The sequence below is a fragment of the Nocardioides sp. Z40_12 genome (assembly GCF_058215795.1).
Genome location: NZ_JBZAJA010000002.1, coordinates 166203 through 389222, shown reverse-complemented (window position 1 = coordinate 389222; position 223020 = coordinate 166203). Strand labels below are relative to the sequence as shown.

229 protein-coding genes, 2 tRNA genes and 1 riboswitch (2 of these 232 running past the window's edge) are annotated in these 223020 nt (G+C 72.4%); of the genes, 71 read left to right on the top strand and 160 right to left on the bottom strand.

What is annotated here, in order from left to right; genetic code table 11:
- Positions 1-665, bottom strand: the 5' portion of a protein-coding gene (locus AC4BG9_RS05100; protein ID WP_490569992.1) for a class II 3-deoxy-7-phosphoheptulonate synthase. The gene continues 673 nt to the left of window position 1, outside the view; the window shows 665 of its 1338 coding nt (coding positions 1-665); the start codon lies at positions 663-665; its stop codon lies off the left edge, out of view.
- 57 nt (positions 666-722) lie between these two features.
- On the bottom strand, positions 723-2195 hold the full coding sequence (locus tag AC4BG9_RS05095) for an APC family permease (RefSeq protein WP_490569991.1): 1473 nt from the start codon (positions 2193-2195) through the stop codon (positions 723-725).
- A gap of 110 nt (positions 2196-2305) precedes the next feature.
- On the opposite strand from AC4BG9_RS05095, the gene AC4BG9_RS05090 reads away from it, so the two are divergent.
- Genes AC4BG9_RS05090 through glpK form a run of 3 tightly spaced genes read left to right on the top strand, consistent with a single transcriptional unit; the run spans position 2306 to position 5849 of the window.
- Positions 2306-3529 carry a pyrophosphate--fructose-6-phosphate 1-phosphotransferase gene (locus AC4BG9_RS05090; RefSeq protein ID WP_490569990.1) on the top strand — a complete coding sequence of 408 codons (1224 nt, stop codon included), beginning with the start codon at positions 2306-2308 and terminating at the stop codon, positions 3527-3529.
- Entirely contained in the window at positions 3526-4386 is an 861-nt protein-coding gene (locus AC4BG9_RS05085) for a DUF1028 domain-containing protein (RefSeq protein ID WP_490569989.1), read from the top strand. Before AC4BG9_RS05090 ends, AC4BG9_RS05085 begins: the two co-directional genes overlap by 4 nt.
- Positions 4383-5849 carry a glycerol kinase GlpK gene (glpK, locus tag AC4BG9_RS05080; protein ID WP_490569988.1) on the top strand — a complete coding sequence of 489 codons (1467 nt, stop codon included), beginning with the start codon at positions 4383-4385 and terminating at the stop codon, positions 5847-5849. Before AC4BG9_RS05085 ends, glpK begins: the two co-directional genes overlap by 4 nt.
- 21 nt (positions 5850-5870) lie before the next feature.
- Here the strand turns inward: glpK and AC4BG9_RS05075 are convergent, their stop codons facing one another.
- The 5 genes from AC4BG9_RS05075 to AC4BG9_RS05055 all read right to left on the bottom strand — a co-directional run bounded on the left by AC4BG9_RS05075 (position 5871) and on the right by AC4BG9_RS05055 (position 10076).
- The gene (locus AC4BG9_RS05075) at positions 5871-6833 is read right to left on the bottom strand and encodes a hypothetical protein (RefSeq protein ID WP_490569987.1); all 963 of its coding nucleotides are present in this window, start codon (positions 6831-6833) and stop codon (positions 5871-5873) included.
- A gap of 47 nt (positions 6834-6880) precedes the next feature.
- Entirely contained in the window at positions 6881-7513 is a 633-nt protein-coding gene (locus tag AC4BG9_RS05070) for a response regulator (RefSeq protein WP_490570218.1), read from the bottom strand.
- A gap of 75 nt (positions 7514-7588) precedes the next feature.
- Positions 7589-8146, bottom strand: coding sequence for a flavin reductase family protein (locus AC4BG9_RS05065; protein ID WP_490569986.1), 558 nt, complete (start codon positions 8144-8146; stop codon positions 7589-7591).
- Positions 8143-9240: a MacS family sensor histidine kinase gene (gene macS / locus AC4BG9_RS05060; protein ID WP_490569985.1), complete on the bottom strand. Its 1098-nt coding sequence runs from the start codon at positions 9238-9240 to the stop codon at positions 8143-8145. The genes AC4BG9_RS05065 and macS overlap by 4 nt, the downstream gene beginning before the upstream one ends.
- Positions 9241-9320: 80 nt before the next feature.
- Complete coding sequence (locus tag AC4BG9_RS05055; protein ID WP_490569984.1) at positions 9321-10076, bottom strand: lysophospholipid acyltransferase family protein; 756 nt, start codon at positions 10074-10076, stop codon at positions 9321-9323.
- A gap of 45 nt (positions 10077-10121) precedes the next feature.
- On the opposite strand from AC4BG9_RS05055, the gene AC4BG9_RS05050 reads away from it, so the two are divergent.
- Positions 10122-10889, top strand: coding sequence for an alpha/beta hydrolase (locus tag AC4BG9_RS05050; RefSeq protein WP_490569983.1), 768 nt, complete (start codon positions 10122-10124; stop codon positions 10887-10889).
- A 38-nt stretch (positions 10890-10927) separates the two neighbouring features.
- Entirely contained in the window at positions 10928-11377 is a 450-nt protein-coding gene (locus tag AC4BG9_RS05045; RefSeq protein WP_490569982.1) for a hypothetical protein, read from the top strand.
- On the opposite strand, the gene AC4BG9_RS05040 is transcribed toward AC4BG9_RS05045, so the two are convergent.
- Positions 11314-12681: a hypothetical protein gene (locus AC4BG9_RS05040; protein WP_490569981.1), complete on the bottom strand. Its 1368-nt coding sequence runs from the start codon at positions 12679-12681 to the stop codon at positions 11314-11316. The genes AC4BG9_RS05045 and AC4BG9_RS05040 overlap by 64 nt on opposite strands.
- A gap of 60 nt (positions 12682-12741) precedes the next feature.
- Here AC4BG9_RS05040 and AC4BG9_RS05035 point away from each other — a divergent pair, with 60 nt between their 5' ends.
- Positions 12742-13980, top strand: coding sequence for an ornithine cyclodeaminase, nickel-pincer nucleotide-dependent (locus AC4BG9_RS05035; RefSeq protein ID WP_490569980.1), 1239 nt, complete (start codon positions 12742-12744; stop codon positions 13978-13980).
- On the opposite strand, the gene AC4BG9_RS05030 is transcribed toward AC4BG9_RS05035, so the two are convergent.
- Genes AC4BG9_RS05030 through AC4BG9_RS05015 form a run of 4 tightly spaced genes read right to left on the bottom strand, consistent with a single transcriptional unit; the run spans position 13965 to position 16985 of the window.
- On the bottom strand, positions 13965-14924 hold the full coding sequence (locus tag AC4BG9_RS05030) for an ROK family protein (protein WP_490569979.1): 960 nt from the start codon (positions 14922-14924) through the stop codon (positions 13965-13967). The genes AC4BG9_RS05035 and AC4BG9_RS05030 overlap by 16 nt on opposite strands.
- A complete protein-coding gene (locus AC4BG9_RS05025; RefSeq protein ID WP_490569978.1) occupies positions 14921-15382 on the bottom strand; it encodes a hypothetical protein in 462 nt (153 codons plus the stop codon). The genes AC4BG9_RS05030 and AC4BG9_RS05025 overlap by 4 nt, the downstream gene beginning before the upstream one ends.
- A complete protein-coding gene (locus AC4BG9_RS05020; RefSeq protein WP_490569977.1) occupies positions 15379-16545 on the bottom strand; it encodes an ArsA family ATPase in 1167 nt (388 codons plus the stop codon). Before AC4BG9_RS05020 ends, AC4BG9_RS05025 begins: the two co-directional genes overlap by 4 nt.
- A 2-nt stretch (positions 16546-16547) precedes the next feature.
- Complete coding sequence (locus AC4BG9_RS05015; protein ID WP_490569976.1) at positions 16548-16985, bottom strand: SRPBCC family protein; 438 nt, start codon at positions 16983-16985, stop codon at positions 16548-16550.
- 135 nt (positions 16986-17120) lie between these two features.
- Here AC4BG9_RS05015 and AC4BG9_RS05010 point away from each other — a divergent pair, with 135 nt between their 5' ends.
- From AC4BG9_RS05010 to AC4BG9_RS04965, 10 genes are all read left to right on the top strand, one after another.
- Positions 17121-18908 (top strand): AMP-dependent synthetase/ligase, encoded by a 1788-nt coding sequence (locus tag AC4BG9_RS05010; RefSeq protein ID WP_490569975.1) that lies wholly within the window; start codon positions 17121-17123, stop codon positions 18906-18908.
- 157 nt (positions 18909-19065) lie between these two features.
- Positions 19066-19794, top strand: a complete 729-nt coding sequence (cpaB, locus tag AC4BG9_RS05005; protein ID WP_490569974.1) for a Flp pilus assembly protein CpaB — start codon at positions 19066-19068, stop codon at positions 19792-19794.
- An 8-nt stretch (positions 19795-19802) separates the two neighbouring features.
- On the top strand, positions 19803-21071 hold the full coding sequence (locus AC4BG9_RS05000; protein WP_490569973.1) for a CpaE/TadZ family protein: 1269 nt from the start codon (positions 19803-19805) through the stop codon (positions 21069-21071).
- Between the two features lie 4 nt (positions 21072-21075).
- Positions 21076-22596 (top strand): TadA family conjugal transfer-associated ATPase, encoded by a 1521-nt coding sequence (locus tag AC4BG9_RS04995; protein WP_490569972.1) that lies wholly within the window; start codon positions 21076-21078, stop codon positions 22594-22596.
- Complete coding sequence (locus tag AC4BG9_RS04990; RefSeq protein WP_490569971.1) at positions 22596-24503, top strand: type II secretion system F family protein; 1908 nt, start codon at positions 22596-22598, stop codon at positions 24501-24503. The genes AC4BG9_RS04995 and AC4BG9_RS04990 overlap by 1 nt, the downstream gene beginning before the upstream one ends.
- Positions 24503-25426, top strand: a complete 924-nt coding sequence (locus AC4BG9_RS04985) for a type II secretion system F family protein (RefSeq protein ID WP_490569970.1) — start codon at positions 24503-24505, stop codon at positions 25424-25426. Before AC4BG9_RS04990 ends, AC4BG9_RS04985 begins: the two co-directional genes overlap by 1 nt.
- Entirely contained in the window at positions 25426-27024 is a 1599-nt protein-coding gene (locus AC4BG9_RS04980; protein WP_490569969.1) for a sensor histidine kinase, read from the top strand. Before AC4BG9_RS04985 ends, AC4BG9_RS04980 begins: the two co-directional genes overlap by 1 nt.
- The gene (locus AC4BG9_RS04975; RefSeq protein ID WP_490569968.1) at positions 27021-27692 is read left to right on the top strand and encodes a response regulator transcription factor; all 672 of its coding nucleotides are present in this window, start codon (positions 27021-27023) and stop codon (positions 27690-27692) included. Before AC4BG9_RS04980 ends, AC4BG9_RS04975 begins: the two co-directional genes overlap by 4 nt.
- A gap of 172 nt (positions 27693-27864) precedes the next feature.
- Positions 27865-28065 (top strand): Flp family type IVb pilin, encoded by a 201-nt coding sequence (locus AC4BG9_RS04970; protein ID WP_489966755.1) that lies wholly within the window; start codon positions 27865-27867, stop codon positions 28063-28065.
- A gap of 77 nt (positions 28066-28142) precedes the next feature.
- The gene (locus AC4BG9_RS04965; protein WP_489966756.1) at positions 28143-28352 is read left to right on the top strand and encodes a Flp family type IVb pilin; all 210 of its coding nucleotides are present in this window, start codon (positions 28143-28145) and stop codon (positions 28350-28352) included.
- Between the two features lies 1 nt (position 28353).
- Here the strand turns inward: AC4BG9_RS04965 and AC4BG9_RS04960 are convergent, their stop codons facing one another.
- The 3 genes from AC4BG9_RS04960 to AC4BG9_RS04950 all read right to left on the bottom strand — a co-directional run bounded on the left by AC4BG9_RS04960 (position 28354) and on the right by AC4BG9_RS04950 (position 30964).
- Positions 28354-29580, bottom strand: coding sequence for a M48 family metalloprotease (locus AC4BG9_RS04960; RefSeq protein ID WP_490569967.1), 1227 nt, complete (start codon positions 29578-29580; stop codon positions 28354-28356).
- An 84-nt stretch (positions 29581-29664) separates the two neighbouring features.
- Entirely contained in the window at positions 29665-30651 is a 987-nt protein-coding gene (locus AC4BG9_RS04955) for a C40 family peptidase (protein WP_490569966.1), read from the bottom strand.
- Between the two features lie 106 nt (positions 30652-30757).
- Positions 30758-30964: a hypothetical protein gene (locus AC4BG9_RS04950; RefSeq protein ID WP_490569965.1), complete on the bottom strand. Its 207-nt coding sequence runs from the start codon at positions 30962-30964 to the stop codon at positions 30758-30760.
- A gap of 96 nt (positions 30965-31060) precedes the next feature.
- Between AC4BG9_RS04950 and AC4BG9_RS04945 the strand changes: the two genes are divergently transcribed.
- The 5 genes from AC4BG9_RS04945 to AC4BG9_RS04925 all read left to right on the top strand — a co-directional run bounded on the left by AC4BG9_RS04945 (position 31061) and on the right by AC4BG9_RS04925 (position 35963).
- Positions 31061-32842 (top strand): DEDD exonuclease domain-containing protein, encoded by a 1782-nt coding sequence (locus AC4BG9_RS04945; protein WP_490569964.1) that lies wholly within the window; start codon positions 31061-31063, stop codon positions 32840-32842.
- A gap of 9 nt (positions 32843-32851) precedes the next feature.
- Positions 32852-33130: an Lrp/AsnC family transcriptional regulator gene (locus AC4BG9_RS04940; protein WP_489966762.1), complete on the top strand. Its 279-nt coding sequence runs from the start codon at positions 32852-32854 to the stop codon at positions 33128-33130.
- A gap of 66 nt (positions 33131-33196) precedes the next feature.
- On the top strand, positions 33197-34207 hold the full coding sequence (locus AC4BG9_RS04935) for a glycosyltransferase (protein WP_490569963.1): 1011 nt from the start codon (positions 33197-33199) through the stop codon (positions 34205-34207).
- Entirely contained in the window at positions 34204-35130 is a 927-nt protein-coding gene (locus AC4BG9_RS04930) for an NAD-dependent epimerase/dehydratase family protein (RefSeq protein WP_490569962.1), read from the top strand. Before AC4BG9_RS04935 ends, AC4BG9_RS04930 begins: the two co-directional genes overlap by 4 nt.
- On the top strand, positions 35127-35963 hold the full coding sequence (locus tag AC4BG9_RS04925) for a glycosyltransferase family 2 protein (RefSeq protein ID WP_490569961.1): 837 nt from the start codon (positions 35127-35129) through the stop codon (positions 35961-35963). The genes AC4BG9_RS04930 and AC4BG9_RS04925 overlap by 4 nt, the downstream gene beginning before the upstream one ends.
- A gap of 43 nt (positions 35964-36006) precedes the next feature.
- On the opposite strand, the gene AC4BG9_RS04920 is transcribed toward AC4BG9_RS04925, so the two are convergent.
- Positions 36007-37176, bottom strand: coding sequence for a hypothetical protein (locus AC4BG9_RS04920; protein WP_490569960.1), 1170 nt, complete (start codon positions 37174-37176; stop codon positions 36007-36009).
- A 533-nt stretch (positions 37177-37709) separates the two neighbouring features.
- Here AC4BG9_RS04920 and AC4BG9_RS04915 point away from each other — a divergent pair.
- Complete coding sequence (locus AC4BG9_RS04915; RefSeq protein ID WP_490569959.1) at positions 37710-39170, top strand: hypothetical protein; 1461 nt, start codon at positions 37710-37712, stop codon at positions 39168-39170.
- On the opposite strand, the gene trpD is transcribed toward AC4BG9_RS04915, so the two are convergent.
- From trpD to AC4BG9_RS04900, 3 genes are read right to left on the bottom strand one after another with little or no spacing between them, the layout of a single operon-like run.
- Positions 39159-40190: an anthranilate phosphoribosyltransferase gene (trpD, locus tag AC4BG9_RS04910; protein WP_490569958.1), complete on the bottom strand. Its 1032-nt coding sequence runs from the start codon at positions 40188-40190 to the stop codon at positions 39159-39161. The two genes, AC4BG9_RS04915 and trpD, sit on opposite strands and share 12 nt — an antisense overlap.
- 5 nt (positions 40191-40195) lie before the next feature.
- Complete coding sequence (locus AC4BG9_RS04905) at positions 40196-40615, bottom strand: Rv3143 family two-component system response regulator (protein WP_490569957.1); 420 nt, start codon at positions 40613-40615, stop codon at positions 40196-40198.
- Positions 40616-40628: 13 nt separating this feature from the next.
- A complete protein-coding gene (locus AC4BG9_RS04900) occupies positions 40629-41552 on the bottom strand; it encodes a cytochrome c oxidase assembly protein (RefSeq protein ID WP_490569956.1) in 924 nt (307 codons plus the stop codon).
- Positions 41553-41675: 123 nt separating this feature from the next.
- Here AC4BG9_RS04900 and ctaE point away from each other — a divergent pair, with 123 nt between their 5' ends.
- The 5 genes from ctaE (at position 41676) to AC4BG9_RS04875 (ending at position 47162) form a co-directional block, all read left to right on the top strand.
- Positions 41676-42323, top strand: coding sequence for an aa3-type cytochrome oxidase subunit III (gene ctaE / locus AC4BG9_RS04895; protein ID WP_490569955.1), 648 nt, complete (start codon positions 41676-41678; stop codon positions 42321-42323).
- A gap of 34 nt (positions 42324-42357) precedes the next feature.
- Positions 42358-43230 (top strand): cytochrome bc1 complex diheme cytochrome c subunit, encoded by an 873-nt coding sequence (qcrC, locus tag AC4BG9_RS04890; protein ID WP_490569954.1) that lies wholly within the window; start codon positions 42358-42360, stop codon positions 43228-43230.
- Positions 43227-44309 carry a cytochrome bc1 complex Rieske iron-sulfur subunit gene (gene qcrA, locus AC4BG9_RS04885; protein ID WP_490569953.1) on the top strand — a complete coding sequence of 361 codons (1083 nt, stop codon included), beginning with the start codon at positions 43227-43229 and terminating at the stop codon, positions 44307-44309. The genes qcrC and qcrA overlap by 4 nt, the downstream gene beginning before the upstream one ends.
- Complete coding sequence (gene qcrB / locus AC4BG9_RS04880) at positions 44306-46045, top strand: cytochrome bc1 complex cytochrome b subunit (protein WP_490569952.1); 1740 nt, start codon at positions 44306-44308, stop codon at positions 46043-46045. The genes qcrA and qcrB overlap by 4 nt, the downstream gene beginning before the upstream one ends.
- Positions 46046-46136: 91 nt before the next feature.
- Positions 46137-47162, top strand: coding sequence for an LLM class flavin-dependent oxidoreductase (locus tag AC4BG9_RS04875; protein WP_490569951.1), 1026 nt, complete (start codon positions 46137-46139; stop codon positions 47160-47162).
- Positions 47163-47564: 402 nt separating this feature from the next.
- On the opposite strand, the gene AC4BG9_RS04870 is transcribed toward AC4BG9_RS04875, so the two are convergent.
- Genes AC4BG9_RS04870 through ctaC form a run of 3 tightly spaced genes read right to left on the bottom strand, consistent with a single transcriptional unit; the run spans position 47565 to position 50649 of the window.
- Entirely contained in the window at positions 47565-47963 is a 399-nt protein-coding gene (locus tag AC4BG9_RS04870) for a cytochrome c oxidase subunit 4 (protein WP_490569950.1), read from the bottom strand.
- Positions 47960-49732 carry an aa3-type cytochrome oxidase subunit I gene (ctaD, locus tag AC4BG9_RS04865; RefSeq protein WP_490569949.1) on the bottom strand — a complete coding sequence of 591 codons (1773 nt, stop codon included), beginning with the start codon at positions 49730-49732 and terminating at the stop codon, positions 47960-47962. The genes AC4BG9_RS04870 and ctaD overlap by 4 nt, the downstream gene beginning before the upstream one ends.
- On the bottom strand, positions 49729-50649 hold the full coding sequence (gene ctaC, locus AC4BG9_RS04860) for an aa3-type cytochrome oxidase subunit II (protein ID WP_490569948.1): 921 nt from the start codon (positions 50647-50649) through the stop codon (positions 49729-49731). Before ctaC ends, ctaD begins: the two co-directional genes overlap by 4 nt.
- A gap of 122 nt (positions 50650-50771) precedes the next feature.
- Here ctaC and AC4BG9_RS04855 point away from each other — a divergent pair, with 122 nt between their 5' ends.
- Together AC4BG9_RS04855 and AC4BG9_RS04850 are read left to right on the top strand one after the other, a co-directional pair.
- Positions 50772-51917 (top strand): cysteine desulfurase family protein, encoded by a 1146-nt coding sequence (locus tag AC4BG9_RS04855; protein ID WP_490569947.1) that lies wholly within the window; start codon positions 50772-50774, stop codon positions 51915-51917.
- Positions 51914-52153, top strand: a complete 240-nt coding sequence (locus tag AC4BG9_RS04850; RefSeq protein ID WP_490569946.1) for a sulfurtransferase TusA family protein — start codon at positions 51914-51916, stop codon at positions 52151-52153. Before AC4BG9_RS04855 ends, AC4BG9_RS04850 begins: the two co-directional genes overlap by 4 nt.
- Positions 52154-52167: 14 nt before the next feature.
- On the opposite strand, the gene AC4BG9_RS04845 is transcribed toward AC4BG9_RS04850, so the two are convergent.
- Entirely contained in the window at positions 52168-53154 is a 987-nt protein-coding gene (locus AC4BG9_RS04845) for a carbohydrate kinase family protein (protein WP_490569945.1), read from the bottom strand.
- A gap of 64 nt (positions 53155-53218) precedes the next feature.
- Here AC4BG9_RS04845 and AC4BG9_RS04840 point away from each other — a divergent pair, with 64 nt between their 5' ends.
- Positions 53219-53461 (top strand): hypothetical protein, encoded by a 243-nt coding sequence (locus tag AC4BG9_RS04840; protein ID WP_490569944.1) that lies wholly within the window; start codon positions 53219-53221, stop codon positions 53459-53461.
- An 88-nt stretch (positions 53462-53549) separates the two neighbouring features.
- On the opposite strand, the gene erpA is transcribed toward AC4BG9_RS04840, so the two are convergent.
- A complete protein-coding gene (erpA, locus tag AC4BG9_RS04835; protein ID WP_490569943.1) occupies positions 53550-53912 on the bottom strand; it encodes an iron-sulfur cluster insertion protein ErpA in 363 nt (120 codons plus the stop codon).
- A 92-nt stretch (positions 53913-54004) separates the two neighbouring features.
- Positions 54005-55093, bottom strand: a complete 1089-nt coding sequence (locus AC4BG9_RS04830) for a glycerate kinase family protein (protein WP_490569942.1) — start codon at positions 55091-55093, stop codon at positions 54005-54007.
- 51 nt (positions 55094-55144) lie between these two features.
- On the opposite strand from AC4BG9_RS04830, the gene AC4BG9_RS04825 reads away from it, so the two are divergent.
- Positions 55145-56053 carry a GNAT family N-acetyltransferase gene (locus AC4BG9_RS04825; RefSeq protein WP_490569941.1) on the top strand — a complete coding sequence of 303 codons (909 nt, stop codon included), beginning with the start codon at positions 55145-55147 and terminating at the stop codon, positions 56051-56053.
- 42 nt (positions 56054-56095) lie between these two features.
- Here AC4BG9_RS04825 and nadA read toward each other — a convergent pair whose 3' ends face one another.
- Genes nadA through AC4BG9_RS04795 form a run of 6 tightly spaced genes read right to left on the bottom strand, consistent with a single transcriptional unit; the run spans position 56096 to position 60713 of the window.
- Positions 56096-57286, bottom strand: coding sequence for a quinolinate synthase NadA (gene nadA, locus AC4BG9_RS04820; protein ID WP_490569940.1), 1191 nt, complete (start codon positions 57284-57286; stop codon positions 56096-56098).
- Between the two features lie 31 nt (positions 57287-57317).
- Positions 57318-58184: a sensor histidine kinase gene (locus tag AC4BG9_RS04815; protein ID WP_490569939.1), complete on the bottom strand. Its 867-nt coding sequence runs from the start codon at positions 58182-58184 to the stop codon at positions 57318-57320.
- Positions 58181-58756 carry a PspA-associated protein PspAB gene (pspAB, locus tag AC4BG9_RS04810; protein WP_490569938.1) on the bottom strand — a complete coding sequence of 192 codons (576 nt, stop codon included), beginning with the start codon at positions 58754-58756 and terminating at the stop codon, positions 58181-58183. Before pspAB ends, AC4BG9_RS04815 begins: the two co-directional genes overlap by 4 nt.
- Before the next feature lie 3 nt (positions 58757-58759).
- Positions 58760-59674 (bottom strand): zinc metalloprotease HtpX, encoded by a 915-nt coding sequence (gene htpX / locus AC4BG9_RS04805; RefSeq protein WP_490569937.1) that lies wholly within the window; start codon positions 59672-59674, stop codon positions 58760-58762.
- Between the two features lie 2 nt (positions 59675-59676).
- Positions 59677-59955, bottom strand: a complete 279-nt coding sequence (gene pspAA / locus AC4BG9_RS04800; RefSeq protein ID WP_490569936.1) for a PspA-associated protein PspAA — start codon at positions 59953-59955, stop codon at positions 59677-59679.
- Positions 59952-60713: a PspA/IM30 family protein gene (locus tag AC4BG9_RS04795; RefSeq protein ID WP_490569935.1), complete on the bottom strand. Its 762-nt coding sequence runs from the start codon at positions 60711-60713 to the stop codon at positions 59952-59954. The genes pspAA and AC4BG9_RS04795 overlap by 4 nt, the downstream gene beginning before the upstream one ends.
- Before the next feature lie 133 nt (positions 60714-60846).
- Between AC4BG9_RS04795 and AC4BG9_RS04790 the strand changes: the two genes are divergently transcribed.
- Both AC4BG9_RS04790 and AC4BG9_RS04785 read left to right on the top strand, forming a co-directional pair.
- Positions 60847-61461, top strand: coding sequence for a DUF3043 domain-containing protein (locus AC4BG9_RS04790; protein WP_490569934.1), 615 nt, complete (start codon positions 60847-60849; stop codon positions 61459-61461).
- Between the two features lie 5 nt (positions 61462-61466).
- Positions 61467-62291 carry a hypothetical protein gene (locus AC4BG9_RS04785; RefSeq protein ID WP_490569933.1) on the top strand — a complete coding sequence of 275 codons (825 nt, stop codon included), beginning with the start codon at positions 61467-61469 and terminating at the stop codon, positions 62289-62291.
- Here AC4BG9_RS04785 and AC4BG9_RS04780 read toward each other — a convergent pair.
- The 5 genes from AC4BG9_RS04780 to paaA are packed head-to-tail and all read right to left on the bottom strand — an operon-like array spanning position 62279 to position 65823.
- Entirely contained in the window at positions 62279-63322 is a 1044-nt protein-coding gene (locus AC4BG9_RS04780) for a 2Fe-2S iron-sulfur cluster-binding protein (protein WP_490569932.1), read from the bottom strand. The genes AC4BG9_RS04785 and AC4BG9_RS04780 overlap by 13 nt on opposite strands.
- Positions 63319-63810, bottom strand: coding sequence for a 1,2-phenylacetyl-CoA epoxidase subunit PaaD (gene paaD, locus AC4BG9_RS04775; RefSeq protein WP_490569931.1), 492 nt, complete (start codon positions 63808-63810; stop codon positions 63319-63321). Before paaD ends, AC4BG9_RS04780 begins: the two co-directional genes overlap by 4 nt.
- Before the next feature lie 8 nt (positions 63811-63818).
- The gene (paaC, locus tag AC4BG9_RS04770) at positions 63819-64586 is read right to left on the bottom strand and encodes a 1,2-phenylacetyl-CoA epoxidase subunit PaaC (protein WP_490569930.1); all 768 of its coding nucleotides are present in this window, start codon (positions 64584-64586) and stop codon (positions 63819-63821) included.
- Positions 64583-64870, bottom strand: a complete 288-nt coding sequence (paaB, locus tag AC4BG9_RS04765) for a 1,2-phenylacetyl-CoA epoxidase subunit PaaB (protein WP_490569929.1) — start codon at positions 64868-64870, stop codon at positions 64583-64585. The genes paaC and paaB overlap by 4 nt, the downstream gene beginning before the upstream one ends.
- A complete protein-coding gene (paaA, locus tag AC4BG9_RS04760; RefSeq protein WP_490569928.1) occupies positions 64867-65823 on the bottom strand; it encodes a 1,2-phenylacetyl-CoA epoxidase subunit PaaA in 957 nt (318 codons plus the stop codon). The genes paaB and paaA overlap by 4 nt, the downstream gene beginning before the upstream one ends.
- 102 nt (positions 65824-65925) lie before the next feature.
- Between paaA and AC4BG9_RS04755 the strand changes: the two genes are divergently transcribed.
- The 4 genes from AC4BG9_RS04755 to AC4BG9_RS04740 all read left to right on the top strand — a co-directional run bounded on the left by AC4BG9_RS04755 (position 65926) and on the right by AC4BG9_RS04740 (position 67831).
- Entirely contained in the window at positions 65926-66471 is a 546-nt protein-coding gene (locus AC4BG9_RS04755; protein WP_490569927.1) for a GNAT family N-acetyltransferase, read from the top strand.
- Between the two features lie 95 nt (positions 66472-66566).
- Positions 66567-66797 carry a hypothetical protein gene (locus AC4BG9_RS04750; protein ID WP_490569926.1) on the top strand — a complete coding sequence of 77 codons (231 nt, stop codon included), beginning with the start codon at positions 66567-66569 and terminating at the stop codon, positions 66795-66797.
- Positions 66798-66818: 21 nt separating this feature from the next.
- Positions 66819-67535 (top strand): AzlC family ABC transporter permease, encoded by a 717-nt coding sequence (locus AC4BG9_RS04745; protein ID WP_490569925.1) that lies wholly within the window; start codon positions 66819-66821, stop codon positions 67533-67535.
- Complete coding sequence (locus AC4BG9_RS04740) at positions 67535-67831, top strand: AzlD domain-containing protein (protein WP_490569924.1); 297 nt, start codon at positions 67535-67537, stop codon at positions 67829-67831. Before AC4BG9_RS04745 ends, AC4BG9_RS04740 begins: the two co-directional genes overlap by 1 nt.
- Before the next feature lie 9 nt (positions 67832-67840).
- Here AC4BG9_RS04740 and dapB read toward each other — a convergent pair whose 3' ends face one another.
- Positions 67841-68587, bottom strand: a complete 747-nt coding sequence (gene dapB, locus AC4BG9_RS04735) for a 4-hydroxy-tetrahydrodipicolinate reductase (protein WP_490570217.1) — start codon at positions 68585-68587, stop codon at positions 67841-67843.
- A gap of 125 nt (positions 68588-68712) precedes the next feature.
- Between dapB and AC4BG9_RS04730 the strand changes: the two genes are divergently transcribed.
- The 3 genes from AC4BG9_RS04730 to AC4BG9_RS04720 are packed head-to-tail and all read left to right on the top strand — an operon-like array spanning position 68713 to position 70464.
- Entirely contained in the window at positions 68713-69228 is a 516-nt protein-coding gene (locus tag AC4BG9_RS04730) for a class I SAM-dependent methyltransferase (RefSeq protein ID WP_490569923.1), read from the top strand.
- Positions 69229-69280: 52 nt separating this feature from the next.
- A complete protein-coding gene (locus AC4BG9_RS04725) occupies positions 69281-69895 on the top strand; it encodes a transposase (protein ID WP_490569922.1) in 615 nt (204 codons plus the stop codon).
- On the top strand, positions 69892-70464 hold the full coding sequence (locus AC4BG9_RS04720; RefSeq protein WP_490569921.1) for a hypothetical protein: 573 nt from the start codon (positions 69892-69894) through the stop codon (positions 70462-70464). The genes AC4BG9_RS04725 and AC4BG9_RS04720 overlap by 4 nt, the downstream gene beginning before the upstream one ends.
- A gap of 14 nt (positions 70465-70478) precedes the next feature.
- On the opposite strand, the gene AC4BG9_RS04715 is transcribed toward AC4BG9_RS04720, so the two are convergent.
- The 4 genes from AC4BG9_RS04715 to AC4BG9_RS04700 form a co-directional block, all read right to left on the bottom strand.
- Entirely contained in the window at positions 70479-71759 is a 1281-nt protein-coding gene (locus tag AC4BG9_RS04715) for a M16 family metallopeptidase (RefSeq protein ID WP_490569920.1), read from the bottom strand.
- A 104-nt stretch (positions 71760-71863) separates the two neighbouring features.
- Positions 71864-74095 carry a polyribonucleotide nucleotidyltransferase gene (locus tag AC4BG9_RS04710; protein ID WP_490569919.1) on the bottom strand — a complete coding sequence of 744 codons (2232 nt, stop codon included), beginning with the start codon at positions 74093-74095 and terminating at the stop codon, positions 71864-71866.
- 272 nt (positions 74096-74367) lie between these two features.
- Positions 74368-74643: a 30S ribosomal protein S15 gene (gene rpsO, locus AC4BG9_RS04705; protein WP_490569918.1), complete on the bottom strand. Its 276-nt coding sequence runs from the start codon at positions 74641-74643 to the stop codon at positions 74368-74370.
- Positions 74644-74812: 169 nt separating this feature from the next.
- Positions 74813-75076: a DUF6458 family protein gene (locus AC4BG9_RS04700; protein WP_490569917.1), complete on the bottom strand. Its 264-nt coding sequence runs from the start codon at positions 75074-75076 to the stop codon at positions 74813-74815.
- 170 nt (positions 75077-75246) lie between these two features.
- On the opposite strand from AC4BG9_RS04700, the gene AC4BG9_RS04695 reads away from it, so the two are divergent.
- Positions 75247-77379 (top strand): molybdopterin-dependent oxidoreductase, encoded by a 2133-nt coding sequence (locus AC4BG9_RS04695; protein ID WP_490569916.1) that lies wholly within the window; start codon positions 75247-75249, stop codon positions 77377-77379.
- 4 nt (positions 77380-77383) lie between these two features.
- Here the strand turns inward: AC4BG9_RS04695 and AC4BG9_RS04690 are convergent, their stop codons facing one another.
- From AC4BG9_RS04690 to rimP, 7 genes are all read right to left on the bottom strand, one after another.
- On the bottom strand, positions 77384-78322 hold the full coding sequence (locus AC4BG9_RS04690; RefSeq protein WP_490569915.1) for a bifunctional riboflavin kinase/FAD synthetase: 939 nt from the start codon (positions 78320-78322) through the stop codon (positions 77384-77386).
- A gap of 21 nt (positions 78323-78343) precedes the next feature.
- Complete coding sequence (truB, locus tag AC4BG9_RS04685) at positions 78344-79234, bottom strand: tRNA pseudouridine(55) synthase TruB (protein ID WP_490569914.1); 891 nt, start codon at positions 79232-79234, stop codon at positions 78344-78346.
- Positions 79231-79692 carry a 30S ribosome-binding factor RbfA gene (rbfA, locus tag AC4BG9_RS04680; protein WP_490569913.1) on the bottom strand — a complete coding sequence of 154 codons (462 nt, stop codon included), beginning with the start codon at positions 79690-79692 and terminating at the stop codon, positions 79231-79233. The genes truB and rbfA overlap by 4 nt, the downstream gene beginning before the upstream one ends.
- Before the next feature lie 70 nt (positions 79693-79762).
- On the bottom strand, positions 79763-82615 hold the full coding sequence (infB, locus tag AC4BG9_RS04675) for a translation initiation factor IF-2 (protein WP_490569912.1): 2853 nt from the start codon (positions 82613-82615) through the stop codon (positions 79763-79765).
- A 131-nt stretch (positions 82616-82746) separates the two neighbouring features.
- Complete coding sequence (locus AC4BG9_RS04670) at positions 82747-82995, bottom strand: YlxR family protein (RefSeq protein WP_490569911.1); 249 nt, start codon at positions 82993-82995, stop codon at positions 82747-82749.
- Positions 82996-83107: 112 nt separating this feature from the next.
- Positions 83108-84118, bottom strand: coding sequence for a transcription termination factor NusA (gene nusA / locus AC4BG9_RS04665; protein WP_490569910.1), 1011 nt, complete (start codon positions 84116-84118; stop codon positions 83108-83110).
- Entirely contained in the window at positions 84118-84609 is a 492-nt protein-coding gene (gene rimP / locus AC4BG9_RS04660) for a ribosome maturation factor RimP (protein WP_490569909.1), read from the bottom strand. The genes nusA and rimP overlap by 1 nt, the downstream gene beginning before the upstream one ends.
- Before the next feature lie 128 nt (positions 84610-84737).
- Between rimP and AC4BG9_RS04655 the strand changes: the two genes are divergently transcribed.
- Together AC4BG9_RS04655 and AC4BG9_RS04650 are read left to right on the top strand one after the other, a co-directional pair.
- Positions 84738-85319 (top strand): hypothetical protein, encoded by a 582-nt coding sequence (locus tag AC4BG9_RS04655; protein WP_490569908.1) that lies wholly within the window; start codon positions 84738-84740, stop codon positions 85317-85319.
- The gene (locus AC4BG9_RS04650) at positions 85316-85747 is read left to right on the top strand and encodes a DUF4439 domain-containing protein (protein WP_490569907.1); all 432 of its coding nucleotides are present in this window, start codon (positions 85316-85318) and stop codon (positions 85745-85747) included. Before AC4BG9_RS04655 ends, AC4BG9_RS04650 begins: the two co-directional genes overlap by 4 nt.
- 304 nt (positions 85748-86051) lie before the next feature.
- Here the strand turns inward: AC4BG9_RS04650 and AC4BG9_RS04645 are convergent, their stop codons facing one another.
- The 7 genes from AC4BG9_RS04645 to AC4BG9_RS04615 form a co-directional block, all read right to left on the bottom strand.
- Positions 86052-87821, bottom strand: coding sequence for a proline--tRNA ligase (locus tag AC4BG9_RS04645; RefSeq protein WP_490569906.1), 1770 nt, complete (start codon positions 87819-87821; stop codon positions 86052-86054).
- Between the two features lie 95 nt (positions 87822-87916).
- Positions 87917-88756, bottom strand: a complete 840-nt coding sequence (locus AC4BG9_RS04640) for a GNAT family N-acetyltransferase (protein WP_490569905.1) — start codon at positions 88754-88756, stop codon at positions 87917-87919.
- 50 nt (positions 88757-88806) lie between these two features.
- Entirely contained in the window at positions 88807-89958 is a 1152-nt protein-coding gene (ispG, locus tag AC4BG9_RS04635) for a flavodoxin-dependent (E)-4-hydroxy-3-methylbut-2-enyl-diphosphate synthase (RefSeq protein ID WP_490569904.1), read from the bottom strand.
- 58 nt (positions 89959-90016) lie between these two features.
- Positions 90017-91366, bottom strand: coding sequence for a M50 family metallopeptidase (locus AC4BG9_RS04630; RefSeq protein WP_490569903.1), 1350 nt, complete (start codon positions 91364-91366; stop codon positions 90017-90019).
- Complete coding sequence (gene dxr, locus AC4BG9_RS04625) at positions 91363-92469, bottom strand: 1-deoxy-D-xylulose-5-phosphate reductoisomerase (RefSeq protein WP_490569902.1); 1107 nt, start codon at positions 92467-92469, stop codon at positions 91363-91365. The genes AC4BG9_RS04630 and dxr overlap by 4 nt, the downstream gene beginning before the upstream one ends.
- 71 nt (positions 92470-92540) lie before the next feature.
- Positions 92541-94424 (bottom strand): propionyl-CoA synthetase, encoded by a 1884-nt coding sequence (locus tag AC4BG9_RS04620; RefSeq protein ID WP_490569901.1) that lies wholly within the window; start codon positions 94422-94424, stop codon positions 92541-92543.
- Positions 94424-95869, bottom strand: coding sequence for a M1 family metallopeptidase (locus AC4BG9_RS04615; RefSeq protein ID WP_490569900.1), 1446 nt, complete (start codon positions 95867-95869; stop codon positions 94424-94426). Before AC4BG9_RS04615 ends, AC4BG9_RS04620 begins: the two co-directional genes overlap by 1 nt.
- Before the next feature lie 202 nt (positions 95870-96071).
- Between AC4BG9_RS04615 and AC4BG9_RS04610 the strand changes: the two genes are divergently transcribed.
- The gene (locus AC4BG9_RS04610) at positions 96072-96935 is read left to right on the top strand and encodes a serine protein kinase RIO (RefSeq protein WP_490569899.1); all 864 of its coding nucleotides are present in this window, start codon (positions 96072-96074) and stop codon (positions 96933-96935) included.
- Positions 96936-96963: 28 nt separating this feature from the next.
- Here the strand turns inward: AC4BG9_RS04610 and rlmN are convergent, their stop codons facing one another.
- The 7 genes from rlmN to rpsB form a co-directional block, all read right to left on the bottom strand.
- Positions 96964-98088 (bottom strand): dual-specificity RNA methyltransferase RlmN, encoded by a 1125-nt coding sequence (rlmN, locus tag AC4BG9_RS04605; RefSeq protein ID WP_490569898.1) that lies wholly within the window; start codon positions 98086-98088, stop codon positions 96964-96966.
- Between the two features lie 37 nt (positions 98089-98125).
- The gene (locus AC4BG9_RS04600) at positions 98126-98503 is read right to left on the bottom strand and encodes a hypothetical protein (RefSeq protein ID WP_490569897.1); all 378 of its coding nucleotides are present in this window, start codon (positions 98501-98503) and stop codon (positions 98126-98128) included.
- Between the two features lie 89 nt (positions 98504-98592).
- Positions 98593-99468 carry a phosphatidate cytidylyltransferase gene (locus AC4BG9_RS04595; RefSeq protein WP_490569896.1) on the bottom strand — a complete coding sequence of 292 codons (876 nt, stop codon included), beginning with the start codon at positions 99466-99468 and terminating at the stop codon, positions 98593-98595.
- Positions 99469-99478: 10 nt separating this feature from the next.
- Positions 99479-100033: a ribosome recycling factor gene (gene frr, locus AC4BG9_RS04590; RefSeq protein WP_490570216.1), complete on the bottom strand. Its 555-nt coding sequence runs from the start codon at positions 100031-100033 to the stop codon at positions 99479-99481.
- A 65-nt stretch (positions 100034-100098) separates the two neighbouring features.
- A complete protein-coding gene (gene pyrH, locus AC4BG9_RS04585) occupies positions 100099-100815 on the bottom strand; it encodes a UMP kinase (protein WP_490569895.1) in 717 nt (238 codons plus the stop codon).
- 116 nt (positions 100816-100931) lie between these two features.
- Entirely contained in the window at positions 100932-101747 is an 816-nt protein-coding gene (gene tsf, locus AC4BG9_RS04580) for a translation elongation factor Ts (RefSeq protein ID WP_490569894.1), read from the bottom strand.
- 48 nt (positions 101748-101795) lie between these two features.
- Positions 101796-102767 (bottom strand): 30S ribosomal protein S2, encoded by a 972-nt coding sequence (gene rpsB, locus AC4BG9_RS04575; RefSeq protein WP_490569893.1) that lies wholly within the window; start codon positions 102765-102767, stop codon positions 101796-101798.
- A gap of 386 nt (positions 102768-103153) precedes the next feature.
- On the opposite strand from rpsB, the gene AC4BG9_RS04570 reads away from it, so the two are divergent.
- Positions 103154-103732 (top strand): peptidoglycan DD-metalloendopeptidase family protein, encoded by a 579-nt coding sequence (locus AC4BG9_RS04570; protein WP_490569892.1) that lies wholly within the window; start codon positions 103154-103156, stop codon positions 103730-103732.
- Between the two features lie 40 nt (positions 103733-103772).
- On the opposite strand, the gene AC4BG9_RS04565 is transcribed toward AC4BG9_RS04570, so the two are convergent.
- The 9 genes from AC4BG9_RS04565 to AC4BG9_RS04525 all read right to left on the bottom strand — a co-directional run bounded on the left by AC4BG9_RS04565 (position 103773) and on the right by AC4BG9_RS04525 (position 111842).
- Positions 103773-104711, bottom strand: coding sequence for a tyrosine recombinase XerC (locus AC4BG9_RS04565; RefSeq protein ID WP_490569891.1), 939 nt, complete (start codon positions 104709-104711; stop codon positions 103773-103775).
- A 35-nt stretch (positions 104712-104746) separates the two neighbouring features.
- Complete coding sequence (gene dprA, locus AC4BG9_RS04560; protein WP_490569890.1) at positions 104747-105943, bottom strand: DNA-processing protein DprA; 1197 nt, start codon at positions 105941-105943, stop codon at positions 104747-104749.
- Positions 105940-106593 (bottom strand): ATP-binding protein, encoded by a 654-nt coding sequence (locus AC4BG9_RS04555; RefSeq protein ID WP_490569889.1) that lies wholly within the window; start codon positions 106591-106593, stop codon positions 105940-105942. The genes dprA and AC4BG9_RS04555 overlap by 4 nt, the downstream gene beginning before the upstream one ends.
- Before the next feature lie 162 nt (positions 106594-106755).
- A complete protein-coding gene (locus AC4BG9_RS04550) occupies positions 106756-107073 on the bottom strand; it encodes a hypothetical protein (RefSeq protein ID WP_490569888.1) in 318 nt (105 codons plus the stop codon).
- 2 nt (positions 107074-107075) lie between these two features.
- The gene (locus AC4BG9_RS04545) at positions 107076-107954 is read right to left on the bottom strand and encodes a phage major capsid protein (RefSeq protein WP_490569887.1); all 879 of its coding nucleotides are present in this window, start codon (positions 107952-107954) and stop codon (positions 107076-107078) included.
- A gap of 315 nt (positions 107955-108269) precedes the next feature.
- Complete coding sequence (locus tag AC4BG9_RS04540; protein ID WP_490569886.1) at positions 108270-108677, bottom strand: hypothetical protein; 408 nt, start codon at positions 108675-108677, stop codon at positions 108270-108272.
- 11 nt (positions 108678-108688) lie between these two features.
- Positions 108689-109216: a hypothetical protein gene (locus AC4BG9_RS04535; protein WP_490569885.1), complete on the bottom strand. Its 528-nt coding sequence runs from the start codon at positions 109214-109216 to the stop codon at positions 108689-108691.
- A complete protein-coding gene (locus AC4BG9_RS04530) occupies positions 109213-110511 on the bottom strand; it encodes a phage portal protein (RefSeq protein ID WP_490569884.1) in 1299 nt (432 codons plus the stop codon). The genes AC4BG9_RS04535 and AC4BG9_RS04530 overlap by 4 nt, the downstream gene beginning before the upstream one ends.
- Positions 110508-111842: a terminase large subunit domain-containing protein gene (locus AC4BG9_RS04525; RefSeq protein WP_490569883.1), complete on the bottom strand. Its 1335-nt coding sequence runs from the start codon at positions 111840-111842 to the stop codon at positions 110508-110510. Before AC4BG9_RS04525 ends, AC4BG9_RS04530 begins: the two co-directional genes overlap by 4 nt.
- 149 nt (positions 111843-111991) lie before the next feature.
- On the opposite strand from AC4BG9_RS04525, the gene AC4BG9_RS04520 reads away from it, so the two are divergent.
- Entirely contained in the window at positions 111992-112192 is a 201-nt protein-coding gene (locus tag AC4BG9_RS04520; protein ID WP_490569882.1) for a hypothetical protein, read from the top strand.
- Positions 112193-112248: 56 nt separating this feature from the next.
- Positions 112249-112536, top strand: coding sequence for a hypothetical protein (locus AC4BG9_RS04515; RefSeq protein WP_490569881.1), 288 nt, complete (start codon positions 112249-112251; stop codon positions 112534-112536).
- A 389-nt stretch (positions 112537-112925) separates the two neighbouring features.
- Here the strand turns inward: AC4BG9_RS04515 and AC4BG9_RS04510 are convergent, their stop codons facing one another.
- The 16 genes from AC4BG9_RS04510 to AC4BG9_RS04435 all read right to left on the bottom strand — a co-directional run bounded on the left by AC4BG9_RS04510 (position 112926) and on the right by AC4BG9_RS04435 (position 124181).
- On the bottom strand, positions 112926-113129 hold the full coding sequence (locus AC4BG9_RS04510) for a hypothetical protein (protein WP_490569880.1): 204 nt from the start codon (positions 113127-113129) through the stop codon (positions 112926-112928).
- A gap of 549 nt (positions 113130-113678) precedes the next feature.
- Positions 113679-114050, bottom strand: coding sequence for a DUF2742 domain-containing protein (locus tag AC4BG9_RS04505; protein ID WP_490569879.1), 372 nt, complete (start codon positions 114048-114050; stop codon positions 113679-113681).
- On the bottom strand, positions 114050-114292 hold the full coding sequence (locus AC4BG9_RS04500; protein WP_490569878.1) for a hypothetical protein: 243 nt from the start codon (positions 114290-114292) through the stop codon (positions 114050-114052). The genes AC4BG9_RS04505 and AC4BG9_RS04500 overlap by 1 nt, the downstream gene beginning before the upstream one ends.
- Before the next feature lie 316 nt (positions 114293-114608).
- Entirely contained in the window at positions 114609-115010 is a 402-nt protein-coding gene (locus tag AC4BG9_RS04495; RefSeq protein ID WP_490569877.1) for a hypothetical protein, read from the bottom strand.
- The gene (locus tag AC4BG9_RS04490) at positions 115007-116395 is read right to left on the bottom strand and encodes a recombinase family protein (RefSeq protein ID WP_490569876.1); all 1389 of its coding nucleotides are present in this window, start codon (positions 116393-116395) and stop codon (positions 115007-115009) included. Before AC4BG9_RS04490 ends, AC4BG9_RS04495 begins: the two co-directional genes overlap by 4 nt.
- Positions 116396-116414: 19 nt before the next feature.
- Positions 116415-117368, bottom strand: a complete 954-nt coding sequence (locus AC4BG9_RS04485; protein ID WP_490569875.1) for an ATP-binding protein — start codon at positions 117366-117368, stop codon at positions 116415-116417.
- Positions 117368-117745: a YraN family protein gene (locus AC4BG9_RS04480; RefSeq protein WP_490569874.1), complete on the bottom strand. Its 378-nt coding sequence runs from the start codon at positions 117743-117745 to the stop codon at positions 117368-117370. Before AC4BG9_RS04480 ends, AC4BG9_RS04485 begins: the two co-directional genes overlap by 1 nt.
- A 119-nt stretch (positions 117746-117864) precedes the next feature.
- Positions 117865-118173 (bottom strand): DUF2469 domain-containing protein, encoded by a 309-nt coding sequence (locus AC4BG9_RS04475; protein ID WP_490569873.1) that lies wholly within the window; start codon positions 118171-118173, stop codon positions 117865-117867.
- The gene (locus tag AC4BG9_RS04470) at positions 118170-118946 is read right to left on the bottom strand and encodes a ribonuclease HII (protein ID WP_490569872.1); all 777 of its coding nucleotides are present in this window, start codon (positions 118944-118946) and stop codon (positions 118170-118172) included. The genes AC4BG9_RS04475 and AC4BG9_RS04470 overlap by 4 nt, the downstream gene beginning before the upstream one ends.
- Complete coding sequence (gene lepB, locus AC4BG9_RS04465) at positions 118943-119734, bottom strand: signal peptidase I (protein WP_490569871.1); 792 nt, start codon at positions 119732-119734, stop codon at positions 118943-118945. Before lepB ends, AC4BG9_RS04470 begins: the two co-directional genes overlap by 4 nt.
- A gap of 36 nt (positions 119735-119770) precedes the next feature.
- Positions 119771-120121, bottom strand: coding sequence for a 50S ribosomal protein L19 (rplS, locus tag AC4BG9_RS04460; RefSeq protein ID WP_490569870.1), 351 nt, complete (start codon positions 120119-120121; stop codon positions 119771-119773).
- Between the two features lie 202 nt (positions 120122-120323).
- The gene (gene trmD / locus AC4BG9_RS04455) at positions 120324-121484 is read right to left on the bottom strand and encodes a tRNA (guanosine(37)-N1)-methyltransferase TrmD (RefSeq protein ID WP_490569869.1); all 1161 of its coding nucleotides are present in this window, start codon (positions 121482-121484) and stop codon (positions 120324-120326) included.
- Positions 121485-121487: 3 nt separating this feature from the next.
- Positions 121488-122036, bottom strand: a complete 549-nt coding sequence (rimM, locus tag AC4BG9_RS04450) for a ribosome maturation factor RimM (protein ID WP_490569868.1) — start codon at positions 122034-122036, stop codon at positions 121488-121490.
- 93 nt (positions 122037-122129) lie between these two features.
- Complete coding sequence (locus tag AC4BG9_RS04445; protein WP_489966845.1) at positions 122130-122372, bottom strand: RNA-binding protein; 243 nt, start codon at positions 122370-122372, stop codon at positions 122130-122132.
- Positions 122373-122374: 2 nt separating this feature from the next.
- The gene (rpsP, locus tag AC4BG9_RS04440) at positions 122375-122899 is read right to left on the bottom strand and encodes a 30S ribosomal protein S16 (RefSeq protein ID WP_490569867.1); all 525 of its coding nucleotides are present in this window, start codon (positions 122897-122899) and stop codon (positions 122375-122377) included.
- Positions 122900-123107: 208 nt separating this feature from the next.
- Entirely contained in the window at positions 123108-124181 is a 1074-nt protein-coding gene (locus AC4BG9_RS04435) for an amidohydrolase family protein (protein ID WP_490569866.1), read from the bottom strand.
- 49 nt (positions 124182-124230) lie between these two features.
- On the opposite strand from AC4BG9_RS04435, the gene AC4BG9_RS04430 reads away from it, so the two are divergent.
- Positions 124231-124782 carry a GtrA family protein gene (locus AC4BG9_RS04430; RefSeq protein ID WP_490569865.1) on the top strand — a complete coding sequence of 184 codons (552 nt, stop codon included), beginning with the start codon at positions 124231-124233 and terminating at the stop codon, positions 124780-124782.
- Here AC4BG9_RS04430 and AC4BG9_RS04425 read toward each other — a convergent pair.
- From AC4BG9_RS04425 to AC4BG9_RS04405, 5 genes are all read right to left on the bottom strand, one after another.
- Positions 124777-125148 carry a PIN domain-containing protein gene (locus AC4BG9_RS04425; protein ID WP_490569864.1) on the bottom strand — a complete coding sequence of 124 codons (372 nt, stop codon included), beginning with the start codon at positions 125146-125148 and terminating at the stop codon, positions 124777-124779. The two genes, AC4BG9_RS04430 and AC4BG9_RS04425, sit on opposite strands and share 6 nt — an antisense overlap.
- A gap of 20 nt (positions 125149-125168) precedes the next feature.
- Positions 125169-126728, bottom strand: a complete 1560-nt coding sequence (ffh, locus tag AC4BG9_RS04420) for a signal recognition particle protein (protein WP_490569863.1) — start codon at positions 126726-126728, stop codon at positions 125169-125171.
- 113 nt (positions 126729-126841) lie between these two features.
- Complete coding sequence (locus tag AC4BG9_RS04415; RefSeq protein ID WP_490569862.1) at positions 126842-129064, bottom strand: [protein-PII] uridylyltransferase; 2223 nt, start codon at positions 129062-129064, stop codon at positions 126842-126844.
- 94 nt (positions 129065-129158) lie between these two features.
- Positions 129159-129497 (bottom strand): P-II family nitrogen regulator, encoded by a 339-nt coding sequence (locus AC4BG9_RS04410; protein WP_489966852.1) that lies wholly within the window; start codon positions 129495-129497, stop codon positions 129159-129161.
- Complete coding sequence (locus tag AC4BG9_RS04405; protein WP_490569861.1) at positions 129494-130834, bottom strand: ammonium transporter; 1341 nt, start codon at positions 130832-130834, stop codon at positions 129494-129496. Before AC4BG9_RS04405 ends, AC4BG9_RS04410 begins: the two co-directional genes overlap by 4 nt.
- Before the next feature lie 159 nt (positions 130835-130993).
- Between AC4BG9_RS04405 and AC4BG9_RS04400 the strand changes: the two genes are divergently transcribed.
- Positions 130994-131989 carry a glycosyltransferase family 2 protein gene (locus AC4BG9_RS04400; protein WP_490569860.1) on the top strand — a complete coding sequence of 332 codons (996 nt, stop codon included), beginning with the start codon at positions 130994-130996 and terminating at the stop codon, positions 131987-131989.
- On the opposite strand, the gene AC4BG9_RS04395 is transcribed toward AC4BG9_RS04400, so the two are convergent.
- From AC4BG9_RS04395 to AC4BG9_RS04315, 17 genes are all read right to left on the bottom strand, one after another.
- Positions 131990-135169, bottom strand: a complete 3180-nt coding sequence (locus AC4BG9_RS04395) for a glycosyltransferase (protein WP_490569859.1) — start codon at positions 135167-135169, stop codon at positions 131990-131992. It lies immediately after the preceding gene.
- 35 nt (positions 135170-135204) lie between these two features.
- Positions 135205-136347 (bottom strand): signal recognition particle-docking protein FtsY, encoded by a 1143-nt coding sequence (gene ftsY / locus AC4BG9_RS04390; protein ID WP_490569858.1) that lies wholly within the window; start codon positions 136345-136347, stop codon positions 135205-135207.
- Positions 136348-136383: 36 nt separating this feature from the next.
- Positions 136384-136566: a hypothetical protein gene (locus AC4BG9_RS04385; RefSeq protein ID WP_490569857.1), complete on the bottom strand. Its 183-nt coding sequence runs from the start codon at positions 136564-136566 to the stop codon at positions 136384-136386.
- 111 nt (positions 136567-136677) lie between these two features.
- The gene (locus AC4BG9_RS04380; protein WP_490569856.1) at positions 136678-137139 is read right to left on the bottom strand and encodes an acyl-CoA thioesterase; all 462 of its coding nucleotides are present in this window, start codon (positions 137137-137139) and stop codon (positions 136678-136680) included.
- Positions 137136-140684: a chromosome segregation protein SMC gene (gene smc, locus AC4BG9_RS04375; protein WP_490569855.1), complete on the bottom strand. Its 3549-nt coding sequence runs from the start codon at positions 140682-140684 to the stop codon at positions 137136-137138. Before smc ends, AC4BG9_RS04380 begins: the two co-directional genes overlap by 4 nt.
- Before the next feature lie 34 nt (positions 140685-140718).
- Positions 140719-141942 carry an MFS transporter gene (locus AC4BG9_RS04370; RefSeq protein WP_490570215.1) on the bottom strand — a complete coding sequence of 408 codons (1224 nt, stop codon included), beginning with the start codon at positions 141940-141942 and terminating at the stop codon, positions 140719-140721.
- A 68-nt stretch (positions 141943-142010) separates the two neighbouring features.
- Complete coding sequence (locus AC4BG9_RS04365; RefSeq protein WP_490569854.1) at positions 142011-142214, bottom strand: hypothetical protein; 204 nt, start codon at positions 142212-142214, stop codon at positions 142011-142013.
- A 102-nt stretch (positions 142215-142316) separates the two neighbouring features.
- Positions 142317-143171 (bottom strand): bifunctional DNA-formamidopyrimidine glycosylase/DNA-(apurinic or apyrimidinic site) lyase, encoded by an 855-nt coding sequence (gene mutM / locus AC4BG9_RS04360; protein ID WP_490569853.1) that lies wholly within the window; start codon positions 143169-143171, stop codon positions 142317-142319.
- Positions 143172-143174: 3 nt separating this feature from the next.
- Positions 143175-143945, bottom strand: a complete 771-nt coding sequence (rnc, locus tag AC4BG9_RS04355) for a ribonuclease III (protein WP_490569852.1) — start codon at positions 143943-143945, stop codon at positions 143175-143177.
- Positions 143900-144085 carry a 50S ribosomal protein L32 gene (gene rpmF, locus AC4BG9_RS04350; protein WP_489966863.1) on the bottom strand — a complete coding sequence of 62 codons (186 nt, stop codon included), beginning with the start codon at positions 144083-144085 and terminating at the stop codon, positions 143900-143902. Before rpmF ends, rnc begins: the two co-directional genes overlap by 46 nt.
- Positions 144086-144149: 64 nt before the next feature.
- On the bottom strand, positions 144150-144674 hold the full coding sequence (locus AC4BG9_RS04345) for a YceD family protein (protein WP_490569851.1): 525 nt from the start codon (positions 144672-144674) through the stop codon (positions 144150-144152).
- Positions 144675-144779: 105 nt separating this feature from the next.
- Entirely contained in the window at positions 144780-145274 is a 495-nt protein-coding gene (coaD, locus tag AC4BG9_RS04340) for a pantetheine-phosphate adenylyltransferase (protein WP_490569850.1), read from the bottom strand.
- Positions 145274-145888: a 16S rRNA (guanine(966)-N(2))-methyltransferase RsmD gene (gene rsmD, locus AC4BG9_RS04335; protein WP_490569849.1), complete on the bottom strand. Its 615-nt coding sequence runs from the start codon at positions 145886-145888 to the stop codon at positions 145274-145276. The genes coaD and rsmD overlap by 1 nt, the downstream gene beginning before the upstream one ends.
- On the bottom strand, positions 145885-148146 hold the full coding sequence (locus AC4BG9_RS04330) for an ATP-dependent DNA helicase RecG (protein ID WP_490569848.1): 2262 nt from the start codon (positions 148144-148146) through the stop codon (positions 145885-145887). Before AC4BG9_RS04330 ends, rsmD begins: the two co-directional genes overlap by 4 nt.
- Positions 148147-148150: 4 nt before the next feature.
- Positions 148151-149803: a DAK2 domain-containing protein gene (locus AC4BG9_RS04325; protein ID WP_490569847.1), complete on the bottom strand. Its 1653-nt coding sequence runs from the start codon at positions 149801-149803 to the stop codon at positions 148151-148153.
- 135 nt (positions 149804-149938) lie between these two features.
- On the bottom strand, positions 149939-150124 hold the full coding sequence (gene rpmB / locus AC4BG9_RS04320) for a 50S ribosomal protein L28 (protein ID WP_490569846.1): 186 nt from the start codon (positions 150122-150124) through the stop codon (positions 149939-149941).
- 133 nt (positions 150125-150257) lie between these two features.
- A complete protein-coding gene (locus AC4BG9_RS04315; protein WP_490569845.1) occupies positions 150258-151208 on the bottom strand; it encodes a thiamine-phosphate kinase in 951 nt (316 codons plus the stop codon).
- A gap of 119 nt (positions 151209-151327) precedes the next feature.
- On the opposite strand from AC4BG9_RS04315, the gene AC4BG9_RS04310 reads away from it, so the two are divergent.
- Both AC4BG9_RS04310 and AC4BG9_RS04305 read left to right on the top strand, forming a co-directional pair.
- Positions 151328-151564: an Lrp/AsnC ligand binding domain-containing protein gene (locus AC4BG9_RS04310; RefSeq protein ID WP_490569844.1), complete on the top strand. Its 237-nt coding sequence runs from the start codon at positions 151328-151330 to the stop codon at positions 151562-151564.
- Between the two features lie 68 nt (positions 151565-151632).
- Positions 151633-152136 (top strand): DUF3515 domain-containing protein, encoded by a 504-nt coding sequence (locus tag AC4BG9_RS04305; protein WP_490569843.1) that lies wholly within the window; start codon positions 151633-151635, stop codon positions 152134-152136.
- Between the two features lie 10 nt (positions 152137-152146).
- Here AC4BG9_RS04305 and AC4BG9_RS04300 read toward each other — a convergent pair whose 3' ends face one another.
- On the bottom strand, positions 152147-153271 hold the full coding sequence (locus AC4BG9_RS04300; RefSeq protein ID WP_490569842.1) for a D-alanine--D-alanine ligase family protein: 1125 nt from the start codon (positions 153269-153271) through the stop codon (positions 152147-152149).
- Positions 153272-153304: 33 nt separating this feature from the next.
- Between AC4BG9_RS04300 and AC4BG9_RS04295 the strand changes: the two genes are divergently transcribed.
- Entirely contained in the window at positions 153305-154429 is a 1125-nt protein-coding gene (locus tag AC4BG9_RS04295) for a trans-sulfuration enzyme family protein (protein WP_490569841.1), read from the top strand.
- Between the two features lie 34 nt (positions 154430-154463).
- Here the strand turns inward: AC4BG9_RS04295 and AC4BG9_RS04290 are convergent, their stop codons facing one another.
- Together AC4BG9_RS04290 and AC4BG9_RS04285 are read right to left on the bottom strand one after the other, a co-directional pair.
- Positions 154464-155465 (bottom strand): NAD(P)H-dependent glycerol-3-phosphate dehydrogenase, encoded by a 1002-nt coding sequence (locus AC4BG9_RS04290; protein ID WP_490569840.1) that lies wholly within the window; start codon positions 155463-155465, stop codon positions 154464-154466.
- Positions 155462-156256, bottom strand: a complete 795-nt coding sequence (locus AC4BG9_RS04285; RefSeq protein WP_490569839.1) for a lysophospholipid acyltransferase family protein — start codon at positions 156254-156256, stop codon at positions 155462-155464. The genes AC4BG9_RS04290 and AC4BG9_RS04285 overlap by 4 nt, the downstream gene beginning before the upstream one ends.
- A 119-nt stretch (positions 156257-156375) precedes the next feature.
- Here AC4BG9_RS04285 and cofC point away from each other — a divergent pair, with 119 nt between their 5' ends.
- Positions 156376-157029 (top strand): 2-phospho-L-lactate guanylyltransferase, encoded by a 654-nt coding sequence (gene cofC / locus AC4BG9_RS04280; protein ID WP_490569838.1) that lies wholly within the window; start codon positions 156376-156378, stop codon positions 157027-157029.
- Between the two features lie 71 nt (positions 157030-157100).
- On the opposite strand, the gene AC4BG9_RS04275 is transcribed toward cofC, so the two are convergent.
- The 3 genes from AC4BG9_RS04275 to leuC form a co-directional block, all read right to left on the bottom strand.
- Positions 157101-157826 (bottom strand): HU family DNA-binding protein, encoded by a 726-nt coding sequence (locus AC4BG9_RS04275; RefSeq protein ID WP_490569837.1) that lies wholly within the window; start codon positions 157824-157826, stop codon positions 157101-157103.
- 115 nt (positions 157827-157941) lie between these two features.
- Entirely contained in the window at positions 157942-158541 is a 600-nt protein-coding gene (gene leuD, locus AC4BG9_RS04270; RefSeq protein WP_490569836.1) for a 3-isopropylmalate dehydratase small subunit, read from the bottom strand.
- A gap of 1 nt (position 158542) precedes the next feature.
- The gene (gene leuC, locus AC4BG9_RS04265) at positions 158543-159970 is read right to left on the bottom strand and encodes a 3-isopropylmalate dehydratase large subunit (RefSeq protein ID WP_490569835.1); all 1428 of its coding nucleotides are present in this window, start codon (positions 159968-159970) and stop codon (positions 158543-158545) included.
- A gap of 106 nt (positions 159971-160076) precedes the next feature.
- Between leuC and AC4BG9_RS04260 the strand changes: the two genes are divergently transcribed.
- Positions 160077-160799: an IclR family transcriptional regulator gene (locus tag AC4BG9_RS04260; RefSeq protein WP_490569834.1), complete on the top strand. Its 723-nt coding sequence runs from the start codon at positions 160077-160079 to the stop codon at positions 160797-160799.
- 22 nt (positions 160800-160821) lie between these two features.
- On the opposite strand, the gene AC4BG9_RS04255 is transcribed toward AC4BG9_RS04260, so the two are convergent.
- From AC4BG9_RS04255 to AC4BG9_RS04220, 8 genes are all read right to left on the bottom strand, one after another.
- On the bottom strand, positions 160822-161304 hold the full coding sequence (locus AC4BG9_RS04255; RefSeq protein ID WP_490569833.1) for a methylated-DNA--[protein]-cysteine S-methyltransferase: 483 nt from the start codon (positions 161302-161304) through the stop codon (positions 160822-160824).
- Complete coding sequence (locus AC4BG9_RS04250) at positions 161292-162824, bottom strand: AlkA N-terminal domain-containing protein (protein ID WP_490569832.1); 1533 nt, start codon at positions 162822-162824, stop codon at positions 161292-161294. The genes AC4BG9_RS04255 and AC4BG9_RS04250 overlap by 13 nt, the downstream gene beginning before the upstream one ends.
- A gap of 77 nt (positions 162825-162901) precedes the next feature.
- The gene (locus AC4BG9_RS04245; RefSeq protein ID WP_490569831.1) at positions 162902-163408 is read right to left on the bottom strand and encodes a GNAT family N-acetyltransferase; all 507 of its coding nucleotides are present in this window, start codon (positions 163406-163408) and stop codon (positions 162902-162904) included.
- Between the two features lie 158 nt (positions 163409-163566).
- A tRNA-Glu gene (locus tag AC4BG9_RS04240) sits at positions 163567-163639 on the bottom strand.
- Between the two features lie 96 nt (positions 163640-163735).
- Positions 163736-163807, bottom strand: a tRNA-Gln gene (locus AC4BG9_RS04235).
- A 23-nt stretch (positions 163808-163830) separates the two neighbouring features.
- Entirely contained in the window at positions 163831-164823 is a 993-nt protein-coding gene (locus AC4BG9_RS04230; protein WP_490569830.1) for a CPBP family intramembrane glutamic endopeptidase, read from the bottom strand.
- Entirely contained in the window at positions 164820-166295 is a 1476-nt protein-coding gene (gene gltX / locus AC4BG9_RS04225) for a glutamate--tRNA ligase (RefSeq protein WP_490569829.1), read from the bottom strand. Before gltX ends, AC4BG9_RS04230 begins: the two co-directional genes overlap by 4 nt.
- Complete coding sequence (locus tag AC4BG9_RS04220) at positions 166292-167101, bottom strand: fumarylacetoacetate hydrolase family protein (protein WP_490569828.1); 810 nt, start codon at positions 167099-167101, stop codon at positions 166292-166294. The genes gltX and AC4BG9_RS04220 overlap by 4 nt, the downstream gene beginning before the upstream one ends.
- Positions 167102-167131: 30 nt before the next feature.
- Between AC4BG9_RS04220 and AC4BG9_RS04215 the strand changes: the two genes are divergently transcribed.
- Together AC4BG9_RS04215 and AC4BG9_RS04210 are read left to right on the top strand one after the other, a co-directional pair.
- Positions 167132-168037, top strand: a complete 906-nt coding sequence (locus tag AC4BG9_RS04215) for a 3-methyladenine DNA glycosylase (RefSeq protein ID WP_490569827.1) — start codon at positions 167132-167134, stop codon at positions 168035-168037.
- Positions 168034-168585 (top strand): 2'-5' RNA ligase family protein, encoded by a 552-nt coding sequence (locus AC4BG9_RS04210; RefSeq protein WP_490569826.1) that lies wholly within the window; start codon positions 168034-168036, stop codon positions 168583-168585. The genes AC4BG9_RS04215 and AC4BG9_RS04210 overlap by 4 nt, the downstream gene beginning before the upstream one ends.
- Here the strand turns inward: AC4BG9_RS04210 and AC4BG9_RS04205 are convergent.
- Positions 168573-169223 carry a sulfotransferase family 2 domain-containing protein gene (locus AC4BG9_RS04205; RefSeq protein ID WP_490569825.1) on the bottom strand — a complete coding sequence of 217 codons (651 nt, stop codon included), beginning with the start codon at positions 169221-169223 and terminating at the stop codon, positions 168573-168575. The two genes, AC4BG9_RS04210 and AC4BG9_RS04205, sit on opposite strands and share 13 nt — an antisense overlap.
- 55 nt (positions 169224-169278) lie before the next feature.
- Here AC4BG9_RS04205 and AC4BG9_RS04200 point away from each other — a divergent pair, with 55 nt between their 5' ends.
- Positions 169279-169881: a pentapeptide repeat-containing protein gene (locus tag AC4BG9_RS04200; RefSeq protein WP_490569824.1), complete on the top strand. Its 603-nt coding sequence runs from the start codon at positions 169279-169281 to the stop codon at positions 169879-169881.
- 18 nt (positions 169882-169899) lie between these two features.
- On the opposite strand, the gene AC4BG9_RS04195 is transcribed toward AC4BG9_RS04200, so the two are convergent.
- Positions 169900-170469: a TetR/AcrR family transcriptional regulator C-terminal domain-containing protein gene (locus AC4BG9_RS04195; RefSeq protein ID WP_490569823.1), complete on the bottom strand. Its 570-nt coding sequence runs from the start codon at positions 170467-170469 to the stop codon at positions 169900-169902.
- Positions 170470-170596: 127 nt separating this feature from the next.
- Here AC4BG9_RS04195 and AC4BG9_RS04190 point away from each other — a divergent pair, with 127 nt between their 5' ends.
- Genes AC4BG9_RS04190 through AC4BG9_RS04175 form a run of 4 tightly spaced genes read left to right on the top strand, consistent with a single transcriptional unit; the run spans position 170597 to position 173154 of the window.
- Positions 170597-171208, top strand: a complete 612-nt coding sequence (locus AC4BG9_RS04190; RefSeq protein WP_490569822.1) for a biotin transporter BioY — start codon at positions 170597-170599, stop codon at positions 171206-171208.
- Entirely contained in the window at positions 171205-171894 is a 690-nt protein-coding gene (locus AC4BG9_RS04185) for an energy-coupling factor ABC transporter ATP-binding protein (protein WP_490569821.1), read from the top strand. The genes AC4BG9_RS04190 and AC4BG9_RS04185 overlap by 4 nt, the downstream gene beginning before the upstream one ends.
- Positions 171891-172502, top strand: a complete 612-nt coding sequence (locus tag AC4BG9_RS04180) for an energy-coupling factor transporter transmembrane component T family protein (RefSeq protein ID WP_490569820.1) — start codon at positions 171891-171893, stop codon at positions 172500-172502. Before AC4BG9_RS04185 ends, AC4BG9_RS04180 begins: the two co-directional genes overlap by 4 nt.
- Positions 172503-172521: 19 nt before the next feature.
- Positions 172522-173154 carry a sulfotransferase family 2 domain-containing protein gene (locus AC4BG9_RS04175; RefSeq protein ID WP_490569819.1) on the top strand — a complete coding sequence of 211 codons (633 nt, stop codon included), beginning with the start codon at positions 172522-172524 and terminating at the stop codon, positions 173152-173154.
- A gap of 48 nt (positions 173155-173202) precedes the next feature.
- Here AC4BG9_RS04175 and AC4BG9_RS04170 read toward each other — a convergent pair whose 3' ends face one another.
- The 7 genes from AC4BG9_RS04170 to AC4BG9_RS04140 all read right to left on the bottom strand — a co-directional run bounded on the left by AC4BG9_RS04170 (position 173203) and on the right by AC4BG9_RS04140 (position 182514).
- Entirely contained in the window at positions 173203-174585 is a 1383-nt protein-coding gene (locus AC4BG9_RS04170; protein WP_490569818.1) for an amidase, read from the bottom strand.
- Positions 174578-176578: a vWA domain-containing protein gene (locus tag AC4BG9_RS04165; protein WP_490569817.1), complete on the bottom strand. Its 2001-nt coding sequence runs from the start codon at positions 176576-176578 to the stop codon at positions 174578-174580. The genes AC4BG9_RS04170 and AC4BG9_RS04165 overlap by 8 nt, the downstream gene beginning before the upstream one ends.
- 62 nt (positions 176579-176640) lie before the next feature.
- Complete coding sequence (gene cimA, locus AC4BG9_RS04160; RefSeq protein ID WP_490569816.1) at positions 176641-178236, bottom strand: citramalate synthase; 1596 nt, start codon at positions 178234-178236, stop codon at positions 176641-176643.
- A gap of 142 nt (positions 178237-178378) precedes the next feature.
- Positions 178379-180088 carry a serine/threonine-protein kinase gene (locus AC4BG9_RS04155; protein WP_490569815.1) on the bottom strand — a complete coding sequence of 570 codons (1710 nt, stop codon included), beginning with the start codon at positions 180086-180088 and terminating at the stop codon, positions 178379-178381.
- 58 nt (positions 180089-180146) lie between these two features.
- Positions 180147-181220 carry a branched-chain amino acid aminotransferase gene (locus AC4BG9_RS04150; RefSeq protein ID WP_490569814.1) on the bottom strand — a complete coding sequence of 358 codons (1074 nt, stop codon included), beginning with the start codon at positions 181218-181220 and terminating at the stop codon, positions 180147-180149.
- A 97-nt stretch (positions 181221-181317) separates the two neighbouring features.
- Positions 181318-182376 (bottom strand): 3-isopropylmalate dehydrogenase, encoded by a 1059-nt coding sequence (locus tag AC4BG9_RS04145; RefSeq protein WP_490569813.1) that lies wholly within the window; start codon positions 182374-182376, stop codon positions 181318-181320.
- 9 nt (positions 182377-182385) lie between these two features.
- Entirely contained in the window at positions 182386-182514 is a 129-nt protein-coding gene (locus AC4BG9_RS04140; protein ID WP_490569812.1) for a hypothetical protein, read from the bottom strand.
- 375 nt (positions 182515-182889) lie between these two features.
- Between AC4BG9_RS04140 and AC4BG9_RS04135 the strand changes: the two genes are divergently transcribed.
- Positions 182890-183456 (top strand): O-methyltransferase, encoded by a 567-nt coding sequence (locus AC4BG9_RS04135; RefSeq protein WP_490569811.1) that lies wholly within the window; start codon positions 182890-182892, stop codon positions 183454-183456.
- 28 nt (positions 183457-183484) lie between these two features.
- On the opposite strand, the gene AC4BG9_RS04130 is transcribed toward AC4BG9_RS04135, so the two are convergent.
- Positions 183485-185098, bottom strand: a complete 1614-nt coding sequence (locus AC4BG9_RS04130; protein ID WP_490569810.1) for a hypothetical protein — start codon at positions 185096-185098, stop codon at positions 183485-183487.
- Positions 185099-185167: 69 nt separating this feature from the next.
- A complete protein-coding gene (serA, locus tag AC4BG9_RS04125; protein ID WP_490569809.1) occupies positions 185168-186757 on the bottom strand; it encodes a phosphoglycerate dehydrogenase in 1590 nt (529 codons plus the stop codon).
- A gap of 281 nt (positions 186758-187038) precedes the next feature.
- Here serA and AC4BG9_RS04120 point away from each other — a divergent pair, with 281 nt between their 5' ends.
- Positions 187039-187959 (top strand): ABC transporter ATP-binding protein, encoded by a 921-nt coding sequence (locus tag AC4BG9_RS04120; RefSeq protein WP_490569808.1) that lies wholly within the window; start codon positions 187039-187041, stop codon positions 187957-187959.
- Positions 187956-188798 (top strand): ABC-2 transporter permease, encoded by an 843-nt coding sequence (locus AC4BG9_RS04115; RefSeq protein WP_490569807.1) that lies wholly within the window; start codon positions 187956-187958, stop codon positions 188796-188798. The genes AC4BG9_RS04120 and AC4BG9_RS04115 overlap by 4 nt, the downstream gene beginning before the upstream one ends.
- A 99-nt stretch (positions 188799-188897) precedes the next feature.
- Here AC4BG9_RS04115 and ilvC read toward each other — a convergent pair whose 3' ends face one another.
- The 4 genes from ilvC to AC4BG9_RS04095 all read right to left on the bottom strand — a co-directional run bounded on the left by ilvC (position 188898) and on the right by AC4BG9_RS04095 (position 192942).
- Positions 188898-189923 carry a ketol-acid reductoisomerase gene (gene ilvC, locus AC4BG9_RS04110; RefSeq protein WP_490569806.1) on the bottom strand — a complete coding sequence of 342 codons (1026 nt, stop codon included), beginning with the start codon at positions 189921-189923 and terminating at the stop codon, positions 188898-188900.
- A 64-nt stretch (positions 189924-189987) separates the two neighbouring features.
- On the bottom strand, positions 189988-190530 hold the full coding sequence (gene ilvN / locus AC4BG9_RS04105; protein ID WP_490569805.1) for an acetolactate synthase small subunit: 543 nt from the start codon (positions 190528-190530) through the stop codon (positions 189988-189990).
- A complete protein-coding gene (locus AC4BG9_RS04100) occupies positions 190527-192281 on the bottom strand; it encodes an acetolactate synthase large subunit (protein ID WP_490569804.1) in 1755 nt (584 codons plus the stop codon). The genes ilvN and AC4BG9_RS04100 overlap by 4 nt, the downstream gene beginning before the upstream one ends.
- A 244-nt stretch (positions 192282-192525) precedes the next feature.
- Positions 192526-192942, bottom strand: a complete 417-nt coding sequence (locus AC4BG9_RS04095) for a VOC family protein (protein WP_490569803.1) — start codon at positions 192940-192942, stop codon at positions 192526-192528.
- 26 nt (positions 192943-192968) lie between these two features.
- Between AC4BG9_RS04095 and AC4BG9_RS04090 the strand changes: the two genes are divergently transcribed.
- A complete protein-coding gene (locus AC4BG9_RS04090; RefSeq protein ID WP_490569802.1) occupies positions 192969-193439 on the top strand; it encodes a hypothetical protein in 471 nt (156 codons plus the stop codon).
- Between the two features lie 17 nt (positions 193440-193456).
- Here AC4BG9_RS04090 and AC4BG9_RS04085 read toward each other — a convergent pair whose 3' ends face one another.
- The 4 genes from AC4BG9_RS04085 to AC4BG9_RS04070 are packed head-to-tail and all read right to left on the bottom strand — an operon-like array spanning position 193457 to position 197670.
- Entirely contained in the window at positions 193457-194476 is a 1020-nt protein-coding gene (locus AC4BG9_RS04085) for a S66 family peptidase (RefSeq protein ID WP_490569801.1), read from the bottom strand.
- Positions 194477-194518: 42 nt separating this feature from the next.
- Entirely contained in the window at positions 194519-195736 is a 1218-nt protein-coding gene (locus AC4BG9_RS04080) for a kynureninase (RefSeq protein WP_490569800.1), read from the bottom strand.
- A 23-nt stretch (positions 195737-195759) separates the two neighbouring features.
- On the bottom strand, positions 195760-196653 hold the full coding sequence (locus AC4BG9_RS04075; protein WP_490569799.1) for an amidohydrolase family protein: 894 nt from the start codon (positions 196651-196653) through the stop codon (positions 195760-195762).
- Between the two features lie 15 nt (positions 196654-196668).
- Complete coding sequence (locus tag AC4BG9_RS04070) at positions 196669-197670, bottom strand: hypothetical protein (protein WP_490569798.1); 1002 nt, start codon at positions 197668-197670, stop codon at positions 196669-196671.
- 219 nt (positions 197671-197889) lie between these two features.
- On the opposite strand from AC4BG9_RS04070, the gene AC4BG9_RS04065 reads away from it, so the two are divergent.
- Complete coding sequence (locus tag AC4BG9_RS04065) at positions 197890-198636, top strand: hypothetical protein (RefSeq protein WP_490569797.1); 747 nt, start codon at positions 197890-197892, stop codon at positions 198634-198636.
- Positions 198637-198652: 16 nt separating this feature from the next.
- Here the strand turns inward: AC4BG9_RS04065 and AC4BG9_RS04060 are convergent, their stop codons facing one another.
- Positions 198653-199213, bottom strand: coding sequence for a pyridoxamine 5'-phosphate oxidase family protein (locus tag AC4BG9_RS04060; protein ID WP_490569796.1), 561 nt, complete (start codon positions 199211-199213; stop codon positions 198653-198655).
- A 13-nt stretch (positions 199214-199226) separates the two neighbouring features.
- Entirely contained in the window at positions 199227-200918 is a 1692-nt protein-coding gene (gene ilvD / locus AC4BG9_RS04055) for a dihydroxy-acid dehydratase (RefSeq protein ID WP_490569795.1), read from the bottom strand.
- Between the two features lie 113 nt (positions 200919-201031).
- Between ilvD and AC4BG9_RS04050 the strand changes: the two genes are divergently transcribed.
- Positions 201032-201253: a hypothetical protein gene (locus AC4BG9_RS04050; protein WP_490569794.1), complete on the top strand. Its 222-nt coding sequence runs from the start codon at positions 201032-201034 to the stop codon at positions 201251-201253.
- A gap of 4 nt (positions 201254-201257) precedes the next feature.
- Here the strand turns inward: AC4BG9_RS04050 and AC4BG9_RS04045 are convergent, their stop codons facing one another.
- The 3 genes from AC4BG9_RS04045 to AC4BG9_RS04035 are packed head-to-tail and all read right to left on the bottom strand — an operon-like array spanning position 201258 to position 204241.
- Positions 201258-202361 (bottom strand): WD40/YVTN/BNR-like repeat-containing protein, encoded by a 1104-nt coding sequence (locus AC4BG9_RS04045; RefSeq protein ID WP_490569793.1) that lies wholly within the window; start codon positions 202359-202361, stop codon positions 201258-201260.
- Between the two features lie 36 nt (positions 202362-202397).
- Positions 202398-203252, bottom strand: a complete 855-nt coding sequence (locus AC4BG9_RS04040; RefSeq protein WP_490569792.1) for an ABC transporter permease — start codon at positions 203250-203252, stop codon at positions 202398-202400.
- Positions 203249-204241, bottom strand: a complete 993-nt coding sequence (locus AC4BG9_RS04035; RefSeq protein ID WP_490569791.1) for an ATP-binding cassette domain-containing protein — start codon at positions 204239-204241, stop codon at positions 203249-203251. Before AC4BG9_RS04035 ends, AC4BG9_RS04040 begins: the two co-directional genes overlap by 4 nt.
- A 78-nt stretch (positions 204242-204319) precedes the next feature.
- Between AC4BG9_RS04035 and AC4BG9_RS04030 the strand changes: the two genes are divergently transcribed.
- From AC4BG9_RS04030 to AC4BG9_RS04020, 3 genes are all read left to right on the top strand, one after another.
- Positions 204320-204934 (top strand): PadR family transcriptional regulator, encoded by a 615-nt coding sequence (locus AC4BG9_RS04030; protein ID WP_490569790.1) that lies wholly within the window; start codon positions 204320-204322, stop codon positions 204932-204934.
- On the top strand, positions 204931-205788 hold the full coding sequence (locus AC4BG9_RS04025) for an EamA family transporter (protein ID WP_490569789.1): 858 nt from the start codon (positions 204931-204933) through the stop codon (positions 205786-205788). Before AC4BG9_RS04030 ends, AC4BG9_RS04025 begins: the two co-directional genes overlap by 4 nt.
- Before the next feature lie 98 nt (positions 205789-205886).
- A complete protein-coding gene (locus AC4BG9_RS04020) occupies positions 205887-207092 on the top strand; it encodes a PQQ-dependent sugar dehydrogenase (protein WP_490569788.1) in 1206 nt (401 codons plus the stop codon).
- Here the strand turns inward: AC4BG9_RS04020 and AC4BG9_RS04015 are convergent.
- From AC4BG9_RS04015 to ligA, 9 genes are all read right to left on the bottom strand, one after another.
- Positions 207076-207915 (bottom strand): ECF transporter S component, encoded by an 840-nt coding sequence (locus AC4BG9_RS04015; protein WP_490569787.1) that lies wholly within the window; start codon positions 207913-207915, stop codon positions 207076-207078. The two genes, AC4BG9_RS04020 and AC4BG9_RS04015, sit on opposite strands and share 17 nt — an antisense overlap.
- Positions 207912-209516, bottom strand: coding sequence for an ABC transporter ATP-binding protein (locus tag AC4BG9_RS04010; protein WP_490569786.1), 1605 nt, complete (start codon positions 209514-209516; stop codon positions 207912-207914). The genes AC4BG9_RS04015 and AC4BG9_RS04010 overlap by 4 nt, the downstream gene beginning before the upstream one ends.
- A complete protein-coding gene (locus AC4BG9_RS04005) occupies positions 209513-210685 on the bottom strand; it encodes an energy-coupling factor transporter transmembrane component T (protein WP_490569785.1) in 1173 nt (390 codons plus the stop codon). Before AC4BG9_RS04005 ends, AC4BG9_RS04010 begins: the two co-directional genes overlap by 4 nt.
- Positions 210686-210702: 17 nt before the next feature.
- Positions 210703-211374, bottom strand: coding sequence for a hypothetical protein (locus AC4BG9_RS04000; protein WP_490569784.1), 672 nt, complete (start codon positions 211372-211374; stop codon positions 210703-210705).
- Entirely contained in the window at positions 211371-212528 is a 1158-nt protein-coding gene (locus tag AC4BG9_RS03995) for a hypothetical protein (RefSeq protein WP_490569783.1), read from the bottom strand. The genes AC4BG9_RS04000 and AC4BG9_RS03995 overlap by 4 nt, the downstream gene beginning before the upstream one ends.
- A 73-nt stretch (positions 212529-212601) precedes the next feature.
- Positions 212602-212745, bottom strand: a riboswitch (cobalamin riboswitch).
- 42 nt (positions 212746-212787) lie between these two features.
- A complete protein-coding gene (gene gatB, locus AC4BG9_RS03990; protein ID WP_490569782.1) occupies positions 212788-214305 on the bottom strand; it encodes an Asp-tRNA(Asn)/Glu-tRNA(Gln) amidotransferase subunit GatB in 1518 nt (505 codons plus the stop codon).
- The gene (gatA, locus tag AC4BG9_RS03985; protein WP_490570214.1) at positions 214302-215816 is read right to left on the bottom strand and encodes an Asp-tRNA(Asn)/Glu-tRNA(Gln) amidotransferase subunit GatA; all 1515 of its coding nucleotides are present in this window, start codon (positions 215814-215816) and stop codon (positions 214302-214304) included. Before gatA ends, gatB begins: the two co-directional genes overlap by 4 nt.
- 41 nt (positions 215817-215857) lie before the next feature.
- The gene (gatC, locus tag AC4BG9_RS03980; RefSeq protein WP_490569781.1) at positions 215858-216157 is read right to left on the bottom strand and encodes an Asp-tRNA(Asn)/Glu-tRNA(Gln) amidotransferase subunit GatC; all 300 of its coding nucleotides are present in this window, start codon (positions 216155-216157) and stop codon (positions 215858-215860) included.
- A gap of 28 nt (positions 216158-216185) precedes the next feature.
- Entirely contained in the window at positions 216186-218363 is a 2178-nt protein-coding gene (gene ligA / locus AC4BG9_RS03975; protein WP_490569780.1) for an NAD-dependent DNA ligase LigA, read from the bottom strand.
- 127 nt (positions 218364-218490) lie between these two features.
- On the opposite strand from ligA, the gene AC4BG9_RS03970 reads away from it, so the two are divergent.
- Positions 218491-219471, top strand: a complete 981-nt coding sequence (locus AC4BG9_RS03970; protein WP_490569779.1) for a M57 family metalloprotease — start codon at positions 218491-218493, stop codon at positions 219469-219471.
- 33 nt (positions 219472-219504) lie between these two features.
- On the opposite strand, the gene AC4BG9_RS03965 is transcribed toward AC4BG9_RS03970, so the two are convergent.
- The 4 genes in view from AC4BG9_RS03965 to AC4BG9_RS03950 are tightly spaced (at most 54 nt apart) and all read right to left on the bottom strand, a layout consistent with a single transcriptional unit that may run on beyond the window.
- Positions 219505-220518, bottom strand: coding sequence for a uroporphyrinogen decarboxylase/cobalamine-independent methonine synthase family protein (locus AC4BG9_RS03965; RefSeq protein ID WP_490569778.1), 1014 nt, complete (start codon positions 220516-220518; stop codon positions 219505-219507).
- On the bottom strand, positions 220515-221612 hold the full coding sequence (gene mnmA / locus AC4BG9_RS03960) for a tRNA 2-thiouridine(34) synthase MnmA (RefSeq protein ID WP_490569777.1): 1098 nt from the start codon (positions 221610-221612) through the stop codon (positions 220515-220517). The genes AC4BG9_RS03965 and mnmA overlap by 4 nt, the downstream gene beginning before the upstream one ends.
- Positions 221609-222802, bottom strand: a complete 1194-nt coding sequence (locus tag AC4BG9_RS03955; RefSeq protein WP_490569776.1) for a cysteine desulfurase family protein — start codon at positions 222800-222802, stop codon at positions 221609-221611. Before AC4BG9_RS03955 ends, mnmA begins: the two co-directional genes overlap by 4 nt.
- Before the next feature lie 54 nt (positions 222803-222856).
- Positions 222857-223020 carry the end of an endonuclease/exonuclease/phosphatase family protein gene (locus AC4BG9_RS03950; protein ID WP_490569775.1) on the bottom strand. Its footprint extends 814 nt past the window's final position, so only the last 164 of its 978 coding nucleotides appear in the window; its start codon lies beyond the right edge, outside the window — the gene reads right to left on this strand; the stop codon is at positions 222857-222859.

Here is a 223020-nt window from a genome sequence, read left to right as displayed (position 1 = left end):
TCGTCGGGGTCGGCGCCGATCGCCCGCATGAAGGTGAGGGCGCGGTCGATCTCGGCGGCCACCTTCTCGTAGCGCTGGCCCGCGAGGGAGTCCCGGACGAAGTCGGTGTTCCAGGCGTGGACCTGGCGCAGGTCGGCGTAGCCGCCGGTGACGAAGGCCCGGACCAGGTTGAGGGTGGCGGCCGAGGCGTTGTAGACCTCCACCAGCCGATGCGGGTCGGGAACCCGCGACTCGGGCGTGAACTCGAAGCCGTTGACCGCGTCGCCGCGGTAGGCGGGCAGCGTCAGACCGTCACGGGTCTCGGTGTCGGAGGAGCGCGGCTTGGCGTACTGCCCGGCCAGGCGGCCGAGCTTGACCACCGGCACGGAGGCGGCGTAGGTCAGCACCACCGCCATCTGGAGCAGCACCCGGAGCTTGTTGCGCACGTTGTCGGCGGTGACGCCGTCGAAGGTCTCCGCGCAGTCGCCCCCCTGGAGCAGGAACGCCTCGCCGCGGGTGACCGCGGCCAGCTTCTGCGTCAGGTCGTCGCACTCGCCGGCGAAGACCAGCGGCGGGGACTTGCGCAGCCGGGCCACGGCGCGCGCCACCTCCTGCGGGTCGCCGTAGGAGGGCTGCTGGGCAGCACCGAGGGAGTGCAGCTGCTCGAGGGAGGGGATGGTACTCACGCCACAACCCTACGTCCGTCCCGCCGCGCGCCCGATTCGCCGCCGGGCGCTGGACGCTCAGTCGTCGCCGCCCAGGTGCTCGATGTCGCGGAACCCGGTCTTCTTCGCCCGCCCCCCGCGGTTGACCAGCCAGGTGACCACCCACAGGGCGATGCCGATGCCGAGCATCCCGCCGGCGATCTCGTAGACGATCGCTTCGCGCTCCCCCCAGGGGACGACGATGAGGGCGACCGAGAGCAGTGCGGCCACCGCCGGCGTCGGGCCGGGCGAGCGGAAGAAGCCGCTGTCCGGCTCCCGGCGCAGGACCAGGCAGGCGATGTTGACCACCGCGAAGACGGCCAGCAGCAGCAGGGCGGTGGTGGTCGAGAGGTTGCTCACCACCGGCGAGTCCGACTGGATCGCGACGTACCAGATCAGCCCGAGCGCCAGCACCGTGGAGAAGATGATGCCCACCCACGGCGAGCGGGTGCCGGGCGAGACCTTGCCCAGCGCGCGGGGCAGCACGTCCTGGCGGGCCAGGCCGTAGAGCAGCCGGCTGGCCATCAGCATGTTGATCAGCGCGGTGTTGGCGACCGCGAAGACCGCCAGGAAGGGGAAGACCCGGTCGATGGGGAAGTCCGGCGCTCCCTTGCTGACCACCTCGAGCAGGGCCCGGCCCTCGGACTCGTTGATCGTGTCGAGCTCGCCGGGGGTCAGCACCGCCACCACGGCCACCGCGACCAGCATGTAGATCAGGACCGCCACACCGAGGCCGGTCAGCATGGTGCGGGGGAAGATCCGCTCCGGCTCGCGGCACTCCTCGACCATGTTGACCGAGTCCTCGAAGCCGACCATGGCGAAGAAGGCGATGGAGGTGGCCAGGGTGATGGCCATGAAGAGGCCCTTGTCCCCGGCGTCGCGGAAGGTGAAGACCTGCCCCAGGTCTCCCTCCCCCTGGGCGAGCGCCCAGAAGCCGACTCCGATCACGATCGCCAGGGCGGTCATCTCCACCAGGGTCAGGACCACGTTGAACTTCACCGACTCCCCGACCCCGCGCAGGTTGATCAGGGCCAGCAGCACCATGAAGGCCATGGCGATCGCCATGATCACGCCGGAGCCCGGCGCCTCGTCCAGCCAGCCGTTGACCACCAGCCCGCCGGTGAGGTTCTGGGCGAGGACGTTGGCCGACGTGGAGGCGCTGGTGATGCCCGAGCAGACCACCGCGAAGGCCACCAGGAAGGTGACGAAGTGGATGCCGAAGGCCTTGTGGGCGTACAGGGCGGCGCCGGCGGCCTGGGGATACTTCGTGACGAGCTCGAGATAGCTGAGCGCGGTCAGCGTGGCCACGATGAAGGCGAGGAGGAAGGGCAGCCAGACCAGCCCGCCGACCAGACCCGCCATCTCCCCGGTCACCGCGTAGACGCCGGCGCCGAGGATGTCGCCGATGATGAAGAGGAGCAGCAGGCGGGGGCCCATCACCCGGCGCAGCTCCGGCTCGCCGCCGGGTGCCGGGGCGGTGGTGGTGACGTCGTGGCCCTGCGAGTCCGGCATGTGCGTTCCCCTCACCCGTGCGCGGAGCTGATGGCCCCACTGTGGTCCCCAACGGACCGCGTGGCAAGGAACGTTGCCCGTCCCGGATCGATCAAACCTAGGATGGCGCCATGGCTCCTCATCGCGTTGCAGTCCTGACCGCCGGCGGCTACGCCCCCTGCCTCTCCTCGGCGGTGGGTGCGCTGATCGAGACCTGGACCCGGGTCTCGCCGGAGACCGAGATCCTGGGCTACCGGCACGGCTACCAGGGCCTGCTCACCGGGGACAGCGTCGTGGTCGACGCGGCGGCCCGGCGCGACGCCGCGGTGCTGGACCGTTTCGGCGGGAGCCCGCTGGGCAACAGCCGGGTCAAGCTCACCAACGACGAGGACTGCCGGCGCCGCGGCCTGATCGGCCCCGACCAGACGGCCCTGGAGGCCGCCGCCCAGCGGCTGGTGGCCGACGGCGTCTCGGTGCTGCACACCATCGGCGGGGACGACACCAACACGGCCGCGGCCGACCTGGCCGCCTACCTGCGCACCCAGGACATCGACCTCACGGTGGTCGGGCTGCCCAAGACCATCGACAACGACATCGTGCCGATCCGCACCAGCCTGGGCGCCCAGACCGCTGCCGAGCAGGCCTCGCTCTTCGCCCGCAACGTGCTCGCCGAGCACGGGTCCAGCCCCCGGATGCTCATCGTGCACGAGGTGATGGGGCGCAACTGCGGATGGCTGACGGCCGCCGCCGCCCGCGACTACCTGGCCTGGCACGCCGAGCAGCAGTGGCTGCCGAGCCTGGGTCTGACGCCCGAGCGCTGGGGCATCCACGCGGTCTACCTGCCCGAGCTCCCCATCGACCTGGAGTCCGAGGCCCGGCGCCTGCGCGAGGTGATGGACGAGATCGGCTGCGTCAACATCTTCCTGGCCGAGGGGGCCGGGGTCGCCGACATCGTGGCCGAGCTCGAGGCCTCGGGCACGCCGGTCGACCGGGACGCCTTCGGCCACGTCAAGCTCGACACCATCAACCCGGGCAGCTACTTCGCCCAGGCCTTCGCCGACCGGGTCGGGGCGGAGAAGACGATGGTGCAGAAGTCGGGCTACTTCTCGCGGTCCGCCCCGGCCAACCCGACCGACCTCTCGCTGATCCGGGAGATGGCCCAGCTGGCGGTGGAGTGCGCCCTGCGGGGCGAGGCCGGGGTCATCGGCCACGACGAGGAGCGCGGTGACGAGCTCCGGGCGATCGAGCTCGACCGGATCGCCGGGCACAAGGCCTTCGACGTCGACCAGCCCTGGTTCACCGACATCCTCCGGGCCACCGGCCAGGCCGCCGGCCCCGGGGGCCGGGAGGCATGACCTTCTCGCTGGTGGCCCGCAGCGACGACGGGCTCTCCTGGGGTGTCGCGGTCGCCTCCCGCTTCCTCGCGGTCGGCTCGGCCGTGCCCGCGGCCTCGGCCGGGGTGGGCGCGGTCGCCACCCAGGCGGACGCCAACGTGGCGTGGAAGGGCGAGGCCCTGGCGCTGCTGCGGGAGGGGAGCACCGCCCAGGCCGTGGTGGCCCGCCTGGTGGCCCACGACGCCGGTCACCACGACCGCCAGGTGGGCGTGGTGGACGCCGAGGGTGGCGCCGCCGCCTTCACCGGGAGGCGCTGCTTCGACTGGGCCGGGCACCGCACCGGTCCCGGCTACGCGGCGCAGGGCAACATCCTGACCGGTCCCCAGGTGCTCGACGCGATGGTCGAGTCCTGGGAGGCCCACCCCGACCTCCCCCTCCCCCGGCGCCTGCTCGCCTCGCTGGCGGCGGGGGACGACGCCGGCGGCGACCGGCGGGGTCGCCAGTCGGCGGCCCTCCTGGTGGTGCGTGAGGGCGCCGGGTACGGCGGGCGCGACGACGTCGCCGTCGACCTCCGGGTCGACGACCACCCCGACCCGACCACCGAGCTGGTCCGGCTGCTCGACCTGAGCGACTTCTACCTCACCGCGAGCACCGAGGAGGAGCGGGTGGAGGTGACCCCGACCCTGGCGGCCGAGCTGGTGCGCCGCACCCGCGCGCTCGGCCACGAGCACGTCGCGGAGTGGGTGGGCTCCCAGAACTACGAGATGCGGGTGGCCCCGGGGCTCGCGCCCCGGTGGATCGACCGGCAGGTCCTGGCGATCCTGCGCGCCACCTCTCCGCAGGACGCGCCCGGCGACGACGAGGGAGGAGACCGATGAGCATCCTGGCGATCGACGCCGGCACCACCGGGGTCACCGCGGTGGTGATCACCCCCGACGGGGCGATCAGCGCCCGCGGCTACCAGGAGTTCCCGCAGCACTTCCCCCGCCCGGGCTGGGTCGAGCACGGGCCGGAGGAGATCTGGCAGGCCACCCTGGAGGCGACCCGGGCGGTGCTGGCCCAGGTCGACCCGGACGAGCTCACCGCCCTGGGCATCACCAACCAGCGAGAGACCGTCCTGCTGTGGGACCGCGAGACCCTCGGGTCCCCGCGCCGGGCGATCGTCTGGCAGGACCGGCGGACCGCCGACCTGTGCACCCGGATGCGCGAGGAGGGGCACGAGAAGCGGGTCAGCGAGCTCACCGGCCTGCGCCTGGACCCCTACTTCTCGGGCACCAAGCTGGCCTGGCTGCGGGAGAACGAGCCGCACACCTGGGCCCTGGTGGAGTCCGGCCGCTACGCCGTGGGCACCGTCGACTCCTACCTCGTCAGCCGGATGACGCGCGGCACCTGGCACGTCACCGACGTCTCCAACGCCTCGCGCACCCTGCTCTTCGACCTGGCCAGCGGGGACTGGTCCGACGAGCTCTGCGACCTCTTCGGGGTGCCCAGGGACGCCCTGCCCGAGATCGTCCCCAGCTGGGGCGAGGTGGGGGTCACCGACCCGGCCGTCTTCTGCGGTCTCTCGCTGCCGGTGGCCGGCATCGCCGGCGACCAGCAGGCCGCCCTCTTCGGCCAGACCTGCTTCGAGGAGGGGGACTCCAAGTGCACCTACGGCACCGGCTCCTTCATCCTCACCAACGCCGGGACCACCCTCCCGCGGCCCGGGTCCGGGCTGCTCTCCACCGCGGCCTGGCGCAGCCCCGACGGCACGATGACCTACGCCCTGGAGGGCTCCATCTTCGTCACCGGCGCCGCGGTGCAGTGGCTGCGCGACGGCCTGCAGATCATCGGCTCCGCCGCCGAGACCGAGGGGATCGCCCGCACCGTGCCCGACTCCGGCGGCGTGGTCTTCGTCCCGGCGCTCACCGGGCTCGGGGCGCCCCACTGGGACCCCCTGGCCCGGGGCCTGGTCATCGGCCTGACCCGCGGCACGACGCGGGCCCACCTGGTGCGCGCCACCCTGGAGGCCATCGCCTTCGAGGTCCGTGACGTGCTGGAGACCATGCCGGCGCTGGCGTCCCTGCGGGTCGACGGCGGTGCCGCCGCCAACGACCTGCTGTGCCAGATCCAGGCCGACCAGGTGCGGGTGCCGGTCGAGCGGCCCACGATCGTGGAGACCACCGCGTTGGGCGCCGCCTTCCTCGCCGGGCTCGGCACGGGCGTCTGGGGGTCGACCGACGACCTGCGCGAGACCTGGCAGCTGGGCCGCCGCTTCGAGCCCACCGGTGACGCCGAGAGGTCCGACGCCGCCTACGCCACGTGGTGCCGCGCGGTGGAGCGGTCCAAGGGCTGGGCCTGACGCCCGGTCACCCCTGCGTCGTCACCCGCCGTCACCGGCCGGATGGCCGTCCGGCGACCGCTGCCGCCCCAGCGTCTCCAGGACCGTGCGCGCCTGCGCCACCTCGTCCTCGGCAGCGGCGAGCTCCTCGCTCGCGGTGGCAGCGCCCTCCTCGGCCTCCGCGAGCTCGTCGTCCACCTCCTCGGCGGCCGCCTCCAGGTCGGCGACGCGACGTTGCAGCTCCTCGATCTCCGCGACCAGCTGGAGGCTGCGCGCCTCCAGGTCGGCGACCTCCTGGGCCGCCGCCTCGGACCGCTCCCGGGCCCGGTCCCGGCCGGCCTCGGCCGTCCGCAGCCGCTCCTGGGCCTCGCGGCGGCGCTTGAGCGCGGCGTCGGGATCGGGGACCACCCGCAACGCGGGGCGCGCGTCGCCCTCGCCGGCCGCCGTGGGCGAGCGCTCCGCTGCCCCCCGGGCCGTAGCCAGGTGCCCCAGGGCCTCGGGCACGGCGAGCGCCTCGCCCACCTCGGCGGCGTCCACCCCGGTGGCCCGCAGCGCCGAGAGGAGCAGGCCCGAGCGCAGCGCGGCTGCCGCGCCCTCGTCGAGGAGGGCGGCGGTGAGGCTCGCCTCGAGCTGCTCGGCGACCGCCTCGCTCACCCGCTGACCCTCCTCCCGGGCCCGGGCCCTGGCCGTGGCAGCCAGGGCGGCGGTGACCTGGCGCCGCTGCCGGGTCAGCGTGCGCAGCTGCTCGCCGTCCAGCGACTGCTGCGCCTCCCGCAGCGCCTCCCCCACGGCCAGCACCTGGTCGACCTGCTCCGGCTCGCGCCGGACCAGCAGGTTGAGCACCCAGGCCGCCACCGAGGGCTTGCGCAGACCCTTGACCCGGTCCGCGAGAGCGCGGTCGGTGCTCCGCAGCTCCTTGGCGCGCCGGTCGCGGGCGCCGGTGAACTCGGCCGGCGGCAGCGCGTAGAGCTCGTCGGCCACAGCGATCAGGGGGTCCGCCGGCACGCCGACGAGCATAGGGGGCTCGGGCCGACCGCGCCCGGACCCGGCGCTCAGTCGGCGTCCAGGCCCTGCTCGATCGCGTAGCGGGTCAGCTCCACGCGGTTGTGCATCTGGAGCTTGCGCAAGGTGTTCTGCACGTGGTTCTGCACCGTGCGGTGGGAGATGAAGAGGCGCTCCGCGATCTGCCGGTAGCCGACGCCCTTGGCGACCAGCCGCAGCACCTCCGTCTCGCGCTCGGTGAGCTCCGGGACGTCGGGCGCCCGGTCCGGCGGCGCGGCCATCCGCCGGTACTCGCCGAGCACGAGTCCGGCCAGGCCGGGGGTGAAGACCGTGCCGCCCGCCGCGACCCGCCCGACCGCCTCGAGCAGCTCGGACCGGGAGGCCGACTTGAGCAGGTAGCCGGTGGCACCAGCCTTCACCGCCTCCAGCACGCTGGCCTGCTCCCCGGAGGCCGACAGGATCAGCACCCGCGCCCCGGGGTCGGTGGCCAGCACCGTCCGGGTCACCTCCACCCCCGAGGGCTCGGGGATCTGCAGGTCGAGCACCACCACCTGCGGGCGGACGGCGGTGAACCGCGCGATCGCCTGGGCCCCGTCGGCCGCCACGGCCACGACCTCGAAGCCGGCCGCCTGGAGGTCGCGCTCGACCGCGTCGCGCCACATCGGGTGGTCGTCGACGACCATCACGCGGATCGGCTGCTCGCTCACCCGCCGCACCCTAGTGCCCTAGTGCCCAGGTGCCCAGGTGCCCTAAGTGCCCTAGTGCCCGGGGCGGGCCACGTGCCGGTAGCGGCCCCGGTGGTGGAGCAGCGGCGAGGCCGCGTCGCCGGCGTCCGGCTCGCCCGGGCCGGGCTCGTCGTCGAGCCAGACCGGGCCCAGGGTGCAGGTGACCAGCAGCGACCAGCCCACCTCCCGGGCGTCCTCGAGCTCCAGCACCGCCCCCGAGCGCGCGGAGACCAGGCGCGGCCCGTGCGGCTCCTCGGCGAAGTCGGCCAGGCGGAAGGGTCCGCCCGGTGCGGGAGCCACACCCGCGAACGCGTCGGCGAGGTCGCGGTGCCGCCAGTCCAGCAGGTGGATCAGCCCTCGCCGGGTCTCGAGCAGGCGGTCGGCCAGGTCGGAGTCGGGGTCGACGAGTGCCAGGACCCGACCGGGCTCGCCACCGGCGACCATCACCGAGGAGACGGTCAGGCCGGCCCGGTCCCGCCCGCCGCCGGCGGTCCACAGGGTGACGACCCCGCCGAGGCGGCCCCGGAGGCGGCGCGCCGGGTCGCGCTCCGGCTCCGGAGCGGCGAACGGGTGCGAGGTGTGGATGGTCATCGGCCCGGCCCCCCGGGCTGCCGGGCGGGTCCCAGGGGGACGACCAGCTCCCACTCGCTCCCGCCGGGGCCGGTGGTCAGCTCGCACCGGCCGCCGAGCTCGGCGACGCGGCCCCGGATGGAGGAGACGACACCGAGCCGGCCCTCCCGCTCCGCCTCGAGGAGGCGTCGCTCATCGATGCCGGGGCCCTCGTCGCGCACGCTCAGCGCGACCCGGTCGCCGAGCTGCTCCAGCAGCACCCAGGCCGGGGCCTCCAGGCCCACGTGCAGGCGGACGTTGTCCAGGCAGGCGCTCACCGCGGCGACCAGCTCCCCGACCCGGTGGGCGGTCATCGGCACCGGTGTCCCGGGCGTGACGACGGTGACGGTCCGCGAGGCCAGGGCCTCCAGCGCCGCCGCGAGGTCGGCCTGCACCGCGGCGTCGTGCCTACCACCCGGCACCACGGCGTCCTGGGCGTGGATCAGCGAGCGCAGCCGGGTCTCCTGCTCCCCCGCGAGCCGGGCCAGCCCAGCCCACTCCGTGGGGCCCTCGGCACGCTGCACCAGGCTCAGCACCTGCAGCACGCCGTCGTGCACCGCCCGGGCCAGCCGGGCGCGCTCGGCAGCGGCGGCCGCCTCCCGCTCGGCCCGGGCCCGCTCCGCGGCCATCTCCTGGAGCGACTGGCACATGTAGCCCACCACGCTGCCTCCCAGCAGGAGCAGGAAGATGTGCCCGTAGTTGGTCTGCGTGACCTCCCCCTGTCGGATGGCCACGTCGACGACGGCGAGCACCGTGCCCGCGACCAGCCCGCCACGCCAGCGCCAGTGGACCGCCCAGGCCAGCAGCGCCCCCATCACCCAGAAGCCGGGGACGGTGGCCCGGAATTCGTCCCCCTTGAGCCACGGCGTGGAGGCCATCGCCGCGGCGGCCACCGCCAGGTCGGCGACCAGCAGGGCGGCGGTGCGCCGGCTCGGGACGCGGTAGGCCACCAGGACGAACGCCGTCCAGGCCACGAGCGCGGCCAGCACGACGAGCGTGGCGCCCGGCCGCTCGAAGTTCTGCCAGCGCCAGATGGTCAGCCCGACCATGTTGAGCGTGACCACGACCCTGAGCACGGCCAGGGCCGCGAAGAGCCGGTCGGCGACCGAGACCGCCGCCGGGTCGTCGACGCGGGGCGAGGATCCCCCCGGCCCGGTCAGGACGCCTTCTTCGACTCGGGCGAGTCCTCCTGCGCCGCGGCGGCGCGCTCGGCACGACGGGCCGACTCGTCGGCCTTCTTCGACTCGTCCTTGGCGCGGGCGGCATACATGTCGACGTACTCCTGACCGGAGAGCCGCATGATCTCGTACATGATCTCGTCGGTGATGGAGCGCAGGATGTAGCGGTCGTTCTCCATGCCCTCGTAGCGGGAGAAGTCCAGGGGCTTGCCGAAGCGGACCACCGGCCGGGTGAAGCTGCCGAACTTCTTGCCGGGCGGCGCCACCACGTCGGTGCCCACCACCGCCACCGGGATGACCGGCGCGCCGGTCTCCAGCGCCAGCCGGGCCACGCCCGTCTTGCCGCGGTAGAGCCGGCCGTCGTGGGAGCGCGTGCCCTCCGGGTAGATGCCGAAGAGGTCGCCGTGGGCGAGGATCTCCTTGGCCGACTTGAGCGCGCCCTCGGCCGCGTTCCCGCTGCTGCGGTCGATCGGCACCTGGCCCGAGCCGCTGAAGAACTTCTTCTGGAACCAGCCCTTGATGCCGGGGGTGGTGAAGTACTCCGCCTTCGCCACGAACGTCACCCGCCGCGGCAGGGTCAGCGGCATGAAGAGCCAGTCGGCGTAGGAGAGGTGGTTGCTGGCCAGGATCGCGGGACCCTCGGACGGCACGTTGTCCAGCCCCCAGGCCTGAGGACGGAAGACGAGTCGCAGGAGGGGCCCGAGGGCGATCCTCTTCAAGAACCAGTAGAGCACGACGCGAGCCTAGCCCCTCCAAAACCCCTCGTGCAGAATGCGCCCATGCCTCTGCACCCCCTCGCCGCCCCGCTCTCCGTGCCCGCCGTCCCCGAGCGCACCCGCGGGCGCAGCATCGGGGTGCTGCTGAGCCACGGGTTCACCGGCTCCCCCGCCTCCGTCAAGCCCTGGGGCGAGGCACTCGCCGAGCACGGCTACGCCGTGGAGGTGCCCCGGCTGCCGGGCCACGGCACCTCGTGGCAGGAGCTCAACGCGACCACTTGGGACGACTGGTACGCCGAGGTGGCCCGGGCCTTCGACCGGCTCCGGGCCCAGCACGACGCCGTCGTCGTGGGCGGTCTGTCGATGGGCGGCGCGCTGACGCTGCGGCTCGCCGCCGACCGGGGCGAGCAGGTCGCCGGGGTGATGCTGGTCAACCCGGCCGTGCACACCACCCGCAAGGACGTGCTGGCCCTGCCGGTGCTGAAGTGGGTCGTGCCCTCGCTGGCCGGGATCACCGACGACATCAAGCGGCCGGGCGTGCAGGAGCACGGCTACTCGCGCACGCCGCTCAGGGCGACCCACTCGATGATGACCCAGTGGAAGCGGCTGCGCGCCGACCTGCCGGCCGTCACGAGTCCCCTCCTCTACTTCAAGTCCGACGTCGACCACGTGGTGGACCCCTCGTCGTTGGAGATCATCCGCAGCCGGGTCTCCAGCAAGGACCTGACGGTGAGGACCCTGCCGGAGAGCTATCACGTGGCCACCCTGGACAACGACGCCCCGACCATCTGGGCGGAGTCGGCGCGCTTCGTGGCCCGGGTGGCGGTCTGAGCCGGGCCCGGCAGGCACCGCCGGGCTAACCTCGACACGTGAGCGCACGCGACGACGACGCGGCCTGGCAGGCCATCGTCGACAACTACGGCGACCGGGCCGCCCTGCCCGACGCCGAGGAGACCCCCGCGCCCGACCCAGGGCCCGACCCCGTGGCAGATCCCGGCCCCGACTCCGGCCCGAGCGACTTCCACGACGGGCTCCACCAGGAGGCCGACCCCACCCCGGCCAGGGAGGTCGAGGACGAGGAGCGGTTCGTCCCGCCGCCGCCGCCCCCGCTCCCCCGGGCCTCGCCCGCGCGTCAGGCCGCGTGGGCCGGCACCCTCGGGTCCCCCCTGGTCCTGCTGCTGGTCACCGTGCTCGACCTGCGGCCCCCGGCGCTGGTCGTCCTGGCGCTGTGCGGGGCCTTCGTGGGCGGCTTCCTCTACCTCGTCGCCTCGATGGATCCCGAGCCCCGCGACCCCTGGGACAACGGCGCCCGGCTCTGATCCACGGGGTCGTCGCGGTGCCACGTCGCGGCCGCCAGCAGCAACGCGGCCCCGACGAAGCCGAAGTAGTTGACGAACGCCTGCTTGGAGAACATCACCGTGACCAGCAGGCTGAGCCCGATGCCGAGGGTCAGTGCCGTGGCACCCGGGCGGGCGCGCCAGGCCACGAGCGCGGAGACGGAGACCCCCAGCAGCAGCGAGGGTCCCGAGACGAACCATCCGGGCAGCGGCCCGAGGAGCTCGGCGAGACCGGGCAGCAGCGACATCGAGTCGCGGCGGAACGGCTGGATGAAGTGCCACTCCACCACGGAGCGCCAGAAGGCGCCCGGGTCCCAGGCGAGGAAGGCACCGACCAGCAGGGCCGCCACCCCCACCGCCACCGCCACGGACCGGCGGCCACCCGAGCGCCACACGGTCCACAGCTGGGGCAGCACGACGACCAGGTACTGCTTGGAGGCCAGCAGCGCGCCGAGCGCAAGGCCGAGCGCCACCGGCCGGCCCCGCACCAGCAGCCACGCCGTCAGGGCGAGCAGCAGCGCCATCACCGGCTCGATCCAGTAGGCGACCAGGAGGGTGCGCGAGATCGGCGCGGTCACCCACATCACCGCGAGCGCCCGGCCCACCCGGTCGGTGGCGAGGTGACGCAGCACCACCCCCGTGGCCAGGAAGGCGAACAGGTGCATCAGCCGGACGTCGCCGAGCAGGTGGGCGGGCACGTCGAGGAGCAGCACCGCGGGCAGGTAGGGGTAGCCGAACACCACCCGGCCGTCCTCGACGACGCCCGGGCCGTAGAGGATCGCGCTCTTCTCGGCGTCGTAGAGGTTGGGCACGGTGATCGAGTAGGGACTGACGCCGGAGAGCAGCGCGTCGATGCCGCCCTCGAGCAGGAGCCGGACGTCGATCCAGTGCTCGGTGGTCCAGAAGGTGGCCAGCACCAGCCCGGCCACGGCGAGCAGCAGGCCCGAGAACCCCAGGGCCCCGGCCCGGTCGCCGCGGAGCGCCAGCAGGCCGAGCCCGACCAGTCCCAGCGCGATGGCGGCCTCCCCGGCCGGGCCGTGCCCGTGCTCCCGGGAGAGCTGGAGCGCGGTGACCAGCACGGTGTAGCCGGTCAGTGCCACGACGAGGAGGAAGGGGTCGCGCCGGCCGGGCCGGCCGCGCCCGGTCACCACCAGCGCCACCGAGGACAGGGCCAGTCCGGTCACCAGGACCGGGAGGAGCAGCAGCGGGCCCACCGGCTCGGTCTGCACCAGCACGAGCCACGCGGTGAGGATCACCGCGGTGCGGGCGAGAGGATGGGCCGGCATCCGCCGAGTGTGCCAGTGCGCCGCCTCCGGAGGCCTCGCACGTTCACTAGAGTCTGGGAGATGAGCAGCACTGAGACCGTCGAGGTCACCGGCCACCTGATGGACAGCGGTGTCCTCTCCCAGATCCTCGACGACATCCGCGAGTACGAGGGCGACTGGGTCATCGACTCCATCGACGTGGGCCGTGAGGCTGCGGACACCTCGACCGCCACCATCACCGTCTCCGCGGCCGACGAGGAGGCCCTCCAGCGCCTGCTGATGCGACTGCAGACCCGCGGCGTCAACATGGTCGATCCCGGCGAGGCGTCGGTCTCGACCTGCGACCAGGACGGGGTCTTCCCCGACGGCTTCTACTCCACCACCAACCTGCCCACCAAGGTCCGGCTCGCCGGGACCTGGCACCCGGTGGAGAACCCGGAGATGGACTGCGGCCTGGTGGTCACCCACGAGGCGGGTCGCACCAGGATCGTCACCCTGCCGATGTCCGACGTCCGGGCGGGGATGGAGGTCGTCTGCGGCGCCGCCGGGGTCCGGGTGACGGTGCCGGACGTCGACCGCCACCAGGAGCACTTCGGCTTCATGGAGTCGGACGTGTCGTCGGAGAAGCCCCAGGCGGTGCTCGTGCGCCAGGTCGCCGAGGGGATGCGCGAGGCCAAGGCGGCCGGGCGGCGGGTGCTCTGGGTGGGCGGGCCGGGCGTCGTGCACACCGGCGCCGCCCCGGCGATGGTGGCGATGGTCGAGGCGGGCTTCGTCGACGTGCTCTTCGCCGGTAACGCCCTGGCCACCCACGACATCGAGGCGAGCCTCTACGGCACCAGCCTGGGCGTCGACCTGGCGCAAGGACGCGGGGTCAAGCACGGCCACGAGCACCACATCCGCGCCATCAACACCATCCGCAAGGAGGGCTCCATCGCGGCGGCGGTCGAGAGCGGCGTCCTGACCGGCGGGATCATGCACGCGCTGGTCACCCACGGCAAGCGCTTCGTGCTCGTCGGCTCGGTGCGCGACGACGGCCCGCTGCCCGACGTCCACACCGACGTGCTGGAGGGGCAGCGGGCGATGCGCGCCGAGCTGCCCGGGGTCGGCTTCTGCCTGATGGTCGCCACCATGCTGCACTCGGTGGCGACCGGCAACATCCTGCCCGCCTCGATCCCGCTGGTGTGCGTGGACATCAACCCCGCCACCGTCACCAAGCTGGCCGACCGCGGCTCGTCCCAGGCGCGCGGCATCGTCACCGACGTGGGGCTCTTCCTCGAGCAGCTCGCCCAGGAGCTCGTCCCGGGCTACCGCCGCGCCTGAGCCCGGCGGGCGAGCAGAGCGGCCCCCACCAGCCCGGCCTCCGGGCCGAGCGCGGCCCGGAGCAGGGGCGGCACGGTCCGGTGACCCGCTCCCACCAGGGAGCCCTCGAGCGCCGTCCGGGCCGGCCGCAGCAGCAGGTCGCCGGCGGAGGCGAGGCCGCCGCCGATCACCAGGCAGGCGGGGTCCAGGGCCGCCACCAGGTTGGCCAGCCCGAGGCCCAGCCAGCGCCCGACCTCGACCATGGCCCGCCGGGCCAGCGGGTCCCCCTGGGCTGCCGCGGTGGAGACCATCGGGCCGGTCACCCGGCTCGGGTCGCCGCCGGTGGGCGCCGAGAGCAGGCCGGACCGGGCGCCCCAGTCCTCGCGGACCTGCCGCAGCAGCGCCCGCCCCGAGCAGTACTGCTCCCAGCAGCCTCGTCCGCCGCACTCGCAGGGGGCTCCGTCGGGCACCACCTTCATGTGCCCCACCTCCCCGGCCATGCCGCCCGCGCCCCGCAGGATCTCCCCACCCAGCACGAGGCCGCCGCCGATCCCGGTGCCGATGGTCACCACCACGGCGCTGGTGGCGCCGCGTGCCGCGCCGTACGCCGACTCGGCCAGGGCCGCGCAGGTGGCGTCGTTCTCCAGCACCACCGGGGCGCGCAGGCGCTCGCTGAGCCGGTCGCGCACCGGGTCGCCGCGCCAGGGCAGGTGCGGGGCGAACACGACCCGCTCCCCCGTCACGTCCACGAACCCGGCCGCGGCCACCCCGATGCCGGCCAGCGGCCTGCCGCCGGCGGCCTCCAGGACCGCCTCGGTGAGCGCGTCCTCGACCAGGCCGACGGGCGCCGTCCGGCCGGGGGTGGCGCGGCGGGCCGTACCGGTCACCGCGGCGTCCTCGCCGACCGCACCCGCGAGGATCTTCGTGCCGCCGATGTCGACGCCGACCCAGACCGGCTCGCTCACTCCGCGGGGTCCTCGGGCCACTCCGCCCCCAGGTCGATGTGCTCCACCGACGGGTCCGGGCGCTGCTCGCCGCTCCCGGAGGGGGACGGCACCTGGGAGAGGGCGGCGAGCCCGGCCTGGAGCAGGTGGGTCGCCGCCGAGGTCAGGTGCGACGTCACCTCGGGGCTGAGCCCGCGCAGCGCGTGCATGGTGCGGCACACCGGGCAGACGGCACACTCCGACGGGCCGGTGGCGGCCTGCCACCCGTCGCCACGGGCCTGGCCCGCATCCTCGCCCGGCCCCTCGTCCGGCCCCTCGTCCGGCACCTCGTCCGGCCCCTCGTCCGGCACCGCATCGTGGCCGAGCCCGGCCGTGTGCTCGCGCGCCAGAGCGGCCAGCGAGCCGAGGAGCCGCAGGGCCTCCTCGCCCAGCGACCCGATCTCCGGCGCGCCCTCGACGTCCTCGGGATCCGCGGTCATCCTGCCTCCTCGAAACGGGCCTGCAACCGGCCATCCTCCACCCGCGCCCCGGAGACCCGCAGCCGCGAGAGCGCTGCCGGCAGGGTGAGCACCCGCCGGTAGGAGCCCACCGTCACCACCAGGTCGTCCTCGTGCCTGGCGAGGTCGACGTCGCCGGCATCGGCCAGCGGCAGACGCAGGCTGAGCAGGAAGCCCGCCGACGTCGGGGTCACCTCGAACGGCGTCGCGGCCGAGGCCGGGGCGAGCGGGTCGTCCCCGGCGTAGAGCCCGTCGGCCAGCGCGGCCAGGGCGGGCTCGCCCACCGGCTCGTGGGCCTGGTAGTCGGCCCGCCACACCGGCAGCCCGGCGAACGACCGCGCGACGTCGTCCAGCACCTCCGCCTGGGCCCGGACCCAGCCCTGACGCCACGGGTCGGCGGCGTCGGCGGGGAAGACCCGGTTGGCGACCACCCCGTCGACGGTGTAGCCGAAGAGGGACAGGGTGGTCCAGGAGCGGCGCGCCTCGGCCACCACCACCCGCTCCGGGGTGAGCACGAGCCGCACGCTCGCGCCGGGCGCCGTCAGCAGCTCGCGCACCTCCCCCAGCTCGTCGTGCAGGCGCGCCACGGCGTCGAAGACCGGATCGCCGGGCATCGGCACACCCGCGGCGCGGCCCAGGACCGGAGCGAGGGTGCGGACGACCCGGCGCTGCACCGGGAAGACCCGACGCATGTACCAGCCGAGAGCCTCCGGGAGAGCGAGCAGGCGCAGCGTCTCGGCGGTCGGCGCGCAGTCGACCACCACGGTCTCCCAGTCGCCCGAGCGGACCTGCCGCCTCAGCTCCAGGAGGGCGAGCACCTCCTCGGCGCCGGGCAGCACCGTCAGCTCCTCGGCGGCGACGGGGTCCACCCCCACCACGTCGAGCACCTCGCGCAGGTAGGCCTGGATCTGCGCCCACGACTCCTCGAAGCGGCGCTGGGCGTCGACCTGCTGCACGAAGAGGCCGGAGGAGACCTCGCAGGGCTCGGCACCGGCGTTCACCCCGAAGGTGTCGGCCAGCGAGTGGGCGGCGTCGGTGGAGACCACCAGGGTCCGTCGGCCCGCGCGGGCGGAGGCCGCGGCCGTCCCGGCCGCGACCGTGGACTTGCCGACGCCTCCCTTGCCGGTGAAGAGAAGGACTCGCAAGGTCAGAGCGACTCGACGCGCTTCTTCAGGCCCTTGAGAGCGGTGTCGATCAGGATCTTCTCGCCCTTGCGCTTGAGCATCCCGATCACCGGGACGGAGACGTCCAGGGCCAGTCGGTAGGTGACCTCGGTGGAGCCGTCACCCCGGTCCTTGAGCAGGTAGGCGCCGTCGAGGGCGCGCAGCATCTTGCCCTCCACCAGGGTCCAGGTGACCGCACGGTCGCCGTCCCACTGGTAGGCCAGGGTGTACTCGTCCTTGATGGGCGAGACGTCGAGGGCGAAGAAGACCTGGTCGGCGCGGTCGCCGGTGCCCGGGTCGACGATCTCGACGGTGCGCACGCCCTTGGCCCACGCGGGGTAGGCCTCGAAGTCGGCGATCACGTCCATCACCGCACGCGGCTCGGCGTCGATCACGATGGACGACGTGGTCTGCTCGGCCATCCCTGCCCCCTCGTTGGTCGCCGGCCGGTGATGACCGACGGATTCGGATCAGGTGCGCGACCCTACCGGATCAGGACCCCGGCGGACCCGGCGGTAACGTGCGGCCTGTAAACCCCGAACCAGGAGGCACCCGACTTGCGTGAGTTCTCCACGCCCCTGACGACCGAGATCCCCACCGAGGGGAACCTCACCGACGACGTCGTCACCAACGCCCGCCTCGCCGGGGACGCCGTGACCTTCCGGCGAAACACCGGGGAGGAATGGGTCGACGTGACCGCCGGGCAGTTCCTCGCCGACGTGAGCGCGGTCGCCAAGGGGCTGATCGCCGCCGGCCTCGAGCCCGGCGACCGGGTCGCCCTGATCTCCAAGACCCGCTACGAGTGGACCCTCCTGGACTACGCGATCTGGTTCGCCGGGGCGGTGACCGTGCCGGTCTACGAGACGTCCTCCTCGGAGCAGATCCACCAGATCCTGGCCGACTCGGGGGCCCGCGCGGTGATCGGCGAGACCCCGGAGCACACCGCCCGGGTGACCAACGTGCGCGCCGACCTGGAGTGCCTCCACCACCTGTGGTCGATCGAGGACCGGGCGCTGGAGGTGCTGACCAGCCTGGGCCAGGAGGTCGACGACGACGAGCTGGAGCGACGCCGCACCGCCGCCGGTCCCGACGACCTGGCCACCCTGATCTACACCTCGGGCACCACCGGGGTGCCCAAGGGCTGCATGCTCACCCACGGCAACTTCATGTTCGAGCTCAGCGTCGCGGTCGACGAGCTCGACGAGCTCTTCACCGACGGGGCCTCCACCCTGCTCTTCCTGCCGCTGGCCCACGTGTTCGCCCGCATCATCCAGATCGGCGCGATCAAGCGGCGGGTCGTGCTGGGTCACAGCGCAGACATCAAGAACCTCGTCGCCGACCTCCAGGTCTTCCGCCCCACCTTCATCCTGGCCGTCCCGCGGGTCTTCGAGAAGGTCTTCAACACCGCCTCGCAGAACGCCGCCGCGGACGGCAAGGGCAGGATCTTCAACCGGGCCGCCGAGATCGCCATCGCGTGGTCGAAGGCCCAGGACAAGGGCCGGGTCCCGCTCTCGCTGCGGCTCCAGCACGCCCTGTTCACCAAGCTGGTCTACGCCAAGCTCGAGGCCGCCCTCGGCGGCCGCTGCCTGCACGCGGTCTCCGGCGGAGCCCCCCTCGGCGAGCGGCTCGGCCACTTCTACCGCGGCATCGGGCTGACCGTCCTGGAGGGCTACGGCCTGACCGAGACCACGGCGGCCCTCTGCGTCAACCTCCCCGACGCCCACAAGGTCGGCTCGGTGGGCCGCCCCTTCGGCGGCACCACGGTGCGGGTGGCCGACGACGGCGAGCTGCTCTTCCGCGGGGGCCAGGTCTTCGCCGGCTACTGGAACAACGAGGCGGCCACCGCCGAGGCGATCGACGCCGACGGCTGGTTCCACACCGGTGACGTCGGCGAGATCGACGACGAGGGCTTCGTCCGCATCACCGGCCGCAAGAAGGAGATCCTGGTGACGGCGGGGGGCAAGAACGTGGCCCCGGCCGTGCTGGAGGACCGGCTGCGCGCCCACCTGCTGATCGACCAGTGCATGGTGGTCGGCGACGGCCAGCCCTTCATCGGCGCCCTGATCACCCTCGACACCGAGACGCTGGCCGGCTGGGCGCAGACCAGGGGCAAGAAGGGCTCGCTGGAGGACCTCATCCTCGACGAGGACCTGCGGGCCGAGATCGACGCCGCCGTGGAGGACGCCAACAGCGCCGTCTCCCGCGCCGAGTCGGTCCGCAAGTACCGCATCCTGAGTGCCGCCTGGACCGAGGAGGCGGGACACCTCACGCCCAGCCTCAAGCTCAAGCGGAGCGTCGTCATGCGGGAGTTCCGCGACGACGTGGATGCGCTCTACCTTCCTTGACGAAAACGCGAACAAGACCCGGTACAGACCACTAGCGTTCGATCCGAAGTTTCCTCCACACCCCTCTCGCCGCTTGGGCATGGTGTGACGGAATGGACAGGAACGCAGTACCGGGCCCGGAAGAGCCCCGGTCTGCTTGAGACCGGAGGCTCAACCCATGGATCGACGCAAGCTCCTGCTCGTCGTAGCGGTCGTCGTGGCGCTGCTCGGCACCGCCCTCGTCTACCTCTACGTGGAGAGCGCGGACAACCGGGCCGCTGAGCAGTACGACACGGTCCAGGTCCTCACCGCCGTCAGCCCGATCGTCACCGGGGAGTCGATCGCGGACGCAGCGACCAACGGCAAGATCCAGCGTCAGGACCTGCCGCGCAACGCGGTCCTGCCGACTGCCGTCACCGACACGGAGTCGCTGGAGGGCCTCACGGCCAACACCAACATCTACCCCGGCGAGCAGATCGTGCCGGAGAAGTTCGGTGGGGTCGGCGCCTCGTCCGCGCTGCCCATCCCGAGCGGCAAGCTGGCCGTCTCGGTCCAGCTCACCGACACCGCGCGGGTCGCCGGCTTCGTCTCCGCCGGCTCCGACGTCGCCATCTGGCTCAACGGTGCCGGCGACGACGGCAAGCCGTTCACCCGCCTGCTGCTGCCGCAGGTCACCGTGCTCGCGGCGGGCTCGACCACCATGGTCTCCACCACCTCCACCGACGAGACCGGCGCGGAGACCGTCGAGCAGCTCCCGCGGACGCTGCTGACCCTGGCGGTCGACCAGGCCGAGGCGGAGAAGCTGATGTTCGCCGCCACCAACGGAGAGCTCTCCGCCGGTCTGCGCACCGGCAACACCAAGGTCGCGCCCAACCAGGGCATGACCCTCCAGAACCTCTTCAGCTAGGCGAAAAGATGCCGATCCTTCTCGACGCGGACCCCGCCAAGGCAGCAGCCCTCCTGACGGTGCTGCCGGCGGGCACGCAGGTGGCCGACAGCCAGGAGCGGCTGTTCGGCTGGCTCGCGCACCGCACCGACGAGTACGCCGTGGTGCTCGGGCCGAGCCTCTCGGTCGCCGAGGCGATGGCGATCTCCGACCGCATGCGCACCGCGCTGCCCACCGCCAGCGTGGTCCTGGTGCGCGACACCGTGGACACCGACGTCCTCACCCGGGCCATGCACGCCGGGGTCAGGGAGGTCGTGACCGCCAGCGACCTGCCCCAGGTCAACGCCGCCCTGCAGCGTGCCCACGCCCTGTGGGCCGCCCTGCGGGGCAATGCCGCGCCCTCCTCACGACTGGGTCGCGTCATCACGATCTTCTCGCCCAAGGGCGGGGTCGGGAAGACCACGATGTCGGTCAACCTGGGCATCGCGCTGATGCGCGGGGGCGAGAACAAGGTCTGCGTGGTCGACCTCGACCTCGCCTTCGGCGACATCGCGATCACGCTCCAACTCTTCCCCACCCACTCGATCGAGCACGCCATCGGCGGCGAGCAGTCGATGGACTACGCGTTCATCGAGGAGCTGATGACGCCGCACGAGAGCGGGCTCATGGTGCTCGCGGCGCCCAGCCAGCCCGACGCCCGGGAGCGGGTCACCGGGGCGCTGGTGACCCGGCTGCTGCGGACGCTGCAGGCCCACTTCGACTACCTCGTGCTCGACACCGCGCCGGCCTTCGACGAGCAGACCCTCACCGCGCTCGACGAGACCGACGACTGCATCATCGTCGCCACGCTCGACGTGCCCACCCTCAAGAACGTCAAGGTCGCCCTGGAGACCCTCGACGTGCTGGGGGTCGCCGAGGGCCACCGTCACCTCCTGCTCAACCGGGCCGACGAGCAGGTCGGGATCGGGGCGGACAAGGTCGAGGGGATCCTGGGGATGGACGTGGCCGCCCGGGTCGCGACGTCCCTGGACATCGCCAAGGCCACCAACGCCGGTCGCCCGCTGATGCTCTCCTCCCCCTCGCACCCCTCCTCCAAGGCCGTCCGGGCGCTGGCGGAGAAGCTGATGGGCTACGAGACCGCCGTGACCCCCGACCTGCCGTCGCCGAAGACCCGGCCCTCGAAGGCACCCAGGACGCCCAAGTCGGTCAAGACCGAACCCGCAGCCCCGGCCCCGGCGCCTGCCCCCACCGAGAAGCGCGAAGAGGGCCAGAAGCGCTTCCGCATCAGCAGGAGATGACACGATGAGCAACCTCTCCGAACGCCTCGCCGCCCGGCGGCGTGCCGAGGAGGCCGCGGCCTCCCTCGGTGGCCTCCCGGCTCCCGGCGCGACCGCCCAGGTGCCCGTCGAGGCCCCGGTCACCGAGGTGCTCGCCGAGCAGCCCGTGACGGCGCCCTCCTCACCGCTCGGCGCCTCGGACTCCCCGCTCAACGACCGCCGGGCCCCGGTGCCCGACCCGACGTCGACGCGGCGGGCCCAGTCGGCCAACACCGACCGGATCGAGGAGCTCAAGTCCTCGGTGCACGCCGAGCTGCTGCGCCAGCTCGGTCCCCAGCTCTACGACGCCAACCTCGAGCAGAGCGAGCTGGACCAGAAGGTACGCGCGGCCCTCGCCGACGTGCTGAAGAAGTCCGACCGGCCGATCAGCGCCGCCGACCGGCAGCAGATCACCAGCGAGATCAGCGACGACATCCTCGGCTACGGCCCGATCGAGCCCTACCTGCGCGACCCCGACGTCTCCGAGGTCATGGTCAACGGCGCCCACAGCATCTGGCTCGAGCGCAAGGGCCGGCTGGTCGCGGCCGACGCGATCTTCCAGGACGAGGCCCACCTGCGGCGCACCATCGACAAGATCGTCTCCCGGATCGGGCGGCGCGTGGACGAGTCCAGCCCGATGGTGGACGCGCGCCTGCCCGACGGCAGCCGTGTCAACGCCGTCGTCCCGCCGCTGGCGATCGACGGCTCGTGCCTGACGATCCGCAAGTTCGCCACAGACCCGCTCACCGCGGACGACCTGGTCAAGTTCGGCTCCATCAGCCAGCAGACCAAGGACTTCCTCGACGCCTGCGTCCGGGGGCGCCTCAACATCATCGTCTCCGGCAGCACCGGTGCCGGCAAGACCACCACCCTCAACGTGCTCTCCTCGTTCATCCCCTCCGACGAGCGCATCGTCACCATCGAGGACGCCGCCGAGCTCCAGCTCAAGCAGGAGCACGTGGTGCGGCTGGAGTCGCGGCCCTCCAACATCGAGGGCAAGGGCGCCGTCACCATCCGCGACCTGGTCAAGAACAGCCTGCGCATGCGGCCCGACCGGATCATCGTCGGTGAGGTCCGTGACGCCTCCGCGCTGGACATGCTCCAGGCGATGAACACCGGTCACGACGGCTCCATCTGCACCGTCCACTCCAACGGCCCCCGCGACACCCTCTCGCGCATGGAGACGCTGGTGCTGATGGCCGGGATGGACCTGCCGGTCCGGGCGATCCGCGAGCAGGTCGCCTCGGCGGTGGACCTGATCGTGCACCAGACCCGGTTCAAGGACGGGTCGCGCCACATCACCCACGTCACCGAGGTCGAGCGGATGGAGGGCGACATCATCACCCTCCAGGACGTCTTCCTCTACGACCACTCCGCCGGATTCGACGGCGAGGGCCGGACCCTGGGAGGCCTGCGGGCCACCGGCCTGCGGCCCAAGTTCCTGGAGAAGATGACCTACAACAACGTGCACGTCGACCCGATGATCTTCGTCCCGGAGCGGTTCTGATGCGCCCGCTCACCCGGACCCTGGCCGCGCTGGGGGTCGTCGCGCTGCTGAGCAGCCCGCTGGCCGCCCACGCGGCGGACGAGGCCGACGTCACCCACGTCCAGACCGTCGACGGCGGGGTCCAGGTCCTGGTCGCGGTGCCCCCGGGCGCCCAGGTCGACCTCGACGGCGTCTCGGTCACCTTCGACGGCGCCAGCGCCACCGAGGCGACGGCCGAGACGGCGGGCGGCACCGCCGTCCAGCGCACCACGGTGCTGGCCATCGACACCAGCCGCTCCATGGACGGCGAGAGGTTCGTGGCGGCCAAGGCCGCGGCCGAGGCCTACCTCAGCGCCGTGCCCGCCGACGTCCGGGTCGGCCTGGTCACCTTCGACCGGGAGGTCGTCGGGGCGGTGCCGCCCACCACGGATCGCGACGAGGCACGTACCGCCCTCGCCGGCCTCACCCTGGCCCGCCAGACCCGCCTCTACGACGGGGTGATCGCCGCGGCCGAGCTGGCCGGGACCGAGGGACAGCGCAGCCTGCTGGTCCTCTCCGACGGAGCCGACACCAGCAAGACCCCGCTCACCGACGCGATCGGCGCCATCTCGCGCACGGGCGTCCTGGTCGACGTGGTCGCGCTCGAGCAGGACGGCGACCTCGGTCCGCTGACCCAGCTCAGCGACGCGGGCAACGGCAAGGTGATCAGCGCCGACGTCGACGCCCTCGGCACCGCCTTCTCCGAGGAGGCCGAGATCCTGGCGCGCCAGGTCCTGGTCACCGCCCAGCTCCCCGAGGGGGTCGCCGACGAGGCCGCCATCTCGGTCTCGCTGCCGGCCGACACCGGGACCCTGACCGCGGAGGTCTTCGCCCCGGTCCGCGCGAACGTGCCCACCCCGCAGAAGGTCACCCTGCCCTCGGCCGACCGGGGCATCATCCTGCCCGACTGGGCCATGTGGGTGGCCGTCGCCCTGGTCGGCGCCGGACTTCTGGCCTTCCTCTCCACCCTGCTCACCGGGATGGCCAAGGGCCAGCTGACCGCCGAGGAGCGGGTCGCCCTGTATGCCGGCCTCGCCTCCGGCACCGCCGCTCCCCCCGGCAGGGCCGCGGGTCTGGGGTCCGACGAGCGGCTGGCCCAGTTCCGGGGCGCCGCGGACGCCGTGCTCAAGCGCAACAAGTCGCTGGAGGAGAGGATCGCCGCCCGGCTGGAGGCGGCCGACATCGGCTTCCGCTCCTCGGAGTGGCTCCTCCTGCACACCGGCATCATCGTGGGCGCCGGCCTGCTGGGGGTCCTGCTGGGGGGCGGCAGCCTCGGGGTGGGCCTGCTCTTCATCGTCCTCGGTGCCGTCGTCCCGTGGCTCTACCTCGGCCGCGCCAGGAAGCAGCGAGTGAAGAAGTTCAACGCCGCCCTCCCCGACACCCTGCAGCTCATGTCGGGCTCCCTCTCCGCCGGTCTCTCCCTCGCCCAGTCGGTGGACACGATCGTCCGCGAGGGCACCGAGCCGATCGCCAGCGAGTTCAAGCGCGTGCTGGTCGAGACCCGGCTCGGGGTCTCCCTCGAGGACGCGCTGCAGGGCATCGCGGAGCGGTTCGACAGCAAGGACTTCGACTGGGTGGTCATGGCCATCAAGATCCAGCGCCAGGTCGGCGGAAACCTCGCGGAGCTCCTCGACACCGTGGCCGGCACCATCCGGGAGCGGGAGTACATGCGCCGGCAGGTCCAGGCGCTGGCGGCCGAGGGCAAGATCTCGGCCTACGTGCTCGGCGGCCTGCCACCGGTCTTCCTGCTCTACCTGATGCTGACCAGCTACGACTACGTCAGCGTGCTCTTCCGTGAGCCGCTGGGCTGGCTGATGCTCGGCGGCGCCGGGGTCATGCTCGCGGTGGGCGCCTTCTGGATGAGCCGACTGATCAAGGTGGAGATCTGATGACGATCTATCTGGTGCTGGGCTGCCTGCTGGTGGTGATGTCGATCGTGCTGATCTCCTTCGCGACCGGAGAGCCGGTCCGGGAGGGCGGCCTCAGCCGGTCCTTGGCGGCGCTGGAGTCCATGGGCGACGTGCCCAAGGAGCTCACCGCCGAGCTGGACCGTCCCTTCGCGGAGCGGGTGCTGGCTCCGCTCCAGGGGCGGGCCCTGTCCATCGGGCGACGCTTCACCGGTGCCGACAGCACGGAGCGGATCTACCGCAAGCTCGAGCTCGCGGGGAACCCCGCCGGTTGGACGGTCGACCGGGTGGTCGCGCTCAAGGTGATCGGGGCCGTCGCGGGCCTGGTGGCCGCGGTCCTCTTCTCCTTCATGCTCAGCCTCGGGCTCGTGGGCAAGGTGGCCTTCGTCGCGCTGGGTGCGGTCGCCGGGTACTTCGGGCCCAACATGTACCTCTACCAGAAGGCCCACGAGCGCCAGGAGACGATCGGCCGGGGTCTCCCCGACGCGATCGACCTGCTGACCATCAGCGTGGAGTCGGGACTCGCCTTCGACGCCGCCGTGCAGCAGGTCTCCAAGAACACCGACGGCCCCCTGGCCGAGGAGTTCGCCCGGGTGCTGCGTGAGATGCAGATCGGGCAGGGTCGCGCCGCGGCCCTGCGTGCCCTGGCTGACCGCACCAACCTCGACGACCTCCGCAGCTTCGTGAGCGCGCTGGTCCAGGCCGACGCCTTCGGCATCCCGATCGCCCAGGTGCTGCGGGTGCAGTCCGCCGAGATGCGGGTCAAGCGGCGCCAGAAGGCCGAGGAGAAGGCGCAGCAGGTCCCGGTGAAGATGACGGTGCCGCTGATCTTCTGCATCCTGCCCACCCTGTTCATCGTGGTCATCGGGCCGGCCGTGATCAGCATCATGGACACCTTCGCCTGATGCCCGGCCGGGCCGAGCGGCTCCAGCAGGCGGGGCTGATCGAGGGCTCCCGGGCCTTCGTGCTGGTCAGCGTCGCGATGTCGATCGCCTGGAGCCGCGACCTGGACGCCCTCGGCGGGCTCTTCGGCCTGGCCGCCCTGTGGGTCACCGCCGGCTGGCTGCTGCGGACGCAGACCCCGCTGCGGATGATCTGCACCGTCGAGGCGCTGACCATCGGCGTGCTCGCGGGCTGCTTCTACCAGAGCGCCCCGGCCCTCCTGGCCGGCCTCGCCGTGCCGCCCTTCGTCCACGGCCTGCTCCGCGGCCTGCCCGGCGTGGCCGAGTCGCTGCTGCTCCAGCTCGGCGCGATCGCGCTGGTGATGGTCGTGGCGGGCGACTCGCCCGACAGCTCGCAGGTCACCGACGTCTTCATGTTCATGGTCACCGGCCTGGGGCTCGGCCTGGTCGCCGGGTTCTTCGTCAGCACCTCCCCCCGGGACGACGGGACGCTCGCCTACCGGGAGGCACGCACGCTGATCACCGAGCTCAACGACCTCTCGGCCAAGCTGGAGGGCGGCCTCGACCCCACCAGCATGGGCGGCGAGATCCTGGAGACGGTGAGCTCGGAGCTGCCCTCGGAGATCGTCGTCCTGCACGTCCGGCGTGACGGCGTGCTGCTGCCGCTGGTGACGCGCTCCTCCCACGAGGGGCGGGAGGGCGAGGAGAGCCAGGAGCTGGCGCAGGCCGTCTGGGACGACGGCCACCCGCGCGTCCTGGGCCACGACTTCGGGTTCCCCGTCTCGCACGCCGACACCCCCATCGCGGTCGTCACCGGGCGGCTCGCCGCCGGCTCCGAGCCCGACTCGGTCGACGTCTTCGAGCGTCTCCGCGCCCTGGCGGAGCGGCTGGCCCCGGCCGCGCTGCGGCTGGACACCGCCCAGCTCTTCACCGCTTTCCGGGACGCCGCGATGTCAGACGAACGACGCCGGCTGGCTCGCGAGATGCACGACGGCGTCGCCCAGGACATCGCCTCGATGGGCTACGTGGTGGACGCCCTGGTCTCCACGGCCTCGAGCCCGGAGCAGCAGAACGCGCTCTTCCAGCTCCGCGGGATGATCACCTCGGTGGTGGCCGAGGTGCGGCGGTCCGTGATGACGCTGCGCACCCAGGCGGGCTCGAGCGAGAGCCTCGGGGCCGCCATCGCCACCCTCGCTCGTCACCTGAGCGACGTCTCCGGCACCCCGATCAAGGTGACCGTCGACGAACGGACCAGCCGGCTGCGCCACGAGGTGGAGGCCGAGCTCCTGCGCATCGCCCAGGAGGCGATGAACAACGCCGTGAAGCACTCCCAGGCGACCCTGATCGACGTGCACTGCCGGGTCCAGGCACCCAACGCCCAGATCGTGGTCGCCGACGACGGCCGGGGTCTCCAGGCCGGTCGGCGCGACTCCCACGGCCTCTCGATCATGAAGGAGCGGGCGGCCCTCATCGGTGGGGTGCTGGAGGTGCGCTCGAGCCCGACCCGCGGCACGGTCGTCTCGGTGCACGTCGGCGCCCCGCTCGACAGTCTCCCCTCGCCCGACGTCAGCACACTCCCCAGGAACGCGAGAGTCTCATGACCACTGCACCCACGCCCACCGCCTCCGCCACCTCGGTGCTGCTGGTGGACGACCACGAGCTGATCCGGGCGGGGCTGGCCACGGCCTTCTCCCTGGATCCCTCCACCCACGTGGTCGACCAGGCCGGCTCCGTCGCGCAGGCGCTGGAGCAGTTCCGCACCCACCGGCCCCGGGTGGTGGTGACCGACCTGCAGCTGCCCGACGGGACGGGCCTCGACATCGTGCGTGCCGCCCGCAAGGAGGCCCCGGAGACCGGTCTGGTGGTGCTCACCATGCACTCGGGCGACGAGCAGATCTTCGCGGCGATGGAGGCCGGTGCGTCCGCCTTCGTCGGCAAGGACGCACCTTCCACGGAGGTGGTCAAGGCGGCGAAGCACGCGGCCGTCTCCCCGAGGACGTTCCTGTGCGCGGGCCTCTCCGCCGCGATGATCCGGCGGATGAGCGGGGAGACCTCGCGCCTCTCCGACCGGGAGCAGGAGGTCCTGATGCTCCTGGCCGACGGGCTGGGTGCCGGGCAGATCGCCGGCCAGCTCTTCATGAGCGAGTCGACCGCCAAGTCCCACATCGCCCGGATCTACCAGAAGCTCGGCGCGACCAACCGCGCCCAGGCGCTCGTGACGGCGATGCGCAGCGGCCTGCTCTCCTCGATGAACCCCGTCGACCGCTGAAACCCGCCGTCCCAGTCCCCCGACCAGGGCGGCGCGTAGTCCTTTGTGACTAGTGGAGCGTGACCGGTCTTCCGATCTCACAGATCCACGAAGACGGCGAGGATTGGGTCTACGGATCAGGCGAGTGCCTGCCGGACCAGAACCCCAGAGCATTCCCTGAAAGGACCCCACCATGCTTCAGTACCTCACGATCCTGTTGGACGCGAAGAAGGCCAAGATGGACGAGCGCGGCGCCTCCGCCGTCGAGTACGGCCTGCTGGTCGCCGGCATCGCCGCGATCATCGTCGTCGCCGTCTTCGCCTTCGGCGGCCTGGTCAAGGACATCTTCAGCGGCACGTCCACCTCGATCAAGAACAGCGGCGGCACCAACTGACCGACTGATCCGTTCGTGCTCGGCGCGGTCCTGCCCTGCGGGACCGCGCCGCGGCGCATTCATGGAAGGGATCTCCGATGGAGAGCAACGCGATCGACCGGACGGCTGCCCCGCACCGGAAGTCCGAGCTGGGCGCTTCCTCGGTCGAGTACGGCCTGCTGGTCGCCGGCATCGCCGCGATCATCGTCACGGCAGTCTTCCTCTTCGGCGGCGCCGTGGTGGGTCTCTTCGACGACTCGTGCGGAAGCCTGAAGACCAAGATCACCCAGGCTCAGTGCGCACCCTGACTCAGCTCACCAGGGCGACCCTGGTGAGCACCCCCGGGTGACTCCCCCACCACCAGTGTGACCACGCCGGTGGGGTCGGGTCGGCCAGGGACCTGACCGCGAGCTGTCGCTGCAGCTCCACGAAGTCGCCCGGGTCCTCGACGGACTCCAGGGCCGTCACGTCGGCACGGAGCTCGATCCGACGACTGACCATGTTCTGCACCGGCTGCGCCAGCTGACCACCGACGAACACCAACGCCACCAACAACGGCACGACGCGCGGGTCGGCCAGTGGGGTGCGGGTCAGCCTCGGCAGCGCCAGCCCCAGCAGCCCGACGGGCGCCACCACGCCCGCGGCGCCCAGGGCGGTACCCACCAGCACGTCCTGGTGCTTGGCGTGCGCGAGCTCGTGCGCCACCACGGCCAGCACCTGACCCTGGGGCGCGTCGTCGACCAGGTTGTCGTACAGGACCACCCGCCGGGTCCCGCCGAGCCCCGAGACCCAGGCGTTCAACGTGGTGGTGCGGCGCGAGGCGTCGGCGACCACGACGTCGTCGAGGTCCACCCCCTGCTCGGCGGCGACCACCTCCACCGCGTCCCGCAGCTCGCCGGCCGGCAGCGGCTCGAAGGAGTTGAAGACGGGCTCCACCAGGACCGGATAGGCGAACGAGCCCACCACCACCCCGGCCCCCAGCACCGCCGCGGCGAGCACCGGCCACCAGGTGCGAGCCCGCCGGGCCGTCCCGACGAGGACGAGCGCGACGGCGGCGAAGACGGCGATGTCGAGCGCCTCTCCGGACGCCAGGTCCACTGCCCAGGTCGCCCAGGTCTGGGTGGAGAGTCCGTTGTCGACCCGCAGCCGCCAGGCCCCCACGGCGAGGGGCAGGGTGACGAGCCGGGCAACGAGCAGCGGGCCGGCCACCGCGAGGAGCACCCGGACCCACCAGGGGCCCCGCAGCCGGGCGACGACCCTGGCACCGAGACGGGTGAAGCCGAGCACCCCGAGGATCGCGATGGTCAGCGCCAGCGAGCTCCAGCTCCAGGCGCGGGCCCGGCGGGAGTACTCCTCCGCGCGTTCCAGCTCGGCCGGGGAGAACAGGCTGGAGGCGTCGACCGGGTCCGGGATGCCGCCCGGCACGGGCTGCCAGGGCACCAGCCACCACCCGAGCACGACCAGCGCGGCCAGGCCGGCGAGCAGCACGGCCGCGGCCACGACGCGTGCGGAGCGGGCGGGAGGATCCGACGTCACGGTGACGATCCTCTCAGGACACCGTCACGTCGCTCGTCACAGCGGTGCCGCGCCGGGTAGGCGATGGCGCCGTGGAGGCGGGGGTCAGCCCGGGCGGACGGCGCCGACGTAGGGCATCGAGAAGACGCCGTCCACCCGGACGCCGCTGCTCGGGTTGGCGGCGTGCACGATGAGGCCGTTGCCGATGTACATGCCCACGTGGCTGATCGGGCTGTAGTAGAAGACCAGGTCGCCCGGCTGCAGGTCGTCCTGGGAGACCCGGGTCCCGGAGCCGAACTGGGCGCTCGAGGAGTGCGGGAGGCCGACACCGGCGGCTCCCCACGCCATCATGGTCAGGCCCGAGCAGTCGTAGGCGTCGGGCCCGACCGCGCCGTAGACGTAGGCGTCGCCGACCTGCGCCATCGCGGCCTTGACCGCGACGGCGGCACGCCCGGAGGCGGGGACGCTGCTCGGCAGGCGGGTGGGGGCGCTCCGCGAGGCGAGGAGTCGCTCACGCTCCTCGTCCTCCAAGCGGGCCAGCAGGCTCTTGGCCTCGGCGAGCTTGGCCTCGACCTCGGCCTTCTCCTCGGCAAGCTGCTCGGTGGTGCTCCGGATCTCGCCGCGCCGCTCCCGGGTCGCCTCCTGGCGGATGCCGAGGGCCTCGGCCTCCGTGCTGAAGGTGTCGAAGAGGTCGGTCTGCAGGTCGTTGAAGGCCGACATCGTCGAGAGCTGGCCGAGGAAGGCGCTCGGATCCTCCGAGACGACCACCTGGCTGACGGTGGAGATGCTCTCGCCCTGGTACTGGCGGACGATCGACTCCTGCACCTGCTCGCGGACCACGGCGAGCCGGGCGTCCTGGCGCTTCTGGTCGGCCTTGAGCGAGGAGAGCTCGTCGGTCAGTCCCTCGAGCTTGAGGTTGGCGTCGTGGTAGCGCTCCTGCGCCTGCTCCGCCTCGTGGTAGAGACGGTCGACCTCCGCCTGGACCTCGTCGATGTCCGGCTCCGCCTGGACGGGAGCGGCCATCAGGCCGGTCGCGACGACAGCCGCCAGGGCGACGGCGACGCCACTGAGACGCTTGGGGGCGAGGCTCACGAGCCGCCAGTCTCCTCTGCTTGCAGGTGCTAGGAACAAGGGCTCCGTGGGGAGCCCTGCGTCAGGCTAGTCGCCAGCGACGTGGGCGTCCAAAACTCCCCTGGATTTACGCAGATTCGATGATGGGGCCGGCCAGCGGATGCACCATCCGCAACGGCGGGACCAGCCCGCCGGCGGCCAGCGCCTCCAGGGCGGCGGTCTCGTCGTCCTCGAAGGTCAGCTCCGGAGGTGGGCCCAGGAGCACGGTGACCACACAGTCGTGACAGGCCAGCCCGCGCACCACGCAGGTGTCGCAATCGATTCTCGTCGTCATGGGACCGACCCAAGCACCGGCCGCCGACAACCGGGCCGCGCGTCGCCGCGCGTGGCGTGTCGGTCCTGTCGGCGCCCGCGTCTAGCGTCCCCGACCATGAGCAGCACAACGGTGGCCAGGACCGGACGATGGGAGACGCAGCGCAGCTTCGACGAGCTGGGGCGCCCGCTCCGGGACCTGACGTTCACCGTGGTCGACCTCGAGACCACGGGAGGATCGGCGGCGGCCGGCTCGATGATCACCGAGATCGGCGCCGTGAAGGTGCGGGGCGGAGAGGTGCTGGGCGAGTTCCAGACCCTGGTCAACCCCCGGGCCGAGATCCCCGCCTTCATCGCCGTCCTGACCGGGATCACCAACTCCATGGTGGCCGACTCCCCCTCGATCGACTCCGCCCTGCCCGCGTTCCTGGAGTTCGCTGCCGGCACCGTCCTGGTCGCCCACAACGCGCCGTTCGACGTCGGCTTCCTGCAGCACTTCGCCAAGGAGCAGGGGCGACCCTGGCCCCGGTTCGAGGTGGTCGACACCGCCAAGCTGGCGCGCCGGGTCGTCACGCGCGACGAGACCCCCAACTGCAAGCTCGGCAGCCTGGCTCGGCTCTTCGGGTCGACGACCACCCCCAACCACCGCGCCCTGGCCGACGCGCGCGCCACCGTCGACGTGCTGCACGGCCTCATCGAGCGGCTGGGCTCCCTCGGGGTGCAGACCCTGGAGGAGCTCCAGACGTTCAGCGCCAAGGTGACCACCGCCCAGCGTCGCAAGCGCCACCTGGCCGAGTCGCTGCCGCACGCCCCGGGGGTCTACCTCTTCCGCGACGACCAGGCCCGGGTGCTCTACGTCGGCACCTCGCGCGACCTGCGCACCCGGGTCCGCACCTACTTCACCGCCTCCGAGACCCGGTCGCGGATGGGCGAGATGGTCGGCCTGGCCGCCACCGTGACCGGCCTCGAGTGCGCCACCCCGCTGGAGGCCGAGGTGCGCGAGCTCCGACTGATCGCCGAGCACAAGCCGCGCTACAACCGCCGGTCCCGGTTCCCCGAGAGGATGCACTTCCTCAAGCTCACCCGGGAGCCCTGGCCGCGGCTCTCGCTGGTCCGGCGCGTCCTCGACGACGACGCCGACTACCTGGGCCCGTTCTCCTCCCGGCGGGTGGCGGAGCAGAGCCTGGAGGCGCTCCACGACGTCTTCCCGATCCGTCAGTGCAGCGGTCGGCTGCCCCTGGCGCCGTCGCGCTCGGCCTGCGCGCTGGCCGAGATGGCGCGCTGCCTGGCACCCTGCGACGGCTCCGTCGACACCGCTTCCTACGCCGCGGTGGTGAGCCGCCTGCGCGACAGCCTGCTGCGGAGGCCGGACGCAGTCGTCACCCGCATCAACGAGCGGATGGAGGCCCTGGCCGACGGGGAGCGCTTCGAGGAGGCGGGGGTGCATCGCGACCGGCTCGCCGCCTTCGTGCGCGCCGCGGCGCGCACCCAGCGTCTCGGCGCCCTGTCCCGGTGCGCGCAGGTGGTGGCCGGCCGACGCGAGGACGACGGCCGGTGGGCCGTGCACGTGGTGCGACACGGCCGGCTCGCCGCCGCCGGGGTGATCCCGGCGGGGGCCGACGCCCACCAGTTCGTGGAGGAGCTCACGGCCTCCGCCGAGACCGTGAGTGCCGGCCCCGGGCCCGTCCCGGCCGCCAGCGCCGCGGAGACCGAGCGGATCCTGCGTTGGCTGGAGTCGCCGGGCGTCCGCCTGATCGACGTGCAGGGCGAGTGGGCCTGCCCCGTCGGCGGGGCCGGTCGCCACCTCGCCCTCCACGATGCCGTCAGCCACTCGCGGCTGAGCCTGGTCCCCTTCGACGAACAGCGTCTGCCGTCCCCCGTGCACCAGCCCACTCGGTAGTCTCGCCCCATGATCACCGCCATCGTCTTCGTCAAGGCCGACGTGGCCAGGATCCCGGAGGTCGCCGAGGCCATCGCGGCCCTGGACGGCGTCAGCGAGGTCTACTCCGTGACCGGCAAGATCGACCTGATCGCCCTGGTGCGGGTCTCCCAGCACGAGGACGTGGCACGGGTGGTGGCCGACCAGCTCAACAAGGTGGCCGGCGTGCGGGAGACCGAGACGCACATCGCCTTCCGCAGCTACTCACGCCACGACCTCGAGGCGGCCTTCTCCCTGGGTCTGGACTGAATCGGCAGTCCGCTCGATCGTCGGGTTTTCCCGACGCGGGGCGTGGCGGACGCCTATCGTGAGTCCGTGAGCAGCGAATGGCCCCTCCATCACATCTCGGTAGTCGTCCCCGTCTACCAGGGCGAGGAGACGCTGAGGAACCTGGTGGCCGAGCTGTCCCTGCTGACCGGGGAGTTCACCACCCCTGCCGGACACTGCGCCCGGGTGAGCGAGGTCGTACTCGTGCACGACTGCGGCCCGGACCTGTCGGACGCCACCATCCGTGAGCTGGGTGCGGAGCTCGCCTGGATCCGCCCGGTCTGGCTGAGCCGGAACTTCGGTCAGCACGCCGCGACACTCGCCGGCGTCTCCTCCTCCGGTGGCGACTGGGTCGTGACCATGGACGAGGACGGGCAGCACGACCCCCGCGACATCGGGCGGATGCTCGACTCGGCCCTCGCGGCGGAGGCGGACGTGGTCTACGCGCGACCTCTCAACCCCCCTCCTCACGGAGTGGTGCGCAACGCGGCTTCACGGGGGGCGAAGCGCCTGGCGAGCGCCCTGAGCACCCACGGCAGCCCGGAGCTCTTCAACTCCTACCGACTGATCCTGGGAGACGTGGCTCGGTCGGTGGCCGCCTATGCCGGCTCCGGCGTCTACATGGACGTCGCCCTCGGCTGGGTGGCGCGACGGGTGGCGACTGCGGACGTCGAGCTGCGGACCGAGGGGCGAGCCAACTCTGGGTACCGGCTGCGCTCCCTGCTCTCCCACTACTGGCGGCTGATCCTGACGGCTGGGGTCCGGCCTCTGCGTCTGGTGAGCTTCTCGGGATTCCTGGTGGCCACCACCGGCGTCCTCATGTCGCTCTACATCGTGGTGGGGCGGTTGATGGGGACCATCCCGATCGCCGGCTGGGCCTCTGCCGTGGTGATCCTCCTGGTGACGTCGGGCATCACGATGGTGGCCCTGGGCATCGTGGCGGAGTACGTCGGGGTCGCCGTCAACATGGCCATGGGCCGCCCCCTGTATCTCATCGTGTCGGACCGTCAGTCGGGCCCCCTCACCAGGGCGAGCGCGGAGCACGCGGGCACCCGATGACGACGCTCCTCGTCGGACGAGGGCTCCTGGGTTCGGCCGTCGCCCGACGCCTTGCTGCCGCCGGCGCGGCCCCAGAGCTCGTCTCGGTGCCGTGGCACGACCAGGAGGCTGCCCTGCGCGCCCTGCTGTCGGGCGCGCGGAGAGCCGCGACCCTGTCGGAGGACTGGCGCCTCATCTGGTGCGCGGGCAGCGGCGTGGTCGCGAGTGACTCACGGCACCTCGAGCAGGAGGTCGACCTCTTTCGACGCTTCTGTGCCGGTCTCGAGAGCCCGCCGTCGGTCCTGTTCCTGAGCTCGTCCGCCGGAGGAGCCTACGGCGCCTCGCCCGCATCCCCGCCCTTCGACGAGCACTCGGAGGCGGCCGCCGCCTCCGCCTACGGGACGGCGAAGCTGGCCATCGAGTCCATCGCGGCGGACCTGGCTCTGCGGGGGTCGCGAGTCCTCCTCGGTCGCTTCTCCAACCTCTACGGCCCCGGACAGAATCTTGCGAAGCCACAGGGGCTCATCTCGCAGATCTGTCGCGCCCAGGCGGATCGCGAGCCCATCGGGGTCTTCGTCTCCCTCGACACGTTGCGGGACTATCTCTTCGTCGAGGATGCTGCCGCCATGGTGTGCGCTGCCGTCCAACGGATGGCCGGCGAGGAAGCGGGGACCGTCCTGCTGAAGATCTTCGCCTCCGGACGCAGCACCAGCGTGGGCATGGTCGTGCGTGAGGCCGATCGAGCGTTTCGTCGCCGCTGCCTGGTCATCCAGCGAGGTGCTCCGGACCATGGTCAGGGCCGGGACCTGAGGCTGCGCTCACGGGTGTGGAACGACCTGGACTCTCTGTCGTGCACGCCGCTGACCCTGGGCATCCGGCTGACCTGGGAGGATGTCGCCAGCGCGAGACGCGCGGGCGGGTCTCGCCACCTGAGTGCGCGGTGACGCCCGTGCCCGCCCCTCCTCTCGTCTCGATCGTCGTCCCCACCTTCAACAGCGCCCAGCATCTGCCCCAGACCCTCGACTCGGCGCTGGCGCAGTCGTACCCCCACCTCGAGGTGTGCGTGAGCGACCACGGCTCCGTCGACGACACGTGGGACGTCCTGCGGGCCTACCGCGGACGTGTCCGGGTCCGCCGCATCTCCCCGGGCGGGGGCGCCCAGCGCAACTGGAACGCCGCCACGGAGATGGCGTCCGGCACCTACGTGAAACTCCTGTGCGCCGACGACCTGATCGCCCCGCACTGCACGGCTCGGCAGGTGGAGGCCCTCGAGGCCGATCCGGGAGTCGGACTGGTCTCGGCCAAGCGGGACCTCGTCGGACGAACCGGGCATGTCCTGCTGCCCGGGCGAGGGCTCGGACCCCTGGTCGGTCGGTGGGCCGGCGAGGCGGTCATCCGCACCTTGGTGCGTCGTGGCTCGAACCTCCTGGGCGAACCCGGAACGGTCCTCATGAGGCGCTCGGCGTTGCTCGAGGTGGGGGGATGGGTTGCCGCCCATCCGTACCTGATCGACCAGTACACCTATATGCGAATCCTGGAGACCCATGATGCGTTCGGGATCGACGACGTGTTGGCTGCCTTTCGGGTCACCCGGGGCCAGTGGAGCGTGCGCCTGGAATCCGCCCAGGCTCGTCAGACGCGGAACCTGCATCGGGAGTACCACGCGAGGCTGCCTGACGTGGTCGGACGACGTGACCTGATGTGGGGGAACATGCAGGCGTCGAGAACGGCGCTCATCCGTCGGGCAGCCTATCTGGCGTGGCACCGCCAGATGTAGCGCCTGCCGGTGGCCGGCCGGAGCAGGACGACCTGCGGGAACCCTACGGGAAGGGCTGCGCCTCGGCGTACACGATGAAGATCTCCTTGACCCAGTACACCTGGCCCACCAGGCAGAACGCCACTGCCACCACGAGCACGGCTAGCCGCATCACGCGGTCGGCACGCGACTCCCGGAGCGAGACCGGCGACAGGAGACACATCGGCGCGATCGCCAGCAGCAGGTACCGCAGGATCCCCGCGCCCGGTGTGGTCATTCCCATCATGTACAGGGGGTACAGCCAACTCCAATCGCGAAGCTCTGGAACCAGGAACCGGCCCCGCAGCACGCGATAGGCCACGACACACGCGATCGCCCCGGCGAAGAACAGCACACCCGGGTCGACGAAGATCTGTCCGATCCAGTTGGCTGCCAGACCGAGGTCGGTGTCCTCCTGCGCCCACGCGGCCATGGTGGAGATGTACGCGGACGGATCCCCGGTCCTCACCGCTGCGATCGCCGGCCAGAGCCCTGTCAGCCCGATCGACAGGGCACCCAAGCCGATCAGCCCGACGATCGTGCTCGTGGGGACGGGATCCTCCCGGCGCCCCCGCAGCCGGCGCAGCAGGTGCAGGCCGAGCAAGGCGGCAACCACCAGTGTCAACGGGCGGGTGAGCGCGAGGAGCACGATCAGTGGCACGAGCAGCCGGTACCGTCGCTGGCTCAGCAGGGTCAGGATCACCGAGATCAGGAGCAGGACGAGCCCCTCGGTGTAGGCCACCTGGAGGATGGGCGTGCTGGGGAACGCGTTCAGGATGATCACCACCGAGGTGGCGAAGAATCGGTCCGCCCGGACCAGCAGCAGCCGGTAGATCACCACCATCGCCACGCCGGCGCACGTCATGCTCACCAGGCTCGCGGCGGGCGCGAAGTCGAGTCTGGTCAGGGCCATGACCAACCGAACCAGTGCGGGATAGGCCGGGAGGAACGCCCAGGTGTTCTCCTGCACTTCGCCGTCCTTCGTCGGCAGCGAGGACGGGTACCCCTCCTCAGCCACCGCCGCGTACCACTGACCGTCCCAGTTGGTGAGGACGCCCCAGTAGCCGGGTGCGTTGGTCTGCGGATGGGTCACCTGCACGACGCTGCGGTCATCCAAGGCGATCTGCCGGCTCGACGCCCATGTCAGGACGGCAGCGGAGACGAGGCGGCCGATCACAAAGATGCCCAGGGGCACCCACAGCCAGCTCCTGTTCGCGGACATTAGCCGCGAGGGCGGGGACGCCTCGTGAGCCTCGGTCGACTCGGTTCCGAGATTCTTGGACCCAACGTTCACTGCGTTCTCCTCCGGCGTGCCAACGGCACGATCCTCGCCTAGGCGGCAGGTCCGTCGGGGCGGATTGGTCGAATCGGCAGCCGTTCGGATTCCCCGTCGTCGGCAGGCGGAAGGTCGACGACGGGGGCATCGGCTACGTCACGGCGTGACCTGGCTGCGGACCACTGGTCGACGCCCTGGGCAGGGGCGGGAGTGTGCTGCTCGTGCACTCCCCGGTTCCGGGACTTCTCTCCCGGCGAGTTCGTCTGGCGCCGCAGCACCCTGCTGCGCGATGCCGGCGTGAGCCGGGTCGTGACGTCCCCGGTCATGGTGGCCCCCTCCTACGACCGCCTGGATTTCCGGCGTGTCGGCTCGTACGTGCTCGACCTGTGAAATCGCGCACCACTGCCGCCAATCCGGTCACGCTGTCCTGCCTGTCGTGCAAGGGTGGCCCGGTGCCACAGCCCGACCCTTCGCGTGCCAGTGCCCCCCTGATCCTGACGCTGGTTCCCCTGCTGGTCCTGGGCGGAGCCCTCGCGGTCGTGGTCAAGAGATTCGCCGAGCCCGTGACGAATCCGGACACCTTCTTCCACCTGCGCCTGGGGCGGGAGTTCCTGGGGCAGTGGACCCCGTGGGCCCCAGGCACCGTGACCCCGTTCGCCACTGCGGAATGGTCCCCCACACAGTGGCTGAGCCAGCTTCTGTACGCCGGAGCCGAGAAGTGGTTCGGCCTGCCGGGAGTCGCCTGGCTGAGCGGCACCGTGGCCATCGCCCTGGTGGCCACCCTCGCCCTGGTCTCGCGACGGTTCGGGGGTCTGCTGGTGGCCGCCCTCGTCACGGGGCTCGCAGTCTTCGGGAACCTCCCGTTCCTCACCTCGCGCCCGCAGGTGGCGAGCTACCTGTTCCTCGTCCTCGTGACGGCTGCCTGGCTCAACGCAGGACGCAACGGTCGGCTCCCCTGGTGGACGATCCCCCTCACCTGGGTCTGGGCCATGGTGCACGGTATGTGGCTCTCCGGGGTCATCGTCGGTCTGGGCGCCGCACTCGGGCTCAGCCTCGACCGCCGATCAGCACCCCCAGATCGGGCCCTTCACCCGTTCTGGGCACCCTGGCTCGTACCCGTCCTCTCGCTGCTGGCAGCAGGCCTGACGCCAGTCGGCCCCGCGATCTGGACGGCCACGGCACGGGTGAGCAGCATCTCCGGCTTCTTCACCGAGTGGTCGTCACCGGAGTTCACGGACCCGGTCACGGCGAGCGCCGCGCTCATGTTGGCGATCACGCTCCTCATCCGACTGCGGGACGGCGCCCAGTCCTGGCTCGAGCTCTGCCTGCTCGCGATGGCAGGTGGCTGGATGCTCCTGGCCGAGCGCTCCGTGCCCGTGGCCGTGGCAGTCCTGGTGCCCATGCTGGCGACCTCGCTCGGCACTCTCGTCCCCCGCAGACCGGCGGCGCGGTGGGAGGGGCGGGCGATAGTCGCTCTGGGGGTCCTCGCCTCGGCGGTCCTCGCCGCCACCGTTCCGTTCACCGCACAGCAGCCTCCCCGAGAGGACAGCGCGGCCTCGCGAGCCGTGGCAGCCCTGCCCGCCGGCAGCGCCCTCCTCAACAACTGGGATCTGGGCGGCATCGACATGTGGCTCTATCCCGATCTCGCACCGGTGATGCACGGATACGGCGACATGTTCACCGATGCGGAGCTGGAGCGGAACCTGGACATCCAGAACCTGGAGCCCGGGTGGGACGAGAAGCTCAGGGCGTTGCCGGTCACCCATGCCCTCCTGCTCACGGAGAGCCCGCTGGCGTACGCGCTCGAGAACGGCTGGGGCTGGACGGTGGAAGCACAGGACGACGACGACGCGGAAACACCCCTCGTCTTTCTCGTGGCGCCCGAGGGGTGGCTCGACGTGTCAGCCGAGTGAGGCGGCGACCCAGCGGTCAAGGAGATCCTGAGCCGCGCCGGAGTCGAGCCCCTGCGCCGCCTTCTCCATCCCCGCGGCCAGCCGGTCGACCGTCGTGCCCGCGCCGTCGTCGTAGACCGCCAGAGCAGCCCCGGCGTTGAGCAGCACCGCGTCGCGCACCGGCCCGCTCCGCCCCCCGAGCAGGCTGCGGACCACCTCGGCGTTGAACGCCGCGTCCCCGCCGCGCAGGGTCTCGACCGGGTTCAGCGACAACCCGAGCTCCACGGGGTCGACCGTCCCGCGCTCGACGCGGCCGTCCCGCACGCTCCACACGGTCGAGGTCGTCGTGATGGTCAGCTCGTCGAGTCCGTCGTCCCCGCGGAAGACCCAGGCATCCACGCCACGTCGGGCGAAGACCTCCGCCATGATCGGGGCCATCCGCAGGTCCGCGCACCCGATGGCCTGGGCCGCAGGACGGGCGGGGTTCGAGAGCGGTCCGAGCAGGTTGAAGCTGGTCGCGATCCCCAGCTCACGCCGCGGTGCGGCGGCGTGCCGCATCGCGGGGTGGAAGGCGGCGGCGAAGCAGAAGGTGATGCCGACCTCCTCGGCGATGGCCGCGACTCGCTCCAGCGGTAGGTCGAGCCGGATGCCGAGGGCCTCCAGCACGTCCGCCGACCCGGACTGGGACGAGGCGGAACGGCTCCCGTGCTTGACCACCCGGGCACCGGCCGCGGCCGCGACGATGGCCGACATCGTCGAGATGTTGACCGACATCGAGCGGTCCCCGCCCGTGCCCACGATGTCGAGGAGGCGACCCGGCACCGAGATGGGGTTGCCGGCCGCGAGCATCGCGTCGGAGAGCCCCTCGATCTCGTCGACCGACTCCCCTTTGGCGCGCAGCGCCACCGCGAAGCCCGCGATCTGGGCGGGGCTCGCCGCCCCGGCGAGGATCTCGCCCATCGCCCACTGGGCCTGGTCCACGGAGAGGTCACGACCGGCCACGAGGTCGGTGAGGACCTCCGGCCAGGTGGCGGCCGCCATCGAGGTCAGGCGGTCGCCGGCACGCGCGAGCGCAGCAGTGCCACGACCGACTCCGCCAGCTGGATCGGGTCGATCGGGTGCGGCACGGCCGCCTCCGCCCGGGACCACGTGGCCAGCCAGGCGTCCTGGGGTCGCCCGGTGAGCACCAGCACGGGCGGGCAGTCGTAGATCTCGTCCTTGAGCTGCTTCGCGATGCCCATGCCGCCGGCCGGGACGGCCTCGCCGTCGAGGATGAGCAGGTCGATGCCGCCGGCGTCCATGTTGGCGATGACGACGGGCTCGGTGGCCACCTCGACGTACTCCAGCTCGGGGAGGTCGGGGTGCGGACGCCGTCCCAGGGCGAGGATGACCTGCTGACGCGTGTTGATGTCGTCGGAGTAGACGAGCACCTTCAGCGGGGCGGTCTTCGAGGCATTCGTGTCCATCACGTCGCTGATGCTACCCGCCTGGGCGGGCCAGCTGCTCCCGCGCCTCCATCCGGTCCAACCGGCGGTCCTCCCGCTCGCCCTCCTTCATCGAGGAGCGCGCCCACTGGGCGAAGAGCACCAGCAGGAAGATGATGCCGATCAGGTCGCCCGAGGCCCAGAGGATGCCTCCCGCGCGGTGCTGGTCGTCCATGGCGTCGGGCAGCCAGGCGCCCATCGGCCCCTCGCGCAGGGCCAGGTACCACTCACCGGCCAGCAGCTGGCTCTGCCCCATGATCGTGACGCCCAGGAAGGCGTGGAAGGGCAGCGTCAGCACCGTCAGCAGCAACCGGAAGGGGTAGCTGACCCGGCCCGGCACGGGGTCGATCCCCATCAGCGGCCAGAAGAAGAGGGCACCCACCAGCACCAGGTGCACGTGCATCATCTCGTGCACGTACGTGGAGCGGAGGCTGGCGTCGTACCAGCCGGTGAAGTAGAGCGCCCACGGCGAGAGGATGTAGAGGCCGAAGACCAGTGGCGGGAAGGAGAGCACCCGCGCCACCCGCGAGTGCAGCAGGCTCAGCAGCCAGGTGCGGGGCGGCCGCGGGAGGGTGCGCAGGGCCAGGGTCACCGGCGCCCCCAGCGCCAGGCACAGCGGCACCACCATCGACAGGATCATGTGCTGGACCATGTGGGCCGAGAGCAGCACCGTGTCGTAGCGGGCCAGGCCCGAGGCCGTGGCGAAGACGAAGGAGCCCATGCCGAGGCCCACGAAGGCCACGGTCCGCCCCCAGGGCCAGTCGTCGCCGCGCCGGCGCAGGGTCCGGACGCCGAGGAGGTAGAGGCCGCAGACCCAGACCGTCAGGACGAACGGGACGGGCGCGAGGCCCCAGTCGGTGAAGACACGGCCGAGGGTGAACTCCGGTAGCACAGTCGAACCGGATGAGGCAACGAGCATTGCCTCAGAGTACGCGGCGCCCCGAGGCCCCGGCGCCCGGAGTGCGACCGCACTGGGGGCCCGCTGCGGCGAAACGCCCAAACCGAGGGGGTAGGGGTACTGCCGGGGAGACCCTCCGACATAATGACTACCGTGGCGACAGCAACGGCTATTCCGGCATCCCGGCTACACGGGCACCACGATCGACCCAGCATGGTCAGCGTGGGGACGATCATCTGGCTCGCGAGCGAGCTCATGTTCTTCGCGGCGCTCTTCGCGTCGTACTTCACGATCCGGGCGGTGAGCCCGGATCTTTGGGCTCAGGAGACCGCTCACCTCAACGTGCCCTTCGCCGCGGGGAACACCACGATCCTGGTGCTGTCCTCCGTGGCGTGCCAGCTGGGTGTCTTCGCCGCCGAGCGCGGCCAGGTGGGCCGCACCGGCTCGATCTTCGCCGTCAAGGGCTGGGGTCTGCGCGAGTGGTTCATCCTCACCTACGTCATGGGCGCGATCTTCGTCGCCGGCCAGGCGCTGGAGTACGTCGAGCTCGTCCACCACGGCGTGACCATCCAGGACTCCGCCTACGGAACGATGTTCTACCTCACCACCGGGTTCCACGGGATCCACGTGACCGGGGGTCTGATCGCTTTCCTCTTCGTCCTGGGCCGCACCTACCTGGCCCGCCGCTTCACCCATGAACAGGCCGTCAGCGCCATCGTCGTGTCCTACTACTGGCACTTCGTCGACGTGGTGTGGATCGCCCTGTTCGCTGCCATCTACCTCATCCAATGAGTCTCCGAACCGGATCTGAAGAGGAATTTGTCACGTGCGTCTCCTGAATCGAACCGCCGGACGGCTCTCCCGGCACCGCCGGGCCCCGCTCGCGGGTCTTGCCGTGCTGCTCCTGGGGCTGGTGATGACCGGCGGGCTCTACTCGGCCTTCGCCCCTGCCACCGCGCAGCAGGCCACCAGCGACCAGGAGCTCATCGAGCAGGGTCGTGAGCTCTTCCTGGTCGGCTGCTCCTCGTGCCACGGCCTGAACGCCGAGGGCGTGAGCACCGTCCGCGACGGCTACAACATCGGCCCCTCGCTGGTGGGCGTCGGCGCTGCCGCCGTCGACTTCCAGGTCGGGACCGGCCGGATGCCGTTGGCGAACCCGAGCCACCAGGCGCCCCGCAAGGAGCGCCTCTACAACGACGAAGAGATCGACGCGATGGCCGCCTACGTGGCCAGCCTGGGCCCCGGCCCGGCGATCCCGACCGAAGAGGACTACAGCGTCGACGGCCTGTCCGAGGAGGAGCGCCAGGAGGCGATCTCCCGCGGCGGCCAGATCTTCCTCACCAACTGCACCGCCTGCCACAACTTCAACGGCTCCGGCGGAGCCATGCCCCGGGGCGGCTACGCCCCCTCGCTCAAGGGCGTCGACGAGAAGCACATCTACGAGGCCATGCTCACCGGCCCGCAGAGCATGGACGTCTTCTCCAACGGCAACATCCCGCCCGACGCCAAGCGTGACGTCATCGCCTACCTGAAGTCGCTGGAGTCCGAGCCCGAGTACGGCGGCTTCGGCCTGGGTGGCCTCGGACCGGTCTCCGAGGGCGTCTTCGCCTGGGTCATCGGCATGGGCAGCCTGGTCGCGTTCGCGGTGTGGATCGCTGCGCACTCGACCCGTTCGAAGAAGGACAAGGTGGAAGCGTGAGTCACAACGACCACAACGAGCAGAACCTCCCCGCGGTCGAGGGTGACCCGATCGCGGACCCGGGTCTCCCGCCGCACGAGTGGCGTCCCACCGACGTCGACGAGCGGGCCGCCAAGCGGGCCGAGCGCCAGGTCGCGACCTTCTTCGGGCTCTCCGCGCTGTTCGCCGTCCTCTTCGTCGTCGCCTACTTCACCTTCGACGTCGGGGACGACCCGGACACGCTGATGGGCTTCGGCGCCTCCAACGTGACGCTGGGTGCCACCCTGGGCCTCGCCCTGCTGCTGCTCGGCGTCGGCATCATCCAGTGGGCCCGCAAGCTCATGGCAGACCACGAGCTGGTGGAGTACCGCCACCCGGCGCGCTCCTCCGACGAGGACCGGGAGGGCGCCGTCGAGGCGCTGCAGACCGGCCTGGCCGAGTCCGGCATCGGCCGCCGCCCGCTGGTGCGCAACTCGCTGCTCGGCGCCATGGCCGCCCTCGGCCTGCCGGCCGTGGTGCTGCTGCGCGACCTCGGCCCCCTCCCCTTCTCCGACGACGTGGTCGACCCGGAGAACGGCGGCGGCCTGGAGCACACCATCTGGAAGAAGGGCGAGCGAGTCGTCCGCGACGTCCTCGGCACTCCGATCCAGGTCTCCGACCTGGAGATCGGCGACCTGGTCAACGCCCAGCCGGCCGCGATCTTCGCGGTCGACGAGAACGGTCACCACGTCTTCGAGGGCGCGGCCCTGCAGGTCGCCAAGTCCAAGGCGTCCCTGATCCTGCTGCGCATGGAGCCGGACGACATCACCCCCGGCCCCGGCCGGGAGAACTGGACCGTCGACGGCATCGTCGCCTACTCCAAGATCTGCACCCACGTGGGCTGCCCGATCTCGCTCAACGAGCGCATCACGCACCACCTGCTCTGCCCCTGCCACCAGTCGACCTTCGACCTGGCCGACAGCGCCCGGGTGGTCTTCGGACCGGCCGCGCGGGCACTGCCTCAGCTGCCCCTGGCCGTCGACGACGAGGGCTACCTGATCGCGCAGAGCGACTTCACCGAACCCGTCGGTCCGAGCTACTGGGAGCGTGACTCGAAGTGAGCATCGACACCAGCAAGGTGGCCTCCACCAACGCCACCACCGCTGCGACCGCCAAGCGGTCCAAGCCCGGTGGGCTGGCGACCTGGGCCGACGAGCGCCTCGGCCTCGCCGGCGCGATGAAGAAGAACCTGCGCAAGGTCTTCCCCGACCACTGGTCGTTCATGCTGGGCGAGATCGCCCTGTGGAGCTTCGTCGTGCTGCTCCTGACCGGCGTCTTCCTGACGCTCTGGTTCACCCCCAGCATGTCCGAGGTGCAGTACCAGGGCTCCTACGACCAGCTGCGTGGCGTCTACATGTCCGAGGCGATGGTCTCGGCGCTGGACATCTCGTTCGACGTGCGTGGCGGCCTCTTGATGCGGCAGATGCACCACTGGGCGGCGATGATCTTCATCGCCTCCATGATGGTCCACCTGATGCGCGTCTACTTCACGGGCGCCTTCCGCAAGCCGCGTGAGCTCAACTGGGTGATCGGCATGCTGCTGCTCATCCTGGGCACGCTCGAGGGCTTCACCGGCTACTCCCTCCCCGACGACCTGCTCTCGGGCACGGGCGTCCGGGCGGCGGACGGCTTCATGAAGTCCGCGCCGGTGATCGGCACCTACATGTCGTTCTTCCTCTTCGGCGGCGAGTTCCCGGGCGAGTCGATCATCCCGCGGCTCTACATCATCCACGTGCTGCTGATCCCGGGTCTGCTCCTCGCCCTGATCGCGGCGCACATGCTCCTGCTCGTCTACCACAAGCACACCCAGTGGCCCGGGCCCGGACGCACCGAGCAGAACGTGGTCGGCTACCCGATGCTCCCCGTGTACGCGGCCAAGGCCGGCGGCTTCTTCTTCGTGGTCTTCGGCGTGACGGCGCTGATGGGCGGCTTCATGACCATCAACCCGGTCTGGAAGTACGGCCCGTACGACCCGTCCAAGGTGACCGCGGGCTCCCAGCCCGACTGGTACATGGGCTGGCCCGACGGCGCGCTGCGCATCATGCCCGGCTGGGAGTCGTCGTTCCTGGGCATCACGCTCTCCTGGAACGTGCTGCTGCCGATCCTGGTGCTGCCGATCCTGCTCTTCGTCGTGGTCCTGCTGCTGCCCTTCATCGAGGCGTGGATCACCGGCGACAAGCGGGAGCACCACCTGCTCCAGCGTCCGCGCAACGCGCCCACGCGCACCGCGGTCATGGTGGCCCTGATGACGTTCTACGGCCTCCTGTGGGCTGCCGGCGGCAACGACATCATCGCGATCAAGTTCGACCTGAGCATCAACCAGATCACCTACTTCATGCGGGCGGCTGTGTTCATCGGTCCGGTGATCGCTTTCTGGATCACCCGCCGTTGGTGCATCTCTCTCCAGCGCCACGACGAGGAGAAGCTCCTCCACGGCTACGAGACCGGCGTCATCATGCGCTCGCCCGAGGGGGCCTACAGCGAACGGCACCTGCCGCTCCCGCTGGACAGCCAGTACACCCTCACGGCGCGTGACCGCGACGAGGTCTACACGCTGGAGAGCGACGTGGACGCCAACGGGGTGCCGGCGCCCGGCACCCGTGCCAACCGGCTCCGCGCCCGGCTGTCGGCCTGGTTCAACGGCCACAACGTGCAGAAGCCGACCCGCGAGGAGCTGGCCGCCGCACACCACCACGCCGAGCACGAGGCCGAGCTGCAGTCCGGGCTCGACCACGCCGTCGACGGGCACCAGTTCGACGGTGTCCACCCGGTGGAGGGCGACGAGCTCAGGCACTGAGTGAGCGTCAGCCAGTGATCATCACGTTCGCCCGGTCCCCGTCCAGGGGGCCGGGCGAACGTGTTCCCAGGAGTAGGAAGGCGGCCCCGCGATGACCGTGCAGCTCGGGTTGGACACTTTCGGAGACATCACCCATGACGAGGCCGGCGGCCTCCTCCCCCACCACCAGGTCCTGCGCGACGTCGTGGAGGAGGCGGTGCTGGCCGACCAGGTGGGCATCGACGCCTTCAACGTCGGGGAGCACCACCGTGACGACTTCGCCATCTCGGCCCCCGAGGTCGTGCTGGCCGCCATCGCGGCCCGGACCACCCGGATCACCCTCGGCACGGCGGTGACGGTGCTCAGCTCCGACGACCCGATCCGGGTCTACGAGCGGTTCGCGACGCTCGACGCACTCTCCCGGGGCCGGGCCGAGATCACGCTGGGGCGCGGCTCCTTCACCGAGTCCTTCCCGCTCTTCGGCCTGGACCTCGCCGACTACGAGATCCTCTTCGAGGAGAAGCTCCGGCTCTTCGCCAGCCTGCGCTCCGAGGGCGAGGTGTCGTTCCAGGGCCGCACCCGCCCGGCGCTGGCGCCCACCCACGTCCACCCGAGGACCGAGCGGGGCGGCCTGCCCGCCTGGGTCGGGGTCGGGGGCTCACCCGAGTCCGTGGTGCGCGCCGCCCGGCACGGCCTCCCGATGATGCTCGCCATCATCGGCGGGGCGCCGTCCCGGTTCGCCCCCTTCGTCGACCTCTACCGGCGCGCCCTCGACGAGCTCGGGCAGCCGGCCCAGCCGGTCGGCGTGCACTGCCCCGGGTTCGTGGCGGCCACCGACCAGGAGGCCAGGGATCAGCTCTTCCCCCACTTCAAGGCCAACCGCGACCGGATCGGTGCGGAGCGGGGCTGGGGCCCGGCCACCAGGGAGCAGTTCGAGGGGGAGGTCGAGCACGGCGCGCTCTTCGTCGGCTCCCCGGAGACGGTAGCGCGCAAGATCGCCGACACCGTCCGCGAGCTGGGCATCGACCGGTTCGACCTGAAGTACTCCAACGGGCCGCTGCCGCACCCCCGGCTGATGGAGTGCATCCGGCTCTACGGGACCGAGGTGGCCCCGCGGGTCCGGGCGCTCCTGGCCTGACAGGGTGTGTCCTGCTGACCGCGGCGCGGGGTGGTGCCGTTCACCGCAGCAGATGAACGGCCGTCCTCAGTCGCGGCCTAGGTCCCGGTAGATCCGCTCGCGTTCGGCATCGGGTACGGAGTCGGAAACGAAGACCGCGAAGGAGTCCTCGTCGAAGCGGACGCCCACGACATCGTCGGGCGGATACCCACGAAATGCCCACGTGGTGACCTGTGCTGGCTGCTCCCCGAGCACAGAGCCAGCAGCACCCTGACCGACGTCGTCACCCTATGCCTCGTCGGCGACAGAGTCACTGCTGGCTTTCCGCTCGGTGTAGACGTGGGACGTGTAGACGATGCCGTCAGCCAGACGACGAACGGCCCCGGACAGATCGTCCGGGGCCGTTCTGCGTGGGTGCACGCCTCAGTGGGCGTGCTCCCCGCGGTAGTACTCGAAGACCCAGCCACACAGGGCGATCAGGCCGAGAGCCCCGGCGATCAACACCAGCCACCAGGCGCTCATCGCGATCGCATACATCATCAGCGAGAGCGTCAGCGCACACCAGAGCGGCCACCAGGAGTACGGCGGGAAGAAGCCGAGCTCGCCCGCCCCCTCCTCGATGTCACCGTCCTTGCGGTCCTCCGGGCGGGGGTCCATGCGCGAGGCGTGGAAGCCCAGGTAGAGGGCGATCATCCAGGCCAGGAACGTGGTCATCACCAGGGCCGAGGTACCGGTCCAGTCGTTGGTGATCACCCAGTAGGCGGGCGAGACCAGGGTGAAGAAGACTCCCGTGACCACGAAGATCCATGCTTCGGCCTTCATCGTGCGTCACCGTCCTTGTCCTCGTCGATCGTGGTGGAACCCATGCGCTCCTCCAGGAGCTCCTGGCGACCCGACACGTCGGGGGCGTCCGCGAACCCGCCCTGACGCTCGGCCTCGTTCTGCTCCAGCTCGAGCGCGGCGATCTCCGGGTGGTGCAGGTCGAACGCCGGCGACTCCGAGCGGATCCGGGGCAGCTGGTGGAAGTTGTGCCGCGGCGGCGGGGACGACGTGGCCCACTCCAACGACCGGCCCCAGCCCCACGGGTCGTCCACCCCGACGAGCGGGGCGTTGCGGGACTGGTAGACGTTCCAGAGGAACGGCAGGGTCGAGGCGGCGAGCAGGAACGCACCCACCGTCGAGATCTGGTTGAGCGTGGTGAAGCCGTCCTCCGGCAGGTAGTCGGCGTAGCGACGGGGCATGCCCTCGACGCCGAGCCAGTGCTGGACCAGGAAGGTCGAGTGGAACCCGACGAACAGCAGCCAGAAGTGGAGCTTGCCGAGGCGCTCGTCGAGCATCCGACCCGTCATCTTCGGCCACCAGAAGTAGAAGCCGGCGAACATCGCGAAGACCACCGTGCCGAAGACCACGTAGTGGAAGTGAGCCACCACGAAGTAGGAGTCCGAGACGTGGAAGTCCAGCGGCGGGCTGGCCAGGATGACCCCGGTGAGACCACCGAAGAGGAAGGTGGTCAGGAAGCCGATCGACCACAGCATCGGGGTGTCGAAGGAGACTGATCCGCCCCACATCGTGCCGATCCAGTTGAAGAACTTCACTCCTGTCGGCACCGCGATCAAGAACGTCATGCCGGAGAAGAACGGCAGGTCCACCGCGCCGGTGACGAACATGTGGTGGGCCCAGACCGCGATGGAGAGCACCGCGATCGCCATGGTGGCGCCGACCAGGCCGACGTAGCCGAAGATCGGCTTGCGGCTGAAGACGGGCAGGATCTCAGAGACGATGCCGAAGAACGGCAGCGCGATGATGTAGACCTCCGGGTGACCGAAGAACCAGAAGAGGTGCTGCCACAGGATCGGCCCGCCGTGGGCGGGGTCGAAGACGTGGGCGCCCAGCAGGCGGTCGGCCTCCAGCGAGAGCAGCGCGCCACCGAGGATCGGGAAGGCCATCAGCACCAGCATGCTGGTGATCAGCGCGTTCCAGGTGAAGATCGGCATCCGGAACATCGTCATGCCGGGGGCACGCATGGTGATGATCGTGGTGATGAAGTTGACGGCACCCAGGATCGTGCCGAGACCCGCCATGTAGAGGCCCATGATCCACAGGTCTCCGCCGACTCCGGGAGAGCGGACCGCGTCGGAGAGCGGGGTGTAGGCGAACCACCCGAAGTCAGCGGCGCCCGAGGGGGTGAGGAAGCCGGACGCGGCGATCAGGCCGCCGAAGAGGAAGAGCCAGTAGCTGAACATGTTCAGCCGCGGGAACGCCACGTCGGGCGCACCGATCTGGATCGGCATGATCATGTTGGCGAACCCGAAGAAGAGCGGGGTCGCGAAGAGCAGCAGCATGATCGTGCCGTGCATGGTGAAGAGCTGGTTGTAGAGCTCGTCGTTGACCACCTGGTTGCCCGGGAAGGCCAGCTCCGAACGGATGACCATCGCCATCAGCCCGCCGAGGATGAACCAGATGAACGAGGTCACCAGGTACATCTTCCCGATCAGCTTGTGATCGGTGGTGGTCAGCATCCTGACCGTCTGCTGGCCCAGGGTCAGCTTCGGCGTGCCCGTGACCTGCGGTGAATCTGCGAGCGCGGTCACTCCTGGCCTCCTTCTTCGTCATCGTCCTCGGCCTGCCCGGCCTCTTCCACTTCGTCCTCGGACGGATCGTCCAGGCCGGCCTGGGTCAGGGCGTCGGATCCCCCGAGCAGCGGCCCGTCGGAGACGGAGCCCGTCTCCTCGAGCTCGGCGAGGTACAGCTCGTAGTCAGCCTGGCTGACGATCTCCACGTTGAACAGCATCCGGGAGTGGTAGGTGCCGCAGAGCTCGAAGCACTTGCCCACGTAGGTGCCGATCTCGTTGGGCGTCACCTGGAACTTGTTGATCCGGCCCGGCACCACGTCGAGCTTGGTGAGGAACACCGGCACGCCGAAGGAGTGGATCACGTCCGGGGAGTGCAGGTTGAACTGCACCCGCTGGTCCACCGGAAGCACCAGGGTCGGCTGGATCGCGGTGGTGCCCACCGTGTACGGGGTGGTGCCACCCTCGCCCTGGTCGGTGTAGTTGAACGTCCAGGACCACTGCTGACCCACGACGTCGACCGTCACGTCAGGGTCGTCGACCATCTCGGTCACCTCGTTCTGGACGTTGACGGTCCAGTAGAAGAAGACGACGACCATCATGATCGGCGCGACGGTGTAGAAGATCTCCAGCGGCAGGTTGTACCTGACCTGGACCGGGACCTCGTCGTCGCTGCGGCGCCGGAAGCGCCACGACGAGTAGAAGATCAGGCCCCAGGTGAGCACGCCGACCACGAGGGCGGCGACCCAGGCCCACCGCCACAGCTCGAGGGTGGCCGGTCCCTGCTCGGTAATCGGCGATGGCATCGCGAACCGGGCGATCTCATCGGTGTCCTCAGCCGAGCACGCACCCAGGAACAACAGGGTGAGGCCCAGCACGGTGGCGGTCGCGACCCTCTTGACGGGTGCGACTGCGCGCGAGGGGAGTTGCAGACCCACGAACGAGCCTCTCTCTTGGGCAGTCACGTATAGGGATGAACACTATCCGAGTGCCGGGGCCGTCGACCGAGCGGGTCAGCCCGCGGTGAGGTCCGCGTGTCGCAGGCACTAGGTTCGAGCAGGTGAGCACCCCGGTCCGCACCTACCTGGACTCGGCCTCCTCCGAGCCGTTGCACCCGCACGCCCGCGAGACCCTGCTGGCCGCGGTGGACCAGGGCTGGGCGGACCCGCGCCGGCTGCACCACGAGGGCCGGCGCGCCCGGCTGCTGCTGGACAACGCGCGCGAGGTGGTGGCCGACGCCCTGGGCGCCCGTCCCGACGAGGTCACCTTCACCGCGTCGGGCACCGAGGCGGTCCACCGCGGGCTGCTCGGCCTGCACCGGGGGCGTGCCCGCACCTCCCGGGCGCTGGTCCACTCGGCGGTCGAGCACTCCTGCGTGATTCATGCCGCGCGCTGGACCCAGGACCCGGCGTTCGCGGTGCCCGTGACCCGCACCGGGCTGGTCACTGTCCCCGCGGTGCTGGCGTCGGTCGCCGAGAGCGTCGCCGCAGGCCACGGCCGGCCGGCCGTGGTGGCCGTCCAGCACGCCAACCACGAGGTGGGCACCCTCCAGCCGGTGGCGTCGATCGCGGCCGCGCTCGACGACGTCCCGCTGTTCGTGGACGCGTGCGCCAGCGCCGGTCGCGTGCCGCTGCCCCGGGGCTGGGCGGCGGCGGCCGCCTCCGCCCACAAGTGGGGTGGCCCGCCGGGCGTGGGGGTGCTGCTGGTGGCCAAGGGAGCTCGGTGGCGCAGCCCGCTGCCTGCCGACGACCGCGTGGACGAGCGCGCCGGCGGCTTCGAGAACGTGCCCGCCGCCCTGGCCGCCGCGGCGGCCCTCCAGGCGATGGTGGCCGAGCGCGACGCCCTGACCGGTGCCCAGACCGCGCTCGTCGAGCGGGTACGGCGGGCCGCGGCGGCGATCCCGGACGTGGAGGTGGTGGGCGAGCCCGACCTCCGCCTCCCCCACCTGGTCACCTTCTCCTGCCTCTACGTCGACGGCGAGGCGCTGGTCACCGAGCTCGACCGTCGCGGCTTCGGCGTCGCGAGCGGATCGGCGTGCACCGCCTCGACCCTGGAGCCCTCGCACGTGCTGGCCGCGATGGGCGTCCTCACCCACGGCAACGTGCGGCTCTCGCTGACCAGGGACACCGACGCCGCGGACGTCGAGCGGTTCCTCGCCGCGCTGCCGGAGGTCGTCCGCGACCTGCGGGCGGAGGTCGGCCTGTGAGCCCCGAGGTGGCGCTCGAGCTCGACTGCCGGGAGATGCTCTGCCCGATGCCGGTGATCGAGCTGGCCCGGCACGTCGGCCAGGTCGAGCCCGGCGCGTGCCTGGCCGTCGTCACCCGGGACCCGGCGGCCCGCGTGGACGTGCCGGCCTGGTGCCGGATGCGGGGCCAGGAGTTCCTCGGCGAGGACTCCGCCGAGGACGGCTCCCCCCGTTTCCTGGTGCGCCGGCTCAGCTGAGCCGGCGCGTCGCCTCAGGGGTGGAAGGTGCGCACGTGCGGCTCGAAGTCGGCGGTCGCCGCCGCGCCGTACGCCTGCGTGCAGCGCTCGAGGAACGCCGCCCGGGACAGCGAGTACTCCTGGGTGCCCACCTGCTCGACGACGTGGACGGCGAGCAGGCACCCCAGCTGGGCGGCGCGCTCGTGGCCCAGGCCCCAGGCCAGCGCCGCCAGGAATCCCGCCCGGAACGCGTCGCCGACCCCGGTCGGCTCCACGGGGGCCACGTCGGGCACCGCGGCCACCTCGATGGTCTGCGCGCCCTTCGCCTCCACCCGGACGCCCCGGGCGCCGAGGGTGATCACCCAGGTGCCGACCCGGTCGAGCACCTCCTCGGTGCTCCACCCCGTCTTCTGGGTGATCAGCGACGCCTCGTACTCGTTGGAGAAGAGCATGTCCGCGCCCTCGACCAGCTTGCGGATGAGGTCGCCGTCGCCGAAGGCCAGCTGCTGGGAGGGATCGGCCACGAAGCGGTAGCCGCGCTGACGGCACTCGTCGGTGTGCCGCAGCATGCCCTCGGGGTCGTCGGGGCCGATGAGCACGAAGTCGGGCTCGCCGACCCGGTCCACGATCGGCTTGAGCTCCAGCTCGCGGGACTCGCTCATCGCCCCGGGGTAGAACGAGGCGATCTGGGCCATCGCGGTGTCGGTGGTGCACACGAAGCGCGCCGTGTGCCGGGTCTGGGAGACGTGCACCGAGTCGCAGTCGACGTGGTGACGCTCCAGCCAGCTGCGGTAGTCGGCGAAGTCCTCGCCCACGGCGCCGACCAGCACCGGCCGCAGGCCGAGGTTGCCGAGGCCGAAGCAGATGTTCGCCGCCACGCCGCCGCGTCGCACCTCGAGGTCGTCGACGAGGAACGAGACCGAGATCTTGTCCAGCTGGTCGACCACCAGGGAGTCGGAGAACCTGCCGGCGAAGGACATGAGGTGGTCGGTGGCCACGGAGCCGGCGATCAGGAGCGACATGTGGCCGCACACTACTAGCGCGCCCCGCTGGGTGTACCAATCGGTAACGACTAGCGTCGGGGACATGGCCACTTCTGACCCAGGTTCACACCTGACCCACGACGAGCTCTCGACGCCTACCCAGATGCGCGCCGACGCTCGCGCGGTCGTGTCCTCCCTCCGCCTGGAGCGGGTGGCCCGGGCCGCAGTCCGGCCGGCGCCGAGCATCCACTTCGCGGACTACCCCCGCGAGGTGCGCAAGAGTGAGATCCGGGTCAGCGCGGCAGCGGCCCGACTCGCGAACGCCCTGCACCTGCACCTGGACTGAGCCCACCGTCCGCCGACCCGGACGACGAGAAGCCCCCGCCGTGAGGCGGGGGCTTCTTCGTCTGTGTGGGGCGGGGTACCGCCCCGGCTCAGTGGAACGAGTCGCCGCAGGCGCACGAACCCGTCGCGTTGGGGTTGTCGATGGTGAACCCCTGCTTCTCGATCGAGTCGACGAAGTCGATCATCGCGCCGTTGAGGTAGGGAACGCTCATCCGGTCGACGACCACGGTGACGCCGTCGAAGTCGGTGGTGACGTCGCCGTCGAGGGTGCGCTCGTCGAAGAAGAGCTGGTAGCGCAGCCCGGAGCAGCCGCCGGGCTGCACGGAGATGCGGAGCGCGAGGTCGTCGCGGCCCTCCTGCGCCAGGAGGCTCTTGACCTTGCCGGCCGCGACCGCACTGAGGTTGATCTGGTCGGTGCGGCGCTCTTCGGTGGTCTCGACCTGCTCGGTCATCTCGATCTCCCGTGGGTGTAGGTCGTGGTGGTCAACGGGTCAAGCGTCTCACAGCTCTGGTTATTCCACCCCGGCCCGCCCGGGATGTCCGCTCACGCCTGGGACCAGCTCCGCGCCACCCGCTGGGCCAGGTCGGCCAGCGCCTCGGCCGGCCGCCCGAGCGCCCTCTCCTCCCCGTAGGTCTCGGCCACCGAGTAGGCAGACTCGATGCCCAGGGCCCGCATCTCCCGAGACCCCACCAGGACCCGGCCGGCGAGGGCGACACACGGCCGCAGCTGCTCGCCGGCGATCTCCGCCACCCCGTAGGGGACCTTTCCGGCCCGGCTGGAGAAGTCGAAGGCACCCTCCCCGGTGACCACCAGGTCCGCGCGCCGGGCGCGTGCCGCGAGGTCGACGGCGTCGGCCACCAGACGGATCCCCGGCTGCCGCGCACCGCCCAGCAGCATCAGCGCGAACCCGAGGCCCCCGGCGGCCCCGGCACCGGGCTCCAGGGAGGTCCGCCGGTCGCAGGCGACGGCGAGCCCCTCCAGGGCGACGTCGACGGCGACCAACGCCTCCTCCCCGATCCCCTTCTGCGGGCCGTAGGTCCGGGCCGCGCCGAAGAGACCGGTCAGCGGGTTGTCCACGTCGGTGGCGGCCACCAACGACAGCCCGTGGAGGGCCGCGCGGGCCGGTGCGAGGTCCACCTCGCGGACACCCGCCAGCCCGCGGGGCCCCGCGTCGAGGGGCACGTCGGCCGTCGCCCCGAGCGCCGCCAGCAGTCCGGCCCCGCCGTCGGTGGTCGAGGAGCCGCCCAGCCCGACCACGAGGGTCCGGGCGCCGGCGTCACGGGCCGCGAGCAGCAGCTCGCCCACCCCGCGCGTCGTCCTCGTCTCGGGGTCGGTGCCCCCGGCCAGGTGGAGGCCGCACGCCTGGGCGGACTCCACGTAGGCGACCCCGTCGACCAGGAGCAGGGAGGCCGGCACCTCCTCCCCCGCCGGGCCGGTGACGGAGGCGGCGAGCAGCTCCCCGCCCAACGAGGCGTGCAGGACGTCGACGAAGCCCGGCCCCCCGTCCGCCATCGGGGCGAGGTCGACCACGTCGTCCGGGGCGTGGCGCTGCCAGCCCGTCGCGATCGCCTCGGCGGCCTGGACGGCGGTCAGGGTGCCGGCGAACTTGTCGGGGGCGATGAGCACGCGCATGTGCACATACTGCCGTGCCGGCCCCGCGCGCCGACGTACGATGCCGTGGTCATGACAACCGTCCCGGAATCCGTCCCCCTCGACGTCCGGATCCGACCGATGCGCCACGACGACCTGCGGATCGTGGAGAGGCTCTCCTCCCACGCGTTCCTCGACCTCGAGCGGCGCCTGGCCCCGCCCGGTCGTGAGGTCTCCGGGGGTCGCTCGGTGCAGGCGGCGCAGATCTGGATCGCCCGCACCTCCCGGTTCCTGGAACGGGACGCGGGCGGGTGCTGGGTCGCCGAGCAGGACGGCGAGGTCGCAGGGTTCGCGACGTCGTTCCGACGCGAGACCACCTGGTTCCTGTCGACGTACGCCGTGTCGCCCCGGTGGCAGGGCCTGGGCCTGGGCAAGGCCCTGCTGGACGCCGCGCTCGGCCACTCACGCGGCTGCGTCCGCGGCATGCTGAGCGCCTCCTCCGACCCGCGGGCGGCACGCCGCTACCGGCTGGCCGGCTTCGACCTGCACCCGCAGATGGTGCTCGAGGGGACGGTCGACCGCAGCGCCCTGCCGGAGCTGCGCCACCTGCGGGACGGCACCGCCGGGGACCAGGAGTGGATGGACTCGCTCGACCGCTCGGCCCGCGGCGCCGGGCGCGGGCAGGACCACGAGTTCCTGCGCTCGGTGCACCGCCTGCGCGTGATCGACCACCGCACCGGGCGTGGCTACTCCTACAGCAACCTCGACGGCGTGCAGGTCCTGGCCGCAGACAACCGGCGCACCGCCTCACGCCTCCTCTGGGACGCCCTGGCCGGGGTGCCGGCCGGTCGCAGCACCAGCATCGGCCACGTGACCGGCGCCAACCAGTGGGCGCTCGAGGTCGGGATGGAGGCGGGCCTCGCGGTCCGGCTCGACGGCTACCTCGGGCTGCGCGGGCTCAAGCCGCCGGCGCCCTACCTGCACCACGGCGCCCTGCTCTGAGGGCCGGCGCGGGCGTCGACCTCCCGGCGGCCGGCGCCGGTCCTAGTCGCGCTGGGAGCGCCCCGGCAGGGCGAGCATCCGCTCCAGCGCGATCTGGGCCCAGTGCTGGGTGTCGCGGTCGACCTCGATCCGGTTGACCACCGTGCCGGCGACCAGCGACTCCAGCGCCCAGACCAGGTGCGGGAGGTCGATCCGGTTCATCGTCGAGCAGTAGCAGACGTTGCGGTCGAGGAAGACGATGTTCTTGTCCGGGTGCGCGTCGGCGAGGCGCTTGACCAGGTTGAGCTCGGTGCCGATCGCCCAGGTGGAGCCGGCCGGAGCGGCCTCGATCGTCTTGATGATGAACTCCGTGGAGCCGACCAGGTCGGCCTTGAGGACCACCTCGTGGCGACACTCGGGGTGCACCAGCACCTTGAGGTCGGCGTGTGCGGCCCGCAGCTCGTCGACGACGTCCTCGCTGAAGCGGCCGTGGACCGAGCAGTGGCCGCGCCACAGGATCATCCGGGCGTCGCGGAGCTCCTCGGGGGTGAGCCCCCCGCCGGGGAGCAGCGGGTTCCAGACCACGCAGTCCCCGAGCTCCATGCCGAGCTGCAGGACCGCGGTGTTGCGCCCCAGGTGCTGGTCGGGCAGGAAGAGGACCTTGGCGTCGGAGTCGAGCCCGCCCTTCTGGGCGAAGGCCCACTCCAGGGCCACGTCAGCGTTGGAGGAGGTGCAGACCGCTCCCCCGTTCTTGCCGCAGAACGCCTTGATGTCGGCCGAGGAGTTCATGTAGGTGACCGGCACCACCGAGTCGGCGATGCCCGCCTCGGTCAGCGCCTCCCAGCAGTCCTCGACCTGCGGCAGCCGCGCCATGTCGGCCATCGAGCAGCCGGCGGCCAGGTCGGGCAGCACCACCTGCTGGTCGTCGGTGGTCAGGATGTCGGCCGACTCGGCCATGAAGTGGACGCCGCAGAAGACGATGAACTCGGCCGCCGGCCGCGCCGCCGCCTCCCGGGCCAGCTTGAAGCTGTCGCCGGTCACGTCGGCGAAGGCGATGACCTCGTCGCGCTGGTAGTGGTGGCCGAGCACGAAGACCCGCTCCCCCAGCGCCTCCTTGGCGGCGCGCGCCCGGGCCACCAGCGTGGGGTCGGAGGCCACCGGAAGGTCGCCGGGGCACTCGACGCCCCGCTCCGCGTCCAGGTCCCGGCCCTTCCCGAGAGGCAGGAGAGGCAGGAGGGGCAGGTCGATCGTCATGCCCGCATCCTACGGGCAGCGCCCCGCTCGCTCAGGCGGCGCCAAGCACCGGCAGCGTGAACCAGACCGTGGTCCCGCCCGAGCCGCTCTCCTCGACGCCGGCCCGGCCACCGTGGGCCCCCACGATCCGCCGGACGGTGGACAGCCCGAGCCCCAGTCCGGGCACCCTCTTGTCGAGGCGCACCATCGGCTCGAGCACGCGGTCGCGGTCCTCGGGTGCGATGCCCCGCCCGTTGTCGGCGACCTCGATGCGCCACTCGCCGTCCTGCTGGCGCGCGCTGATCTCGATCCGCAGCGGGACCGACTCGGCGGCGAACTTGACGGCGTTCTCCAGCAGCCCCACCAGGACGACCCGGTAGTCGGCGGGCCCCCCGGCGACGGTGGGCAGGGGGTTCAGCACCGCGACCTCGCCAGGGACGAGGTCGGAGACCGCGGCCAGCACCGCCTCCAGCTCGGCCTGCAGGTCGGTCGTGCCGGGAGCCGGATCCTGGCCGTGGTCGAGCAGGTCGGCGGTCATCCGCTTCATCCGGGCCGCGCTCCCGCTGGCCCGCTCCAGCAGCGAGATCAGCAGCTGCTGGGAGTCCTCCACCTGGTCCCGGGCGATCTCCAGCGACATGGCGACGGCGGCGAGCGGGTTGTTGAGGTCGTGGGCGACCTGGCCGGCGACGCGCGCGACCTCGACCTCGGCCCGGGCGAGCGCCTCGCCGGCCTCGAAGGCCACCGCGTCGGCGGCCACGCAGGCCGCCTCGACCCGGCGCAGAGCGGCCAGGTCGTCAGGGTCGCTGAGCGCGGTCGCGAGCCGCTGCAGGTCGGCGCTCACGTCCGGGACGCCGCCGGAGGTGTCGCCGGAGGTGTCGTCGCAGAGGGCGGAGGGAGTGCCGGAGGTGTCGTCGCTCACAGTCCCGGAGCATCCCACACCGCGAGCCACCTCTGGAGGTCTTTCTCCATCGGAAGCTCGCCGGCGAGCAGGTCGCGCACGTTGAGCTCGAGCAGGTTGTCGCGGCGCTTCTCCCCCGGCACCTGCGCGAAGGGGTAGAAGGTGCCCTGCTTGTAGAGGTACACCAGCCCGACCCGCCGTCCGTCCGGGCCCTGGAAGGGGATCAGGGTGCAGAGCAGGGAGTGGCCGAACCCCTGGGCCCCCAGGCTGGAGTTGACCGCGTGCAGGTCCGTGCACAGCCCCGCGACGTCGTCGGGGTCGCCCTCCACGACGAGCCAGGTGTAGCCGTAGGGGTCCTGGGTGGTCGTGGCCGCCGGGGCCTGCGGGTCGTCGCGCAGCAGCGCGACCACGTCGTCCTGGGTCTGGGCGAAGGCCGCCCCCGAGGCCGCGCGGTAGCAGACCGAGCCACTGCCCGTGGGCATCAGCCCGGCCGCGGTCTGCAGCGTGATCGCGGCGCTGGGCACCAGGAACAGCGAGTCGAGGTCGGGAGCCTTGGGCTGGGAGCGTCCCAGCAGCGAGTCCCACAGACCCACGGCTCAGCCTGCCGGACGGGAGAGCTCGGCCTGGATCCGGGCCAGCTGCTCGAGCCGGGTCTCCAGGGAGGGGTGGGTGGCGGTGATCGTGCGCAGGGAGGCGCCGCTGACGGCCGGGGCGATGAAGAAGGCGTTCATCGCCTTGGTGCCACGCAGGTCGCGCTCCGGGATCGCCGACATCTCGCCGGTGATCTTCTGCAGCGCCGAGGCCAGGGCCGCGGGCTTGCTGGTGAGGTAGGCGCCGGCGCGATCGGCCGACATCTCCCGGTACCGGGAGAGCAGGCGGGTCAGGAAGAAGCTGACCGCGTAGACCACCAGGCTGACCACCAGGGCGATCGCGAAGGCCGCGGCGGCACCCTGGTTGTTGCTGCCCCGGTTCCGCGTCATCCCGCCGAACTGGGCGCCCCGGGTGAGCATCCCCGCGACGATGCCGGCCGAGGAGGCCAGCGTCATCACGAGCACGTCGCGGTGCGCCACGTGGGAGAGCTCGTGGGCCAGCACGCCCTCCAGCTCCTCGGCGGTGAGCTTGCCCAGGATGCCGGTGGTCACGCAGACCACCGCCCGGTCGGGCGACCGGCCGGTGGCGAAGGCGTTGGGGATCGCCATGTCGGCGATACCCACCCGCGGCTTGGGCATGTCGGCCATCGCGCACAGCCGGTCGATCATGCCGTGCAGCTCGGGCGCCTCCTCGGGGGTGACCTCGCGCGCCCGCATCGCCCGCATCGCCACCTTGTCCGAGCTCCACCACTGGTAGAAGGCGACGGCGAGGCCGGCGATGCCGATCAGGGGCGCGTAGCCGGGCGGGAAGATGTACATCAGGGCCACGACGAGACCGACGAGCAGCGCGCCGAGCAGGAACATCACCAAGGTCATCCGGGCGGTGAGCCCGTTGTCCTTGATGAATCGGGTGTGCGACATGATCAGCCGGGGATCAGGCCGTCGTCGCTGAGCATCGCGCGCACCTCGGTCAGCTCGGCGTCCGCCATCGGGAGGATCAGGTCGGACTCGTCGAGGCTGTCGATCTGGTGCGCGGCCCCGACGCCGCGGACGCCGTCGAGGAGCGCGGCCAGGGCGGAGCGGAACTCCTCCTCCGCACCGGCCTCCACCGCGGCCTCGACCGCGGCGTCCAGTTCGTTGAGCCGGTCCAGCTCGGAGTCCGGGACGTCGAACTGCCCCTCGCCGAGGATCCGGACGATCATCGGGCCTCCCCCTCGGTGGTGGACTCCGCCGTCCCGTCGCCGGACTCCAGCGCCTCGGGCGCCTTGGCCGACTTCAGCCTGGCCAGCTCGGCCTCCACGTCGGCGGTCGAGCTCATGGAGTCGAGCTCGCGGGCGATGTCGTCGCCGCCACCCACCTGGGAGACGTCCTCGAGGGCACCGGAGGCCAGCAGCTCGTCGATCGCCCCGGCCCGCGCCTGCATCTGGGCGGTCTTGTCCTCGGCCCGCTGGATGGCCAGGCCCACGTCGCCCATCTCCTCGCCGATCCCGGACATGGCCTCGTTGATCCGGGTCTGCGCCTGGGCGGCGGTGTAGGTGGCCTTGATCGTCTCCTTGCGGGTACGGAAGGACTCGACCTTGGCCTGGAGCCGCTGCTGGGCGAGGGTGAGCTTCTCCTCCTCCGCCTGGAGCTGGGCGTGCTGGGCCTGCAGGTCCTGGATCTGCGTGGCCAGCCCCGACTTGCGGGTCAGCGCCTCGCGGGCGAGGTCCTCGCGGCCCATGTCGATGGCCTTCTGCGCCTGGCCGGTGAGCTTGTCGGCCTGCTGGGTGAGCTGGTTGACCTGGAGCTCGACCCGCTTGCGGCTGGTCGCGACGTCGGCGACGCCACGGCGTACCTTGGAGAGGAGCTCGAGCTGACGCTGATAGCTGTAGTCCAACGTCTGCCGGGGGTCCTCGGCACGGTCCAGGGCCGTGTTGGCCTTGGACCGGAAGATCAGGCTGATGCGCTTCATGAGACTCATGGGGGCGGGCCCCTCCCTCGTGCTGGTCATTGGTGCTGTCCCCTCACCCTAGGGCCACGGGCAAGACCGGTCTCAACAACCCCGGGCGGTATCATGGCGGGGTTCCCCCGCTACTCCTCACGAAGGCCGCCCGTTGCTCCGTCGCGCGAAGTCCGAACAGTCCGCGGAGTCCTCCGCGCCCGTCGAGACCGTCGAGGTGACCCCCGACCCCCGGCGACCCGCACCGAAGGGCCGCCCCACGCCCACCCGTAAGGAGGCGGAGGCGGCCGCTCGGGCCCGTGCGAAGGTGCCGCGGACCCGCAAGGAGGTCGCCGCGGCCAAGCGCGCCGCACGCCAGGAGACCAACCTCCGGGTGCGGGAGGCCATGAAGACCGGCGACGAGCGCCACCTCCCCGCCCGTGACCGCGGCCCGGTGAAGCGGTTCATCCGGGACTTCGTCGACTCGCGTCTCTCGGTCGTCGAGCTGCTGATCCCGGTCATGCTGGTCACCCTGGTGCTGGGCTGGACCGGCAACGCCACGCTGGTCGGCATCGGCAACCTGATCCTGATCGGCGGCGTCGCGATGATCGTCCTCGACGGCATCTTCATGCGGTTCCGCCTGCGCGGTGAGCTCAAGCGCCGGTTCCCCGACGCCCCGACCAAGGGGACGACGTACTACGCCCTCATGCGTGCCATGCAGATGAAGTTCCTGCGGCTGCCCAAGCCCCAGGTCAAGATCGGCGACAAGCTCCCCGAGCACTACCGCTGAGCGACGTGACGGCGCACACGGCCTGGGGGCTGGCCGCCGGCGTCGTGTCGGCGGTGCTCTTCGGCCTCGCGGCGGTCGTCCAGGCCAGCGCCGTGCGCCGCCTGCCCGACGCGCCGGGTCTCACCGACTTCCTGCGCACGGGCGTGCGCGACCGGCAGCTGATCCTCGTCGTGGTGGCGTACCTGGCCGGCTTCGTCCTGCACGCGGTCGCCATCTGGTGGCTCCCCCTCTATCTCGCCCAGGCGACGGTGGCGCTCTCGCTCCCGGTGACCGCCCTGGCCGCGATCCGGGTGGACGGACGACTCCCCCGCGGCGCGTGGCGAGGCGTGGTCGCGGTGACCCTGGGGATCGTGCTGCTGGCCCGCGCCGCCGGCCCTGCCGGTGAGGTGCGGACCGACTGGTGGCTGCCGGGTCTCCTGCTCGCGCTGCTGGTCGGGCTGGTCGTCGGGTTCGGATCCCTCCCGGCGTCCCGCGGCAGCTTGCTGGGGTGGGGCGCGGGCCTCGGCTACGCCGGGTCGGCCCTGGCGGTCCGCGGCGTGGGGTGGGACCCGGAGCCGTCGATGCTGGCCGCCGCCGTGCTGGTGCCCGCGCTGGGGCTGGTGGCCTTCTGGCTCTACTCCCGCGGGCTGGCCGGCAGCCTGGTCACCACCGCCACCGCACCGATGATCACCGCCCAGACCTTCGTGCCGGCCCTGGTGGGCCTGGTCCTGCTCGGGGACGCGACGCGTCCCGGCTGGCTGCCCGCGGTCGTCGCCGGGCTGGTGCTGGCCGTCGCCGGCGCGGCCGGCATCCGCCCCGGGACTCGGGCGCCCTCCCCTCAGGCGTCGTAGTCCAGCACCACCCGGGCGCTCACCGGGTGCGCCTGGCAGGTGAGCACGTAGCCGCGGGCCACCTCGTCGGCCTCCAGGGCGTAGTTGAGGTCCATCTCGACCTCCCCCTCCAGCACCCGGGCCCGGCAGGTGCCGCAGACGCCGCCCTTGCAGGCGAACGGCACGTCGTGGCGCACCGCGGCGACCCCCTCCAGGACGCTCATCCCCGTCGCCGGCAGCACCACCTCGCACGCCCGCCCGTCGAGCCGGACGTCGAGCGTCGAGGAGCCCCGCCCGGCCGCCGGCCGGCGGGAGGCACGTGGCTGCGGCGGGTCGGCGTGGAAGAGCTCGGTGTGGACGTGACGCGCGCCGCGCCGCGCCAGCAGGTCGCGCAGCGCGGCCACCATGGCCTGGGGCCCGCAGAGGAACCACTCGTCGACCGCGGGCGCCACCAGCGCGTCGAGGAGCGCCCCGAACCGCTCCGCGTCGAGGCGCCCGGTGAGCAGCCGCGACTCCTGCTCCTCCCGGGAGAACACGTGGATGAGCTGAAAGCGCCGGGGGAACAGGTCCTTGAGGTCGTGCAGCTCGTCGAGGAACATCACGCTCGCCGAGGTGCGGTCCGCGCAGACCAGGGTCACGTCGGAGCCCGGCTCCTCCTCCAGCAGGGTGGTGACGATGGCGAGCAGCGGGGTGATGCCGGACCCGCCGGAGACCGCGACGTAGGACGCGCGTCGGGTCGGGTCGGGGCGCACGAGGAACCTGCCGGCCGGCGGGAGCACCTCGAGCACGTCCCCCGCGGCCAGCGCGGGGGCGGTGCCCTCGCTGAAGGCGCCCCCGGGCAGGCGGCGGACCCCGATCCGCCATCGGTGCGCGGACGGCGGGCTGCACAGCGAGTACGAGCGGCGCACCCCGTCGTCGCAGAGCACGGTGAGGTGCTGACCGGCCTGGTAGGCGAAGGCGGCACGCAGGTGGTCGGGGACCGTGAGCTCGATCTCCATGGCGTCGGCGGTCAGCGGCCGCACCGCGGCCACCTCGAGCAGGTGGCCGGTCACAGGGGCTTGAGGTGGTCGAAGGGCTCCCGGCAGTCGCGGCAGACCCGCAGCGCCTTGCACGCGGTGGAGCCGAAACGGCTGGCCTCGCGGGTCCGCGTGCTGCCGCACCGCGGGCACCTGACCGAGAGCGCGAGAGGCACCGGGCCCGACCCGGTGACCGGACCGGGCGGGGCGATCCCGTGCTCGGCGAGCCGCCGGCGCCCGCGCGCGGTGATCCAGTCCGTGGTCCAGGCCGGGGCCAGGACGAGCTCGACGTGCACCGGCCGGTAGCCCGCCTCGCCCAGCCGCGCGACCAGGTCGGTGCGGATCGTCTCCATCGCGGGGCACCCGGAGTAGGTGGGGGTGATCCGCACCCGCACCCCGCCCCGGTCGTCCTCGGTCACCTCGCGCAGGATGCCGAGGTCCTCGAGGGTGACCACCGGCAGCTCCGGATCCTCGACGAGGGCGGCCACCCGCCAGGCCCGGGACGGGGCTGCGGAAGGGTGCACGGGCGCGCTCACCACGACGCCCCCGGGTGCGCGCGCGCCACGTGCTGCATCTGGGCCAGCAACGGGCTCAGCTCCTCGGTGTGCAGGCCCGACCGGCCCGCGGCCACCGCCGCCGGCACCTCCGGGACCCTCAGGGTGGCCCGGTCCAGCACGCCGGCCACGGCGTCGAGCACGCCGGGCCGCAGGGCGGCGGGGTCGGCCATCACCCCACCCGCGACCACCTCGGGCGCCACCCAGGAGCCGTCGAAGAGCTCCGCCACCCAGGGCCACTCCTGGTCCACCGCCCGCTGGGCCCGCCGGTGGGACTCCTCGGTCCCGTCGCCGAGGCGGAGCACCCAGGTCCGGGCGTGGTCCTGGTGGTAGGCGACCTCCTTGACCGCCTTGGCGGCCACGGCGGCGAGCACGGGATCGGTGCTCGCCCGCAGGGCCTCGTAGAGCCGGAGCTGCCAGGTGGAAAGGAACAGCATCCGCACCACGGTCGTCGCGAAGTCGTGCGCGGTCCGCTCCACGAGGCAGACGTTGCGGAAGTCGCGCCCGTCGCGCAGGTAGGCCAGGTCGTCCTCGTCCCGGCCGGCCCCCTCGAGCTCCCCGGCGCGCGCCAGCAGCATCCGGGCCTGGCCGAGCAGGTCGAGGGCGATGTTGGCCAGCGCCACGTCCTCCTCCAGGGTGGGGGCGCGGCTGATCCACCAGGAGAGACGCTGGCTGGCCACCAGCGCGTCGTCGCCGAGGGCGAGGAGGACCTGGACCGTGCCGGGCGAGGGTGCGAGCGCGCTCACAGGTGCTCGACCCCCTCGGGCACCTTGTAGTGGGTGGGGTGCCGGTAGACCTTGTCGGCCGCGGGCTCGAAGAACGACTCCTGCTCCTCGGGGGTGCTGGCGGTGAGCGCCGAGGCCGGGACGACCCACAGCGAGACACCCTCCTGGCGCCGGGTAAAGACGTCGCGCGCGCTGCGCAGCGCCAGCTCGGCGTCCGCGGCGTGCACCGACCCGGCGTGCACGTGGGCCACGCCGCGGCGCGGACGCACGAAGACCTCCCAGAGGGGCTCCGACCAGGCCGTCATGCGGCACCCGGCTCGTCGTCCCGGCCGTCGGGGTGCTTGGCGGCGTAGGCCGCGGCCGCCTCGCGGACCCAGGTGCCCTCTTCGTGGGCCCGGACCCGGTGGGCCAGCCGAGCCGCGTTGCACGGCCCCCGCCCCCCGATCACCCGGGCCAGCTCGTCGAAGTCGATCGGGCCGTGGTCGTAGTGGCCACGCTCCTCGTTCCAGCGCAGCTGTGGGTCGGGCAGGGTGAGGCCGAGCGCCTCGGCCTGCGGCACGGTCATGTCGACGAACCGCTGTCGCAGCTCGTCGTTGGAGAACCGCTTGATGCCCCAGGCCATCGACCGGTCCGAGTGCGCGGAGCGGTCGTCGGGCGGCCCGAACATCATCAGGCTCGGCCACCAGAACCGGTCGACCGCGTCCTGGGCCATGTCCCGCTGCGCCGGCGTGCCGTGGGAGAGCGTGTGCAGGAGCTCGAAGCCCTGGCGCTGGTGGAAGGACTCCTCCTTGCAGATCCGCACCATCGCCCGGGCGTAGGGACCGTAGGAGCAGCGGCACAGCGGGACCTGGTTGACGATGGCCGCCCCGTCCACCAGCCAGCCGATCGCGCCGACGTCGGCCCAGGTGAGGGTGGGGTAGTTGAAGATCGAGGAGTACTTCTGCCGCCCGGTGTGCAGGCGGTCGAGCAGGTCGGCCCGGTCCACGCCGAGCGTCTCGGCGGCCGCGTAGAGATAGAGCCCGTGCCCGGCCTCGTCCTGCACCTTGGCCATCAGGATCGCCTTGCGGCGCAGGCTGGGCGCGCAGGCGATCCACCGACCCTCCGGCTGCATCCCGATGATCTCGGAGTGGGCGTGCTGGGCCATCTGGCGCACCAGGGTCTGCCGGTAGTCCTCGGGCATCGGGTCGGACGGCTCCACCCTGGCCTCGTCCACGAGGAGCCGGTCGAACCGCGACGTCTGCTCTGGCTGCCCACCCATGTCACGACGCTAGCACTCATGTGACACCTCTGTGTAGATGCGTAGTTGGACTGTAACGAGCGCCGTGCCGGCCCGGCGCCCACGGCACGGCAGGATGTCCCCATGAGCACCCCCTCCGCCGACGTCTCGGTCCGTGTCGCCTGGGCCGACGACGCTCCTGCCATCGCCGCGCTGCAGGTCCGCGCCTGGCCGGACCTGTACGCGGACGTCGTGCCGACCGACGTCCTGCCCCAGGACCCCGACGAGCTGACCCCGGTGTGGCACGCGGCGCTGAGCCGGCCCGCGGACGCTCGCAACCGCGTCCTGGTGGCCCTGGAGCGCAACCGCGTGGTGGGGTTCGCCCTCACCTCCCCCGCTCAGGACCCCGACTGCGACCCGGTGCGCGACGGGGAGCTCTCCGAGCTCACCCTGGACCCGTCCGAGCGCGGACGAGGGCACGGCTCCCGCCTGCTCCAGGCCTGTGTCGACACCCTGGTCGCCGACCGCTTCACCCGCGCGGTGACCTGGGTCGAGACCCGCAACGACCCCCTCCGGGAGTTCCTGACCCAGGCCGGCTGGGCCCCGGACGGCGCCCACCGCGAGCTCGACCTCGACGGCAGCGGGACGCACCGCCTGCGACAGGTGAGGCTGCACACCGCCATCGGCTAGGCCGGTCCACGATTCAACAGTTGCTTTCCGCCGGGATGAGAGCACTATGGGAAGTGTCCGGCAGTGGTGCCGGGCCCGCCCCGCAGGAGGTTCCGGTGCTAGGACCACTCCCCCGCCTCCATCAGCTCGCGGTCGTGGCCGCGGCCCTGGTCGTCTTCGCCGGCCTCGGCCTGTGGGCCGGCCTCCTCGACCCGGTCCCGGTCCTGGTCTCCTGGGGCGCCACCGGCGGGGTGCTCGCCGGCATGGCGGTGGCGTGGCTGCTGGTGCACGAGCCCCACGCCCACCGGACCCGGAGCAGGTCCCACCTGCAGGGTCGTCGGCGCTGAGCCTCGGGCTAGCCTCCCGGGGTGCCTGACTCATTCCCCCCGCCCCGCGAGGCGCCAGACCGGGAGCGCGCCGGGATCCTGCGCGACTCCCTCGGGGTCTCGCTGGCCACCGGCCTGTACGGCGTCTCGTTCGGCGCGATCTCCGTGGCCGCGGGACTCAGCGTGCTGCAGACCTGCGCCCTGTCGCTGCTGATGTTCACCGGCGCCTCCCAGTTCGCGATGGTCGGCGTGCTGGCCAGCGGCGGGAGCGCGTGGTCGGGCGCGGCCACCGCCGCGCTCCTCGGGACCCGCAACGCCCTCTACGGGCTCCGCCTGGCCCCGCTGCTGCGACTGCGCGGCTGGGCCCGGCTGGCCGGCGCCCACGTGGTCATCGACGAGTCCACCGCGATGTCGGTCACCCGGGACACCACCGCCGCGGCCCGGACCGGCTTCTGGGCCACGGGGCTCGGCGTCCTCGTCCTCTGGAACCTCGCCACCCTGGTCGGCGCGCTGGCCGGGAACGCCCTCGGGGACCCCCGTGACTACGGCCTCGACGCCGCCGTGGGAGCCGCCTTCCTGGCTCTGCTGTGGCCCCGGCTGGACACGGCAGGCAACCGCGTGGTCGCGGTCCTCGCCGCGGCCGTGGCCGTGGGCCTGGTGCCGATCACCGCCGCCGGGGTGCCGGTCCTGGGAGCCGCCGGGGTGGCCCTCCTCGTGGGCGCCCTGCGCACCTCCGGCGCCACCGGGGGGCCGCGATGATGTGGGCCGCGCTGCTGGCGGGCTGCCTGGCCTGCTACCTCCTCAAGCTCGCGGGCCTCTGCGTCCCGCCGGCCGTGCTGGAGCGCCCGGTGGTGGCCCGCACCGCCGACCTGATCCCCGTCGCGCTCCTGGCGGCGCTGCTGGCGGTCCAGGTGCTGGGCGAGGGCTCCACGCTCGTCGTGGACGCCCGGCTCGCCGGCCTGGCCTTCGCCGTGGTGGCGCTGCTGCTGCGCGCCCCGTTCCTGGTGGTGGTCTTCGGCGCCGCCCTGGCCGCGGCGCTGGTCCGCCTGCTCTGAGCCGGCCGCTCAGGCGGGCAGGTCGAGGAAGTGCTCCAGCCCCACCGTCAACCCCGGGTGGTCCGCCACGGCCCGCAGGCCGGCGAGCACGCCCGGGGTGAAGGAGGCCCGGTCCATCGAGTCGTGCCGCAGGGTCAGGGTCTCGCCCAGCCCCCCGAGGACGACCTCCTGGTGGGCCACCATCCCGCGGACCCGGAGGGCGTGGACCGGGACCCCCGCGACGGAGGCACCCCTGGCCCCCTCCAGCGATGTCGAGGTGGCGTCCGGCATCGGGGCCGCGCCCGAGTCCCGCCGGGCCGCCGCGATCAGCTCGGCGGTGCGCCGCGCCGTGCCCGAGGGCGCGTCCGCCTTGTCGGGGTGGTGGAGCTCCACGATCTCGACGGAGTCGAAGAAGGGCGCCGCCTGGGCGGCGAAGCGCATCATCAAGATCGCGCCGATCGAGAAGTTGGGCGCGATCAGGACGCCGCACGCCGGCTCCGGGCCGAGCCACTCACGCAGCGTGGCGAGGCGGTCGTCGTCGAAGCCGGTGGTCCCGACCACCGCATGGATACCGCGGCGGATGCAGAACTCGAGGTTGCCCATCACCGCGTCGGGATGGGTGAAGTCGACCACCGCCTCGGCGCCGGCCGCGACCAGCGCCTCGAGGTCGTCGTCGGCGTCGACCTCGGCCACCAGCTCGGTGTCGGGGGCCGCAGCGACGGCTCGGCACACCTCCCGGCCGACCTTCCCCCGGGCTCCCAGGACACCGACACGGATCGTCTCTCGCTGCGCGCTCACGGCAGGCAATCTATCGCCGACCGCCACCTCTCCCGCGGAGCACCCGAATCTGGGGGGGGTGCCGGTGGCTGACTGGGGGACCCGGTGATGGCAGGCTGTCCACCATGGCATCCCAGACGATTCCGCCCCGGATCCGGTGGGCGGTGGACCTGATGGACGTCCAACCCAACGATCAGGTGCTGGAGATCGGCTGCGGTCCGGGGGCCGGAGCCGAGCTCATCTGCGCGCGACTGGACGGCGGGAAGCTCTTCGCGATCGACCGCTCGGAGTCGGGAGTGGACCGGACCAAGCGACGCAACGCCCAGCACGTCGAGTCCGGCCGCCTGACCGTGCGCCAGATCGACCTCGCCACCCTCCGGGTCCCGGTGAAGCGCCTGACCAAGGTGTTCGCCTTCAACGTGAACCTCTTCTGGGTCCGGCCCTGCGAGGACGAGGTCGCGCTGCTCCACGAGCGCCTGGTCCCGGGAGGAGCAGTCTTCCTCTTCTACGAGGCGGTCCGGCCCGAGCTGGTCCCCAACATCGTGGAGAAGACCTCGGCCGCCCTCGCGGGGGCGGGCTTCCGGGTCTCGATCGTCGAGCAGAAGGCCCCGCCGGTCATCGGAGTCATCGGCCGCCGTTAGGTTCTGAACTTATCTCTTGCTGTTATAAGTTTTTTGCCTAATACTTCTGGACATGAGTCCGGAGCCTGATCTGCTGCGCGGCATCGTCCTCACCGTCGACCAGCGCGACAGCCGCCGCACCCCCGACGCGGTGCCCGCCGCGCTGGCGGCCCTCGGCTCCGTGCCGACCCTGCTGCCCTTCCAGCGCACCGCCGGGGACGAGTTCCAGGGCGTGCTGGACGACCCCGCCGCCCTTGCTCCCGCTCTCGAGGTGCTGCTCCGCGACGGGCGCTGGCACGTGGGCGTCGGGCTGGACGGCGTGCAGACCCCCCTGCCCCGCGAGACCCGGGAGGCGCGTGGCCCGGCCTTCGTGGCCGCCCGCGAGGCCGTCTCCTCCACCCGTCAGGCGCCGTGGCAGCTGCGGGTGGCGGGGGCGACCCCGCTGGCCCGTCACCTGGAGTCGGTCTGCTGGCTGTGGGCGGCCGTCCTGGGCCGCCGGAGCGAGAAGGGCTGGGAGGTGGCCGACCTCGTCGACGGCGGGCTCTCCTACGAGGCGGCCGGCCGGCGCCTGGGGATCTCCCAGTCGGCGGTGAGCCAGCGGGCCACCGCGGCCGGGCTGGTGGAGTCGCGCCGGGCCCGCGAGCTGGTCACCGCACTGGCCCGGGACTGGCTGGAGGGTCGAGGATGACCGCTGTGCTCGCCGCGCCCGACCTCGCCGCCACGGCCTGGACCTGCCTGCTCCTGCTGACCGGGGCGACCCTGGTCGCTGCCGTCGGCTGGTGGGTCGACCGCTCGTCCTGGCTCGCCGGGCTCCAGGTGCTCCTGGTGGGCGCGGCCGCGCTCGCGGCCGCCCTGGAGCCGGGGCTGGCCTCCTCGCCGCGTGGGCTCGAGGTCCTGCTGACCGGGCTGTGCGCGGTGCTGGCGGTCCTGGGAGGCAGCCCGCTGGCCACCGCCGTCTTCCGGCTGGTGGACGGCCCCGGGGACCAGCGGGCGGGCTCGGTGCGCCGGGCGGCGGAGGTGCTGCGCGGCGGCGCGTGGATCGGCGCCCTGGAGCGGCTGGCTGTGGTCGCCTCGCTGCTCGGCCGCTGGCCGGAGGGCATCGCCATCAGCCTCGCCGTCAAGGGGCTGGGTCGCTATCCCGAGCTGCGCAACGAGGAGCACAGCGGCATCGCCGAGCGCTTCCTCATCGGCACCTTCGTCAGCGTGCTGTGGGCCGCCGCCTGCGCGGGGGTCGCCCTGCTCCTCACGAGCCCCTGACGAGCCGGCGGGGACTAGTGGGCCGAACCCTCCGGGCCCACCACGGCGAGGATCTCCGGCTGGGTGAAGAGCTCCGCGGCGAGCTGGCGCACCTCCTCGACCGTGACCGACTGGATCCGGCCGAGCACCTCGTCGATGCTCAGCAGCTCGCCGTGGACCAGCTCGGCCTTGCCCAGCCGCGACATCCGGGCTCCGCTGTCCTCCAGGCCCAGGACCACGCTGCCGCGCAGTTGGCCCTTGCCCCGGCTCACCTCCTCCTCGGTGATGCCCTCGGCGGCCACCCGGGCCAGCTCGGCGCGGACCACGGCGAGCACCTCGTCGACCTTGGCGGGCAGGCAGGCCACCGAGACGCCGACCAGGCCGGCGTCCTCGTGGTGGCTGCCGAAGGAGTAGACGGAGTAGGCCAGCCCGCGGTTCTCCCGCACCTCCTGGAACAGGCGTGAGGAGGTGCCGCCGCCGAGGGCGGTGTTGAGGACGCCGAGCACGAACCGGCGCGGGTCGCCGCGGGTGATCCCACGCATCCCCAGCACCAGGTTGACCTGCTCGAGCTGACGGTGGGCCACCGCCGTACCGGGGACGACGCGACGCGCCCGAGCGCCGGTCCGCGGTCGCACCGGCGACTCGTCCCCGATCAGGAAGCCGTTGCGGTCGAACGCCCGGCGCACCTGACGCACCACCGAGGCGTGGTCGATGTTGCCGGCCACCGAGACGACCATCGCGGCGGGCCGGTAGTGGCGGCGGTAGAAGCGGGCGATCTGGGCCTGGGTCATCGACCCGATCGTCTCCACCGTGCCGGCGATCGGACGCCCCAGCGGGCTGTCCCCCCAGGCCTGCTGGGCGAAGAGGTTGTGCACCACGTCGTCGGGATCGTCGTCGTGCATGGCGATCTCGTCCAGGATCACCTCGCGCTCGGCCTCGACGTCCTCGGCGGCCAGCCGCGAGCTGGTGATCATGTCGCCCAGCACGTCGACCACCAGCGGCAGGTCGTCGTCCAGGACGCGGGCGTGGAAGCAGGTGTACTCCTTGGCGGTGAAGGCGTTGAACTCACCGCCCACCGCGTCGAGGGCCACGGAGATGTCCATGGCCGTGCGCTCCCGGGTCCCCTTGAAGAGCAGGTGCTCCAGGAAGTGCGAGCAGCCGTGCAGCGCCGGCGACTCGTGCCGCGAGCCGACCGCGACCCACACCCCGATGCTCGCCGAGCGGACGCCCGCCATCTGCTCGGTGATCACCCGCAGACCGCCGGGCAGCAGGGTGCGCCGGACGCGGGAGGTGACGTGCCCCTCCGGGTCCTTCACCGTCTGCAGGGTGCGCGTCGACCCCACCGGCTGGGACGGAAGGGACTGGGAAACGGCCGACCGGCCAGCAGAGAACTGCTGGCCGGTCGTCCTGGGGCGAGTGGTCACTCGGTCTCGGCGTCCTGCCCTGCGGCCTCGGACCCCTCGGCGGCACCCTCGTCCTCGACGACGGGCACCAGGGAGAGCTTGCCGCGGTCGTCGATCTCGGCGATCTGGACCTGGACCTTCTGGCCCACCGAGACGACGTCCTCGACGTTGTCGACGCGCTTGCCGCCGGCCAGGCCGCGCAGCTTGCTGATGTGCAGCAGCCCGTCCTTGCCCGGCATCAGCGAGACGAACGCACCGAAGTTGGTCGTCTTCACGACCGTGCCCAGGTAGCGCTCGCCGATCTCCGGCATCGTCGGGTTGGCGATCGCGTTGACCGCGGCCTTCGCCGCCTCGGCCGCCTCGCCGTTGGTGGCACCGATGTAGACGGTGCCGTCGTCCTCGATCGAGAGCGTCGCGCCGGTGTCGTCCTGGATCTGGTTGATCACCTTGCCCTTCGGCCCGATGACCTCGCCGATCTTGTCCACGGGCACGCGGATGGTGATGATCCGCGGGGCGTGGACCGACATCTCCTCGGGAGCGTCGATGGCCTCGGCCATCACGTCCAGGATGGCGTAGCGGGCGTCGCGCGCCTGCTTGAGCGCCGCGCCCAGCACCTCGGCGGGGATGCCGTCGAGCTTGGTGTCGAGCTGCAGCGCGGTGACGAACTGACGCGTCCCGGCGACCTTGAAGTCCATGTCGCCCATGGCGTCCTCGGCCCCGAGGATGTCGGTCAGCGCGACGTACTCCGTCTTGCCGTCGACCTCACCGGAGATGAGGCCCATCGCGATGCCCGCGACCGACGCCTTCAGCGGCACACCGGCCTGCAGCAGCGAGAGCGTGGACGCGCAGACCGAGCCCATCGAGGTGGAGCCGTTGGAGCCCATCGCCTCGGAGAGCTGGCGGATCGCGTAGGGGAACTCCTCGCGGGTGGGCAGCACCGGCAGCAGCGCGCGGCGCGCCAGCGCACCGTGGCCGACCTCGCGACGCTTCGGGGAGCCGACCCGGCCGGTCTCACCGGTGGAGAACGGCGGGAAGACGTACTTGTGCATGTAGCGGCGGTGCTTCTCCGGGGAGAGCGTGTCGAGCTGCTGCTCCATCTTGAGCATGTCCAGGGTGGTGACGCCCATGATTTGGGTCTCGCCGCGCTCGAAGAGCGAGGAGCCGTGGACCCGCGGGATCAGGCCGACCTCGGCGTGCAGCGGACGGATGTCGGCGAGGCCGCGGCCGTCCATGCGGATCTTGTCGCGCAGCACGCGCTCCCGCATGAGGTTCTTGGTCAGCGACCGGAAGGCGGCGCCGATCTCCTTCTCGCGACCGACGAAGTCGCCGGCGATCTTCTCCAGCAGGGACGCCTTGATGGCGTCCATCTTCTCCTCGCGCTCCTGCTTGCCCGCGATCTGGAGAGCCGCGACGGTGTCGTCCTTGGCCGCGGCCTCGACGGCGGCGTAGACGTCGTCCTCGAAGTCGAGGAAGACCGGGAACTCCTGGACCGGCTTGGCGGCCTCCTTGGCCAGCTCGGCCTGGGCCTGGCACAGCTGCTTGATGAAGGGCTTGGCGGCGTCGAGGCCCTCGGCCACGACCTCCTCCGTCGGCGCCTGGGCGCCACCCTCGACCAGGGAGATGACCCGCTCGGTGGCCTCGGCCTCGACCATCATGATCGCGACGTCGCCGGTGTCGGTGACGCGCCCGGCCACGACCATGTCGAAGACGGCGTCCTCGAGCTGGCTGTGGCTCGGGAAGGCCACCCACTGGCCGTCGATCAGCGCCACCCGGACGCCACCGACCGGACCCGAGAAGGGCAGGCCGGAGAGCTGGGTGGAGATCGACGCGGCGTTGATCGCCAGCACGTCGTAGGGCATGTCGGGGTCGAGCGAGAGGACCGTGATGACGACCTGGACCTCGTTGCGCAGACCCTTCTTGAAGGTCGGGCGCAGCGGCCGGTCGATGAGGCGGCAGGTGAGGATCGCGTCCTCGCCGGGGCGACCCTCGCTGCGGAAGAACGAGCCGGGGATCTGGCCCACGGCGTACATCCGCTCCTCGACGTCGATCGTCAGGGGGAAGAAGTCGAAGTGGTCCTTGGGCTGCTTGGAGGCGGTGGTCGCCGAGAGCAGCATGGTCTCGTCGTCGAGGTAGGCGGTCACCGAGCCGGCGGCCTGGCGGGCCAGCAGGCCCGTCTCGAACTTGACGGTGCGCTTGCCGAACTTGCCGTTGTCGAGAACGGTCTCGACGGCGGAGATGGTGGGTTCCACGTAGTGGGTCCCTTCTGTTCGCGGAGCGCACCCGCGGACGACCAAGCCCCGTGCGGGGCATGGGCCGGTCTTCGATCGAGGCCCGCAGGCAGCGGTCGCACGAGGGCGACGGTCCTGAGGGCCACTACCGAGGACCGAGCCTTGTCGGCGGGTCGCTCCTGAGTGGTGGGTTTTCAGTTGTGTCGCGGGCCGGGGCCCGCAGGTGTCACGCGTTCAAATGTAGCGAGAAACGGCGGGAGGGCCCACTCGACACGAGTGGACCCTCCCCCACGTCAGCGACGCAGGCCGAGACGCTCGACGATCGAACGGTAGCGCTCGATCTCGGTCTTCTGCAGGTAGTTGAGCAGCCGCCGGCGCTGGCCGACCAGCAGCAGCAGACCACGACGGCTGTGGTGGTCGTGCTTGTGCTGCTTGAGGTGCTCGGTCAGGTGGGCGATGCGGTGCGACAGCAGCGCGATCTGGACCTCCGGCGAACCGGTGTCACCCTCGCCCGTGGCGTACTCGGCGATGATCTTCTTCTTGGTCTCCGCGTCAGTACCGATGGACATGCGCAGGCTCCCTTCCGGCCCACCAGGGGCTCGTTCGTTGCGCGGCGCGCCGGGGCCTGTTCACCCGGGCACTCTCGATCCGCGGCCGTTGGACGGCATGTCGCCCACCCCGGAGGGTGGACAACTCCAACAGACTACCAACGCAGGGTCGAGCACACCCAATCGGAACTCAGTAGGCCGGCGGCGGCGGGTCCGCCTCCACGTGCCGCTCGGTGGTCGCCTGCCGACCCTGTGCGTCGGTGGTGGTGGCGATGGTGCTCTGCCGACGCCGGGTGTTCTGCTGGACGATGCTCAGCAGCAGCAGCGCCACACCGGCAAGGGTCAGGATCCATCCCACCATCCCGAGGTTGACCGGGCCGACCTGCTCCTCGCTGATGGCCAGGGACAGGATCAGTCCCACCACGATCAGTCCGACTGCTCCTCCGTAACCCATCTGGGTTCTCCATCCGCTCGACGATCCACGCGACGCCGGCCGGCGTCCGCTCTGCGCTTACCCGCTCACGGCCCGATCCAATCCTCCGGCCGGTCCCGGTGGCCGGACCGCGCCTCCCTTCGTGCGCCGAGACCATGTCGCGCGGGGTGCGACGGTGGCAGGATCGCGTGATGAGCGCCTCTCCGCCGTCCGGCCTGCGACACACCTCGTGCAACCTCTGCGAGGCGATCTGCGGCCTCGAGCTCACCCTCACCGACGGCGTGGTCACCTCCGTGCGCGGCGACCGCGACGACCCGCTCTCCCGGGGGCACGTGTGTCCCAAGGGCGTCGCCATCGCCGACGTGCTCACCGACCCCGAGCGGTTGCGCCGACCCGTGCGCCGCCGCGGGCCCGCGGACGACCCGCAGTGGGAGGAGCTGGACTGGGACGAGGCCCTCGACCTGGTCGCCGACCGACTCGCGGAGACCGTCGAGCGACACGGACGCGACTCGCTCGCGGTCTATCTCGGCAACCCCAACGTGCACAGCCTGGGCTCGATGACCCACGGCACCGAGCTGGCCAAGGCGCTGCCCACGCGCAACCGGTTCAGCGCCACCTCGGTCGACCAGCTGCCCGCCCAGCTGGTGGCCCACCTGATGTACGGCCACCAGCTGCTGCTCCCGGTGCCCGACCTCGACCGCACCGACCTCCTGCTCGCCTTCGGCTACAACCCGATGGCCTCCAACGGGTCGTTGATGACCGTCCCCGACTTCCCCGCCCGGCTCCGCGAGCTGCAGGGGCGCGGCGGGCGGCTCGTCGTCCTCGACCCGCGCCGCACCGAGACCGCGAAGGTGGCCGACCAGCACCTCTTCGTCCGCCCCGGCACCGACGTGCACGTGCTGCTGGCCATGGTGCACGTGCTGCTCGCCGAGGACCTGGCCACACCGCCGCCGTACGTCGCCGGGCTGGACCGGGTGCGGGCGGCGGTGGCGGACCGCACCCCGGAGGCGGCCGAGGCGGCCAGCGGCGTGCCCGCCGAGACCGTCCGCGCCCTGGCCCGCGAGCTCGCGGCGGCCGAACGGGCCGCCGTGCACGGCCGGATCGGCGTCTCCACCACCGAGTTCGGCACCCTGGCGCAGTGGTCGATCCAGCTGCTCAACCTGCTCACCGGCAACCTCGACCGGGTCGGCGGGACGATGCTGACCAGCCCGGCGCTCGACGTGGTCGGGCGGGGCCTGATCGGCCCCGGGCACCGCGGGCTCTGGCACAGCAGGGTCCGGGGCCTGCCGGAGACCGGCGGCGAACTGCCGGTCGCGGTGCTGCGCGAGGAGATCGAGACGCCCGGCGAGGGCCAGGTGCGTGCACTGCTCACCATGAGCGGCAACCCCGTGCTCTCCACCCCCGACGGCGGCGGGCTGGACCGGGTGCTGCCGACTCTCGACTTCATGGCCTCGATCGACTTCTACGTCAACGAGACGACCCGGCACGCCGACGTGATCCTCCCGCCGACCTCGCACCTCGAGCGGGACCACTACGACCTGGTCTTCCACGCCCTGGCGGTGCGCAACACCGCCCGCTTCTCCCCCGCTGTCTTCCCCAGGTCCGAGGACCAGCGCCACGACTGGGAGATCTACGCCGGCCTGGTCCGCCGCCTGGCCGCGCGCTCCTCGCGCCGGCTTCCCTGGCGACGCCGGACCGTGCGCTGGGTGCGGATGCGCACCTCCCCGGCCCGGACGGTCTCGATGCTGCTGCGCACGAGCAGGACGGGGGTGACCATGCGGGCGCTGAGGCGCGCACCCTCGGGCCTGGACCTCGGTCCGCTCCGGCCGGACCAGCTGCCCGTCCGGCTGCGCACCGACGACGGCCTGGTGCAGGCCGCGCCCGACCTGGTGCTGGAGGACCTGGCCCGTCTGGCCTCAGCCACGCCGCCCGAGCCGGGCACGCTGCTCCTGATCGGTCGGCGCCACCAGCGCGACAACAACTCCTGGATGCACAACACCGCGAGGCTGACGAAGGGGCGGCCCCGGCACCAGCTCCTCATGCACCCCGACGACCTGGGGAGCCACGGGCTGAGCGACCAGTCGCTGGTGCGGGTGACCTCGCGGGTCGGCGAGGTCGTGGTCGAGGTCAGCGCGTCGGCGGACATGATGCCGGGGGTCGTCTCCCTCCCCCACGGCTACGGCCACGGCCGGCCGGGCACGTCGATGTCCGTGGCGGCCAAGGTCCCGGGGGTCTCGATCAACGACCTGACCGACCCCGGGGTGCTCGACGTGTCGGGCAACGCCGCCCTGAGCGGGGTGCCGGTCCGGGTCTCGGCCCCCTGAGGGCTCAGACGCCCAGGACCTCGTGGGCCCGGCGTACGTCGTCGTGCATGGTCTCGACCAGCGCCTCGATCCCCTCGAAGGCGACCATCCCGCGCAGCCGCTCCACGAACGAGACCTCGACCTCCACGCCGTAGAGCTCGAGGTCGTCGCGGTCCAGCACGTAGGACTCCACCCGACGCTCCCGCTCGCCGGCGAAGGTGGGGTTGGTCCCCACCGAGATCGCGGCCGGGAAGCGCTCGCCGGTGTCGCGGCGGGTGAGCCACCCGGCGTAGACGCCGTCGGCGGGGGCGGCCTCGGCCGCCGAGGTCGGGACGTTGGCGGTGGGGAAGCCGAGCTCCCGGCCCCGCTGGTCGCCGCGGACCACCACGCCCCGCACGGTGTGCAGGCGGCCCAGCGCCTCGGCGGCGCCGGTCACGTCGCCGGAGGCCAGGCACTGCCGGACGTAGGTCGAGCTCCAGACCTGGGGACCCCCGTCGAGGGCGACCCCCTCGGTCTCGAAGCCGCGCTCGGCCCCGACCCGGGAGAGGAAGGCCACGTCGCCGGCGGCCTTGTGCCCGAACCGGAAGTTGGCCCCCACGACGACCGCGCGCGCGGAGAGCGTCTCGACCAGGATCCGGTCCACGAAGGTCAGCGGGTCCCAGGCCGCCACGTCGCGGTCGAAGGGCACCACCAGGAGCGCGTCGATCCCGCAGCCGGCCAGCAGGGCGGCCCGGCTCGGGATCGAGGTCAGGGTGGGCGGTGCGTGCTCGGGGCGCAGCACGGCCATCGGATGAGGGTCGAAGGTCACGGCCACGACCGTGCTCACGCCCATCCTCTCGGCGGTGGCCCGGGCCTGTCCCAGCACATGCTGGTGACCGCGGTGGACCCCGTCGAAGTTGCCGATGGAGACCACGGTGGGCCCGAGGTCGGCGGGGACTTCCCCGACTGATCGCCAGATCTGCACGAGCCGATGCTACGGCGTGGGTCAGCCGACGAAGACGGCGACCGGACGCGCCCCGCCGGGAGCGGGCTCGTAGAGGGCCAGGAACTGCCCGTCCGGGGCGAAGAGGGCGTGCTCGCCGGCGCCGGGCAGGTCCCGGGCGAGTCGCCGGCCCACGCGTACGTCGGCGGCCTCACCGTCCGTGAGGTCCACGGCCGGGAAGCCGGCCCGGGCGGCCGCGGCGATCGGCAGCACCGCGAAGTCCTGCTCGAGCTCCTCCAGTGTCCGGGCCGCGGCCAGGTCGAAGGGACCGACCGCGGTGCGGCGCAGCGCCGTCAGGTGGCCGCCCACCCCCAGCGCCCGGCCGAGGTCGCGGGCCAGGGCGCGGACGTAGGTGCCGCTCGAGCAGCGCATCCGGATCCGGACCTGCGGGAGGCTCATCTCCACGACCTCGAGCTCGTGCACGGTGACCCGCCGCGCGGCCAGGTCGACCTGCTCACCTGCGCGGACCCGCTCGTAGGCCCGCCGCCCGTCGACCTTGATCGCCGAGACGGCCGTCGGGACCTGGTCGATCTCCCCCACGAACCCCTCCAGCTCGGCCCGGACCGCCGCCTCCAGGAGCCCGGAGGTGTCCTTCTCCTCGAGCACCTCGCCCTCGGCGTCGTCGGTCGTCGTGGAGCGGCCGAGCAGGATGGTCGCCTCGTACTGCTTCTCGGTCAGCATCAGGTGGCCGAGCAGCCGGGTGGCGCGTCCCAGGCCCAGGACGAGGACGCCGGTGGCCATCGGGTCGAGGGTGCCGGCGTGGCCGACCTTGCGGGTGCCGGCGAGGCGGCGCACCCGCGCGACCACGCCGTGGGAGGTGATGCCTCCGGGCTTGTCGACCACGACCAGCCCGGAGGGACCCTCCGCGCGCCCCCGGGAGGAGGCGCTGGTCACGCGTCGTCGTCCGCGGTGGACTCGTCGTCGTCCTCGCCGGCCACCCGCGGCTTCTTGTACGGGTCCTCCTCGGAGGCGTACGTCGCGCCCGCGCGCTGCGCGGCCACCGCCTCGTCACTGGCCCTGGCCGCGGCCAGCACGTCGTCGAGGTGGCGGGCACTGTCGGGCAGCGCGTCCCGGACGAACTCCAAGGTGGGCACCAGGCGCATGCCCAGCTGCTTGCCCATCTCGGCACGGATCACGCCCTTGGCGGACTCCAGCGCCGCGGCCGAGCTCTCGACCTCGGTCTCCTCGCCCAGCGCGGTCCAGAAGACCGTGGAGTGCTGGCTGTCACCGGAGACACGCACGTCGGTGACGGTCACGAACCCGAGCCGCGGGTCCTTGATCTTGCGCTCCAGCATCTCGGCCACGATCACGTGGATCCGGTCGGCGATCTTGCGCACCCGTGGGTTTGCCATGTTCCTACCTTCGTGAAAATGTCGAGTCGGCGCCAGCGTGTCACTGGCGCCGACTCGAGGTGTGGACCTGTCAGCCGCGCGGGATCTCGCGCATCTCGAACGACTCCACGACATCGCCGATCTTGATGTCCTGGAAGTTCTTGAGCACCAGACCGCACTCGAAGCCCTCGCGGACCTCCGAGGCGTCGTCCTTCTCCCGCTTGAGCGAGGCCAGGTCGAGGTTGTCCGCCACGACCTTGCCGTCGCGCAGCACGCGCACCTTGGCGTTGCGGCGCACCGTGCCCGAGATGACCATGCAGCCGGCGATGTTGCCCGCCTTGGACGAGCGGAAGATCTCGCGGATCTCCGCCTGCCCGAGGCTGGCCTCTTCGTACTCCGGCTTGAGCATGCCCTTGAGGGCCGCCTCGATCTCCTCGATGGCCTGGTAGATCACCGAGTAGTACCGGATCTCCACGCCCTCCTTGTCGGCCATCTGCGCCGCCTTGCCCTGGGGCTTGACGTTGAAGCCGATGATGATGGCGTCGGAGGCAGCGGCCAGGTCGACGTTGGTCTCGGTGATCGCACCGACACCGCGGTCGATGACCCGCAGGGTGACCTCGTCGCCGACGTCGATCTGGGCCAGCGAGTCCTCGAGGGCCTCGACCGAACCGGACACGTCGCCCTTGAGGATGAGGTTGAGCTCCTGGCTCTCGCCCTTCTCCATGGACGCCATGAAGTCCTCGAGGGTGCGACGCACGCGACGCTTGGCCTGCATGGCCGCCCGCTCACGCGACTCGCGCTTCTCGGCGATCTGGCGAGCCATGCGGTCGTCGTCGACCACGATGAAGTTCTGGCCGGCGCCGGGAACGGCGCTGAGACCCAGGACCATCGCCGGACGCGACGGGTCCGCCTCGGTGAGCTCGTTGCCGAACTCGTCGAGCATGGCGCGCACCCGGCCGTAGGCGGGCCCGGCCACCAGGGAGTCCCCGACGCGCAGCGTGCCGCGCTGCACCAGGACGGTGGCCACCGGACCGCGACCGCGGTCCAGGTGAGCCTCGACCACGAGACCCTGAGCGTCCTGCGTGGGGTTGGCCCGCAGGTCCAGCGAGGCGTCCGCGGTCAGGACCACGGCCTCGAGGAGCTTGTCCAGGTTGAGCCCGGACTTGGCCGAGACGTCGACGAACATCGCGTCGCCGCCGTACTCCTCGGGAATCAGGCCGTACTCGGTGAGCTGACCACGGACCTTCGTCGGGTCAGCGTCCTCCTTGTCGATCTTGTTGACCGCGACCACGATCGGGACGCCGGCGGCCTTGGCGTGGTTGAGCGCCTCCACCGTCTGCGGCATCACGCCGTCGTCGGCCGCCACCACGAGGATGGCGATGTCGGTCGCCTGGGCACCACGGGCACGCATGGCGGTGAACGCCTCGTGACCCGGGGTGTCGATGAAGGTGATGCGGCGGTCCTGGCCGTCGACCTCGGTGTGCACCTGGTAGGCACCGATGTGCTGGGTGATGCCACCGGCCTCCTTGGCGCCCACGTTGGCGTTGCGCAGCGCGTCGAGGAGCTTGGTCTTTCCGTGGTCGACGTGACCCATGACGGTGACGACCGGCGGCCTGATCACCAGGTCGGACTCGTCACCCTCGTCGGAGCCGAACTCCAGGTCGAAGGACTCGAGCAGCTCGCGGTCCTCGTCCTCGGGGGAGACGACCTGGACGACGTAGTTGAGCTCCTCGCCGAGCAGCTCGAACGTCTCGTCGTTGACCGACTCGGTCGCGGTGACCATCTCGCCGAGCGAGAAGAGCATCTGCACCAGTGCAGCCGCGTCGACGTTGATCTTCTCGGCGAAGTCGGTCAGCGAGGCGCCGCGGGGCAGCCGGACGGTCTCGCCGTCGCCCTTGCGGACCCGCACCCCACCGATGGTCGGGGCCTGCATGGCCTCGAACTCCTGGCGACGTGCCCGCTTGGACTTGCGACCGCGTCGCGACGGCCCACCGGGGCGGCCGAAGGCACCCTGGGTCTGGCCGCGCTGGCCCGGACGCTGGCCGGGACGCCCACTGGCGGGCGGGCCGAAGCCACCACCGGGACGACCGCCGGCACCGGGAGCGCCGCCGCCGGGACGACCCGGAGCACCGCCGCGTGCCGGAGCACCCGGACGACCGGGTCCACCGGCGCGGCCGGGACCACCGGGGCCACCCGGACCGCGGCCGCCGGGGCCGCCACCGAAGGCGGCGGGCGACTTCGGCATCATCGCCGGGTTGGGGCGCGGCATGCCGGGACGGCCGGTGGGGGCGCCGTCACGCGCTGCGGGCGGACGAGGGGCGCGCTGCTCCTCGCCGGCAGCAGGGGTCCCCGTCGCGGGGGCCGGCGGGGCGGAGGGACGACGTCCCATGCCCTGGCTCGGCGCGAACGGGTTGTTGCCGGGCCGCGGGGCGCCGGGCTTGCCGACCGGCCGCGGGGCGGGGGTCGGGGCCTTGGGCGTCGGGCTCGGGGCAGGGGCCGGCTTGGCCGCCGCAGCCGGCGGCTCCTGGGCCGGCGCCGCGACGGGCTCGGGGGCGGGGGTGGGGGCCGGCTCCGGTGCGGGAGCGGGCTTCGCCTTGGGTCCGGGCCGGGGGCCGGGACGCGACGGAGCCGGGGCGGCCGCCTTCTCGGCGGGGGCCGCCTGGCTGGGCGCGGGGGCTTCGGCCGGCTTGTCGGCCGGCTTCTCCGCCGGCTTCGCGGGCGCCTGGGGCGTCGGCGCGGCCGGGGCGGACTCTGCGACGGGGGCAGCCGCGCCAGCGGACTTCAGCTGGTCGCCGTACTGCTTCTTGAAGCGCATCTCGACCGGGGGCTCGACCGTCGACGATGCCGACTTGACGAACTCCCCCATCTCCTTGAGCTTCTCGAGAACGAACTTGCTCTCGACTCCGAACTCCTTGGCGAGTTCGTGGACTCGGGTCTTGGCCACGTTAGAACGTTGCTCCTTCTGGCCCGAGCCCCGTCAGGGGATGTCTACGGACCGTTAGTGGTGGTGCTGGCTCATCGGAAAGTACTCATCGAGTGCTCATGAGCTGCCTGCTCCAGTTTCTTGTCGGTCGATCACGGTGGGATAGCGGAGAGGTGGTCCTCCAGCGGTGCGAGGGCCAGGCCCTCCCTGACCCTGAGGGCCCGGGGGAACGCTCGCCTGCGCATCGCCAGCTGCAGGCACTCGGAGGTGGGGTGCAGGTGCGCCCCACGACCTGGTGCGGAGCCGGCGGGATCGGGTACCACGGCCGGACGACCGTCGGCACCCTCGCCTGCCACCACGCGCAGCAGCTCGCTCTTGGCGGCCCGACGGCGACACCCCACACAGGTCCGAACCGGACCGGGGGCAGGGAGAATCGTCGTACGAACCACTGAGAGCAAGCCTAGCGTGTGTGACCAGTGAATTCCGAACCGGGACGGCCGCCCGGCCGTCGCGCTAGTCGGTGACGGGGCCCGGGTCGGGTGCCGCGGCGACCTCGCCGGGCTCCTCGTCGGAGCGGATGTCGATGCGCCAGCCGGTCAGCCGGGCGGCGAGCCGGGCGTTCTGGCCCTCCTTGCCGATGGCCAGCGAGAGCTGGAAGTCGGGCACGACCACCCGGCAGGAGCGGGCGGTCCGGTCCAGGATCTCCACCGAGTTCACCCGGGCCGGGGAGAGCGCGTGCGCGACCAGCTCGGCCGGCTCCTCGGACCAGTCCACGATGTCGATCTTCTCGCCGTGCAGCTCCGACATCACGTTGCGCACCCGCTGGCCCATCGGGCCGATGCAGGCACCCTTGGCGTTGACGCCGGGCACCTTGGAGTACACCGCGATCTTGGTGCGGTGGCCCGCCTCGCGCGCGATCCCGGCGATCTGCACGGTGCCGTCCGCGATCTCGGGGACCTCGAGGGCGAAGAGCTTCTTGACCAGGCTGGGGTGGGTGCGCGACAGGGTGATCTGCGGCCCGCGCATCCCCTTGCGCACCGAGACCACCAGGCACTTGATCCGCGTCCCGTGCGTGTAGGACTCGCCCGGCACCCGCTCCCCCACCGGCAGCAGGGCCTCGACCTTGCCCAGGTCGACCATCACGTCGTCGGGGTTGCGGCCCTGCTGGATGACGCCGGAGATGACGTCGCCCTCCTTGCCGGAGAACTCCCCGAAGCGGATGTCGTCCTCGGCGTCGCGCAACCGCTGCAGCATGATCTGCTTGGCCGTGGTCGCGGCGATCCGGCCGAAGCCGTCCGGGGTGTCGTCGTACTCGGCGACGACGTTGCCCTCCGCATCGAGCTCGGCGGCCAGCACGGCCACGTGCCCGGTCTTGCGGTCCAGGGTGACCCGGGCGCGTTCCTGGGCTCCGGGCGACTTGTGGTACGCCGTGAGCAGTGCCTGCTCGATCGCCTCGACGAGCACGTCGAAGGAGATCTCCTTCTCGCGTTCCAGCATCCTCAGGATGCCGAGATCGATGTCCATCAGTCCTCGTCCTCGTCCTTGTCCTTGCGGTTGAACTCGATCTGCACCAGCGCCTTGGCCACCTCGTCGTAGGCGAGGCGGCGCGCGTCCCCGTCGACGTCGAGGTCGACGCCGTCCTGGTCGCTCGAGCCGATCCGGCCCGTGAGCTGGTCGCCGTCGACCAGCGAGACCTTGACCAGCCGCCCGGCGTTGCGGCGCCAGTGGCGTGGCAGCGTCAGGGGGCGGTCCACGCCCCGGGAGGTGACCTCGAGCAGGTAGGGCATCTCACCCATCACCTCGGAGTCGTCGAGGATGCGGGAGACCTCCTTCGTCGCGTCGGCGACGTCGTCCAGGGTCACCCCGCCGTCCTTGTCCACGGCGATGCGCAGCACCCGTCGCTTGCCGGCAGGAGTGACCTCCACGGCCTCGAGGTCCAGGCCCAGCACCGTCAGGGGGTCCGTCAGCGCCGACTCGATGTCGGCTCGGGTGGCGTCGCTCTTCGCGTTTCCCACGCTGTCAACCTCCTTGTGCTGTTGTCTGCGCCCACCATAACCGTCGCCGGACGAAACGGATGAGCCGCACGTCCCCGGGTCGCCGGCTGCCACGGCCCGGCCGCTGGTCGGTGGACTAGGCTCCTGCGGTGCTCCCGACCCGCCACCCGACCGACCGGCGCCTCCTCGCGCCCTCGCGGCGGTGGGTGCTCGTGGGCGCCGGCACGGCGGTCGCGGTGCTGACCGGCGGGTGCGACGCGACCGGCGACGATCCGTCCGCCCAGACCTCCGGCCCGGCGGACCCGGCGACGGACCGGGATGCCGATCCGCTGACCGACGTCCTCGCGCGCACCACCTCGGCCGCCTCGCTGGTCGCGGCCACCGCGACCGCGCACCCCCGGCTCGCCACCACGCTCGAAGGCCTGCGCCTGACCCACGACGACCACGCCCGGGTGCTCCGCGCAGCCACCGGCGCCGACCCGGCCGACCCGAGCGGGAACCCGAGCGCCGACCCGAGCGCCGAGCCGAGCGCCGAGCCGAGCCCGGTGGCGGTGCCGGCGAGGGCCACCCGCGCGCTGGAGCGGGTGCGCGGCGCGGAGGCCGCGCTCACCCGGGTCGCGCTCGCGGGCGCTCGGAGCGCCGTGGACCCGGGCGTCGCCCGCCTGCTGGCCTCCCTGGGCGCCGGGCTGACCCAGCAGCTGGCGACGCTCCCCGCGGAGCCGCCGCGATGAGCACCCCCACAGCCCTCGAAGCCCTCCAGGAGAGCCTGGCGGCCGAGCACGCGGCGGTCCAGCTGTTCGGCGTGCTGGCCGCCCAGGCCGAGCGGTCCGGCCAGAGCGACCAGGCCGCGCGCGCGGCGCAGCGCCACGGCGTGCACCAGGCCCGCCGGGACTGGCTCGTGGCGCAGCTCCGGGCCCGGGAGGCCACCCCCACTCCCGCCGCCGCGGCCTACGAGCTGCCGGCCCTGGAGTCTGCGCAGCTCCTGACGGCAGCGGGCCGCCTCGTCGAGCAGCGCTGCCTGGCGGTCTACGCCGGCCTGGTCGGCAGCTCGTCCGGCCCACTGCGCGGGTGGGCCGTGGACGCGCTCGTGGAGTCCGCGCAGGCGGCCCTCGCCTGGGGCGCTGCACCCGAGTCGTTCCCCGGGGCCGCCGAGCTCTGAGCCAGCCGGGCCGGTCGCTGCTGGTTGCCCCGGGTCCGGAAAAGGGAACGGCCCGCGGCCTCGTCATCCTGGGGGAGTCCCGAGATCTCCCCCAGCACGCCGAGTCCGCGGGCCGGTCGGGCTGGTCAGCAACAGCCCGGAAGTGGGTCAGAGCCTGGGTCGAGGAACTTTCACCACTGGCATGAGTCTGCAACACAGATCAGGGAAACGGAACCACCCCTGAGTTGCATGATCTTGCAGTGCGTAAACGCGCAGCACCCCGCCTCCGCCGACCCCCCGAGCAGTCGCCCGAAGACGTGGCCGCTCAGCCGCGCGCGAGGGCGCTCAGGTGGGCCGCCGCCTCGGCGACCGGAACCTCCTGGCGCTCGCCCGTGCGGCGGTCCTTGACCTCGATCACGCCGTCGGCGAGGCCACGCCCCACCGTCACGATGGTGGGGACGCCGATGAGCTCGGCGTCCTTGAACTTCACCCCGGGGCTGATCTTGCCGGCGCGGTCGTCGTAGAGCACGTCGAGCCCGGCGTCGGAGAGCTCGCGGGCGAGCCCGTCGGCGGCCTCGAAGATCGCGACGTCCTTGCCCGCGGCCACCACGTGGACGGCCGCCGGGGCGACCTCACGGGGCCAGCACAGCCCGGCCCCGTCGAGGGTGTTCTCCGCGATCGCAGCCACGGCGCGGGAGGGCCCGATGCCGTAGGAGCCCATGGTCACGGTGACCAGCTTGCCGTTCTCGTCGAGCACCTTGAGGTCGAGCGCCTCCGCGTACTTGCGCCCGAGCTGGAAGATGTGGCCCATCTCCACGCCGCGGGCCGACTCCAGCGCTCCGTCCTGGCAGGCCGGGCACAGGTCGCCGTCGCGCACCTCGGCGGCCTCGATGGTGCCGTCGGGGGTGAAGTCGCGCCCGACCACCAGATCGAGGACGTGCCGGCCCTCGACGTCCGCGCCGGTCACCCAGCGGGTGCCCTCCACCACGCGGGGATCCACCAGGTAGCGGATGCCGGAGGTGGACTCCTCCCCCAGCGCGGCCGGGCCGATGTAGCCCTTGACCAGCGCCGGGTGCTTCTTCAGCTCGGCCTCGTCCATCGGCTCCACCTCGATGGGCTCCAGCTGGCCCTCGAGCCGCTTCTGGTCGACCTCGCGGTCGCCGGGGAGGCCGATCGCCAGCGGCTCCCGGGTGCCGTCGGGGTGCTTGAGGACGACCAGCACGTTCTTCAGGGTGTCCCCCGCGTGCCAGGCCCGGTCCGGGCGGGGGAACCGCTCGTTGAGGTGGTCGACCAGCGTCCCGATCGTGGGGGTCGCGGGAGTCTCCTCCGCGTGCGCGGCGGGCACGTCGTCGTAGGGCTGGGCGGGGGGCGCCGGGACCGTGACGGCCTCCACGTTGGCGGCGTAGTCGCACGACGTGCAGCGCACGTAGGTGTCCTCGCCGACGTCGGTGCGGGCCAGGAACTCCTCCGACCGGGAGCCGCCCATCGCGCCCGAGGTGGCCTTCACGATCACGTAGTCGAAGCCCAGCCGGTCGAAGATCCGGACGTAGGCCTCGCGGTGCCGCTGGTAGGAGGCCTCCAGGCCGGCGTCGTCCACGTCGAAGGAGTAGGAGTCCTTCATCACGAACTCCCGCCCGCGCAGCAGCCCGGCCCGGGGCCGCGCCTCGTCGCGGTACTTCGTCTGGATCTGGTAGAGCGCCAGCGGCAGGTCCTTGTAGGAGGAGTACAGGTCCTTGACCAGGAGGGTGAACATCTCCTCGTGGGTCGGGCCGAGCAGGTAGTCCCCGCCCTTGCGGTCGGTGAGCCGGAACAGGTTGTCGCCGTACTCGGTCCACCGCCCGGTCGCCTCGTAGGGCTCCTTGGGCAGCAGGGCCGGGAAGAGCACCTCCTGGGCGCCGATACCGTCCATCTCCTCGCGGATGATGTCCTCGATGCGTCGCAGCACCTTCAGGCCCAGCGGGAGCCAGGTGTACATCCCCGGGGCCACCCGGCGGATGTAGCCCGCCCGGACGAGCAGCCGGTGGCTGGGCACCTCGGCCTCCGCGGGGTCGTCGCGAAGGGTGCGCACGAAGAGCTGGGACATCCGCATGATCATGGGCGCAAGGCTACTGGCGCCCCTCGGCGCCGACGAACCGGCGTGCCCTCCGGCCCGGCCGGGGCCAGGACCCCGGGCCCCGCGAGCGGCCCGGCTCAGAACATGATGGTGGCGAGCCGGGCGGACTCGGTGAACCCGGCCCGCTCGTAGGCCTTGCGTGCGCCGGTGTTCCAGTCGTTGAGGTAGAGCGAGACCACGGGTGCGATCTCGCGCCGCACGTGCTCGACCACGGCCGCCATCCCGTGCGTGGCAAGCCCTCGACCGCGCAGGTCCTCGGGGACGTAGACCCCCTGGATCTGGGCGGCGTAGGGGCTCGCGCAGGCGACCTCGGCCTTGAAGACGACCCGCCCGTCCTCGATCCGGGCGAAGGACCAACCCCGCGAGACCAGCTGCTGGATCCGGGCCCGGTAGAGGTCGCCCCCGCCCCCGGCCTCCGGGGAGACGCCCACCTCCTCGGTGTACATCGACACGCACGCGGGGTAGAGCACGTCGAGGTCCTCGCGGGTGGTGGCCCGCACGTCGGGGTCGGGCTCCGCGGTGGGCGGGCCGCCGATCTCGAGGTGGGGCTGGTGCCAGCGCTCCTCGCGGGGCTCGCCCCAGGCACCGTCGAGCCCGCGCCACAGGCCGGCGACGGCCGCCTCGGGGCCCACCACGGTGCTGGAGCGGCGGCCGCCGCGGGCGGCCCGCTCCGCGAAGAGCGCGGCGGACTCCTCGTCGCACTCCACGGGGACGAGGTTGGCCCCGACGTGGCAGGCGGCGACCATCTCGTCACCCACGAACCGGCCCCACACCTCGCCCCCCAGCCAGCGGGGGTCCAGGCGGGTGGTCCGGGCACGGTGGTCGACGAAGACGTTGACCACCGGGTCCCGCGCCGTCAGCTCGAGGAACTCCTGGAGGTCCAGCACCCCCAGGACCTGGATCTCGTCACGGGTCACGGCCGCGACCCTACTCGCCCCGGGGCGGCCTCAGGACCCACCGGAGACGGTCAGGAGACCGAGACCGAGGCGCCGGCTCCCTCGACGGGCTCCATCCCCTCGGCGATGCGCATGGCCTCCTCGATCAGGGTCTCCACGATCTGCGACTCCGGGACGGTCTTGATGACCTCGCCCTTGACGAAGATCTGGCCCTTGCCGTTGCCGGAGGCGACCCCCAGGTCGGCCTCCCGGGCCTCACCCGGTCCGTTGACCACGCAACCCATGACAGCGACCCGCAGCGGCACCTCGAGGCCGTCGAGGCCGGCCGTGACCTGCTCGGCGAGGGTGTAGACGTCGACCTGGGCCCGGCCGCAGCTGGGGCAGGAGACGATCTCGAGCCGGCGCTCGCGCAGGTTGAGCGACTGCAGGATCTGCAGGCCCACCTTGACCTCCTCGACCGGCGGCGCCGAGAGCGAGACCCGGATGGTGTCGCCGATGCCGCGGCTGAGCAGGGCGCCGAAAGCCGTCGCCGACTTGATCGTGCCCTGGAAGGCCGGACCGGCCTCGGTCACGCCGAGGTGCAGGGGCCAGTCCCCCGCCTCGGCGAGCAGCTCGTAGGCGCGGACCATCACCACGGGGTCGTTGTGCTTGACCGAGATCTTGAAGTCGTGGAAGTCGTGCTCCTCGAAGAGGCTGGCCTCCCAGACGGCCGACTCCACCAGCGCCTCCGGTGTCGCCCGCCCGTACTTCTCCAGCAGCCGCTTGTCCAGGGAGCCGGCGTTGACGCCGATCCGGATGGAGGTGCCGTGGTCCTTGGCGACCCGGGCGATCTCCTTGACCTGGTCGTCGAACTGCCGGATGTTGCCGGGGTTGACCCGCACCGCCGCGCAGCCCGCCTCGATGGCGGCGTAGACGTACTTCGGCTGGAAGTGGATGTCGGCGATCACCGGGATCTGCGAGTGCTGGGCGATCTGCGGCAGCGCGTCGGCGTCGTCCTGGCTCGGACAGGCGACCCGGACGATGTCGCAGCCCGCCGCGGTGAGCTCGGCGATCTGCTGCAGCGTGCTGTTGACGTCGGAGGTCAGGGTGGTCGTCATCGACTGCACCGAGATCTGGTGGTCGCTGCCCACTCCCACCGAGCCGACCTTGATCTGGCGGGTCGGGCGACGCGGGGCGAGGACCGGGGGAGGGAGCGCGGGCATGCCCAGGCCGATGGCAGTCATGCGCCCCAGGCTACTCGGCGGGTCACGCCCGCCGGTGAGCGGTCGCGACCCCCCGATCTCACCCGGTGAGGCTGAGGGGGACGACGATGTCGCCGACGATGAGGACCACGCCCATCACCAGGAGTGCCAGGCCCACCACGTAGGCCACCGGCAGCAGCCGGGCCACGTCGACGTGGCCGGGATCGGGCCGCCGCCGGACCCGGGCGATCGTGCGCCGCACCCCCTCGTAGGCCGCGCCGGCGATGTGGCCGCCGTCCAGCGGGAGCAGCGGGATGAAGTTGAACATGCCGATGAAGAAGTTGAAGCCGGCGATCAGCATCAGCATGAAGGCGACCTTGTCGCCGGAGGGCACCAGGTCGTGGGAGACCGCCTCCCCGGCCAGGCGACCGCCGCCGACGATCGAGACCGGTCCCTGCTGGTCGCGCTCCTCGACCCCGACGATCGCCTTCGCGACGCCCCAGACCTTCACCGGCAGCTGGACCATCGCCTCGATCGTGTCGACGGTCATGTGGCCCATCCGGCCCAGGGTGTACCCCAGGCCGCCGGTGGTCAGCTCGGTGACGGGGGTGACGCCCAGGAAGCCCACCTCCACCAGGGTCTCGTCGTCGCTCGAGGTGGGACGCGCGGTCACCATCGTGTTGGTGACGACCGTCTTCTCCACCCCGTCGCGGCGGATGACGATCTCGGCCCGGCCGTCGTCGTTGCTGCGGATCTGGTCCTGGAGGACCTCCCAGTCGGTGATCGGGACGCCGTTGAAGCTGACGAACTCGTCACCCGGCTCCAGCCCGGCGGCGAACGCGGGGGCGACCGGGTCGTCCTCGCGGCAGACCCGGCTGTCCTCGGCGGCCGGCACCACGCAGGCCGAGACGTCGGCGACCTCCGGGAGGATCCGGGGGTCGTTGGGGTTGCCGTAGGTGGCGAAGAGCGGCGCGAAGATCGCCAGCGCGATGAGGATGTTGACCGTGGGCCCGCCGGCCATCACGACGATCTTCTTCCACGCGGGCAGCCGGTAGAAGAGGCGGTCCTCGTCGCCCGGCTCGACCAGCTCCCACTCCGCGGTGCGGGCGTCGGAGACCAGCTGGGTGAACAACCCGGTGTTGGACTGCCGCACCCGGAAGACCGGCTCACCGTTCTCGTCGAAGCCCGCCGGCTCGGCGAGCTCGGCGGCGCCCGGCGGCAGCATCCCGACGATCTTGACGTAGCCCCCGAGCGGGATCGCCTTGACGCCGTACTCGGTCTCCCCCACCCGCTTGCTCCACACGGTGGGCCCGAAGCCGATGAAGTACTGGGTGACCTTGGCGCCGAACTTCTTGGCCGGGATCATGTGCCCCAGCTCGTGGAGGCCGATGGAGAGCAGGATCGCCAGCACGAAGAGCACGACGCCCAGGGCGTAGAGCAGTGCGGTCATGGAGCGGTGAGGTCCCCTCGGATCAGGCGGCGGGCCTCCTCGCGCGCCCAGGAGTCGGCGGCGAGGACGTCGGCCACGGTCAAGTTCTCCTTCGAGGGTACGCCGTGCCCGTCAAGGACGTGCCCGATCGTCTCCACGATCTGCGGGAACCCCAGCGACCCGGCGTGGAACGCCTCGACGCACACCTCGTTGGCGGCGTTGTAGACGGCCGGAGCAGTGCCTCCCGCCTCGCCCGCGCGCCGCGCCAGCCGGACCGCGGGGAAGAGCTCGTCGTCCAGCGGCTCGAAGCGCCAGTCGGCCCCCCGGGACCAGTCGATGGGGGTCTCCGCGTCCGGCACCCGGTCGGGCCATCCCAGCCCGAGCGAGATCGGCACGAGCATGGTGGGCAGTCCCAGCTGCGCCACCACCGCGCCGTCGACGAACTCCACCATCGAGTGGATCAGCTGCTGGGGGTGGACCACCACGTCGATCCGGTCGTAGGGCACGTCGAAGAGCAGGTGCGCCTCGATCACCTCCAGCCCCTTGTTGACCAGGGTGGCGGAGTTGGTGGTGATCACCTTGCCCATCGCGAAGTTGGGGTGGGCCAGCGCCTCCTCGGGGGTGACCTCCTCCAGCGCCGCCCGGCTCCGGCCACGGAACGGGCCGCCGGAGGCGGTCAGCACCAGGCGACGCACCTCCGCCCGGGTGCCGGCGCGCAGGCTCTGGGCGATGGCGCTGTGCTCGGAGTCCACCGGCACGATCTGGCCGGGGCGGGCCAGGTCGCGCACCAGCGGCCCGCCGACGATCAGGGACTCCTTGTTGGCCAGCGCGAGCGTGCTGCCCGCCTCCAGGGCCGCCAGGGTCGGGCGCAGCCCCACCGCGCCGGTCATGCCGTTGAGGACGACGTCGCAGGCCAGCGACGCGGCTTCGACGCAGGCCTCCTCGCCCAGGCCGGAGAAGGCCGGGGCGAACTCCGCCACCTGCTGCTCGAAGAGGTCGACCCGGCTCCCGCCCGCGGTGAGCGCGACCACCCGGAAGCGCTCGGGGTTGGCCCGGACCAGGTCCAGGGCCTGGGTGCCGATCGAGCCGGTGCTGCCCAGGATGACGACGTCGCGCTGCTTCACCCCGCCAGTCTCGCAGGCCCCAGGTGGCGACCGCACTCCCGTGCCGGGGCCCCTCGGCCGTATGCGGCGGCCTACTCGCGCCGGAGCACCGGCCGCAGGGTCTCCAGCACCGCCTCGTCCTCGATGGTCGAGGGCACCGGGGCGTCCTTGCCGTCGGCGATCTCGCGCATCGTGCGGCGCAGGATCTTGCCGCTGCGCGTCTTGGGCAGCCCGCCCACCACGGTGACCTCGCGGAACGCCGCGACCGCGCCGATCTCGTTGCGGACCAGCTGGACCAGCTCCTCACGGACGTCGTCGGGGTCCTGCTCGACGCCGGCCTTGAGGACCACGAAGCCGCGGGGCAGCTGCCCCTTCATCGGGTCCGCCACGCCGATCACCGCACACTCGGCCACCGCGGGGTGGGCGGCGATGACCTCCTCCATCGCGCCGGTGGAGAGCCGGTGGCCGGCGACGTTGATCACGTCGTCGGTCCGCCCCATCACGTAGAGGTAGCCGTCCTCGTCGAGGTAGCCGCCGTCGCCGGAGAGGTAGTAGCCGGGATAGGTCGACAGGTAGGAGGAGACGTAGCGATCGTCGTCGCCCCACAGCGTCGGCAGGGTGCCGGGGGGCAGCGGGAGCCGCACGCAGATGGCGCCCTCCGTCCCCGCGGGGACCGGGTCGCCCTTGGGGTCCAGCACGACCACGTCGAACCCGGGCACCGGCACCGAGGGCGACCCGGCCTTGATCTCCAGCGGCTCGAGGCCGCGCAGGTTGGCCGCGATCGGCCACCCGGTCTCGGTCTGCCACCAGTTGTCCACCACCGGCACACCCAGCTTCTCCCCCGCCCAGCGCCAGGTCTCGGGGTCGAGCCGCTCCCCGGCCAGGAAGAGCGCCTGGAGCGTGGAGGTGTCGTGATCGGCGAGCAGGGCGGCGTCCGGGTCCTCCTTCTTGATCGCCCGGATCGCGGTCGGCGCGGTGAAGAGCGCCTTCACACCGTACTCGGCGACCACCCGCCAGAAGGCGCCGGCGTCCGGCGTCCCCACCGGCTTCCCCTCGTAGAGCACGGTGGTCGCGCCGTTGATCAGCGGGGAGTAGACGATGTAGGAGTGGCCCACCACCCAGCCCACGTCGGAGGCGGCCCACCAGACGTCGCCCTCCCCCACGTCGTAGACGTTGCGGAGCGACCACGCCATGGCCACGGCGTGGCCGCCGTGGTCGCGCACGATCCCCTTGGGCCGGCCGGTGGTGCCCGAGGTGTAGAGCACGTAGAGCGGGTCGGTGGCGGTCACCTCGACGCACTCGGCCGGCTCGGTGCGGCCCAGGCGCATGGCGAGGTCCCAGTCGAGGTCGCGCCCCTCGACCAGCGTCGCCTCCAGCTGAGGGCGCTGCTTGACCACCACGGCGGCCGGCGCGTGCTCGGCCAGCTCGAGCGCCCGGTCCAAGAGGGGCTTGTAGGCGATGGTGCGGCTGGGCTCGATGCCGCAGCTGGCGCTGACCACCACGGTGGGCGTCGCGTCGTCGATCCGCAACGCCAGCTCGTGCGGGGCGAACCCGCCGAAGACCACCGAGTGCACCGCGCCGATCCGGGCGCAGGCCAGCATGGCGATCACCGCCTCGGGGATCATCGGCATGTAGATGACCACGCGGTCGCCCTTGCCCACCCCCAGGTGGCGCAGCACGCCGCCGAACGCGGCGACCTCGGTGAGCAGCTCGGCATAGCTGAACCGGCGCTTGGTCCCGGTCACCGGCGAGTCGTAGATCAGGGCGTCGCGGTCGGCCGCCCCGCGCACCACGTGCCGGTCCAGCGCGTTGTAGCAGGTGTTGAGCGTGGCACCGGGGAACCACCGGTAGAACGGCGGCCGGTCGTCGTCGAGGATCCGGTCGGGCTTGGCGAACCAGTCGACCAGGCGGGCCTGCTCCCGCCAGAAGCCCTCGGGGTCCTCGATGGAGCGGGCGTACTCCTCGCGGTAGCCCATCAGACCAGCCCGTTCTCGGTGGTCGCGGCCGGCGGGGTGGGTTGGCGCAGCCACGCCCCGAAGAACTCGGTCAGGTCCTGCCCGCTGATCTGCGCGGCCAGTGCCTCGAACTCCTCCGAGGTCCCGTGGCCACCCGCCCGGTCCTGCAGCCAGGTCCGCAGCAGGGTCCAGAAGGCCGTCTCCCCGATCCGGTGCCGCAAGGCCTGGAAGGCCATCGCCCCACGGGTGTAGATCGCCTCGTCGAAGATGCGGCGGGGGCCGGGGTCGGCGATGTCGAGCGCCCAGAACTGCTGGTCGGCACCGAGCGCGCCGTGCTGCCGGGTGAGCCACGTCTGGGCCGCGCCGCCGCCGTGCCGCTCGGCGTAGCGCTGCTCCATGAAGGAGGCGGCGCCCTCGTTGAGCCAGATGTCGCGCCACCTCGGGATCGCGACCGAGTCGCCGAACCACTGGTGGGCCAGCTCGTGGACCAGCAGCCACTCCATGCCGCGGCCCAGCGCCGGGTAGGTCGGGCGGGTCTGGTTCTCCAGGGCGAAGCCGGGCGACAGGGAGGTCACCAGGCCGCCGGTGCTGGAGAAGGGGTACTCCCCCAGGTCCTGCTCGAGCTCCGCGACCACCTGCGGCGTCCGCCGCAGCATCCGCATCGACGCCCGCTGCTCCGCCTTCGGCAGCTGCCGGGAGACCGCCACGGCCCACGGCAAACCCTGGTGGGTCCCGGTGTCGACCCGGAACCTCCCGGCCGCGAAGAACGCCAGGTAGGACGCCATCGGCTCCTGGGCCACCCAGCGGACCCGGGTGGAGCCGCCGCGGGTGTCGGTGCCGACCCGGGTCCCGTTGGCGATCACCTGGTTGCCCTTCGGCACCGTGACCGAGATGGCGTAGGTCGCCTTGTCGGCGGGATGGTCGTTGGCCGGGAACCACCAGGGCGCCATGTGCGGCTGGTTCATGGCCACCACCTCGTGGGAGTCGGCGAGCCAGTTCGACTCGCCCGCGTACCTCTTGCGGCCGGGGAACCCGGCGTACTCCACCCTCACGCTCACCGGGGCCCCGGGCGCGAGCGCGGTGCGCGGGGTGATGACCAGCTCGTGCTTGCCGCTACGGCGGTGCTCGACCGCCTGTCCGTCGATCGTGACGGCGCTGACCGGGAGCAGGAAGTCGAGGTTGAAGCTCGAGAGCTCCGAGGTCGGGGCGATCGTCAGGGTGGTGTGGCCGCGGAGACGACCGCTGCCGAAGGCGTAGCGGTTGCGGATGTCGTAGTGCTGCACGTCGATCCCGCCGTTCCCGTCGAGCGGGAAGTAGGGGTCCCCGATCCCTGGTGCCCCGGGGACCGGGTCCGCGGCACGGTGCGCGGCTCCCGCCGTGGGGACCGCTCCGAGGGACAGGGCGAGGGCCGTCGTCACGGCGGCCGCGAGAGCCCGCCTCCGGCCGGTTCGGGGTGACCGAGTCATGCCGGTCAACGTACCGCGAAAATCGGTTGTCCACGCGTGGGGACGCCACCGATCATGGAGACGACCGGGGCGACGTGCGCCCAGCGAGAAACCCAGCGAGAAACCCGGCGAGAAGTCCGGCGAGAAGTGAGGAGGCGCGACATGTCCACGACTGTCCTCTGCCTGTCCGCAGACCACCTCACCCACCGCTGGAGACCCGCCCATGCCGTCGCACCCGGACCCGTCCACCCCTGAGCGTTCCCCGCTCCATCCCGACTTCGTCTTCGACTTCCGCGCCTACGACGAGCTCGACGACCCTGCCTGCCGCTGGTCCACCTGGCTGGAGGTGGAGCCCCTGATGCGTGGCCCCGAGCCACGCCCCGACTGGGTCGTGACCTCTCAGGGGGCGATCGACACCGACCTGGGCGTCCTGAAGACCGGCAAGGAGGCGGACGTGCACCTGCTGGAGCGCGCGGACCCTCACGAGCCGGGCAGCGGGGTGGTGATGGCGGCCAAGCGCTACCGCGACGCCCAGCACCGCTCGTTCCAGCGCGCCGCGGTCTACACCGAGGGCCGCACGACGAAGCGCTCGCGGGACGCGCGAGCCCTCAAGCGGGGGTCCACCTGGGGGCGGACCGTCGCCGCCGGAGAGTGGGCGCTCTCGGAGTGGGCCGCTCTGACCCGGTTCTGGGAGGCCGGGCTGCCGGTCCCCTATCCGGTCCAGGTCGACGGGACCGAGATCCTGATGGAGTGGATCGAGGTCGACGGGACGACGGCACCCCGCCTCGCCCAGACCAGGCCGGAGGTCGCCCTGCTCTCCCACTGGTTCGAGCAGCTCCGCGAGGCCATGGTCACGATGGTCCGCGCAGGGCTGGTCCACGGCGACCTCTCGGCCTACAACATCCTGGCGGCCGGCGAGCGTCTCGTGGTCATCGACCTGCCCCAGGTCGTGGACCTGGCGGGCAACGCCCAGGGCCCGGACTTCCTGCTGCGCGACTGTGCCAACCTCTGCCGGTGGTTCCGCTCCCGTGGGCTCGCCGTCGACGAGCACGACCTCTTCGGCGACCTGATGGGTCAGGCGTTCTGAGGAGGGGCGCCTGGCGGCTGCCCGGCACTCACTCCGAGGCGGCCAGCTGCCCGCACGCGCCGTCGATCTCGCGGCCCCGGGTGTCGCGCACCGTGGTGGGGATGCCCTTGGCCTCGAGACGACGGACGAACTCACGCTCGTCGCGCGGGTCCGAGGCGGTCCACTTCGAGCCCGGCGTCGGGTTGAGCGGGATCAGGTTGACGTGGACCCAGCCCCAGTCGCCGTAGGAGCTGAGGACGTCGCCCAGCAGGTCGGCCCGCTCGCCCTGGTCGTTGATGCCGCGCATCATCGCGTACTCGATGGAGACGCGGCGCTTGGTGGTGCGGGCGTAGTTCCAGGCGGCCTCGACCGTCTCGGCGACCGAGAAGCGGGTGTTGATGGGGACCAGCTCGTTGCGCAGCTCGTCGTCGGGAGCGTGCAGGGAGAGGGCCAGGGTGACCGGGATGCCCTCCTCGGCCAGCTGGTTGATCCGCGGGACGAGACCGACGGTGGAGACGGTGATGCCGCGGGCGCTCATCCCGAGCCCTGCCGGGGACGGATCGGTGAGGCGGCGGACGGCGCCGATCACGGCCTTGTAGTTGGCCAGCGGCTCGCCCATGCCCATGAAGACCACGTTGGAGAGACGACCCGGTCCACCGGGGACCTCGCCACGGTCCATGCTGCGCGCGGCGGCGACGACCTGCTCGACGATCTCGGCCGTGGACATGTTGCGCTGCAGGCCGCCCTGACCGGTGGCGCAGAAGGGGCAGGCCATCCCGCAGCCCGCCTGGCTGGAGACGCAGACGGTGGCGCGGTCCGGGTAGCGCATCAGGACCGACTCGACCAGGGCGCCGTCGAAGAGCTTCCACAGCGTCTTGCGGGTGGTGCCCTTGTCAGCCTCGAGGGTGCGCAGCGGGGTCATCAGCTTGGGCAGGAGCGCCGCCACCAACTCGTCGCGCTGCGTCGCGGGGAGGTCGGTCATCTGCGCCGGGTCGTCGACCAGGCGACCGAAGTAGTGGGTCGAGAGCTGCTTGGCACGGAAGGCCTGGAGCCCCAGCGAGGTCAGCAGCTCCTGGCGGCCTCCGAGATCGAGGTCGGCGAGGTGCCGCGGGGGCTTCTTGCGACCACGGGGCTCATCGAAGACGAGGGGCAGGAGCGGAGGTGTCTGGGACATCCCCACGATTCTCCCACTCCGACCGCCCCTCCCCCAATCAGGAGTCGGCCTGCACCATGAAGTAGAGGACCAGGGAGGCCACGCCCAGGACGACCAGCGCGGTCAGCACCATGCCCACGAACATGAACTGGGCGAACCGGCGGGTCCGGCGCCGCACCAGAAGTCCAGCGGGGACCAGCAGGGAGACGAGGACCAGCGGGAAGTACCGCTCCGCGGTCTCGTAGGGGAAGAGGAGCCGCAGCGCGGCCGCGAACGCACCGGGGACGGCGGTGACGAAGAGCATGCCGGCGAAGAAGCCGGTGATCGCTGCGAACGTGGGGTGGCTGCGGTGCCACCACTCGAGCGGCGAGCCCGCTCGCGTCGGGTGCGGACCCGTCTGCTCCCCGGGGTGCTGGTGGGCCTGCTCTGTGGTCATGGTCGCCCATCCTAGGTGTCGGGGCGCCGCGAGTGGGCGCGACAAGCCGGAGACCCGTGCACGGCGCCCGCACGGCGCCGCGCGACGGCTCAGAAGACCAGGTAGTGGAGCAGCAGCCAGGTCGGGGCGATCGTGGCCAGCAGCGAGTCGAGCCGGTCCATCAGCCCGCCGTGGCCCGGGATCACCTGGGACATGTCCTTGATCCCGAGGTCGCGCTTGATCACCGACTCGACCAGGTCGCCCAGGGTCGCCATCACGACCGTGATGAGCCCCAGCACCACCCCGACCCACCAGTCGCCCTCCAGGAGGTAGGTGACCAGGAACCAGCCGGCGGCGACGCAGGCGAGCGCCGAGCCGGCGAACCCCTCCCACGACTTCTTGGGCGAGATGACCGGTGCCATCGGGTGCTTCCCGAACAGCACGCCGGCGGCGTAGCCCCCGGTGTCGGAGGCCACCGTCACCAGGATGAACACGACGATGCCCTTCACCCCGTCGTCCCAGCGGGAGAAGTCGACCGTGCCGCCCTCGGAGAGCATCAGCCCCACGAAGGAGGCCAGGAAGGGCAGGTAGACCAGCACGAAGACCGAGGCGGTCGCGTTGCGCACGTAGCCATCGACCCCGCGGCGCAGCAACCACAACATGATCACCAGGGCCGAGACCGCGGTGGCGGTCACCAGGGCCGGCGCACCCCAGAAGTAGGCGACCAGCACCATCACCACGCCCCCGAGCATCAGGGGCTGCTCGGGCAGGTCGATCTCCTTGGCCAGGAAGCCGCGACGCAGCTCCCAGACGCCGACCACCACGGCGACCGCCACCAGCAGCATGAAGGCGGTCTTCCAGAAGTAGAGCGTGCCCGCCACGAGGGAGAGCAGGACGACAGCGGACGCCACGGCCGCCGGGAGGTTCCGCCCGGCCCGGCCGTGGTCCTTCTTCGGCTGTTCCGCCGACGTCGTGGTGGTGTTCATGGGAGGGCGCTCAGACCTCGAGCAGCTCGGACTCCTTCTTCTTCAGCATCTCGTCGATGTGGTCGGTGTGGGTCTTGGTCACGGCGTCGAGGCGCTTCTCGGCCCCGGCGACGTCGTCCTTGCCGACCTCGCCGTCCTTCTCGAGCTTCTCCAGGGCCTGCTTGGCGGTCCGGCGGACGTTGCGCACCGACACGCGTCCGTCCTCGGCCTTGCCCTTGGCGAGCTTGATGTACTCCTTGCGGCGCTCCTCGGTCAGCTCCGGGAAGGCACAGCGCAGCACCCGGCCGTCGTTGGAGGGGTTGACCCCGAGGTCGGAGTCGCGCACCGCCCTCTCGATCGCGTCCATGGCGCTCTGGTCGAAGGGCGCGATCAGGATGACCCGGGCGTCCTGGGAGGTGAAGGTCGCCAGGCTCTGGAGCGGGGTGGGCGACCCGTAGTAGTCCACGACGATCTTGTTGAACATGCTCGGGTTGGCGCGCCCGGCCCGAATCGTCGCGAACTCCTCGCGGGTCGACTCGACCGACTTGTCCATCTTCTGCTCCGCCTCGCGGAGGATGTCGCTGATCACGTCTGGATACCTACTCTCGGTGGAACGGTGGGACTGGCGTCCCGGTGGTGGTCGCGGGGCCGTCAGCCGTCCTGGCTGACCAGGGTGCCGATCTTCTCACCCTGCACGATGCGCAGGATGGCTCCCTCGTCCTCCATCCCGAAGACGATGAGGGGCATGTTGTTCTCCATGCAGAGCGCGAACGCCGTGGCGTCGGCCACCTTGAGGCCCTGCTGGAGTGCGTCGGAGAAGGTCAGGGTGTCGAGCTTGGTGGCCGTGGGGTCGGTGCGGGGGTCGGCGGTATAGACCCCGTCCACTCCCTGCTTGGCCATCAGCACGACCTCGCAGCGCGTCTCCAGCGCCCGCTGGGCGGCGACGGTGTCGGTGGAGAAGAACGGCATCCCGGCACCGGCCCCGAAGATGACCACGCGGCCCTTCTCCAGGTGGCGGATGGCGCGCCGCGGGATGTAGGGCTCGGCGACCTGGCCCATGGTGATCGCGGTCTGCACGCGGGTCTCGATGCCCTCCTTCTCCAGGAAGTCCTGGAGGGCCAGGCAGTTCATCACCGTGCCGAGCATCCCCATGTAGTCGGCCCGGGCCCGGTCCATCCCGCGCTGCTGCATCTCGGCACCGCGGAAGAAGTTGCCCCCGCCGACCACGATGCTGACCCCGACGCCGGAGCGGACCACGGCGGCGATCTGGCGGGCGACCTTCGAGACGACGTCCGGGTCGACCCCGATGCGTCCGCCTCCGAAGACCTCTCCGGAAAGCTTGAGCAGGACACGGGAGTACGCCGTCACGCGAGATCCTTTCGGCGGGAGGTGATGCGGGGACACGCGAAGGCCGGTCCGATGGTCATGTGTCGATCCACCGAACCGGCCTCCTCGTCGTTGCTGCTAGCCGAAACCCTATCGGGTCAGGCGCCGACCTCGAACCGCGCGAAGCGGGTGATCGTCACGCCGGCGGCGTCGAGGACCGCCTTGACGGTCTTCTTGTTCTCGGTGACCGAGGGCTGCTCCAGCAGGACGACGTCCTTGAAGAAGCCGTTGAGCCGGCCCTCGGTGATCTTGGCGATCGCCTGCTCGGGCTTGCCCTCCTCACGCGAGGTCGCCTCGGCGATCTCGCGCTCCTTGGCCACGATGTCGGCGGGGACGTCCTCGCGGGTCAGGTACTGCGGGCGCATGGCCGCGATCTGCATCGCGGCGCCGCGCGCGGCGGCCTCGTCGTCACCGGTGTACTCGACCAGGACCCCCACGGCCGGCGGCAGGTCGGCGGCGCGCTTGTGCATGTAGGCCACCACCTTGCCGTCGAAGTGGGCGACCTGACCGAGCTCGATCTTCTCGCCGATGGTGATGGCCAGACCCTCGACCACCTCACCGACCGTCTTGTCGCCCAGCGACACGGCCTTGAGGGCCTCGGGGTCGCTCGCCTTGGCCGCGTCGGCGGCGTCGGCGATCTTCTGGGCGGTGGCGACGAAGTCGTCGTTCTTGGCGACGAAGTCGGTCTCGGACTTCAGCTCGAGCAGCGAGCCGCCCGAGTGGGCGACCAGGCCGGCCGAGGTCTCGCGCTCGGCGGCCCGGTTGGCCGCCTTGGCGGCACCCTTGACGCGGAGCAGCTCGACGGCCTTTTCGAAGTCACCGTCGGTCTCGGTGAGCGCCTTCTTGCAGTCCATCATGCCGGCGGAGGTGAGCTCACGGAGCTTCTTGACGTCGGCTGCGGAGAAGTTAGCCATGTTCCTTCTTCCTCGAGTTCGGTTGGTCTCGCTGCGGGAGCGAGAGGGTCAGGCCTGCTCGGCGGGCGCAGCCGCCTCGGTGGCCTCGGCAGCCGGAGCCTCGGTGGCCTCGGTGGCGGGGGCCTCGGTGGCCTCGGTGGCGGGGGCCTCGGTGGCCTCGACGGCGGCACCGGTCGACTCGGAGGCCGGGGTGTCGTCGGTCGAGGAGTCGCCACCGGTCGCCTCCACGGCGGCCTTGTCGGCCTCACCGGAGAGCAGCTCGCGCTCCCACTCGGCCAGCGGCTCGCCCGCGGCGACGGTCTCGCCGGAGCCGGCCCCGGTCTTGGCGCCGGAGCGGGCGATGAGGCCCTCGGCCACGGCGTCGGCGACCACGCGGGTCAGCAGGCCCACGGCGCGGATCGCGTCGTCGTTGCCCGGGATCGGGAAGTCGACGACGTCGGGGTCGCAGTTGGAGTCGAGGATGCCGACGATCGGGATGCGCAGCTTGCGCGCCTCCTCGACGGCCAGGTGCTCCTTGTTGGTGTCGACGATCCACACCGCGGAGGGGGTGCGGGTCATCTCGCGGATGCCGCCGAGCGACTTGTTGAGCTTGTCGCGCTCGCGGCGCATCTGCAGCAGCTCCTTCTTGGTGCGGCTGCTGCCCGCCACGTCGTCGAAGTCGATCTCGTCGAGTTCCTTGAGGCGGTTGATCCGCTGGTGCACGGTCTGGAAGTTGGTGAGCATCCCGCCGAGCCAGCGCTGGTTGACGTAGGGCATGCCGACGCGGGTCGCCTGCTCGGCGATCGCCTCCTGGGCCTGCTTCTTGGTGCCCACGAACATGATCGTGCCGCCCTTGGCCACCGTCTCCTTGATGAAGGCGTAGGAGCGGTCGATGTAGGCCAGCGACTGCTGCAGGTCGATGATGTAGATGCCGTTGCGCTCGGTCATGATGAAGCGCTTCATCTTGGGGTTCCAGCGACGGGTCTGGTGCCCGAAGTGGACGCCGCTCTCGAGCAGCTGGCGCATGGTCACGACTGCCATGGTGTTCTCCTGTGTCGGTGCAGGCACCCGGTCGCCGCACCTGCCTGGCGGCGGCGCTGCTGGGCCCTGCGTATGGTTTTCAGTTCACTGCCGCCGACGGGTGCCGGTGGCCCTGACGCTCACGCGCGATCCGACCCATCCCTCGCGGGGTGGGACCGAGGATCGGCGCCCGCGGGCGGAGGGGCCTCAGAAGAAGACGACCCCGTCGCGGTCTGCGAGCGTGCGAAGTCAGCCCATGCGGGCTGCTGTGACCAGACTAGTTCACCTGGACGGTCCCGGGCCAATCGCAGCCGCTGGCCCTCCACAGGGCAGGCAGCCGACCCCTCCTTCCCCAGCCCGTTCCGCTACCGGCACCCCGGAGCGCCACGGCGGCGCAGGATCGGCCCATGACCCTGACGACCACCGCCCTCGGCGCCGCCGCCCTGGGTCTCCTGCTCGCGCCACTCGCCTCACTGGCCCCGGTGGATCCGGCGGCCCCGCCGGCCCCGCTCGGCCCGCCGGCCCCCTCCGCCCCGGACGGCGGCGGGCAGGAACCGCCCCCGGGCAGCTGGCCGCTCGACCCCGCGCCCGCGGTGCACCAGCGCTTCGACCCGCCCGACCACCCCTGGGAGTCCGGCCACCGCGGCGTCGACCTGGCCGGAGGGCCGGGGCAGTCGGTCGTCTCCGCACTGCCGGGCCGGATCACCTTCGCCGGCCGGGTCGCGGGGAAGCCCGTCGTGGTGGTCGCCCACGGCCCCACCCGGACGACCTACGAGCCGGTGGTCCCCCTGGTCCGGGTCGGCGACCAGGTCTCGAGCGGGGAGCGGATCGGGTTGCTGACGCTCCCCTTCTCCCACTGCTACCCGGCCGCCTGCCTGCACTGGGGTCTGCGGCGGGGCGCGGACTACCTCGACCCGCTCTCCCTGGTGGGTGCCTCGGCGGGTGTCCGCCTGCTCCCCCTCACGGACCTGCGGGCGACGCGGTAGCCCCGCCCGGGTGCCTTCAGGCCTTCAGTCCCGCGTGCCCTCAGGCCCGCGGGTGGGCCTGGCGGTAGGCCTGCCTGAGCCGGTCGGTGGTGACGTGCGTGTAGAGCTGGGTGGTCGACAGCGACGCGTGACCCAGGAGCTCCTGAACCGAGCGCAGATCGGCTCCCCCCTCCAGCAGGTGGGTGGCCGCGGTGTGCCGCAGGCCGTGCGGACCCATGTCCGGGGCCCCGGGCACGCCCCGCAGGTGGGCGTGGACGGTCGTGCGCACCCGCCGCGGGTCGATGCGCCCTCCTCGTGCGCCGAGGAAGAGCGCGGGGCCGGACCCTGGCCCCACCAGGGCGGGCCGTCCCTGGGCGAGCCAACGTCGGAGCGCCTCGGCCGCGGGCTGCCCGTAGGGGACGACCCGCTCCTTGCGGCCCTTCCCCAGCACCCGCAGCACGCGGCGGTCGGCATCCAGGTCGTCCACGTCGAGGCCCACCAGCTCACCCACCCGGATGCCGGTGGCGTAGAGCACCTCGAGGATCGCCGCGTCGCGCAGCCCGAGGGGGTCCAGGTCCTCGGCGCGGCGGGCGGCGACCGTCATCAGGTCGGCGGCCTCGTCCGCCCGGAGCACGGAGGGCAGGCTGCGGTCGAGCTTCGGGGACAGCAGCGACGCCCCGGCGTCCGCGCCGGTCCGTCCGGTGCGGGAGAGCCAGGCGGTGAAGACCCGCACGGCGCTGGCGCGCCGGGCCACGGTCCGCCGCGCCATGCCCGTCGTCTGCTGCTTGGCCAACCAGCTGCGCAGGACCCTCAGGTCGATCTCGTCCAGCTCCTGGAGGCCTAGGCGCCGGGCGTGCTCGAGCATCCCGGCGATGTCGCGGAGGTAGGCCCTGACCGTGTGGGCCGAGAGGTCGCGCTCGGAGACCAGGTGCCGCTCGTAGTCGGCCAGCGTCCGCGCCCAGCCCTCCGGCAGGTCGGGGTCCTCGACCTGCTCCGTCATGCTCCGATCCTAGGAGCCGGCGGCCGCCCGGTGCGTCAGGCTCGCGCGAGCCCACCGAGGCGCCATCCCTCCGGGGCCCGGTGCACCAGCCCTTTCTCCTCGAGCGTCATCAGCGCGCGATAGACCTCCCGCACCCCGATCCCCGCCGTGCGGGCGATCGAGTCGGTCCCGGCCGGGCGGGCGACCGGGACGGCGTCCAGCACCTGGCGGTGCCGGCCGGTCAGCAGGTCCCGGGGGCGCGGTGACGCACGCGGCGTCTCGACCAGGTGCTCCCCCGGCCTGCCCAGGAGCTCCAGGACGTCGTGTCCACCGGTGACCAGCACGGCCGCGCCGGACCTGATCCGCTCGTGCACTCCCTGCGACTCGGCTGCGGTGACCGGACCCGGCACCCCCATCAGCGGGCGGTTGAGCCGCTCGGTCCAGGTCGCGGTGCTCAGCGCGCCGCTCCGGATCGCCGCCTCCACCACGACCGTCCCGCGGGCCAGGGCCGCGATGATCCGGTTCCGGGCCAGGAAGCGGGTGCGCATCGGCGAGCATCCGGGTGCGGTCTCGGAGACGACGGCACCGACCTCGGCGATGTGGTCGATCAGCTCGCGGTGCGCCGCCGGGTAGGCGCGGTCCGCACCGCAGGCCAGCACCGCGATGGTCGCGCCGCGCACCGAGAGGGCCCCCCGGTGCGCGGCCTGGTCGATCCCGAACGCGGCCCCGGAGACCACGCAGAAGCCCGCGCGGGCGGTCATCGCGCAGAGCTCCCTGGCCGCCAGCTCGCCGTACCCGGTCGAGCTGCGGGACCCGACGACGGCGACGCCCTCGCCCAGCGCGTCGAGCCGGGCCCGGCCCCGCACCCACAGACCCAGGGGCACCCCGCCACGCTCGTGGACGGTCCCGGCGGCGGCCAGGCCGTCGAGGCCGGTGGGCCACTCCTCGTCGCCCGGCACCACGAAGCGCAGCCCGCCCCGCGCCGCCCGCTCCAGCTCGGCCTCCGGGTCCAGCGAAGCCAGCCGGGCGGCCACGTCGACGCCCACGGCGGCGCTCCCAGTGCCGCTCCCGGTGGCTCTCCCGGTGGCACCCGCACGTGCTCCCGGGCCGGGCACCGACGGCTGCGACAGGAGAAGGTCCCTGACCCGCGCGGCGCCCAGCTCGGTGACCAGGCCCGCGAGCCGCGGATCCCCGGGCTCCCCCAGCCTGCTCAGCGCCACCCGGGCGAGCCGCTCCTCCTCCGTGGCGCTCACCGCGGCGCCGCCATGCTGGCGGCCTTGAGCGGCTCGCCCGTCCGCAGGCGCAGGGCGGTGTCGACGTCGTCGTCGCCCGGGGCGGGCCTGCCCCGCAGGTCGGCCACCGTCCAGGCCATCCGGTGCACCCGGGTGGCGCCGCGCCGGGTGAGCCTCGCGGCGAGCAGCGCGTCGTCGAGCAGGCGCTGGCCTCCCGGCGGCAGGGGCCACTCCGCGCGCAGGACGTGCCCGGGGACCTGACCGTTGAGCCGCCAGCCCCGTCCGGCGTAGCGCTCGGCCTGACGCGCGCGGGCCGCCGCCACCCGGCTGCGGACGAGCGCGGAGCTCGCCGGGGCCTCCAGGTGGTCGCCCGCGCCGGTGCGCACCGGAGGCACGTGGCGCGAGATGTCGATCCGGTCGGTGATCGGGCCAGACACCTTGCGCCGGTACTCCCGGCGGGCGACCTCCTGGCACTCGCACCGGTTCTGCCCGGCCGTGGGGTGGTACTCCCCGCAGGGACACGGGTTCGCAGCCAGCACGACCATGCCCCGCGCCGGGAAGACCGCGGCCTCCTCACCACGCACCACCCTGATCTCGCCGCTCTCCAACGGCTGGCGCAGGGCGTCGATGACGTCGGCCCGGAAGAGCGGGAACTCGTCGAGAGATAACACTACTTATCCCACTACTGGCAATGCACGACCCCCGGAGACTGTTCTCCGGGGGTCGTGTTGCGTTCGGCGCAGGTGCGGCGGGTCGGAACCAGACTGCTCCGCACCTTCGATCCCTTGTCCGGCTGAAAGGGTGAAAGGGCCGGGGGCGACGTTGACGCCGGGCTACATGGCGCGCCTCCGGTAGCGGTTGAGCACGGCGAGCTCGGCCAGGGTCCAGCCTGAAACGATCTGGTAGCTGACCGTCGCATCGTCGATGCCTTGGGCGCGCAGAGACTGCGGATTATGTGCCGTGCGGGCCGTGGTGGACACGATCACCGCGGCCAGCTCGTCGTTGGGCTCGTCGTCCGCGTCGAAGCCGTTGCCTCGGGTGTAGGCGCGGACCATCGCCTTGGTGACGGGTAGGTGTGCTTCGGCGGTGGCGGAGATCGTCGCGTTCGTCGGTGACCCGGAGTATGCGGCGACGTCCTGGCCGGTGGGCATCATCAGATGGTGATCCCGGTCAGCTTCACCACGGCGTCGTCGTTGAGCGGGGCGACGTCGTAGCGGGAGACGACCCGCAGTGCCTGCTGGTCGTAGTCGGCGAAGGTCTGGTCGAGCACCTTGACCGATGGGGCGAGGTCGCGGGCTACGACGATCTGGGAGAAGTCGGCCAGAACGATGTTGCCGGTGTCCGGGGTGCCGGTCGTGGTGGGGATTCGGTTCGTCACGATGACGGGCTTGCCGAAGATGACGTAGCCCCCTGCCTTAGTGGGATCGGGCTGGAGCACGTAGGCGTTTGAGCCGGTCCCGGTCTTGATCTTGCGGAGCACGGTCAGCTCGCGCGAGGTCATGGCCCACTTGAGCGCGGCCGGGTTGACGTCGGCGGACAGGGCCTTGTCCTCGGCGTCGAGCAACTTGTCCAGGGTGAGCGTCCCGACTGCGGAGACGGTCTGGCCGGCATAGCTCAGGATGCCCTGCGGGAGCGTCTTGCTCGCCCCGTTGGAGGCTCCCCAGAACTGGGCGTCGATCGTGTCGGCGACGTCCTTCACGAGCCGCTCGCGGAGGGCGGCGTCGAGGGAGATCACAGACTGGCGGCTGAGCTCGTTGGAGAAGCGGGTGAGGGTCTTGACGGACTTGATCGTGCTGGGCAGGAGCTCGATCTCGTCGAAGGTCGGGTCGACCTCGGGAGCGATCTGCTCGTTTTCCCCGAACCAGGCCGGGGAGGTCGCGGCTCCGAGCTTCGGAAGGCGCAGGGGGCCAGCGGTGTCGATGATGCGGACGCCTGCGCTGAGGAAGGTCGAGACGGCTTCCAGCGGCTTCACGAGGATGCGCTGGACCTGCTCGGTGGTGAGCTCGGGGGCGGTGGTGGTGGAGACGGCCATGAGTGTGGCTCCGTTCGGATGAAGGGGTCTAGGACCGCTTCTCCGTCAGGGAGCCAGCGAGAGGGACGGCCGCCAGGACCGCCCCTCTCACTATACCCTAGGGGGTATCAGATAGTTCCTACGCGCCCACGGGTTGACGGCGGGTTTGGCATGGCTCCGACGACCGCCGCGTATGCCTTGGCGAGGCTTTCGAGACCTTCTGTGCTCCGGTCGTTAGCGGTAGGCGCTTCGCTTTTGATCGCGGTCAGGAGCGCCTCTGCAGTCTCGTGTGAGAGATCCTTGTTCGTACTTCCGTCGGCCATGTCGTCTTGCCTTTCAGGTTGCGTTGCGCCGGAGCATTCCGGCCAGGTCGACGAAACTGTCTCCCCCGGTGACACCCTGCCCGACGTCTCCGACAACGCGACGTGATCTCAGGTGGGGCTTGCGGGTCACGAGCTCGTCGATCGCGTCGGTGAGGGCTTCGGCATCGGTCAGGTGGGTCTCGTCGAAGGTGAGGTCGGCCGGGTCGGCCAGGCGACCGGTAGCGGCCACCAGGGCGACGTGCAGACGCTCGGCCAGGGTGTCCCGGTCTGCTGCCTTGGTGCGGTATTTGGCGGCTTCGTCGCGGAGTTTGGCGACGTACTCGCGCGGGAAGGTCTCGGGGTCCTGCTCGGCTTGCTCGGTGGTGTTCGGATCGAGTTGCTCGTCTTCGGTGGTCTCGTCGGGGATCTGGGCTTCGGTCATGGTGGTTCCTTTCATCGGGTGACGGGTTCGGGGTGACAGGTGCACCCCTTGTGGGTGGGCATCGGGTGGTCGGCCGGCCAGGTTTGCCCACCACGGCTCCACCATTGACAGAGCTGGCAGGCGGACCCGGAGATCCCGCGTCGCCAACCGGTGACGTGCCGGGAACGGGCGATGCCTTCGCTGTAGGCGCGTGCGGCGGCTTCCTGCCCTTCGGCGCGGGCGAGCCGTTCCCACCGGGCCAGGGACACGTCTTGAGCCGCGAGAAGGGTGCGGGCGGCCTTCCTAAGCCGCTCGGTGTCGTCGGCCGGCCGGGTGATCCCCAACGGGGCTACCGGGGTACGGAGCCGGATCGTAAGGGCGGCGGCCAGGGACAGGTCTGCCAGTGCGGAGGCAGTGCCGTTGCCTGCGGTGATGAAGGCGGCGACCACTGCGGCCAGTGCGTCGGCTGTGATGACTCCGGCCTCATGGGCGGCCACAGCGGCGGTGACCTGGGCCGCGGTCGCGGTGACGGTCTCCTCGAGGGCGTCCTGATACGTCATGACGCCTCCTGCCTGGGCAACAGAGCGGTGATGTTGACTCCGGCGGTGTCGAGGGCTTCGGCGCGGCGTGCGTTGCGGATCTCGGCGATCTGGTCCTCGGTGTACCCGAGTCGGGCCAAGGCGGCGGAGGCGGGCAGCAGTCCGGCTCCGTAGAGCTTCACGATCGCGTCGGCCTCCTGGGCAACCGAGCGGGTGGCGGCGTCGGCCCACGTCACCCGGACGTTGACCGCGGCCGGGTCGATGCCTTCGCGGACGGCCACGATCAGCCGTGCGACGTCCTCCCAGCTCCGGCCGAAGGTGGCTTGCCGGGATTCCGCGCGGGCGGTCAAGGATGCCTCGGAGGCACGGAGGGCGTCGGCGGACGCGGGGTTGTCGGTGAACACTCCGACGTAGTGCGAGGGCAGCGCGGAGACGGCCATGATCTGACCGAGCAGGACACGGGTCGCGGCTTCGTATCCGGCGAGGTCGGCGGAAGGAAGCTGACCGAACTTCGCGTCGGGGTTCTCCGAGATCATGGCGCGGTTGCCTTCGGGGATCGGGTTCACCGCCTCGCCGGTCTCGTCCTCTTCCAGCTCGATCCCGGTCGCCCAACGTCGCGGCCTGCCGACGTACTCACTCGTGGTCATGAGGTCGGCCAGCACCTTGTTCAGTGCGTCGCACAGCGGCATTAGGTCATCGAGCTCGGAGGCACCGGGCGAGAGCAGCCGGTCGCCGTTTCGGAATGCCACCACGGGCACGGTCCCGAGCGGGTTGCGGATCGTCTCGACCACTCGGAACCCGGTCGTGGTGGCACCGGGGACGTCCGAGCGGAGCCGGGTGATCTGGTCGCGTTCGTAGAGCACGGCCTCGGTCGTGGTGGCGGTCTCCCAGCGCTTGAGCGCAGCGACGATGCGCCGGGAGCCGGGGTCGGTCAGCACGGACACCTGCCGGGCGGACTCGACGGTCACCCGCGGGGAGCCGTCGGGGCGTCCCCACACGATGACGTAGCCGGTTCCCAGTGCGAGGGCTTCGCGGTGGACCGTGCCGGAGAGCTGGTCGAGATCGTTGGCGATCCAGTCGGGCCACACGTCGGCCCCGGTGAAGCCGGTCACCCGGAGCCGTTCGGCCAGGGCGGTCACGGCCAGCCGGGGAATGTTGGAGGCCATGCGACCGAAGCGGGTTCCCAGCGCGGTCTTGGCCTCGGGGGCGAGGAAGGCTAGCGGTTGGTGGCCTTCGTAGTAGAGATCTAGTTCGTTGAACCGGGCGCTGGACTCGTCGAGTCGCTGAGCCAGCGTGGTCAGTAGGTCAGTGGTCACTTGAAGCTCCGTGTTCTCTTGCGGGTGCGGCGGGTTGCGCGCCAGGTGGCGCGGCTGTGTGCCATGACCAGACAGGCGGCCAGGTCGATCTTTCGAGCCGTGCGGGAGCGGGAGACCTTCGCCAGCCGCATCCCTCGGGCGTCCTCTGAGATCACGGCGGCTGCCACGTGCGAGGCCAGCCTCGGGTCTCCCGAGTGGGTCATCTGGGCGTTGGTAGCGGCGGAGTAGAGATCCGTGGTCGCGGCCGTCAAGCGGGACGGCGAGTGCGGGAACTCCACGACCGGCAGCCGTTCGGCCTCTAGGGCTTGCAGGGTTCTAGTCCAACGAAACGGGTCCGCGATGATCTCCACGACCTGCCAGCGGCGGCAGGCATCCCGGATCGTCTGCTCGACCGCGGCCACCGGCACCCGATACGACTCATCCCCTACCGGGCGCTCCCAGACGGCCAGCACGTCGAAGTGCGGCTCCGGGGAGACCGTCGCCAGCAGTAGCGCGGTGGTGTCGTCGGAGAAGCTCCCGTCCAAGGCGACCACAACCTCGGCGCCATCGGGGATCCGTTCGCCGGTGTTGAGGGAGTCCCAGACCCCAGCGGGGAGAAAGGCTCCGTCGGTGTCGGTGGCGAACTGGCAGAGCCGGGCACGCCTAAAGGTCGCCTCCCGCGTCTTGGGCGGCAGGAGAGCGGCTAGGGCGTCACGGTGCAGGAAGTCATCCAGTGCCGGGTTAGCCAACTCCCAGCAGTGCTCACAGTCGGCCGGGTGGTCGGTGAACGCAGCGGCGGAGAACTCCCGCCACACGAACGAGGGATCGTCAGGGTTCTCCAGCGCGTACCTCCGCATGTCGGCCAAGACGTTGTTGTGCGGGTCGGGGCCAGGAGTGCCGATCCCGATCAGCGTCGACTGCTCCCGCTTGCCCTGGGCCAGCGCCAGGACCTCGTAGGTGTCTCGGGACACCACGCCGATCTCGTCGAGGATCGCGGTGGTGAAGTCGAGCCCTTCCAGCCGCTTCGGCTCGGCGGGCAAACACACGAAGGAAGCGCCACGCTCGGGCACATAGAGCCGATCCTTGAAGACTTGGACACGCGCCAGGAGATCCGGGCTCAGCTCAACCATGCGGGCGGCGGTTCGAAACACAATCCCGGCCTGACGCTCGTCGGTGGCAGCCACGACAACGGAGGCGCCTTCGTCTCCGAGCATCAAGTCGTAGAGTCCCAGCGCGGCCACCAGAGTCGACTTGCCCTGACCCCGCGGCATCATCCAACCCGCCGTCCGGGGACGCGGGTCAGCGTCGAGGACAGACCCCACAAGCGCGAGTTGCCAGGGACGAAGACGCATCGGGGAGAGCGCGCCCGATCCCTTCGGTGTGACGATGAACTTCTGACAGAACGCTCCGAAGCGAACCGAGCCAGTCGAGCGCGGTCGGAAAGGGAGTGGACTTCCGTCAACGGCCGCCTTCGGTCCGGCCCTCATGCGAGACTCCGGCCGTGACTATCGAGATCGTGCGGACCGTGTCGTACCTTGCAGTTGGCTGTCTGGGCGTGGCCCTTGTGCTCTGGGCCGTTGCAGGATTCGTCGCAAAGGGCGCAGATAGCGTCAAGGGCTGGCAGATTGCTGCGAGCGTAGCCTTGACCGTCGGTGCCTTTGTGAGTGCCGTCGCGGGCGTCATGAGCACCTACGTGGGCTGATCCCGACTCGGAGGAAACAGCCGCCGCGAGTGCGGCCTTCATGACAGGCTCCCGTCATGGCTACCCCTGACATGGATGCTCGGATCGAGCGAGGGATCTCCCTTCTGACGGCGCATCTCAGCCGAGACCCCAGCTCCGGTGCCTTCGACTGGGAGAGCTTCCGTGCGGTGCTCGGATCGCCCGTGACGGACGACGACCTGATCGGCGCGCTCAGCGACATGCTCATCGCGGCGGAGCTGGTCATGCTCACCTATCAGGTGAAAACCGACGTCCGGCCGATCGAAGTTCTGCGGGAGGTCGCGGTCTACAGACAGGGGAAGCGGGAGGGCACCGCCGGAGAGTGACGGGGATTGCGCCTTGGCCCACCGTCCCGCTTCGTCGTCGATGGGGCGTTCCCCGTGGGTGCTGGCGCGCTCGGTTTCAGGGCGCGACGAGCCGCGACGAGTGTTGCAAGGTCCGCAGACCACTGCGACGTCTTCGAGCCTGATCGGCTTGCCCTCGGCCTTTCGCATCCAGGCGCTCGGCTTGTGGTCGCACGTCAGGTCTTCGGTGGTTCCGCAGTCCTCGCACCAGGGCTGAAGGAAGCGAGCTCGGAGGCTGAGCTTGTCCCAGGTCCGGTCGTAGCCACGAGCGCGAGCTGACCCCACCTGCTTCGCTCGGTGCTTCCTTCGATGCTCCGGGCAGCGGCTCGACGTCGACGGCTCTCCGCAGCCAGGTTCGATGCACGGCTTGTTCATCCAGCATCACCGAGCACCCGGTCATCGAGCAGGGCGGCCACGGCCTCGACATGAACGCAGTCATCATCCTCGGGACAGGCACAGTCGGTGGTCCAGTTGCCCCCGTTCCACTTCACCCGGACACCGTCGACGAGCGCGACAACGGCGGGCTTGTGGGTGGTGGCGCGGGCTCCGATGACACGGAGAAGCTTCACGGTCATGGGTTGCCTTTCGGGTGCGGGTTTGCGGGTGGTTGCGGTGGTGCAGAAAGAAGAGAGTGGGCAGGCTGAAACGTCACGTTTGATCCGTGACAAACCGGCCTAACGTCACGGTTTGACAGAGACGTTTCGCACCTAACGTCACGGTTAGTCCGTGACGCTGAGGGCCTCACGCGCCCCTCCTGATGTGGATAGGACAGGGCTTCGTAGGTCCGTCGGTTGGCCCCTTCCTGACGTCGTGAGCGGGCACGATCAGGCACATAGGGATGGACCCTGCACCGAGGAATCCGAGGTCGACGGCTTGCTTTACGGCCTCGGAGACACGCTGCCGAGAGAGCGGCACCACGGCGCCGGTCTCGTGGTCCAGGGCTCCCAGGACCAGGGCAACCTCACCCCGCTTGAACCGGGCGTGTCCGTCGTTGTCATGGCACCCGTAGGCCAGGGCCACCACTCGCAGCCACCTCGGCAGGCGACCGTTGCCGGAGCGCTCGTGCCACACGTCTTGGTAGTGCCGTGCCCAGGACTCAGACCGGGCTCTTGGCAGTCGGCGGGTCATGCGGCGCCCCCGACCCACTCGCGCCACTGGTGCTCGATGTCGTCCTCGACTCCGGGATCACGCCGAAAGCCAGTGCCGGTCCAGCGCTCGCGGTGGGAGTCTCGTCGCGCGAAGAACGCGGCGTCCTCGGCCTCTTTCTCGATTCGCCACAGAGCCTCTCTAGTGGCCTCGAGCTCGTAGCGCAGACGCTCGGCCAGCTCGTCCCCTTCGCGTGCCCAAGACTCTGCGGCCACGACGACGCTCGCAGTCTTTTCAGGGCCGTCAGGGAGTGCCAGCCACTCCGGGGAGCCGTAGCACGCCGGAGGCCGCTGAGAGCGTGTGATGAGGGCGTAAGCCCACGCACGGCGCATCTCGATCTCCCGGCCCATCAGGCGGGCCGTCCGGACGCCGCGGCGAGGGGATCGCCCTCGGTGATGACGACCTGCCATCCGCGTGCCTGACAGTTAGCGATCACATCATCGGCACGGGCAGGGGTCGTGCACCAGGCACGGGAGAGGCTCGACCACATCGGAGGCCGGCACGCCACTTCCATCAGGAGCTCGCGCGAGCCACGCCCTGCGATCGTCGCGAGATTGCGGTTCACGTAGTTCACCGTGATGAGGCGCGTCATCAGCCCACCGCGCCGGGCGTGAGCAGGCGCGCGATCGAGGTTCGCTGGTCGGCCGTGAGTGGCGGAGCAGACGCTAGGGCAGCCGCCACGTGCTCGGCCAGGCGAGCGGCCTTCAAATCCCGGCGAGCACCGACGAGCTCGGGGTCGTAGGACGGTCGATCACGAGAGAGTGCCGCAACTTTGGCGCGGTAGTGCGGCCAAGGGGCTAGGGGTGTGGCCTCCATGTATCGCTCCTGAGCAGGAAGATTCCTGCCCGCGATGGAGGGCCTTGCAGTGCGCCTCTCGAGCCGAGCATCTGCTGAAGCGCTAGCAGCGACTACAGATTAGCAGCCAACTCCCTCAAGACGCGTGCGTCGATGTAGAACCGTCTTGTAATGCCGTCATTCTCCTGGCGCTCCTTCCAACCTGGCTGAGTCAACAGGTGCTTTCGCACCTTCTCGCCAGTCTCGTGTCGCAGTGCGAAGTCGCACGAGCACAGCGGGCACGTGAAGCGGTGTCGCGTGCGCCCCTGCCCCATCTCCTCCAGGGTGTTGTGCTCCGGTGGGTGCTCGGACGTGCCCCACTCGACGACTTCCCAAGCCTCTGCGGTGACCTTCTCAATTGCCAGGTAGTCAAGGTTCTTTTCGTCTGTCCACGTCAACCGACCGATCGTTGCCCGCTTCTTGGGATGGGATGCGTCCGAACACGTCGCCAAGACCATGTATCGAGTCAGAGTCACGCGTTCACCCTCCACACGTAGCTGAGCCGGTCAGGGGTCCAACGCGCCCCGCGGGCCTTTGCGGGGGCGATCGCGACGGCTTCGAGCAGTCGCTCGCAGATGGCTCGGCGTCGGTCAACGTCGAGGACGTTAAACGTCTCCGGGTCCACAGTCTGCGGCCCTCCCTGTCCGCCCGCCTCGGCGTCCCACGTGGCACGCTCGTCAGCCAACTCGGCCTGTTCTACCTCCAGTGCCGTCACCTGCGGAAAGGCGACGGCGGCCGACATGGCGCCGGAGTTGTACGCCGCCATGACCTCCGCGATCTTCGTGGGGATGACGGCCAACCGGTCAGCCATGGGGAACGGAGCGCGGGGCGGCGCGTCCAGATCACCCTCTTGTACTAGCCGCGCCACCACGACGGCCGACACCGTTTCGTCTGTCAAGGCGCCATTGATCGTCACCCGGCGTCCGTTGCGCTTACCGTCGCAGCCGTAGTTGAAGCCCTCGGGCGTGGCAGTGCCGTACATGCGCGCTCCACAGTCCCCACAACGCACGATGCCGCTCAACAGGTAGACCCGGCGCCCTCGGCGCCCTCCCCTGCCTGTCCGGCCACTCATCGCGGCTTGTAGGCGGTCAAACGTCGCGTCATCGAGGACAGGTTGCCAAACTCCCCGCACGGGGGCGCCGGACGCGTCGCGGGCGATCTTGCCTTGGTGAACGCGCCAACCGGCCAGACGTGGCGCCTTGAGCAGTTGCCGCAAAGCGCGGTGATCCCACTCATTCCCCCGTGAGGTTCGGACGCCCTGACCGTTCCACCGGCGCACGATGGCGAGCAAGCCCACACCCTCGAGCACATCAGCCACGGCCTCGCGGATCAGCGCAGCCTCGTGCAGGTCCAGATTCACCTTGTCTGCATGCCAGCCGAACGCCCGTGCACCATGGTGGACCGTCCCGGCTTGCGCGCGCTGAAGATGTGCGCGCTTGATCCGCTCCCCCGCCCGCTCGGCCTCCCCTGCGTCCACACTGGCCTTGATCCGCGCAGTCATGCGCCCGTCAGCGGTTGCGAGGTCGTCAGAGCCTGACACCACAGTCCGCACGGTCACCCCATGCTTGTCGTGCAGGTCGAGCAAGTCCTCGAGCTCTCGCAGGCGACGAGTTAAGCGACTGTTGGAGTAGGCGAGGATCGCCTCGAATTCCCCTTCGCGGGCGGCCTTCATCATGGCGGCGTACTGCGGTCGCGGCTTGCGAGACAGTGACGAAGCGCCAGCGTCGTTGTCGGTGTAGACCCGCACGATCTCGAACCCCTCACGAACAGCTAGCGCGCGGGAGTCCTCCTCCTGCCGAGTCACGCCAGCGCGCAAACCCTCGGGGTCTCGGCTGATTCTGCAGTAGATCGCGGCTCTCATGGACTCGAGATTAACAGGGTTAAGGACTATTGTTTAGGAAGAGGACCCCGCAGTGGGCGCGGCTCAGCTCGCCGGGCCGGACCCGGCCGCTGCCCCCGCCCAGGATGCTGGCCTTGGAGGAGTCGTGGTGCGGTGCGTGGAACGGGGGTCTGACGAGGAGCTCCGGCACCGCTCGCAGCGGGCCGGAGAGCGAGCGCACCGCGGTGACCTCGAGCGCCTCCTCCCGGGTGAGGTCGGGGAGGATGCCAGGGATCCGCTCGGCCAGGCTCGTCTTGCCGGCGCCCTTGGGCCCGGACAGGAGCAGGTGGTGCCCGCCCGCGGCCGCCACCTCCACCGAGAACTTCGCGTCCTCCATGCCGACGAGGTCCGCCAGGTCGAGGTCGTCGGCGCGGTCCTCGCCCCGCCAGCTCAGGAACTGGCTGCCCGACGGGTCCGTGACCGGCTCCGCCGTCGGCACGAGGTCGCCGCGCAGCTGGGCCACCACCTGCCCCAGGGAGCGGACCCCGAAGACCTCCATGTCCGGGACCATCGCCGCCTCCCGGGCCTGCGGCTCGGGCACGAAGACCCGGCGGAAGCCTCGCCGGGCCGCTGCCATCACCATGGGCAGGACGCCGGCCACCGGGCGGAGCCGTCCGTCGAGACCCAGCTCGCCGATGAAGACCGTGTCCCGCAGGGCCTCCCGGGGCACGTCCCCGTCGGCCGCCTTGATCCCGAGGGCGATCGCGAGATCGAAGTGGGTGCCCCGCTTGGGCAGGTCGGCGGGGGCCAGGAGGATGGTCACCCGTCGGGTGGCCGGCCACCTGGGGGCGTCGTGGGTGATCGCCATCCGCACCCGGTCGCGCGCCTCCAGCAGGGAGGCGTCCGGGCGGCCCACGATGGTGGCCCCGACCACGCCCGGCGAGATGTCGACCTGTACCTCGATCAGGTGGCCGACCGCTCCCTCGAGCACGAAGGTGTGCGCGGTGGCCACCATCAGCCAACCCCGCGCACGTGGTCGACGGTGGCCGAGCCGCGCCGCGGGCGCATCACGGCCACGATGTCGATCCGGATGTCGTCGGGATGCACCTGGTGGGCGTGCACCCACTGGCCGGCGAGGCGCCGCAGCCGGCTCAGCTTGGCCTCGGTGACCGCCTCGTGGGGCGTGCCGAAGGCGTCGCTCGACCTCGTCTTGACCTCGCACACCACCAGCGTGCGGCCGTCCCGGAGCACGAGGTCGATCTCGCCGGCCTCGCCGTGCCAGTTGCGGTCGAGGACCACCATCCCGGCCTCCACGAGGTGGCGGGCGGCCACCTCCTCGCCGTAGGCGCCCAGTGCCCGGTTGCGTCCTGGACCGGCCCCGATGGCCGTCATGTCGTCGTCTCCATGCAGGCAGCGTGCCGCGCTCCTCGCCCCGTCCGCCGGGGAGCGCCCCGGGGCTGTGCAGGACCCTCGGTGCCCGCGACCTGTGGACGTCCAGGGGGCCGTGTCGGTCAGGCCTTGGGCAGGTCCATCTCCTGGTGGCTCAGCTCCTCGACGTTGACGTCCTTGAAGGTGAGCACCTTGACGTTCTTGGCGAAGCGGGCCGGACGGTACATGTCCCACACCCAGGCGTCGCTCATCGACAGCTCGAAGAAGACGTCGCCGTTCTCGGTCCGCGCCTTCACGTCGACCTGGTTGCACAGGTAGAAGCGGCGGTCGGTCTCCACGACGTACTTGAAGATCGAGACCACGTCGCGGTACTCCCGATAGAGGGTGAGCTCCATCTCGGTCTCGTACTTCTCGAGATCCTCGGCGCTCATCGACTCTCCTGGGGGTGGGGACGGACCTCGACACTAGCCGCCGGGGGTGGGTCGCAGGGCGATTGCGGCGGCGGTTCGCCGGGACCTTCGAGGCCGGCCGCCCGCCGGACGTTGACGAACCGCCGCCGATGCGCGGGACACGGGCCGTGCTCGGTCAGCGCCTCGCTGTGCACCTGGGTGATGTAGCCCTTGTGCGTCTTGAAGTCGTACTGCGGCCAGTCGCGGTCGAGCTCGAGCATCAGGCGGTCGCGGCTCACCTTGGCCAGCACCGAGGCAGCCGCGATGCAGGCCGCGACCCGGTCGCCCTTCCACACCGCCAGGCCGGGGACCTCGAGGCCGTCGACGGGGAACCCGTCGGTGAGCACGTAGGCCGGGCGGCGGTCCAGGAGCGCGACGGCCCGGCGCAGCGCCTCGACGTTCGCCACGTGCATGCCGAGCCGGTCGCACTCCTCGTTGTCGACGACCACCACCGACCAGGAGAGCGCCCGCTCGACGATCTCGGCGTAGCACCTCTCCCGGGCGCGCTCGGTGAGGAGCTTGGAGTCGGCGAGCCCCGGCACCACGCCGCGCCGGCCCTCGGGCAGGATGCAGGCGGCCGCGACGAGGGGGCCGGCGCAGGCACCGCGACCGGCCTCGTCGACCCCGGCCACCGGCGCCAGGCCGACCCGGCCCAGCGCGCGCTCGTAGCCGTAGAGCCCGGCGTCCCGCCGCACCGTGACCCCGCGGGGCAGGCCCGCGGGACGGCCGGCGGTGTGCGCGGTGGAGCGGCTCATCCGGAACCGGCCGCCGCCACGTCGTCGAAGGTCTCGGGACGCTTCACCCAGCGGAAGTTGTCGGTGGGCCAGAGCACCAGGAAGACCTTGCCGACGACCTGGTCGACGTCGACGAACTCCCGACCCGGGACGCAGTCGGTCTCCGCGGGCAGGCACATCTTGGAGGTGGAGTCGGCGCTGTGGCCGCGGTTGTCGCCCATCACGAAGATGTGGCCCTCGGGGACCGGGCCGGCCTTCCAGTCGCACGAGCCGATCATCGGGCCGTTGCACTGCGTGCCCGGGTCGTCCTTGACGTAGTCGTCCTCGACGAGCGGCTCGCCGTTGACGGTGATCCGGCCCTCCTCGTCGCAGCACTCGATCACGTCGCCGGCCACGCCGATCACGCGCTTGACCAGGTGCCCGCCGGAGGGGTAAAGCCCGATCTTGGTCATCGCCTTCACCAGCGGGTTGTCGGGGCCCTCCACCATGCTGCCGCTGAGCCAGCCGCCCGGGTCCTTGAAGACCACCACGTCGCCGCGCTGCGGCTCGCCGTCGCCCCAGTAGGAGACCTTCTGCACCAGGATCCGGTCGTTCTCCACCAGGCCGGGCTCCATCGACTCCGACGGGATGTAGAACGCCTGGACGAAGAAGGTCTTGACCACGATCGCCAGCACGAGCGCGACGCCGAGCAGGAGCGCGGTCTCCTGCCACAGCGGCATGTGCTTGCGCGCCGACCGGGACGCAGAAGACCGCGATCCCACCTCCCCGTCGTCGTCGGGAGAGATGGGATCGCGGTCTTCGTGAGTCACGACCAGAGACTAACCAGTGCTCGGTGGCCGCGATGCTCAGGCCTCGCGGCGCTCCTTGATCTTGGCCTTCTTGCCCCGCAGGTTGCGCAGGTAGTAGAGCTTGGCGCGGCGCACGTCACCGCGGGTCACGACCGCGATCTTCTCGAAGATCGGGGAGTTGAGCGGGAAGGTCCGCTCCACACCGACGCCGAAGGAGACCTTGCGGACGGTGAAGGTGCGGCCGACGCCCGAGCCGTGGATGCGGATCACGACGCCCTGGAAGACCTGGACACGCGAGCGGTTGCCCTCGGTGACCTTGACGTGGACCTTGATGGTGTCACCGGCCCGGAAGGCGGGGACGTCGTCGCGCTTGATGGCGTTGCCGATGTCGGCGATGAGGTTGGTCATGTCGCTCCTCGCGGGTGCCACAGGTCAGCCGCGGTGTGTGGTGGGACGGGAGGTGTCGGGCCAGCGGGTCACCCGGCGGGTGACAGATGGTCGGCGGTGTCGGGCTCCCCCTGTGGCAGGGGCCCGGCACAGGTCCCCCGCGTGAACTCCTCGGGGCCACCCTTCGACCGACTGGCCAGCGGCCAAGTCTGCCACAGGGCCGTCAGCGCCGAGAAATCCGCTTGGTGAGCACCACCGGGCCGGACCGGCCCTCGCCCGTCGCGGCGACCCGGAAGCCCGCCTTGCGGTACATCCGCAGGTTGTCCAGGCTGCCGGTGCCGGTGCGCAGGCACATCGAGGTGGCCGCGTCCGGCGCGACCCGCTGGACGTGCTCCAGCAGCACCCGTCCCAGCCCACGGCCCTGCAGGTCGGGGGCGACCATCAGGCGCCCGATCTCCCACTCGTTCCCGACCAGCCGGCCGCGGACCGAGCCCACCAGCCGGCCGGCGGAGCGGACGACGTAGGTGTCCCAGGAGCGAAGCGACTCCTCCACGTCCTCCAGCCCCTCGCGCAGCGGGGGGAGGTCGAGGTCGTCGTTGGCGAACGCCTCCTGCACCCAGCAGGCCAGCTGCAGGGTCAGGATCTCGCCCGCGTCGCTGCGGCGGGCGGCCACCACCTCGACGCCGTCGACCAGGGTGCTGGCGTGCAGCAGGTCGGGCCGCCGCTCGGCGGTACGGCGCAGCGCCTCGCTCCGCCGCCAGGCCGAGATCGCCGCGTGGTTGCCCGAGAGGAGCACCGGCGGGACCTCGTGGCCGCGCCAGGACTGCGGCTTGGTGTAGACCGGGTACTCCAGCAGGCCGCCCTCGTGGGACTCCTCGGTGAGGGACTCGGGGTTGCCCATGAAGCCCGGCAGCAGCCGGACCACGGCCTCGGTGATCGCCAGCGCCGCGACCTCGCCGCCGTTGAGGACGTAGTCGCCCAGCGAGATCTCCCGCACCTGCGCCACCTCACCGGCATGGTCGATCACCCGCTGGTCGATCCCCTCGTAGCGGCCGCAGGCGAAGACCAGGTGCTCGTGGGTCGCCAGCTCACGCGCGACGTCCTGGGTGAACGGCGTCCCGCTGGGGGTGGTGAAGACCACGGTGCTGCGCGCACCGGCCCCGACCAGCTGGTCCAGGGCCTCACCCCAGGGCTCGGGCTTCATCACCATCCCCGCGCCCCCGCCGTAGGGGGTGTCGTCGACGGTCCGGTGCCGGTCCCGGGTCCATGCCCGCAGGTCGTGGACCTCGACCTGCAGCAGGCCGGCGTCCCGGGCCTTGCCCGGCAGGCTCAGCTCCAGGGGCCGCAGGTAGTCGGGGAAGATGGAGACGATGTCGATCCGCACGACTCAGTCCTCGTCGGGGAAGGGGCTCACCAGTCCGGGCCGGTCCGCGACGACCAGCCGCCCGGCGGCGAGGTCGACCTGCGGGACCAGCGCCGCGACGAAGGGCACCAGCGTCTCCCGGCCGTCGGTGGCCGTGACCTGGAGCAGGTCCTGGGCGGCGCCGGGGACCAGCCCGCGCACGGTGCCGATCGCCCGCCCCTGCTGGTCGACCACCTCCAGCCCGACCAGCTGGTGCTCGTAGAACTCCTCCGGGTCCTCCGGCGTGGCGTCGAGGGGGATGTCGGCGTGCATCACGATCCCGCGGGCGGCCTCGGCCGCGTTGCGGTCGGCCACCTCGGCGAAGCCGAGCAGCAGCACCCCCTGGTGCCAGCGGGCGGACGTGACCGTCAGCTCGCGCAGCGGGCTCGCGGAGCCCTTCGGGGGCTCGACCCGGAGCCTGGTGCCGATCTCGAAGCGACGCTCCGGCTCTTCGGTGCGCACGTCGACGGTCACCTCGCCCCGAAGACCGTGCGGCTTCCCGATCCGACCCACCACCACGTCGATGCTCTCCACGGGCTCAGGGTAGAGGGCGACGTGCGGCCAGATGCATCGTGGGCGCCACCCTGACGGGTGACGCCCACGACGTGGTTCTGCTCAGAGCCCGGCTCAGCGCCTGCGGTCGACGTCCACGAAGTCGATCCGCGCACCGCCCCGGCCGGCGAGGGCCGAGATGACGGTGCGGAAGGCGGTCGCCGTGCGGCCGTTGCGGCCGATGACCTTGCCGAGGTCGTCGGGGTGCACCCGCACCTCGAGGATCGAGCCGCGGCGCAGCTCCTTGTCCCTGACCGAGACGTCGTCAGGGTTGTCCACCACCCCGCGGACGAGGTGCTCCAAGGCATCGGCCAGCATGCTCAGGCCTCGCTCTTGCCAGCGTCCTCGGCGGTGATCTCCTCGGCCGCCTCAGCGGCCTCGGCAGCGACCTCGGGGGTCTGGTCGGCCGGCACGGCGGCGGGCTTCTCCTCGACCTTGTCCTCGGTCTTCTTGTCGTCCTTCTTCGACGACTTCTTGGTCACCGCACCGGCCTTGGGCTCGCTGGCGGCGTCCTTGAGGGCCTCGTTGAAGATCTCGAGCTTGTCCCGCTTGGGCTCGGCCACCCGCAGGGTGCCCTCGGTGCCCGGGAGGCCCTTGAACTTCTGCCAGTCACCGGTGATCTTGAGGATGGCCTCGACGGCCTCGGTCGGCTGCGCGCCGACGCCGAGCCAGTACTGCGCCCGGTCGGAGACGACGTCGATGTAGGACGGGTCCTCCTTCGGGTGGTACTTGCCGATCTCCTCGATGACGCGCCCGTCGCGCTTCTTGCGCGAGTCGACGACGACGATGCGGTACTGCGGCACCCGGATCTTGCCCAGGCGCTTCAAACGGATCTTGACGGCCACGTTTGTGGTGTCTCCTTGCGAAGTTGAGGTTGGTGAGCGAGCCGCAACCAGGTGGGGACCGGGTCGGATCACTCGGAGGGCACTGACTCGTCCGGATGAGAGGGTCCGTACGGACAGGACACGAGGAAATAGTCTGCCAGATGTCCGCCTCGTCCCACCAATCGCCTCCGCGGTCCCGGACACGGAGCGGCGGCCGGGCCCCGAGACGTCAGGCCACCACCCGCCCGCGCAGCACCACGCGGGCCGGTTCGTAGAGCACCGAGAGGTCCAGGCGCGGGTCCCGGTCGTAGACCACGAAGTCGGCCGGGGCGCCCTCGGAGAGGTCGCCGTTCCAGCCCAGCCACTCGCGCCCCTTCCAGGAGACCGCGGCCAGCACCTCCTCGGCGGGCAGGCCCATCCCGGCCATCGCCAGTGCCTCGCCGGCCAGGTGACCGTGCCGGCCGGGCCCGCCGCCGTCGCTGCCGACGTACATCTGGACCCCCGCCTCGTGGGCCGACATCAGCACCTCGCGGCGCCGGGCGTAGAGCTCGTCCATCGTCGCCGAGTAGGCCGGGAACTTCTCCCGCCCGCCGGCGGCGAACTCGGGGAACTTGGCTGTCTGCATCACCGTCGGCACCAGGGCCACCCCGGTCGCGGCCATCTGCTCCACCTGGGCCACGGAGAGGCCGGTGCCGTGCTCGATGCAGTCGATGCCCGCCTCAAGCAGGCCCTGGAGCACCTCGACCCCGAAGCAGTGGGCGGTCACCTTGGCACCGTGCCGGTGCGCCACCGCGATGGCCTCGGCGAACGCGGACGGCGGGAACGACGGCGCCAGGTCGCCGGCCTCCCGGGAGATCCAGTCCCCCACCAGCTTGACCCAGCCGTCCCCGGCCCGCGCCTGCTCGGCCACGTAGGCAGAGAGCTGCTCCGGCTCCACCTCGTGGCCGAAGTTGCGGATGTAGCGGCGCGTCCGGGCGATGTGGCGCCCGGCGCGGATCAGCCGGGGCAGGTCGTCGCGCTCCTGGACCCAGCGGGTGTCGCTGGGCGAGCCGCAGTCACGCAGCAACAGCGCGCCGGCGTCGCGGTCGGCGATCGCCTGCCGCTCCGTCTCCTCGTCGCTGACCGCGCCGGGGTCGTCCAGGCCCAGGTGGTTGTGGGCGTCGACCAGCCCCGGGACGATCCACCCCGACGCCACCGTCTCGGCACCCGGCTGCGGCTCGTGGGTGACGCGGCCCTCCACCACCCACAGCTGTGAGGCCTCGCCCGTCGGCAGGACCGGACCCGAAAACCTCGACGCTCTCATGGGGCGACCGTAAGCCACGCGCCCCACGCGAGGCCGCTACTGTCCTCGGGTGAGTGTGGAAGGACACGCGGCCCGAGGCCTGCGCAACCTCGGCCTGTTCCTCAGGTTCGGCCTGGTCGGCGCCTCCGGCGTCGTGGTCAACCTGGCCACCCTGGTGCTGGTCAACCGGCTGGGCTCCCACCCGGACGGCGCGGTGGTCGGCCTGCCCCTCACCGACTTCAACGTCCGCTGGTACCACGTCTTCTCCACCGTGGCGTTCCTGGTGGCCAACGTGTGGAACTTCCAGCTCAACCGCTCCTGGACCTTCCGCTCCAGCGGTCACGCCCGGTGGTGGGACGAGTACTGGCCGTTCCTGGCCGTGGGGCTGCTCGGGCAGGTGATCGGCCTGCTGCTGCTCACCCTGCTGATGCACCCGGGCTCCGCGCTGGCCCTGCCCACCGACGTGCTGGATGACTCGACCGGCTTCCGGACCCGGCTGTACTGGGGCCAGCTCATCGTGATCCTGGTGGTCACCCCGTTGTCGTTCGTGCTCAACAAGCTGTGGACCTTCGCCGCCGTCCGCGGCCACCGGCCCGGGCACGGAGCCGGCCGGCAGTCATAGCTGCTCCCAGAGCCACGCGGGGCTCATCACCATCGCCCCGAGCCCCTCGACCTGCGCGCGGAGGAACCGGTCGGCGGTGATGACCGTGACACGTCGCCCCGCCTCGCGGGCCGCACGGGTCTGCGCCACGATCGCGGAGTCCCCGTCCTTGGGGGCGTGCACGGTCAGCACGTGCGCGTCCCGGCCGGCCCGCACCCCGCCCTTGGCCGCGCCCTCCAGCACGAGGGCGATCTGGTCGTGCGGCAGGTCGGCCACCAGCAGCGCCTCGTGCAGCCGGCGCGCGGCGCCGGCGCGGTCCTTCCACCAGCCGTCGGGCCGCGAGCCGACCACGTTGGCCGCGTCGACCACGAGCAGGGTGCCGTCCACGGGGCGGGTGATCCGTCAGCTCACTTGAGGAACTTGGAGAAGTCCTTGGGCAGGTCGAGCGCCGCGGCCGCCTTCTCGTAGTCGATCTCCTCGCCGCCCCCGAAGGGGTTGGCGCCCGCCCCGGGCTGCTTGCCGCCGGCGGCCTTCTGCGCCGCCGCCTTCGCCGGGTTGCCGGAGACCCGCTTGGACTTGCCCTTGCCCTTCTTGGGCTGCTTGCCGCGCTTGGGGCCACCCATGCCCGGCAGGCCCGGCATGCCCGGCATGCCCAGCATCCCGCCCTTGGCCATCTGCTGCATCATCTTGCGCGCCTCGAAGAAGCGGTCGACGAGCTGGTTGACGTCGGAGACGGTGGTGCCGGACCCCTTGGAGATGCGGGCCCGACGCGAGCCGTCGATGATCTTGGGGTTGGCCCGCTCGGCCGGCGTCATCGAGGAGATGATGGCCTGGATGCGGTCGAGCTCGCGCTCGTCGAAGTTCTCCAGCTGCTCGCGGTACTGCCCCATCCCGGGCAGCATCCCCATGATCTTCGTCATCGAGCCCAGCTTGCGCAGCTGCTGCATCTGCTGCATGAAGTCGTCGAGGGTGAAGTCGCCCTTGCCCTGGAGCAGCTTCTCCGCCGCCTGGAGCGACTGCTCCTGGTCGAAGGCCTTCTCGGCCTGCTCGATCAGGGTGAGCATGTCCCCCATGTCGAGGATCCGCGACGCCATCCGGTCGGGGTGGAACAGGTCGAAGTCGGTCATCTTCTCGCCGGCGGAGGCGAACATGACCGGCTTGCCGGTGAGCGAGGCGATGGAGAGCGCGGCCCCACCGCGGGCGTCGCCGTCGAGCTTGGTGAGCACCACGCCGTCGTAGCCGACTCCGTCGAGGAAGGCCTGGGCGGTGCTGACCGCGTCCTGGCCGATCATCGCGTCGACCACGAAGAGGACCTCGTCGGGGTCGACCGCGTCGCGGATGTCCGCGGCCTGCTTCATCAGCTCGGCGTCGACGCCGAGCCGGCCCGCGGTGTCGATGATGACCACGTCGTGCAGGGTCCGCTTGGCCTCCTCCAGCGCCGCCCGGGCCACCCGGACCGGGTCGCCGACGCCGTTGCCCGGCTCCGGTGCGAAGACCGGGACGCCGACCCGCTCGCCGTTGACCTGGAGCTGGTTGACGGCGTTGGGCCGCTGGAGGTCCGCGGCGACCAGCAGCGGCGTGCGGCTCTGCTCCTTGAGCCAGAGGGCCAGCTTGGCCGCGAGGGTGGTCTTGCCCGCACCCTGGAGGCCGGCGAGCATGATCACCGTCGGCCCGGTCTTGGCGAAGCGGAGCCGCCGGGTCTCGCCGCCGAGGATGTTGACGAGCTCCTCGTTGACGATCTTGACGATCTGCTGGGCGGGGTTCAGCGCCTGGCTGACCTCCTCGCCCCGTGCGCGCTCCTTGACCGCACCGACGAACTCCTTGACCACGGGCAGCGCGACGTCGGCCTCGAGGAGGGCGATCCGGATCTCCCGGGCGGTGGCGTCGATGTCGGCCTCGGAGAGCCTCCCCTTGCCACGGAGGTTCTTGAAGGTCTCGGCGAGCCGGTCGGAGAGTGTGGCGAACACGTGCGTTCCTTGCGTCGAGGGCCCCAGGGCGCGGGGCGGAGGTGGGGCGATGGTGCCGCGATGGCTGCGCACAAGACTAACCGGCCGCCCCGCACCCGCGTACCTCGCGGCGCTCAGGTCAGGGCGGCCCTGACCGCGTGGGCGGCCGACGCCGCCCGGGCGTCGGTCAGCGCTCCGCCACCGATCTCCTGGAGGTAGAAGACGTCGACCGCCTGGGGGCCGAGCGTGTCCACGTGGGCGGAGGTCACCGTCATGCCGAGCGCGGCGACCGCCGCCAGCACGTGGTGGAGCAGGCCGGGGCGGTCAGCGGCGCGCACCTCCAGCACGGTGGCCCGCCGGGACGCCTCCGGCCGCACGGCGACCGACGGGTCCAGCCCGCGGGTCTCGATCGGGCGCAGCCTGGCCGAGGGCTCGATGCGCCCCTCGACGATGGCCTCGAACCGCTGGCGCAGCACGGCGGGCTCCAGGCCCGTCCCCGAGACCTCCCACTGGGAGACGGCCAGGTCGCCCTGGGACCAGGCGCGAGCCCCCCGGACCGGGGTCCGGTGCAGCGCCAGCATGGCGGCCACGTCCGCGAGCAGGCCCACCCGGTCCGGCGCCATCACGGTGATCATCGACCCGTCGTCGCTCGCCTCCACCGTGATCGAGACGGGAGCCGCCCCCTCGACCAGGACCTCGGGCACCGGCAGCTCACGGTCCGCCGGGTCGAGGAGCGTGCCCACGTCGTGTCCCTCGTCGAGGACGGCGTCGGCGCGCCGGACCAGGGCGCCCACCAGCCCGGCACGCCAGCTCGACCACGCCTTCTCCGACGCGGCCAGCGCGTCGGCCTCGGTCAGGGCGGCGAGCAGCTGGAGGGTGAGGCGGGTCTGGACCCGGTCGGTCACCTCCTGCACCGTGGTCGGGTCGTCGACGTCGCGGGTGGTGGCCACGCCCGGCAGCAGCAGGTGCCAGCGCACGAGCGTCCCGATCACCGCGACGTCGGCGGGAGAGAACCCCATCCGGGCGGCCACGGCGCGGGCCAGGGGCTCGCCCGCGATGCTGTGCTCCACCAGGCCCCCCTTGCCGATGTCGTGCAGGAGTGCCGCGACCATCAGCAGGTCGGGGCGGGGCACCCGCCGGATCAGCCGCGACGCCTCGATGCAGGTCTCGACCACGTGGCGGTCCACGGTGAAGCGGTGGATGACCGAGGCGTGCGGCAGCAGCCGGATCCGCTCCCACTCGGGCAGCAGGCCATCCAGCCCGCCTGTCTCCTCCAGGGTCTCCCACACGCCCAGGAGCCCGGGCCCCGAGGCCAGCAGCCGCACCATCAGGTGGCGGGCCTCCTCGGTCCAGGGGTTGCTCAGGGGCGGTGACTCCGCGACCAGCCGGGCGACGGTCGCCGGGGCGAGGACCAGGTCGCGCTCGGCCGCCTCGGTGGCCGCCCGCAGCAGCAGGAGGGGGTCCGAGGACGGCTCCACCCGCCCGTCGAGCACCACCTCCCCCGCCGACTCCGCCACCCCCGGGGCCAGCGGCTGGAGCCGGGGCCGGCGAGCGCCGGTGGCCCGCGGCCGGGCCAGCACCGCCTCCACCCGGCGCCAGGTCAGGCGCGAGAGGTGGGCGATGCGCCGGCCGTGCCGCCGGACGTCACGCTGCGCAGCGTCGGCGCTCGGCAGTCCGAGTCCGCCTGCGATCTCCGCCCAGCTCTCCGGGCCCACCCGGTCCACGGGCCGGCCGGTCGTGGCGTGCAGGTGGTCGCGCACGTCCAGCAGCGCCTGCCGGCCGCGCTCGAGCTCGACGTGCGGCACGTCGACCAGCCACGTCGCCACCAGCGCCCGCAGGATGCAGGCGTCCCGCAGCCCGCCGGCCGCCTCCTTCAGGTCTGGCACCGAGGCGTGCGCCAGCTCGCCGACCAGCTCGTGGCGGCGCCGCACCATCGCGGCGAGCTCGGGGAGCCGCTCGCGGGCCGCGCGCCGCCACTCGGCGAGCACGGTGGTGCGCAGCCGCAGGGTCAGGTTGGGGTCCCCCGCGAGGTGGCGCACGTCCAGCAGCCCGAGGGCGACCTTGAGGTCCGCCGCAGCGGTCCCGACCGTCTCGCTGAAGGAGCGCACCGAGTGGTCCAGCCGGGCACCCGAGTCCCACAGGGGGTACCAGAGCACCGAGGCGAGCGCCGCCGGGTCGAGCCCGTCGTCGTGCACGAGCACGACGTCGAGGTCGGAGCAGGGCGCCAGCTCGCCGCGACCGTAGCCGCCGACCGCCACCAGCGAGAAGCCGGTCTCCGGCCCTCCTGCCGCCTGGTAGGCCTCGCGGCAGAGCGCGTCCGCGCGCGCGGTGCGCTCACTTCGTTCGACCTGGGTCATCGGTTCTCCTCATCCGGACATGGGTGAGGCCCGTCCCCGACGGCGTGCGCCGCCCGGGACGGGCCTCCCCCGACCTGTGCGTGGGACGTGCGGCTCAGAGAGCGGCTTCGTCCTTGTCGCCCGTCCGGACCCGGACCACGGTGTCGACCGGGCTGACCCAGACCTTCCCGTCGCCGATCCGTCCCGTCTGGGCGGTCTTGACCACGATCCCCACCACGTCCTCGGCGTCCGCGTCGTCGATCACGATCTCGATCCGGATCTTGGGCACCAGGGCGATGTCGTACTCCGCCCCGCGGTAGACCTCGGTGTGACCCTTCTGCCGGCCGTAGCCGCTGACCTCGGAGACCGTCATCCCCGCGACCCCGAAGGTCTCCAGGGCCTCACGGACGTCCTCCCACTTGTGCGGCTTGATGACCGCGGTGACCAGCTTCATGCGGTGGCTCCTTCCTTGACCTGCTCCGAGGTGGCGGTGCCACCGATGACTCCCCGGCGGGTGCCGCCGGCACCGCCGAAGTCGTAGCCGGACTCGCCGTGCTCGGCGAAGTCGATGCCCTCGACCTCGACCTCCTCGTCGACCCGGAGCCCGATGACCGCCTTGACCGCGAGGGCCACGACCAGGGTGGCCACGGCCGACCAGATCATGGCGAAGAGCGCGACCACGAACTGGATCACGAGCAGCTTGATGCCGTCACCGTAGAACAGGCCGCCGCTGGTGGCCAGGAAACCGATGCCGATGGTGCCGACCAGACCACCCACGAGGTGGACGCCGACCACGTCGAGCGCGTCGTCGTAGCCGAGCTTGTACTTCAGGCCCACGGCCAGGGCGCACAGGGCACCGGCGACCAGGCCCAGGATGATCGCGCCCACCGGGGAGAGCGAGCCACAGGCCGGGGTGATCGCGACCAGACCGGCGACGACACCCGAGGCAGCACCCAAGGAGGTGGCCTTGCCGTCGCGGATCTTCTCGATCACCAGCCAGCCCAGGATCGCGGCTGCGGCGGCCATGGTGGTGTTGAGCCAGACCAGGCTGGTCTCGCTGAGGAACGCCTCCGCGTCCTTCTCCGGGCTCTCGCCGCTGAAGACGATCGAGCCCACGTTGAAGCCGAACCAGCCGAACCAGAGCAGGCCGGCGCCGATCATGGTGAGCGGCAGGTTGTGCGGCTTGATCGGCTCCTTGCCGAAGCCGAGCCGCTTGCCCAGGAGCAGCACCAGCACCAGGCCGGCGATACCGGCGTTGATGTGGACCACGGTGCCGCCGGCGTAGTCGATCGGGGCCACCTCGGCACCGTCGGCGCCGGAGAAGATCAGGTCGGCCAGGCCGTTGGTGGCGCCGCTCAGGAACCCGCCGCCCCAGACCATGTGGGCCAGGGGGAAGTAGGAGAGCGTCGCCCACAGGGGCAGGAAGAGCATCCAGGCCGAGAACTTCAGCCGGTCGGCGACCGCGCCGCTGATCAGGGCCGCGGTGATGACCGCGAAGGTCAGCTGGAAGCCGACGAAGATGTAGTCCTGCCCGCCCACGTCCTTGAGCCCGAAGAGCTCGAAGGGGTTGGAGAAGAGCATCGCCACGTCCTGCGACCCGTAGGACATCGACCAGCCCCACAGCACGTAGACGACGCCGATCACGCCCATCGCAGAGAAGGACATCATCATCATGTTGAGCACGGACTTGGAGCGGCTCATGCCGCCGTAGAAGAGCGCCAGTGCTGGCGTCGTCATCATCAGGACCAGTGATGCCGACATCAGCATCCAGGCGTGGTAGCCGTAGTCCATTGGACCTCCAGTTGCCTCGGGGAGTGATGCCAGCAACCTTCGGGCCACCACATTTCGACGTGTGCCGAAGCATGTTGCGTCCATGCAACGTCTTCGGCCCTGGTGTTACACCCATGTGAACGCGGCGGGGATCGTCGCGGTGAACTAAGGTGCGGGTTTGTGAGGATCATCGGGACGCTGATGGTGCGCGACGAGGTCGACATCGTCGCCGCCATGGTCGAGCACCATCTGGCCCAGGGCCTGGACCAGCTCATCGTCACCGACAACGCCTCGGTGGACGGGACCCGCGAGGTGCTGGAGGCCTACGCCCGGACCGGGCGCGTCGAGCTGCACAACGACCCCGAGCACCGCAAGCAGCAGCGCGACGTGGTGACCCGGATGGCCCGCCGGGCGCGCACGCACTACCGGGCCGACTGGGTCCTCAACCTGGACGCCGACGAGTTCCTGGTCCCGCTGGACCGTGGCCTGAGCGTGCGCGAGGCGCTCGAGCGGACCCCCCTGCACCTCAACGCCTTCACCGTCCCGGTGGTCAACCTGATCGGCCCGGCCGGCTGGTCGGGCAGCGGCCTCTCCCGCCTGGTCTGGCGCGACCAGCGCAGCAACGAGACGCTGCGCTCGGTGGGGCTGCACGCCCAGCCGACGCCCAACGCGGTGCACCGGGGCGAGTGCGACATCGTGGTCCAGCAGGGCAACCACTTCACCTCGATGCCCAGCAACGGCCAGCCCGATCCCGCGGTGTCGATGGAGGTCCTGCACCTGCCGTGGCGCTCCTGGACCCAGTTCGAGCGCAAGGTGGTCAACGCCGGTCGCGGCTACGAGGCCTCACCGGACCTCAAGCCGAGCCCCAACCACCACGGGATGGCCGACTACCGGCGCTGGAAGGAGGGCACCCTGGAGGAGTCCTACCTGGCGCGGAGCCCCGACGAGGTCGAGCTGGCCGCCGGCGAGCCGGGCGGCGAGTTCCGCTACGAGCCGTGGCTGCGCGACCACCTGCGCGCCCTGGTCTCCCGGGCGTTGCAGCCCGACCTCCTGTCCGCCGTGCTGGAGTCGGACGAGACCTCCCCGGTGCCCGACGAGCTCGGCGACACCGCCCTGCGTCGTCACCTCGAGCTGACCCGCGACTCCGCGGAGAGCCGGACCGGCCGCACCGCCTGATCAGCGGTCGAAGCCCCGCTCGCGACGAGCCTCCAGGGCGATCTCGACCAGCCGGGCGGCCCGGGCGCGGAAGGAGTGCTCGCGCCGGATCCGGGCGGCGACCTCCCGCCGCTCCTGGTCGGAGCCGAAGACCTCGTCGGGCCGGCTCAGGGAGCTGAGCTCGACGAGGTGGGCGCGCGAGGTCATCACCTGCACCGAGCGCCCGAACAGGCCGTCGAGGCCGACCACGTCGTCGGTGATCACCCGGGCCCCGCTGGCGGCGGCGTCGAAGAGGCGGTTGGAGATGAAGCCGTCGGTCCGCATGTCCTCCCAGTGGTCGTTGAGCACCACGCCCGCCGACCGGTAGGCCGCGCCGAGCCGGGAGTTGGGGAGGTAGGTGTCCTTGATCAGGCGCCCCGCCACGAACGGGCGCCACTGGCTGCCGTAGATCGACAGCGGCAGCCGCTCCTCCACCGCCGCGCGGACGATCGGGCGGTACTCCTTGCGGGAGCCCCCGACGAAGAGCACCGGGTGACCCGTGTCGGGCACCGCGAGGTCGGGGTGGAAGAGGCGGTGGTCGGTGGCCTGGAGCATCGGCTCGACCCTGATCCCCCAGTCCCGGGACTTGCGCTGGGCCCAGGTCGCCGACGCGGCGAGGAGGCGGTCGTAGGAGACAGCCTCGGCGGTGGGGAGCATCTCGGGGTGGGAGATGACCCACCCGAGGGTGACGTGCTCGAACGAGGGCCGGTAGGGAGCCAGCCCGCGCAGCACCAGGGAGACGTCGTCGAACCGGCCGGTGTAGCGCTCGTGCTCGGGACGGTGGTCGATCACCACCTCCTGGCCCAGCTCGCGCAGCGCCGCTGCCAGCGCCCGCGCGAAGTGGGTGTCGCCCCAGCGCTCGGCCTCCGGACCGAAGGGGGCGGGATTCTTGATCGCCCACCGCAGCCGCGGCGGCGACTGGGAGATCTGCGGACGGGCCTCCCGGACCAGGACCGGCTCCGGCACCCCGAGCCGGCGCTGCTTGCGGTGCCGGAAGGCGACCGCCCGGTCCACCACGCGGAAGCCTCGCGTCGCCCACAGCTCCTCGTCGTCGCCCGGCAGGGCGTGCTCCCAGCGCTGGAGGAAGAGGGTGCGGTTGGTGTCGAAGGCGTCGAAGCGCCCCGGGGTCTGCGACTCGTGGTGGGTGACCCGGGAGTCGGGGCGGACGGTGAAGCGGCCGGGCCGGCGAGCGGCCAGCCGCAGGCACAGGTCCACGTCCTCCATCCCGTTGCGGAAGACGGGGTCGAACCCCTGGAGCGCCACCGCGTCCTCGGTGCGCAGGGCCAGGGCGGCGCCGGTGAGGGCGTGGAAGGAGAGCTCCTCGACGCCGGCCGCGTCCTCGACGGGGAAGCCCTGGAGGAAGGCGTGCGGCAGCCCGCCGGTCACGGGGAAGGCGACGCCTGCCGACTGCACCACACCGGTGGGATAGAGCAGCAGCGACTGGGCGCCGAGCACCGCGGGGTCGGCCAGGGCGTCGACCAGCGGCTCCAGCCATCCGGTCTCGACCGTGGTGTCGTTGTTGAGGAAGACCACGGTGGCGCCCCCGACGTGCGGCAGGGCCAGGTTGTTGCCCAGGGCGAACCCGTGGTTGGTGGGCAGGTGGAGGACGCGGACGCCCTCGAAGCGCACCGGCAGGGAGTCGAGCACGACCGAGGCCTCGGCGTCGCACCCGTTGTCGACGACCAGGACCTCGACGCGCAGGTCGCTGTCCTCGGCAGCGGCCATCACGCTCTCGACCGCGGCCCGGGTCATCTCCCAGTCGGCATAGGTCGGGATCACCACCGAGACCGTCCCGGGGTCGCGCGGGGTCCGGGCCGCCTCCTGCCAGTCGATGAGGGACCGGTTGAGGACCACGTCGGCCCAGGACTTCACCGTGGCGTGCTCGAGCACCGGGCGGTCGCCCGCCGGTCGCCGCCGTGCCTCCGAGGCCCACGAGGCGTGCCGGGTGACGCCCTGGAGGGGTACCGCGTGCAGGCCGAACCTGGGTGCCAGCCTGGTGACGAGCTCGAAGACCCAGGCGCCGGGCAGGTCGTCGGCGAAGCCCCCCGCCGTCCGGAGCGCCTCGCGCCGGACGACGAGCCGGGCGAGGTCGACGCCGACGCGCTGGGCGACCGGCTCCCGGGGCAGCCCGCCGCCGACCAGCGCGGAGGAGCCGTCGCGGCGCACCCGGCGCAGGACGTCGACCAGCACCGACCGGTCCTCCACCTGCCCGACCGCCGCCATCAGGCGCAGCCGGTCCGGGGACCAGGTGTCGCCGGCCTCCAGGAAGGCCACCCACTGACCTCGCGCCGAGGCGAGCGCGGTGTTGAGAGCCGCCGGGCGGGCGTCCTCCGGCACCGGGACCGTCGACCAGCGGCCGTCGGGCAGCTCGGCCGCGAGCACCTCCTCCAGCTGGGGCAGGACCCCCTCGTCGAGGACCACGACCTCCCACGAGGAGAGGACCTGGGCACGCAGGGAGCGCAGGGACGTGGCCAGGTGACCGGGGTCGCGCCCCGGCGCGAGCAGGACCGTGACCAGCGGGCCCCCGGCGGGCGGCACGGGGACGACGTGGTCGTAGCCGGCGAGCACCTCCTGGCCTCGGCGCAGGTCGTCGCGCGTGCTGGCCGGGCTCGCCGCGGCGGTGCGGCGCCGGGCCCACTCGGCGCGGCGCTCGGCGATCCAGGCGAGGAGGTCGGGGTTGCTCGCCTGGTCCTCCCCCAGCAGCCACTGGTTGGCTGCCGCTCCGGCGGCCGCGCCCACCTCCTGGTAGTGCCCGAGCGGGCCGTGCGGGTGCGCGCTCGCACCCGGCGTGCGCCGCAGGTAGCGGCGGGTGTCGAAGAGAGGGTGGGTCGCGGCGCGCCACGCCCGGCGGCGCAGGTAGACCAGGAAGACGTCGCGGTCGCTCAGGTCCGCGGGGTGGTGCTCGGCGAACCACTGCCGGTCGAAGAGCCGGTTGGGCGAGGGACGACGCGCGACCGGGGTGCGCAGGTAGTGCCGCACCAGCTCCAGCCGGGAGCCCACCTCGCCCGTCACCAGCGAGTACCACTCCTCGTCGAAGAGCGGCGAGTCCATCAGCAGCGACGCGTCGGCCCCCAGCTGGCCGACGCCGGCGGGTGCGCTGACCCGCCCCTCGACGACTCGTCCGAGGACGCGTCGAACCCGGGTGATGCTGGGTCGGTCCACGTGGGGCGGCCTCCTGGTCGGTTCTGGGGGGGAGCTCAGCCCAGCAGCGCGTCGACGAACGCCTCGGCGTCGAAGGGCGCCAGGTCGTCGGCTCCCTCACCGAGTCCGACCAGCTTGACCGGGACTCCGAGCTCTCGCTGGACCGCTACGACGATACCCCCCTTGGCGGAGCCGTCGAGCTTCGTGAGCACGATGCCGCTGACGTCGACCACCTCGGAGAAGACCCGGGCCTGGATCATCCCGTTCTGCCCCGTGGTGGCGTCGAGCACGAGGAGCACCTCGGTGACCGGGGCCTGCTTCTCGATCACCCTCTTGACCTTGCCGAGCTCGTCCATCAGCCCGGCCTTGTTCTGGAGCCGGCCGGCGGTGTCGACCAGGACGGTGTCCGCCCCGTTCTCGGCCCCCGTCTTGACCGCCTCGAAGGCGACGCTGGCCGGGTCGCTCCCCTCGGGGCCCCGGACGACCTCCACGCCAACCCGCTCCCCCCAGGTGGCGAGCTGCTCGACCGCGGCGGCGCGGAACGTGTCGGCGGCACCCATCACGACCTTGCGGTCCTGGGCGACCAGGATGCGCCCGATCTTGCCGACGGTGGTCGTCTTGCCGGCGCCGTTGACACCCACCACCAGGACCACGCCGGGCTTGCCGTCCTCGCCGCTGACCTGCAGGCGCCGGTCCAGACCGGGGTCGACCAGGTTCAGCAGCTCCTCGCGCAGCACCGCGCGCACGTCAGGGGACTTCGAGCCCTCGACCCGCATCCGGGTGCGCAGCCTCTCGACCAGCTCCTGGGTCGGCCGGACACCGATGTCGGCGGTGAGCAGCGTGTCCTCGATCGACTCCCAGGTGTCCTCGTCGAGGCGGTCACGGGAGAGGAGCGCGAGCAGGCCGCGTCCCAAGCCGCCCTGGGAGCCGGAGAGGCGCTGGCGGAGACGGACGAGCCGGGAGGACACGCCCTCCGGCCGCTCCACGACCGGGGCAGGCGCCTCGACGGGCGCGGTGACCGTCTCCGGTGGAGCGGGGGCGGCCGCCTCCGGCGGGGCCGTCGTCCCCGGTCGGGTGAGGACGTCGGTGCCGGCGCCCGGGGGCACCTTCGGCGCCCGACGGCCACTGGCCAGCAGACCCACCACGGCCAGCACGCTGAGGACAGCGATGCCGATGATCAGATAGAGCAGTTCACCCATGCCCCCAATCCAATCAGACCGGCCACGTCCGCGACGTCAGGGGCCGCGCGGCTCCTCCTCCTCGTCGATCACCGGCAGGGCCTCCACGCCCTTGCGGGCCGCGCGCCCGGCCTGCGGCAGCAGCGGGAGCTCCGCGCCCCGGTGGGGGAACGCCACGTAGGCCAGCACGGCGGCAGCCACCAGCAGGGTGAGCACCATGACGACGATGACGGTCAGCATGCGAGTTGCTCCTGTGGTTCGACTCCGAGACCCCCCACCTTCGCACCCTAACGCCGCCGGCTGGGGACCTCGGCGTGTTGCCTACGCCACTCGGGCCGAGGGCAGGCCCCGTCAGCGGGTGGCGGAACCGGGACGCAGGAGCGGCAGCACGGCCTCCCGGATCACGCCGGGGATCGGCACCACCGGCCGGTCCCCCGCCCCCCGGGTGTTGTCGACGTAGACGTGCACGAACCGCCCCTCGGCGGCCGCCTCCTCGCCCTCCCCCTGGAAGAGGCCGATGCGGTAGACCACCGAGGAGCTGCCGACCCGGTCGACGACCAGACCGGTCTCGATCGGTGCCGGGAAGCCGAGCTCGCGGAAGTAGCGGCAGCCGGTCTCGGCCACGATGCCGATCTGGGGCAGCGCCCGCACGTCGAGCCCGGTGGCCTCGAAGAGGTGGGCGTTGACCGCGGTGTCGAAGATCTCGTAGTACGTCGCGTTGTTGAGGTGCCCGTAGGCGTCGTCGTCGCGCCAGCGGGTGGTCACCGTGCGCCAGGCGACGTAGTCGGCGCGGGTGGGCCGGGGGGCGCTCATGCCGACTCGCTCTCGCGCAGTCGCTGGCTGATCACGGTCGAGACCCCGTCACCGCGCATGGTCACCCCGTAGAGGGCGTCGCCGACCTCCATCGTGCGCTTCTGGTGGGTGATCACCAGGAGCTGGGAGTTCTCGCGCAGCTCCTCGTAGATCTCCAGGAGCCGGCCCAGGTTGGTGTCGTCGAGGGCAGCCTCGACCTCGTCGAGGATGTAGAACGGCGACGGCCGGGCCTTGAAGAGGGCCACCAGGAACGCCACGGCCACCAGCGAGCGCTCACCCCCGGAGAGCAGGGAGAGCCGCTTGACCTTCTTGCCCGGCGGTCTCGCCTCCACCTCGATGCCGGTGGTGAGCATGTTCGACGGGTCGGTGAGGACCAGCCGGCCCTCGCCCCCGGGGAAGAGCCGGGCAAAGGTCGAGTCGAAGGCCTTCTCCACGTCGGCGTAGGCCTCGGTGAAGACCTGCTCGACCCGCTGGTCGACCTCGTGGACGATGTCGAGCAGGTCCTTGCGGGTCCGCTTCAGGTCCTCAAGCTGCTCGGTGATGAACCGGTGCCGCTCCTCCATCGCGGAGAACTCCTCGAGGGCCAGCGGGTTGACCCGCCCGAGCATGCTGAGCTGACGCTCCGCGGCCCGCAGCCGCTTGAGCTGCTCCTCCCGGACGAAGGGCACCGGCTCGGGCGCCTCCTCCCCCTCCGGCACCTCGGCGACGGACGGCACCGCGTTGTGCGGGCCGTACTCCGCGACCAGGGCGTCCGGGGCGAGGCCCAGCTCCTCCAGCGCCCGCTCCTCCAGCTGCTCGATCCGCATCCGCTGCTGGGCCCGGGCCATCTCGTCGCGGTGCACCGAGGAGACCAGCTCGTCGTGCTCGCGCCCCAGGTCGCGCATCCGGGCGCGGACGGTCAGCAGCTCCTGCTCGCGGCCGTGCCGGGACCGCTCGACCTCGCCCCGCTCGTGCGCCGCCCGGTTGACCGCGCCCTCCAGGGCATGCAGCACCACGGCGACGGCCGCCCCCACCGCCTCGGCAGCCCGACCTTCGCGCAGCAGGCGCTCGCGCCGGGCCTGTGCCCGCGCCCGGGACTCGCGCTCGCTCGCCGCGGCCCGCAGCAGGGAGTCGGCCCGCCCGTGGATCGCGCGGGCCCGCTCCTCGGCGGTGCGCAGGCCCAGGCGGGCGTCCATCTCCTCCTGGCGGGCGGCCCGGGCCGCCTCCTTGAGCTCCTCGCGCCGGGCGGTGTCCGGCTCCTCCTCGGGAGCCTGCTGCGCCTGGTCCCAGCGGGCCTGCAGGTCGGCCAGGCCGGCCAGGTCCTTCTCCCTGGCCTGGGTGGCGGTGGCGATCGCGCGCTCGAGCCTCTCGGCCTCCCCGCGCGCGGCCCGTGCCTGGGAGCCGTACTGGCCGAGCTCCTCGGCCACGGCCGCCAGCGTGGCGTCGGACTCGTGCAGCCGCGCCAGCGCGACGTCCACGCGCTTGAGCGCCTCGAGCCGCTCGCCCTCCAGCCCCGAGATCTCGAACCCCAGCCGCTCGCAGGCCGCGGTGGCCCGCGCCAGCTGGTCGACCGCCTCGTCGTGCGCCGCCTGCACCTCGAGCAGGCTGGGCTGGCTGGTGGAGCCGCCCACCGCGAGGTGGGCACCCAGGACGTCGCCCTCCCGGGTCACCGCGGTCGCGGCACCGTGGGTCAGCAGCTCCCGGGCGGCGTCGAGGTCGTCGACCACCACCACCTGCGAGAGCAGGGTGGCGACGGCAGGAGCCAGGTCGGCCGGGCACTGGACCACGTCGAGGGCGTACGTCGCCGAGGCCGGCAGCCGGGGGCGCGCCTCCTCGCGCGCCGGCCCACCGGCCACCACCATCCCGGCTCGTCCCAGGTCGTGCTGCTTGAGGTGCCGGACGGCGTCGAGCGCGGCGTCGATCCCGGTGACCGCGACCGCGTCCGCCGCGGCGCCCAGGGCGGCCGCGACGGCCGCCTCGTACCCGGGGCTGACCTGCAGCAGCGCCGCCACCGTGCCCAGCACCCCCGACACCTCGTCGGAGGCCGCCAGGAGCGCACCCGCGCCGTCCTTGCGGTTGAGCCCGATCTCCAGGGCGTCCTTGCGGGCCAGCAGCCCCGCCCGCTCCCGGTCGGAGGCCTGCAGGGCCTCGCGCGCCCGGGAGAGTCGCTCGTCCACCTCGTCGAGCAGGTCGACGGCCGCCTCGTGCTCGGCGTCGAGCCCCTCCTCACCGGCATCGAGCCCGGCCACCTTCGTCTCCAGGGCGGTGTAGTCGTGCTGCGCGCGCTCGACCCGGGCCAGCGCCTCCTGACGCGCGGACTCCAGCCGTCCGAGCTCCTCGTCGGCCGCGGCCGCCCGCGACTTCAGCGCGTTGACCTGGCCCTGCAGCCGCGCCAGGCCCTCGCGACGGTCGGCGGCCGCGCGGACCAGCCCGGCGATGCGCCGTTCCTCCTCGGCCGCGGCGTCCTCGGCCTCGCGGCGGGCCTGCACGGCCCGCTCCAGCGCGGCCCGCAGCTCCTCGACCTCGGCCGCGGTGCGCTGCTCCTTGATCCGCACCTGCTCCGCCTGCGCCTCGAGCTCGTCGGGGTCGCGGCCGCCCTCGTGGGTCTCGTCGGAGGAGCCCCGGGCGTTGCGCACCCGCTCGGCGGCCAGCGACTGGGTGCCGCGCAGCCGCTCGCGCAGACCGGAGAGCGCGAACCACGACTCCTGGGCCGCGGCCAGGGCGGGCAGGTCCTCGCGGAGGGCGGCCTCGAGGCGCGCCTCTGCCTCGCGGGCGGCGGCGAGCTCGGCCTCCACCGCCTCGCGCCGTTCCACCAGCACCGACTCGTCGGCCAGCTCCTGCTGGAGCGCCTCGCGGGCGGTGACCAGGTCGTCGGCCGCGATCCGCGCCCGGGCGTCGCGCACCTCGGCCTGGACGGTGGCGGCCTTCCGGGCCACCTCGGCCTGGCGTCCGAGCGGCTTGAGCTGGCGTCGCAGCTCCGCGAGCAGGTCGTTGAGCCTGGTCAGGTTGCCGTCGGTGGAGTCGAGCTTGCGGAGCGCCTTCTCCTTGCGCTTGCGGTGCTTGAGGACGCCCGCGGCCTCCTCGATGAAGCCGCGCCGGTCCTCCGGGGTCGCGTGCAGGATCGAGTCGAGCTGGCCCTGGCCGACGATCACGTGCATCTCGCGGCCGATGCCGGAGTCGGACAGCAGGTCCTGGACGTCGAGGAGGCGGCACGAGCTGCCGTTGATCGCGTACTCCGAGCCGCCGTTGCGGAACATCGTGCGGCTGATCGTCACCTCGGCGTAGTCGATGGGCAGCGCGCCGTCGGAGTTGTCGATGGTCAGGGCGACCTCGGCCCGGCCCAGCGGGGGGCGCCCGGAGGTGCCGGCGAAGATCACGTCCTCCATCTTGCCGCCGCGCAGCGACTTGGCCCCCTGCTCGCCCATCACCCAGGCGAGGGCGTCGACCACGTTGGACTTCCCGGACCCGTTCGGGCCGACGATGCAGGTGATGCCTGGCTCGAGCTGGAGCGTCGTGGCCGACGCGAAGGACTTGAAGCCCTTCAGGGTCAGGCTCTTCAGGTACACCCAGGACTCCTCATCGCGGTTGCGTGGCCGCGGGTCACACTACCTCCGCAGGAGGCTCGGCAGGGCGCTCCGCGCGCGCCGGCTCGAGGGGGGCACGGTCGGCCACCGCGATGTGGCCCAGCTGGCGCCACACCAGGGCCAGCGTGAGGGCGGAGCCGACGAAGGCGAACCAGAAGGGGGCCGCGAGCCCCCACTGCTCGGCGATCACCCCGCCGAGCAGCTGCCCGAGCACCATGCCCCCGAAGACAGCCACCAGGTAGACCGACCCCACCCGGCCCTGGAGCTCGGTGGGCACAGCCCGCTGACGGACCGAGACCGAGACGTTGTACCAGACGAACGAGTAGGCCCCGAACCCCAGCATGATGAGCAGGGCGAGCCACCCCGTCGTGGTGAGCGCCAGCCCCAGGTGCATCGCGACCTCGAGCAGCAGGCAGCCGCGCATCAGGGCCGCCGGGGTGGTGCGGCGCTCGAGCCACCCGAAGGTCACCGTCCCGACCAGCCCGCCGACCGCCGCAGCGGTGGTGAGCAGGCCGAAGCCCACCTCGCCCATCCCCACCCGGTCGATCGACCACAGCACGAGCACCGACCAGGCAGCGCCCCAGGTCACGTTGAACGCGCAGATCACCAGGGCCAGGGTCCGCATCGCACGATGGCCGCGGATCCAGCGCATCCCCTCCACGATGTCGTGGCGCACCCGGGTCCCGCTCACCTGCCGCACCGCCCCACGCGCCGCCGCGATCCGGGAGACCAGCACGGCGCCCAGGAGGACGGTGGTCGCCTGGACCATGAACGGCCACGCCATCCCGGTGGCGAAGAGGAAGGCGCCGACGGGAGGTCCCGTCAGCTGGTTGCCGACCAGGTAGCCGGCCTGGAGGCGGGAGTTCGCCACCCCGAGGTCCGCCTTGGCGACCACCATCGGGGTCAGGGTGGAGGTGGCGGAGTCGGAGAAGACCTCGGCGACACCGAGGGCGAACATGGTCGCCAGCACCAGCGCGATCCCCACCCGGTCGGTGGTGACCGCCGCGCAGAGGACGACCAGGACGCCCGCCCTGGCCAGGTTGGCGACCACCACCACCCGACGCCGGTCGAGACGGTCGGCCACCGCGCCGGCGAAGAGGCCGAGGAGCAGCCAGGGCACCCGCTGAAGAGCGGCGGCCAGCGCCACGAGGCGCGCGTCGTCGGTCTGCGAGGCGACGAGCAGCGGACCCGCGGCCAGCGCGATGCCGTCGCCGATGTTGGTCGTCCAGACCGACGTCAGCAGGCGCCGGTAGTCGACTCCCAGCCGGGAGGGCGAGATCGTCTCACCGAGCCGGGAGCGCCGCCCGTTCAGGCGGGCAGCATCTCCTGGAGCGACTGGTCGTCCAGGAGGGCCGCGGCCTGCAGGTCGGTGAGGCGGTCGTTCTCGTGCTGCAGCTGCCGCACGAGCGACTCCAGGTCGGCGATCCGCGCGCGCAGCCGAGCGTTCTCCGAGGAGAGCTGGGCGCTGCCGCGCTGGTCGACGACGAGATGTCCGAGGAGCGCCTTGGCCATCGTCAGCCTTTCGAAGTCAGAAGAACGGTGAAAGGGTCTTGTACAGCCCTTGTCAAGAGTCCCACCGGGCGACGCCCGGGTCAACTCCACGTCACGCGAAAGTTACCGGGCGGTACGTCGGCGTGGCGCGGGCTGGCAGACCGGGCAGAAGTAGGAGGAGCGGTTCATGAACGCGACCCGCCGGATAGGGGCACCACACCGCTCACAGGGTTCCCCCTCCCGGCCGTAGGCGTGCAGGCTCCGGTCGAAGTAGCCGGACTCCCCGTTGACGTTGACGTAGAGCGCGTCGAAGGAGGTCCCACCCTGGGCCAGGGCCGCCTCCATCACCTCGCGAGCGTGACCGAGCAGCTCGACCACCTGTCTGCGCAGGAGCCGGTCGCCGGGCCGCTCCCCGTTGACCCGGGCCCGCCACAGCGCCTCGTCGGCGTAGATGTTCCCGATCCCCGAGACGGTTCCCTGGTCGAGCAGCTGTCGCTTGACGGCGGCGGGCCGCTGCCCGATCCGGCGGGCCACCGCCGAGAGGTCGAAGTCGGGGTCGAGGGGGTCGCGCCCGATGTGTGCGATCTCGGCGGGCAGGACGGCCCCGCCGGGCGAGAGCATCAGGCCCCCGAAGATCCGCTGGTCGACGAACCTGAGCTCGAGGTCGTCACCCAGGGTGAAGCGCACCCGCAGGTGGCGCTCGGCCGGCGCGTCGGGGGCCTGCACCAGCATCTGGCCACTCATGCCCAGGTGGCCGAGGAGGGCGTCGCCGTCGTCGAAGGCGAGCCAGAAGTACTTGCCGCGGCGGCGGACGCCGGCGACGGTCCGCCCGGTGACGGCCGCCGTGAAGCCCTCGGGACCGAGCCGGTCGCGGCGGACCGACCGCGGGTGGAGGACCTCCACGGCCCGCACCGTGCGGCCGGTGACGTGGCGCTCGAGGCCCCGCCGGACGACCTCGACCTCGGGAAGCTCCGGCACCGCTCAGGACCCGCTCGGGATCCCGTCGACCCGACGAGCCTCCACGATCTCGCCGTAGGCGGTCTGGGCGGCCGCCTGCTCGGCCTCCTTCTTCGACCGGCCGGCGCCGTGCCCGTAGAGCGTGTCGCCGACGCGGACCTGCGCGGTGAAGGTCTTGGCGTGGTCCGGGCCGTCGTCCTGGATCACGTAGTCGGGCACGCCGAGCTGGTGCTCGGCCGCCAGCTCCTGCAGGGAGGTCTTCCAGTCGAGGCCGGCCCCCATGGCGGCGGCGGCCTCCATCAGCGGGTCGAAGAGCCGGTGGATGACCTCGGCGGCCTCCCCCAGCCCTCCGGAGAGGTGGATGGCGCCGATCACCGCCTCGACGGTGTCGGAGAGGATCGAGGCCTTCTCCCGGCCGCCCGTGGTCTCCTCGCCCCGCCCGAGCTTGATGTGCTCGCCCAGGCCGATGGTGCGTGCCACGTCGGCGAGCGCTCGCGCGTTGACCACCGCCGCCCTCAGCTTGGCCAGGCGGCCCTCGGAGAGGTCGGGGTGGGTGCGGTAGAGGGTCTCGGTGACCACGACGCCGAGCACCGAGTCGCCCAGGAACTCCAGGCGCTCGTTGGTCGGCAGGCCGCCGTTCTCGTAGGCGTAGGAGCGGTGCGTCAGCGCACGGTCCAGCAGCTCGGGATCCAGGATCGGATCACCGAGTGCTGTCCGTAGCTGCTCGGTGCTCAGCTGCCGGGCCTGGGTCAGAGGACCTGGCGGCGGGCGGCGCGGGCGCCGTACTGGCCGCACTCGCCGCAGGCGCGGTGCGGCAGGTGCTTGGCGTCGCAGGCCGGGTTGGCGCAGGTCACCAGCGTCGGCGCGACGGCCTTCCACTGCGAGCGACGGTGGCGCGTGTTGCTGCGCGACATCTTCCGCTTGGGGACAGCCACTGTGATCTCCTTGTGCCAGGGCCTGACGGCCTCGTGCTCTCGTCCGGTCGGGGTCCCGACCTTCTCAGTCCTCATCCTGCTTCAGGGCCGCGAGGCCCGCCCAACGCGGGTCCACCGCTTCCTCGTGCCCGTGGTCCGGGTCGTCCGCGAGCCGTGCACCGCACTCGACGCACAACCCGGGACAGTCGTCCTGGCACAGCGGCTGGAACGGCAGTGCGAGCACCACCGCGTCCCGCAGCAGGGGCTCGAGGTCGAGCAGGTCGCCCTCGAGCTTGCTGGCCTCGTCGTCCAGCTCCTCGTCGGAGTGGTCGTGCCGGACGTCGTCGTAGACGTACAGCTCCTGGAAGTTGACCGCGACCTCGTCGTCGATCGGCTCCAGGCACCGCACGCATTCGCCTTCCAGAGCGGCTCGCGCCACTCCGGTGACCAGCACTCCCTCCATGACCGCCTCGAGGCGCAGGTCGAGCTCGACCGGCGACCCCTCGGGGACACGAAGGACTTCGATGCCAAGCTCTGCCGGTGCCGGCACCGAACGGACCACCTCACGCTGGGACCCCGGGCGGCGGCCGAGCTCGCGAGTGTCGAGCACGAGCGGCGCTCTCGGGTCCAAGCTGTTCAGTGGTCCACTTTCAGTGCTGGGGCAAGGCAGAACTTGGTGAGTCTAACCGGCCGCCCGGGCAGGCGGCAAAACGGGTCAGGAGGCACCGGAGGCCCGCTCCGCGAGCCGTGCCGTCAACCGCTTCAGCACGAAGGCGGGCACCAGGCCGGAGACGTCGCCGCCGAGGGCCGCCACCTCCTTGACCAGGCTCGAGGCCAGGTAGGAGTACTGGGGGCTGGTGGTGACGAACACGGTCTCGACCGGGGCCAGGCCGGCGTTCATCTGCGCCATCTGCAGCTCGTAGTCGAAGTCGCTGGCGCCACGCAGCCCCTTGACGATCGCCACTGCGTCCTGCGCGGTGCAGAACTCGGTGAGCAGGCCGGTGAAGCCGGCCACCCGCACGTTGCCGAACCCCGCGCAGGCCTCGGTCAGCATCTCCATCCGCTCCTCGGCGGTGAAGAGCCTGTTCTTGGAGGCGTTGACCCCCACCGCGACGACCACCTCGTCGAAGAGCCGCGAGGCCCGTCCGACGACATCGAGGTGTCCGTGGTGGACCGGGTCGAACGACCCCGGACAGACGGCGCGGCGCACTAGCTCTCCTCCTGCTGGCCCTGGTCGGCCCCGGAACCGGGTCCGACGGCGTGACCGTACCAAAGCACCGTCTCGCCGTAGCGACGCTGCCGCTCGCCCTCCAGACCGGGGGGCCACCGGAGCGCGGGCCCCCGCGCGGAGCGCTCCACCACGACCAGGGCTTCCTCGGCGAGCCAGCCACCCGCGACGAGCAGCTCGAGGTCCTCCTCCACCCGGGCCGGCTCCAGGGGGTAGGGCGGGTCGCTGAAGACCACGTCGTAGGGCGCCGCGGGGGCCCGGCGCAGGGCGGTGCTCACCGTGGCGGCCACGACCTCCACCGCCCGCTCCCCCGCTCCGGCCCCGATGGTGCGGGCGTTGGCGCTCACCAGCGCGGCGGTCCGCCGGTCGTGCTCCACCAGTGTCACCGCCTCGGCCCCGCGCGACCAGGCCTCCAGCCCGACCGCACCGGAGCCGGCGTACAGGTCGAGCACCCGCAGCCCCTGCCACGAGCCGCACCACGCCTCGAGGGCGGAGAACAGCGCCTCCCGGACGCGGTCGCTGGTGGGCCGGGTGGCATCCCCGGCGGGGGTTGCGAGGCGGCGTCCCTTCGCGGCCCCGGCGATGATCCTGGTCATGCCTTCTCCATGAAGTCGGACTTGGTCGACTCCTCCATCTCGCGGACCGCGCGCGCCAGCAGCGGGGCACCGAGGAGCTCGGGGTCGTCGCCCAGCAGCAGCTCCGCCGCCTCCCGCGCGGCCACGATCGTCTTCTCGTCCCGGAGCACGCGCAGGTTCTCCAGGCTCGAGCGGAAGCCGCTCTGGTTCTTGCCGAGCACGTCGCCCTCGCGGCGCTGCTCGAGATCGATGCGGCTGAGCTCGAAGCCGTCCGTGGTCGCCGCCACCGCGTCCAGCCGGCCGCGCGCCTCGGTGCCGGCCTCGGCCGCCGAGACCAGGAGGCAGAGCCCGGGCAGCCCGCCACGACCCACGCGACCGCGCAGCTGGTGGAGCTGGGAGACGCCGAACCGTTCCGCGTCGAGCAGCACCATGGTGGTCGCGTTGGCCACGTCCACGCCCACCTCGATCACGGTGGTGGAGACCAGGACGTCCACCTCCCCCGCGGCGAAGGAGCGCATCGTGGCCTCCTTCTCCTCGGCCGGCATCCGGCCGTGCAGCCGGGCCACCCGGACGTGGGCCAGGGGGCCGGCCGCCAGCTGCTCGGCGACCTCCTCGACCGCCGCCAGCGGCTTGCGGGGCGTCGTGTCCCGCCCGTCCTCGTCGACCTCGCGCTGGTCGGTCTCACCCTGCTCCGGCTCGTCGCCGCTGATCCGCGGACAGACCACGTAGACCTGGTGCCCCTTGGCGACCTCCTCCGCGACCCGCTGCCAGACACGGTCCATCCAGTGCGGCTGGTCCGCCAACGGCACCACGTTGGTCTGGATGGGGGCCCGCCCGGCCGGGAGCTCGCGCAGCACCGAGGTCTCCAGGTCGCCGAAGACGGTCATCGCGACGGTCCGCGGGATCGGCGTGGCCGTCATCACCAGCACGTGGGGAGGGGTGCGCGCCTTGTCGGTGAGCGCCGCCCGCTGCTCCACCCCGAACCGGTGCTGCTCGTCGACCACCACCAGGCCGAGGTCGGCGAAGGAGACCCGCTCCTCCAGCAGCGCGTGGGTGCCGATCACCAGCCCGGCCTCGCCGCTGGCGATCCGGAGCATCGCCTCGGCCCGCTGTGCCTTGGGCATGGATCCGGTGAGCAGGGCCACCCCGGTGGCCTCCTCGGCGCCACCCAGCATCCCTCCCGCGGCCAGGTCGCCCATCATCGCCACGATGCTGCGGTGGTGCTGCTGGGCGAGCACCTCGGTCGGGGCGAGCAGGGCGGCCTGGCCACCGGAGTCGACGACGCGCAGCATCGCGCGCAGCGCCACCAGGGTCTTGCCCGAGCCGACCTCGCCCTGGAGCAGCCGGTTCATCGGGTGCGGGCGCGCGAGCTCCTCGGCGAGGAGGTCGCCGATCTCGCGCTGGCCGGCGGTCAGCTCGAACGGCAGACGGGCGTCGAAGGCGGCCAGGAGCCGCCCCTCGCCGCCGTCGCGGACCTGCGCCCCGCGGGCGCGCAGGGCTGCCCGGCGGCGGGCCAGCACCAGCTGCAGCACCAGCGCCTCCTGGAACCGGAAGCGCTTGCGCGCGGCGCCCAGCTGGCGCTGGTCGTCGGGTCCGTGGATCCAGCGCAGCGCCGTCATCACGTCCAGCAGGCCGTGCCGCTCCAGGAGGAAGGGAGGCAGCACCTCCTCCACGCCGGTGACCAGCTCGAGGGCGACCTGGACGATCTTCTGCAGGTCCCACGAGTAGAGCCCGGCGGTCACCGGGTAGATCGGGAGCAGCCCCTTGAGACTCGCCGCCAGCGCCGCGTCGACGGCCGTCGGGTCGTCGTCCTCACCCGGGGCCTCCCCCGCGGAGGTGAACATCACCGAGTGCGGTGAGGCGAGCTGCCAGGTGCGGTTGAAGAGCTGCACCTTCCCGGTGAACATGCCCCGGGACCCGGGAGCCATCCGCCGGCACTCGCTCTCGGCCATGCCCTTGTGCGGCATGAAGAACGTCAACGTGAACTCAGGCCCCGCGGTCTCGACGCGCACCTCGAGGCGGTGGCTGAGCCGGTTGGTCCGCCGGTTCGTGAACGACTTCACCTGGCTGCTGCGGACCCGGCCCACCACGCTGAGCATCTCGCCCTCACGCGGCCGGGCGACCTCGGTGAGCTCGGTGGTGGCGACGTAGCGACGGGGGAAGTACCAGAGCAGGTCGCCCACGCTCCGCAGCCCGAGGCCCTCCTCGACCGCCTTCCGCTTCTTGACCGCCCTGCCGAAGACGCTCGCCACGGGCGAGTCGGGAGTGATCGCGACCATCGCGCTACTCCACCGAGATCAGGAGGGGGTACCGCTCCTGACCGCCTTCGTAGACCACCACGTCGACGTGCGGGTGCTTGGCCTCGACGCGCTCGGCGCTCCGCGCCGCCAGCTCCGGGGAGCCCGGATCCGCCCCGGCGACGATGGTGACCAGCTCGCCACCGGCGCCCAGCAGCCGGTCGAGCACCCCGGCCGCGACCTCGTCGAGGTCGTTGCCGACGACGGCGAAGTCGCCCTCGATCACTCCCAGCACGTCACCGGGCTCGCACGGGCCGGCCATCGTCATCGCCTGCTTGGCGGCCACGGTGACGGCCCCGTGACGGGCGTGCCGCGCGGTGGCCGTCATCTCCAGCACGTCCTGGTCGAAGGAGCGGCCGGGCTCGTGCACCGCGAGGGCGGCGAGCCCCTGCACCTGGGCGTGGGTGGGGATGACCGCCACCCGCACCTGTCCCGACTCCTCGGCGGTCCGGGCCGCGATCTCCGCCACCCGCACCGAGTCGGGGTCGTTGGGCAGCACCACGACCTCCGCGGCCCCGCACTCCTCGATCGCCTCCAGGACGAGCCCGGTCGAGGGGCGCCGCCCGGGACCGGCCGGGACCACGACCGCCCCGGCCTCCTCGAAGAGCTTGCGGAGCCCGGCGCCCGCCGCCACCGCGACGATGCGGCGCCCCTGGCGCGAGCCCGACCCCGTCTCCACCCGGGCCGCCTGCTGCGCGATCTGCTCGGCGAAGTGGGTCACCCGGATCCGGTAGGGACGACCCGCGACCATCCCCGCCTCGATCGCGGCCCCGACGTCGTCGACGTGCACGTGGACGTTCCACAGCCCCTCTCCCCCGACCACCACCAGGGAGTCGCCCAGTCGGCCGAGCTCGGCGCGCAGCGCCACGACGTCGTGCTCGGACGCCTCCAGGAGGTACATCACCTCGTAGGCGGGGCCCTCGGCCGTGAGGTCGCCGGCGGGCAGCCGTACCGGGATCCGGGGCACCCGTGCACGCGCCTGCGCCGGCACCCGCCCGGTGAGGACGCGCTCGGCGGCGTCGAGGACGACGCAGAGCCCGCGCCCGCCCGCGTCGACGACGCCGGCGTCGGCCAGCACCTGGAGCTGCTCGGGGGTGCGGGCGAGCGCCTCGCGTGCCGCGGCGGCCGCGGCGGCGAAGACCTGGCTGGCGCGCAGCGTGCCGTCGGTGTCCGCCGCGACGAGCTGCTGGGCGGCGTCGCTGGCCGCCCGTGCCACGGTGAGGATGGTCCCCTCGACCGGCTCGCCGACGGCGTCGTAGCTGGCGTCGGTGGCCACCCGCAGCGCGTCCGCCATCACCCGGGCGTAGGGCTCCTCCGGGTCGGCCTGCTCGATCCGGGAGGCGACCGCGCCCAGCATCTGGCTCAGGATCACCCCCGAGTTCCCCCGGGCCCCCAGCAGCGCGGCCCGGCGCAGCACCGCCAGGCACTCCGGCACGCCGCCGCCGCTGCCGGCCCGCTCCCGGATGGCGTCACGGGCAGCGGAGAAGGTGAGGAACATGTTGGTCCCGGTGTCGCCGTCCGGCACGGGATAGACGTTGAGCGCGTCGATCTCCTCCCGGGCGGCGCTGAGGGCGTCGGTGCCGATGTCGACGAACCGCAAGATGGTGTCCAGCGCGATGCCGTGGGGAACCTGCTCCATGCCCCGTCCCTCTCTGGTGACCGTCGGCAGGCTGACGCCGCCCGAGCTGCGCCCACAGGCTAGTGGGCCGCGGGCCCGGGACGCAGAAGACCCCGCGAGCGTGCTGCTCGCGGGGCCGACTGGAACGCTGTCAGGTCAGCGGGAGACCTTGCCGGCCTTCAGGCAACCCGTGCAGACGTTGAGACGCTTGGGGGTGCCCTCCACCGTGGCGCGGACGCGCTGGATGTTGGGGTTGAAGCGGCGCTTCGTGATCTTGCGCGACCACGGACGGTTGTTGCCGAAGCCCGGCTTCTTGGCGCAGATGTCGCAGACGGCAGCCACCGTGCACTCCGATCAGTTCGTTTGGTTGAGTCGACATGCCCGTCGCGACCAGGACGAACCGGTCGACGAGCAACCGCACAAGAGTATCCGACCATCCCCCGGCCGGAGAAATCGAGCCCGGGACGGCGCCCGGTCAGAAGTGCACCCAGCCCGCATCGCCCTCGTAGGCCTCGCCGTCGACGGTGACCCCCTCGCCCTCGAGGACCGAGCCCACCACCTGCCAGCCGACGGGCACCGAGGCCTCGTCGGGGAAGGCGGCGAGCAGGGGGTGGTCGTCTCCCCCGCCGAGGATGAAGGCCATCGGGTCGGCCCCCAGCGCCGACCCGACCGCACGGAGCGGCTCCGGCACGGCGAAGGCCTCCCGGCGCAGGTCGAGGCGCACCCCCGAGGCGCCGGCCAGGTGCCCGGCGTCGGCGACGAGGCCGTCGGAGACGTCGATCATCGCCGTGGCGCCGGCCGCGGCGGCCTCCGGCCCGGCGTCGTACGGCGGCTCCGGGCGCCGGTAGGCCTCCACCAGGACCCGGGGCGAGCGGAACCCGCGACCCAGCACCGCCAGCCCGGCGGCGGCCCAGCCCTGACGGCCGCGCAGCGCCAGCACCTCCCCGGGGAGCGCACCGGAGCGCAGCACGGGGGCCTGGGCGCAGGCGCCGATGACGGTGACCGAGACCACGATCTGCTCGGCCCGGGTCAGGTCCCCGCCGACCACGCTGGCCCCGACCCCTGCGCACTCGGCGGCGAACCCCCGGGCGAAGTCCAGCGCCCAGGCGGCCGGCAGGTCGGCCGGCGCCGCGAGTCCGATGGTCAGGGAGTGGGCCCGCCCACCCATGGCGTTGACGTCGGACAGGTTCTGCGCGGCGGCCCGGCGGCCCACGTCCTCGGCCTCGGCCCAGTCGCGACGGAAGTGGCGGCCCTCGACCACGAGGTCGGTGGAGACCACCACGTGACCCTGGCGGATGCGCAGGACCGCGGCGTCGTCGCCCGGGCCGACCAGCACGTGGTCACCCTGTTCGAAGAGGGAGACGAGCTCGGCGACGAGGCCGAACTCGCCGACGTCCGCCAGGGTCGCGTCCGGGGGAAGAGGCATGGAGCCATCCCACCAGATCGCGGCGGGCTCGACCCGCATCGCCCGACCTACCGGCGTGGCCGGGCCGACCTGTAGGTTGACGCAGGACAACGCCCACGAGACCGAACCGAGGAGCCCTGATGGTCGTCCAGGCCTACATCCTGATCCAGACCGACGTCGGCAAGGCTGCCGAGGTCGCCGCAGCGATCGCGCAGGTCAACGGCGTCACGCTCGCCGAGGACGTCACCGGCCCCTACGACGTGATCGTGCGCGCCGAGGCCCGCAACGTCGACGAGCTCGGCAAGCTGGTCGTCTCCAAGGTGCAGAGCCTCGAGGGCATCACCCGCACCCTCACCTGCCCGGTCGTGCACATCTGAGGGCAGCGCCCCACGTGCCGACCGCGACTCCACGACGCCCCGGGTCCCCAGGACCGCGGGGCGTCGTCGTGCCCCGACCCGGAGCCGCCCGGTCCAGGCGGCTCGCCCCCCTCCTCGCCCTCCTGGCCCCCGTGGCGCTCCTGGCGGCCTGCGGCAGCGCCGTCGAGGTCGAGACGCCCGCGCTCCCGGCCGACGACGCGGCCCGGTGCCAGGCCCTGCTGGAGGACCTGCCCGACCGGCTCTTCGGCCAGGAGCGGCGCGAGGTGGAGCCGGACGACGCCCCGGCCGCCGCCTGGGGGGACCCGCCGGTCGTGCTCCTGTGCGGCGCCGAGGAGCCGGAGGAGTACGACCAGTTCGCCTCCTGCAACCCCATCGGCGGCACCGGCTGGTTCATGCCGGACTCGCAGCTGCGCGACCGCAGCGGACCGGTCGAGATCACCGCGATGAGCCACAGCCCCCGGGTGCGGCTCGTGGTGCCGCCCGAGCTGCGCGACAGCGGGGCCGACTCGGCGCTGGCGACCCTGGGGCCGCTCGTGGCCGAGCACCTGGTCGAGACCCTGCCCTGCCACTGAGCCCGGGGCCTCAGCGCAGGCCGGTCTCCCGGCGCAGCGCCAGCTGGACGAGACGGTCCACCAGCTCGCGGTAGCCGATGCCCGAGGCCCGCCACATCTGCGGGTACATCGACATGGGGGTGAAGCCGGGCATGGTGTTGAGCTCGTTGACCACCAGCGACCCGTCGGGCATCACGAAGAAGTCGACGCGCGCCAGGCCCTCGCCGCCCACGGCCTCGAAGGCGCGGACCGACAGCTCGCGCATCCGGGTCGCCACCTCGTCCGGCAGGTCGGCCGGGATGTCGAGCTCGGTGTGCTCGGCAGGCAGGTACTTGGCGGCGAAGTCGTAGAACTCGTGCCCGCCCCCGATCCGGATCTCTGCGGGCATCGACGTCTCGACGGTCCCGTCGAAGGCCTCGAGCACCCCGCACTCCACCTCGCGGGCCCCCTCGGCGGCGACCTCGACAAGGATCTTCGGGTCGTGACGCTGCGCCTCGGCGACGGCGGCGTCGAGCTCCGAAGCGTCGTGCACCTTGCTGATCCCGATGCTCGAGCCGGCCCGGGCCGGCTTGCAGAAGACCGGGTAGCCCAGTGCGGCGACCTCGTCGCGGCACGCCTGCTGGTCCCGCTCCCAGCGGCGCCGGGTGATCACCACGTCCGGCATCACCGGGAGGCCGGCGGCCTTGAGGACGACCTTCATGTAGGCCTTGTCCATCCCCACGGCCGAGGCCAGGACGCCGGCACCGACGTAGCGCACGCCAGCCATCTCGAGCATCCCCTGGATGGTGCCGTCCTCGCCCCACGGACCGTGCAGCACGGGGAAGACGACGTCGACCTCCCCCAGCGTCCGGGGCGGCTGCGACGGCTCGGTGATCACCAGGTCGGTGTGGGCCTCCTCGCGCAGCAGCTGCACCGCGGCCCGCTCGCCGTCGACGTGCGGCAGGTGCTCGGCCGAGGTGAGCCGCAGCCGCTCGGTGTCCTCGCTCTCCAGCACCCAGCGCCCGTCCTCGGCGATGCCCACCGGCACCACGTCGTACTTGTCGCGGTCCAGGGCGTCGAGCACGGCGCCCGCGGTCACGCACGAGATGGCGTGCTCGGAGGAGCGCCCGCCGAAGACGACGGCGACGCGGGGCTTGGGGCTGACGGGCGAGTTCATCGGGCCCGACCCTAGCGTTCTAGAGTCGCCACCATGCCCACCGACGCCACCGGCAGCCCCGAGAGCACCCCCGTCCCCGCCACCCCGGCGCTGCGTCCCGGGACCCTGGCCGTGACGGTCGGGCGCCCGCCGCACGAGCCGGACGCCCCGCTGAACACCCCCCTCACCATGGCCTCCACCTACGTCGCCGGCGGCGACCTGGAGTACGGCCGCTACGGCAACCCGACCTGGCTGGCGCTCGAGGAGGCGCTGGGGGCCCTGGAGGGCGGCCGCTGCCTCACCTTCGGCTCCGGCCTGGCCGCGGTGGCCACCGTGCTGGACCTGGTGGGCACCGGGGGCAAGGTGGTGGCGCCACGCCACGCCTACAACGGCACCGTCATGCAGCTCGCCGACCTGGAGGCACGGGGTCGCCTGCGCACCGAGCTGGTCGACGTCACCGACACCGAGGCCATGGTGGCCGCGTGCGAGGGGGCTGCCCTGGTCTGGCTGGAGTCCCCGACCAACCCGGCGCTGGAGGTCGCCGACATCCCCACCATCCGGGCCGCCGCCCATGCGGCCGGCGCCTACGTGGTCGTCGACAACACCTTCGCCACCCCGCTGCTCCAACGCCCCCTGGAGGACGAGGTGGACCTGGTGGTCCACTCGGCGACCAAGTACCTCGCCGGGCACAGCGACGTGCTGATGGGCGCGATCTGCACCCGGGACGAGGAGCTCTTCAAGGTGCTCAAGGGGCGGCGCGACCTGGTGGGCGCGGTGCCCGGCACCCTCGAGGCCTGGCTCACCCTCCGGGGCCTGCGCACCCTCCACCTCCGCGTCGAGCGCGCCCAGGCCAACGCGACCGAGCTGGTGCGACGGCTCCGTGAGCACCCGGCTGTCGGGGAGGTCCGCTACCCCGGCTTCGGCGGGATCGTCTCGATCGTGCTCGCCGAGGGCGCGATGGCCGCCGACCTGCTGACCCGCAAGACCTCCCTGTGGGTGCACGCCACCTCGCTGGGGGGCGTGGAGTCGACCTTCGAGCGGCGGCGCCGCTGGCGGTCCGAGCCGGCGACGATCCCCGACGGGCTGGTCCGGCTCTCGGTCGGCATCGAGGACGTGGAGGACCTCTGGGAGGACCTGCGTCGCGCCCTGGACGACCTGGTCCTGCCGGACCGCGGCTGACTCCCGCCACCCAGGCCCGCGCCGGCCCGGCGGCTCAGTCGGTCTCGGCCTTGGTGTCGCGGGCGATGAAGGCGTTCATCATGTCGTAGGCAGTGGCCCGGCCCGCGACCACGTCGTCGACGTGGGCGGCGATCGGAGCGTCCACGCCGTGGGCCTCGGCCAGCGCCCGCAGCGACGCGCACGACTTCGCCCCCTCGGCCACCTGGGAGGTCGAGGCGTAGATCTCCTCGGTGGTCATGCCTCGACCCAGTCGCTCGCCGAAGCTGCGGTTGCGCGAGAGCGGCGAGGAGCAGGTGGCCACCAGGTCTCCGAGGCCGGCCAGGCCCATCAGGGTCATCGGGTTGGCACCGAGCGCCACGGCCAGCCGCGCCGTCTCGGCCAGCCCGCGGGTGATCACCGAGGCGGTGGTGTTGTCCCCGAAGCCGAGCCCCACCGCCATTCCCACCGCCAGGCCGACGACGTTCTTGTAGGCACCGCCGAGCTCGCAGCCCAGCACGTCGGTCGAGGTGTAGGGACGGAACGCCGGCGAGTGGCACATCTGCTGCAGGCGACGGGCCACGGACTCCTCGGCACACGCCACCACCGACGCGGCCGGCTCGCGCTTGGCGATCTCCTTGGCCAGGTTGGGCCCGCTGATCACCGCGATCCGGTCCGGACCGGCGCCGGTCACCTCGGCGATCACCTCGCTCATCCTCTTCAGGGTGCCCAGCTCGACGCCCTTCATCAGGCTGACCAGCACCGCGTCGTCCTCGATCAGCGGCGCCCAGGCGGTGAGGTTCTCCCGGAAGGTCTGGGAGGGGGTGGCGAAGACGACCACCTCGGCCCCGGCCAGCGCCTTCGCGGCGTCGCACGTCGCGGTGATGGCGGCAGGAAGCTCGATCCCCGGCAGGTAGTCGGGGTTCTCGTGCGTGGAAGTGATCGCGGTCGCCAGCTCCTCCCGGCGGGCCCACAGCACCACCTCGTTGCCTGCGTCGGCGAGCACGAGGGCGAAGGCGGTGCCCCACGAGCCGGCACTCAGCACTGCCACCTTGGTCATCTCGTCCTCTTCCTGGTGTGTCGGTCCTTGCGGCCGGGAGGTGCGTCGTGAGGGTTTCCTATCAGCCGGACGCCCGCACGCCGGGGGTCGAACCGCTCCTCGGGCGCCTTCTCCCCGCGGATCTGCTCGAGCTCGGCGACCACGGCGGCCATGATCCGGTCCGTGGCCTCCTGCACGGCGGCCGGGTCGTCGCGCCGGGCGCGCAGGTCGTCCAGCGGGACCGGCTCACCCGCCCGGACCGTGATCCGGGTGCGGGGCAGCAGCTTGGGCCGCCGGGAGTAGGGCGGCAGCAGCTCCTGGGCACCCCAGTGGGCCACCGGGACGACCGGGGCGCCCGTGGCCAGGGCGATCCGGGCGGCACCCGACTTGCCCCGCATCGGCCACAGGTCGGGGTCCCGGGTCAGCGTCCCCTCGGGATAGACCACCAGGCACTCACCGGCCTCGACGGCGGCCACGGCCGCGTCGTAGGCGCCGATCGCCCCGGGCGTGAGGCGCTCCACCGGGATCTGCCCCGTGGAGTGCAGCACCCCGGCCACGAACCGGTTGCTCCGGAAGAGCGCGGCCTTGGCGAGGTAGCGCGGCAGCCGCCCGTGGTCGTAGACGAAGTGCGCGGTCAGCAGGGGGTCGGCGTGCGAGAGGTGGTTGAAGACCAGGATGCACCCGCCCTCGCGGGGGATGTGGTCGCCACCGATCCAGCGGTGCGTGGTGGTCGCCCCCAACGTGGGGCGGAGGATGATGTTCCCGGCCAGGAAGCCCCAGCCGTGCCGCCTCGTGAGCTTGCCCAGGGGCACCGACGACCGACCTCCTCCCGAACGCGCACCGATGGCGCGCACTGTTTCCTGAATGTGTGACAGAGGTTACTGCCTCCCCGACCGAGGGAGGTGTGCCACCGGGTGGCAGGATCGCGAGAATGCCTGAGGAGAGCTTCACCGTCCTGGTGCCGGCCAAGCCGCCGGCCTGGGCGAAGTCCCGGCTCGCCGGCCTGGAGAGCACTCGCCGGGCCGCACTCGCCGAGGCGTTCGTCCACGACACGGTGGCGGCCGCGCTGGCCTGCCCGGAGGTGACCGGGGTGCTCGCCGTCACCGACGACCACCTGCTGGCCCGGACGCTGCGCGGGGCCGGCTGCGCGGTGGTGCCGGACGCCGTGACCGACGACCTCAACGCCACGTTGCGACAGGCGGCGGCCGAGGCCGCCCGGCGCTGGCCCGGGACGCGCCCGGTCGCCCTCTGCGCCGACCTCCCGGCGCTGCGCCCCGAGGACCTGGCCCAGGTGCTGGGGCTGGTGCTCCGGCAGGCGGGCGACCTCCCGGCGTTCGTCCCCGACGCCGCCGGCACCGGCACCACCCTCTACACGGCCCCCCAGGCCCACTTCGCCCCCCGCTTCGGTCCGGGGTCGGCGGCCGCGCACCAGGCGCTCGGGGCGCTGCGTCTCGACGACGCGCCGCTGCGGGTCCGCCTGGACGTGGACGAACCGGACGACCTCGCCCGGGCGCTGGACCTGGGGGTCGGGCCCCGCACCCGCGCACTGGCCGGCGACCCTCCGGACGGACCCCCGAGCTCCTAGGCACGGGCGTCCGGGACGCACAGGACCCGCCCGGCGTGCCGGACGGGTCCTGTGCCTGGAGGTCGGGGCCGTCAGCTCTTCTTGGCCGCCTTCTTGGCCGGCGCCTTCTTGGCGGTGCTGGCGCTCGCCGACTTCTTGGCCGGCGCCGTCGCGGTGGTGGCCTTCTTGGTCGTGGTCTTCTTCGCGGTGGTCTTCTTGGCCGCCGCGGTGGCGGTGGTCTTCTTCGCCGTGGTCTTCTTGGCCGCCGCACTGGCGGTGGTCTTCTTCGCCGCCGTGGTGCTGGCGCTGGTCTTCTTGGCCGCGGTGGTGCCGGTCTTCTTGGCCGCCGTCTTGGCCGGAGCCGTCTTGGCGGTCGACTTCCTGGCGGTCGTCTTGGCGGGGGCGGACTTGGCGGTCGTCTTCTTCACGCCGGTGGCCTTCGGCGTGGCTGGGGCGGCCTTCTTGGCGGCCGAGCCGGCGAGCGAGGCCGCCTTCTTGGCCGGGGCGGTGGCCGTGGCGACCGTGAGCTTGGGCAGCTTCTTGGCGCCCGAGACGATGTTCTTCAGGTCCTGGCCGGCCTTGAACGCCGGCACCGAGGTCTTCTTCGACTTCATCCGCTCACCCGTCTGGGGGTTGCGGACCCACCGGGCGTTGCGGACGCGCTTCTCGAAGGAGCCGAAACCCGTGATCGCGACCTTCTCGCCCCGGGCGACCTCCCGGGTGATGGTGTCCAGGACGGACTCGAGCGCGTGGGCCGCGGCCTTGCGGTTCCCTTCGAAACGCACTGCCAGCGTGTCGATGAGCTGTGACTTGTTCACTAGCTTCCCTTCCAACGAACTCTGCGGCCGAGCCCGTGCTCGACTTCTGACGCCACGCTAAGTATTTGTGGCGGGCGCCACAATCACCGCAGGCGTGTTGGAGAGAAGTTTTCCCTTACAGGGTGGCGGGTTTCCAGCTCGGCCGGGTCTGCTCGAAGGCGGTGATGTCGCTCTCGTGGCTCAGGGTGATGCCCACGTCGTCGAGCCCCTCGAGGAGTCGCCAGCGGGTGTAGTCGTCGATGTCGAAGCTGTCGACGATGGCGTCCTCGCCCTCGCCGGCCCGCACCGTGCGGGAGACGAGGTCGACCGTCACGGTCGCGCCGGGGTTGGTCTCGAGGTGGTCCCAGAGCCGCTGGACGAGCTCATCGTCGACCTGGGCGGTCAGCAACCCGGCCTTGCCCGAGTTGCCGCGGAAGATGTCGGCGAAGCGGGAGGAGAGCACCACCTTGAAGCCGTAGTTCTGCAGCGCCCAGACGGCGTGCTCGCGCGAGGAGCCGGTGCCGAAGTCGGGGCCGGCGACCAGTACGGAGCCGCCCGCGTAGGCAGGCTGGTTGAGGACGAACTCCGGGTCGTTGCGCCAGCCGGCGAAGAGCCCGTCCTCAAAGCCGCTGCGGGTCACGCGCTTGAGGTAGACGGCCGGGATGATCTGGTCGGTGTCGACGTTGGTCCGGCGCAGCGGGACGCCGATGCCCGTGTGGGTGGTGAACTGCTCCATGTCAGCGCTCCTTGCTGGCGGAGCCGACCAGCTCCAGGTCGGCCGGGGAGGACAGGGTGCCGCGGACCGCGGTGGCGGCCGCGACGGGCACCGAGACCAGGTGCGTACGACCGCCCTTGCCCTGGCGCCCCTCGAAGTTGCGGTTGGACGTCGAGGCGCTGCGCTCCTGCGGAGCGAGCTGGTCGGGGTTCATGCCCAGGCACATCGAGCACCCGGCGCCCCGCCACTCGGCGCCTGCGGCGATGAAGACCTGGTCCAGGCCCTCGGCCTCGGCCTCGAGGCGGACGCGCGCGGAGCCGGGCACCACGAGCATCCGGGTGCCCTCGGCCACGGTGTGGCCCTCGAGGATGGAGGCGGCCAGACGCAGGTCCTCGAGCCGGCCGTTGGTGCAGGAGCCCACGAAGACGGTGTCGACCTTGACCTCGCGCATCGGGGTGCCGGCCTCGAGACCCATGTAGTCCAGTGCCCGCTGGGTGGTGAGCCGGTCGCCCTCGTCCTGGTAGTCCTCGGGGCTCGGGACGTTGCCGCCCAGCGGCACGCCCTGGCCGGGGTTGGTGCCCCAGGTGACGAACGGCGTCATCGTCGAGGCGTCCAGCACGATCTCCTCGTCGAAGACCGCGTCGTCGTCGGTGACCAGGGTGCGCCAGTGCGCGACGGCCGCGTCCCAGTCGGCGCCCTTGGGCGCCTCCGGCTTGCCCTGGATGTAGTCGAAGGTGGTCTGGTCGGGAGCGATCATCCCCGCCTTGGCGCCCCACTCGATCGACATGTTGCAGACCGTCATGCGGCCCTCCATCGAGAGCTCCTCGATGGCCTGTCCGCGGTACTCCACGATGTAGCCCTGTCCCCCGCCGGTACCGGTGTGGGCGATCAGCGTGAGGACCAGGTCCTTGGCGGTGACGCCCGCCGGGAGGCTGCCGTTGACGGTGACCGCCATCGTCTTGGGCCTGGCCTGCATCAGCGTCTGGGTGGCCAGCACGTGCTCGACCTCGGAGGTGCCGATGCCGAAGGCGATCGCCCCGAAGGCACCGTGCGTGGAGGTGTGGCTGTCGCCGCACACGATCGTCATCCCCGGCTGGGTGAGGCCCAGCTGGGGGCCGACCACGTGGACGATCCCCTGCTCGACGTCGCCGAGCGGGTGGAGCCGGACGCCGAACTCGGCGGCGTTCTTGCGCAGCGTGTCGACCTGGACCCGGCTCACCGGGTCGGCGATCGGCTTGTCCCAGTCCAGCGTCGGGACGTTGTGGTCCTCGGTGGCCAGGGTGAGGTCGGGGCGCCGCACCGGGCGCCCGGCGAGCCGCAGGCCGTCGAACGCCTGGGGGCTGGTCACCTCGTGGATGAGGTGGAGGTCGATGTAGAGCAGGTCCGGCTCACCCTCGGCACTCCGGACGACGTGCTCGTCCCACACCTTCTCGGCCAGGGTCTTGCCCATGGACCTGCTCCTCTCTGTCAGGGTAGGCCTGGAGGGGCATACCCGATCTGGGTCATGTCGCGACATTACTCTTGCATCCCAACTTCTGAGACGGCAATATTGCCATATGGACAACTCAAGCGGGGTCGGAGTCCTCGACAAGGCTGCTCTCGTGCTCGCCGCCCTGGAAGCAGGTCCCGCCACCTTGGCGGGCCTGGTCGCCGGCACCGGCCTGGCCCGGCCGACCGCCCACCGCCTCGCCGTGGCGCTCGAGCACCACCGCCTCGTGGCGCGCGACATGCAGGGTCGCTTCGTGCTCGGCCCCCGGCTGGCCGAGCTGTCGGCGGCCGCCGGCGAGGACCGGCTGCTCGCCGCCGCCGGCCCGGTGCTGGCCCGACTCCGCGACATCACCGGCGAGTCGGCCCAGCTCTGGCGTCGCCAGGGCGAGCACCGGGTGTGCGTGGCCGCCGCGGAGCGGCCCAGCGGCCTGCGCGACACCATTCCCGTCGGCTCCCAGCTCACGATGCGCGCCGGCTCCGCCGCCCAGGTGCTGCTGGCCTGGGAGGACCCGGAGCGCATGCACCGGGGCCTGCAGAACGCGGCCTACTCGGCCACCGCACTCTCGGGCATCCGCCGCCGGGGCTGGGCCCAGAGCGTCGGCGAGCGCGAGCAGGGCGTCGCCTCTGTCTCGGCGCCGGTCCGCTCGCCCAGCGGCAAGATCATCGCCGCCGTCTCGGTCTCCGGCCCCCTGGAGCGGCTCTCGCGCCAGCCCGGCCGGATGCACGCGCCCGCGGTGCTGGCGGCCGCCGAGCGGCTCTCGGAGTCGCTGCGCCGCGCCGCAGCGGAGTGAACGCGGCCGGCGCGGCACCCGCTCAGAAGAGCGCCTCGACCTCCACCCCGAGCAGGATCCGCTTGCGCTCCAGCCCACCGGCGTAGCCGGTCAGCGAGCCGTCGGCGCCGATCACCCGATGGCACGGGATGACGACCGGGATCGGGTTGCGGCCGTTGGCCAGGCCCACCGCCCGGGAGGCGGCGTTGGTATGACCGAGCCGCACCGCGATCTGGCCGTAGGAGGCCGTCTCGCCGTAGCCGATGGCCCGCAGCTCCCGCCAGACCCGCTGCTGGAAGTCGCTGCCGGCCGGCGCCAGCGGAAGGTCGAAGTCGGTCAGCTCGCGGTCGAAGTACGCGCCGAGCTGTCGCACCGCCTCGGCCAGCAACGGGTGCTCGTCCTCCCGCTCCCCCCGCGGCGCGCCGTCGCCGGGCGGCCGGAACGGAGAGAACTCGATCGCGGTGATCGCACCGTCGTGCTCGGTGATCCGCAGCTCGCCCACCGGCGAGTCCGTCAGTGTCCACATGGTCCTGCCTCCTCCTCCACCAGGGTCTGCCACAGCTGCACCTGCGCATAGGAGCGCCACGGCCGCCACGTCTCGCTGAGCTCGGACGCCCGTCCGGGGTCCTGGCCGAGGCCGCGCAGCGCCTGCCTCGTGCCGATGTCGGCGGGCAGGAACAGGTCGGGGTGGCCCAGGGCCCGCATCCCGATGTAGTCGGCCGTCCAGGGCCCGATGCCGGGCCGGGCGAGCAGCGCCTCACGCACCTCGTCGCGGTCGGTCCCCCGGTCCAGGCGGACCTCGCCCGCGGCCAGCGCCCGGCACAGGCCCACCAGGGCTGCCCCGCGGGACTTCGGCATCCGCAGCGTCGTCGGGTCCGCCGCGGCGACGGCCTCCGCGGAGGGGAAGAGCCGGGTCAGGCCCGGGACGGTGGTGGCGACCTCCTGCCCCAGCTCCAGGCTCAGCCGCGAGGCGAGGGTCCGGGCGCCGGCCACGGTCACCTGCTGACCCAGGACGGCACGGACGGCGACCTCGTGGCCGTCTACGTGACCGGGGACCCGCAGCCCCGGGTGACGCCCGCCCACCGGACCCAGCACCGGGTCGCCGGAGAACGCCTCCGCGACGGCCGTCGGGTCGCAGTCGGCGTCGAGCAGCCGGCGCACCCGCTCGACGGCGGCGCCGGTGTCGCGGAGGTCGGTGAGGACGAAGTCGGCCGGCACGAAGGCGGTGCCGGGATCCCGCAGGTCGGCCAGCTCCAGCGACACCCAGCCGTGGCCGTGCGGCAGGCGCAGCGTGCGGGCGTACGTCGTGGCGTCCACCACCTCGACGCCCGCCACCGCCCGCCGCTCCAGGAAGGCCAGCAGCGCGGAACCGGCGAAGGGGGTGCGGACAGCCAGCCGCAGCGACAGGCCCCCCGGCGCAGCCCCCGCCTCCGCCGGCCGCCGCCGCAGCTGCGACGGGGTCGCGGCGTAGACCTCGCGGACCGTCTCGTTGAACTGCCGGACGCTGGTGAAGCCGGCGGCGAACGCCACGTCGGCCAGGCCCAAGGCGGTGCTCTCGATGAGGATCCGGGCGGTCTGGGCCCGCCGGGCCCGGGCCAGGGCCAGCGGCCCCGCCCCGAGCTGGGAGACCAGGACCCGGCCCAGGTGGCGGGGCGAGTAGCCCAGCCGGGTGGCGAGCCCCGTCACCCCGTCGCGGTCGACGACGCCGTCGGCGATCAGCCGCATCGCCCGGCCCGCCACGTCGGCGGCCGCGTCCCACTCCGGGGAGCCGGGGGTGGCGTCGGGGACGCAGCGCTTGCAGGCCCGGTAGCCCGCGGCCTGGGCGGCGGCCGCCGTGGGGTGGAAGGCGACGTTGCCCGCTGCCGGGGTTCGCGCGGGACAGGAGGGCCGGCAGTAGATCCCGGTGGTGCGGACCGCGGTGTAGAAGACCCCGTCGAAGCGCCGGTCCCGGCTGCGGACCGCGCGGTAGCAGGACTCGGGGTCCAGCACCCCCGGGTTCCCACCCGTCGCCCGGGCCGCCCCGGCCGCGGTCGTCGTCCTCGTCATGGCTCCATCCTGCCCCGGCGGGCGGCGCGGAGTCTGGCGGATATCGGACACGGCGGGGCCCGCCGCGCGACGGCCGGCTACTGCTCGGCCGCCGGCCCGGAGGACGTCAGGTGGAGCGCCATGAAGACGTCGTCGACCCACTCACCCTCGAGCCGGAACTCCGCGCGCAGCACCCCTTCGACCTCGAACCCGCACGACTCGTACAGGCGCCTCGCGGGGGCGTTGGACGACAGCACCCGCAGCGACAGCTTGCGGGCGCCGCGACGGCCCGCCTCGTCGATCGCGGCGGCCAGGAGGAGCCTCCCCGCGCCCCGCCCCTGGTGCCCCGGCTCGACGGCGAGGCCGTTGACCAGGAGCACGTGGGCGTGCGAGGGCGCCGTGCTGTGCTGCTTGAGCAGCAGGTAGCCGCACACGGTGCCCGCCTCGGTGGCGACCAGCACGTCGGAGGGGTCGAGACCGTCGTGCAGGAACGGCGTCCCGGCATCGGGGCGCGGCATCGGGGAGACGGCCGGGCTCCAGGTGAGCAGGTCGATCTCCCCCAACCTGGCCGCGTCCTCGGCACGCGCCGTCCTGATCTCGAGCACGTCGGGAAGTCTGCCACCCACCCCCGTGCCACCCCCGTGCCAACGCCGCCGCAGGCGTCCGCCAAGCCCGGAGCAGGGCCCGCAGGGGTGGCCTGGGGTGGGAACGCCGAAGGGGCCCCGGGCAGCATCTCTGCTGTCCGGGGCCCCTTCGAATGCTGTACCCCCGACCGGATTCGAACCGGCGCTACCGCCGTGAGAGGGCGGCGTGCTAGGCCGCTACACAACGGGGGCTTGCACGTGTGTCACCGGCGATGTTCTGCCGGTAACGGTGAGAAACCTTAGTCGAACTGCTGCTTCTCACCAAATCCCGGTGGAGCTGGGATTTCGCTGGGATACAAGGACTCGAACCTTGACTAACTGAACCAGAATCAGTCGTGCTGCCAATTACACCATATCCCAATGCTCGGGCACCGTGAGGCGCCTCAGACCCCCGGGGGAGCCGAGCCAGAACGATACACGGGCCTCTCCTGCGCGGCCAAAACGCCCCCGTCCACGGTGTTCGCCAGGCCCATCCGGCGGGCCACCCACCAGGCGAGGGCGAGGTAGACCAGGGACTGCGTCAGCGTGCCAGGAAGGCTCCACCAGCTCCCGCCGGTGGGGTTGAGCGCCTCCCCGAGATCGGCGAAGGCCAGCGCCAGCCCGAAGGCGACGAAGTTGTTGAGCACGTGCATCGCGATCGCGGCCTCGAGCCCCCCGGTCGCGATCACCAGGACGCCGGCCACCACCCCGAAGGCGAACCTGTCGACGAAGACCGGGAGGTCCTGGGCTCCGTGGGCCAGGCCGAAGAGGAACGCCGGCACCAGCACCGCCAGCACCCGGGCGGCCACCACACCTCCGACCATCCCGCCGATCGCCTGGGTGAGGTAGCCGCGGAAGAGGTACTCCTCCCCCGCCGCCTGCCACGGGGTCAGCAGCAGCACGACGAGGAGGAAGTCGCGGGTGGTGGAGGTGAACGCGTTGACCTCCACCGCGACGGGCTCGCCGGCCCCCTGGGGCACCATCGCGGAGACGACGAGGGTGGCGAAGAGGGCTACCACCGAGAGCCCGAGGCACGCCGCGAAGTAGCGCCACCGCATCCGCGGGCCCACCGAGGTGACCCAGCGCAGCGGCAGCTTGTGGAGGAGCCTGCTGACGGCCCACACCAGCCCGATGGCGCTGGCCAGCACGACGTTGAGGAAGGCCAGCGTCGAGGGTGAGGGGTCCCCGGTGTCGAGCAGCCGCTCGAGCGACTCCACGAGCGGCTCCCCGGCGACCACGAAGCCGGCGGCGAAGGCGAGCTGCCAGAACAGCGGCGCCAGCACGAACGCGCCGAGCAGCACCAGCACGGTGCCGAGCACGGGGCGCCAGGCGCCGCGGGGCCCCGCCCGGTGGAGCTGGTGGTAGCCCAGCCGGGCGGGGACCTGCCCGGCGGTCACGAGCCGGAGAGCGCGTCCCGGAGTCGCGAGATGCTCCGCTCGCGACCCAGCAGCTCCATCGACTCGAACAGCGGGGGCGAGACCTTGCGACCGCTGATCGCGATGCGCACCGGGCCGAAGGCCAGCCGCGGCTTGAGGCCACGCTCCTCCACCAGCGCGGTCCGCAGGGCCTGCTCGATCTCGGCCGTCGACCAGGTGGGCAGATCCACGAGGGCGTCGTGGGCCGCCCGGACGACCTCCTGGGCGGCCTCGTCGAGCGCCTCGGTCCGCGTGAACTCCGCCTCCGGCACGAAGAGGAAGGCCAGCATCGGGGCAGCCTCGGTGAGCTTGTTCATCCGCTCGGCCACCAGCGGCATCGCCAGCTCCAGCATCTCGGCGTCCGCGTCGCTGACCGGGTCGCCCAGCACGCCGGCGTCCTTGAGGAACGGGATCACCCGGTGGGTCAGGTCGTCGAGCGGCAGCATCCGCATGTGGTCGGCGTTGATCGCCTCCGCCTTCTTGAGGTCGAAGCGCGCGGGGTTGGGGTTGACGTCGGAGAGCTCGAACTTCTCCACCATCTCCTCGAGGGTGAAGACGTCGCGGTCCGGGGCGATCGCCCAGCCCAGCAGGGCCAGGTAGTTGAGCAGCCCCTCGGGAAGGAAGCCCTGCTCGCGGTACAGAGCCATGTGGGACTCGGGGTCGCGCTTGGAGAGCTTCTTGTTGCCCTCCCCCATCACGTAGGGAAGGTGCCCGAACCGCGGGGTCCACTTCGCCACGCCGATGGCCTGGAGGGCGTCGAAGAGGGCGATCTGGCGCGGCGTGCTGGAGAGCAGGTCCTCCCCGCGCAGCACGTGGGTGATCTCCATCAGGGCGTCGTCGACCGGGGCGACCAGGGTGTAGAGCGGGTCGCCGTTGGCGCGGCAGAGCGCGAAGTCGGGGACGAACTCGGTCTGGAAGGTGATCCGGCCGCGCACCAGGTCGTCGAAGCCGATCTCGCCCTCGGGCATCCGGAACCGCACCACGGGGTCACGACCCTCGGCACGGAAGGCCGCCACCTGCTCGTCGCTGAGGTCGCGGCAGAAGCCGTCGTAGCCCATCACCTTTGAGCCGGCCGCCTTGCGCCGGGCGGTCGGCTCGTCGCCGGTGCAGTAGCAGTCGTAGGTGTAGCGGCTCTCCTTGAGGCGGGCGAGCACGTCGGTGTAGAGGTCGCCGCGCTCGGACTGCCGGTAGGGGCCGAAGGGACCGCCCTTGAGGGGGCCCTCGTCCCAGTCGAGCCCCAGCCACTGCAGCAGGTCGACCATGGACTCGTAGGACTCGACTGTGTTGCGCTCCTTGTCGGTGTCCTCCACGCGGAAGACCAAGGTGCCACCGTGGTGCCGGGCGAAGGCCCAGTTGAAGAGGGCGGTGCGGGCCAGCCCGACGTGCGGGCTTCCCGTCGGGCTGGGTGCGATCCGGACCCGTACCGGCCGGTCGGGGGTGCTGGGGGTGCTCAACGCTGGGCCACCTTGTTCGTGAGGGTTCCGATGCCGGCGATCGAGACCTCGACCTCGTCGCCGACCTGCATGGGACCGACGCCCGCGGGGGTGCCGGTGAGGATGACGTCTCCGGGGAGCAGCGTCATCACGCTGGAGACGTGAGCGACGAGCGTGGGGATGTCGAAGATCAGGTCGGCGGTGGAGCCGTCCTGGACGAGGTCGCCGTTGAGGTGGGTCTGGAGCCGCACCCCGTCGGCGAAGGTCTGGGGGTCCAGGTCGGTCTCGATCCAGGGCCCCAGCGGGCAGAAGGAGTCGAACCCCTTGGCCCGGGTGAACTGGCCGTCGCGACGCTGCAGGTCGCGCGCGGTGACGTCGTTGCCGACGGTGTAGCCGTAGATGACGTCGGTCGCCTGCTCGGGCGGGACGTCGCGGCACAGGCGGCCGATCACCACCGCCAGCTCGCCCTCGTAGTGCAGGTCGGAGGTCTGCGGCGGGTAGAAGACCGGGTCGCCCGGGCCGACGACGCTGGTGTTGGGCTTGATGAACATCAGCGGCTCCGCGGGTACGTCGTTGCCCAGCTCCGCGGCGTGGTCGGCGTAGTTGCGCCCGATGCCCACCACCTTGCTCCGCGGCAGCACCGGCGCGAGCAGCCGGACGTCGGCCAGCTTGTGCTCGACCTGCAGCAGCTTGATCCCGACGTAGAGCGGGTCGCCGGCCAGGGCCACCACCACGCTCTCCTCGTCGGGCTGGCCGAACTCGTCGACCCCGCCCGTCACGACGCCGTACATCGGCTCTTCCCCGGTGGTGAATCTGGCGATACGCACGGGCCGAGCCTATCCGCCTACCCTTGGCCCGTGCCCACGGCTCTCTCCCCCCGGCTGCTCGACGAAGCCACCTGGCGTCGCGCGGCGAGCGACCACGCCGCACGGGTCGAGCCCTTCGTGGCCGAGCACCTGGCCCGTCGCGGCACGGGAGTCAGGCACCCGGTCCACGACTTCCTCTTCACCTACTACTCCCAGCGGCCCGCGCAGCTGCGCCGCTGGCACCCCGGTTTCGGCGTCGCGCTGGCCGGGGCCGCGGAGTACGCCACGCTCAAGGGCTACGAGCAGCTCGAGGACGCCGCCACGGTGGCACCGGCGTACGTCGCCTCCCAGCGACCGCTGCTCGAGGCGCTGCGGCGCCTGCTGGCGGCGACCGCACGCAGACCGGCCTCCTTCGGCTGCTTCGGCCTGCACGAGTGGGCCATGGTCTACCGGCTCGCCGAGGACGAGACCCGGCACGCCGACTGGCCGCTGCGCCTGGGGCCCGACGGCACCGACGAGGTGGTGGAGTCCCACCGGGTCGCGTGCTCGCACTTCGACGCCTACCGCTTCTTCACCGCCCCCGCCCGTCCGCTCAACACCCTGCGGCCCGGCCGGGACGACCGCAGCGACTTCGAGCAGCCGGGCTGCCTGCACGCCACGATGGACCTCTACAAGCACGCCTTCCGGCTGACCCCGATGATCTCCTCGGAGCTGGTCGCCGACTGCTTCGAGCTGGCGCGCGAGGTCCGCATCCTCGACATGCGCGCCGCGCCCTACGACCTGACCGGCCTCGAGGTCGACGGCGAGCCGTTCGTCCCGGTCCGGGTGGAGACCAGCGCCGGCAAGCAGGAGTACGCCGCCGCCCAGCGCGGGTTCGCCGAGCGGGCCGCGCCGCTGCGGGCCCGGCTCCTCGAGGAGTGCGAGCGACTGCTGGCCGTGGCCCGGGCCGCCGGGTGAGCACCTACCCCGGCCACAGCGTCCTGCAGGTCCCCGTCCCCGCCCTGGAGGCCTGGGTGCGGGAGCGGACTGCCCACTACGACCCGGCCTACCTCAGCGAGGACCCCCGCTTCGGTCACGCCCACGTGACCGCGCTCGGGCCCTTCCTCGACTCCCCCGGGCCCGAGGACCTGGCGGTCGTGGCGGCGATCGCGTCGGCCACCAGGCCCTTCGACTTCCGGCTGGCCCGCACCGGCACCTTCCCCAACGGGATCGTCCACCTGCTCCCGGAGCCGGCGGAGCCGTTCCGCGCCCTGACCAGCGCTCTGGCCGCGGCGTTCGGGCACTGCCCGCCGTACGCCGGCCAGTTCCCCGACCCGGTGCCGCACCTCACGTTGGACGCCCTCTCCGAGGAGGTCAGCGAGGAGTCCACCCGCCGAGCCCTGGGCCCGTTGCTGCCGGCGCACAGCCGGGCCGAGCTGCTCGACCTGGTCTGGTACGAGCAGGGGGCCTGCCGAGTGCTGCACCGATGGCCCCTGGGCGGGGCCCGGCCGGGTCAGAACTCGTAGCCGAAGTCCTCGATCGAGGAGGCGAAGAGCCGGGCGACCTTGGCCCTGGACCGCTCGTCGTAGAACTCGCGGTAGTCGCGCGCGGGGCGGGCGGAGCCCTTGGCCCGCGGCAGGTCGGGCTCGCCCGGCAGGCCGAGCTGCTCCCAGACCTCGGCGAGGTCGTCGGCGAGCCGCTCGTAGCGCAGCACCCGGTCGACGGCGATCTCCCCGCGGATCCGGTAGATCCGCTGGTTGCCGGCGAGCTGCTCGACGGAGTCCTCGTCGACGAACTCCGAGAACGGCGGCGCCGCCCGCGCGCCGGGCCGCTCGCGGAACTTCCAGAAGTAGAGGGAGACCACCGTGTCCCAGGGGTTGCGCTCGACGGCGAAGCGGAAGTAGTCGTCCCAGGTCGCCGGGCCGACCACCTTGCGGACCATCTGGGCCGGCATGTGGTTGAAGGCCTTGCGCACCAGCGGCGGTGACTCGTAGTTCTGGGCCGGGCGCCCCCCGGCGGCCGCGCGCAGCTCCTCGTCGTCGGGGCTGATCCGGGTGATGACGTCGTCGGGCCCGCAGACCTTCGACAGGGCGATCTCGACGCTGGTGCCCGCGGTCTTGCGCGTCTTGAGGAAGACGAAGCGGTGCTGGTGCGAGACGATCACAGCCGTCACTCTAGCCAGCCGTCGACGGCCGGGCCCGACCGGTTACGGTGCGTCCATGCCGCGCCTGGAGGAGAACCGAACGTTCCGCGACGAGGACTGGTACGGCGAGGACCTGGACGGGGCGCGCTTCGTCCGGTGCACCTTCACCCGGGTCGACCTCACGGAGTCACGGATCTCGGGCGCCACCTTCGAGGAGTGCGTGTTCGGCGACTGCCGGTTCAACGCGGCGGTCCTGGTCTCCACCGCGCTGATCGCCTGCACGCTGCGCGGGTGCAACCTCTTCGACGCCACGTTCGAGGGGTGCAAGCTCTCCGGCACGTCGTTCTCCGCCTGCACGACGCGACCGATGAAGGTCACCGGCGGGCAGTGGCGGGGGGTCTCGCTGCGCGGCGCCGACCTGCGCAAGCTCGACCTCTCGGGGCTCGACCTGCGCGAGTCCGACCTGGGGATGGCCGACCTGACCGGGGCCCGGCTCCGCGGCACCGTGCTCGACGGGGCGGACCTGCGCGGCGCCAAGCTCGCCGGCACCGACCTGGTCGGCGCCTCCCTGGACCGGGTGGACCTCTCGGCGGCCGAGCTGCGCGAGACCCGCCTCGACCTCACCGGTGCGGTGCTGCTCGCCGAGCTGAACGGCGCCCTGGTGCAGCTGGACCCCTGATCCGGCGGGCGGGACCGGTCAGCCGGCGGCGCCGGCGGTGGTCAGGCGCACCCGGATCCCGTCGATGAGCAGGGCCAGCCCCGCGTCGAAGTCCGAGGTCTCGCACGGCTCGGCCGCGATCGCCCCCACGCTGCTGGCCTGGAGCCGTGTCTGCTCCTCGGCCGTGTGCCCGAAGACGAGGTGGAGCAGGGTCCGGGTGGCGGTCGCGCGGAGCGCCTCGTCCAGGCCGCTGTCGGCCAGCGCCCCGGACACAGCGGCCTCGGCCGCCCGGGCACCGAGCCCGAAGGCGTGGACGGTGGCCACCACCTCGGCCCCGTCACGCCAGGCGAGCAGCGCGTTGCGCAGCTGCCGGCAGACCGCGGCGACCCGCTCGTCCCACGGCCCCGGGCCCACCGGCCTCAGTCCGCGCGCCAGCATCTCGTCGGCCACCGCCGCCAGCAGGCTCTGCTTGTTGGCGAAGTGGTGGTAGAGCGCGCTGGGCCGGATCCCCAGCTCGGCGCCCAGCCGCCGCATCGTGAGGTCGGCCAGCCCGTACTCGTCGAGCACCTCGAGGGCTCGCGTCACGATGTCGGTGCGGCGATAGCGCATCCTGGGCCCCTCTCACCTGAGACGATTCCGGCACCGGTTGACGCGGTGCTGCGCCGACCCTAACCTGAACGCCGTTCACCTGACCAGCGTTCAGTTTGTCGACGCCCTCGCCGAAAGCACACCGCCCGTGAGCCTGCGCCCCCGCCGCACCGGAACCGACCTCGCCCTGGTCGCGGCCTTCGCCGCGATCATCGCCGTCTGCGCCATCATCGCCCCGATCAAGATCGGCCTCCCGGTGCCCATCACCCTGCAGACCCTGGGGGTCCTGCTGGCCGGCGCGGTGCTCGGTGCGCGGCGCGGGTTCCTGGCCGTGGTCCTCTACCTCGCCGTGGGTGCCGCGGGCCTCCCCGTCTTCTCCGGCGGCGCGGCCGGCCTCGGCGTCTTCCAGGGCCCGACGATGGGCTACCTGCTCTCCTTCCCCTTCGCCGCGGCCCTGTGCGGGTTCTTCGTCGAGCGGCTCCCCCGCCACAAGATCGCCACCTCGGTCCCGCTCGTCTTCGGGGCGGGCCTGCTCTCCAGCGCGCTGCTCATCCACACCAGCGGCATGGCCGGCCTGGTCTGGCGGCTGCCGACCAGCTGGGAGGGCGCCTGGGACATCGACCGGTTCTTCTGGCCCGGTGACGTGGTCAAGAACATCGTGATGGCCCTGATCGCCACCTCGGTCCACCGCGCCTTCCCCGACCTCCTCGGCACCCCGCGCCGCTCCCCCGAGGTGGAGCGCGAGACGATCGGGACGTGACCAGCCTCGAGCTCGACCGGGTCGTCGTCTCCGCACCCACCACCAGCGGCGACGTGGTCATCCTCAAGGAGACGACCCTGACCCTCACCGAGCGGCGGATCGCCCTCATCGGCCCCAACGGGTCGGGCAAGTCGACCCTCGCCCGGCTCCTCAACGGCCTGGTGGAGCCGGCCGCGGGACGGGTGCGGGTCGACGGCCTCGACGTGGCCGAGGACGGCAAGGAGGTCCGCCGCCGGGTCGGCTTCGTCTTCACCGACCCGTCCGCCCAGCTGGTGATGCCGACCGTCGTCGAGGACGTCGCGCTGTCGCTGCGGCGCACCCACCGGGACCGGGCCGCCCGGGCGGCCGCGGCCCACTCGGTGCTCGCCCGGTTCGGCCTGGAGGAGCTGGCCGACCGCAGCGTCCACACGCTCTCCGGCGGCCAGCGCCAGCTCCTCGCGATCGCCGGCGTGCTGGCCACCGACCCGGCCGTGCTGGTCGCCGACGAGCCGACCACCCTGCTGGACCTCGCCAACAGCCGGATGATCGGCGACCTGCTGCTCGGCCTGCCGCAGCAGCTGGTGCTGGTCACCCACGACCTCGACCTGGCCGCGCGCTGCGACCGGGCGCTGGTGGTCTCCGAGGGCGAGGTCGTCTTCGACGGGGCGGCCGAGGCGGCCGTCGCCCACTACCGGGCGACGGCGTGAACCACCCCCTGCTCGACGGCTACCGCCCCGGACGCAGCGCGCTGCACCGGCTGCCCGCCGGCGCCAAGCTGCTGGGGATGATGGCCGCCAGCGTGACGGTCGTCGCGCTGCGCGGGCCGGCGAGCGGAGTCGCCGCACTCGGCCTCTCGCTCTGCCTGGTCGTCTGGTCCGGGCTGGGGCTGCGCGGCACGCTGCGCGCCCTGCGGTCGCTGCTGCTGCTCGGGCTGCTGCTCGGGCTCTACCACCTGCTCCAGCGCAACTGGGCACTGGCGGCCGAGCAGGTCACCGACCTGGTCGCGCTGATCCTGCTCGCCACCGTGGTCACCGCCACCACACCGGTCGACGCCATGCTGGACGCGATCGTCCGGGGCCTGGGCCCGCTGCGCCGGGTGGGCGTGGTCCCCGAGCGGGTGGCGCTGGCCTTCAGCCTCGTGCTGCGGTCCGTCCCGCTGACGCTGGCGATCGCCCAGGAGACCGTCGATGCCGCCCGCGCCCGGGGGCTGGGCCGCGACCCCCGCGCGCTGCTCACGCCGATGGTGATCCGCACCGTGGCCCACGCCCGGCAGACCGGCGAGGCGCTGCACGCGCGCGGTCTGGGCGACGACTGAGCCGACTATCCTCACCGGCGTGATCGTCTCCCACCGGCAGCGTCTCCTCTTCGTGCACGTGCAGAAGACCGGAGGGCTCTCCACCGACACCCTGCTGGAGTCGCTGCTGCCCGACGCCGAGCGCGTCCAGGGGCTGCCGGGGACCCGGCACGCCAAGCTGCGCGCGGCCCTGCGCGAGCACCCGGAGTACGCCGACTACTTCGTCTTCGGCTTCGTCCGCAACCCGTGGGCCCGGCTGCTCTCGTGGCACGCCATGGTGCTGCGGCGCAACGCCTCCGCCGCCGAGGGCAACGACTTCGTCGCCCACCGGCTGGAGGCCAACAACTTCTGGCGCAAGGTCGGCGAGGAGTACGCCGACTTCGAGGCCTTCGTGCTCCGTGGCACCCGCGAGATCCCCCGCCTCGGCACCCCCCAGCTCGACTGGCTGCGGGCTCCTGGCCGGGAGGCGGACTTCATCGGGCGGACCGAGTCGTTCGCCGACGACCTCACCACCGCCCTGGAGCGGGCCGGGGTGCGGGTGCCCGCCGGAGCGATCGAACGGCGCAACGCCGGCCCGCCGACCGACTACCGCGGTGCCTACAGCGCCGAGATGCGGGACCGGGTCGCCGAGGCCTTCGCCGACGACATCGAGGCCTTCGGCTACCGGTTCTGACCCGTGTCTCCCGGCGGAGCGCCCGCGCTTCCACGCCCCGCGAGGCACTCACCAACCGGGCGGCCGGCGGTGCGCCCACGGCGCGGCCGCCTCGATCTGCGCGGAGACCGAGAGCAGCAGCTCCTCCTGGGCGGGGCGGGCGGCCAGCATCACCCCCACCGGGAGCCCCTCGGGGGTCCAGTGCAGGGGCAACGAGACCGCGGGCATCCCGGTGACGTTCCAGACCGAGGTCCAGGGGGTGAAGCGCATCTGGTTCTCGAAGTCCGCGGCAGGGTCTGCGTCGTCGCGCAGGGCGCCGACCGGCAGGGGCGGCGCGGCCAGCGTGGGGGTCAGCACCAGGTCGTAGGGGGCGAGCGCCGAGAGCGCGCCGGCGGCGAGCCGCCGCAGCTCGCCGATGGCCAGCCCGAACTCCGGGCCGCTCACCTCGTGCCCACGCGCCGACAGCCACCGGGTCAGGGGACGCAGCAGGTGCTCGCGACCCGGCGCCGGGGAGAGCGCGGTCAGCACCGACCAGCAGGTCTCGAAGACCGGCACCGCCTCGCGCGGTAGCGGTACCTCGATGTCCTCCACCTGGTGACCCAGCGACTCCAGGAGTGCGGAGGCGTCCTCCCAGGCGGTGACGCACTCCGGGTCCACGACGGTCTCGGTGAGCACGGGCGCCACGAACCTCGCCACCCGCAGCCTGCCCGGCTCGCGGTCGCACGCCGCCAGGAAGGAGGTGGACGGCTCGGGCGCCCAGGACGGGTCGCCCGTCCGCGGGCCGGCGAGGACGTCCAGCAGGGCCGCCGCGTCCCGCACGTCACGGGCGATCGGACCGGCGGTGGCCAGGCCCACCGGGTCGCCGTACCCCGGCCCGCCGCTGATCCGTCCGCGGGACGGCTTGACCCCGACGAGCCCGCAGCACGAGGCGGGGATGCGGATGGAGCCTCCACCGTCCGAGCCGGGCGCCACCGGGACGAGGCCGGCAGCCACCGCGGCCGCCGCTCCCCCCGACGACCCTCCCGCCATCCGGGTGCGGTCCCACGGCGTGACGGCCGGCGGCAGTCCCTCGGGCTCGGTGTAGCAAGGGGACCCGAACTCGGGGGTGCTGGTCTTGCCCAGCCAGACCATCCCGGCGGCCTCGACCGACTCCACCAGGTAGTCGGAGGTCTCGGGCACGTGGTCGGCGTACGCCGCGGAGCCGAAGGTGGTGCGCACGCCCGCGGTCGGATGCAGGTCCTTGATGGCGGTGGGGACGCCGTGCAGGGGCGAGGCGCCCTCGCGCGGCAGCGCCGCGGCCCGCTCGCGGGCCAGCCCCGGGACCAGGGTGACGAACGCGCCGACGTCGTCGGTGCGGGCCAGGTAGTGCTCGACCAGCTCGAGGGGAGAGACCTCCCCGCGGCGGACGGCGGCACCCTGGGCCAGCGCGGTGAGCTCGTGGAGCTCAGCCAACGGACCGACCCGACGTGTCCGTCCCCGGGGTCCTGCGCCCCCGGCGGCCCAGCACGAAGGCGAGACCCACCAGAGCCACCAGCGCCACCGCCCCCACGACCCACCAGAGCACCGTCCCGGAGTCGCCGTCCTCGGCCGCGGCGTCGTCCTCCCGCACGGGGTCCGCCCCCGCGGTCTCCTCGGTCGGCTCGTCGGTCGGCTCGCCCTCCTCGGCCGCCGGGCCCTCGACCTCGCCCTCGAACTGGGGCTCGCCCTCGACCTCCCCCACCAGCTCGGCACGCAGGCGCACGGGGGCGGCGAACCCGTTCGCCTCCTCGGAGCTCTCGCGTCCCAGGCCCAGTACCACGTACTGGTAGCCGTCCTGGACCACGGTCCGCACGTGGGGGTGGGGCGACTCCACGTTCCGCACCCGCACCGGCGGCACGACCGCGGTGACGACAGTCGGCTGCTCGCCGTTGTAGAACCCTTGGCTGGTGATGCCCCGGTCGGAGTCCCAGACCCGGCTCTGCGCCTGGCCGAGGGCGGAGTAGGAGAGCATCTCCACGTGCGGGCCCTGCGCCCCCAGCAGGCTCGCGGCCCTCGGGTCGGTGCCGAGGCGCGCGCTGACCCGCAGCGCCTGGCCGTAGCCGGTGCGCACCTTGTAGACCAGTACCTCGGAGGGACGCACGGTGTCGGTGTAGGTCGTGCCGGGCTGCAGCTCCGGCGCGTCGTCGAAGGAGACCCCGCCGATCACCGGCTCCGCGGGTCCCGACGTGGGGATCTCGACCTTGCCGACCCAGTCCCCGTCGGACTCGACGTGCCCCGGCAGCGTCCCGGTGTCGGCGATCGGCGGGTGGTTGCTGACCTGGAGGCGATAGTCGGAGACCCCCGCCTCGCTGACGACGGTGGCCAGCAGCTGGTCGTCGCTGTCGCACCCGTCGGCGAAGCGGGGAGGGCCGAACTGGTTGAATGCCGCGGCCGTCGAGACCAGCGGGGTCATCCCCAGGATCTGGAACGACTGGGCGAAGCCCTGCGAGCAGGCCTCGCCGTCCACGGTGGTGAGCTTGACGTGCACCACGGTGTGCCAGCTCTCCTCCCCCTTCGGCGGACGCACCAGCGCCGAGACCGAGACCCCGCCCCCTGCCGGGTTGTCCACCAGGTAGTAGCGCGCGGCCTCGTCGGGCAGGGAGGTGTCGAGGTAGGCACCGGGCTCGAGGGGCAGCGCGGTCTCCGCCGTGGTCCCGCCCTCGATCCGCTCGCCGTTCAGCTGGAAGCCGCGCAGCTCGCGCACGCTGACCTTGACCAGGCTGCTGGCGAGGTCCTCGGCGGAGGACGCGTCGTAGTAGTCGCCGTTGCCGGCGCGGGCGATGCAGCGCAGCGCCTCGCGGGCCTTGCCGGAGACGTCGAGACCGACCACGTTGATCGTCAGGTCGATCCCGCTCTCGGCGAGCTGGGCGGCGACCTTGCAGGGGTCCGGCTGGCACGTCGGCTCCCCGTCGGAGAGCAGCACGATGGTGCGCGACTCCTCCGCCCCCGACGCGAGGTCCTTGCCCGCCTCGCGCAGCGCGTGGCCGATGGGCGTCTCCCCGTAGGGCTCGTAGGCCGCCACCGCGTCGGTCAGGGCCTGGCGGTCCAGCGGGCCGACGGGCACGACGGCCTGGGTGTCGGTGCAGGCGCCCGGCTCGCTGCGGTCGAAGACCTTCGCGCCGAAGACCCGGATCCCGACCTCGGCGTCGTCGGGGAGCTCCTCGACCACGCGGCCCAGCGCGTCCTTCGCCGCCTGGATCTTGGTGCCGCCACCCGCGGCAGGCTCCGCCATCGACCCCGAGGAGTCCAGCACCAGCACCAGCCGGCCCGGGCCCTCCTCGGTCGAGGCGGTCGACTCGGTCGACTCGGGCTCCTCGCCGGCGCGGGCCGGTGCCGTCGGGCCTAGCAGGACGACGCCGAGCAGGCTGGCGAGCACGGAGACGAGGAGGAGCGGCAGCAGCCGCGGGAGCATCTGGCGAAGGCGCATGGGCCCCATGCTTCCCACTCGGCGGCGTCTCAACCCTGTCAGCTTTGCGCGCCTTGCCCGGCTCACGCCACGTGGTGGCGGCGCAGGCCGTAGGTGAGCCCGTCGACCAGCGCCTCCCAGGAGGCCTCGACGACGTTGTGGCCCACCCCGACGGTCACCCACGAGGAGGCTCCGTCCGAGGTCTCGATCAGCACCCGGGTCACCGCGTCGGTGCCGTGGCCGGCGTCGAGGATGCGCACCTTGTAGTCGATGAGCTCGAACTTCGCGACCTCCGGGTAGGCCTGGGAGATCGCCTGCCGCAGGGCGGCGTCGAGGGCGTTGACCGGGCCGTTGCCCTCCCCGGCCACGACGTAGCGCACCCCGGAGGAGACCAGCTTGACCGTGGCCTCGGAGACCGCCTCCTCGCCCGCGGAGGCCGTCTCGGTGATCACCCGCCACGACTCGACGTCGAAGTAGGAGGGCCGCCGGCCCTCCACCTCCTCGACCAGCAGCAGCTCGAAGGAGGCGTCGGCCGCCTCGAAGGTGTAGCCCCGGCCCTCCATCTCCTTGACCCGGTCGGTGACCCGGGCGATCACCGCGCGGTCCCCCTCGGAGTCGCCGAGGTCGAAGCCCAGCTCGCGGCTCTTGAGCTGGATCGAGGCGCGGCCGGCCATGTCGGAGACCAGCAGGCGCATGTCGTTGCCGACCGCCAGCGGGTCGAGGTGCTGGTAGAGGTCGGGGTCGACCTTGATCGCCGAGGCGTGGAGACCTGCCTTGTGGGCGAAGGCCGACGTGCCGACGTAGGGCTGTCGGCTGGCGGGCGGGAAGTTGGTCACCTCGGCCACCGCGTGGGCGATCCGGGTCGCCTCGCGCAGCAGGCCCGCGGGGAGCACCCGGCGGTCCAGCTTGAGCTCGAGGTTGGCGACCACCGAGATCAGGTCGGCGTTGCCCGTCCGCTCGCCGTAGCCGTTGAGCGTCCCCTGGACGTGCGTCGCGCCGGCCTCGACCGCGGCGAGCGTGTTGGCCACCGCGCAGCCGGTGTCGTTGTGGCAGTGGATGCCGACCCGGCCCCCCGTCGTCTCGAGCACGTCGTGGACCACGTCGGCGACCCACTGCGGCAGCATCCCGCCGTTGGTGTCGCACAGCGCGGCCACCTCGGCGCCCGCCTCGAAGGCGGTGCGCAGCACCTCCAGCGCGTAGGCGCGGTCGGCGCGGTAGCCGTCGAAGAAGTGCTCGGCGTCGAGGAAGACGGTGCGGCCCTCGGCGCGCAGGTGGGCGACGGTGTCGCGGACCATCGCGAGGTTCTCCGCCAGGGTGGTGCGCAGCGCCAGCTCGACGTGCCGGTCGTGCGACTTGGCGACCAGGGTGACGACCGAGGCACCGGACTCGCGCAGGGCGGCGACCTGCGGGTCGTCGGCGGCCGCCACGCCCGCCCGGCGCGTCGAGCCGAAGGCGGTGAGCCTGGCGTGGCGCAGGTCCAGCTCGGCCGCCGCCCGGCGGAAGAACTCGGTGTCCTTGGGGTTGGCGCCCGGCCAGCCGCCCTCGATGAAGCCGACGCCCAGGTCGTCGAGCTGGCGGGCGATGCTCAGCTTGTCGGCGACCGAGAGGTTGAGCCCCTCCTGCTGGGCGCCGTCGCGCAGCGTGGTGTCGTAGACGTGGAACGAGCCCTGCAGGTCCATCTCGGCATCTCTCGGGTCGGGGTGAGGGAACAAAAAAACCTCCCGCAGGTGCGGAAGGTGGCGCGTCGAGATCTCCCGACGCGCTAGTGAATGATCCCCTGCTCGTGCATGGCGACATGGTGCCACGCAGCACTCGCGTGCGTCACAGCAGTCCGGAGAACGGGATCGCCCGCCAGGGGGCGTCCGAGGCCGGGTCCCATCGCGTCCCCGCCTGGGCGAGGGAGACGAAGCCCGAGGCCACGGCCAGCACCACCGCCGCGGCGACCAGCCAGGCCACCGGACGGGCGGCGAGCGGGCGCACCACCCGACGCACCGGTCGGCGGACCCGACCACTGCCGGGCCCCCACCACAGGCCCACCACGAAGCCCGCACCCACCAGGAGCAGCGAGGTCGTCTCCCCCGCCGCGACGGCGAAGCAGAGCAGGGCCACCGCCAGCGCGATCCCCAGCGCCCATCCGGCGAGCACCAGGCTCCCCGGCAACGAGGCGAGGAGGTGGTAGGGGCTGGCCAGCGTGGTGAGCACTCCGTCGTACCACCGGCTGCCGCGGCTCAGCCGCCGGTCGCGGGCCGCCGATCCGGCCCGCGAGCCGGTGCGCAGCAACCAGACCACGCCCACCAGCACGGGGGTGGCCAGGTAGGGCGCCCAGGCCAGCGCGCCGGCCCCGGACGCTGCGAGACCGAGCAGCAGCACCGCCCCGCGCAGGCGCTCCGGGAGCGGCCGGCGCCGTTCCGCGGCCGCGGCGGGGTCCTCCTCGTCCCAGGTCCAGGCGTCCCAGGCCCCTTCGTCCCCGTCCCGGGGGTCCGAGCCCTGCTCGTCCCGGTCGCGCGGGTCCCAGGCGTGGGCGTCCCGGTCGTGCTGGTCCCAGGCGTGGGCGTCCCGGTCGTGCTGGTCCCAGGCGTGGGCGTCCGGCTGCCGGCTGCCGTGCTCCTCCCAGCGGCCGTGCTCGGGCGGCAGCCGCCGGGTTGAGCCGGGCAGCGGGAGGGGCACGGTGGGTGGGTCCTGCTGGTCCCGCGGGGGGAACCGGCGGGCGGGTGCCGGCCTCGGGGCCTCACCGCGGCGCAGCCACTCCCGCAGCTCGCGCACGGTGGGCCGGGCGGCCGGCTCCGGGTCGAGCGCCGCGAGCACCACCTCGCGCACCGGCCCGGAGAGCCCGCGCAGGTCGTGCTCACCGCGGCGCACCCGGTCCATCACGGCGACGTCCGGGCCGGAGCCGAACGGGCGACGGCCGGTCGCGGCATAGGCCACGGTCGCACCCCAGGAGTGCACGTCGGAGGCCGGGACGGCGTCGCGCCCGAGGAGGATCTCCGGCGCCAGGTAGCCGGGCGTGCCGAGCAGCCAGCCCACCCGGGTCAGCCGGGGGTCGTCGGCGAGGCGGGCCAGTCCGAAGTCGATCAGGACGGGGTTGCGCCCCTCCATCAGCACGTTGGACGGCTTGACGTCGCGGTGCAGGACACCGACCCGGTGCACCGCCTCCAGCGCCTCGGCCAGCGTTCGGGCCAGGTGGACCAGGTCCTCGCCCCAGACAGGACCCTCCTGGCGCACGTGCTCCTGGAGCGAGAGGCCGGGCACGTAGCGGGTGACCACGTAGGGCACCTCGCCCCACGGGTCGGCGTCCAGGATCTCGGCCACCCGGGGGCTGCGGATCCGGGAGAGCGTGCTCACCTCCCGCTCCAGCCGGGCGCGCGCCTCGTCGTCGCCGACCACGTCGGGCCGCAGCACCTTCAACGCCACCCGCGGTCCGCCGGGCCGGGCGGCCAGGTGGACGACGCCCATGCCGCCCTCCCCCAGCCGGGTGAAGAGCTGGTAGCCCCCGACACGCGGGCCCAGGGGCTCGTGTCGGGAGGCGGTCACCCGTCGAGGGTACCCAGACCCGGGGCGGGATCTCGGGAGGAGCCGCCCCGGTCGCGGGTCAGCAGACCCGGTGCATCCAGCCGAAGGTGTCCTCGGCCCGCCCGCACTGGATGTCGACGAGCGCCTGGCGGATCCGCATCGTCAGCTCGGTGCTCCGCGGCGCCGGCACGGTGCCCTGCGCCGAGCGCAGCTCACCGACCGGCGTGATCACGGCGGCCGTGCCGCAGGCGAAGACCTCGACGATGTCGCCCGAGGCCACCCCCTCGCGCCACTCGTCGATCGCGAACCTCCGCTCCTCCACCTGGTGGCCCAGCTTGCCGGCGAGCTCGATCACCGAGGCGCGGGTGATCCCCTCGAGGATGGTCCCGGTCTCCGGGGTGACGATGCGGCCGTCGGCGTGGACGAAGTACATGTTCATCCCGCCGAGCTCCTCGACGTAGCGGTGCTCCTCGGCGTCGAGGAAGACCACCTGGTCGCAGCCGTGGCGGCTGGCCTCCTGCTGGGCGACCAGCGACGAGGCGTAGTTGCCGCCGGTCTTGGCCGCACCCATGCCCCCCTTGGCCGCGCGGGTGTACTCCTCGGTGAGCCAGAGGCTGACCGGCTTCACCCCGCCCGGGAAGTACGAGCCCGCCGGGCTGGCGATCACCATGAAGGTGACGTGCTGGGAGGGACGGACCCCGAGGAACTTCTCGGAGCCGAACATGAAGGGCCGCAGGTAGAGGCTCTTCTCGCCCCCGCTGTCCGGCACCCAACGCTGGTCGGTGGCGACCAGGGCGTCGACGGCCTGCACGAACTCCTCGGGCGGCAGCTCGGGCAGGGCCAGCCGCTGGGAGGAGCGCAGCATCCGCTTCGCGTTCTCCTCGGGCCGGAAGGTCCAGATGCTGCCGTCGTCGTGGCGGTAGGCCTTCATCCCCTCGAAGGTCTCCTGCGCGTAGTGCAGGACCGCGGTGGCGGGGTCGAGGGACAGTGGACCGTAGGGCGTGATCCGCGCGTCGTGCCAGCCCCGCTGGGGGGTCCACTCGACCGTGAGCATGTGGTCGGTGAAGTGCTGGCCGAAGCCGGGGTCGGCGAGCACCTCCGCGAGGCGCTGGTCCTCGACGGGGTTGGTCGACAGTGTGGTGCTGATCTCCATGGCGTCAGGCTAACTGCTCGGGCCGGCCCCCCGGCCGAGCGAGGGGTCCGTGCGGTGGCGCCCCGGGGTTCCCGGGGCGGGGTGCGCGAAGGCCACGTCAGAGTCGGGCGGCGATGGCGTCGCCGACCTCCGACGTGCGGCGTACCTGCCCGCCGGACCGGCCCGCGAGATCCTCCAGCACGGCCTGCTCCACCCGCGCCGCGGCGTCGGAGCGACCGAGGTGATCCAGGAGGAGGGCCGCGGACAGGATGGCCGCGGTCGGGTCGGCCTTCTGCTGGCCGGCGATGTCGGGGGCGGAGCCGTGGACGGGCTCGAACATCGAGGGCGCGGTCCGGTCGGGGTTCACGTTGCCGGAGGCCGCGAGGCCGATGCCCCCGGTGATGGCGGCGGCGAGGTCGGTGATGATGTCGCCGAAGAGGTTGTCGGTGACGATCACGTCGAAGCGCGACGGGTCGGTGGTCATGAAGATGGTCGCCGCGTCGATGTGCATGTAGTCGCGGGTCACGTCGGGGAACTCCGCGCCCACCTCCTCGAAGAGGCGCCACCAGACCGAGCCCGCGTGGACCAGGACGTTGGTCTTGTGGACCAGGGTGATCTTGCGGCGGGGCCGCTTCTGCGCGCGCGCGAACGCGTCGCGCAGCACCCGCTCCACGCCGAAGGCGGTGTTGACGCTGACCTCGGTGGCCACCTCGGCGGGGGTGCCCACGCGCAGCGCGCCGCCGTTGCCCGTGTAGGGCCCCTCGGTGCCCTCGCGCACGACCACGAAGTCGACCTCGCCGGGCGCGGCCAGGGGCGAGGAGACGCCCGGGAAGATCCGGGACGGGCGCAGGTTGACGTAGTGGTCGAGCTCGAAGCGCAGCCGCAGCAGCAGGCCGCGCTCCAGCAGCCCGGGCGGCAGGCCGGGGTCGTTGGGCTTGCCGCCGACCGCCCCCAGCAGGATCGCGTCCTGGTCGCGGATCTCGGCCAGGACCGAGTCGGGGAGCACCTCGCCGGTCGCGAGGTAACGCTCCGCGCCGAGGTCGTAGCGGGTGGTGGAGAACATGCCTGGGGCGACCGCGTCGAGCACCTTGAGCGCCTCGGCGGTGACCTCCGGACCGATGCCGTCGCCGGGGATGACGGCGAGGGTGACCGGTGTGTCTGAAGGGGTCTGGGTCATGGCGTGAGGTTAGTTGTCGTCCGGCCGCTGGCCGCCGTCGTCTCGCAGGTCAAGCGCGGTCTGCAGGGCCTGGTGACTCTGTGGGCTGTCGGGGTCGTGACGGGCCGGGCCCCAGTCGGACGGGTACATGTCGTACATGGCGTGCTCCTCGGTGATCGGGACGGTCAGGGGTCTCTGTGCTGAGGGGGCAGCACCCCTGGGCCGCGGCGGACGGGTCCCGAGCTCGACCACGGATCACGTGGGAGGAGGGGCCGTCGGCATCGCCGGGAGCGGATCACGTCGGCCGGAGAGGCGGAGCGCCGCGACACAGGTGGGGCTGCTGGTCGAGGGCCACGTCAACGCCGAACACCGCGGCGAGGTGGCCCTCTGTCAGGCCTCGCCGCGGCAGTCGATGAGTACGAAGACGCTCCGCATGGTGGTGCGAGGATACGACGCGCCACCCGCGGCCCGGAAGCAGGCGGCGACAATCGTCCAAAGTGCGAGACGGCTTTCCCAGGATGAGAGACTCGAGCCATGAGTGCTCCCCCCGAACTCCCCGAGATCGTCGCGCGTGCCTTCGACGTCTCCCGCAAGGCGGGATACGTCTCGTTCTGCCGCAACGAGACCGGACGCCTGCTCGCCACCCTCGCCGCCACGCGCGGCGGGGTGATGGCCGAGTTCGGCACTGGGTGCGGCGTGGGCACCGCCTGGCTGCGCTCGGGCGTGCGCACCGATGCACGCATCCTGACCGCGGAGCTGAACCCTTCGCTGGCCGCCGCGGCCGCCACGATCTTCACCGACGACCCCTCCGTGGAGGTCTTCCAGGCCGACTGGTCGACCCTGAGCAGCAAGGGGCCCTTCTCGCTGCTCTTCCTCGACTCCGGCGACCCCGACAGCGTGCGGGTGGACGCCGTCGCCGACCTGGTCGAGCCCGGGGGCCTGGTCGTGCTGGACGACTTCACCCCGTGCGAGTCCTGGCCGCCGATCTACCTGGGCCGGGTCGACACGTTGCGCGAGGAGTGGCTCACCGACGAGCGCTTCACCGCCGTCGAGGTGATGATCGCGCCCGACGCCTCGGCGCTGATCGCCACCCGCCGCTGACCGAAGAGCGGCGCGCCCGGGCGACGCCTCAGTGGTAGTAGTTCACGTCGTCGAGCAGCAGCCCGGCCACGACCGGGTTCGGCTTTCCGCTGGGGTCGTGCTGGATCCCCAGGACGTGCCGCTTCCGGGTGCCGTCGTCGAAGGTCAGCTCCACGATGCCCTTCGAGACGACCCGGTAGGTGCCGCGCTGGTCGGGCGGCAGGATGCTCCACACGCTGCCCAGCCCCGGCCAGCTCCCGATCGTGACCTCGCTGCGCACGAACCGGCCGTCCGTGGCGAGCGAGAGGTGCTCGGTCCAGCTGTTGCACATCAGCAGGCAGTTGCCGGCCCAGTTCTGGTGGATGAGGTCCGTCTGGATCTTCGATCCCTTGGCGGCGAGCGTCAGGGGGTGGAAGTCGATCTTCTCCCCGACCCCGGGGTGGGCGTAGGTGAAGCCCTCGGAGGTCACCTTCGCCTTCTTCTTCCCGATCCGCACCGTGCCCTTGCGCCTGTTCCAGGTGTAGCGCTGGCACTCCTTGACCTTGGCCGAGCACCTCGGCTTCCGGCCCTCGGACCAGCCGGTGTAGGCCCACTTCGAGTCCACGAACCAGACCGCGTGACTGACCCATCCGGCCGAGTCCAAGGTGGTCGTCTCCTCCCAGCCCCACCAGTAGCTGCCCGCCAGCTTCTTGGGCACGGTCGGCTTCGGCGTGATCGCCACCTGGGTCCGGGCGGTGGCCGGCTCGGCGCCGGCCGCGGTGGCGGTCAGCGTGACGGGCCGGGGGCGCGGGTCCGGGACGGGCTTGCCCGACTTGCCCTTGCCCTTCTTGCCCTTCGTCGCCTTCTTCTTCGGCGGTGCGAGACGGACCTTCAGCTCGGCGTACTCCGTCGAGTTGCCGGCGAGCGCGCCCAGGTCGACCTCTGCCTGGCGCAGCTGCACCCCGGCGCCGGTGGCGGTGAGCCGCACGGGCCCGGCGTCCCCCCTGCCGGTGTTGCGCACGGTGACGCGCAACGACGCCCACCGTCCGGCCCGGGCACCCACCATCAGCTCGCCGGGCTCGACCTCGAGCACGGGCCGGTGCGTCTCGGCGAGCTCCTCGGCGTACGCCCTGCTCAGCCAGTCGCCGCCGGAGGGGGGCAGGACGGCGGCGTAGGCACAGTCGAGCTCGGTCTCCCGCAGGCGGGGATCGGCCCCGCTCGTGAGGGTCACCGACGCTCCGCCGGCCGTCCGGGTCACCGGCACGGCAGTCCCGACGGCCCACCGCCCCTGGGCCTCGGCCGCGACCGTCGCCGCGACCGCGGTGAACGCCGCCACGCACGAGGTGCCGCTCCAGGTGCCCAGCACCACGCCCAGGGCCGCCTCCGCGTCGGCGGGCGGCTGGGCGAACGACGCGGTCGTCGTGAGGACCTGTGCCTCCAGGTCGACGGTCACCTCGACCCCCGTGAGCTGGTGCTGGGGGTTGGTCGAGGTCGACTCCACGTCGTCGAGCACCACGTGGCGACGCACCACGCCGTCGCTCCACCCGTCGGCCCGCGCAGAGGTCCGCGCCCCGTCCGCCGCCCGCAGCTCGTCCGGCGCGATCGTGCCGGGCAGCGGGTCGCCGGTGGCGACGGCGGCTCCTCCCCCCGCCACCAGCAGCAGGACGACGGGCACGGTGGTCATGGCACGACGGAGCAGCATCATTGTCCCCCCAGAGGCTCGTGCCCGGCACCCTAACCGCAGGCGCCGCCCTCAGGCCAGGTCCACGGCGTGCACGGCGTGGGCGTCGATCGCGGCCTTGATCTCGCTGAGCACGTCGGCCGGGATGGCGGAGTCCACCGAGAGCGCCACCAGTGCACGGCCACCCTTGTCCTCCCGGGCCACCTGCATGCCGGCGATGTTGACTCGGGCATCCCCGAGGATCCCGCCGACCGTCCCGACCATCCCCGGCCGGTCCTCGTAGACGAAGAACGCGAGGTGCTCGGTGGGCTCGAGATCGACCTGGAAGCCGTTGACCTCGACCAGGCGCTCCCGCTGCGCGAGCCCTACCAGGGTGCCGGCCACGGAGACCTGCGAGCCGTCGGAGAGGGTCCCCCGCACGGTGATCAGGCTCCGGTGGTCGGGGCTCTCGGGCTCCGCCACCAGGCGCACGGCGGTGCCCCGCTCCGCGGCCAGCAGCGGCGCGTTCACGTAGGAGACCTGCTCCTCGACGATGTCGGAGAAGGCGCCCTTGAGTGCGGCCAGCTCGAGCACCCGGACGTCGAACTCGGTGATCTCGCCGCGCACCTCCACGTCGATGGCCTGGGCCACCTCTCCGGCCAGGGCGGTGAAGACCCGTCCCAGCTTCTCGGCCAGGGGAATGCCGGGCCGTACGTCCTCGGCGATCACCCCGCCCTGGACGTTGACCGCGTCGGGGACCAGCTCACCGGCCAGGGCGAGCCGCACCGACCGGGCGACCGAGATCCCGGCCTTCTCCTGGGCCTCGGCCGTGGCGGCGCCCAGGTGCGGGGTGGCGACCACGTTGTCCAGTGCCAGCAGCGGGGAGTCCGGGCACGGCTCCTCGGCGAAGACGTCGAGACCGGCGGAGGCGACCCGGCCGGTCTTGAGCGCGTCGTGCAGCGCCGCCTCGTCGACGATGCCGCCACGAGCCGCGTTGACCAGCACCAGCGTCGGCTTCACCTGGGCCAGCTCGGCCGCCCCGATCAGCCCCGTGGTCTCCGGCGTCCTGGGCAGGTGCACCGACATGAAGTCGGACTCGGCCAGCAGGGTCTCCAGGTCGACGAGCCGCACGCCCATCTGGGCGGCCCGGCCGGCCTGCACGTAGGGGTCGTAGGCGATGACGCGCATCCCGAAGGCGCTCAGCCGCTGCGCGACCAGCACCCCGACGCGACCCAGGCCCACGATGCCGAGCGTCTTCTCGAACAGCTCGGTGCCGGTGAACCGGCCGCGCTGCCACTCGCCACGACGCAACGCCGCGTGGGCCGGGCTCAGGTGCCGCGCCGCGGCCAGCATCAGGCCGACCGTGAGCTCCGCCGCGCTGACCAGGTTGGACGACGGCGCGTTGACCACCATCACGCCGTGCTGGGTGGCCGCGCGCACGTCGATGTTGTCGAGGCCGACACCGGCGCGCGCCACCACCCTGAGCCGGGGAGCGAGCCCCAGCAGCTCGGCGTCGACGCGCGTCTCCGACCGGACCAGCAGCGCCTCGGCCACCCTGACCTCGGCCAGCAGCCGCTCCCGGTCCGCGCCGTCGCAGGTGCGGATCTCGAAGTCCTGCCCGAGCTCGGCGACGGTGGCCGGACTGAGCGGCTCGGCGATCAGGACGACAGGGCGGTGGGTCACAGCGGGTCCTTGCGGGGAGGATTCGGGGGCGACTCGGGGCCGCGGGTGCACGACGCTGTGCCTCCGGCAGCCTAGCCCAGCCCTCGCCCCGGTCCCGGCGTCCGGGACCCGACCGCGCCGCCCGGCCGGTGTCCGCGGATCTCGTTCCCTCGTGGTCGTCACCGACGTCCTCCCCGATCCGCAGCAAGCGCCCGGGTGGTGTCCTCGTCGGGGGCGCCCCCGGGGCCTCTCAGGGGTCTCACCGATGCGCCCGGGGCGGCGCCGGCCGGAGGCTGGGAGCCATGATCACCCTCGATTCCCTCACCAAGAGGTACGGCCCCCACCTGGCCGTCGACGACGTCACCTTCAGGGCCGCCCCCGGGCGCGTCACCGGCTTCCTCGGGCCCAACGGAGCCGGCAAGTCCACCGCGATGCGGATGATGACCGGGCTCACACCGCCCACCCGCGGAACCGCCCTGGTCAACGGCCGCCGCTTCGTCGACCTGCCCAACCCCGGCCGCGAGGTGGGCGTGCTGCTCGACGCCTCGGCGCAGCACGCCGGGCGGACCGGTCGCGAGATCCTCGCCATCGCGCAGCGGACCATGGGACTTCCCCGGACCCGGGTGGAGGAGATGCTCGAGGTGGTGGGACTGACCCCCACCGAGGCCGAGCGCCGCGTGCGTCACTACTCGCTCGGCATGCGCCAGCGGCTGGGCATCGGCCTGGCCCTGATCGGCTCCCCCGGCGTGCTGATCCTCGACGAGCCGGCCAACGGGCTGGACCCGGCCGGCATCCGCTGGATGCGCGACCTGCTGCGCGACTACGCCGACGACGGCGGCACCGTGCTCCTCTCCTCCCACCTGCTCCACGAGATCGAGGTCGTCGCCGACGACCTGGTGGTCATCGGGAACGGGCGGATCGTGGCCCAGGGCACCAAGGCCGAGCTGCTGGAGTCCGCCGGCACCGTGGTGCGGGCGCGGGACGGAGCCGCGCTGCTCGCCGCCCTCACCGGCGCCGGGCAGCCTGCCACGGCCCACCCGGACGGCAGCGTGCACACCGAGGCGAGCGCGGAGGCCGTCGGCGAGGTCGCACTGGCCGCCGGGGTCCCCCTGCTGGAGCTGCGCACCGCCGACAGCCACGGGCTGGAGGAGATGTTCCTCCAGCTCACCGCCCAGACCCAACGCGACCAGGTCGTCGCCCCCACCACAGGAGCAGCAGCATGAGCGCCCTGACCGACCACTCGACCCACCCGCTCCAGGCGGGCCCCGGGGCCGGAGCCACCGCCGCCACCGCGGCGATCGGCTCGCCCCACCCCTCGATCCCGATGTCCAGGATCCTCTGGGTGGAGCTGACCAAGATGTTCGACACCCGCTCCGGGTTCTGGCTGCTCTCCGCCACCGGCCTGCTGGCACTGGTGGCCACCGGGGCGGTGATCCTCTTCGCACCGGAGGAGGCGCAGACCTTCGAGAGCTACGGCTCGGCCATCGGCATGCCGATGACGGTGATGCTGCCGGTGATGGCGATCCTCGCGGTGACCGGGGAGTGGTCGCAGCGCAGCGCGCTGACGACGTTCACCCTGGTCCCCCGCAGAGGCCGGGTGCTGCTCGCCAAGGCCGTCGTGGCCGTCGGCGTGGGCGTGGCCTCCATGCTGGTGGCGCTCGGCGTCGGGGCGATCGGCAACGTCGTCGGCACCGCGATCTCGGGGGCCCCGACCACCTGGGACGTGGGCGTCACCGAGCTGCTCCAGATCATCCTGGCCAACGTGATCGGCCTGTTCATGGGGTTCACCCTCGGGGTGGTGCTCCGCAGCTCCGCGGCGGCCCTGGTGGGGTACTTCGTGTGGTCCCTTGCGCTCCCCAACGTGCTCTTCGCACTCGGCACGGTCCAGGAGTGGTTCGCCGACGTGCAGCCCTGGGTCGACCTCTACTACGCGAGCATGGCGCTCTACGACGGGGCACCGACCGGCGAGCAGTGGGCCCAGCTCGGCACCGCCGCCGTGCTGTGGCTGGCGATCCCGCTGACCTTCGGGCTGTGGCGGGTGCACCGGGCCGAGGTCAAGTAGCTCGGCGTGAGCCCGGGGTCACCCGGGCAGCAGCAGGGCCCGACCCGCCGGTGTGCCGGCGGGTCGGGCCCTGAGCCCGTGCTGAAGCCTGCGGCGCGATCAGCGAGCGGCCGAGCCCTCCGTGTAGTCGCTGTCCTCCTGCTTCCACGCGAAGTGGGAGCGCAGCTGCTTGCCGGTGGCCTCGATCGGGTGGGAGGCACCCTTCTCGCGGAGGGTCGCGAACTCGCTGCCGCCGTTGTCCTGGTCCTCGATGAACCGCTTGGCGAAGGTGCCGTCCTGGATGTCGGCCAGGATCTCCTTCATCGACTCCTTGACCGCAGCGGTGACCACGCGCGGGCCGGAGACGTAGTCGCCGTACTCGGCGGTGTCGGAGACCGACCAGCGCTGCTTGGCGATGCCGCCCTCCCACATCAGGTCGACGATCAGCTTGAGCTCGTGCAGCACCTCGAAGTAGGCGATCTCCGGCTGGTAGCCGGCCTCGGTCAGGGTCTCGAACCCGGCCTGGACCAGGTGGGAGACACCGCCGCAGAGCACGGCCTGCTCACCGAACAGGTCGGTCTCGGTCTCCTCGGTGAAGGTGGTCTTGATGACGCCGGCGCGGGTGCCGCCGATGGCCTTGGCGTAGGACTTGGCCAGCTCCCAGGCGGAGCCCGAGGCGTCCTGCTCGACCGCGATGATGTCCGGGATGCCGCGGCCGGCGACGTACTCGCGCCGCACCGTGTGGCCGGGCGCCTTGGGGGCGACCAGGATCACGTCGACGCCCTCGGGCGGCGTGATGTAGCCGTAGCGGATGTTGAAGCCGTGGCCGAAGACCAGGGTGTCGCCGGGGGCCAGGTTCGGCTCGATCGCGTCCTTGTAGACGTGGCGCTGGACCTGGTCGGGGGTGAGGACGACGATCACGTCGGCCTCCTCCACGGCCTCGGCGGGGGTCAGCACCCGCAGGCCCTCGTCCTCGGCCTTGGCGCGGCTGCGCGAGCCCTCGAGCAGGCCGACGCGGACGTCGACGCCCGAGTCGCGCAGGTTGAGCGCGTGGGCGTGGCCCTGGCTGCCGTAGCCGATCACCGCGACGCTCTTGCCCTGGATCAGGGTCAGGTCGGCATCGTCGTCGTAGAACATCTCAGCCACTGGGGCTCTCCTTAAAGGGGTGTGATTCGTGGGAACAGGGGTGGGGGTGTGCGGTCGGCGTGGGTCAGCCGGCGTCTCTGGCGGCGACCGGGACGGTGACCGGGCGTCCGGTCCGCTCGGTGATCGAGCGCGAGCCGCGCCCGATGGCGACCAGACCGGACTGCACCAGCTCGCGGATCCCGAACGGCTCGATGATCCGGAGGAAGTCGGCGAGCTTCTCGGAGTTGCCGGTGACCTCGATGGTCACCGCGTCGGGGGCGACGTCGACGACCTTGGCCTTGAAGAGCTGGACGGCGTCGAGCACCTGGCCCCGGGTCTCGGCGTCGGCGCGCACCTTGACCAGCAGCAGCTCGCGCCGGACCGCGGCCCGGCCCTCGAGCTCGACGATCTTGATGACCTCGACGAGCTTGTTGAGCTGCTTGGTCACCTGCTCCAGCGGCAGGCCGTCCACGTTGACCACGATGGTCATCCGGGAGATCTCGGGGTGCTCGGTGGGCCCCACGGCGAGGCTCTCGATGTTGAAGCCCCGGCGGCTGAAGAGGCTGGCGACCCGGGCCAGGACGCCGGGCTTGTCCTCAACCAGGACGGACAGGGTGTGGGTGCTCACAGGTCATCCTCGTCGAACTGGGGCGCCATGTCGCGCGCGTACTTGATGTCGTCGTTGCTGGTGCCGGCGGCCACCATCGGCCACACCATGGCGTCGCGGTGCACCCGGAAGTCCACCACCACGGGCCGGTCGTCGATCGCCATGGCCTTCTCGATGGTCGCGTCGACGTCGGCCTCGCTCTCGCAGGCCAGGCCGACGCAGCCGTAGGCCTCGGCCAGCTTGACGAAGTCGGGGATCCGCTTGGAGTGCAGGTCGGTGTTGGAGTAGCGCTCGTTGTAGAAGAGCGTCTGCCACTGGCGCACCATGCCGAGCGACTCGTTGTTGATCACCGCCACCTTGATCGGGATGTCGTTGATCGCGCAGGTGGCGAGCTCCTGGTTGGTCATCTGGAAGCAGCCGTCGCCGTCGATGGCCCAGACCGTCGAGTCGGGCATCCCCACCTTGGCGCCCATCGCGGCAGGCACCGAGAAGCCCATGGTGCCCAGCCCGCCGGAGTTGATCCAGGTGTTGGGGTTCTCGTAGGAGACGAAGTGGGCGGCCCACATCTGGTGCTGGCCGACGCCGGAGGTGTAGATCGCCTCCGGCCCGGCGATGGACCCGAGCCGCTCGATGACGTACTGCGGGGAGAGGCTCCCGTCGTGCGGCTTCTCGTAGCCGAGCGGGTAGCGCTTCTTCACCCCCGCCACGAAGTCGACCCACTGCTCGTAGTCGCCGGTCCTCCCCTGCTCCGCCTCGGTCTCGAGGAGGGCGAGCAGGTCGATCAGGACCTCCTTGGCGTCGCCCACGATCGGCACGTCGGCGTGGCGGTTCTTGCCGATCTCGGCCGGGTCGATGTCGGCGTGCACCACCAGGGCGTTGGGCGCGAAGGAGTCGAGGTTGCCGGTCACCCGGTCGTCGAAGCGCGCCCCGAGGCTGATGATCAGGTCCGAGCGCTGCAGGCCTGCCACCGCGGCGACCGTCCCGTGCATGCCCGGCATCCCGAGGTGCTGGGGGTGGCTGTCGGGGAAGGCACCGCGGGCCATCAGGGTGGTGACCACGGGGATGCCGGTGAACTCCGCCAGCCGGCGCAGCTCACGGTGGGCGCCGGAGCGGATCACGCCGCCGCCGACGTAGAGCACCGGGCGGCGGGCCTCGAGGACCAGCCGGGCCGCCTCGCGGATCTGCTTGCTGTGCGGGCGGGTGATTGGCCGGTAGCCGGGCAGGTGCAGCTCGGTGGGCCAGACGAAGTCGGTCATCGACTGCAGGGCCGACTTGGCCACGTCGACCAGGACGGGACCGGGGCGGCCGGTGGAGGCGATGTGGAACGCCTCGGCCACGGTCCGCGGGATGTCGGCGGGGTCGGTGACCAGGAAGTTGTGCTTGGTGATCGGCATCGTGATGCCGCGGATGTCGGCCTCCTGGAAGGCGTCGGTGCCGATCATCGACGCCCCCACCTGACCGGTGACGGCGACCATCGGCACCGAGTCCATGTGGGCGTCGGCGATCGGGGTCACCAGGTTGGTGGCACCCGGCCCGGAGGTGGCCATGCAGACCCCGACCCGGCCGGTGGCGGCGGCGTATCCCTGGGCGGCGTGTCCCGCGCCCTGCTCGTGGCGCACCAGGATGTGCCTGATCCGCGTGGAGTCCATCAGCGGGTCGTAGGCGGGGAGGATGGCGCCACCCGGGATCCCGAAGATGTCGGTGACCCCCGCGTTCTCCAGCGAACGCACCAGGCTCTGGGCCCCGGTGATCCTGCCGTCCTGCTCACTCATCGATCTCTTCCTCACTTCGAGACGCTGTCGGTCCGACCAAAACAAAAAACCCCTCGGCCGATTGTCGGCGACGAGGGGTGACGCGTGTGCTGAGGGGTCTGACTCAGTCCACGCGTCGCGTGCGTACAAGAAGCTTCTCGGTGCGCATGGCACCACCGTCCCCGTCGCCGGTCCCCGACGTCAAGCGAGTGTGCCACGCGTCCCACTATATGGTACGGCCGTCCCAGAATGTGGCGCGGGTCGCTCACGGCAGGACCGACACCCCCATCGGCCCCGGGTTGAAGGCGACCTCCCAGCGGAAGCCGTCGGGGTCGGCGAAGTAGCCCGAGTAGCCGCCCCACGCCCGCTCCTGGGCCTGCGCCACCAGCGACGCACCGGCCGCCCGCGCCTGCTCCAGCACCCGGTCGACCTCGGCCCGGGTCGTCACGTTGTGCGCCAGCGTGATCGGGGGCACCACTCCGGTGGCGACCCGGGTCCCGGTCTCGGCCTCGAACGCGGTGCTGTCCCACAGCGAGAGGACGACCTTGGCGGCCACCCGGAACATCACCACCTCCCCCGGCACGTCGAGGTCGGCCTCCCAGCCCAGCCCGTCGGCGTAGAAGCGCCGGCTCGCCGAGACGTCGGCCACGGCGAGGGTGACGAAGCTCAGGCGCTGGTCCACGCCCGCCACTCTGCCAGACTCGGCGGATGCCGCTGCCCAAGCTCCGCAACGCCCTGAGACTCCTCGGAACCGGCGCGCCACGCCTGTGGCGGGCGGCCCGCGCCGCGGGGGCCGGCCGGGCCGACGCCCTGGACGTGGTGCTCGCCGCACTGGTGGCACTCCTGCTGTCCACCCGGAGCGGAGGCTGGCGACAGCAGAACGCGGTACGCCACTTCAGCTGGCAGGCCTACCTGGCTGCCCGTCACGGCGAGCCGCTGGCCCGCGCGGTGGGCGACGCCCAGGAGCACGGGTCGGCCGACCTCGCGGACTCCGGGGTCGACGAGGCCAACAACCGGGCCGGACGCGCCTACGGCCTGTCCCGGGCCCAGGAGCTCACGGGCGGCCGGCTGACCACCCTGCGCACCCTGGTGGGGGTGGCCGCGCGGAAGTGGCGGGCGCGCGAGCTCCTCGCCCAGCCGCTGCCCGACGGGACGGACCCGCGCGACCGGCGGCGCTGAGCCCGGTCAAGGTCGGCTCAGGCCAGCTCCTGGGTGATCTCCCGCTGCGCCCCCGCCACCGTGACGCGGGCCAGCGCCCCGTTGACCAGTGGCAGGTAGGGCGGCACGTGCCCGCACTCCACGTCGAGCACGATCGGCAGGTCGAGCCCTCCGAGGGCGTCGAGGACGGCGTCGCGCTGGGTGAAGTCGCCGGAGGCCGGCGCCCCGGTCCGGCCCACCAGGATCGCGTTGGCGTGGTCGAACCAGCCGGCGAGGCGCAGCCCGTGCAGGTTGCGGCAGATCTCCAGCGCCGGGTCGTCGGAGGCCTCGACGTAGACGACCAGCCCTTCGTCGGCGTGCTCGCGGGCGAAGGCCGCCACGTCGCCGTACGGCGTCCCGGCCAGGTTGGCGACGGTCTCGATGCAGCCGCCGACCAGTCGCCCGGTGACGTCGAGCCCACCTCCCCCCACGACCTCCCAGGTCCCGCTGCCGTCGAGCTGGTACGCCGTGGGCGTGGGGTCGTTCTCCCAGTCGTCGAAGCCGGTGGTCCGGTAGACCCCGGACGCCCGCTGGGTCACCGGGCCGGTGGCCGAGGCCAGCGCGGTCCAGTGCGCGAGCCCGGCCGGCGGCTCGTAGGGGGTGTCCATCAGGTTCGACCCGTGCAGGGTCGCCCAGCCGAGGCGAGTGGTGAGCGGCACCAGGAGCGTGGAGATGTCGCTGAAGCCGACCACCCAGGTCGGCTCGGCGTCGGCGAGCGCGACCCAGTCGAGCCGGTCGACGAGGTCGATCGCGGTCTCGCCGCCCCACGGCGGCACGATCGCCCGGATCGCCGGGTCGAGGAGCATCCGGTTGAGCTCGTCGGCTCGCTTCTCCACCCGGGCGCTCACGTGGCCCGCGTCCCCGTCCAGGCACTCGCCCACCTCGACCTCGTAGCCACGGTCGCGGAGCCAGCCGAGCGCGACGTCCAGGCGCGGGCGCAACGGGGTGGGCACGCCGCTGGAGGGGCTGGTGACGCCGATGCGGTCACCGGGGCGGAGCGGGGCGGGGAAGCGGATCATCGCCCCATCCAAGCGGTCCGCACCGCGACGCCGCAAACGGGTTCAGCCCAGCAGGGAGCGCACCTCGGCGATCCCCCGGTGGACCTCCTCGAAGCTGGTGGAGAGCGGGGAGAGCCCGATCCGCAGCCCGTCGGGGTCGCGGTAGTCGGGGAGCACGTCCTGTTGCCACAGCCGTGCGGTGACCTCGCGCATGGCGGGGTGCAGCAGCGTGACGTGCCCGCCGCGCTGTCCGGGGTCGCGGGGCGAGCCCAGCCGGACGCCGAGCGGGGCCAGCCACGCCTCGGCCAGCGCCACGGCGTACTCGGTCAGGGCCACCGACTTGCGCCGGACCGCCTCGATCCCGGTCTCCTCGAGCAGGTCGACCATGTCCTGGACCGCCAGCATCCCGAGGATGGGCGGGGTGCCGGAGACGAAGCCGCGGATCCCCTCGGCCGGGCGGTAGCCCGGTCCCATCGCGAACGGGTCGGCGTGACCCATCCACCCCTGGATCGGCTGGCGGAGCGCGCCGTGGTGGCGAGCGGCGACGTAGCCGAAGGCCGGCGACCCCGGCCCCCCGTCGAGGTACTTGTAGGTGCACCCCACGGCGAGGTCCACCTGCCAGGCGTCGAGCTCCACCGGCACCGCCCCCGCCGAGTGGCAGAGGTCGACGAGCACCAGGGCGCCGACGGTGTGGACCAGGCGCGTCAGCTGCTCGACGTCGGCCAGGTGCGCGGAGCGGTAGGCCACGTGACTGAGGACCACCGTGTTGGTCCGCTCCCCCAACGCCGCCCCGAGCAGCTCGGCGGTGACCCCCGCGGAGGGGTCCACCTCGACCCAGCGCACGGTGCAGCCGCGTTCGGCGGCGATCCCCTCGGCGACGTAGCGGTCGGTGGGGAAGTTGTCGCTGTCCACCACGATCTCGGTGCGGGCCGGGTCGCGGCGCAGCTGGGCGTCCACGGCGGCGCGGAGCAGCTTGTAGAGCCAGACGGTCGTGGAATCGCCCACCGCGACCTGCCCCGGCGCCGCACCGAGCACGACCCTGCCGAGGCGGTCCCCCAGGTCGGTGGGCAGCGCCAGCCAGCCCTCGTCCCAGCCCCGGATGAGGCGGCCACCCCACTCCTCGCGGACGAAGGCGGCCAGCCGGTCGGCGGTCGCCTCCAGGGGTCGCCCGAGGGAGTTGCCGTCGAAGTAGACCAGCGGGGACCCGGCCCCCACGAAGCGGGACCGGAGCGCGGCGAGGGGGTCGGCGGCGTCCCGCGGGCGCGGGTCGAGGTCGGGCACGGCGGGGCTCCTGGGGACGGGCGTCAGAGCGACTCGGTCTCCGAGGAGGGTACGGCGAGCGCTCCCGGCAGCCGGGTGAGCAGGTCGTCCTCCGGGGAGCCGGGGAGGAAGGTGACCAGGTCGCGCCCGAGGGGGCCGGGCCACCCGTCGGTCAGGGCGGCCAGCAGCGTCGCGTCGTCGAGGCCGACCTCGCGCAGCAGCGCCACCTCGCGCAGGTTGAGGCCGACCGGAAGGGGGCCGTTGCCGAGGTCGGTGCCGTAGAGGACCCGGCCACCGGCGGCGTGGAAGGCCGCCAGGTTGGCGCACGCGGTGCGCTGCTCCGGCGTCGACGTCCCCCGCCCGTGGATGTCGAGGGTGCTGATCCAGGTCATGTCGGCGGCCACGCACTCCTCGACCACGGCGCGGTCCAGCAGCTCGGTCCACGGGGTGTGGGCCAGCACGTCGATCCCGGCCGCCAGGGCCAGCTCGACCATCCCGGGCCCTTCGACGTGGGCGACCACCGGTGTCTGGCCCGCCGCCGCCACCACGGCCTCGCAGGTGGCCAGGTCGAGCACCGGCCCGGCCAGCCGGTTGAGCGTCACCTTGACCACGCTCGCGCCGAGCGCCCGCTGCTCCGCGACCGCTGCCTCCGCCTCCCGGGGGTGCGACAGGGCGCGGACGCTGCCCCGGGGCGCCCAGGGCCGGTCGCTGGGGTAGCCGTCGGGCGCGGTGAGGAACTGGCCCGCGTGGTGCACGCGCACCGGACAGGCCTCGGCCAGGGCGACGATCTCCGGGGACCAGCCCAGGTCGACCACGGCACCGATCGCTCCGGGCTCGAGGTCGGTCGGCTCCAGCAGCCCGAGGTGCACGTGGTGGTCGCGCAGGACGGGGTGGACCGTCCCGCTCAGGTCGGTGCCGCGCAGTCGCGCCGTGCTCATCCGGGCACCGTACTCCTACTGGAAGCTGACGAACCGGACCTCGGGACGGATCCGGCGGACGGCGCGCGCCTTCATCCGCGGCACGTCCTCGTCGTAGAAGAGCTTGAACCCCATCTGGAACTGCTTGGGCCGGGCCACCGCGCGGTAGGTCGCCAGCTTCTGCGCCGGGGTGCCGAACCCGTCGATGTGCTGCACCAGGGCCAGGTTGGCGCGGTCCCGGACCTTCTTGATCCGCGAGACCATCGAGTCGCGGAACTGGTGGAGCATGAAGACCTTCTGCGGGAGCCCGCGCTCGGCCGCGAGGGCGTCGAGCCAGGCGGAGACCTCGTTGACCTCCTTGGCGCGGACCGAGCCGATGACCTGCCCCGGCACCTGCCCGGGCTCCATCCGCCACTCGGGGTCGAGCGCGAGACCGACCCAGGGGTGCTCGAGCGCCCACTGCCACCGCTTCGCCACCGTGAGGAAGTCGGCCTGCCCCGGCTGGATGTCGAGCACCAGCAGCGCCTTGTTCCGCTCGGCGGCGTCGATGAAGGTCTGCACCCGTTCCCGGGGGATGTCGTGGTTGTAGTCCCCGTCGGAGCCGGGGACCGCGTCGGCGACCGTCGCGATCAGCTCGTAGACGGGCTGCACCCGCTCGCCCTTGAGCTTGAACGGGCGGGCGGCGCGCACCAGGCGCCGGTGCGCGGTGTCGGGCTCGGTCTCCCCCAGCACGCCGAGGACGCCGGTGCCGGCCGTGCCGTAGTAGGCGACCAGGAAGCGGTTGCGCGAGAAGATCTTCCTGCCGCCCCCCGGCAGCGATGACACGTCCCGCCCGGCCGGCTCGTCCGCGGCGGGGGTGGCCGCCTGGGACTGGGCCTGGGACTGGGCCTGGGACTGGGCCTGGGCCTGTGACTGTGACTGGGCCTGTGACTGGACGCGGCTCGAGGCCACGGCGACCGGCGCGGCCGGTCCCGAGGCGGCCGAGAGCCCGGCCGGCAGCAGCGCGAACAGGCCTCCCGCCAACGTGAGCGCGAGCATGGCCCCTGTCGTGCGACTCCCCCGATACATGGGGTGAACATAGCGTCCCACGACACATTGGGGTGAACATGGCGTCGCCACGACCGCGGAGTGGGACCGGCCTCGTCGACGCCTCGCGCTCTGGCACCTTGGCGGGTGCGGGGGCGCTGTCCAGCTCCGCACCCATGCCCACGGTGCGGTCGCCGGCCGGGGGCCACACCAGAACTCGGAGACCTCCAGGTGAAGAAGATCGTCCGGCTCGCGGCCCTGACCGCCGCCTCCGCGCTGCTCAGCACGCTCGTCAACCCCGCCGCCCCGGCGTCCGCGGCCGTCGACCCGGTCGCGACCATCACCGGGGACCAGATCGCGGTGATGCCCAAGGGCCAGTGCGTGGACTACCAGATCCCCTACACGGTCACGGTGCCCGCGACCAACAAGTCGTGGTCACTGGGCATCACGGCCACCGACCCCCAGGGCGGCCGAGGCGCCTACAAGCTGATCGACAGCGTCCTCGGCGACCCGCTCACCGGCACCGCCACCTTCCAGTTCTGCGACATCGGGATCCCGACCGGGCGCTACACCGTCACCGCCGAGGTGCGCGCCGTCGACACCGACGGCAGCATCAGCGGGTACCTCCCCGTGACCGGCTTCGGCTTCGACCTCGTCCAGGAGGTCACCACCCGGGCCACGATCAAGGTGAAGAAGGCCAAGAAGGGCAAGTCCGCCGTCACCACCGCGGTCTCGGCCAGCGCCGGTGGCGAGTGGAGCCCGGTGAGCGGCGGCAAGGTGACCCTCCAGCGCCAGGCCGGCAAGAAGTGGAAGAACCTCAAGTCGGCGACCACCGGCGCGGACGGCACCGCAACCTTCAAGCTGAAGGCCAAGCGTGGCTCGAAGGTCAGGGTGGCGTTCGCCGGCGGCGGTGTCTTCTCGTTCGGTGCCGGGCTGCCGATCCCCGGTGCCACCTCGAAGGCCGCCAAGCTCCGCTGACCCCGGGCACAGCCCCCTACGGCGCGGGGTCGTCGTCGAAGGCAGGCAGACCGTCGATGCTGACGGTGTTCTTGCCTCGCCGGTAAGCGACGACCCCCTCCGCCCCGCGGCGGTCCATGTTCGGGGTGAGGAGGTCCCGCTCCTCGTCCAGGCTCATCAGCGGCAGTGCGTAGCCGCAGGAGTCGCTGACCCGCTCGACGTCCACCACGATCACCGCCCGCGCGTGCGGGTTCGGGTCGAAACGCGCCGCCCACGCCGCGAAGTCGTCGTCGTAGGAGCTGACGACCCGGCCCCGGCCGTGCAGCCGGACCACGTTGGGTGCCCGCTCGAACGAGCAGAACATCAGGGTGATCCGTCCGTTCTGGCGGACGTGGGCGATGGTCTCCGCGCCGCTCGCGGTCAGGTCCAGGTAGGCGACGGTGTGCTCGTCGACGACCGCGAACGTGCCGGCCAGGCCCTTCGGCGAGACGTTGACGTGCCCGGCGTCCCCCGAGGGAGCGGTGGCCACGAAGAAGACCGGCTGGGCCTCGACGAACGCCCGCAGGCGCCCGTCGATCCCGGGGTAGACCTTGCCCACGCCGGTCGCCTCCTCAGCTGGTGACCGCGCCGTGCGCGGCCGACTGCACGACCTTGGCGTACTTGCCGAGCACGCCGCGGGTGTACTTCGGGGGGTTGGGCTCCCAGCCGACCTTGCGGGCCTCGAGGTCGTCGATCTCCACCTCGAGCAGCGCGTTGGCGACGTCGAGGGTGATCGGGTCGCCGTCGCGGACGAAGGCGATCGGGCCGCCGTCCGCCGCCTCGGGGGCGATGTGGCCGACGCAGAGACCGGTCGTGCCGCCGGAGAAGCGGCCGTCGGTGATGAGCAGGACGTCCTTGCCCAGCCCGGCGCCCTTGATCGCTCCGGTGATGGCCAGCATCTCCCGCATGCCGGGGCCGCCCTTGGGTCCCTCGTAGCGGATCACCACCACGTCGCGCGGCTGGATCCGGCCCTCGGCCAGCGCGTCGAGCGCGGCCCGCTCGCCGTCGAAGACCCGGGCCGTGCCGGTGAAGGTGGTGTCGTCGAAGCCCGCGCTCTTGACCACCGCACCCTCGGGAGCCAGCGAGCCCTTGAGGACCGTGATGCCGCCGGTGGCGTGCATCGGCTTCTCGAAGGCGCGCAGCACCTCGCCGTCCAGCCCCTGGGGCGCCAGCGCCTCCAGGTTCTCGGCCATCGTGCGGCCGGTGACGGTCAGGGTGTCGCCGTGCATCAGGCCGGCGTCGAGCAGCGCCTTCATCACGACCGGGATGCCGCCGATCTTGTCGACGTCGGTCATCACGAACCGGCCGAACGGCTTGAGGTCGCCGATGTGGGGCACCTTGGAGCCGATCCGGTTGAAGTCGTCGAGGGTCAGGTCGACGTCGGCCTCGCGGGCGATCGCCAGCAGGTGGAGCACCGCGTTGGTCGAGCCGCCCAGCGCCATCACGACCGCGATGGCGTTCTCGAAGGCGGGCTTGGTCATGATCTGGCGCGCGGTGATGCCGTGGCGCAGCATCTCCACCACGGCCTGGCCGGACCGGTGGGCGAAGCCGTCACGCCGTCGGTCGACGGCCGGCGGCGCCGCACTGCCGGGCAGGCTCATGCCCAGGGCCTCGGCGACGCTCGCCATCGTGTTGGCGGTGTACATGCCGCCGCAGGCCCCTTCGCCGGGACAGATGGCCCGCTCGATCCGGTCGACCTCGTCGCGGGTGATCTTGCCCGCCAGGCAGGCGCCGACGGCCTCGAAGGCGTCGATGATGGTCACGTCCTCGCCGTCGACCTGACCGGGCATCGTGGAGCCCGCGTAGAGGAAGACGCTGGCGAGGTCGAGCCGCGCGGCGGCCATCAGCATGCCCGGCAGCGACTTGTCGCAACCGGCCAGCAGCACCGACCCGTCGAGCCGCTCGGCCATCATCACGGTCTCCACCGAGTCGGCGATGACCTCGCGGCTGACCAGCGAGAAGTGCATCCCCTCGTGGCCCATCGAGATGCCGTCGGAGACGGAGATGGTGCCGAACTCCAGCGGGAAGCCACCCGCGGCGTGCACGCCGTTCTTGACCGCCTTGGCCAGCCGGTCGAGGGAGAGGTTGCAGGGGGTGATCTCGTTCCAGCTGCTCGCCACCCCGATCTGGGGCTTGGCGAAGTCGTCGTCGCCCATGCCCACCGCGCGCAGCATGCCGCGGGCCGCGGCCCGCTCCAGACCGTCGGTGACGTCCCGCGAGCGGGGCTTGATGTCGGGCTGCTGGCTCTGGTCGGACGCGGTCATGAGGCAAGGCTACGACTCGCCGCCACCGGTCCCCCCGGCAGTCTCAGCCGGACGCACCGCCTCACTCACCGCCCGTCCCGCGCCCGGTACGGCGGCGCAACTAGGGTGGCTGCATGGCGAAGAAGTCCTGGGCCGACCTGAGCCCGTCGCAGCAGGCCGTCGTGACCGTCGTGGGCGCAGCCGAGGTGGCGCTGACCCTGTGGGCGTTGAAGGACCTGAAGGGACGCCCGGGTGCCGAGCTCCGCGGCCCGAAGGCCCTGTGGTTCCCCGCCCTGCTCGTGCAGCCGGTCGGCCCGCTCGCCTACCTGACCCTCGCGCGACGCGCACGAGGCTGAGGCCTCAGGGCGCCGGCAGCACCGCGGCGCGGACCACCAGCACGTCGGGCAGGTCCTTGTGGACCTCCGCCCACGTCCGGCCCTCGTCCGCCGAGGCCCAGACGGCGCCGTTGCGCCCGCCGAAGTAGAGGCCCACCGGGTCCAGGGTGTCGGCGCACATCGCGTCGCGCATCACCGCGGCGTAGTAGGCGTCCGGCAGGGTGCCCTCCCCCAGCTGCTGCCAGGTGGCCCCGCCGTCGTCGGTCCGGCAGACCCGCGCCTTGCCGTCCACCGGCCAGCGGGCGCCGGCGTCCGCGATCGGGAAGGTGAAGGCCGTCGACGGCTTCCTGGGGTGGGTGACCATCGCGAAGCCGAACTCCGAGGGCAGCCCGGGGGCGATGTCCTGCCAGCTGTCCCCGCCGTCGTCGGACCGGTAGACGCCACCGTGGTTCTGCAGGAAGAGGCGGTCGGGGTCGACCGGGTCGCGGGCCACCTTGTGCACGCACTGGCCGAACTCGGGGTAGAACCGCTCCCCCGGCATGAACTCGGCCTTGATGCCCTTGTTGACCGGCTGCCAGGTCGCGCCGCCGTCCGAGGTCCGGTAGGCGCCGCCGGTGGAGAGGGCGGCCAGCACCGAGGCCGGGTCCGTCGGGTGCGGGAGGATCGTGTGGAACGCCTGCCCGCCGAAGCCCTCGTCCCACTCGGGCCGGTGCGGGTGGTCCCAGAGCCCGCGCACGAGCTCGAAGTGCTCGCCGCCGTCCTCGGAGCGGAAGACCGCTCCCGGCTCGGTGCCGGCCCACACCACGCCGTCCTCGACCCCGGGCACCAGCTGCCAGACCCGGGCGAGGGCGGCGCCGGTCTCCTCGGGGAAGCGGATGGCTCCGTTGGGTGTCTCCTGCCAGGTCTCCCCGAGGTCCTCGCTCCACCGCACCTGGGGCCCGAACCAGCTCGACGAGCAGCCCGCCAGCACCCTGGGCACCTCGCCCCGGGCGTCGAGCATCACCGAGTAGACCTCCTCCATCGCGAAGTGCGGCCCCGTCCACGCCCACGTGCGGCGCTCCTCGTCCGAGCTGCCGATCCACAGTCCCTTCCGCGTGCCCACCAGCAGCAGCGTCCTGGTCCCCGTCATGTCCTCTCCCTCCTCGTGCGTGCCGGCAGTCTGCCGTCAGTCCTGGGTGCGGCGCCGGAAGGCGCGCAGCGAGAGCGGCGCCAGGACGGCCGTCAGCGCCAGCGTCCACAGCAGCGTCGCCAGCACCGGGTGCTGCAGGGGCAGCGCCGCCTCGGCGGGCGCCGGTCCGGTGTTGCCCCACAGCTCGCGCACCGCCTGCACCAGCGACGAGATCGGGTTCCACTCCGCGATCGTCCGCAGGAAGTCGCCCATGGGCTCGGTCGGCGCGAAGGCGTTGGAGAGGAAGGTGATCGGGAAGATCGTGGTGAACATGACCCCGTTGACCGCCTCCACGGAGCGCATCGCCGAGCCGACCAGGATGCCGAGCCAGATCATCGCGAACCCCCACAGCAGCAGCAGGGCGTAGGCCAGGACGGCGTCGAGGAACGAGCCGCGGATCCGCCAGCCCACGATCAGCCCGGTCAGCGACATCACCGCGATGCCGATGCCGGAGTGGATGAGGCTGGAGAAGCTGCGCCCCACCAGCACCGCCGAGGGGTGGATCGGCAGCGACCGCATCCGGTCGACGATGCCCTTGTCGATGTCGGCGGTCAGGCCGACGGCGACGATGAACGAGGCGAACGCGATGGTCTGCGCCATGATCCCGCCGAGCAGCCACTCGCGGTAGCCGGACGCCGCGCCCTGCACCGCGATCGCCCCGCCGAAGACGTAGGCGAAGAGCAGGACGAACATCACCGGCTGCACGGTGACGTCCATCAGCATCTCGGGCATGCGCTTGATGTGGATCAGGTTGCGGCGCGTGATCGCCAGCGACTGCTGGAGCAGGTTGGTCTGCCGGATGCGCGGGCGCTCCAGCGCGCCGCTCGAGGACCGGACCGTCTCGGTGGTCATGCGGGTGCCCCTTCCAGGTGGGAGGCGCCGTCGGCGTCCTCGTCGTCCTGCTCCTCGGCCCGTCTGCCGGTCAGGTGGAGGAAGACGTCGTCCAGGCTGGGACGCTGCAGCCCCAGGTCGTCGAGCTCGATGCCGCTGCTGGCGAAGACCTCCGCCACCGCGGTGATGTCGCCCAGCCCCTGGGCGGGGGCGGTGAGGCGGCGGGCGGGCTCGTCCACGTGCACCTCGCTGACCACCCGCCGCATCAGCTCCGCCGCCCGGGCGAGGTCCGCCGAGCCCGAGACGGTGACCACCAGGGCCGCCTTGCCCGAGGCGTCCTTGAGCTGCAGCGGCGTGCCCTCCGCGATGATCCCGCCGCGGTCGACGACCACGATGTTGTCGGCCAGCTGGTCGGCCTCCTCCAGGTACTGCGTGGTGAGCAGCAGCGTCGTGCCGTCGCGCACCAGCTCGCGGAGCACGTCCCACAGCTCGACCCGGCTCCGCGGGTCCAGCCCGGTGGTCGGCTCGTCGAGGAAGAGCACCGGAGGCGTCGCGACCAGGCTCACCGCCAGGTCGAGGCGGCGGCGCATGCCGCCGGAGTAGGTCTTCACCACCCGGTTGCCCGCCTCCGACAGGGAGAACCGCTCAAGCAGGTCGTCGGAGATGCGCCTGACGGTCCGGCGGTCCAGGCCGTAGAGCTGGCCCACCAGCCGCAGGTTCTCCCGCCCGGTCAGCAGCTCGTCGACGGTCGCCGACTGCCCGGTCAGCCCCATCGAGCGACGGACCGCCGCCGGGTCGCCCACCACGTCGTGGCCGGCCACCCGGGCGGTGCCGCTGGTCGGCCTCGTCAGGGTCGTCATCATCCGGACCGTGGTCGTCTTGCCCGCCCCGTTGGGGCCCAGGAGCCCCAGGACGCTTCCGGTCGGGACGGAGAAGCTCACGCCGTCCACGGCCACCGTCTCCCCGAAGTGCTTGACCAGGTCGATCGCCTCGATCGCCTTCTCGCTCACGTTCCGCCCCTCGCCTCGAATTATTCCAATTAGGAAGAGTACGCTCACCTCATGCCTCCAGCGCAAGACCTTTTCCCGGTGACTTCCTATGCGCTGCTCGGGCTGCTGAGCTTCGGGGACGAGCTGACCGGCTACGAGCTCAAGCAGCGCGCCGACAGCACCATGCGCTTCTACTGGACCTCCCCGGCGATGAGCCAGGTCTACTCCGAGCTGGCCCGGCTCAGCGAGGCCGGACTCGTCCGCAAGTCCGGCGAGGGACGCGGCTCCACCTACGCCGTCACCGACGAGGGGCGCCGGGCGATGGAGCGGTGGATGCGCGAGGCGCCGGTGGGGATGCCCGTCTTCAAGCACCCCCAGGCGCTGCGGCTGATGATCGGGCACCTCACCGAGCCGGCGACCCTGGTGACGATGCTGGAGGAGTACGTCGTCGCGGTGCAGGAGGCCCGGGCCGATCTCCAGGACGTGCGGCGCTCGCTGGTGGGCCACGACGAGGTGGGCGAGGTCTTCCACAACCCGGCACTCGTGGCCGAGTGGGGGCTCTCGCACTTCGAGAGCGAGCTGGCGATCGCCCGTCGCACCCTCGACCGGCTGCGGCGCGAGAACGGTCTCGCGGGTCCCGCCCCGTCGCCGGACGAGGCGGCGTGCCGGGGCGACGTGCTGGAGCTGCCCTCGGGCGAGCAGGGCCGGCGTTGAGGCGGGCGGTCTGGCTGGTGCTGGGCGGGATCGCCTCGGTGCAGCTCGGCGCCGCGGTGGCCAAGGAGCTCTTCGACCGGGTGGACCCCACCGCCCTGGTCTGGCTGCGCCTGGCGAGCAGCGCCGTGATGCTGCTGCTGATCGCCCGGCCCCGGCTCCGCGGGCGCACCCGGCAGGACTGGCAGGTGGTGGCCGGCTTCGCGCTCACGCTGGCGCTGATGAACTGGGCGTTCTACCAGTCCTTCGCGCGGCTGCCCCTCGGCGTGGCGGTGACCATCGAGCTGATCGGGCCGCTGAGCGTCGCGCTGCTGGGATCGCGTCGCGTCCGCGACCTGGCCTGGGTGGCGCTGGCCGCCCTCGGCGTGGTGGCCCTGGGGTGGGAGCGCGCCGACCTGGACCCGCTCGGGGTCGGCTTCGCGCTGCTGGCCGGCGCCTGCTGGGCGACCTACATCCTGCTCAGCGCCCAGACCGGCCGCCGCTGGCAGGGGCTCGACGGCCTCTCGGTGGCCAGCGCCGGGGCGGCCCTGCTGCTGAGCCCCTTCGCGCTGGCGGTCGACCTGTCCGGCCTGCTCGACCCGCGGATCGTCGCGCTGGGCGCCCTCATCGGCCTGCTCAGCTCGGTGATCCCCTACAGCCTCGAGATGGTCGCCCTGCGCACGATGCGCCCCTCGGTCTTCGGGATCCTGATGAGCGTGGAGCCCGCCGCCGCCGCCCTGGCCGCGCTGCTCGTCCTGGGCGAGCGGCTGACCCCGCTGCAGTGGCTCGCCATCGTCTGCGTGGTGGCCGCCAGCGCCGGGGCGACCCGGTCGGCCCAGCGCGTGCCGGAGGTCGAGCCCGGGCTGGTGCAGCCCTAGCCGCACTGAACCCGTGAGGTCGGCCGAGCGGTTGGGCGCAGGCGTCCTCGACCACCGGTCAGTAGGCTGGCGTCCTTTCCCCAGGCCCTGGAGGACGCATGCAGCGCAGCACCCCGGTCACCGGGCGGGCGGCCGGCCTCGTCGCCCTGCTCGTCCTGGCCGCCACGGCCGGGTGCGGCAGCGACGGGTCCGACCCCTCGTCCGAGCGGTCGTCGAGCCCCTCGCCCACCAGGTCGACGGAGCCGTCCTCCCCCGCGACCACCGAGCCCGCCCCGTCGCCGTCGGGCGGGGAAGCTGCGGGACCGGCGCGACCCGAGGTCGCCGGCACCATCGCCACCGGGCTGGAGGTGCCCTGGGGGCTGGCCTTCCTGCCCGACGGCTCGGCCGTCGTCACCGAGCGCGACAGCGCCCGGGTGCTCCACCTGACCGAGGGCGACGACGGGTGGCGCACCCGCGAGCTGGGCCGGCTGCAGGACGCCGCGCCCGGCGCCGAGGGCGGCCTGCTGGGCGTCGCCGCCTCCCCCGACTTCGCGCAGGACCGGGCCCTCTACTTCTACCTCACCGCCGCCGAGGACAACCGGGTCGTGCGCGCCGAGCTGGACGGCGAGCGGCTCGGCGCGCCGCGCCCCGTGCTCACCGGCATCCCCCGGGCCGCGATCCACGACGGCGGGCGGCTGCTCTTCGGACCCGACGGCTACCTCTACGTCTCCACCGGCGAGATCGGGCAGCCCGAGCTCGCCCAGGACCGGTCCTCGCTGGCCGGCAAGATCCTGCGGATCACCCCCGAGGGGGACCCGGCGCCGGGCAACCCCGACCCGGAGTCGCCGGTCTGGTCGTGGGGCCACCGCAACGTCCAGGGGCTCGCCTTCGACGACGAGGACCGCCTGTGGGCCAGCGAGTTCGGGGAGAGCACCTGGGACGAGCTGAACCTCATCGAGGCTGGCGGCAACTACGGGTGGCCGCGGGTCGAGGGCCGCGCGCAGGACAACCCCGGCGCCTCCGCGAAGGGCCTGACCGACCCGCGTGCGGTGTGGTCGACCGACGAGGCCTCCCCCTCCGGCCTCGCCTTCGCCGACGGCTCGCTGTGGCTCGGGGCCCTGAGGGGCGCCCGGCTCTGGCAGATCCCCGTCACCCCGGACGGCGTCGCGAAGCCGCGCGCGCACTTCGTCGGGGAGTACGGCCGGGTGCGGTCGGTGGCCGCCGCCCCGGACGGCAGCCTCTGGATGACCACCTCGAACCGCGACGGCCGCGGTGAGCCGGCGGCCGACGACGACCGCATCCTGCGGGTCACGCTGTCGCGCTGACCCGCACCACCACCGCGCGCCGGGCGACCCGCCGCAGGGTCGTCAGGACGGACGGGCCGAGGACCACCAGGGCCACCGCGTTGGTGATCGCCCGCCCGGTGTCCCAGCCGCCGGTCGACGTCACCAGGGTGTAGAGGCCGAACCGCTTCAGGTTCTCCGTCAGCGGCGCGCCGGTCGCGTAGGAGAGCTCGGTCGCCTCGTAGCCCGGCACCGTGACGCCGAGCATGAAGGGCCAGCCCCACAGGTTCATCAACGCGCCGTAGAGGTAGGCGGCCAGGACCCCGTAGACGACCAGGAGCGCGATCTCCTTCCGCCCGCGCACCCGACGCGGCAGCAGCCCGGCGCCCATCCCGACCCACCCCGCGACGAGCATCTGGAAGGGCAGCCAGGGGCCGACGCCGGCGGTGAAGAGGGCGGAGACGAAGAGCGAGGTCGCGCCGAGGATGAACCCGAAGGCGGGCCCGAAGACCCGGCCGCCCAGGATCAGCAGGAAGAAGACCAGCTCCAGCCCGGCCACCCCGGCACCCAGCCCGCGGATCACCCCGTTGATCGCCGACAGCAGGCCCAGCACCGCGAGCACCCGGGCGTCCATGCCGCCCTCCGTCATCTCGGCGAGCACCATGACCAGCAGCAGCGGCAGGAGTGCCAGGAAGAGGAAGGGCGGGTCCACCCGCGTGCCGTCCGGCACGTCGAGCAGGAACGGCCAGCCGAGCATCATCAGCCCGAGCGCCGAGACCAGCACCAGCACCATCGCACTGCGGGGTCCGACGCGTACCGCGGTCGTGGGGGCCTCGGCGAGGTTCCCGGCTCCCCGGGTCGTCATGACGCCCCTGCCGCGGCCAGCGCCGCGGTCACCTGGTCGACGCGCAGCCACGGGGAGCCCAGGATCTTGTGCACCTGGGGCGCGAACGACGGCGACTCGACCACCACCTGCAGGGTCGGGCCCTCGGAGACCACCTCCCCCTCGGCCAGCACCACGACGGAGTCGGCCACCCCCGCCACGAACTCCACGTCGTGGGTGGCCACCAGGACGGCGTGGCCCTCGTCGCACAGCTCGCGCAGCAGCGAGGCCAGCGCGCGCTTGCCCGGGTAGTCGAGCCCCCGGGTCGGCTCGTCGAGGAGGAGCACCGGAGGCCGCGCCGCGAGCACCACCGCGACCGCCAGGGCGAGTCGCTGTCCCTCGGAGAGGTCACGGGGATGGGTTTCGTCGTCGATCCCCGGCGCGAGCCGGTCCAGGATGGCGCGGCAGCGGCCGGGCTCCCCCGCGTCGGCGTCCGCGTCGGCGCACTCCTCGCCCACCGACTCGAGGTAGAGCAGGTCGGCCGCGGTCTGCGGCACCATCCCGGTGTGGCGGCGACGCTCGGCGCCCGACAGCGTGTGGGGGTCCTGACCGGCCACCCGGACCTCTCCCGAGCTCCGCCGCAGCCGTCCCTGGAGCGTCCACAACAGGGTGGACTTGCCGGCTCCGTTGCGCCCCATCAGCGCGGTCACGCGCCCGCGAGCCAGCCGCAGGTCGACGCCGCGGAGCACGGCGTCGCCGCCCTGGGTGACCACGACACCGCGGGCGCTCAGCACCGGCGCCGTCTCCGGCGCGCTGCTCGCCTCGGCCGGCGGGTGCCCGGCGACCCTGGCTCGCAGGCCGCCCGCCCGGCGGCGGGCGTCCCGCACGTTGAGGGGCAGCGGCGACCAGCCGGCCGCGCGGCCGAGCTCGACCAGGGGCGGGGCGACCGGCGAGTGGGCCATCACCACGTCGGGGACGTCGACGAGGACGGTGCCGTCGCCGTGCAGGAGCACCACCCGGTCGGCGAACGGCACCACGCGCTCGAGTCGGTGCTCGGCGACCACGACGGAGAGCCCGAGGTCGTGCACCAGGCGCGTCACGATCGCCAGGACCTCCTCGGCCGCGTTGGGGTCCAGCGCCGAGGTCGGCTCGTCCAGGACCAGCAGGCGCGGATGCATGGTCAGCACCGAGCCGATGGCCACCCGCTGCTGCTCCCCGCCCGAGAGGGTCCGCAGGTCGCGGTGGCGCAGCTCGGCGATGCCGAGCAGGTCGAGGGTCTCCTCGACCCGACGGCGCATCGTGGCCGCCGGCAGCCCGAGCTGCTCCATCCCGTAGGCCAGCTCCTCCTCGACGGTGTCGGTGACGAACCAGGCCGCCGGGTTCTGCCCCACGTAGCCGATGTCCGCCGCCCGCTCCCGGGCCGGCTGCTCGACGATGCTGGTGCCGTCGAGGAGCACGTCGCCGCGCAGGATCCCCCCGGTGTGCTCCGGCACCAGCCCGGCGAGCACGCCCAGCAGCGTGGACTTCCCGACGCCGGTCGACCCGGCCAGCAGCACCAGCTCGCCCTCCTCGACGGTGAGGTCGATGCCGGCCAGCACCTCGCGGCCGGGGTAGGCGAACCGGATGTCGCGCAGCTCGATCATCGGGCTGCCTCCTGTCCGGAGAACGCCGGGACACGCGTGGCGCTCTCCCTGGCGGGGAGCGCCCGGCGGGTGGCGACGGTGGGCGCCGGGGGCGCGACCAGCACCGGCAGCAGCGCCGCCAGGGGGACCAGCAGGGCGGCCAGGTCGAGGGCCGGCGCACCGGCGACACCGGGGTGGGCGATCCCGGGTGAGACGCGCGCGACCCACCAGAGCCCCGCGCCGGCGGTGAGCCCGCTGACGGCGACCAGGACCTCCTCGGGCTGCCACCTGTCGGGGCGGTAGCGGGTCCGGCCCACCCGGCGCCCGGCGCTGGCCAGCGCCAGCGCGGCGCAGCCCGCACCGAGCGCCAGCATCGGCACGCCGAGCCAGCGCGGTGTCGTGGTGTCCAGGAAGCCGTAGACCCCCACGCCAGTGCCCAGCAGCGCGAGGAGCATCAGCGCCCCGGTGAGCCGGCGCTCGCCCGCGGTGGCCTCCCCGGTGCGGCCGTAGCCACGGGCGTCCATCCCGGCGGCCAGCGCCATCGAGCGCTCGAAGGCGTCCTCGAGGACCGGGACCAGGAGGCGGCGCAGCCCGCGGATCCGACGCGCTCGACCCCGCGGCGTGCCGCCCCGCAGCTCCTGGGCGTGCTTCACCCGGCGCGCACTGTCCGCCAGCTGAGGCAGGACGGAGACCGCCACCACGAGTGCCGTGCCGATCTCGTAGAGGGCCGGGGGCAGGGACTTCAGCAGCCGCTTGGGGTTGGCGAGCGCGTTGGCGGCGCCGAACGCGAGCAGGATGCACGCCAGCTGCATCCCGTCGTAGAGGCCTGCCAGGACGGCCTCCCGGGTCACCGGTCCGAGCAGCCGGATCCCGGTGGTCCACTCCGGCAGCTCCACCTGCGGCAGGCGGACCAGGACGGTGCCGCCCTCGACGCCGCCGAGCAGCACCCGGAAGAGGACCCGCACCGCGACGGTGATGCCGGCCAGCCACAGGTAGAGCCGGAAGGCACGGGCCCAGGTGCCGTCCCCCCGGCAGGCCTGCACCACCACCCAGGCGACCGCGGCGAGCAGGGCCAGCAGCCACGGGTTGGTGGTGGCCGAGGCTGCTGCGGCCAGGCCGGCGGCCCACACCCACCAGGCCACCGGATGGAGCTCACGGGAGACCCGCCCCCGCCTGCTCGTCCGATCCACCACCGCGCTCATCCGGCTCACCCGTTCCTGCGCCTCAGCGAGAGCAGCAGCCCCGCGCCGACCAGGACCGCCAGGAGACCGGCCGGCACCCAGAGCGGCAACGACTCGTCGGTGGCGGGCTCCGCGGGCAGCACGTCGCCACCGACCGAGGGCTCCGTCGCCTCCGGCGCGACCGCCGGTGGCCGGGCCTCCCCGTCGCCCTGGTGCCAGACCAGGGCGAGGTGACCGCCCGCCGGGGTGCGCAGGGTGCCCGCGCCACGGCTCGAGTAGACCCAGTCACCCCCCTGTCCGTCGGCCTGTCCGTCGGCCTGTCCGTCGGCCTGTCCGTCGGCCCACCACACGCTCCAGTAGGCGTCGGCCGGCGCCGCGTTGACACAGGGGTCGGACGCCGGGAGCCCGTCGACCCGGCAGATGAAGCCGGGATCCCGGGTGGCGTGGTCGAGGGTGAAGCCCGCGTCCTGGATGCTGGTGGCGGCCCGCTCGTCGGCGACTGCGCGGTCGCACCCGGTGCGGACACCGTCCCCGGCTTCGACCAGCGCGCCGAAGTCGACCACGACGGTCACGCCCTCGGGCGGACACGGAGCGGGCACCGCGACCGCCGGACCGGCGGCTGAGAGCCCCAGCCCCGCGCCCGCGAGCGCGACGCCGACGGCCGCCAGCGCGGCGGCCCCCAGGGACCGCACGCTCACCGGTCCTCCCCGTCACCCTCCGCCGCGGCCAGCACCGGAAGGGCCTGCACCCCGGCGATCACCCAGGGCGAGCGGTCGAGCGGGTCGTCGAGACCGTAGGTCCGGGCCTCGGCGAGGCTCGACTCGTCGAAGGCCACCGCGCCGGTCTCATCCGCCAGCTCCCCGTCGGCGTCGACCACCTGCAGCCCCCGCAGCCAGGCGGCCGCCCGCCGCGCAGCGTCGTCCTCGCCGAGCTCGGCCAGCGCCCACCCGGCCAGGCCCGAGGAGTTGGCGTTGACGCCGTTCTGCGGGTCGGCGAAGGAGCCGTCCTCACCCTGCTGCTCGAGCAGCCACGTCGTCGCCTGATCGAGCGCCTCCGTCACCGCGGGCTCGGGCTCCCCCTCCTCGGAGAGGGACGCCAGCTGGAGCACGACGAGGGCAGTGGTGTCCGGGGCCTGGTCGGGGGTCACCTGGTCACCCGCGCACGACTGGTCGCGGGCTCCGGGGTCGGAGAAGTCGAGGCGGAAGAAGCCCTGCTCGCACTGCTGCAGGAGCAGGAAGTCGGTGACCTCGTCGGCCTTCTCGCTGCCGATCCGGGTCAGGGCGGCCGCGGCGTAGGACTGGCCGATCGCGTTGGCGTAGTCACCGTACTCGGAGCGATCGCGGAGCCGGCCGGCGTTGACGCCCTTGGGGGTCACCGCGCCCTCGACCCGGGCCTGGAGGTCGACCCCGCCGAAGTCGGCCGGGTCGCGATCCTGGTCGACCGCGAGGAGCAGCGCCTTCGCGGAGGGGCCCGAGTAGAGCTCGCGGCCGGCGCCGACGTAGGTCTCCAGGGTCTCGGCGACCGCGTCCGTGGTCTCCGCGGCCTCCTCGTCGTGCAGCCCGGTGGCCGAGAGCCCGAGCACGAGATCGATGCTGGAGCCCACGTCCACCGACGTGGAGGTCTTGCCCTCCCACGAGGTGGTGTTCTCCAGCAGTCCGTCGGCGTTCCGCTTGGCCAGCAGCCAGGTGGCGGCCAGCTCGGCCGGCCGCGGGGCGTCGGAGACGCTGGCCTCGGCACCGGTGTCGGCGCGGCTGCCCTCCTCCTGCGCACAGGCGGTGGCGGCCGCACAGACCAGGGCGAGCGTGGCGCCGGCCGCGGAGAGACGGCGACGTCGGGGGTGGTGACGGAGCATGAGGGTGGTCCTTCCCGCTGCTGAGCGGGACGGTCCCCTGCGGGGATCGAACCGCTGCGTTCCTCGACAGCGAATGTTCGGACGCAGCACAGTGGGTGTTCCGGCTCGCACGGTCGGACCGTGCCTACGGTTGCGGGTCAGCGCCGGACTTGGACCGGCTTCCCCCAGCTGTGAGCGTGGGTGCGTCGCGACGGCCGCCGCGACGCACCCACTGTAGCCCGGCCTCCCGGTCCCCGCCGAAGGGGTCCGGGACAGCCGATCAGGCCAGCTTCTCCAGGATCAGCTCGCGCACCCGGCCGGCGTCGGCCTGCCCGCGCATCTCCTTCATCACCGCACCGATGAGCGCACCGGCGGCGGCCACCTTGCCGTCGCGGATCTTGTCGGCCACGTCCGGGTTGGCCGCGATGGCGTTGTCGACGGCGGTCGACAGGGCGCCCTCGTCGGAGACGATCGCGAGGCCGCGGGCCTCCACGATCTGCTCCGGCGTGCCCTCGCCGGCCAGCAGGCCGTCGAAGACCTGGCGCGCCAGCTTGTCGTTGAGCGTGCCGGCGTCCACGAGCGCCTGCACCGCCGCGACCTGCTGCGGGGTGACCCCCAGCGCGTCGATCTCGGTGCCGGTCTCGTTGGCCCGCCGGGCCATCTCACCGAGCCACCACTTGCGCGCCGCCTGCGGGGCGGTGCCGGCGGCGACGGTCTCCTCGATCAGCAGCAGCGCCCCGGCGCCGACGGTGTCGCGCATCTCCAGGTCGGAGAAGCCCCAGTCGGCCTGCAGCCGGGCCCGCTTCTGGGTCGGGTTCTCCGGGAGCGTGCCGCGGAGCTCCTCCACCCACTCCCGCGACGGGGCCACCGGCACCAGGTCGGGCTCGGGGAAGTAGCGGTAGTCCTCGGCGTCGGACTTCTCCCGGCCGCTGGTGGTGATGCCGGTGTCCTCGTGCCAGTGGCGCGTCTCCTGCAGGATCGAGGCCCCCGACTGCAGCACGGCGGCGTGCCGCCGCATCTCGTAGCGGACCGCACGCTCGACCGAGCGCAGCGAGTTCACGTTCTTGGTCTCGGTGCGGGTGCCGAGCACCCCGGAGCCCTTGGGAGCCAGCGAGAGGTTGACGTCGGCCCGGATCGAGCCCTGGTCCATCCGTGCGTCCGAGACGTCGAGGGCGACGATCAGCTCGCGCAGCTGGGCGACGTACGCCTTGGCGATCTCCGGAGCCCGCTCCCCCGCGCCCTGGATGGGCCGGGTGACGATCTCGATCAGCGGGATGCCCGCCCGGTTGTAGTCGACGAGCGAGTAGTCCGCGCCGTGGATCCGGCCGGTGGCACCACCGACGTGGAGGGTCTTGCCGGTGTCCTCCTCCATGTGGGCTCGCTCGATCTCGACCCGGAACGTCTCCGGCTCGCCGTCCGCACCCTCGACCTGGACGTCCATCCAGCCGTCGAAGGCGATCGGCTCGTCGTACTGCGAGGTCTGGAAGTTCTTCGGCATGTCCGGGTAGAAGTAGTTCTTCCGGGCGAAGCGGCACCACTCGGCGATCTCGCAGTTGAGCGCCAGCCCGATCCGGATCGCGCTCTCCACCGCCTTGCGGTTGACCACCGGCATAGCACCCGGCAGGCCCAGACAGGTCGGGCAGACCTGGGTGTTGGGCTCGGCACCGAACTCGGTGGGGCAGCCGCAGAACATCTTGGTCAGCGTGCTGAGCTCGACGTGGACCTCGAGGCCCAGCGCGGGGTCGTACTTCTCCAGCGTCTCCTCGAAGGAGAGCAGCTCGGCGGTCCTGGTGCTCACTGACGGGCTCCCTTCAGCTCGGGCGCGCGGTCGAGGACCGCACCACCCCACTTCTCCTGCAGCAGGGCCTCGACCGCGGCGCCGACCCGGTAGAGCCGGTCGTCGGCGAGGGCCGGTGCCAGCACCTGCAGTCCGACCGGGAGGCCGTCCTCGTCGGCCAGGCCGCACGGCACCGAGATGCCGGGCGTGCCGGCCAGGTTGGCCGGGATGGTGGCGAGGTCGTTGAGGTACATCGCGAGCGGGTCGTCGAGCTTCTCGCCGAGCTTGAACGCCGTGGTGGGCGCCGTCGGGCTGACCAGCACGTCGACCTTCTCGAACGCCGCCTCGAAGTCGCGGCTGATCAGGGTCCGCACCTTCTGTGCCTGGCCGTAGTAGGCGTCGTAGTAGCCGCTGGACAGCGCGTAGGTGCCCAGGATGATCCGGCGCTTGACCTCGTCGCCGAAGCCGGCGTCCCGGGTGGCCCGCATGACCTCCTCGGCACTGGGCGCCTCGACGCCCTCGGGCAGCACCCGCAGCCCGTAGCGCATCGCGTCGAACTTCGCGAGGTTGCTCGACGCCTCGGCAGGCAGGATCAGGTAGTAGGCGGCCAGCGCGTGCACGAAGTGCGGGCAGGAGACCTCCACCACCTCGGCGCCGGCCGCGACCATCGTCTCGACGGTCTCCTCGAAGCGCGCCATCACGCCGGGCTGCCAGCCCTCACCGCGCAGCTCGGTGATGACGCCGACCTTGAGCCCGGTCAGGTCCTTGCCGGCCCCGGCCCGGGCCGCCTCGACGAACGACGGCATCGACTCGGGGATCGAGGTGCTGTCGAGCGGGTCGTGGCCGGCGATCACCTCGTGCAGCAGCGCCGAGTCGAGCACCGTCCGGGTGACGGGGCCGACCTGGTCGAGCGAGTTGGCGAGTGCCACCAGGCCGTAGCGGGAGACCCCGCCGTAGGTCGGCTTGACGCCGACCGTCCCGGTGACCGCACCCGGCTGCCGGATGGAGCCGCCGGTGTCGGTGCCCAGCGCCAGCGGCGCCTCGAAGGCGGCCACCGCGGCGGCGGAGCCGCCACCGGAGCCGCCCGGGATCCGGTCGAGGTCCCACGGGTTGCGGGTGGGGCCGTAGGCGGAGTGCTCGGTGGAGGAGCCCATGGCGAACTCGTCCATGTTGGTCTTGCCGAGGATCGGCAGGCCGGCCTCGCGCAGCTTGCGCACCACGGTGGCGTCGTAGGGCGGCACCCAGCCCTCGAGGATCTTCGATCCGCAGGTGGTGGGCAGGCCGACGGTGGTCAGCACGTCCTTGACGGCGATCGGGACGCCGTCCAGGACGCCGCGCGGCTCCCCGGCCGCGCGACGCTCGTCGGAGGCGCGCGCCTGGGTCAGGGCGCCCTCCGCGTCGACGTGGAGGAACGCGTGCACGCCCTGCTTGTCGCTGCCGTCGGCGGGGCCGTCGACCTCGGCGATCCGGTCGAGGTGGGCCTGGGTCAGCTCGACGCTGGTCACCTCGCCGGCGGCCAGCGCGTCGGCCATCTCGGCCGCCGTGCGCCGGGTCCAGTCGATGCTCTCGGCGCTCACTGCTCGTCCCCCAGGATCCTCGGCACGGAGAAGCGCTGCTGCTCCGACTCCGGGGCTCCCGCGAGCGCCTGCTCGGCGGTGAGGCCGGGGACGACGACGTCCTCGCGGAAGACGTTGGTCAGCGGGAGCGCGTGCGAGGTCGGCGGCACATCGGCGTCGGCCACCTCGCTGATCGAGGCCACCGACTCCAAGATGACGCTCAGCTGGGGCGCCAGGTGGTCGAGCTCGGCGTCGGAGAGGTCGATCCGGGCCAGGTCGGCCAGGTGCGCGACCTCGTCGCGGGTGATTTCGGGCATCAGCATCCTTTGCCAGACGTGCGGGGGATCAGCCGCCCATCCTAGGCTCTCCCTCGTCTCCCTCCGTGGGGGGCGTGCTCGCGGTGGGCGTGGCCGGCGGCCCCTCGGCGAGCAGCCGGTCGAAGCCCGCCTCGTCGAGGATGGTGAGGCCGAGCTGCTCGGCCTTGTCGGCCTTGGAGCCGGCGTTCTCCCCGACCACCACGAAGTCGGTCTTCTTCGACACCGAGCCCGACGCCTTGCCGCCCCGGGCGATGATCGCCTCCTTGACCGAGTCGCGCGTCCAGCCCTCCAGCGAGCCGGTGACCACGACGGTGAGCCCCTCCAGGGTCCGCGGCACCGACTCGTCCCGCGCGTCCTCCATGGTGACGCCGGCCCGGGCCCAGGTGTCCACGATGGCGCGGTGCCACCCGGACTGCTCGCCGTCGAACCACTCGCGCACCGAGGCGGCGATGGTGGGGCCCACCCCCTCGGCGTCCGCGAGCTGCTGCTCGTCGGCCTCGCGGATCGCCTCCATCGACCCGAACCGGGTGGCCAGGGCACGGGCCGCCGTCGGGCCCACGTGGCGGATGGAGAGCGCCACCAGGACCCGCCACAGAGGCACCTGCTTGGCCTGGCCGAGGTTGTCGAGCAGCCGGCGGCCGTTGGCGCTGAGCACCCGCGGGCCGCTGCCCGCCTCGACCTCAGCCTTCTTGGCGGCCCGGGTGAAGAGCTCGGTGCGCAGCAGGCCCGACTCGTCGAGGTCGAAGACGTCGCCCTCGTTGGCGATCACCCCGGCGGCGAGCAGCGCGTCGGCCGCCTCGTAGCCGAGACCCTCGATGTCGAAGGCGCCGCGGCCGGCGACGTGGAAGACCCGCTCGCGCACCTGGGAGGGGCACGCCTCGTGGTTGGGGCAGCGCAGGTCCTTGTCGCCCTCCTTCTGCTGGGCGAGCTCGGTGCCGCAGGAGGGACAGTGGGTCGGCATCACCCACTCGGCCAGCCCTTCGGGCCGCAGCGGCAGCACCGGCCCGAGGATCTCCGGGATCACGTCGCCCGCCTTGCGCAGGATCACCGTGTCACCGGGGCGGACGTCCTTGCGGCGGACCTCGTGGGCGTTGTGCAGGGTCGCCCGCTCCACGGTGGAGCCGGCCACCCGGGTCGGCTCCATCACCCCGAAGGGCGTCACCCGCCCGGTGCGGCCGACGTTGACCTCGATCGCGAGGAGCCGGGCGTTGACCTCCTCCGGCGGGTACTTGAAGGCGATGGCCCAGCGCGGGGCCCGGCTGGTCGAGCCGAGGCGGCGCTGGAGGGCGACCGAGTCGACCTTGACCACCACCCCGTCGATCTCGTAGCCGACGATGGTGTGCCGCTCCTGGCCCACCTTCGTGACGTAGGCCTCGACGTCGCCCAGCGTGGGCACCACCCGCACCTGGTCGGAGGTGGGCAGGCCCCAGGCCCGCATCGCTGCGTAGGAGCCGGACTGGGTGGCCGGCTCGAAGCCCTGGCGCGCGCCCAGCCCGTGGCAGACCATGCCCAGGGCCCGGGTGGCGGTCACCCGCGGGTCCTTCTGGCGCAGCGACCCGGCGGCGGCGTTGCGCGGATTGGCGAAGGGGGGCTTCCCGGCGTCCGCCATCGCGGAGTTGAGCCGCTCGAACGTCTCGGTCGGCAGGAAGACCTCGCCCCGGACCTCCACCAGCTCGGGCACCGGGAACTCGTCGGTGCCGGTGAGCCGGTGCGGCACCGAGTCGATGGTGCGCACGTTCGGGGTCACGTCCTCGCCGGTGCGGCCGTCACCGCGGGTGAGCGCCCGCACCAGGCGGCCGCGCTCGTAGAGCAGGTTGATCGCCAGGCCGTCGACCTTGAGCTCGCAGAGCAGCTCGGCGTCGGTGATCCCGTCCCGGGCGAGCCGGGCGTACCACCCCTGGAGCTCCTCGAAGGAGAAGGCGTTGTCGAGCGACTCCATCGGCTGGAGGTGGTCGACCGGGGTGAACTCGGTGGAGACCGCGCCACCGACCTTCTGGGTCGGCGAGTCCGGCGTCCGGAGCTCGGGGTGCTCCTCCTCCAGCGCCTCCAGCTCGCGCAGCCGTCGGTCGAAGTCGGCGTCGTCGAGCGTCGGGGAGTCGAGCACGTAGTAGCGCCAGCGCGCGTCCTCGATCTGCTCCGAGAGCTCCTGGTGGCGTTCGCGCGCCTCGGGCGGTGCGGGAGTGACCTCGGGCGTGCTCATGGCCATATCTTGCCCTGCCCCACCGACAACCACCTGCCAGCACCCGGACGAGGGCAGACGGTGTCCGCTCGCGTCCCTACGCTGTCGCACCTGCGGGGCGCACGCGCTGCCTCGCCGCCGACAGGGGGTCCACATGTCCGCTCGCCACGCCGTCCCGAGGCTGCTGCGCAGGTCGCTGCTGCCCGTCCTCCTCGCCCTCGGGCTGCTGCTCGGGACCAGCGCGGGAGCGCTCGCCAGCCGCCCGTGGCCCGGTGGCCGGATCACCTACGTGGACAAGACCAAGGACCCCGAGGCGGTGCGCGCGGCGGTGCGGGCGTGGAACCGCAGCGGCGTCCGGGTCAGGTTCGTCAAGGTCAAGAAGGCCTCGAAGGCGTCCCTGGTCATCCGCAACTCCCGCAACGTCCCGTCGGGCTGCGGATCCGGCCTGGCGTCCATGGGCTTCGTCCCGCGTGGCAAGGCGTTCGTCAACATCCTGCACGGCACCGACGCCGACGGGCAGGGCTGCGCACAGCCCGGCCAGACCCTGGTGCTCGCGCACGAGCTCGGCCACGTCCTCGGCCTGCAGCACAACGACAGCCGGTGCTCGGTGATGAACAGCAGTCACGTCAACGGCGTCGCGCAGCGCGAGTGCCTGGGTGAGGACGTCGAGGAGGCCAGGCCCGGACGCTGGCGCTGCCGGGTGCTGGAGCGGGTCGACCTCACGCGTGCTGCCAAGCTCTACGGCGGCCGGCCCAAGGTGGCGGAGCAGGAGTGGTGCGACGCCATCGACCGGATCCCCGCGACCGGCCCGGTCAGCTGGACCCCGGGCCGCGCCGGCGCCGGCACGCTGACCGTGGTGCGGGGAACGGAGCCCGCGCTCCCCGGCTGGCTCGGGACCTGGGGGTACGGCGTCCCGGGCATGGAGGTCCACGCCACCCCCGGCACCTGCACGGCCGTCCCGGGGTCCGACGCGACCCGGCTCACCGTCGACCTGTGGGAGGTGCCGGTGGGGGCCGCCCAGGCGATCCCCGTCTACGGTCTCCAGCCGGGCCCGCACTGCCTCTCGGTGTGGCAGTTCGACCGGGGCAACAACTACGCGCTGACTCCCAGCACGGTGACGGTCCAGGTCGGCTGAGGCCCGGCCCGGCCCGGCCCGGATCGGGTCAGGTCAGGTCAGGGCGTGCGCGGTGGTCCGGGACAGGGTCAGGGCCCGGCGGGCCCAGTCCGGCGACGCGCCGGCCAGCCCGCAGCCGGGGCTGAGCAGCAACTGGTGCCCGACCTCCTCGGGGTCGAAGCCCAGCATGTCGAGCCAGCGCAGCACCCGCTCGGTGAGCCGGGCGTCGTCGGTCGGGTCGGTGGGGTCGAGGGTGGGCAGCACCCCGAGGACGACGCTCTCACCGCCCTCCAGGGCCTGGCCGAGCTCGTCGTGGTCCTCGGCACCGAGCTGAGCCAGGTCGACCGCGAGACCCCGCGCCCCGGCGCCGCGCAGCAGCCCCAGTGGCGTCCCGGCGGCACAGGCGTGCACCCAGGGCTCGGCCCCGGAGTCGGCGATCGCGGTGAGCACCCACTCGAGCGCGTCCGAGGCCTCGGGCGGATGGACGACGCGGTGCCGGCCGAAGCCGCTGGCGGTGGGCACCCGGCCGGCCAGCACCGCGGCGAGCGCCGGCTCGTCGACCTGGACGACGAGCCGCTCGGCCTCCGGCAGCCGGCGCCGCAGGTCGGCCACGTGCTCCCGGACCCCCTCGGCCAGTGCCTGGGCCAGGTCGCGCCTGGCCCCGTGGTCGGAGAGCACCTTGTCGCCGCGCGGCTTCTCCACGGTGGCGGCCAGCGTCCACGGGCCGGCCACCTGGGTCTTGACCGCGCCGGTCCAGCCCTGGGTCTGCTCCTCGACCTCGTCGAGGTCCTGGGCCAGCAGCGACCGGGCACGCCGGTGGTCGACGCCCGAGGCATCGGTCAGCCGCCAGCCGGCGGGCTGCAGGTCCGCCCCGAGGCCGGCGACGACCGCAAGGCCCCGGCCGGTGGTGGTGGCGCCGGGCCCTCGGCCGGGCAGCTCCGGCACGTGCGGCAGGCCGGCCGCCTCGCCGAGCTCGCCCCACACGACCCGCACCGCCTCGGCGTAGGCGTGCGCCGGCGTCTGCTCCCCCGGGCCGGGCATCGACCCGATCCCGGTCGCGCGCGTCACCCGGCCACCCGCTCGGTGGCGGTGATGGTGGCCGACCCCACGACCCGGGAGCCGTCGTAGATCACCGCGGCCTGGCCGGGGGCGATCCCCTCGGCCGGGTCCAGCAGCTCGATGCGCACGGTGTCGCCGTCGGCCTCCACGACCGCCCGGTGCTCCTGGCCGTGGGCGCGCAGCTGCACCGTGCCCTTGAGCCGGTCCGGCACGGTGCCGCACCAGCGGGGCCGGAAGGCCTCCAGCCGCCCCACCGCGAGCCGCTCGCGCGGGCCGACGGTGACGGTGCCGCTGACCGGCTCGATGTCGAGCACGAACCGGGGCTTCCCGTCGGGCGCGGGACGCCCCAGCCGCAGCCCCTTGCGCTGGCCGATGGTGAAGCCGTAGGTGCCCTCGTGGAGCCCGAGCACCTCGCCGGTCTGCTCGTCGCGGATCTCGCCGCCGTGGTTGGGGGCCCGGTCGCCGAGCTTCTCCCGCAGCCAGCCGGCGTTGTCCCCGTCGGCGACGAAGCAGATGTCGTGGCTGTCCGGCTTCTGGGCGACCAGCAGCCCACGCCGGGCGGCCTCGGCCCGCACCTCGGGCTTGGTGGAGTCGCCCAGCGGGAACATCGCGTGCCGCAGCTGTTCCTGGGTGAGGACCCCCAGCACGTAGGACTGGTCCTTGGCGTGGTCCACGGCCCGGTGCATCTCGACCAGCCCGTCGGCCCCGGTGCGCAGCTGCGCGTAGTGACCGGTGGCCACCGCGTCGAAGCCCAGGGCCAGCGCTCGGTCGAGCACGGCGGCGAACTTGATCTTCTCGTTGCAGCGCAGGCACGGGTTGGGGGTGCGGCCCGCGGCGTACTCGGCCATGAAGTCCTCCACGACGTCGTCGTGGAAGCGGTCCGAGAGGTCCCAGACGTAGTACGGGATGCCGATCACGTCCGCGGCCCGCCGGGCGTCGTTGCTGTCCTCGATGGTGCAGCAGCCCCGGGCCCCGGTGCGGTAGGAGGCGGGGTTGCGGGAGAGCGCGAGGTGCACCCCCGTCACGTCGTGGCCGGCCTCGACCGCCCGGGCTGCGGCCACGGCGGAGTCCACCCCGCCGGACATCGCGGCGAGCACCTTCACCTGGTCCCCCCGTGGGCGGCCCGGGCCCGCTCGACCGCGGGGCCGATCGCGGCCACCAGGGCGTCGACGTCGGACGGCGTGCTGGTGCGGCCCAGCGTGAAGCGCAGGGAGTGACGCGCCTGGGCGGGGTCGCACCCCATGGCGAGCAGCACGTGGGAGGGCTGCGGGACCCCCGCGGAGCACGCCGACCCGGTGGAGCACTCGATGCCCTGGGCGTCGAGCAGCATCAGCAGCGAGTCGCCCTCGCAGCCGGGGAACCCGAGGTGGGCGTTGCCCGGCAGCCGCGCCTGCGGGTCGCCGTGGAGGTGCGCGTCGGGCACCACCTCGATCACCCGGCGCACCAGGTCGTCGCGGAGTGCGGTGACCCGGGCGGCGTGCTCGGCCTGGGCCTTGACGGCCAGCTCGACGGCGGCCGCGAGGCCGGCTATGCCGGGCGGGTCGAGGGTGCCGCTGCGGATGTCGCGCTCCTGGCCGCCCCCGTGGAGCAGCGGCGTCACCTCGACCTCACGGCGTACGACCAGGGCGCCGACCCCGTAGGGCCCGCCCAGCTTGTGGCCGGTGAAGGTCAGGGCGTCGACGCCGCTCGCGGCGAAGTCGACGGGGACCGCCCCCACGGCCTGGACGGCGTCGGTGTGCACCGGGATGCCGTGCTCCCCGGCGATGCGCACCACCTCCTCGATCGGCTGGAGGGTGCCCACCTCGTTGTTGGCCCACATCACCGAGGCCAAGGCGACCGAGCCGGGATCGCGCTCCACGCTGGCCCGGAACGCCTCCACGTCGAGGCGACCGACCGCGTCCACCGGCACCAGCTCGACCTCCGCGGCGCCGGTCGAGGCCAACCAGTGCAGCGGGTCGAGGACGGCGTGGTGCTCCACCGCGGTGGCCAGCACCCGGGTGCGGCGCGGGTCCGCGGCGCGGCGCGACCAGAGGATCCCCTTGAGGGCCAGGTTGTCGGACTCGGTGCCGCCGGAGGTGAAGACCACCTCGCCGGGCCGGCAGCCGAGCGCCTGGGCGATCGTCTCCCGGCTCTCCTCCACCACCCGACGGGCCCGACGGCCGGCGGCGTGCAGCGAGCTGGCGTTGCCCACGGTCGTCTGGTGCCGCGCCACCGCCGCGAGCGCCTCGGGGAGCATGGGCGTGGTGGCGGCGTGGTCGAGGTAGACCGACGGGTTCGACGCAACGGTGTTCATGTCACCGCTCAGCCTACGGCGCCCCGGGTCAGGTGGACCCCGGCGGTGCTCGGCCTACTCCCTGGCCACCTCGGCGACCAGCGCGGCGTGGTCTGAGCCGGGCACCGGGTGGGTGGCCGTGCGGGTCGCGGTCCACCCCTGTCCGACCAGCACGTGGTCGATCGCGACGACCGCGGGCGCCGAGAGGGGGCCGAGGCCGACCTCGCCCGCCGAGGGCC

Bases quoted from the DNA above. Each gene is read 5' to 3' on its own strand.
- AC4BG9_RS05095 (WP_490569991.1), bottom strand. From the start codon at position 2,195: ATGCCGGACTCGCAGGGCCACGACGTCACCACCACCGCCCCGGCACCC.
- AC4BG9_RS05090 (WP_490569990.1), top strand. From the start codon at position 2,306: ATGGCTCCTCATCGCGTTGCAGTCCTGACCGCCGGCGGCTACGCCCCC.
- AC4BG9_RS05085 (WP_490569989.1), top strand. From the start codon at position 3,526: ATGACCTTCTCGCTGGTGGCCCGCAGCGACGACGGGCTCTCCTGGGGT.
- glpK (WP_490569988.1), top strand. From the start codon at position 4,383: ATGAGCATCCTGGCGATCGACGCCGGCACCACCGGGGTCACCGCGGTG.
- AC4BG9_RS05070 (WP_490570218.1), bottom strand. From the start codon at position 7,513: ATGGTCGTCGACGACCACCCGATGTGGCGCGACGCGGTCGAGCGCGAC.
- AC4BG9_RS05065 (WP_490569986.1), bottom strand. From the start codon at position 8,146: ATGACCATCCACACCTCGCACCCGTTCGCCGCTCCGGAGCCGGAGCGC.
- AC4BG9_RS05050 (WP_490569983.1), top strand. From the start codon at position 10,122: ATGCCTCTGCACCCCCTCGCCGCCCCGCTCTCCGTGCCCGCCGTCCCC.
- AC4BG9_RS05040 (WP_490569981.1), bottom strand. From the start codon at position 12,681: ATGCCGGCCCATCCTCTCGCCCGCACCGCGGTGATCCTCACCGCGTGG.
- AC4BG9_RS05035 (WP_490569980.1), top strand. From the start codon at position 12,742: ATGAGCAGCACTGAGACCGTCGAGGTCACCGGCCACCTGATGGACAGC.
- AC4BG9_RS05025 (WP_490569978.1), bottom strand. From the start codon at position 15,382: ATGACCGCGGATCCCGAGGACGTCGAGGGCGCGCCGGAGATCGGGTCG.
- AC4BG9_RS05015 (WP_490569976.1), bottom strand. From the start codon at position 16,985: ATGGCCGAGCAGACCACGTCGTCCATCGTGATCGACGCCGAGCCGCGT.
- cpaB (WP_490569974.1), top strand. From the start codon at position 19,066: ATGGATCGACGCAAGCTCCTGCTCGTCGTAGCGGTCGTCGTGGCGCTG.
- AC4BG9_RS05000 (WP_490569973.1), top strand. From the start codon at position 19,803: ATGCCGATCCTTCTCGACGCGGACCCCGCCAAGGCAGCAGCCCTCCTG.
- AC4BG9_RS04995 (WP_490569972.1), top strand. From the start codon at position 21,076: ATGAGCAACCTCTCCGAACGCCTCGCCGCCCGGCGGCGTGCCGAGGAG.
- AC4BG9_RS04990 (WP_490569971.1), top strand. From the start codon at position 22,596: ATGCGCCCGCTCACCCGGACCCTGGCCGCGCTGGGGGTCGTCGCGCTG.
- AC4BG9_RS04985 (WP_490569970.1), top strand. From the start codon at position 24,503: ATGACGATCTATCTGGTGCTGGGCTGCCTGCTGGTGGTGATGTCGATC.
- AC4BG9_RS04980 (WP_490569969.1), top strand. From the start codon at position 25,426: ATGCCCGGCCGGGCCGAGCGGCTCCAGCAGGCGGGGCTGATCGAGGGC.
- AC4BG9_RS04975 (WP_490569968.1), top strand. From the start codon at position 27,021: ATGACCACTGCACCCACGCCCACCGCCTCCGCCACCTCGGTGCTGCTG.
- AC4BG9_RS04970 (WP_489966755.1), top strand. From the start codon at position 27,865: ATGCTTCAGTACCTCACGATCCTGTTGGACGCGAAGAAGGCCAAGATG.
- AC4BG9_RS04965 (WP_489966756.1), top strand. From the start codon at position 28,143: ATGGAGAGCAACGCGATCGACCGGACGGCTGCCCCGCACCGGAAGTCC.
- AC4BG9_RS04950 (WP_490569965.1), bottom strand. From the start codon at position 30,964: ATGACGACGAGAATCGATTGCGACACCTGCGTGGTGCGCGGGCTGGCC.
- AC4BG9_RS04945 (WP_490569964.1), top strand. From the start codon at position 31,061: ATGAGCAGCACAACGGTGGCCAGGACCGGACGATGGGAGACGCAGCGC.
- AC4BG9_RS04940 (WP_489966762.1), top strand. From the start codon at position 32,852: ATGATCACCGCCATCGTCTTCGTCAAGGCCGACGTGGCCAGGATCCCG.
- AC4BG9_RS04930 (WP_490569962.1), top strand. From the start codon at position 34,204: ATGACGACGCTCCTCGTCGGACGAGGGCTCCTGGGTTCGGCCGTCGCC.
- trpD (WP_490569958.1), bottom strand. From the start codon at position 40,190: ATGGCGGCCGCCACCTGGCCGGAGGTCCTCACCGACCTCGTGGCCGGT.
- AC4BG9_RS04905 (WP_490569957.1), bottom strand. From the start codon at position 40,615: ATGGACACGAATGCCTCGAAGACCGCCCCGCTGAAGGTGCTCGTCTAC.
- AC4BG9_RS04900 (WP_490569956.1), bottom strand. From the start codon at position 41,552: ATGCTCGTTGCCTCATCCGGTTCGACTGTGCTACCGGAGTTCACCCTC.
- ctaE (WP_490569955.1), top strand. From the start codon at position 41,676: ATGACTACCGTGGCGACAGCAACGGCTATTCCGGCATCCCGGCTACAC.
- AC4BG9_RS04875 (WP_490569951.1), top strand. From the start codon at position 46,137: ATGACCGTGCAGCTCGGGTTGGACACTTTCGGAGACATCACCCATGAC.
- AC4BG9_RS04870 (WP_490569950.1), bottom strand. From the start codon at position 47,963: ATGAAGGCCGAAGCATGGATCTTCGTGGTCACGGGAGTCTTCTTCACC.
- AC4BG9_RS04845 (WP_490569945.1), bottom strand. From the start codon at position 53,154: ATGTCGCTCCTGATCGCCGGCTCCGTGGCCACCGACCACCTCATGTCC.
- AC4BG9_RS04840 (WP_490569944.1), top strand. From the start codon at position 53,219: ATGGCCACTTCTGACCCAGGTTCACACCTGACCCACGACGAGCTCTCG.
- erpA (WP_490569943.1), bottom strand. From the start codon at position 53,912: ATGACCGAGCAGGTCGAGACCACCGAAGAGCGCCGCACCGACCAGATC.
- AC4BG9_RS04830 (WP_490569942.1), bottom strand. From the start codon at position 55,093: ATGCGCGTGCTCATCGCCCCCGACAAGTTCGCCGGCACCCTGACCGCC.
- AC4BG9_RS04825 (WP_490569941.1), top strand. From the start codon at position 55,145: ATGACAACCGTCCCGGAATCCGTCCCCCTCGACGTCCGGATCCGACCG.
- nadA (WP_490569940.1), bottom strand. From the start codon at position 57,286: ATGACGATCGACCTGCCCCTCCTGCCTCTCCTGCCTCTCGGGAAGGGC.
- htpX (WP_490569937.1), bottom strand. From the start codon at position 59,674: ATGTCGCACACCCGATTCATCAAGGACAACGGGCTCACCGCCCGGATG.
- pspAA (WP_490569936.1), bottom strand. From the start codon at position 59,955: ATGATCGTCCGGATCCTCGGCGAGGGGCAGTTCGACGTCCCGGACTCC.
- AC4BG9_RS04795 (WP_490569935.1), bottom strand. From the start codon at position 60,713: ATGAGTCTCATGAAGCGCATCAGCCTGATCTTCCGGTCCAAGGCCAAC.
- paaB (WP_490569929.1), bottom strand. From the start codon at position 64,870: ATGACGGCCTGGTCGGAGCCCCTCTGGGAGGTCTTCGTGCGTCCGCGC.
- paaA (WP_490569928.1), bottom strand. From the start codon at position 65,823: ATGGGTGGGCAGCCAGAGCAGACGTCGCGGTTCGACCGGCTCCTCGTG.
- AC4BG9_RS04755 (WP_490569927.1), top strand. From the start codon at position 65,926: ATGAGCACCCCCTCCGCCGACGTCTCGGTCCGTGTCGCCTGGGCCGAC.
- AC4BG9_RS04740 (WP_490569924.1), top strand. From the start codon at position 67,535: ATGTGGGCCGCGCTGCTGGCGGGCTGCCTGGCCTGCTACCTCCTCAAG.
- AC4BG9_RS04730 (WP_490569923.1), top strand. From the start codon at position 68,713: ATGGCATCCCAGACGATTCCGCCCCGGATCCGGTGGGCGGTGGACCTG.
- AC4BG9_RS04725 (WP_490569922.1), top strand. From the start codon at position 69,281: ATGAGTCCGGAGCCTGATCTGCTGCGCGGCATCGTCCTCACCGTCGAC.
- AC4BG9_RS04720 (WP_490569921.1), top strand. From the start codon at position 69,892: ATGACCGCTGTGCTCGCCGCGCCCGACCTCGCCGCCACGGCCTGGACC.
- rpsO (WP_490569918.1), bottom strand. From the start codon at position 74,643: ATGTCCATCGGTACTGACGCGGAGACCAAGAAGAAGATCATCGCCGAG.
- AC4BG9_RS04700 (WP_490569917.1), bottom strand. From the start codon at position 75,076: ATGGGTTACGGAGGAGCAGTCGGACTGATCGTGGTGGGACTGATCCTG.
- AC4BG9_RS04695 (WP_490569916.1), top strand. From the start codon at position 75,247: ATGAGCGCCTCTCCGCCGTCCGGCCTGCGACACACCTCGTGCAACCTC.
- rbfA (WP_490569913.1), bottom strand. From the start codon at position 79,692: ATGGCAAACCCACGGGTGCGCAAGATCGCCGACCGGATCCACGTGATC.
- nusA (WP_490569910.1), bottom strand. From the start codon at position 84,118: ATGGACATCGATCTCGGCATCCTGAGGATGCTGGAACGCGAGAAGGAG.
- AC4BG9_RS04650 (WP_490569907.1), top strand. From the start codon at position 85,316: ATGAGCACCCCCACAGCCCTCGAAGCCCTCCAGGAGAGCCTGGCGGCC.
- AC4BG9_RS04645 (WP_490569906.1), bottom strand. From the start codon at position 87,821: ATGATCATGCGGATGTCCCAGCTCTTCGTGCGCACCCTTCGCGACGAC.
- ispG (WP_490569904.1), bottom strand. From the start codon at position 89,958: ATGACTGCCATCGGCCTGGGCATGCCCGCGCTCCCTCCCCCGGTCCTC.
- AC4BG9_RS04630 (WP_490569903.1), bottom strand. From the start codon at position 91,366: ATGACCGCACTGCTCTACGCCCTGGGCGTCGTGCTCTTCGTGCTGGCG.
- AC4BG9_RS04620 (WP_490569901.1), bottom strand. From the start codon at position 94,424: ATGGGCTACCGCGAGGAGTACGCCCGCTCCATCGAGGACCCCGAGGGC.
- AC4BG9_RS04615 (WP_490569900.1), bottom strand. From the start codon at position 95,869: ATGACTCGGTCACCCCGAACCGGCCGGAGGCGGGCTCTCGCGGCCGCC.
- AC4BG9_RS04610 (WP_490569899.1), top strand. From the start codon at position 96,072: ATGCCGTCGCACCCGGACCCGTCCACCCCTGAGCGTTCCCCGCTCCAT.
- rlmN (WP_490569898.1), bottom strand. From the start codon at position 98,088: ATGTCCCAGACACCTCCGCTCCTGCCCCTCGTCTTCGATGAGCCCCGT.
- AC4BG9_RS04600 (WP_490569897.1), bottom strand. From the start codon at position 98,503: ATGACCACAGAGCAGGCCCACCAGCACCCCGGGGAGCAGACGGGTCCG.
- AC4BG9_RS04595 (WP_490569896.1), bottom strand. From the start codon at position 99,468: ATGAACACCACCACGACGTCGGCGGAACAGCCGAAGAAGGACCACGGC.
- tsf (WP_490569894.1), bottom strand. From the start codon at position 101,747: ATGGCTAACTTCTCCGCAGCCGACGTCAAGAAGCTCCGTGAGCTCACC.
- rpsB (WP_490569893.1), bottom strand. From the start codon at position 102,767: ATGGCAGTCGTGACCATGCGCCAGCTGCTCGAGAGCGGCGTCCACTTC.
- AC4BG9_RS04570 (WP_490569892.1), top strand. From the start codon at position 103,154: ATGACCCTGACGACCACCGCCCTCGGCGCCGCCGCCCTGGGTCTCCTG.
- AC4BG9_RS04565 (WP_490569891.1), bottom strand. From the start codon at position 104,711: ATGACGGAGCAGGTCGAGGACCCCGACCTGCCGGAGGGCTGGGCGCGG.
- AC4BG9_RS04550 (WP_490569888.1), bottom strand. From the start codon at position 107,073: ATGCCCACCGGCCAGGACGTCGCCGCATACTCCGGGTCACCGACGAAC.
- AC4BG9_RS04545 (WP_490569887.1), bottom strand. From the start codon at position 107,954: ATGGCCGTCTCCACCACCACCGCCCCCGAGCTCACCACCGAGCAGGTC.
- AC4BG9_RS04540 (WP_490569886.1), bottom strand. From the start codon at position 108,677: ATGACCGAAGCCCAGATCCCCGACGAGACCACCGAAGACGAGCAACTC.
- AC4BG9_RS04535 (WP_490569885.1), bottom strand. From the start codon at position 109,216: ATGACGTATCAGGACGCCCTCGAGGAGACCGTCACCGCGACCGCGGCC.
- AC4BG9_RS04525 (WP_490569883.1), bottom strand. From the start codon at position 111,842: ATGCGTCTTCGTCCCTGGCAACTCGCGCTTGTGGGGTCTGTCCTCGAC.
- AC4BG9_RS04515 (WP_490569881.1), top strand. From the start codon at position 112,249: ATGGCTACCCCTGACATGGATGCTCGGATCGAGCGAGGGATCTCCCTT.
- AC4BG9_RS04510 (WP_490569880.1), bottom strand. From the start codon at position 113,129: ATGACCGTGAAGCTTCTCCGTGTCATCGGAGCCCGCGCCACCACCCAC.
- AC4BG9_RS04505 (WP_490569879.1), bottom strand. From the start codon at position 114,050: ATGGGCCGGGAGATCGAGATGCGCCGTGCGTGGGCTTACGCCCTCATC.
- AC4BG9_RS04500 (WP_490569878.1), bottom strand. From the start codon at position 114,292: ATGACGCGCCTCATCACGGTGAACTACGTGAACCGCAATCTCGCGACG.
- AC4BG9_RS04490 (WP_490569876.1), bottom strand. From the start codon at position 116,395: ATGAGAGCCGCGATCTACTGCAGAATCAGCCGAGACCCCGAGGGTTTG.
- AC4BG9_RS04485 (WP_490569875.1), bottom strand. From the start codon at position 117,368: ATGGTGGCCACCGCGCACACCTTCGTGCTCGAGGGAGCGGTCGGCCAC.
- AC4BG9_RS04480 (WP_490569874.1), bottom strand. From the start codon at position 117,745: ATGACGGCCATCGGGGCCGGTCCAGGACGCAACCGGGCACTGGGCGCC.
- AC4BG9_RS04475 (WP_490569873.1), bottom strand. From the start codon at position 118,173: ATGAGCGCCGAGGATCTCGAGAAGTACGAGACCGAGATGGAGCTCACC.
- AC4BG9_RS04470 (WP_490569872.1), bottom strand. From the start codon at position 118,946: ATGAGCCGCTCCACCGCGCACACCGCCGGCCGTCCCGCGGGCCTGCCC.
- rplS (WP_490569870.1), bottom strand. From the start codon at position 120,121: ATGACCAACCTCATCGCCGACATCGGCAACGCCATCAAGCGCGACGAC.
- AC4BG9_RS04445 (WP_489966845.1), bottom strand. From the start codon at position 122,372: ATGCTGGCCGATGCCTTGGAGCACCTCGTCCGCGGGGTGGTGGACAAC.
- AC4BG9_RS04435 (WP_490569866.1), bottom strand. From the start codon at position 124,181: ATGAGAGCGTCGAGGTTTTCGGGTCCGGTCCTGCCGACGGGCGAGGCC.
- AC4BG9_RS04415 (WP_490569862.1), bottom strand. From the start codon at position 129,064: ATGACCCAGGTCGAACGAAGTGAGCGCACCGCGCGCGCGGACGCGCTC.
- AC4BG9_RS04410 (WP_489966852.1), bottom strand. From the start codon at position 129,497: ATGAAGCTGGTCACCGCGGTCATCAAGCCGCACAAGTGGGAGGACGTC.
- AC4BG9_RS04405 (WP_490569861.1), bottom strand. From the start codon at position 130,834: ATGGACTACGGCTACCACGCCTGGATGCTGATGTCGGCATCACTGGTC.
- ftsY (WP_490569858.1), bottom strand. From the start codon at position 136,347: ATGGGTGAACTGCTCTATCTGATCATCGGCATCGCTGTCCTCAGCGTG.
- AC4BG9_RS04385 (WP_490569857.1), bottom strand. From the start codon at position 136,566: ATGCTGACCGTCATCGTCGTCATGGTGCTCACCCTGCTGGTGGCTGCC.
- AC4BG9_RS04380 (WP_490569856.1), bottom strand. From the start codon at position 137,139: ATGAGCGCCCCCCGGCCCACCCGCGCCGACTACGTCGCCTGGCGCACG.
- AC4BG9_RS04365 (WP_490569854.1), bottom strand. From the start codon at position 142,214: ATGGCCAAGGCGCTCCTCGGACATCTCGTCGTCGACCAGCGCGGCAGC.
- rsmD (WP_490569849.1), bottom strand. From the start codon at position 145,888: ATGACCAGGATCATCGCCGGGGCCGCGAAGGGACGCCGCCTCGCAACC.
- AC4BG9_RS04330 (WP_490569848.1), bottom strand. From the start codon at position 148,146: ATGGTCGCGATCACTCCCGACTCGCCCGTGGCGAGCGTCTTCGGCAGG.
- AC4BG9_RS04325 (WP_490569847.1), bottom strand. From the start codon at position 149,803: ATGGAGCAGGTTCCCCACGGCATCGCGCTGGACACCATCTTGCGGTTC.
- AC4BG9_RS04315 (WP_490569845.1), bottom strand. From the start codon at position 151,208: ATGCCTCTTCCCCCGGACGCGACCCTGGCGGACGTCGGCGAGTTCGGC.
- AC4BG9_RS04310 (WP_490569844.1), top strand. From the start codon at position 151,328: ATGGTCGTCCAGGCCTACATCCTGATCCAGACCGACGTCGGCAAGGCT.
- AC4BG9_RS04300 (WP_490569842.1), bottom strand. From the start codon at position 153,271: ATGAACTCGCCCGTCAGCCCCAAGCCCCGCGTCGCCGTCGTCTTCGGC.
- AC4BG9_RS04295 (WP_490569841.1), top strand. From the start codon at position 153,305: ATGCCCACCGACGCCACCGGCAGCCCCGAGAGCACCCCCGTCCCCGCC.
- AC4BG9_RS04290 (WP_490569840.1), bottom strand. From the start codon at position 155,465: ATGACCAAGGTGGCAGTGCTGAGTGCCGGCTCGTGGGGCACCGCCTTC.
- cofC (WP_490569838.1), top strand. From the start codon at position 156,376: ATGCCTGAGGAGAGCTTCACCGTCCTGGTGCCGGCCAAGCCGCCGGCC.
- leuD (WP_490569836.1), bottom strand. From the start codon at position 158,541: ATGGAGCAGTTCACCACCCACACGGGCATCGGCGTCCCGCTGCGCCGG.
- leuC (WP_490569835.1), bottom strand. From the start codon at position 159,970: ATGGGCAAGACCCTGGCCGAGAAGGTGTGGGACGAGCACGTCGTCCGG.
- AC4BG9_RS04260 (WP_490569834.1), top strand. From the start codon at position 160,077: ATGGACAACTCAAGCGGGGTCGGAGTCCTCGACAAGGCTGCTCTCGTG.
- AC4BG9_RS04255 (WP_490569833.1), bottom strand. From the start codon at position 161,304: ATGTGGACACTGACGGACTCGCCGGTGGGCGAGCTGCGGATCACCGAG.
- AC4BG9_RS04250 (WP_490569832.1), bottom strand. From the start codon at position 162,824: ATGACGAGGACGACGACCGCGGCCGGGGCGGCCCGGGCGACGGGTGGG.
- AC4BG9_RS04200 (WP_490569824.1), top strand. From the start codon at position 169,279: ATGCCGCGCCTGGAGGAGAACCGAACGTTCCGCGACGAGGACTGGTAC.
- AC4BG9_RS04195 (WP_490569823.1), bottom strand. From the start codon at position 170,469: ATGCGCTATCGCCGCACCGACATCGTGACGCGAGCCCTCGAGGTGCTC.
- AC4BG9_RS04165 (WP_490569817.1), bottom strand. From the start codon at position 176,578: ATGCGCCTTCGCCAGATGCTCCCGCGGCTGCTGCCGCTCCTCCTCGTC.
- cimA (WP_490569816.1), bottom strand. From the start codon at position 178,236: ATGGACCTGCAGGGCTCGTTCCACGTCTACGACACCACGCTGCGCGAC.
- AC4BG9_RS04150 (WP_490569814.1), bottom strand. From the start codon at position 181,220: ATGGAGATCAGCACCACACTGTCGACCAACCCCGTCGAGGACCAGCGC.
- AC4BG9_RS04145 (WP_490569813.1), bottom strand. From the start codon at position 182,376: ATGACCCAGACCCCTTCAGACACACCGGTCACCCTCGCCGTCATCCCC.
- AC4BG9_RS04140 (WP_490569812.1), bottom strand. From the start codon at position 182,514: ATGTACGACATGTACCCGTCCGACTGGGGCCCGGCCCGTCACGACCCC.
- AC4BG9_RS04135 (WP_490569811.1), top strand. From the start codon at position 182,890: ATGAGTGCTCCCCCCGAACTCCCCGAGATCGTCGCGCGTGCCTTCGAC.
- AC4BG9_RS04130 (WP_490569810.1), bottom strand. From the start codon at position 185,098: ATGACCACCGTGCCCGTCGTCCTGCTGCTGGTGGCGGGGGGAGGAGCC.
- AC4BG9_RS04120 (WP_490569808.1), top strand. From the start codon at position 187,039: ATGATCACCCTCGATTCCCTCACCAAGAGGTACGGCCCCCACCTGGCC.
- AC4BG9_RS04115 (WP_490569807.1), top strand. From the start codon at position 187,956: ATGAGCGCCCTGACCGACCACTCGACCCACCCGCTCCAGGCGGGCCCC.
- AC4BG9_RS04100 (WP_490569804.1), bottom strand. From the start codon at position 192,281: ATGAGTGAGCAGGACGGCAGGATCACCGGGGCCCAGAGCCTGGTGCGT.
- AC4BG9_RS04090 (WP_490569802.1), top strand. From the start codon at position 192,969: ATGCCGCTGCCCAAGCTCCGCAACGCCCTGAGACTCCTCGGAACCGGC.
- AC4BG9_RS04085 (WP_490569801.1), bottom strand. From the start codon at position 194,476: ATGATCCGCTTCCCCGCCCCGCTCCGCCCCGGTGACCGCATCGGCGTC.
- AC4BG9_RS04075 (WP_490569799.1), bottom strand. From the start codon at position 196,653: ATGAGCACGGCGCGACTGCGCGGCACCGACCTGAGCGGGACGGTCCAC.
- AC4BG9_RS04070 (WP_490569798.1), bottom strand. From the start codon at position 197,670: ATGCTCGCGCTCACGTTGGCGGGAGGCCTGTTCGCGCTGCTGCCGGCC.
- ilvD (WP_490569795.1), bottom strand. From the start codon at position 200,918: ATGACCGCGTCCGACCAGAGCCAGCAGCCCGACATCAAGCCCCGCTCG.
- AC4BG9_RS04050 (WP_490569794.1), top strand. From the start codon at position 201,032: ATGGCGAAGAAGTCCTGGGCCGACCTGAGCCCGTCGCAGCAGGCCGTC.
- AC4BG9_RS04045 (WP_490569793.1), bottom strand. From the start codon at position 202,361: ATGACGGGGACCAGGACGCTGCTGCTGGTGGGCACGCGGAAGGGACTG.
- AC4BG9_RS04040 (WP_490569792.1), bottom strand. From the start codon at position 203,252: ATGACCACCGAGACGGTCCGGTCCTCGAGCGGCGCGCTGGAGCGCCCG.
- AC4BG9_RS04020 (WP_490569788.1), top strand. From the start codon at position 205,887: ATGCAGCGCAGCACCCCGGTCACCGGGCGGGCGGCCGGCCTCGTCGCC.
- AC4BG9_RS04015 (WP_490569787.1), bottom strand. From the start codon at position 207,915: ATGACGACCCGGGGAGCCGGGAACCTCGCCGAGGCCCCCACGACCGCG.
- AC4BG9_RS04010 (WP_490569786.1), bottom strand. From the start codon at position 209,516: ATGATCGAGCTGCGCGACATCCGGTTCGCCTACCCCGGCCGCGAGGTG.
- AC4BG9_RS03995 (WP_490569783.1), bottom strand. From the start codon at position 212,528: ATGCTCCGTCACCACCCCCGACGTCGCCGTCTCTCCGCGGCCGGCGCC.
- gatA (WP_490570214.1), bottom strand. From the start codon at position 215,816: ATGGCCGACGCGCTGGCCGCCGGCGAGGTGACCAGCGTCGAGCTGACC.
- gatC (WP_490569781.1), bottom strand. From the start codon at position 216,157: ATGCCCGAAATCACCCGCGACGAGGTCGCGCACCTGGCCGACCTGGCC.
- ligA (WP_490569780.1), bottom strand. From the start codon at position 218,363: ATGGCCATGAGCACGCCCGAGGTCACTCCCGCACCGCCCGAGGCGCGC.
- AC4BG9_RS03970 (WP_490569779.1), top strand. From the start codon at position 218,491: ATGTCCGCTCGCCACGCCGTCCCGAGGCTGCTGCGCAGGTCGCTGCTG.
- AC4BG9_RS03955 (WP_490569776.1), bottom strand. From the start codon at position 222,802: ATGAACACCGTTGCGTCGAACCCGTCGGTCTACCTCGACCACGCCGCC.